Raw genomic sequence first — 170,481 nt, 5'->3', positions numbered from 1 at the left:
ACGCCCGGTTACATTCCGAACCCGGAAGCTAAGCCTTTCAGCGCCGATGGTACTGCAGGGGGGACCCTGTGGGAGAGTAGGACGCCGCCGAACAACCCGCCCTTTTAGCTCAGTCGGTAGAGCGTCTCCATGGTAAGGAGAAGGTCAACGGTTCGATTCCGTTAAAGGGCTCCGAGGAAAAGGCCCCCGCCATCTGGCGGGGGCCTTTTTGCGTTTTCAGGCCGGGGGAACGACGTGGAACGCGCGGATCACCGGTCGTACGTGAAAAGGCGGCTGCGGGCCGCTTCCACGCTGATCCCCAGACCGGTGGCGATGCGCTCGGCCGGCACCTCGTCCTGGCCGAGGTAGCGGGAGGCCGCCCGGCCGATCCGGGCGGCGGTGCGCTCCAGGGCGGCCGCGGCGCGCAGGGCTGCGAGCGGGCCGGTGTCGGCGAGGGCTTCGAGTGCCGTGTCCACGTGCCGGAGCAGCTCCGCCACCTGCTCGGGCAGCGGTACGGCCCGGGCCTCGACCTCGGCGATGTGGTGCCGCCAGTCCCCCAGCGGGCCTTCGAGGTCGGTGGAGTAGGGCGGGAGGGGGTTGCCGGCGACCTCGTCCCAGTCGATGGGGTACTGCTCCGCTCCCCGCCACCCGCACGAGCAGGCCGCTCGTACCGCCGAGGCCTTCGGGGCGCCCAGACTGCCGTCGTAGTCCCACCAGTCCGTGCTGGTGTGGATCTCGGGGCCGCTGTCCACGTCGTAGAAGATGGGTTTCGGCTCGCTCCCGTCGGCGAGGACGGCGACGGGCCGCCCGTCGTGCTCGTCGGCGAACTCGCTGGTCTGCCACATCCTGCACCCCTTGTCCCCGGACCTGCGCCGCACGGTTCCCGGTAACGACGATGCCGCATACCGGTACCCGTGCGGGGCCCGTTTCGGGAAAGGGCCCCCGGTTTACCCGTATGCGGCATCCGTCGCGGAAGGCGGCGCGGCTACCACCAGTAGGCGGGGTACCTCGGTGCGGACCGGCGTACGCGCGAAGCGGCGTAGCCCGTCAGGACGAGGAGCACCGTGGAGGCGAACAGCAGCGGCACGAAGCGTGCGGGGTCCGGGGACTGGAGCACGATGATCACGGCGGTCGCGCAGGCCGGCGAGTGCGGGGTACGGGCCGCCATGTTGAACGCGAGGGTGAGGCCCGCGGCGAGGGCGGCAGCCCAGGCGCTGCTGCCGGCTCCCGCGAGGACGCCGAAGCCGGTGGCGGCGCCCAGCAGGTGGCCGAAGATCACGCTGCGCGGCTGTGCCAGGGGCAGCGTGGGCGCGCTGTGCACCAGCGCCGCGCTGGCCGCCAGGGGCGGTATGAGGACCGGCTCGTGGATCGCCGCTCCGATGGCGACGAGCCCCAGCAGGACGGCCGTCGCAGCGCTGATGCTGTGGAAGGCGGCCGCCGGGGTGGGCCGGGCCGGGGGACGACCGGCAGGCCGCCGCCGGGTCGGGGCGTCGCCTGACAGGGCGGGGTCGGGGGCGAGGACGGACGGGGGAGTGTCGGCCGACACGGGGTGCGGGACGGGTGCCGCTTCGGTGCTCATGCGCGGTGTTTTCCTGAGCAGGGCGGCCGAGCGGCCGCGGGGGCAGGACAGGAGAGCGGGGACGGCCGCACCGGTACGACCCTATCCGCCCCTTTCCGCCCGGCCGGATCCGGGGTGGGTGAAACCCGGACGATCTCCCGTCGCGGCCCCGCCCCCCGGCCCCGCCCCCCGGCCCGGGCTGCAGGCCGAGGGGTGAGTGCTGTGACCGGTCAGCTGTCGTGCGCCGCGCGGCGGATCGCGTCGAGGGCGAGTGCGACGTCCTCGTCCGTGGTGGACCAGTTGCTGACCGAGATGCGCATGACCCGCCGGCCGTGCCAGGTCGAGCCGCTGATCCACACGGTTCCGTCCGCGAGCAGCCGGTCCAGGACCCGGTCCGTACGTTCGTCCCCGCCGAACGTGGCGCAGACCTGGGTGAACACCACGTCGTTCAGGACGGTCGCGCCCTCGATCGCCGCGATGCCCTCGGCGAAGGCGCAGGCGTGCCGGCACAGCCGGTCCACGAGCTCGGCCACTCCGGACCGGCCGAGGGAGCGGAGCGCGGCCCAGACGGGGACGGCCCGGCCTCGCCGGGAGAGCTCGGGCACCTTGTCTGACGGGTCGCCCTGCTCGTGGAGGATCAGGTAGTCGCCGTGCAGGCCCATGGAGGCCCGGACGGCCGAGGGGTCGCGCACGATGGCGAGGCCGCAGTCGTACGGGACGTTCAGGGTCTTGTGGGCGTCCGTGGCCCAGGAGTCGGCCTCGGCGCAGCCCGCCATCAGGGGCGCGTGGCGGGGGGAGGCGGCTGCCCAGAGCCCGAAGGCACCGTCCACGTGCACCCAGGCGTCGGCCTCGCGGGCGGCCCGGACCGCGTCGGTGAACGGGTCGAAGGCGCCGGAATGGATCTCCCCGGCCTGCAGGACCACGAGGGTCGGGCCCGAAGGCCCGGCCGCGAGGGCCCGCCGCAGGGCGCGGGGGTCCATGCGGCCCTGGGCGTCGGCCTCCACCAGCTCGGGTTCGCCCAGGCCGAGGTAGCGCAGGGCCAGGTCCACGGCCATGTGCCGGTGCGCTCCGGCGATGGTGCGGACGGGCGGTCCGCCGGCGAGACCGTCGTGGGCAGCGTCCCAGCCGGCGCGGCGCAGCACCGTGTCCCGCCCGGCGGCGAGGCAGGTGAAGTTCGCGGTCGTGGCGCCCGTGGTGAAGCCGACGGCGCTGCCGCCGGGCAGGCCGAGCAGGTCGAGCAGCCAGGCGCTCGCCACCTCCTCGACGGCGGCGTACGCGGGAGCGGCGGCCCGCAGGACGCAGTTCTGGTCCCACGCGCTGACCAGCCAGTCCGCGGCCAGGGCGGCCGGTTCGCTGCCGCCGATCACGAACCCGTAGAACCGGCCGCCCGGGAAGGCCGTGAGCCCCGGATCGCAGGCCTCGGCGAGCAGGTCGACGACGGTGGCGGGCGGGCTGGGGCCGTCCGGCAGACGGGTGCCGAGGGCCCGTACCACCTCTTCGACCGAGGCGGTCGCGGGCACCCGGCGGTCCGCCAGGCCCGCCAGCCAGGCGAGGGCGTGCCCGTACGCCTGTCGGAGCGCAGCCTCGCGCGCGTCCATATTCGGACTATGCGACTGGTGGAGCGGCTGTGCAAACCGCCCGGGCGCACACCGGCCCGGCTCAGTCCACGAGCACCCCCGGGTTGAGGATGCGGTGCGGGTCGAGGGCGTCCTTCGCGGCCCGCAGCACGAGGGCGAACGGTTCGGGGCGCTGCCGGTCGTAGGCCGTGCGGTGGTCTCGGCCGACGGCGTGGTGGTGGGTGATGGTGGCCCGGTGGCGGTGGAGGACCTCGCTCGCGACGGCCTTGAGCTCGTCCCAGACGGCCGCCTCGTCCCCGGGCCGGCCCGCGGCGAGGACGGTGAAATAGGGGGCCGCCCCATCCGGGTAGACGTGCGTCAGGCGGCAGTTGACCAGCGCGGGGTGCCCGGTGGCCTTGAGTGCCGCGGCCCCGACCTCGGTGCGGACCGCGTCGATGAGTGCCGGGATACGGTCCCAGGTCGCGGCGGTCTCGAAGGTCTCGGCCACCGCACCCATGCGGGCCAGGCCGTCGCGGAGGTAGGGCATCCGGAGGAACGCGGACCGCCAGGCGCCCACGGCCGCGTCGCCGTCCCCGCGCCGGCCGTCTCCGCCCCTGCCGTCCGCCTGCCGTCCGGCGGCCGTCCCGCCACCCGCGCCGGGCCCGGACCCCGCCGCGGCCCCTGCCGTGTCGGCGCCCGAGCCGGCGGTCCCGTCGCGCCGTCCGCCGCAGGACAGGGCGATCCCGACGGCCTGGTCCAGCCGTGCGGTCACGGGTGCCTCGGCGGATTCGAAGCCCAGGACGAGCACGGCGGAGCCGTCCTGCGCCGCGCCGGACAGTGCGGCCTCCCCGGCGTCCAGCAGGCGGCAGTTGGCGGGGGAGAGGTCGGACTGGGCGAGGGTGCGCACGGCCCTGAGGGCATCGGCGAACCTCCTGAAGGTGACGGCGGCGGAGGCCTTGTGGCGGGGGCGCTCCTGGAGGCGGACCCAGGCCTCGGTGATGATGCCGAGGGCCCCCTCGGAGCCGAGGAACAGGCGGTCGGGCGAGGGACCGGCTCCGGATGCGGGCAGCCGCCACGAACTGCTCGTGCCGACCGGGGTGACGACGCGCATGGACTGCACGAACTCGTCGATGTGCGTGCGGCCGGTGGCGTAGTGCCCGCCGGCCCGCGTGGCGAGCCAGCCGCCGAGGGTGGAGAACTCGAAGCTCTGCGGGAAGTGCCGCAGGGTCAGGCCCTGCGGCCGGAGCTGGTCCTCCAGGGCCGGGCCGAGGGCGCCGGCCTGGATCCTGGCCGCCCGTCCCTCCGTGTCGATCTCCAGGACCCGGTCCATGGCGGTGAGGTCGAGGGAGAGCACGGCCCGGTGGGCCTCGCCGCGGTACTCCACGCCTCCGGTGACCGAGGAGCCGCCGCCGTAGGGGATCACGGCCACCTGCTGCTCGCCGGCCCAGTCCAGGAGGTCGGTGACGCCCTGCTCGTCCACGGGGCGGGCGACGAGGTCGGGTATCCGGCCCGGGCGTCCGCGCAGGGCCCGGGCCACGTCGCGGTAGGCCTTGCCCATGGCGTGGGCGGCGCGGTCCGCGGGATCGGAGCGGACCAGGTGGGCGAGGCTGCGCGGGGCTTCCACCGCGGGTCGGCCGATGGGCAGGTCGCGGACACGCGGCACCGGGAGCGGGCGGGCGAGGGTGCCGGGGAGCAGGGCGCCCAGCGCCGCGCATTCGGCGTCGTCGGGGTGTGCGTCGGCCCAGCCCCAGCCCCACCAGGAGCGGGTGCGGGGGGTGTGCCGTGTGGTGCCGGTCATGGGTGAGCTCCACAGGTCGCAGGAATTTACCACGGGGTAAATTACCTACTGATAATATTGCTCCATGGCAATCCCACCTTCGAAAGCCGGCACCAAGGGGGTCCCCCGGGAGCTCCGTCGGCAGCAGATGCTGGAGGCGGCGACGGAGGAGTTCGGAACCCGCGGCTACGCGGCCGCCTCCCTCTCCGGGATCGCCGCGCGCGTGGGCGTCACCAAGACGCTGCTGCACCAGTACTTCGGGACCAAGGAGGACCTGTACCTCGCCTGCCTGGTCCCGGTGGGCGACCGCCTGCTCGACGCGATCCGCACGGCGATGGGCCCGGACGCCGTCGCCCCGCACACCCCGCTGCGGGTGCTCGACGCCCTCTTCACCGCTCTGGAGGGGCGGCGGGAGGCCTGGTTCGTGCTGTACGACGCCTCGCTGCCGCGGGGCGGCGAGGCCGAGCGGCGGGCCTCGGCCTACTGGTCGGCCATCGACGGGCTTGCGGCCGGGGGTACGGCGGAGCTGCTGCGGGCGGCCGGTTCGGCCGATCCGCTGGATGCGGACGCGCTCATGTACGTGTGGCGGGACCTGGTCGCCACCCTGGTCCGCTGGTGGGTCAAGCATCCGGAGCAGAGCCCGGCGGAGATGACGCAGCGCTGCGCCCGCCTGTTCGCGGCGGCGGCCACTCTGGCGCCCGGTGGGCCCGCGGAGCTCGGGGTGGCCCGCCTCCCCGGCCGGTCATAAGGCTTCCTTATGGGGTCATAAAGAGAACCTGGGTGCCGAGTTAGGCAAGCCTTAGTTTAGGGTTTCCTTGATCACGCTGTACCTCCGAAGGGAATCCTCCATGCCTCGCCCCCTGCGCGTAGCCATCGTCGGCGCCGGCCCCGCCGGGATCTACGCCGCCGATGCGCTGCTCAAGTCCGAGGCAGCCGCCGAACCCGGGGTGTCCATCGACATCTTCGAGCGGATGCCCGCCCCCTTCGGTCTGATCCGCTACGGGGTGGCCCCCGACCACCCGCGCATCAAGGGCATCATCACCGCCCTGCACCAGGTGCTCGACAAGCCGCAGGTCCGCCTCTTCGGGAACGTCGACTACCCCACCGACATCTCGCTCGACGACCTGCACTCCCTCTACGACGCCGTGATCTTCTCCACGGGTGCCACCGCCGACCGTGCGCTGGACATACCCGGCATCGGCCTCGACGGCTCGTACGGCGCGGCCGACTTCGTCTCCTGGTACGACGGCCACCCCGACGTGCCGCGCACCTGGCCGCTCGATGCGGAGAAGGTCGCCGTGCTCGGCGTCGGCAACGTGGCCCTCGACGTGGCGCGCATCCTCGCGAAGACCGCCGACGAACTGCTGCCCACCGAGATCCCGCCGAACGTCTACGACGGGCTCAAGGCCAACAAGGCCCTGGAGGTGCACGTCTTCGGCCGCCGCGGCCCGGCGCAGGCCAAGTTCAGTCCGATGGAGCTGCGCGAGCTCGACCACTCGCCCAGCATCGAGGTCATCGTCAACCCCGAGGACATCGACTACGACGAGGGCTCGATCACGGCCCGCCGCTCCAACAAGCAGGCCGACATGGTCGCCAAGACCCTGGAGAACTGGGCGATCCGGGACACCGGCGACCGCCCGCACAAGCTGTTCCTGCACTTCTTCGAATCGCCCGCCGAGATCCTCGGCGAGGACGGCCGGGTGACCGGCCTGCGCACCGAGCGCACCGCGCTCGACGGCACCGGGAACGTCAAGGGCACCGGCGAGTTCACCACCTGGGACGTCCAGGCGGTCTACCGGGCCGTGGGCTACCTGTCGGACGAGCTCCCCAAGCTCCCCTGGGACGTCGAGTCCGGCACGGTCCCCGACGAGGGCGGCCGCGTGATCGAGGCGGGCCGCCCCATGCCTTCCACGTACGTCACCGGCTGGATCCGCCGCGGCCCGATCGGGCTCATCGGCCACACCAAGGGCGACGCGAACGAGACGGTGGCCAACCTGCTGGCCGACCACGCCGAAGGCCGCCTCCGCACCCCGGCCGCCCCCGCACCGGAGGCCGTGGACGCCTTCCTCGCCGACCGCGGGGTCCGCTACACCACCTGGGAGGGCTGGTACCGCCTGGACGCGGCGGAAAAGGCGCTGGGTGAACCGCAGGGCCGCGAGCGCGTGAAGATCGTCGAACGCGAGGACATGCTCAAGGCCAGCGGGGCCTGAGGGGCTCCGTGCGTCCCGTCCGGCCTTCGACGGCGCGGTCGGACGGGTCGTTCTCCTGAGTGCCCGTCAGGGGCGGCGGGCGGGAGCGGTGCTGACGACGAGGGCGTCACCCACGAGCTGGACGCTGCGGGCCAGGCGCTGGAGCTGCTGGAGTTCGACCGCGTACATCCTGATCGAGTTCTCGATGACGGCCTCGGCCACGCCCATCGAGGGCAGTTCGGCGCGGCTGGTCTCCAGGGCCACCCGGGTCGCCCGCATCTCGTGCTGGAGCTGGAGCTTCGCGTGCCGGGCGAGGAGGACGGGATGGCGGGTCAGTGTGGGGTAGCTGCCGTAGCGGGCCGGGAGGAGGTCGCGCAGCCAGCGCATCGCGGTGCGTTCCCAGTCGCGGGATCCGGGGGCCTTGACCTGGCAGGGCCAGTCCGGGCTGAGCGTGATAGAGGCAGTCTGGTGCATTCTCGTCGCTTCTGAGGGTGCGGAACTCTGATCGAGACGTGGTGGCGGCGGCCCCGGCCCAGGGGTTGACCGGGGCCGCCATGCGCGTTCCGGCGGATCCGAAGGCCGGGACCGAACACCGTGCGGGACGTGAGGAGGGGCGTCACGCCGAGTGTCTGTTCCGGGAGGACGTTGGGGTTGTCCTCCTTGGCGTCTGGTGGATCCGAGCGCGGACCCAGTAAACATATATACCGTCGAGTAAACAAGAACATGAAAACTTTCATGTTCCGTCCGGGTCTGAAAATCCCCAGGTCAATGGGGGGCGGAGCGGTTGAAAACCGGATGAAATCAATGTGAAAACCGGACCATGGAAGTCCGGAAGCCGCCGCCGCGGGCGGCATGCGGTCAGATGAAGAAGCCGTGCTGGTCGGCCGCCTGCTCGTAGCTTTCGAGCCGGGCCTGCGTGCGCTCCGGATCCGCATCGGCCATCGCCTGGAGCAGGGCCGCGGACAGCATCCCGGGGGCCGCGTACGAGTCGAAGACCAGCCGGGAGCCGGTGCCCGCGGTCAAGGCCACGTCCGCCTCGTCGACCAGCGGCCCCAGAGTGGTGTCGGTGATCAGCGCGATCCGCAGTCCCGCGCTCCGGGCCGCCCGCAGCGCGCTCAGCGTCTCCTTGGCGTGCCGGGGCATGGCGTACGCGAGCACCCACGACCCGCCGGCCGCCCGGGACTGCAGCAGGGTGTCGTAGGCGACGCTGCCGCCGCGGGTCACCAGCCGGACGTCGGGATGGATGCGCCGCGCCGCGTACGCGAAGTACTCCGCGAGCGAGACCGAGATCCGCAGCCCGAGCACGGTCAGCGGCACGGACCCGGCCAGCTCCCGGCCGATGTCGAGGACCTGGTCGGTGTCCGCGAGCAGCCGCCGCACGTTCTGCAGGTTCTCGATCTCGGCGTCCACCGCCGCCTGCAGCTCGTTCTGCCAGGTCTGCTCACGGCCGCCCGGCGCGCCCGCGACCGCGCTGAGGGCGATCGGCTGGAGGGCGTCGCGCAGAGCGGGATAGCCGCTGAACCCGAGGGAGACGGCGAAGCGGGTCACGGACGGCTGGCTGACGCCGACCCGCTCCGCGAGCTCGGTGATCGAGAGGAAGGCGGCCTCGGTGAGGTGGTCGATCAGGTACTGGGCGATGCGCCGCTGCCCGGGCGACAGCCTGCGGCCGTCGAACAGTGCGCGGACCCGGTCGCCCGGCGCGCGCTCGTGGTCCGGCGACTGTCCACTCGGCGTGATCGCAGCTGCCTGAGCGCGTGCCTGCTGCCCCGATGACACCGGCGGGCCTCCCTCTCATGTCACTCGTGTTCCAACATAGCTCACTCGCTGTGCTCGAACGGCCCCGTGTCCGTCGTCGGCCCGCGGCCGCACCCGGGCCGAGTCGGCGGCACGGGCGGGGACGGGGCGGCGGCCGCCGGGCGGATGCCGCCGACCAGACCGCACGCCCGCCAGACGGCCTGGGACGCGGTGCGGTCCCGGATGCCGGCAGGTGCGTGCAGGGCCGCCGGGCGGCCGAGCGGGTCGGGCAGGGCGAGGGCCTCCCACGGCAGGTCGAGCAGGGCCCAGGTCTCGTCGTCCCAGCTCGTGCCCGTGCACGTGCGCAGGGTGCGGGCGACCGCGCCCGGACCGCGTGCCACCAGGAGGCCGTCGTCCGCCGTCAGCCAGCAGACCTGCGCACCGGACCCGTACAGCTGCCGTTGGACGGCCGTCGGGCGGACCCGGTCCCACCAGCCGGTCCTGCCCCCGGACGCCGGACCGCTCCGCCCGGCCCGCACGAAGTCGGCCGGGTCGTGGCGGTCGAAGACCCACCAGTGCTCGGCCTCGGCGCCGTGCTGCATCTGGACCTCCGCCAGCCGCATGCCGACAGCCCGGGCGGACAGCGAACGTCCGGGCCGCGACAGGACGATCCGCCGCTCCCCGGCGCGCACCACCACGGCCGGCGGCAGCTCCGGCAGGGGCCGCACCGGCAGCGGGACGTGCACGCTGACGTCCTCCCAGGGCAGGGCGGAGGAGACCCGGTGGTGCAGGTCGAGGGCCCGGTGGAGGCCGTCGAGGACCGCGTCGTGGTGCGGGCTCAGCGGCTTGCACAGGTCGGGATCGGCGCCCCCGGCCTCGTGGTGGAACCGCGGGCCGCGCCGCCGGTTCTCCGGCGCGGACGAGTGGAAGACGAGGGCCTTGCCGCAGGCGCAGCAGCCGTAGCGTCCGGCGGCCTTCCCGGACGGGAGGTGGGCGTACGTGCGGGGGCCGCGGCCCAGGTCGAGCAGCCGGTGCTCGTCGAGGGTGTCCACGGCGAAGCGGGAGAGGCGGTACGGGCGGCTGGGCCGGCGCGTGTTCGGGGCAGGGGACATGTGACTCCTGGAAGGGATGGCGCGCACCGCCTGGGGCGGGGGCGTGTGGTGGTGTTCGGGGAGGCGCGCTGTGGTGAGGAGACTGCCGCCCCCGTCTCTGTCCGTCACGCTGTCCGTACCGTTCGCCGAGGTGAACCCCGGACAGCGAGGCCCTTGTCCGGGACACGGCCGGACGAGGGGCAAAGGGGGCGGCATGGCGGTCGGTGCAGGTCGAGGGCGGGCGAGGGCCGAGGTGCGGGGCAGTACACCGCAGGCGGTGGAACTGGCGCGCTTCCTGCGGCGTTTGCAGGACGAACACGGCCCCACCCTGCGGACCCTGGCGCAGCGCATCCCGTACAGCAGGACCACCATCGGCGAGAACCTGAGCGGGAAGGTGCCGCGGCTCCAGTTCGTCGAGGCGTTCGTGGCCGCGGTGGTGCGCGAGCCGCAGAAGCGGGCGGTCGATCTGCGCCGGGCGCGGGAGCTGTGGAAGGCGGCCGACTCCCCGCCGGCGGGCGCCGCCTCCCGCACCGCCCGCCCGGCCGCTGCGGATGCGGTGGCGGCCGCGGTGGACCTGGCGGACCGGACCGCCGAGCGGCTGCACGAGGTGTACGGCCGGAACCTCGAACTCCAGCAGCAACTGCTGAGGTTCCAGCAGCTGGTGCTCTTCCTGCTGGGGCTGGTCGCCCGCCTCCAGACGCGCATCGACGCCCTGGCCGCCCACTCGGGCACGGCCGCCGGGGTGGCCGCGCTCACCGAGCGGCTGCGCCAGGCCGAACAGGAGCTGGAGCGGGCCCGGCAGGCGCGCCGCGAGGCGGAGGTCATCGCGGCCCGGCTCCGGGAGGAAGGGCTGGCCCTGAAGGAGGAGCTCGCCCGCCTGCGCGCCACCACCTCCGGAACCGGGGATCCGGCGGCGCGGCAGCGCCTGGCCGCCGCCGGCTGAGCGGGCCGGGCGGCCGCCGCGTCAGAGCGGACGGGCGGCGGGCGGGGCGGGCGGGGACAGCACACGCCGGCAGTCCTGCCGGGCGGCCGGGCCGAGGAGGTGGCCGATGCGCGTGAAGAACGCGAGGAGGTCCGGGCCGCAGGCGGCCCGGAAGGCGGGGTCCTTGTGTGCGAGGTCCAGCTCGTTGGCGGCGGTGAGTTCGGCGAAGTCGCGCAGCAGCCGGGGGTGCGGCTGCGGCGCGTGGGGCCGCCCGGTGAACCGGTCGTGGAACACGGCGCCGGGCCGCCCGAGGTGCGGATGGGTCGCCCTGCGGTCGCAGGCGGCGTACGCGTACACGATGGCCTCGGCCTCGGGGCCGATCGCCGCCGCGAGCTCCGCGCGGCGGGCCGTCGGCAGGAGTGCCGTCGGGAAGCCGTCGGTGCCGTAGCAGGCGTGGCACAGACCGGCCAACCGGAGGGCGGGCCGCGCCTCCCAGGAGGCGAGCCGGGCCCTTACGCGGTGCAGGTGGGCCAGGAGCGTGCCGCCGGGGTGGCGGAGCTCCTGCGCGCCGGCCCGGAGGAGGAGGGCGAGCGCCGCTCCGGGACCGGGGACGGAGGCCGGACCGGAGGCCGGACCGGGGGCGGGAACGGGGGCGGGGGTGGCGGTCACGGGCTCCGGTCCTCTCGGTCGGACGGTGCCGGAAGGTTCGGACGGTGCCGGGGTGTTCGGTCGGTGGGGTGTGCGGGTGGTGCGGGTGGTGGGGGTGTGCGGAGGGTGCCGCCGTGGTGGGGTCGGCACCCGTCCGGCGGCCGCGACCGGCTCCGGAACCGGTCGCGGCCGCCGGACAGGGTTGCCGCCTGGGCCCACTGACGATCCTGTCGCCAGGCGCCCACTCAGTCAATCCTTGGGTTTCCTTACCCAAGTCCAAGCAGTAACTTGGGGCTTGTGACCTTGGATGACCTCCGCGTGTTCGTGGCCGTGTGCCGGACCGGCAGTCTCAGCGGTGTGGCACGGGAGTCGGGCTGCACCCAGTCCGCGGTGAGCCAGCACGTGAAGCGGCTGGAGAAGGAGACGGGGCTGAGCCTCGTGGAGCGCCGGCCCCGCGGGGTGGTGCCGACCGCGGCGGGCCGGATCCTCTACGAGGCCGCGGCCGACGGGATCAGCGGCCTCGACCGGGCGCTCGGCCGGCTCGCCGACCTGGCCAACGGCGCGGGCGGCTCCGTCCGGGTCGGCACCGGCGGTGCGACCGTCCGGCACTTCATGGCGGAGGCGATCGTGGCGTTCCGGCGCCGGCACGCCCGGGTGAGCCTGGAGTTCCGGACCGAGACCTCCAGCCGCCGCTGCTTCGACGCGCTGCTCGCGAGCACGCTGGACCTGGCCTGGATCACCATCGGGCCGCCGGTGCCCGGCATCGAACAGCGGCCGGTGGTGGACCTGCCGTGGGTCCTCGCCGTACGGGCGGACGACCCGCTGGCGGACCGGCCGGCCATCGAGGCCGCGGCCCTCACGGACCTGCGCCTGGTCCGGCTGCCTCCGAACTCCATCTCCGGGGCCCGCCTGGACGCGGCCTTCACCCGCCTGGGCGTCCGGACGGGCTCGGACACCAGCGTGGCGGACTGGGACACCGCCCTGCTCCTCGCCGAACTGGGTCTGGGGCTCACGGTCGTACCCGCCGTACCGGGCCTGCGGGACTCCGGCGACGGCCCGCTGCGGTTCGTGCCCGTGCCCGACCTGCCGCCGCTGCCGGTCGGCTGGGCGGTCCGCCGCTGGGAGGCCCTGCCCCCGCCGGCGCGCGCCTTCGCGGACACGGTCGCCGACAGCTGCACCGGACGGCACCCTGCTCCATGATCAGCGTATAGGGCTCTGGGGGGGGGCTTGCCGCAAGACCCGGGCGGTGCCGCAGAATCGGCGGCCTGAAGCCGTCGTCCAGCTCATGGGGGTTGCAGCATGCGGGTGTTGTTGGTGTCGTACGGCTCGCGCGGGGACGTCGAGCCCATGGCGGGGCTCGCCGTGAAACTGCGGGCGCTCGGTGCGGAGGTGCAGGTGTGCGCCCCGCCGGACTTCGCGGAGCTCCTCGACGGTTTCGGCTTCCCGCTGGTGCCCCTCGGGCAGTCGCTGCGCGAGATGGCGGCCAAGGCGGTGACCGGGGCGGCGGACCCGCAGCCGGCGCCGAGCTTCGCGGAGCGGGCGGGCCGGATGTTCTCCGCCACGTACGAGCAGCTCGCCGCGGTCGCGGACGGATGCGACGCCGTCGTGGCCACCGGACTGATCCCGGCCGCCGCCGCGGCCCGGGCGGTGGCGGAGCGGCTGGGCGTCCCGTATGTGTTCGTCTCCTACTTCCCGACCTACCTGCCCTCGCCGCACCACCCGCCGCTCCCGTGGCCCGGCCGGCCGCTCCCGGCGGACGTGCACGACAACCGGGTGCTGTGGGAGCTCAACGCCGAGAGCATGGACGTGCTGTTCGGAGAGGCGATCAACTCCCACCGGGCGGCCGTCGGCCTGCCGCCGGTGGCGAACGTGCGCGACCACGTCTTCACCGACCGCCCCTGGCTGGCGGCGGATCCGGCCCTGGGCCCCTGGCTGCGGCCGGCCGGTCTCGACGTGCTGCAGACGGGCGCGTGGATCAGGCGGGACGAACGCCCGCTGCCTGCCGACCTGGTGGCCTTCCTGGACGCCGGATCCCCGCCGGTCCACGTGGGCTTCGGCAGCATGCCCCTGCGCGATGCGCAGGACGTGGCCCGCACGGCCGTCGCGGCGGTCCGCGCGCAGGGCCGCCGGGTGCTGCTCTCCCGCGGCTGGGCCGGACTGGCGACCGCCGACGGGGGAGCGGACTGCTTCGCGGTCGGGGAGGTCAACCAGCAGGCGCTGTTCGAGCGGGTGGCCGCCGTCGTGCACCACGGGGGCGCGGGCACGACCACGGCGGCGGCGCTGGCGGGCGTGCCGCAGGTGGTGGTGCCGCAGATGGCGGACCAGCCGTACTGGGCCGGCCGGGTGGCCGCGCTGGGCATCGGGGCGGCGCACGAGGGCCCGGACCCGAGTCCGGAATCCCTGTCGGCCGCGCTCGGGGCGGCACTGGCGCCCGAGACCCGCGCACGGGCGAAGGAGGTCGCCGCGACGATCCGTACGGACGGGGCCGCGGTGGCCGCGCAGCTGCTGAGGGACCTGGTGGCGGACGGCAGGGCGGTGTCCGCCTGAGCCTGGCGCAGGGGGCCGGTGCGGGGCGGAAGCGGCCCCGGGGAGTGCTTCCCGGGGCCTCGGCGGGCCCCCGCCGGTGCCGACCCCCGGTGCTCAACTCCCGTGGAGGCGGGGGTCGATCGGGGTGAGCACGCCCAGCCGGTCTTCGATCGCCTGGGCCGCCGCGAGGCACAGGTCCTCGCGGAATGCGGCGCCGGCGACCTGCACCCCCGTCGGCAGGCCGCCGGACAGGCCCGTGGGCACGGCCACCGCGGGCACGCCCGCGAAGCTCGTGGCCGTGCACAGGCGCATGCCCGACGCGACCCGCTCCCGGCCGGCCGGGTCGCGGGACTCCAGCCCCGGTTCCACCGGCGGTTCCGTGAACACCGGCCCCAGCAACAGCGGGTGAGCGGCGAGGAATTCGGCCCAGGACCGGCGGATGCCCAGCCAACTGCCCATCAGCTTCACCAGCTCCGCGGCCGAGGCCGGCGGGGTCCGTTCCATGGCCATGGCGATGTAGCGGTCCCCGCCCTCCCCGAGCAGTGCCCGCACGGCCGGCCACGAGGGGGCGAACTCGGTGTTCGTGATCCGGCCGTACACATCGAGCGCCTCGTCCAGCCGCGGCACGTCGGCCACCTCGCGCACGTCGTACCCGGCGTCCCGCAGCGCGGCCGCCGCACGCTCCACGGAGGCGCGGACCGCGGGATGCACGCCGTGCCCGCCGGGGTCCGCCACCACCGCCACCTTCACCTGCCCGGCGGGCGGCGGGCCGTAGAGCGGTACCGGAACGGAGCGCGGGTCCCGCGGGTCGGCCCCGGCCAGGACCTCGTACGCCAGGCGCAGGTCGCGCACGCTGCGGGCGAGCGGCCCGTCGGTGACCAGCATCTGGGAGGCGGGGCCGGGATCCTCCGGGCCGAAGACCCGGTGGTCGGCGGGGAAGCGGCCACTGGTCGGCTTGAGGGCCGTGACCCCGCAGAACTGGGCCGGGATGCGGACCGAGCCGCCCGAGTCGTTGCCGAGGCCCAGCGGGACCATGCCCGCGGCCACGGCCGCGCCGTCGCCCCCGCTGGTGCCGCCCGGAGTCCGGCCGGGGTGCCAGGGGTTGAGGGTGTCCCCGTAGAGCTCGCTGCGTGTGTGCATCCCCGCGAGGATCAGCGTCGGGAGGTTGCTGTGGCCGATCGGGATCGCCCCGGCGGCGCGCAGCCGCGCCACCGGCGGGGCGTCCGCCGCCGCCACCAGGCCCCGGAACCGGGGCACGCCGAAGGTGGTGGCCGCGCCCTCGACCGGGGTGCTCTCCTTGACCGTGAACGGGACGCCCGCCAGCGGCCCGAGCTCCTCGCCCGCCGCCCGCCGGCGGTCGGTCCGCGCGGCCGCCTCCCGGGCCCGGTCCGCCAGCAGCTGGGTGACGGCGTTCACGTGCGGGTTCACCTCGGCGATGCGGCCGAGGTGGCTCTCGACCAGCTCGGCCGCCGAGACCTCCCCCGCGCGCACGGCCGCCGCCTGTTCGCCCGCGGTCATCTTCCACAGGGCGCCGTCCATGGCCGCCCTCCTTCCTTCTGCTGCTCCCCGCTGCCGGGCCGGACCCGTTCCGATGCGCACGCATCGGTTCCGGGACCGCACCCTACCCCGGAACCGATGCGGTTGCATCGAATAAACTGGCCGGCATGCCGAAACAGGTGGATCACGAGGGCAGGCGCCGGCTGATCGCGGAGGCGGTCTGCGGGCTCGCCGATGAACACGGGCTGGAAGGGGTGACCCTGCGGGACGTGGCGGCCCGGGCGGAGGTCTCGATGGGCGCGGTCCAGCGCTGCTTCCGCACCAAGGAGGAGATGCTCGCGTTCGCGCTCGGCTACGTCGGGCAGCGGGTCGCCGCGCGCATCGAGGCCCGGCTCGTGCGCAGCCCGGCGCAGTCCGCCGGGACCGCGCTCGGGCACGTGGCCACGGAAGTGGCCCTGCTGCGTGCGGAGGACCGGGCCGAGGCCAGGGTCTGGCTCGCCTTCCTCGCACAGGCGGCCGTGAGCCCGCCGCTCGCCGCCACGCTGCGGGAGAAGTACGCCTCCCTCCAGGCGCTCTTCGGCCGGCTGATCGGGGAGGCCGCGGGAGGGGCGGGCGCGGGGACGGCTGCGGAAGGGGCGGGCGGCGGAGGGGCGGGCGCCGGGACGGCCGGCGGTTGCCCTCTCGACCCGCCACGGGAGGCCCGTACCCTCCTCGCGCTGGCGGACGGACTCACCACCCACGTCCTCATCGGCCACCTGACGCCCGGCCAGGCCCAGGACGCCCTGCACGCCCACCTCGCCGCCCTCTGGCAGCGCGCCGGCCTGCCCGCGGACCCGCCGCCGCGGCGGGCGTGACGGGCCCGGGTTCCCCTGCGGGGCTTTCCGGACCCGTACGCCCTCCCCGATCGGCCCCTCGGGCCGTGTCGCCGCGCCCCTGCCGGGCCGGGGCGTGGAACCGTCTGCGCATGACCGAAGGCTCCGCACCCCACCTCTCTCGGGCACGCATCACCGTCCTCGGCGTCCAACCCGGAACCCCGCCCTTCCGCATCGTGGAGCTGGACGGGGAGTTCGTCGGCCGGGCGGCCTCCATGACCGACGTGCTGCTGATCGCCGCGGAGGCGGGGATCACCATCCACGACCTGGACGACCTGGACGAGGTCCGGTGGGTCGGGGGAGGCAAGTTCGTCTGGACGCTTCCCTGAACCGCCCGGCCCGCGCCCGCCGTCCTCAGCGGAGGGCGGGGATCACGTCCTGGGTCTCGTCGACCCCGGCGCCCGCGGCGGCCGGAAGGCGGCGCCCGGCTGCGGCCGGCGGGGCCTCGTCCGCGCAGACCGTGCCGCGGGCGGGCAGGGCCAGGGTCGCGAGGTAGTCCGTGACCAGGGCGCTCACGCACGCGCTCCGGTTGTAGGCGGTGTGGCCCTCACCGGCGAAGGTGACCAGCCGGCCGTTCTCCAGCGTCCCGGCCAGGGCCACCGCGTCCCGGTACGGGGTGTCCGGATCGCCGGTCGTGCCGAGGACCAGGATCGGGGCCGAACCGGCGGCCCGGTAGGAGCCCTCGAAGCGGCTCGCGCGCTCGGCCGTCCACTGGGCGCAGGCGGGCGCGTGGTTGTGGTCGTACGTGGGCGGCCCGAAGCCGATGGCCGGCCCCAGCAGCGGGGCGGCGGCCGCCTCGGCGGCCACCGTCGCGTTGAGCAGCAGGGGACTGGCCGGGTAGGCCCGGTCGGCGCATTCCACGGCCAGGTTGACGTTGAGGAAGTCGAAGGACGCCGGGGAGGGCGGGGACAGCAGGAAGGAGGCCTGGCGCGCCTGCGCGGCCCGCAGGGCCTGACCCAGCGCCGGCCAGATCGCCTTCCCCGAGTTGATGTTGAACATCAGCCGGTACGCGAGGGTGTAGCCGGTGGCCGGGCGGCCGCTCGCGGTGATGACGGGGTCGGCGTCCAGCGCCCGCTTGAGCTGTTCGAAGGCCTCCCGCGGCCGGCCCTCGCCGAACCCGCACGCGGCGGCGTTCTTCGCGCACCAGTCCAGGAACCGGCCGACCGCCGCGTCCAGGGCCGCGAACTGCCCGGCGTCGTAGGCGTACGGCACTTCGGCGTAGCGCCGCGGGTCGTAGGCCCCGTCCAGCACCATCGCCCGCACCCGGCTCGGGAACTGCGCCGCGTAGACGGTGCCGACGTAGCTGCCGAAGGAACGGCCGTAGAAGGACAGCGCCTCCTCGCCGAGGGCCTGGCGCAGCAGGTCGATGTCCTTGGCGTTGGACGCGGTGCCGATGAACGGGACGAGCTCCCCGGCGCGCTCCTTGCAGGCGGCGGCGAACTCGCGGCCCTGCCGGACGGCGTCCCGGAGGGCCCCGGGACCCGGCACCCCGCGCGCGGCGTCGACCGCGGCGGAGTACTCCTGGTCGTTCCAGCACTCCACCTGCCCGCTGCGCCCCACGCCGCGCATGTCGTACCCGACCACGTCGAAGGAGTCGCGGAGGGCGGCGGGGAGGGCGCCGTAACTGCTGCGGGCGAAGTTCACGCCGGAGTTGCCCGGGCCGCCGGGGTGCAGCACCAGGACCCCGGTGCGGCGGGAGCGGTCGGCGGCGAGCTTGCGGGTGACCGCGAGCGGGATCGTACGGCCGTCCGGCTCGCGGTAGTCGAGCGGCACCCGGGCGGTCGCGCACTCGAAACCGTCGGCGGCCCCGTCGCAGGGTCCCCAGGACAGGACGGGGACGGGAGGGGCGGGCGCGGCGGCCCGGGCCGCGGTCGGGGACGCGGGCTGCGCGGCAGCGCTCCCGGGCGCGCTCCCGAGGAGCGCGCCGGCGGTGATCAGGGCGAGGGATATCCCCCACGCCGCTCGGGTGCGGCGACCGCCAACTGAACGATTCTGCATACGGGTGATCCTCCGTCATGGGCGTGGCAACGGTCGCCACCGTAACCGCCGCCCATGGCGCCCACCAGCGGGTGGCCGCGCCGCGGGGCGGGGCCGACCCGCCCCCGCCCCGCCGCCCGGCTCAGCTCTGCCAGTTGGTCCACGCACCGCTGCTCAGGCGGTGCCGGTACCAGCGCTCGCCGTCCATGCCCACGATCGAAATGGTCGGGTTCCAGGTGTTGTTGCCGTCGATCCGGACGCCGCTGCGCACGGTGCCGCCCATGGACGTCCAGTTGCTCCAGGAGCCGCCGGCGTACTGCCAGCGGGTCCAGACCGCGAAGTCCGTGCCGACGACGAACACCTGGCGGTTCCCGGCCGGGTACGTCAGCCAGGACTCGCCGTACTCGCAGATGTAGTCTCCGCCCAGGCCCGACACGTGGCAGTAGCCGGCCGCGGAGGCGGGGGCGGCGGCCTGGGCGGGGGCCGCGGCGAGGCCGGCGACCGCGGCCCCGGACAGCGCGAGGGTGGCGACGGCGAGGGCGGACCGGCGCAGGATGGCCAAAGTCATGTGTTGCTCCCCAATCGGGATGACGGAACGACGTGACGACCCGAAGACTTCCAGCGGCCGCGAACGAAGCCCTAACAACCGGCTAATGCAAGGCTGTCGGCGTGCCCGGTGACGGGTTCCCGGGGGTGCGGGCAGGACGGAGGACGCCCGCCGCGATTGGCCGAGGCCGTACTCCTGCCGCCGGAACAATCCGACTTATCCTCGGCCGGGGGCCGTGAGCAGGTGGACGGAACAGAACGAAGCGGTACGGATCGACAAGGGTGGCGCCTGTGCAGTTCCGCGTGCTGGGGACGGTCTCCGTGACCGCGGAGGACGGCGTCCCGCTCCCGCTCGGCCCCGCGAAACGCCGCACCCTGCTCGCCATGCTGCTCGTCCAGCCGGACGCACCCGTCGGCGTGGACCGGCTCACGGAGGCCCTCTGGGAGGAGGACCCGCCCCGGCACGCCCGGACCGTGCTCCAGGGGCACGTCTCCCGGCTGCGCGCACTGCTCGCCGCGCAGGGGGCCGCCCGGCACGGGGTGGAACTGCTCACCCAGGGACCGGCGTACCGGCTGCGGCTGCCCGGAGCGCTCGTGGACGCCCGCCGTTTCGAGGAGCTGGTCCGGCTGGCCCGGCTGCGGCCGGACCCGGCGGGGGCCGCGGAGCTGCTCCGGGAGGGACTGGCGCTGTGGCAGGGACCGGCGTTCGGCGGCACCGTCGCCGGCGCGCTGCTGGAGGCACCGGTGCAGGCCCTGGAGGAGCTGCGGCTGACGGCCGTCGAGGACCTCGCCCGGGCGTACGGGAGGCTGGGCGAGCACGGCGCGGCGGCGGTCCTGCTGCGTGCCGAGGCCGCGGCGCACCCGCTGCGGGAGCCGCTCGTGGCGGAACTGGTGCTCGCCCTGGGCCGGGCCGGCCGGCAGGCCGACGCACTGGACTGGTTCCACCGCACGCGGACGCGGCTGGCCGAGGAGATCGGCGTGGACCCCGGAGCAGTGCTCACCGATGCGTACACCGCTCTCCTGCGCGCGGACGGGGCGGCGGGCGGTGCCGGCCGCAGGGGAGGGGCGGGAGGAGTAGGCGGTCGCCCGGGCGCCGCCCCTGCTGTTGCCGCTGCCGCTGCTGTTGCCCGGCCCGTTTCATCGGCGTCCGCGACGCTCTCCGCCGCCCCCGCAGCACTCCCCGCCGCTGCCGGACCGCCGCCCCACGCCGTCGCCGTGCCTCCGCATCCCGCCGTGCCCCAGCTGCTGCCCCGCCGCCCGCGCGGCTTCATCGGGCGGGAGGAGCAACTCGCAGCCCTCGACCGGATCGCGGCCGCCACCCCCGGCCCGCTCGTCACGCTCACCGGAAGCGCCGGGATCGGCAAGACCGCCCTCGCCGTGCACTGGGCACACCGGCACCGCGCGGACTTCCCCGGCGGCACGCTCTTCGCCGACCTGCTCGGCTACAGCACCGGCCCCGCCCGCGACAGCGCCGCCGTGCTCCGCGAGTTCCTCTTCGCCCTCGGCGTCCCGGCCGAGCGGATGCCCGGTCCGCCGCACGCCCTGGGGGCCGCCTACCGCGAACTCACCGCCGGGCGGCGCCTGCTGGTGGTGCTGGACAACGCGCTCGACTCCGGTCAGGTCCGCCCGCTGCTGCCCGGCGGGGAGGACTGCACCACCCTCGTCACCAGCCGCGACCGGCTCGACGGGCTCGTGGCCTCCGATGCCGCCCGGCCGGTGCCCGTCGCCGCGCTGCCCGCCGCCGACTCGACCGCGCTGCTGGCCGCCGTACTGGGCCCGGAGCCCGTGGCGGCCGAACCCGAGGCCGCCGCCCGCCTGGCCGGATTGTGCGAGGGCCTGCCCCTGGCGCTGCGCGTCGCCGCGGCCCGCCTCGCCACCCGGCCGCATCACGGCCTGGCCGCGTTCGCCGGCGAACTCGCCGACGAACAGCACCGCCTGGACCTCCTGGAGGCGGAGGACACCGGCGTGGCCGCCGCCCTCGGCCTCAGCCTGCGGCACCTGCCGGAACCGGGAAAGCGGCTGTTCCGGCACCTCGGCCCGCACACCGGTGCCTCCCTGGACCCCGGCACCGCCGCCGCGCTCGCCGACTGCGCCCCCTCCCAAGCCGCCCTCGCACTCGACCAGTTGGCCGCCGCCCAGCTGGTCGTCGAGACCGGCCCGCGCTCGTACGTCCTGCACGATCTGGTACGCCTCTACGCCCGCAGCCTCGCACGCCCGCACCCGGCCCGCGGCGGGTCCGCTCACGCATCCGGCCGCGAGGCGGGCCACGAGGGCCGTCACCAGTCAGGTCACGGGTCCGGCCACGAGGCGGGCGGCGGCCCGGGACCGGAGCAGCCCGCCGGGCTGCTCCGGCTGCTCGACCACTGGGTGCAGACCCTGCTGCGCGCGTGCGCCGCCGCCGAGCCCGGCAGCGAACCGTGCTGCGGGCTGCCGCCCGGGGCCCGGCGCTCCGCCGAACTCCGCCGCTTCACCGACCGTACGCACGCCCTCGCCTGGTACTCCGCCGAACGCGGCACGCTGCGGGGAGCGGTCGAGGCCGCCGTGTCCGCCGGCTTCCACGACCGGGCCTGGCGGCTCGTCGTCCTCCAGTGGCCGCTCATCATCTGGCAGGTCCGCGAAGGCTGGGTGCCGCTGCTCGAACAGGCCCTGGCCTCTGCGGAACTGGACGCCGATCCGGGGGCCCAGTCCCGGGTGCTGGCCCTGCTCGGCTGGGTGCTGTCCGAGGAGGGCAGGCCGGAGGAGGCCCTGCTGCGGCTGGAACGCGCGCCCCTGCTCGCGGCCCGGGCCGGGGACGCCTCGGGCGAGGCGGTCGGCCGGATCAACCTGGCCGTGGCACTCATGCGGCGCGGCGACCGCGAGCGGCCCGGCGCCCTGCTGGCCGAGGCACTCGCGCTGGCGGAACGCGCAGGCCTCACCGAGACCGCCACCCTGGCGCACCAGCACCTCGCCCGGCACCTGCTGTCCCACGGCACGGCCGACCAGGCCGCCCGGGCCGCCGACCACGCGGTCCGCGCCCTGGCGCTCGCCGCACCCCCGCTGGCCGCCCCGCGCCGGGTGCTGCTGCGCACCCTCCACGGAGAGGCGCTGGCCGCCGTCGGGCGCAGGGGTGAGGCCGTACGGGAACTGTCCGAGGCCGTACGGGAGGCCCGGGCCCATGCCTACGAGGAGGGCGAGGCCGCGGCCCGCTCGGCCCTGGAGGCACTGACGCGGCCGGCCAGGGGCTGGGAGGCACCTCCCGGCGAGGCCTGAACGGGAGGACGGCCGGGCCGGGCGGCCCGCCGCCGTCAGGCCTCCGGCGCCTTTCGCGGCACGGTCTGCTGAACCGCCCAGCCGTTGCCGTCCGGGTCCGAGAAGTAGACGAACGACCCCCAGGGCTGGTCGTCGATCCCGGTGACCTCGATGCCCCGCCGGGTCAGCTCCGCATGCGCCGCCTCGATGTCCGCGACCACGACCTGCATGTTGTCGAGCGAGCCGGGGGCCATCCGGGTGAGCCCCTTGCCCAGGGCGATCGAACAGGCCGATCCCGGCGGCGTGAGCTGCACGAAGCGGATCTCCTCGCTGACCGTCACGTCGTGGTCCGCGTGGAAACCCACTTGCTCGTAGAAGGCCTTGGCCCGGTCCACGTCCGTCACGGGCACGGCGACCAGCTCCAGCTTGAGGTCCATCGTCCGCTCCTCACCGGGGCCCGCCGCGGCCGCTGCCGGCCGTACCCACCGAGCCCGGTCGCAGCGTACGCGGTGCCGGCGCACCGGGCAGGCGCACGGCGCGGGCCGAGGGCAGCAGCCGGGCGAAGGCCAGGGTGCTCAGGCCGAACATCAGGACCCCCAGCGGGACGTGCACGGAGGGCACCCGGGCGATGCCCAGGACCACCTGGAGCGAGGCGAGGGCCAGGAAACCGGTGGCGTACAGGGCCTGGCGGGGCGGCCCGCCGCCGGGCCGCCAGGCCAGGACCGCGGCGAGCACGTACAGCATCGCGGCGCCGTACATCACGCGCGCGCCGATGCCGTGCAGCGTCTCGCCGTAGGACGTGGACAGCAGCAGGCCCGCGCTGGTGGCCTGGAGGAACAGGGTCAGCGTCTGCAGGGCCGTCGCGGTCCTGAGGAACACGAGGCTGCGGCCCGGTGCTGCGGCCTTCGGTGCGGTCATGCGGGGATCTCCCTCTGGTGGTCGCCCGGTGCACGGGCCGGGGTGGACACGGACGGCGCCTCAGCGGAGGGCGTACGCCGTCCCCGAGGCGAACCGGGCCAGCTTCGCCGGATTGCGCACGACGTAGAGGCCGGTGATGCGGGCGTCTTCGATGCGGAACGCCATGACCCCGTCGAGCTCCCCGCCGCGCCGGACGGCGAGCGCGGGGCTGCCGTTGACCACGGCCGGTTCGCAGCTCGCGACGGCCGCGAAGGCGACGGGCCCGCCGAGGTAGAAGCGCACGACGTGCCCGGCGCCCACGACCGGCCGGAGCGCGGCCCGCCGCACCCCGCCCCCGTCGCTCAGCAGGACGACCTCGGGGGCGAGCACGTCGAGGAGCTCCTGCGGGTTCCCGGTCTCCAAGGCCCTGCGGAACGAGTCCACGGCCGCACGGGTCTCCTGCGCCGAAGCCCTGCGGCGCGGGCGGCGGGCATCGACGTGCCGCCTGGCCCGGTGCGCGATCTGCCGGACGGCCGCCTCGGTCCTGCCGACCGCCTCCGCGATCTCGCCGTAACCGGCCTCGAAGACCTCGCGCAGCACGAACACCGCGCGCTCGGTCGGTGTGAGGCTCTCCAGGACGAGCATCATCGCCATCGACATGCTCTCGGCGAGCTCGGCCTCCTCGGCCACGTCCGGCCCCGTGAGCAGCGGGTCGGGCAGCCACGGCCCCACGTACGCCTCCCGGAGGCGCTTCACCGCGCGCAGCCGGTCGAGGGCCTGCCGGGTCGTGATGCGCACCAGGTACGCCCGGGGGTCGTGGACCCGGGCCAGATCCGCCCGGGTCCAGCGCAGCCAGGTCTCCTGGAGCACGTCCTCGGCGTCGGCCGCGGAGCCGAGCATCTCGTAGGCGACGGTGAAGAGCAGGTTGCGATGGGCGACGAACACCTCGGTCGCCGGGTCGCCGGCAGGGCTGCCGGCCGGATCGCGGTCCTGTTCGCGGGCCTCTCCGGTCATCTGGTGGTCCCCCTCCTCGTCTGCGCGCTGCGCCGTGGCGTCTCCCCGTCCCCGGGGTCCGCCCACAAGACGTCGCGGGGATGGCGGTTGTGACACGGTGTGGCGCAGATCACGCGGCGGGAGGCGCCGGCCGCCGGGACGGTCCGGGGGCCCGGCGGCGTGGCGATCAAGGGCGTCGGACGTGACGATGGAGCTGCCTGCGACCGAAGGGGGCAGTGTGGACCAGTCCGGGGACCCGGGCCCGCCCGTGGCGGAGACGCGCCGGCTGCCCCGGGAGCGGCCGACGGGGGCGGGGCCGTGACCAGGGCCGCCTTCCTCTGGGGCGACGTCCCCACGCCCGCCGAGCGCGCCCGGAGGGGCAAGGCCGCCCGCTCACGGGTCCGGCGCTCCGCACACGCCCGGCTCGACGGGCCGGACCGCGGCCGGGACCCGGTCGCGGTGCTGGAGGCGCAGTCCGCCACCCGCGTGCCCGAGCTGGTCCCCATCCGGTACGGCCGCATGCTCCGGTCGCCGTTCGCCTTCTTCCGCGGGGCCGCCGCCGTCATGGCCGCCGACCTCGGCCCGGCCCCCGACACCGGGCTGACCGTACAGCTCTGCGGGGACGCCCACGTCCTCAACTTCGGCCTGTTCGCCTCGTCCGAGCGCTCCCTCGTCTTCGACGTGAACGACTTCGACGAAACACACCCCGGCCCCTTCGAATGGGACCTCAAGCGGCTCGCCGCCAGCCTCGCCGTCGCAGGACGGGAGAACGGCTTCGACACCGCCGAGCGGACCGCCGTCGTCCGCGAGGCCGTGACCGCGTACCACCACAGGATGCAGGGCTTCGCCGGGATGCGGACCCTCGACATCTGGTACGCCCAGGACGAGGCCGAGGACCTGCGCGCCCTCGCCGCCGAGGGCGGGGACCGGATCCGGCGCCGGACCGAGCGGCTCGTGGCCAAGGCCCGCACCCGGGACCACCTGCAGGCCGCAGCCAGGCTCACCCACCGCGTCGACGGGAAGCTGCGGATCGCCCCCGACCCGCCGCTGGTCGTCCCCGTGTCCGAACTGCCGGACGCCCCCGCGGCGGGCGGCGCGCGGGCCGCGGCCCAGGACACCGCCCTGCGCGGGCTCATCGACGCCTACGCCCAGAGCCTGTCCGCCGAACGCCGGCAGCTGCTCGGGCGCTTCCAGGTCGCCGACATGGCCCGCAAGGTGGTCGGCGTCGGCAGCGTCGGCACCCGGTGCTGGATCGTGCTGCTGACCGGCCGCGACCAGGAGGACCCGCTGCTGCTCCAGGCGAAGGAGGCCGGGCCGTCCGTCCTGGCCCCGTACACGGCACCCGTACCGTACGAGAGCCAGGGGCAGCGCGTGGTGACCGGCCAGCGCCTGATGCAGGCCGCCGGGGACATCTTCCTCGGCTGGGAGCGCGTCACCGGCGGCGACGGGCGGCCGCGGGACTTCTACGTGCGGCAGCTCCACGACCGGAAGGGCTCCGTGCCCACCGACGGGATCCGCCCGAAGGGCATGCGGCTGCTCGCCCGCGCCTGCGGGGCCTCGCTCGCCCGCGGCCACGCCCGCTCCGGCGACCCGGTCGCCATCGCGGCCTACCTCGGCAGCTCGGACACCTTCGCCCGGGCCCTCGCCGCCTTCGCGGAGGCGTACGCCGACCGGAACCAGCAGGACCACGACGCCCTCGGCAAGGCTGCCCGGGAGGGCCGCGTGCCGACGGCGGAGGGCTGAGGGGGCGCCGTGACCCCGCGGGGCCGAACGGGCCTCGGGGCGGAGCCCCCGGACCCCGGTCCTCACGTGCCGGACGGGCTCGACGTCACGCCCGGTCCGGAGCCCCCGGCGGAACCCCGTGTCACGACGCCTCCTCCAGCGCCGCCCGGAGCCGTCGGGCCTGCGCGACCAGCTGGGAGGTGCCCTTGCGGGCCGCAGCCTCGGCCAGCCCCCCGGGCAGCGGGCCCGAGGCCCCGCAGTGCTCCACGCAGTCCGCGGCCACCGCGAGGAGCTCGCCCGCGCCCCGCGCCGCCGCGCCGTCGCCGAGGACGGCGGGCAGCGCCCCGGCCAGCACCGACCAGACCGTCGCCCGGGCACCCGTGGCCGCCGCGGTCCGGGCCGCGTCCGCCAGCCGGTTGGGCTTCACCGTGCCGAGCTCCAGCAGTTCGGCCAGGTCGCGCCCGAGCCGTTCCGCGTCCAGCTCCCCGCGTCCGGCCAGGCAGAGCAGGGCGTCCACCGCGCCGAGCCGGTCCTCGGCGTGCCGGGCACCCAGGCCCGTGGCCACGGCCAGGTGCAGCACCGGGCCCGCCGCCCCGCCCAGTGCGGCCAGCGGGGAGAGCAGCGCCCCGGCCCCCCGCTCCTCGACGGTGGCGCAGGCGGTGAGGTCCGGCAGCAGCCACAGGGCCTGGGCCTCGCGGTCCTCCGGCAGCACCGTGAGGCACGCCATCCGGGCGCCGGTCCAGTGCCAGCAGCGTGCCTCGCGGCGGGTGAAGGGGGCGCCCAGGCGGTGGAACACCCGCGGGAGCCCTCGCACCCAGGGGCGCTCCGCGGATTCCACCACGATCCGCCGCACGCTCTCCCGGTCCCGCCCCCACCAGTGGTGCGGTGCGGAGGTCCCGTCGTCCACGCGGCGGACGAGCCGTGCCGGCTCCTCGTCCGTGCCGGCCAGCCGGGCCGCGAGGCGCACTCCCCACGGGGTGCCCAGCGCCGCCGCCTCGCCGGCCGCCTGCGGATCGCGCCGCACCCGCAGCAGCGCCTGCGCGAAGTCCACCGGGGCGGGGGTGAGGCCCCGGCGCCCGTACTCCGCCAGACGGGCGACGAGGTCCACGGGCTCCACGGAGGCCGAGTCCCAGCCGGGCGTGGCGAGCAGGAACGGCAGCGGGTCGGTCAGCAGCCGGTGCGCCGCCTCGTGCATCCGGGTGGCCGCGATCCGTTCCACCGTGTCGTGGATGCAGGGGTCGCCGGAGCGGACGGCCGGCCCGTCGCCTTCCGGCCGGAGGTCGCGCGCCTCCACGCTGCCCAGGACGGCGGCCGCGACGAGCTCCACGCCCGACAGGTCCTCGGGGTCGGCCCGCCGGGTCCCGTCCGCCGCCCAGTAGCGGTGGGCGATCGCGGGGCGCAGCGCGGCCGCGAGCCCCTCCCGGTCCCGGTGCGCGTGCCGCACCAGCAGGTCGAGGGCCAGCTCCGTCTCGATGACGTTCTTGGCGGAGGCGGGGGAGTTGACCACGGCGGCGACCAGTTCGACGGCCTCGGCCACCGACTGCCCCGAGGTGTCCAGCCGGCACCGGACCGGCGGGGGCGGCAGGACCTCCTCGTAGCCGGCCGCCGCCTCCGCGCATGCGCCGGGGTCGCCGCCGAACAGCTCGGCGGCCACCCGCTTGAGTCCCGGATTGAGCTGCTCGGCCGCGAAGGCGAGTTCCTCGCGCACCTCCGCGTCCTCGGCCCGCAGATGGGTGGCGATCAACCGCAGGGCCCGCTCCTGCAGGGCGGTGTCCGCGTGCCCGAACGCCGCCCCGACGGCCGGCAGCAGCACGGACCGGTCGCCCCGGTCCCGCCGCAGCGCCTTGCCCAACAGCACGAGCTGGGCGCGTACGAGCTTCTTCTCGGGCCGGAAGAGCACCGCCGCGGACATCTCGGCGAGCCGGTCCGCCGGCAGCCGGCGCTCCGCGAACAGCCCCGACAGGATCCGCTGCGCCCGGCCGGCGGTCGGCGACTCCGCATCGGCGGCCAGCGCGATCCAGTCGGCGGTCCGCTCCGCCCGCTCGTCCACGGTCGGTTCCAGCACGTCCAGCAGGTCCGCGTAGAAGGCCAGACGGGCCGCCCGGCCCCCGCGCAGCAGCCGGGCGACGCAGCCGTCGATCAGGCTGCTGCGCTCGACGAGCCCGTCGGCCGCGAGGCGCGCCAGCTCGGCCGGCCAGCGGCCCTGCGCGGTGGGCTCCTCGTACCAGGCGAGGCACGGCGCCGGTTCGGCCGTCTCGAAGAGCCGCGGCACGAGCTCCTGTACGTACGGATCCTCGCGCAGGGCCGTCCGCAGCGGCCGGGGGCGGTGCCCGCCGCGCCGCCCGCGCCGCCCGCCCTGCTCCCCGGTGGCGAGGTCGAGTGCCCACGCGTGGACGAACCCGTCACTGCCGGGGGCGGGCGCCCCGGTGTCCTTGAGCAGGGCGCGGATCAGCGGGTAGTCCGCGGCGACGGTCGAGGCGCGGGCGGCGAGCCGGTGCGCGACATCGGCGCGCCAGGCGGGGGCGCGCCCGGCCAGCAGCGCCGCCATGGCGTCCGCGTCGGGGCCCCCGCGCACGTCGCGCAGTTCGCGCGCGGCTATCCAGGAGGCGGCTGCCGCGGCTCCGGTGTGGCACCCCGCCCCGGCCAGGTGCAGGGCACGCGGCAGGTCCTGCTCGTCCCAGCGGCGGCTCCAGTCCCAGCCGCGGATCTCCCGCCGCAGGGCGGTCAGTTCGGGGAGGAGGCCGCGGCGGTCGGCCTCCGTGAGCGGGGCGAGCAGCCCGCCGACCAGGTCGTGGCGGCCGGCGCGGACGGCGTCGAGGAGGGCGTTCATCGGTGTGCTCCGGTGCTGGTGGTGGCGGTGGCGGTGCCGGGGGCGGCGGATCCGGCGGTGGCGGGGGCGGCGGCCGCCCGGCGGGCGGTGCGGACGGCGAGGGCGTGCTTGCAGGGCCCGCGGCGGCCCCGGTAGTCGGCCCACCAGCGGCAGGTGCAGCCGAGCACCCCGCCCGCGCCCTCGCGGACCTGGTGGCTGCGCTCGCCGGAGCGCACGGTCGCGGTGGCGTCGGGGTGCAGGGTGACCGCGCCCTCGGCGACCAGGGCCCGGGCGGCCACCAGGCGGGGGTTGTGGCGCTCGGCGCGCCGTGCGTCGTACGGGAGTTCGCGGTGGAAGTAGGCGGCCTCCGCGGTGTCGTACCCCACCCGGCCGGCCGTGCCGAGCCGGACCACGGCGGCGCGGACCCGGTCCGGGCTCAGACCGCTCTGGTCGGCGAGGTCCGCGATGTCGATCCGAGGCTCCCAGGCCAGCAGCACGGACACCAGCTCGGCATCGGCGGCCGCCTCCTCGGTGGCGAGCGCCTCCAGGACGCCGCCCTCCCCGGAGAACCCGCGGGCCGGATCCGGGGACAGTGTGAGGGTCAGCCGCATACCGGGCAGCCCCACCTCCCACGCGGCCGCGGTCGGGGCCCCGTCGTGGCCGGCCGGCCCGTACACGCGCAGTCCGGTGGCGTGCCGCAGGACCCGCTGGAAGGCGCCCAGCCGCTCCGGCCCGGGCAGGCAGACGGCCCCGGGCACCGGCCGGGTCGTGGGTCGCAGGGTCCGCCCCGCCGGCACCACCCACAGCCCGGACCCGCCGCGGCCCCTGCCGCCGCTGTGCGGCAGCGACCGCAGGAAGCGCACCGTCTCGGCCGCGGACAGCTCGGCCCGCAGGTCGAACCCGGCGGTGGCCACCTGGGATTCGGCGAACCCGCGCAGCCAGCGGTCGGGCAGCGGCACCTTCTTCTCCACCACCGGCCCCTCCAGGGTGGTGACGGCCAACTCGTCGGGGCCGACCGTCAGGTGCAGGGGCTCGTCCCCGGCCAGCCGGGAAAGGGCCTGCCGCAGCGGGTTGTTGACGTCGACATTGGTGGTGCCGTGCCCGGTGTCCGCCCCGTCCAGCCCCTCCGGGAGCACGTCGAGCCGCGCGTACACCCCGCAGCACCCGGAGAACGACTCGAAGCGCAGCCGGTCCCCGTTGGCCGTGACCACCGGGTCCAGCGAGGCGCGCAGGGTCGGCTGGTGGTAGCGCGCGGCGGCGACGTCCGCGACCGCCAGCAGTGCACGGGCGGCGGCCTGAGGGGCACTCAGGAACCCTGCGAAGAACTGCGGATGGAGCTCGGGACCGGCGGGGGTCAGCCCGCCGGCCGTCTCCAGACCGAGGAGACGGCGGTCCCCGGCGGAGCTGAGGGCAGACGGGCGCACATAGGCAAGTGCCTGAACGGAACGGCTCATGCACGGCAACGTATGCGCCGGCACTGACAATGCCCGGCGCCGTCCACAGGGGCCCCGGACGCGCTCAGTTCACGGGGTGGCCGGCCCCGTCCACGGGGATGCCCAGCCGGTCCGCCACAGCGGTCAGGGCCGCGCCCAGCGGCAGTGCGATGCGGGTGACGGCGTGCCGGTCGCCCCGGGTCGCGTCCCGGTTGACGATCAGCACCGGCTTCCCGGCCTCGGCCGCCTGCCGGACGAACCGCAGCCCGGACATCACCGTCAGCGAAGACCCCAGGACCAGAAGGGAGTTCGCGGCCCGGACCAGTTCGCGGCAGTGCTCCACCCGTGCCGGTGGCACGTTCTCACCGAAGAACACCACGTCCGGCTTGAGGATCCCGCCGCACACCGCGCACGGCACCACGCGGAAGTCCCCGACCTGCTCGTCGGTGAGATCCGCGTCGCCGTCCGGGTTCATGGCGGCCGCCACCGGCGCGAAGCCCGCGTTGGCCGCCTCCAGCCGCTCCGCCACCTCGCGCCGCGGGACGGCGGCACCGCACGAGAGGCAGACCACCCGGGCCAGGCTCCCGTGCAGCTCCACCACGCCCGCGCTGCCCGCCGCCTGGTGCAGCCCGTCCACGTTCTGGGTGATCACCCCCGCGAGCAGCCCCCGCGCCCCGAAGGCGGCCACGGCCCGGTGCCCGTCGTTGGGCCGGGCCCGTCCGAACGTCCGCCACCCCAGATGGCTGCGCGCCCAGTACCTGCGCCGGGCCCGGTCGCTGCCCGTGAAGTCCTGGAAGGTCATCGGCGTGTGCCGGCTCAGGCTGCCTCCCTCGCCCCGGTAGTCGGGGATGCCGGACTCGGTGGACAGCCCCGCCCCGCTGAGCACCAGCACGCCCCCGGCACCCAGCGCCTCGGCGACCGGCCCCGGGTCCCCCGTGCCCGGCGGCAGGTCCCCGGTGGGCGTCCAGCTCAGAGTGGGTCGCATACGCATGCCGCAAGCGTACGAAACCCCGCGCTGCCCGGCAGGGCACCGCCCGGCCGGCCCCTTGCCCTCGCCGTCCGGCGGCGGGCGTCCGTGGGGCCGTGGGCGGGCAGGCCGGAGCCCGGAGCCCGCAGCCCGGGCCCCGGGCCCCGGTGCGCAGGGCACTCGCGCCCCCGGGCCCCGGCCGGCCGCCGCCCCCCGTGTGGCGCGGGCCGCTGCGCTCAGCCCAGGCGGTAGACCGTGAGTGCGCCCGGCAGCTTGTCGAGGAGGAGGGCCGGCGGGGCCGTGGCGTATTCGCCGTCGTAGGCGAGGGGGGTGCCCGGGGGGATGCCGTCGATGCGGAGCCGGCGCAGGCGGGTGGCCACGTGGAACGGGGAGCGCGAGAGCGGTCCCGCCAGGGCCGCGGCGAGCAGGCGCGGCCCCGGGCGGCCGCCGCCGTGCACCAGGCGCACGTCGAGCAGCGCCTCGTCGAGGCGGTCCCGGCGCCGGGGCATCGGGCCCGAGCCGTGGTACGTGCCGTTGCCGGCGAACAGCAGCCAGACGCTGCGCGGCCGCCCGGCCGGCCGCAACGGCACCGGGTGCCCGGTGCGCAGCACCCGCCAGGCCGCCAGCACGGCCGCGGGTCCGCCGCCGATCCGAGGAGCCCACCGCAGGCGGTGGCGGAGCAGCTCGGGGTACGCGCCGATGCTGAAGGTGTTCAGGAAGTAGCCGGGACCCTCCCCGGGCCCCGGCGTGAAGCGGCCCACGCCGACCCGGACCGCGCGCCCCGCGGCCACCGCGCGGCAGGTCTCCTCGGTCCCGGCGAGGCCGAGGTCCAGCGCGAAGTGGTTGAGCGTCCCGCCGGGGAACACCGCGAGCGGCACTCCCGCCCGCAGCGCCGCCGCGGCCGCGGCGTTGACCGTGCCGTCACCGCCGCACACCCCGAGCACGGCGGCCCGGGACGCGGCCGCCGCCAGCACCCCCGGCAGCTCCTCGCCCTCGCACTCGACCACCTCGGCCCGCGGCAGCAGCTCCCGCACCCGCTCCAGCCCGGCAGCGGCCGCGGTCCCCGATCCGGCGTTGACCACCACCACGAGCCCGTCCCCGTCGGGCAGCGCGGGCGCGTCGCCCGCCACCGGCTCGTCCCCCGGCACGATCCGGCGCTCCTCGGCCCGGCGGGCGATCTCCCGTACCGCGAACCCGGCCGCCACGCCCAGCGCGGCACCGGCGGCCACGTCGGAGGGGTAGTGCACGCCCGTGTACACGCGGGAGAACGCGACGGACACGGCGAGCGGCGCCAGCACGGCGCCCCAGCCGGGGGAGTGCAGCGCCAGCCCGGTGGTGAACGCGAATGCGGATGCCGAGTGCCCGGAGGGGAACGAGGTGGTCCGGGGCTGGACCGCCAGCTGCCGTTCCAGCGGTACGCCCTCCAGCAGCGGCCGGGCCCGCCGTACGGACCACTTGCCGATGGTGTTGATCGTCCCGGAGGCCAGGGCGAGGGAGGCGGCGCCGCGCACGGCCGCCTTGCGCGCCCCGGCCGAGCCGAAGGCGCAGATGGCCAGTGCGGCCCCGCCCCACAGCACGCCGTGGTTCGCCGCCCGCCCCAGCCGCGGCAGCACCCGCTCGGCGGCGGGCCAGTGCCGGCGCGCCACCGCATCGAACAGGGCCCGGTCCCACCGGGCCGCGACTCCTCGCCAGGTCACTTGCTGATCAGCCATTTCCAGCGCCTACCCCGGCACGCGGATCCGGAACCAACCGACCCGCCGCCCGGCCCAGCGCGCCGGGTGGCGGAAGGCGGTGCTCCGACCGTACGGCACGGCGGCCCGCCGGGCCCGGGGTCCTGGCAGGACTCCACCGGCGCCCACGCCAGGAAGCCCAGGGCCGCCGTGCACATCCCCGGGCGCCAGGCGTCGGCCCGCACCCACGGGCCTTCGAAGGCGCGGCGGACCGCGGCCGCGGCGGCATCGGACAGCGCATCCGGTGCGCCGGCGGCCTCCGGCGCGGCGGGGTCGCCGTCAGCGCCCTGGAGATGCCCCAGAACGCCGCGCGCACGCCTGGACCCCGGTCAGCCTCCGCCGCCCGGAGCGACCAGGCCCGTCTCGTACGCGGCGATCACGGCCTGGGCGCGGTCGCGGACGCCGAGTTTGGCGAAGACGCCGGTGATGTGGTTCTTCACCGTCGAAGCGCTGATGTCCAGGGATGCGGCGATCTCCGCGTTGTCCAGGCCGGACGCGATCAGACGCCACACCTCCGTCTCGCGCGGGCTGAGGTCCTGCGGACCGGCCGCCGGCCGCGGATCCGGGCGCTCCGGGGTGCGTACGTACGCGGAGATGAGCCGGGTCAGCAGCCGCGGCGCGACGGCGGCCTCGCCGCTGCGCACCACCCGTACGGCGGCCACCAGGTCCTCCGGCGACACGTCCTTGGGGAGGAACCCGCACGCCCCGGCGCGCAGCGCCGCGACCACGTACTCGTCCATGTCGAAGGTGCTCAGCGCGAGCACCCGGCAGTCCGGCAGATCGCGGGAGAGCCGGGCGGTCGCGGCGACCCCGTCCATGACGGGCATCCGGATGTCCATGACGACGACGTCCGGCCGGAGCCGGTGCGCGAGCTCCACCGCCTCGGCCCCGTCGGCGGCCTCGCCGACCACCTCGCAGGACGGGTCGGGCCCCAGGATGAGGGCGAGCCCGCGGCGGACCAGAGGCTGGTCGTCGGCGATCAGGATCCTGGCCGGCGCGCCGCCGGCGGCGCGGGGTGCGGGCCCGGCGTCCGTCATCGTGCACTCCGCTCGCCGGCGGCCGCCAGCGGCAGCCGGGCCGCGACGCGGAACCCGCCGCCGCGCACCGGTCCGGCGTCCAGGTCCCCGCCGTGCAGGGCGACCCGCTCCCGCATGCCGATCAGCCCGTACCCCGATCCGGGCGCGGGCCCGGCACCGGGGTCCGCGCCCGTCCCGTCGTCCGCCACGTCCACCCGTACCTCCCCTTCCCCGTAGGCCAGGACCACGGAGGTGGGCGATCCGCCCGCGTGCTTGCGGGCGTTGGTCAGGGCCTCCTGCACGATCCGGAAGACGGCCAGCCCCACGCTCGGGGGCAGCGCCCGCTCCTCGCCGCGCACGGCGAACGAGGTGGGCAGTCCGGCCCGGCGGGACTCGGCGACGATCCGGGGCAGGTCTCCGACTCCCGGCTGCGGGGCGTCGATCGCGCCGTGGGACGTGAACTCACTCCGCCCCCCGCCGCCGGCGGATCCGTCCGGTGCCCGGCCCGCCGGCCGCCGCGCACCCCGGCCCGGCTCCGGCCCTGCGGACCCGGACCTGCCCTCCGGCTCCGCCTGGTCGTCCGCCCGCAGCACGTCCAGCAGCTGCCGCATCTCGCGCAGCGCCATCCGGCCGGAGCCCTCCAGATCCAGCAGGGCCGCCCTGACCACCTCCGGGTCCCCGGCCAGATTGGCCCGGGCGCCGCCCGCCATCAGCTGCATCGTCGTGATGTGGTGCGCGACGATGTCGTGCAGCTCCCGCGCGATGCGCCTGCGTTCGGCTGCCACCGCCCGCTCGGCGAGCAGCCGCCGGTGCGCCTCCTGCTCGCGCTGCCAGCGGTTCACGAGCAGCGCGGCGCCCACGACGAGCACCGCGGCGACCGCATTGGCCGCCAGGTCCACCAGCGGCGGCCGCCGGCCGAGCCCGAGCAGCGGCACGAGCACGGCGGCCACCGCCGCCGCGGCCGCCACCGCCGGGCCGCGCGACCGTACGACGGTGTAGAGGGCCACGACGACCGCGGCGTTGAAGTGCTGCCCGAGGGGCACGGTCACGTCGAGCACCAGACCGGCCGCCAGCACCGCGGCGAGCGCAGCCACCGGCGCCCGGCGCCGGGCCAGCAGGGGCAGGGCCGAAACCATCAGGAGCAGACAGCCCGACGCCGGCACCCGGCCCAGATCGTTCTGACTGGCGAGCGCGAAGCCGATCAAGTCCACCGCAGCGGCCCCGACCGCGACCAGCGCGTCGTTGCGCGTCCACGGCATCCTGTTCTTCCTCCCTGCCCCGGGCCGCCCCTCCGGCCGCCCGCCCGGTGATCCATTCTCCCACCGGGCCGCGCCCCCGCCCCGGGCCCCCGGGACCGTTCCCGTCTGGGAGCAGGGTCCTGGTCCGCGGCCCCGGCGGGCCCGCGCTCCCACCCGCGATCTCCTCCCCGGCCCCGACGATCCGCCCCCGGCCCGCTGATGAGCTGGACACCGGCCGGGCACGAGACCGGCCGGGCGCCGGGAGACCGCCGGCGCCGGACCGTCCCGAACCGTCCCGACCCCGGAGGACCCTTCCGTGATCCGCGCCCTGACCGGATTCGCCACCCGCAACCCATGGCGGGTGATCGCCCTGTGGGCGGTGCTCGGCATCGCCCTGACCATCCTCGGCGGGGCGCTCGTCCACCGCGTCACCCGGCCCGCGGGCGGGGACTTCCTGCCCCGTACGTACGACTCGGCCGCCGCGCAGCGCATCGCCGAGGAGCGGTTCGGGGTGGAGCCCGACGCCCATGCCGTGACCGTGCTCGTCGCCCGCGCCGACGACCGGCCCCTGACCGCGGCCGACCACCGCCGGGTACGGACGGTTGCCGCGCACCTCGGCAGCACCCGTGTCCCCATGCCGAAGTCCGAGGACCGGCCGACGCTGCTCGCCCTCGACCACTCCCAGACCCCGGCGGTCGCCCCGGCGATGACCGCACCCGACGGCAGCTTCGACCTGCTGACGGTCCGGCTGACCGGCAACTCCGCCGACCCCGGCCTGCACGACGTCTACCGGGCCTTCCGCGACCGGGCGCAGGAGGAGTTCGGCGCGGCCGGGCTGCGGGCCGGCTTCACCGGAGGCCTCGCCGACCTGGTCGACACCACCGACGCGGAGGAGACCACGCAGACGGTCGTCGGGCTGGTCATGACCGGCCTGATCGTGCTGGTCCACGTCCTGGTGTTCCGGAGCCTGCTCGCCGCCTTCCTGCCGCTGCTCGCCGTCTCCGTGGTCGGCGGCGCCGCCACCGGGGCCGTCGTCGGCACCGCCCTGCTGACGGGGATCCGGCTCGACACCTCCACGCCGGGCCTGATCGGGGTGGTCCTCATCGGCATCGGTGTGGACTACCTGCTCTTCCTCCTCTTCCGCTTCCGCGAGGAACTGCGCGCGCACCCGGCGGCGCCGCACCGCCTGGTGGCCGCGCGGGTCTGCGGGCGCGTCGGCACCGCCGTCACCTCGGCGGCCCTGACCATCGTGGCCGCGTTCGCCACCCTCGGCGTCGCGTCCTTCGGCCAGTTCCGGGTGCTCGGTCCGGCCGTGGCGGTGTCGGTGCTCGTCATGCTGCTGGCCGCCCTCACCCTGATGCCCGCCCTGCTGGCGGTGACCGGCCGCCGCATGTTCTGGCCCTCCCGGTCCCTGACCCGCGAGCCCCGCCGCGGGGCGGCCGCCGCCCTCGGCACCGCCGTCGCCCGCCGCCCGCTCGCCCTCGCCCTCGGCTGCATCGCCCTGCTGGGTGCGCTCGCGGCCGGACTCCAGGGCATCCGCATGGACTTCGGGGTGGGCGGCGGCGCCCACGACACCCCGGCCGCCGCCACCGCAGCCGAAATGGCCCGGGTCCTGCCCGCCGGGGTCTCCGACCCCGCGAGCGTGTACGTCACCGCCGACGACGGACGCCGGCTGACCCCGGCCGCACTCGGCGGCCTGCCGGGCGCCCTCGCCCGCGTCGAGGGAGTCGGCCGGGTCGGCACCCCCGTCCTCAGCGCCGACCGCACGGCCGCCCGCATCGACGTCTACCCGACCGCCGACTCGCAGACCCGGCGCGCCCGCGACCTGGTCTCCGGCCCGCTCCGGGACACCGTGGCCGCCCGCACCCCGGCAGGCCTGACCGGCCGGGTCGGCGGCACCGCCGCCGTCTTCGCCGACATCTCCACCGCCGTCGACCAGGACCTGCGGCGGGTGTTCCCCGTCGCGGCCGCCCTGATCGCGCTGATCCTGCTGGTCCTGCTCCGCAGCCTGCTCGCACCGCTGGTGCTGATGGCGAGCGTCGGCCTGTGCTTCGCCGCCACCCTCGGGGCCTCCGCCCTGGTCTTCCAGCACCTGGGCGGGGAGCCGGGCGTCAACTTCGTACTGCCGCTGGTCCTGTTCCTGTTCGTCGTCGCCCTGGGCACCGACTACAACATCCTCATCGCCGACCGCATCCGCGAGGAGATGGCCCGGGGAGGCTCGGCGCGCGCCGCGGTGGCCCGCGCCGTCCGGCACACCGCCCCGGCCATCGCCACCGCCGGCGTGGTCCTGGCCGCCTCCTTCGGCAGCCTCGCCGTCAACTCGGCCCCCTCCACCCGGCAGATCGGCTTCGCCACCGCCCTGGGTATCCTCCTCTCCGCCTTCCTCCTCTCCTCCGTCCTGGTCCCGGCCGCCGCAGCCCTGCTGGGCGGCTCCCTGTGGTGGCCCCTGGGGCCCTCCGGCCCGCGCCGCGGGCAGCCCGAGGAGACCGCGCCCCGGATGCCGTCCCCGGCGCTGCCCGAGAAGCCGCGCGTACGCACAGCGGACGGCTCTTGACCCGGGGAGCGGTGGCGACGTAGCTTCGGGCGCATCACTCGTGGGTCCAGGGAAAGGGGCGAATTCGGATGTCCGTCATCTCCGCGTCGTCCCGCCTCGCCCACCAGGTCGCCTGGGCTCCCGGCCGGGTGGCACACGGCTGCTAGGGCCTGTCGTCAAGGTCCGGCACCCTCCGTCCGGCAGGCCCCTCTGCGGCCCCGGCACCCTTCCCTTCCTGCCCTCGGCGCCTGCGGCGCACCTCCTCGCGCTCCTGTGCGTGCTCCGCGGTCCCCGGATGCGCCGACGGCTCCGGCGCGCCCCCGCTGCGCCGCCTCCGCTCCACCCAAACAGAAAGCTCTCCCCATGGCGATTACGTCCACCTGTCCCGCCGCGCACCGAGACGAGGACGCGCGATGACAGCGCCGCGGATCACGGTCAACGGGGTGGAGGCGCCCATCGCGCCCGCCCCGGCGCACACCACGGTGCTGGACTTCCTGCGCGAGCGCGGCCTCACCGGCACCAAGGAGGGGTGCGCCGAGGGCGAATGCGGTGCCTGCTCGGTGCTGGTGGCCCGTCCGGGAGTGCACAAGCCCACCGACTGGGTGGCGGTCAACGCCTGCCTGGTGCCGGTCGCGGCGCTCGACGGCCAGGAGGTCGTCACCTCCGAAGGGCTCGCCACCCCCGGCCCCGCCGGTACGCCGCCCGTCCTGCACCCCGTACAGGAGGAGATGGCGGTACGCGGCGGCTCCCAATGCGGCTACTGCACACCGGGGTTCGTGTGCAGCATGGCCGCCGAGTACTACCGGCCCGATCGGTGCGCGGGCGGCGCGGACACGTCTGCCTGCGCAGCCGCCGGGCCCGGCCCGGACTCCGTCCCCGACTCCGGCCCTCACTCCGAGCACGGTCCGAACGGGTTCGACCTGCACGCGCTGAGCGGGAACCTGTGCCGCTGCACGGGCTACCGCCCCATCCGCGACGCCGCGTTCGCCGTCGGCGCCCCCGCCGAGGACGACGTACTCGCGCAGCGCCGGGAGCAGGCCCCGCCCGGGCCGGCCGCCACCGTCTACACCCGGGGGGACGCCGCGTTCCTCCGTCCCCGGGACCTGCCCGAAGCGCTGCGGCTGCTGGAGGAGCGGCCGGACGCCGTCGTGGTCGCGGGCAGCACCGACTGGGGAGTGGAGGTCAACATCCGCTCCCGCAGGGCGGGTTGCGTCATCGCCGTCGACCGGCTGGCCGAGTTGCGCGAACTCCGGGTCGAGGAGGGCTGCTACGAGATCGGGGCGGCGCTGACGCTGACCGAGACCGAACGCCGACTCGACGGCGAAGTCCCGCTCCTGGCAGAGCTGTTCCCCCAGTTCGCGTCCCGGCTCATCCGCAACAGCGCCACCCTCGGCGGCAACCTCGGCACCGGCTCGCCCATCGGCGACAGCCCGCCGGCGCTGCTCGCACTGGAGGCCTCCGTGGTCCTCGCCGGCGCCGGCGGAGAGCGGGAGGTCCCCCTCGCGGACTACTTCACCGGCTACCGCCAGAGCGTGCGCCGCCCCGGCGAGCTGATCCGCGCGGTGCGCATCCCGCGGCCCCTGTCGCCCGTCACCGCCTTCCACAAGATCGCGAAGCGGCGCTTCGACGACATCTCCAGCGTGGCCGTCGCCTACGCCCTCGACATCGACCCGGCCGACGGCGCCGTCCGCAAGGCCCGCATCGGCCTCGGCGGCGTCGCCGCCACTCCGCTGCGCGCCCTCGCCGCCGAGGCGGCCCTCGAAGGCCGGCCCTGGTCGGCGCAAGCCGTCGAGTCCGCGGCCCGGGTGCTCCGGGAAGAGGGCACCCCGATGGACGACCACCGCGCCAGCGCCGGGTACCGCTCCGCGATGCTCGGCCAGAGCCTGCTGAAGCTGTACGCACAGACCACCGAGGCGGTGCCGTCATGAGCCGACTGTCCCAGCGCCCCGAGAAGCCCGCGGTCGGCCTCTCCCTGCCGCACGAGAGCGCCCGCCAGCACGTCACCGGAACCGCGCTCTACACCGACGACCTGGTCCACCGCACGAAGGGCGTCCTGCACGCCCACCCGGTCCAGGTCATGAAGGCGCGCGGCCGGATCACCGCACTGCGCACCGCACCCGCACTGGCCGTCCCCGGTGTGGTCCGCGTGCTGACCGGCGCCGACGTGCCCGGGGTCAACGACGCCGGGATGAAGCACGACGAACCGCTGTTCCCCGACGAGGTGATGTTCCACGGGCACGCGGTCGCCTGGGTGCTCGGGGAGACCCTGGAGGCCGCCCGGCTCGGCGCGGCCGCCGTCGAGGTGGAACTCGAAGAGCTGCCGTCCCTCGTGACCCTGCAGGAGGCCATCGCCGCCGGGAGCTTCCACGGCGCCCGGCCGGTGATGGCGACCGGCGACATCGAGGCCGGATTCGCCGACTCGGCACACGTGTTCACCGGCGAGTTCCAGTTCTCCGACCAGGAGCACTTCTACCTGGAGACGCACGCGGCGCTGGCCCACATCGACGAGGCCGAGCAGGTGTTCGTGCAGAGCAGCACCCAGCACCCCTCGGAGACCCAGGAGATCGTCGCGCACGTCCTCGGCCTGCACAGCCACGAGGTCACCGTCCAATGCCTGCGCATGGGCGGCGGGTTCGGCGGCAAGGAGATGCAGCCGCACGGGTTCGCCGCCGTCGCCGCCCTCGGCGCCAAGCTGACCGGCCGCCCCGTCCGGCTGCGCCTCACCCGTACGCAGGACCTCACCATGTCCGGCAAGCGGCACGGATTCCACGCCAGTTGGAAGATCGGCTTCGATGCCGAGGGCCGCATCCAGGCCCTGGACGCCACCCTCACCGCGGACGGCGGCTGGAGCCTCGACCTCTCCGAACCCGTCGTGGCCCGCGCCCTCTGCCACATCGACAACACCTACTGGATCCCCCACGCCCGCGTCGCCGGCCGCATCGCCAAGACGAACAAGGTCTCCAACACCGCATTCCGCGGCTTCGGCGGACCCCAGGGCATGCTGGTCATCGAGGACATCATGGGCCGGTGCGCCCCGCTGCTGGGCCTGGACCCGATGGAGCTGCGGGAGCGCAACTTCTACCGGCAGGGCCAGTCCACGCCCTACGGGCAGCCCGTCCGGCACCCCGAGCGCATCGGGACCGTCTGGCGGCAGGTCCGGGCAGACGCCCGACTCGCCGACCGGCAGCGCGAGATCGCCGCCTTCAACGCCGCGCACCCGCACACCAAGCGGGCGGTCGCGCTCACCGGCATCAAGTTCGGCATTTCCTTCAACCTCACCGCCTTCAACCAGGGCGGTGCGCTGGTGCTGATCTACAAGGACGGCTCGGTCCTGATCAACCACGGCGGCACCGAGATGGGCCAGGGCCTGCACACCAAGATGCTCCAGGTGGCCGCGTCCACCCTGGGCGTCCCGCTGCACACGGTACGGCTGGCCCCGACGCGCACCGACAAGGTGCCCAACACCTCCGCCACCGCCGCCAGCGCCGGCGCGGACCTCAACGGCGCGGCCGTGAAGAACGCCTGCGAGCAGCTGCGTGAGCGGCTGCTCCAAGTGGCCGCCACCCGGCTCGGCGGCGCCGCCGCGGACGTGCGCATCGTCGAGGGCGTCGCCCGCGTCCTCGGCAGCGAGGAGGAACTGGCCTGGGAGGAGCTGGTCCGCACGGCCTACCTCCAGCGGGTCCAGCTGTCGGCGGCCGGCTTCTACCGGACCGAAGGCCTGCACTGGGACGCGAAGGGCTTCCGGGGCTCGCCGTTCAAGTACTTCTCGTACGGGGCCGCCGCGGCCGAGGTGGAGGTGGACGGCTTCACCGGCGCGTACCGGATCCGGCGGGTGGACATCGTGCACGACGTCGGCGACAGCCTGTCCCCGATGATCGACATCGGCCAGGTCGAGGGCGGATTCGTGCAGGGCGCCGGCTGGCTGACGCTGGAGGACATGCGCTGGGACGGCGGCGAGGGCCCCGGCCGCGGCCGGCTGCTGACCCAGGCAGCGAGCACGTACAAGCTGCCGAGCTTCTCGGAGATGCCCGAGGAGTTCCACGTCCGCCTGTTGCAGAACGCCACCGAAGAGGGCGCGGTGTACGGCTCCAAGGCGGTCGGCGAACCCCCGCTGATGCTGGCGTTCTCGGTCCGCGAGGCACTGCGTCAGGCCGCCGCTGCCTTCGGCCCCGCGGGTGTCAGCGTGGAACTCGCCTCGCCCGCAACCCCGGAGGCGGTGTACTGGGCGATCGAGGCGGCCCGCGGCAGTGGCGCGGCGAAGCCGGCCGGCGAAGCCGGCGGCGCGCCGACGGCCGACCTGACCCATGCCTGACATGACCTGGGTGGCCGCGGTCGCGCGGTTGCGGGCGCGCCGGGAACCCGGCGCGCTCGTGACCGTCGCGACCGTGCGCGGCCACGCGCCCCGCCGGGCCGGCGCCAAGCTGGTGGTCGGACGGACCGAGACCTGGGGCTCGATCGGCGGCGGCAACATCGAGGCCGTCGCGATCGACCGGGCCCGCGAGGTGCTCGGCACCCCCGACGCGGAACCGGAGCTGATGGAGTTCGCCCTGAACGACAAGGTCACCGGTCCGCACGGGGTCCAGTGCTGCGGCGGGGCCGTCAGCGTCCTGCTGGAACCGCTGCCGGTGGTCCCGGCGGTGGCCGTCTTCGGCGTCGGCCACGTCGGCCTGGAGCTGGCCCGGATCCTGGCCCGCCAGGACCTGGACCTGCACCTGATCGACTCCCGGCCGGACCAGCTCAGCAGCGAACGGCTCGGAGTGCTGGCGGACGCCGTGGCGCAGGTCCACGTCCACCACACGCCCCTGCTCCCCGAGGAGGTGCTCGCGGACCTGGCACCCGGCACCCACGTCCTGATCATGACCCACGACCACGCCGAGGACGCCGCCCTCTGCGACGCCGCGCTGCGCACGCCCGGCCTCGGCACGATCGGACTGATCGGCTCGGCCGCCAAGTGGACCCGCTTCCGGCACCGTCTGGCCACGGAGGGAGGGCACGACGGCACCGCGATCGACCGCATCAAGACCCCGATCGGACTCACCCAGATCACAGGGAAGGAACCCGCCACGATCGCGGTGGCCGTCGCGGCCGACCTGCTGTGCACCTTTGCACGGGAACGGGAAAGGGAAAGGGAAGGGGAAGGGGAAAGCGAAGGGGAGCGGGAGCAGGAGCAGGAGCGCGCACGGAGCTGAACAGCAGTCGGCATCACCCGTTTTGGGGACTGTGCGCGGGCGCCCGTCACTGGCTTCCATGGAGGAGGCGCCGCCGTCGCGACGCCGGTCCGGGCAGGACTCGTACGTGAGGTGATCAGCATTGGCGACCGACCGGTACGGTCACGACGTGTACAACGGGACACCGGAGGCGGCCGGCCACCTGGACCGGGCCGTGGAGCACCTGCTCTTCTTCCGGCCCGCGGTGGACGCAGCCGTGGACGACCTGCTGCACGCCGCCCCCGCCGCACCGGTGGCCCAGGCCTTCGCCGCCTATCTGGGGGTGCTGGGCACCGAGTCCGCCGACGCCGCAGCCGCCCGCCAGCGGTTCGACGGCTTCCTCTCCGGTCTGGACACCGGCGGGCTGCCCGCGAGGGAGCGCCTCCACACGGCCGCCGCCGCGAGCCTCCTCGCGGGGGACCTGCGGCGGGGGAGCGCGCTCCTGGAGGAGCTGACCACCGCCTACCCCCGGGACGCGCTCGCCCTGTTCGTCGGGCACCAGCTCGACTTCCTCACCGGTGACGCCCTCCGCCTGCGGGACCGGATCGGCGGCGCCCTGTCCGCCTGGGAGGAGGACGACCCCCATCTCGGCCCCCTCCTCGGCATGTACGCGTTCGGGCTGGAGGAGTGCGGACACTACACCCACGCCCGGGAGACCGGATCGGCCGCGGTGGAGCGCAACAGCCGCGACGTCTGGGCCATCCACGCCGTCGTCCACACGTACGAGATGCAGGGCCGCTTCGCCGAGGGCATCCGCTACCTCGACGCGCGCACCGGGGACTGGTCCGAGGGCAACTTCCTCACGGTGCACAACTGGTGGCACTACGCGCTCTACGCCCTTGAGGCAGGGCGCACGGACACGGCGCTCGCCGTCTACGACAAGGCGCTGCACGACGGGGAGACCCGCGGACCGGCCATGCAACTCCTGGACGCCTCGGCCATGTTGTGGCGGTTCCACCTGGCCGGATCCGACCAGACCGCGCGCTGGAAGGCGCTCGCCGACGCCTGGGCGGCGCGTGCCGATCCGCCGTTCTACGCCTTCAACGACGTGCACGCCGTCATGGCCTACGTGGGCGCCGGCCGGATCGCGGAGGCGCAGCGGCTGATCGCCGACCGCCGGCGCTGGCTGGCCGACCCGGCGGCGCGGGCGGTCACCAACCACGCGATGACGGCGGACGTGGGCCTGCCGGTGTGCGAGGCGCTGGTCGCACAGGCCGCAGGGGACCACGACACCGTCCTGGACCGGCTGTGGCCGCTGCGCCGCCGGCTCCACGAGTTCGGCGGCAGCCACGCCCAGCGCGACGCCCTCCAGAAGACCCTCCTCGAAGCCGCCCTGCACTCCGGGCGGCACGACATGGCGCGGGTGCTGATCAGCGAGCGGACCGCGCTGCGCCCGCAGAGCCCGTACAACTGGCTGATCCGCGCCCGCCTCGCGGACAGCCGGGGGGAGACGGCCCGGGCCGCCGATGCCCGCGAGCGGGCACGGCGGCTGGGGCGGGCGGGGGACCTGGCGGCCGACCGGTTCTGAGGGGCCGCGGGCCGGGTCAGCGCTGGAAGGACACGTCGTAGTAGGTGTCCTTCGGCACGCCCGTCGCGGTGAAGCAGCGGACCTGGACGCCCTCGCTCGGGGTCCAGCGCTCCACCTTGCAGTACGAGGTGTCCGTCCCGTACGCGGTGACCTGGACGGTGCCGTTGCCCAGCGGCATGTTCGTCGGGTGGAACCGGTAGACGCCCTGGCTCACCCGCCGGATGCGGTTGACCACCCCGGTGGAGTTGTACGCGTAGGCGGGTGCCGGGTTGTAGCCGGCCGACAGGGGCTGGTTGGCCCAGGCGTATGCGGCGGGCGTGGTGCGCTGCAGCCCGGTTCCCCGTACGTACGTCAGGGTGAAGCGGTTGTCCTTCGCCCGCCCGGCCGGGTCCGAGCAGAGCACGTTGACCAGCTGCGCGGTGCCGGAGGCGAGCCAGTTGCGGACCTTGCAGCGGACGGCGGTGTCACCGTACGCCGTCACCTGGACGTGGCCCGTGTCCGACCCGATGGACGGGAACCTGACGGTGTACCGGCCGGTCCCCGAGCGGGTGATCGTGTTGGTCGCGCCCGCCGAGTTGAACTGGTAAGCGGTCGAGGGGACGTACCCGGCGTTGGTGGGGTCGTTGGCCCAGACGTACCCGTAACGGCCGCCCAGCGTGGCCGTGTTGGTGAACCCGGCGGTGAACATGGTGTTCACGCGCGCCCCGGTGCGGGTGAAACAGCTGACGCGCACGTCGAGCCGGCTGCCCACGGGCACCCAGGAGGCGACCTGGCAGGTGTGCGTCGTGGCCCCGTAGGCGGTCACGTGCACGGTCCCGCCCACCCGTCCGAGGTTCGGCATGCGCACCGTGTACTGGCCGGTGCCCGTCCGGACGACGGTGTTGGTCGCCCCGGTGGAGTTCCGGCTGTAGAGCGAGGCCGGGGTGTACGGCGTGTTGAGTGCGTGGGCCGGGGAGTTGGCCCAGACGTAGCCGCGTCCGAAACTCGGCGCGGCCTGCGCGGTGGTCGCCCCCAGGGCCACCGCACCTCCGGCGAGGGCCAGGGTGGTGGACACGGCCAGCGCGCGGCGGCGCCACCCGGTCAGCAGACGGGATGCGTTCACGTGTGTTGTCCCCTCCTGTGAGCCGCCCCGTACGGTCGTCAGGTCGGGGCGGCGTTCGGGAACCTACACATTCGGCCAATGGCCGACCAACCATTCCTCCGAACAGCCGAGAGCGCACGGAAGCTCCTGCCAGCGCCCCCCGGCAATCGGAGCGCCCCCTTGGACCGGTCCAGCTGCGCGAGGCGCGACACCCGGGGGTGCGGGTGGCGGAGGCGGCGCGGCGGCAGGGCGGCGGCCGCAAGACGCGTCGGCCGGTGGGTTACCGGCGGTACAGCGGGGCTCCAGCCGCGCGAGAGGGGGCGATCCCAGGCTGTGTGGCACACCCGCGCCGGTACCGTGCCGGCGCCCCTCACGCGGGAGTTGCCCCATGCATCCTCGTCGCCTGCACCGCCGCCTCGGCACCGTCCTGGCCGCCGGTGCCGCCGCGATCGTGCTCGCCGCCGCACCGGCCTCCGCCGCCCCGGCCGACAAGCCGCAGGTCCTGAGCAGCTGGACCCAGACCAGCTCCGCCAGCTACAACGCCTGGGTCTCGGCGAACAACAACAAGGGTTCCTGGTCGGCGTACGGATTCGACTGGTCGACCGACTACTGCTCGACTTCCCCGGACAACCCCTTCGGCTTCCCGTTCCAGACGGCCTGCGCCCGCCACGACTTCGGCTACCGCAACTACAAGGCCGACGGCACCTTCGGCGCCAACAAGAGCCGCCTCGACGACGCCTTCTACGCCGACCTCAAGCGGGTCTGCGGAGCGTACTCCGGTCTGAAGAAGACCTCCTGCGACTCCACCGCCTGGACCTACTACCAGGCCGTGAAGGCCTTCGGCTACACCGCCGCGGTCGACGGCGCGGCCGACAGCACCGGCGGCCGCTGACGCGCAGGCACCGGCAGCAGCACCGGCACCCGGGAAGGCGCCCCCGGGTGCCGGTGCCGGTGCCGCCGCGCCGGTGGCCGCCGGCGCCGTCAGGCGGCCTCGGGCTCGGGCGTCCGTGCCTCGATCCCGCGGCGGCCGGCGAGACGGGCGGTCAGCAGGCAGAAGGCCGGCGTGAACACGAGCTCGGCCACGAGCGCCTCCCACGGGGCGTCGGCGGCGGTGCTCTGGTCGGAGAGCTCACCGAAGACGGCGGAGAGGGAGAAGGCGATCAGGTTGTTCACCGTGTGCGCGGCGATGACGGCCTCCAGGCCGCCGGTACGGATGGTCAGCCAGCCCCACCAGGCCGCCGAATAGCACAGCAGCAGGAACCCGGACAGCTGCCCGAAGCCGTGGGCGAGGGCGAACAGCAGCGAGGCCACGGCCACCCCCGGCCAGGGCGAGCGCAGGAACCCGCCGAAGAGCTGGGCCAGCCAGCCGCGGAAGACGAACTCCTCTGCCGCCGCCTGGAAGGGCACGAGCGCCCACAGCACCACCAGGCTCAGCAGCAGCGAGGACCAGCCCGGGAACTCCCCGTCCACGGCCTCCGGTCCGTCCTCGAACAGGCCCCAGCCGATGAGCACGAGGTTCTGGAGGACGAGGGCGGCGGCCGCGAGGCCGAAGCACCGCCCCAGCCACCCCCACCGCAGCCGCCCGGTGACGGACGCGAGGGTGCCGGCGGGCCGTCCGCCGCACACGCGTACGGCGATCAGCACGGCCGGGGTCCACAGCGCGAGCGCGATCAGCAGGACGGCGTTGTCGAGCAGCGGGTCGGCGAAGAGCATCTCGGCGTCGTCCGGCGCGGACTCCAGCCCGAAGACCGCACCGGCGACGGCGGATCCGCCGAACGCGACGACCAGCCCGGCGATCATGAGCGCGAGGGCGAGGAAGAACTCCCCGACCCGCGTCCAGCCGCGCTGCCGCCCGTTGCGCCCCTGCTCGTGGTACGCGCTCCCGGGCGGGGCGGCCACCGGCCCGGGCCGCGCCACCGGCCCCGGCGGCACCCACCCCGGCGCCACCTGCGGTACGGGCCAGGGCTCCTGCCCGGACGGAGGCGGCGCCCAGGGGTCGTCGGGGTGCGGCGGAGGGCCGGGTATCGGATGGGACATCGGCAACTGCTTTCTCGGGTCGCGCATGCGCGGAGCGCGGTCTGTCCCCCCGAGTCTGCCAACCCCCCGCCACCACGAAGCCCCCGCCCTCCCTGCGCGCGGGCAATCGAACGCCGGACCGCCCGCGCCGCCGGGAGCGCATCCCGACCGGTCAGGAATCGAGAAGCGGGGGCCGCGGCCCCGCCCCTAGCCTGATCAGGACGGAGAAGAGGAGAAGACCATGAAGTTTCGGACGCACGTCGAGCCGCCCGAGCCCATGCGCGGGCTGGAGGTCCCGCCCGAGGTGGTGGAGGCGCTCGGCGGGGGCGCGCGCCCCCCGGTGACGATCACGGTCAACGGGCACTCCTGGAAGAGCCGGGTCGCCATCCTGCGCGGCCGCCACCTGCTCGGCCTCAGCATCGCCCACAGGCGGGCCGCGGGTGTCGACACCGGCGAGGAGGTCGAGGTGGAGCTGGAGCTCGACACCGAGCCGCGCGTCGTCGTCGAGCCCGAGGACTTCGCCCGCGCCCTGGACGCGGACCCGGCCGCCCGCGCCGCGTACGACACGCTCGCGTACGGCCACAAGCGCGAGCACGTCCGCGCCATCGAGAGCGCGAAGAAGCCGGAGACCCGCCGGCGCCGCATCGAAAAGGCCCTCGCCGCCCTGCGCGGCTGACGGCGGCCCCGTCCCGCGGGCGGGTCTGTTCGGGCGACAGCGGCGGGCCCGTTCGGCGTACGTGCTCCGGCGCGCGGGGCGGGGCCGCCCGGAGGGGATACGGATGTTCCCGGCGCCGGGTCCCGGGACCCCGCGCCACGGCACGCCCCGCCCTCCCCCCGTCGTCCCAGGGAGCCCCCGATGAGCTGGATCAACCGACGTGACCTCGCCCTGCTGGCCCTCCGCGCAGGAACCGGGGCCGTCCTCATGGCGCACGGCACGCAGAAGCTGTTCGGCTGGTTCGGCGGCGGCGGGCTGGAGGGGACCGCGGCCGCGATGGAGCACATGGGCTTCACCCCCGGCCGCCGCAGCGCCCTGGCCGCCGGGCTCGGCGAGACCGGGGGCGGGGCCCTGCTCGTCCTGGGTCTGGCCACTCCGGCCGCGGGCGCGGCGGCGGCCGGGGCCATGGCCGGTGCGGTTTCCGTCCACGCCCCGGCCGGGTTCTTCGCCCAGGGCGGGGGCTACGAGTACCCGGCCTTCCTGGGGTTCACGGCCGCCACCATCGGCCTCGCCGGCGCCGGCCGCTACTCCCTCGACCACGCCACCGGGCACACCTTCGACCAGCGGTGGATGCTCGCCCTGGCCTTCACGGCGAGCGCGGTCGCGGCCGCGGCGGTCGTCGCCAAGCGGGCGAAGGACCAGCAGGAGCCCGGAGCGGACACGGCCTGACGGCCTGGGAGGCGCCGCCCTCCGGACGGCAACCCCTCCGGACGGCCGGCGGCCGGGCGACCGCCGGCCGGGGCCAGGGGCTTATGCCTCGGCCTCCGGCGTGTCGCCCGGCTCGCCGGCCTGCTCCGATCCGTCCGGGGCGGCGGCAATCCCGGTGTCGGCCTCCTCGGCCGGCACGACGCGGTCTCCGGGGCGGGCTCCGTCCATGAGGTCCTCCTGTGGTGAGGGCGCGCGGGTGCGCGCGTTGGTCGCCGTCCGAACCCGGACGCGCGTCCCAGTAGGCCGGCCGCTGTTCCACGGACGATCAACATCCGATCAACAGCAGCCGGGGCCACCACCCGCGACCGTCACACGGCCGGCCCGCCCGCCCGCGTTGCGGATGAGCTGCCGCAGCACCTTCGGCGCGGTGGCGTGATGGCGAGGCCGAGAGGTGGGCGGCAGGTCCCCGGGCGCCTGCCGCCACCGGTGTCGTTACGCGGCTTCCCCCGCCCCCGGTGTGACGATGCGCGGGACGAGAGGACCGGGGCATGTGTCACTACTGCGGCTGCCGTGAGATCCCGCTGATCAAGGACTTCATCGCCGAGCACGAAGCGGTCACCGACCTGGCGGGCGACGCGGTGCGCGCACTCGACGCGGGCGACAGGGAACGGGCCCGCACCCTCGCCGCGCGGATGGCTGTCCTCCTGCGCGACCACTGGGCGGGCGAGGAACAGGGCCTGTTCGCGGTCATGCGCGAGAACGAGGAGTACGCGGACTACATCGACGCCCTCGTCGGCGAACACCGCGAGCTGGCCGCCTTCCTGGCCGCCCTCGACCTCGACTCGCCCGCGCAGCGCGCCGCCTTCCTCCGCTCCGTGGACGAACTGCACCAGCACATCGCCAAGGAAGAGGACGGCCTCTTCCCGGCCTCCCTCACCGAACTCAGCGGCCACCAGTGGGACCGCTCGATGGCCGCCTGGCGCGCGGTGCACGCCCCCGCGGGGGAACCCGCGGCGGAACCCGCCGCGGATTCCGCCGCGGAACCGGCCGGCTGACCCGCGTCGTTGCGAGTCCACCACCGAGCCGAGCCCGATCGGCTCCGCCCCCCGCCCGTGCCCCTCAGCCGCCGCCCGGCCTCGCGCAAGAGGCCGTCGCCGGCGCCGTCAGCAGCGGCCGGCCGGGCGGGCGCGGGTCACCAGGTCGGTGTGCCCCGTGGTGCCGTCCAGCCACACGGTGCGCCGGCCGGTGTCGGCCGCCAGGCCCAGCTGCTCGCCCCGGTTGCAGGAGATCCGCCGGAGGCCGCGTCCGTCCGCGTCCGTCTGCACCAGCTTCGGGAGCCTGTCGTTGGACCACCGCGGGCCGGTCCGGGGACCCGTCTCCGGCCGCCACCGGAGCAGGCTGACCGCCGAGTCCGTGGCATCCAGGCTCCAGAAGTGCGCCGCCGGGTCCTGCTCCCCGATCAGGTCCGTCAGCCCCGTGCCGTCGAGGTCCGCGCGGCGCAGCGCCATCCGGTTGTCGTCCGGGATGTCGTCCACCAGCCAGTACACGTGCCGGCCCGTCACCACCGGCGAGCCCAGGCCGTTGTAGCCGCCCTTCGGCGGCACCAGCACCTTGCGGCCGGTGCGCACGTCGGCGATCTCCACGCTGATCTGCTGGAGGCCGTCCGCCCCGTCGAAGAGCTTCGCGTACGCGAGCCGGGAGCCGCTCAGCGTGGGCAGGGCGGTCACGACGGAGTTGCTGCCGCCGTCCACGTACACCGGCTCGCGGTCGCCGGGGCGCAGGTACCCGACCCGCTGCTGCCCGCGCGGGCTGATCTCCTGGAATGCGATCACGTCACCGGAGACCCGTACGTTCCCGATCGTGGCGGGCTCCGACCACACCGTGCGCACCGGGCCGCCCGCCAGCGGGCGCGACAGCACCGACACCCCGTCCGGCCCGTACGCCGCCCAGACCACGGTCTTGCCGTCGGTGTCCGGGTACACGTGGGCCCGGCCGTCGTTGGGGCTGATCCGCCGGGCCCCGCCCCTGCCGTCGGTGCGGCCCGCGTACACCGAGTACGCCTCCCGGCCCGACTCGTCCGAGGAGGAGGAAGCCCACCAGCCGCCGCCCGCCCCGGGCTGGGTGCGGGTCGTGTTCACGTCGCCCAGCAGCCGGTCGGAGTCCACCCCGAGGGCCTTCTCCCAGCCCGGCACGATGCCGTGGGCGTCGAAGGCCCGCCGCACCGCCCTGCGCTGGTCCGCCGTCGCCCCCAGGTCCCGGGCGGCGGCCAGCACCGCGGCCCGGGCCTGGGTGAAGCCGTCCAGCGGGGTCAGGTACCGGGTCAGCGCCCGGTAGACGATCCGGTCGGCGAGCCGGGCGCCGAGGTCCTCGCGGATGTCCCACAGCGCCCCGGAGAAGATCGTGGAGTTCAGGTGCACGCCGCCGTCGTCGGTGCCGTAGGTGACGCCGAGGAAGTCCGCGGCGGTGGTGCGGCCGTCGTTGAGGTCGCGCAGTGCGCACGCGCGGGGGGACTGCGTACGGCACAGGTCCTCGCCCAGCAGGCCCGCGGCCGGGTCGCTCATCGGGGTGCCCGAGGCGGTCAGGTCGATGGCGTTGCCGAAGTAGTCGGCCACCGCCTCGTTGAGCGCCCCCGACTGCCCGACGTAGATGAGGCCCGCGGTGTGTTCCACGATGCCGTGGGTCATCTCGTGGCCGACCACGTCGAGGTCCGCGGACAGCGGCTTGTACTCCTCGTCCCCGGTGCCGTAGACCATCTTGGCGCCGTCCCAGAAGGCGTTGACGTACGGCAGCCCGTACTGGTCGCGCACGCCCACCAGCGAGTTGACGGCCCCGCCCTTGCCGTCGAGGCCGTCCCGGCCGTGCCGGGTGCGGAAGTAGTCGTACACCTGTCCGGCGGCCCAGTGGGCGTCCACCGCGCCCGAGTCGGTGGCCGTCCGGCCGAACTTCCTCGTGGCCGAGACGACCGGCCCGATGCCCGCCGGCCAGGCGCCCGCGACCTCGTCCACGCGCTTGCCGCTCGCATCGTAGGTGGTGAGCGGATTCCTGCTGGTGGACCAGGTGCGTCCGTAGTCGGTCAGCGAGTAACCGGCCTTGTCCCGGTGCAGGTTGAGGGCGGTCTTCGCGCCGTTGAGCCGGGTGCCCGAACCGGCGGTGACCGGCGCCGCCTCGATCCGCCGGACGGACGAGTACGCCAGCACCGGGAAGCCGGAGCGGGCGTCGACGTAGACCTCCTGCTTGACCGGGCCGCCGGTGGCGGGGTCGCCGCCGGTGACCGTGACGTGGTGCGTCAATACGCCCTTCCCCCGCGGGAGGACGACCAGCCCGTGCACCGCGACGGACAGCCGGGCCGTCAGCGGGCCGCGCGCAGCGGCGCCGGTACGGGCACCCGTCGCGGAACCCGTCCCGGCCCCGGCCCCGGCTGCGGAGCCCGTCCGCGCCCGGCCCCCGGCCGTGCCCGGGCCCGCCTGGGCCCGGCTCGGCCGGGACGGGGCCAGCTTCTGCCGGGAGAGCTGCTCCCGCACCGCCGCCAGCGCCCGTTCACCGGCCAGGGCGGGGGCGACGGCCGGCCGGGCGTCCACGTCGAGGCCGGTGAAGTACCGCCCCGACGTGCCCGTCACCAGCCGCTTCCCGTCGCGCTGCACCATCCGGACCACGTACTGCCCGCCGAGCACCGGCAGCCCGCGGTGCCGCTGCGCGAAGCGGACCGTCTCCTCGGCCCCCTCCCGTACGGTCGAGGCGGCCGTCAGGTCCCGCCGCGGATCGGCGATGGCGTACCGCCCCGTCCGAGCCGCGAGGTGGCCGACGGCGGCGTCGGCCGCGGACCCGCCGGCCGGCACCGCCTCGGCGATCCCCGAGACCAGCGCCGGAGCGGCGGTCCCCTCGCCGGGCACCACCTCGGCGGCCGGCGGTACGGGCCCGGCGGCCCGGGCAGTGGCCGGCAGAAGGCCGGACAGCAGGGCCGCCGCGCCGAGGAGCGCCGCAGCGCCCGATGTCCGGACCGTCCTCACGGACGTCCGTGACCTGCTCACCATCGTGTTCCCCCTCTGGATGCGCGCCCGTCGCGCGGTGGTCTTCCGGACCGCCATGCAACGTGTTGCACACACGTGGATCAAGGAATAAGCGCTGGTCACAACTGTGGAAGCACACTTGTGGACAGAAGGCGCGCACGCCGAGAATCCCCTCCATGACCACGAAAACCACGCTGGCGGAACTCGGTTTGGGGGCCGACGCGGAACGGGTGTACCGCGCCCTCTCCCGCCGTCGGGAGGCCGGTCCCGACCGGCTGAGCGCCGAACTGGGCATGGGACGCGAGGAGTTCGACCGGGTTCTGGCCCTCCTGCGCGAGCACGGCTTCGTCACCGGGGACCTGCCGGGGGAGCAGGCGGGGGAGGGCGGCGCGGGGAGCCCGGGGGGACTGCCCCGCCCGGTGCCCGCCGGCCCGGCGATCCGCGCCCTCGCCCACCGCCGTTCCGCCGAACTGCACCGCCGGGCCGCGGAGCTGGAACGGATCCGGATGGCCGCGGACGAGATCGCGGTGGGGCTCGGTCCGGACGCCCCCGGCGGCTCCGACGGCGCCGGGTGGGAGACGGTCTGCGGGCAGGAGCGGATCGTGGACCGGGTGGCGGAACTCCTCGCGGAGGCCCGCCACGAGGTGGCCTTCCTCGACCGCCCGCCGTACGCGATGCCGGTCCGGCCCGAGGAGTACCTCCCCGGCCACGGCCTCGACGGCCTCCTCGCCCGCGGGGTGGACGTCCGGATCGTGGTGGGCGAGGAAGCCCTCGACCGGCCGGGCCGGTGGGAGGTGCTGGCCCCGCTCATGGCGGCGGGGGTACGGATCCGCGCGGCGGCCGCCGTACCCACCAAGCTGCTGGTGGTGGACGGGCGGACCGCGCTGCTGCCGCCCACCGGTGAGGCGGATCCCACCAGTTCGGCCCTGCTGGTCTCCGAAGGGCTGCTGGGCCCCGCGATGGTCGGGCTGTTCGAGGCCGTGTGGCAGGGCGCCCTGCCGTTCGGCGGTCCGGAAGGGCGCGCCGAGCCGGTACCCGAGGGCGGGCGGGCCCTGCTGGGCCTGATGGCCGGAGGCCTCAAGGACGAGGCCATCGCCCGCCAGTTGGGCGTCCACGTCCACACCGCCCGGCGCCGCATCAACGCCCTCCTCGGCGAACTCGGCGCCACCACCCGCTTCCAGGCCGGCGCCCGCGCGGCCCTGCGCGGCTGGCTCTGATCCGGCCCCGCGGCCGCGTCGCTCCCCGGCTACTCGCCGCCCCCGGCCTGCCGCGGCCACCCGGGGGCCGGGGTCTCCCTGCCGGGGAGGGGCCGACTGCCGTCTGGGGCCCCGTCCTCCTCGGTGAGGAAATGGACCTGGTGCAGCTCGGCGGGGTGCCGCGGGCCGAGCGCGAGGAGGTCCGGGTCTTCCCGGACCTCCTGCCAGAACTCCGCCTCCGTCGCTGCGGTGCCGAGCACCATCCACGGCGGCCCGTACCCCGTCCCCGCCGCCCACACCCGGAGCCCGCGGCCGCCCGGTCCGTACAGCTCCTCGCCGACCGGGGCCTCCTGCATCTCGGCGAGCAGGGCCGGGGTGTGCCGCTCCGGGCACGCGGGCGCCAGCCAGTCCCGCTCCCACTCCGTGCGCAGGCGCTCCGTCGCCGCGTCGGCGGCGCGGTCGGCCTCGTCCACCTCCCCCTGTACGGCGTTGGAAGCCGCGGGCCGGAGCACGCGCACCAGCAGCCCGTGCCCGCACGGCCCGTAGCGGAACAGCCTGAAGATGTCGATCGGAGCGCCCACGGGACCATTGTGCCGCCGGACGGCCCGCCGCTGTGCTGCCGGGCGCCCCGCCCCCCGGGCCCCCGCGCCTCAATCCCCGAGGCCGGACTGCGGCCTCAGGGGCGGGAGTCACGCGGGCTGCGGGGTGAGCCGCTTGTGGCCCTTCCGGTCGTAGTACGCGGTCATCGCGAAGCCGAAGACCAGGGCGAGGACCACCCCGATCGCGATCATGACCCAGGAGCGGGCCAGACCGGCATCCCCCCGGGCGTCGAAGTAGAGGATCGCGCGGACCCCGTCGCTGAGCTGCCGCATCGGCTCGAAGCGGGCCAGGAAGCGGTAGAACTCGGGAACCGCCTGGAGCGGGATGGTGGCGCCCGACGAGGGCAGGCCGAGCACGATGAACACGAAGAGGGAGACGAGCTGCCCGATCCCGCCGAACGCGGCGTTGACGGCCTGCACGCCCAGGCCGACCGCGAGGGTCGCGCAGTACGAGTACACCCACAGCAGCGGCAGGTGCTCGGCGTCCATGCCGAGGACCGTGATGCAGGCCAGCATCACGAGCGTGGTGCTGAGCACCGAGATCCCCGCGGTCATCGCCATCTTGAGCAGCAGGGTCTGGGTCCGGTCGATCGGCACGGTCGGCCGGCGGGTGTGCCAGGGGCCGATCTCGCTGTCCGCGTAGCCCAGGGCGGTGTCGACCCCGTTGCTGATGACGTTGCCCCCGCTGAACCCGGCGAGGACCAGCAGCAGGGTGTAGTAGAAGGCGGACAGGCCGAGCCCGGTGCGGGAGCCGATGGGGTGGCCGACCTGGGTGACCACCTCGACCGGGTCGGCGAGCAGCAGCTTCGCCGCGGCGCCCGCCCGGTCGCCGGCGCTCTGCACGAGCCGCTGGCCGAGGGACCGCGAGGCGGCGTGCGCGGCCTGGGTGCTGATCTGGCTCGCGAGGGAGGACCCGAGACTGCCCTTGCCCGGATTGGTGAGCACGACCATGAGCGGCCGGTGCGTGGCCCCTGGCGTGGTGAGGGCCGCGACGGAGTCCGAGAACCCGGCCGGGACCACCAGCGCCCCGTACACCTTCCCCGAGTCGAGCTGGTCCTCGGCCTGAGCCCGCGTCAGCACCCGCCAGTCGGCCTTGCCCCCGGCGGGGTCCGCGGCGATCGCGGCCGTGATCCGCCCGCCCAGACCCTGCTTGCCGGTGTCCTCGTTCACGAGGGCGATGGGCAGCTCGCGCAGATCCCCGTACGGGTTGACGATGCCGCCCATGTACAGGAGCGACAGCAGGAGGGCGAGCAGCCCGGTGAGCAGGGTCGGGATCAGCCACAGCTTCGGGCGGCGCAGCAGGGCCGAGGCCGTGGCCTGGACCGGGGCGGGCGCGGACATGGGCCTCCGTAACGTTCCTGCGGACCGGCGGGGGACGGGCGGACCGCCCGAAAGCCCCGGGAGGTACCCCACACCCCGACCGCCGCCCCACCCCGGAAGCGGGCCCGCCGCGTACCCCGTACGGGCCGCCCGCGCCCTGCAAGCGGCGCAGTCCGGACACGCGGCCGGACCGCGGAGGTCCGCCGCGTGCCCGGGGGCTCGCCCGGACGGGTCGTCAGGCGTGGTGCCAGACCGGGGCGGTCTGGTGGGGGATGCCCTGGACGAAGTTGGAGAGGGTGCCGTTCGCGTTCAGGACGACGATGGTGTTGTCGGACTGGAGGATGACCGACTTGCCCTGGGCGAAGTAGGTCCAGTTGCTCCACGTGCCGCGCGAGGTCATCTGGACCCCGTACAGGCCGTCCTTCTTCACCAGGCGGACCTTCGTGCCGCCCGCGACCTTGTACACGCCGAGCCTCGGCGAGACGGTGGTGGCGCCGGTCCAGCTGTGGACCTCGCCGTCGATGGTGAGGCGCACGTAGCGCTGGCCGACCTTGCGGATGTCCTGGTACGCGTCGGGGGCCGGGCTCAGGAAGCCCACGCGCTTGCCGTTCTCGATGATGTGCGCGCTGAAGATCTGCGGGCCGGCCTTGTAGGTCTTGACGGTCAGACTGCCGTACCGCGTGGTGGAGTGGAGGCGGCCCACGGCGACGCAGTGCTTGGACAGCAGCGGGAACGGGGTGGCCGCCCACGGCGTGCCACCGCCCTGGGTGCGCTGCTTGAAGACGGGCTCCTCGGACAGCGCGCCGTCGATCCGCAGGCCGTTCGCCAGGTCCAGCGGCTTGGTCTGGTCGACCGTGTGGAGGACCTTGCCGTGCTCGTCGCGCAGCTGGGCCCGGGCGCCGGTGTGGGCGCTGTGGGTCAGCTTGACCGTCCAGCCGCCGCCGAACACGGACGGGACGACCCTGCTCTGGACGCAGTGCTCGGCGACCACCAGGGAGCGCGCCGGGGAGGCCGTCCGGGCCGGGGAAGAGGCCGCGAAGGCCGTGGCGGGAGCGGCGACCGCGCCGAGGAGGGCGAGGGCGGCGGTGGCGGCGCGGAAGGCGGTGCGCATGACGACTCCTTGAGGCTGTGCTGCGGGTGAAGGAGAGCCGTATGCCGTGGTCTCTTCCGGTGGAGGCCGTCGAGTTCGGGCCGGCTACGGGAAGAACACTAGTGATCTTGTGTAGCTGGAACCGTCCGGTCTGCGTCACGGGCGTGTGACAGACGTCAGCTCGGGGTGCCGCCGTACGGGGTGGTCATGAACTCCAGGACGACGGTGCCGCCCGGGTCGAGGAGGTACAGGCCGCGGCCGCCGTACAGGGTGTTGATGGTGTTCTCCCGGGTGCGCATCGGGTCGGCCCAGTACGGCAGCCCGCGGGCGGTGATGCGGTCGAGGACCGTGTCGAACTCGGCGTCGGTCACCCGGAAGGCGAGGTGGCTGTTGTTCAGGTGTGCGTGGGGCACGATGTCGTCGGCGAAGTCGATGCCGACGCCGTTGGACGAGGAGACCTGGGTGAAGGGCCCCCACACCACGGGCTCGTCGAAACCGGCGAGTTCGTGGAGGAACTCCGCGGTGGCGTGCCGGTCCTTGACGTGGACGATGATGTGGTCGAGGTGGTTGGGCACGGCGGCTCTCCGTTCGCTCGCAAGGGGTGCGCGCCGTGCCCGTCGGCCCGGATGCGGCCGGCCGGTCGGCGCCTCACCGCGGATCCTCGGACATCAAGTGCACTTGAGGTCAAGGGCGGGTGCGCGCCGAGCGTGCCGCCCCCCCCCGCAAACTCGCGTGCGGGCGCCGCACGGTGGGCCTTACGCTGCGCCCGCGGGAGGCGAGGTGCGCCTCTGCCGCCGGGACCGATCGGAGTGCACGGGTTATGACCAGTCGGCTTTTCGCCATCTGCTTCCAGGCGACCTCACCTGCGGACCTGGCGCGGTTCTGGGCCGGTGTCCTGGGCTGGGACCCGGCCGGCGGCCCGGACGAGGAGGACGGCTCCGCCGCGATCCTGCCGCCCGCGGGCGAGGGCTTCCGCATCCGCTTCCTGCCGGGCGGCGAGCCCAAGTCCCGGCAGAACCAGGCGCACTTCGACCTGCCGAGCGAATCCCCCGCGCACCAGCAGCAGACGGTGGCCCGCGCCCTGGAACTCGGCGGGCGGCACATCGACGTGGGCCAGCGCCCGGAGGAAGGGCACGTGGTGCTGGCCGATCCGGACGGCAACGAGTTCTGCGTCATCGCGGCGGGCAACAAGTTCCTCGCCGGCACCGGCGTCATCGGAGCCCTGGCCTGCGACGGCACCCAGGCGGTCGGCTACTTCTGGAGCAAGGCGCTGGGGTGGCCGCTGGTCTGGGACCAGGACGAGGAAACCGCGATCCAGGCCCCGGACGGCGGTACGAAGATCACCTGGGGCGGCCCCCCGGTGGCACCGAAGACGGGCCCGAACCGCCTGCACCTCGAACTGGCGCTGCCCGCCGGAGCCGACTGGCAGGCCGAGCTCGACCGCCTGATCGCACTCGGCGCGCAGCACACCGGAACCGCCGCTGACGGGCCGGGCCGTGCCCTGCTGCTCGACCCCGACGGCAACGAGTTCACCGTACGGAGGTCCGCCTAGTACTCCGCAGGTCTTCCTTGGCCGGTCCGCGAGCAGCCCCGGCACGAACGCCCTTGCCGTGGTCTCCGGTGAGGACGGCCACCGTTGATCATCGTGAGTTGTGTCGACAAACGAAGATCAGCCGGTGGCCGTGCGCCGCAACCTCGCCCGGCACGATCAAGGCCGGCGTCAGAGCGGCTGTCCGCTGTCAGAGGGTGGCGGCACGCAGCGCGATCAGGGCGACGGAGGCCATGGTGAGCACCGCCGCCGGAGACGCGCCTTTGCGGTCGCCGACGCGCAGGTGGAAGGCGACCGCCCCGGCGAAGTAGAGCGTCAGACCGATCGCGGCGGCGATTCCGACGGGTCCCCACCAGAGTCCGGCGATCACACCGGCCGCGCCCGCTATCTGAGCGCCGATCAGGAAGGCCATCATGCTCGGCGGCACTCCGAGGGTGGACATCTGCTCGGTGATGTGCCGTGTCCGCAGAGACTTGGCCCCGGCCGATACCAGGAGAAGCGCCGACATGAACACGGTGACGACGGCAAGGGAGACGAACATGGCTGAAACCTCAATCGTGCGAGATGCGAGTAAGGGGGCGTGCGCACCTCGACGACGATAGGCGGCCGTCAGGTACCTCCAGGTAACCTTCGGGGCATGACCCTGCGACCCGGAATCGTCTTCCTCTCCGACTGTCCCGCTCTCCTGGCCATGGAGATCATCGCCAGCAAGTGGTCCATGGTCACGCTCTTCGCGCTGACCGACGGCCCGTTGCGCCACGGCGAGCTGGTCGAGCTGAGCGGTGGCATTTCGCGCAAGGTACTGACCCAGACGTTGCGTCGGCTCCAAGCCAACGGGCTCGTCGAGCGGCACGCGTACGCCGAGGCGCCGCCGCGCGTGGAGTACGGCCTGACCGATCTCGGGCGAACCCTGGAGGAGCCCATCAGGATGCTCACCGCATGGGCGCGGGAGAACGGCGAGGCGGTCGTCACTTTCCGGGAAGCAGCCGAGGCGGCCGGGACCACCGCGGCGGATCAGGTGCGGTCCCGGTGAAGACCCCTCATGTCACCTCGGGGTCGAGACCCTGGTCCTGAAGGAGCTCCCGCAACCGAACCCCAAGGGTGCTCGTACCAGTCCGCAGATACTCGGTGTACTCCGCCCCCGGAGCACCCTCGCCGTGCAAGCATCGTGCCGGACCCGGGGCTGCGTCCGTGCCGGCCGAGGGCCGCACGCTTCAACGGGCCGGGGCAGGGGGCAGATGACGAACCATGGCGGGGCATTCCGGTTCATAGGCCTGGCGGTGGCACCCGGGACACCTGCCCGGCGGAGGCCCTGCGGCACCCGCCTGCGCCGGACACGCCGGCCGCGGCGGCTGCCCCCGCCCCGGACGCACCCCCGGCCTGGGCCCCCGCGGTCACCGCGGACCGGCTCGTCTCCTGGGCCGCCGCCTCCCGGGCCCGTCAACTCCTCATCGCCGTGGACTGCTGCACCTCGGGCACCGCGCTCGACACCATCCGGGCGGCAGACCGGGTGGCCAACCGGATGCTCACGAGCGGGAGCGCGGAAGCGGCCGCCTTCCTCTGGATCGGGATCCTCACCGCGAGCGGTCCCGACCAGCCCGCCGCCGAAGGGCTGCTCGCCGACCACCTCGCCGAGGTCCTGCGGAGCGGCCCCGGCCCCGGCGGCAAATGGGGGGCCTGGGCCGCGAACCTGCCGATGGTGAGCGCGGGCGACGTGGTCGAGGCGCTGCGCGGCCGATGGCGCCGGCACGTCGCCCCCGACTCCGGCCAGCAGCTCCACTTCGCCGCCGACCCGCTGCGCGCCCTCGTGGCGCACGAACGGGAAGAGGAAGGCTGGCGGGGCATGTTCGCCAACCCCTGCTACCGGCGCGGCACCGGCCTGCAGATCGTGCAGCACCTCCGCGAGGCCGCCCGCGGCGCGCTGACGGGCCCGGACGCGGCCCCGACGGACGACCGCTCGCCCGCCTGCTCGCGCGGGCACGGGCCTGGCCCCTGGACCCCGCCCGGGAGCGCCGCGTACTCGCCGTGCTCGACCGCATCGACAGCGCCCGCCGGGCAGGCCGCCCGGAGGACCTGGGCCGGGCCCTGGACGCCCTAGCCGTGCTGGCTCCGCCGCTGGCGGGCACCCCGGTCGGGGAACCGGGCGGGGCCTCGGCGCAGGTCGGCGAGCGGATCGACCGCATCCTGCGCGAACCCGCCGACCCGCCCGCGCTCCCGGCGGATCCGCCTGCGGACCCGCCGGAGCGGCGCTGACGGAGCGGCGCCGACGGGCGGTCGGTGACCGCCCGGGCCGCCGCCCCGTGCTCAGGCCCGGCTTCGGGCCGCCGCCAAGGCGTCCTTGACCTCCTGCGCCACCCGGGCCGCGTCCGCCGGGTTGTTCACCACGTCCGTCCGGTTCATGTCGATGACGAGGACCTCGCTGGCCGAGTAGTGCTTGTGCACCCAGTCGTCGTAGCCGGACCACAGGATCCGGTAGTACTCGACGAGGCTCTCGTCCTGCTCGAAACCGCGCCCCCGCAGCCCGATCCGGTGCAGCACCGTCTCGAAGTCGGCCTTCAGGTAGACCATGAGGTCGGGCGCCTTGCGGTACGGCAGGCCGTCGATCTCGCGCATCATCTCGCCGAGCAGCCCCTCGTACACCTGCATCTCGAGCGAGCTGATCCGCCCCAGGTCGTGGTTGACCTTGGCGAAGTACCAGTCCTCGTAGATGGAGCGGTCGAGGACGTTGTCACCCTGCTTGTACGCCTCCTTGATCGCGGCGAACCGCGTCTGGAGGAAGTAGAGCTGCAGCAGGAAGGGGTAGCGCTTGGCCTGGATCTCCTCGGGGCTCGCCGTGTAGAAGAGCGGGAGGATCGGGTTGTCGTCGACGCTCTCGTAGAAGACGTCGCTGCCGAGCTCCTTGGCGAGCAGTTCCGCCACGCTCGTCTTGCCGATTCCGATCATGCCGCCGACGCAGATCACTGGCATACCTCGCTTCTCCCTGGGGGTCTTCTGTTCGCAGGAGGGCGGGTCGGGCACACCGCCACCATGGAGACGCATGCCGGCGGTCACTCGATTCCCCGAGATCGCGTGATCAGCGTCATGTGGTTGCGTCCGGACCGAGCCCCGACGCAGGCCGCCTCCCCGACGGTCCGGACCACCCCATCCATGGGTGCCGCAATCCCGGCGGGCCACCGCCCCGCGGCCGCCAAGAAGCATAAATGACGACAAGCCCACCGCCTGCCAGAACGACTTCCCCCGCAGGCGCGCCAGGACCCGCGCAGCGCGAGCGAACATGCCCGCCGACCCCGACGCCCCGCATCCGTGCAGGTGAGAGGCTTTGATGAAGGGTGAACTACGCAATGTGACGGCTGGGTCGCAGCGCAGCTCCCCCCGGCCCATACTGGGCCGTGAGCTGCCCCTCTGGGCACGCGCGCCTCGCGCCGGGCAGCCCGTCCGGCGTCAGAGCGCTCGGGGGACCGTTTCCGAATGAGCTGCGAAAGGATGCTGCCATGGAACTCGAATCCCTCCCGGACGAGGTCGTCGCGGACATCGAGGTGCGGGACCGCTGGAGGCGGGCTTCGGCCGGCGGCCTGGAGTTCCTCATCACCGACATCGCGAGGTGGCAACCCGGCTCGACGGTGCGCGTGGCCTTCCTCGACGGGGACTCCCAGCTGCACGCGGACATCGCGGGAGCGACGGCGCAGATCACCGAGGTCTGCAACCTGACACTCGACTTCGGCCGCGACGAGGCCGCCGGAACGTTCCGGCGGTGGACCACCGCCGACACCGCGTACGCCGCCGAAATCCGGGTCAGCTTCGACATGCAGGGCTTCTTCTCCCTGGTCGGCACCGACAGCACGGACCGCACCGTCGGAGCGTCGGGCGGCCCGGTCGGCGGCAACCCCGGTCAGCGCAGCCTCAACCTCGGGCGCTTCACGACCAACAGGCCCGCCCAGTGGGAGGGCACCGTGCGCCACGAGTTCCTCCACGCGCTCGGGTTCCACCACTCCCACCAGAACATGCGCGGCACCTGCGAGACCGAGTTCCGCTGGGAGGACGACGCCGGATACGTGCCCACCACGGACGCCGCGGGCCGCTTCGTCGCGGACGGGCAGGGACGCCAGCCCGGCATCTACACCTTCCTCGCAGGAGCGCCGAACCGCTGGCCGCGCGCGAAGGTGGACCACAACCTCCGCACGGTGGAGGACCCGGACGTGGTCGCGGGGCCCTTCGACCCGCAGTCCGTGATGCTGTACCGGTTCCCGCCGTTCTTCTACAAGTCCTCACCCAGCAGCTGCGCGCCGAGCGGCAACGGACAGAACCTCTCGGACGGGGACAGGCGCGGACTCACGCTGCTCTACCCGCACACCGCGCAGGAGCTGGCCGACCGCCGGGCCCGGGCCGAGGCAGTCCTGAAGTCGCTCGGGGCCGGTCCGGAGGGGTTCCCGGGCTCCGACGGCGGCAGCCTCGTCGAGGCCTACCGCAGCCGGGTCGAGGAACTGGCGAGCGCAGAGGTGGCGGGCTCCGGCTGAGGGCGGCTCCGGACCCGGCTCCGGCTCCGGCTCCGGGCCCGGTCCCGGCCCCGGCTCCTGAGGCTCAGCGGCGGCGGTCCCACACCGTTTCGGGGACGTGCTCCGAGCCCTGGACCGCCGTCCAGCAGTCCCGGCAGTAGAGCATGTCGTTCTCCTCCCAGAGGACGAGGTCTCCCGGCTGCTCCGGCAGGGCCCTGACCACCGTGAAATCGATCGGCGTCTCCAGGTGGCACACGGTGTTGCCGTTGGTCGGCCAGAACGGGTCCGCGGCGCTGCCCTGCGGCCGCGGCCGGAAACTGCTGCCGGCCCGTACGAGTGCGTCGACCAGGTCGTACATGTGCTGCTGGGAGTGCTCCTGCATGGCGCGAGTCTGCCCGATCCGCCCCCGCGCGACCAGGGCCGGGCCGAGCCGTCCCGGAGACGGCGGACCCGTGTCCCCCGCTCGCCCGGTGCGGGCGCATGCCGTGCCCGTGCCGGGCCCGTGGGAAGTTCTGTCCCCGTATGCCCTTCATCCGCAAGGGAGTTGGCGCAGAATGATCACGTCACTCCGTTGCCCGCCGTCCAGGTCCGAGGAGATCCATGGCCGACACCGTCACCTCACTGGCCGCCCGCCTCCACGAAGTGCTGGTGGCCCAGCTGACCGGCAGTGCCGCCGCGCCGGGCCTCCACGACGTGATCGCGCGCGCCGCGGGGCTCGGCCCCCGAGGGGCCTGGCTCGTCGCCGCGGGCCACGCCGGCCTCGCGGGCACGGCCCTCATGCAGGGGCGGGCGGACCAGGTGATCTCCCACCTCGACGCCGCGGTGGCGGCCGGCTACAACGACTGCGTGTCGCTCCACGCGGAGCCCGTACGCCCGCTGCACCACGACCCCCGCTTCCAGGCCCTCTACCGGCGGATGCGCATCACCCCGGCCGACCTGGACGAGCTGTACTGGCTGCACGGGGAGATGCGGACCGCGGCCCGGGAGGCCCAGGACGCGAGCGTGGACGACATCGGCCGCCTCGACACCGGCGTATCGCTGCTGCCGCAGGCCCCGTTGCCCACGCGCGAGCCGGACACCCCGGGCGTCCTGATCACCCGCATCGATCTCGCCGCCGTCCAGACCGCACTCCGGCAGACCGCCCTGAAGGCGGAGTTCCGGCGCAGCTCCGGAAACACCAGCCTCAGCCTCATCGACGACACGTGGGACCATCCCCAGGCCCGCCGCGACGCCTGGCACGCCGACGAGCTGGACACCCGCCGCCGTCGGGCCGCCGAGGCCCGGGCCTTCGTCCCACGCCCCGGCGCCGGCACCGACCTCGCCCCCTGCCCGCCGCTCGGCTCGATCGCCTACCCGGCCTGAGGCGCCGGGACCCGGCCGGCCGGTTCACGGGCGCCAGTACATCGCCGGGTCCGGGTGGTCGGTGAACCCCAGCTCGCGGTAGAGGGGTTCGCCCATCCCGGAGGCGTACAGGTCGGCGCGGGCAACCCCCTGTCCGGCGAACCAGTCGAGCAGGTCCCGCATGATGGCGCGGGCGTGGCCGCGCCTGCGGTGCGCCGGATCGGTGACCATGCCGATCACCAGCCCGGCGCGGCCGTTGAGCAGGTGCGGGCCGGGCAGCCGGCGCTCGATGCTGCCGATGCCGCAGGCCGCGAGCGGGCCGCCGGGGGCCGGCTCCCCGCCCTCGGCGGCCGCGTCGACGACGAGGACGCGCATCGCGTCCGTGGCGATCACCTCCCCGAGGGTCTCCGCGAGCGCGGAGCGCCACTGCCGGTCCGCCTCCTCGCTGCCGTCGAAGTAGCCGCCGTCCCGGTGCCCGAACAACAGGGCTCGCAGGCGCACGAGTTCGGGGATGTCGGCGACCGCGGCCGGGCGAACTGCCGTCTTCTGCAAGGTGTGTTGTGTCATGCCGACCAGCCTGCTGTCATGGTCTTGTGCACCTCAACCCTTACGGACACGACGTCATGGACCTGGCCGCCGACCTCGCCAACCGGCGCCCGACCGGTGCGGAGGAGCTCGCCGGGCGGTGCCGGGCCGCCGGTCTGGTCCTGGACGGACCGGCCACCGAGGAAGACCTCGCCGAGGCGAACCGGGCGCTGGACGCCTGGGAGGAGGTGGTGGACGCGCACGACGAGCAGGAACGGGCCGCCCGCCTGAACGCACTGCTGGCGCGGTACGCCGCCCACCCCAGGCTGACCGACCACGCCGGCACCGGCTGGCACCTGCACTACCGCGCCGACGGGCTGCCCCTCGGCACGATGCTGTCCTCCCTGCTCTGCATGGCCACCGCGCTGCACCTGGTCGGCCGCGGGATGCACCGGCTGGGCCGCTGCGCGGTCGGCGGCTGCTCCAACGCCTTCGCCGACACCTCCCGCACCGGCCGCCGCCGCTACTGCTGCCACGCGTGCGCCAACCGGGACGCCGTACGCCGACACCGGGCGCGCACCTGACCCGCGGCGCAGCAACCGAGCGCCGCCGAGCGGGACTTCACCCCATGACGGAACGATCTTGTGACCGCGGAGCGGTCTTCCGCACGGCGAACGGCCCGGTGCGGGGCAGGGAACCCGATGCGGACGGGGCGACCGCCGTCCTGGGCATCCCGTACGCGGCACCTCCCTCCGGCAGCCGGCGCTTCCGCGCGCCCCGGCCGGCACCCGCCTGGGAGCGCGTACGCGAGGCCACCGCCTGCGGCCCGGTCGCCCCGCAGTCGGCACGGCTGCCGGGCGCGCCGTACTGGCGTCCCGGGGACGAGGACGTGCTGACCGTGAACGTGTGGACCCCCGCTGCAGGGCGTACGGCCGGGGACCGAACCGACCGCCGACGGGCTGCTCTCCCTGTCGCCCGAGGCCCTCGTGGCCGCCTCCGACCGGGTCGCCGCCCGCTGCGCGGAGGATCCTGTGACCCCCGTCCACGCCTACGCTCCGGTGATCTTCCAGCCGGTCCTCGACGGCCGGGTGCTCCCCGCCGACCCGCTCGCGGCACTCGCCTCCGGGTCGGCGCGGGACGTGGACCTGCTGCTGTGCCACGCGGCCGAGGAGCAGTGGTTCCTGCACGCGGTGGGGGCCGTACGGGAGGTGGCCGCCGAGCCCGCACTCGCGGAGTTCACCGCGGCCCTGGGACTCCCGCCGCACCTGGCCGAGGGCTACGCCCGGCTGATGCCCGGCGCCCCGGTCCTCGACCGCTACCTCGCGCTCTTCGGCGACGCGCAGTTCGGCGAGTACACCACCCGGCTCGCCGAACACCACGCACGCGGCGGCGGCCGGGCCCACCTGGCCCGCTTCGCCCGCAGAAGGCCCGGGGCCCGCCCGTGGCACACGGCGGACGTGCCCTTCGCGTTCGGCAACCTCGACGGGGAGGGGGCGGAGTTCCTCATCGGAGGCGCCCCCGACGCGCAGGCCCGCGCACTGTCCGCCCGCATGCTCCGCGCCTGGGCCGACTTCGCCGCCCACGGCGACCCGGGCTGGCCGGCCGTGACCGCCGGGGCCACCCCGGTGCGCTCCTGGGCCGTCCCCGCCGACGGGTTCGCGGCCGAGGACCCGTCCCCGGCCCGCGCCCTGGGGCGCGGCTTCCGCTACCGCCCGCTGGAGCCCCGGTAGCGCCCCCGCGCCCCGCCCCCGGCGGACGCACCGGAGCTCACCCCCCGCCGCCGTCGCGTACGGAGGCCACGGCGGCGGGTGCCCCGGCCCGCTCCGTCGCACCCTGGGGAGCGGTCCCCGGGTCGGCCGCCCGTAGCCCGCGTGGCAGCCGGCCCGCCCCGAGGGTGATCAACAGGGCGGCGCCGATCGCCGTCGCGATCCCCGTGCGCAGCGAGGTGGCCTCCGCGACGAAGCCGATGACGACCGGGCCGGCCAGCAGCCCGGCGTACCCGAGGGCCGACACCTGGGCGACGGCGGCGTCCGAGCGGCCCGGGACGAGGGCCCCGGCCAGCGACATGCACAGCGGGACCACCGCGCAGACGGCCAGGCCCGTCAGGGCGAACCCGGAGACGGCCCACACCGCGGACGGTGCCACGACCACCAGGAGCACCCCGGCCGCGGTCGCGAGGCCGGCCGCCGCGAGGAGCGGGCGGGCGCCGAAGCGCAGCCGCAGCCGGTCGCCGAAGAGCCGCCCGGTGAACGTGGCCACCTCGTAGAGCGGGTAGGCGAGGGCGGCGACGGCTTCCGTCGTGTGCAGCTCGCGCGTCAGGAGCAGGCCGCTCCAGTCCGCCACCAGCCCTTCCAGGAGGAGGCCCATGAAGGCGACCGCCCCGATCAGGTAGACCACGGCGGGCAGGTTGCGCCGCGCTTCGGCCGCCTCCTCCTCGGGCGGTTCGTCGAGGTACGTCCGGCCCACCGCCAGGGCCAGCGGGAAGGCGACGGCGGCCGTCCCCGACACCGAGGCGGTGTAGGGGACGTCGAGTGCGGAGAGCAGGACGGCGAGCAGTCCGCCCGCGACCGCGCCGGCGCTCCATCCGGCGTGGAAACCGTTCATCAGGGGCCGCCCGGCGCGCCGTTCGACCAGGCTGCCCTGGGCGTTCATCATGGCCTCGGCCACGCCGGAGGCGATTCCGAAGCCCGCCGCGGCGGCGAGCAGCACCGGGAACGAGGGGCTGAAGCCGATGAGCGCTACGCAGACGGTGACCAGCGGGGTGCCCACGCGCAGCAGCAGCCGGTTCCCCAGGGCCGCGACCGGCCACCGCATGCACTGCATGGTCACGGTGGCCGCGACGCCCCAGGAGAGGATGACCAGTCCCACCTCACCCGGGTCCAGGCCGAGTTTGGCGGCCAGCCCCGGGAGTCTCGCCGCCAGGATTCCGTTGACCACGCCGACGAGGGCGAAGGTGGCGACGACGCCGAGGTGTGCGCGCCTGAGGGGATGTGCCGGTGAGCTGTGCATGACGGGTCTTCCTGTGCGGCGCTGCCCGACCGGCAGCCGCTGCACGCCGGTTGATCAGCCATTCCTTCGTGATCGGAAGTGTGCAGGAAGGGTTGCGCCGATCGCCAGGTCATCGCGGGGGAGCGTCACATCCCGCGGACCGCAGGGGAGCCGGGGGCGATCTCCACGCGGACGACGCCCCGGTTGTTCTCCGGGTACGGGTCTCCCGGCGGGGTCTCCACCGAGATCTCGCCGGTGGCACCCGGTACGTACCGGTCCATCCGCACGTGGAACACCGGCGTGGACACGCCGTCCGGCCGCTCGCAGGTGACCTCCACCTCTCCGGGCTTGCCGCACCAGGTGGTCTCGGACCCGTACATGCCGTAGTCCGGCGGCGTCGCCACCGAGAAGCCCTCGGGGAGCCTGACCCGGAAGCTCTGCCACGTCGCCTCACCGTGCGAGACCCCCGGGCCCGGCAGGGGGAAGCGGAAGCTCTCGCCGACCCCGCCCGTCACCGTCACCGTGACCCCGTCGACGAACAGGTCCTGGGGCAGGGAGCTGTTGTCGGTCGCGAAGCGCAGCTCGCCGCTGTGCCTGTCCCCCGCGGTCTGCCCGTCCGCCCCGGTCAGGGTCAGCTCGTGCCCGGTGCCGCGGGTGAACCGCGTGCGGTAGTCGGGGACGTGCGGAGGGAGGGGGCGCAGCTCGTCGTCGGTCCTCACCTTCCCGTTGCGGCCGATGTCCTGGAAGCTGCGGGCCAGCCGGGCGAGGGGCCAGACCTCGTACACGTACCTGCCGTTGACCTGCCGTGCGTCGTTGAGCGGCTCGAAGGGTTCGGCGGTCGTGTACGTCCGACCCGCCTCGACCGGGGTCCGGAACTCGCAGTACGCCTGCACCCGGTCGGGGGAGTAGAAGCAGTTGGTGAACCTGGCGGGCAGGGTGACCGTGCTGCCCCGGGAGGCCGTCCGCAGCGAGAGGACTACGCCTTCGTGCGAGGGGCCGGTGCCCGCATTGGCGAAGACGGGGCTGAAGGCGGGGGGCTCGCCGACGAGCGGCGGAAGGGGCTGCTTCTTCGGCCGGTTCTGCATGCGCAGGTCGGGGATGCCGGTGTGCACGACGGTCTCGGAGGTGAACCCGCCCGCGTCGAGGCTGCCCACCCGCATCGTGAACGGTGCGCTGAAGCCCGTCCCGACCCCCGGCGCGCTGGTGATCCGGAACAGCGGCAGCCGTTTGGGCGTTCCCGCCGGGAGCGACCGGAGGGTGCAGTGGAGGGTCCGGCCGCGGAGCTTGCACCGGCTCTCGGGATGCACCACGACCTTGTCGCCCAGGCGGCCGAGGTCGAAGTCCGCGGTCACGCCGTGGGCCACGGCCCCGCGCGGGCCCGCCACCTTGAGCACGGTCACGTAGAACGGCTGGGTCCGCTTGGTCGGGCCGATGAAGTACGCGGGCTCGTGGTGGGTCGCCGTGAGCCGCATGCGCCCGGCGCCGCGGCCCTCCCCGTCGCCGGAGACGGCGAGACGGTACAGGCCGAGCACCGCGGCCGTCCCGAACAGGCAGCCCAGGACGAGGGCCACCCTCCTGCGCATGAGACCGCGCATGCCGTTCTCCGTCCCGTCTCGCGAGGCTGACGAAGAGTCCGACCCGCGGCGTGCCCGGAGGGTTGCCCGATGTGACCGTGTTGTGATCTCACCGGGGCGGGAACCGGAATGCGGCGGACCGCGTCTGTGATCTTCAAGCGCGTGCGACGGGCCGGGGCGGGGATTCGTCCACCGCCCCGGGCGCCGGGCGGGCACAGAACAAGCACGGTCAGCAAAGGTAGACAGATGGCGCAGGGCTCCGTGGCCGGTACGGGACACAGCGGATCGCGACGGGAGCCCCCTGCTCCCGGCCGCCGGTTCGCCGGACGGCGCTGGGCACCGGGAGTCTGGCGGCGCGGCCCGCTGGTCACCCTGTCCGCCGTGCTGGTCTCCCTGGTCCTGCTCCTGCACGCCGAAGTGCCCAACACCGTCGGCAACGCGGGCAGCCTGGTCGAAACCTTCCTGCCGTGGATCGGCTGGACGGTCCCCGTCCTGCTGGCCGCCGCACTGTGGCGCAGGTCGGTGAGCGCACTGCTGGCCGTCGGCGTCGCCGCCGCGGTGTGGCTGAACCTCTTCGGCGGGCTCGTCACCGACAAGTCCGGCCCCGGCGGCAACCTCAGGGTGGCCACCCACAACGTGGGCGCGGAGAACCCCGATCCGCGCGGCACCGCCCGGTCCGTCGCACGCGCCGGGGCGGACGTACTGGCCCTGACGGAGCTCAGCCCGACGGACGTGGACGTGTATGCGACGGAACTCGCCCGCACCTACAAGTTCCACGCCGCCGAGGGAACCGTCGGGGTGTGGAGCAAGTACCCGCTGACATCGAGCCGGCCCGTCGACATCAAGATCGGGTGGACCCGTGCCATGCGGACCACGGTCGACACCCCCTGGGGCGAAGTGGCGGTGTACGTGGCCCACATGCCCTCGGTGCGTGTGAAGCTCGACGCCGGGTTCACCTCCGACCAGCGCAACAACAGCGCCGAGGCGCTCGGCCGGGCGCTCTCCGGCGAGGAGGCCGACAAGTTCGTCCTGCTCGGGGACCTGAACGGCACCATGAACGACCGCTCGCTGTCCCGGATCACCAGGAAGATGCGCTCCACCCAGGGTGCGGCCGGCGACGGCTTCGGCTTCAGCTGGCCGGCCCGGTTCCCCATGGCGCGCATCGACCAGATCATGGTCTACGGCCTGCGGCCGGAATCCTCCTGGACCCTCCCGCGCACCGGAAGCGACCACCTGCCCGTCGCCGCCCAGGTCACCATCGAGAAGTAGCGGCCCGCGGACCCCTGCGGGGGGCTATGCGCGGGCCTCGGCGGGTGCACCGCCGGGCTCCGCGGCCGGGGCGCCGGCTTCCCCCGGGGGCCGGGGCCGGGTGCGGGCGCCCCAGCGTTCGAGCGCCGGTCCGGTGGTGCCCACCGCGGCGAAGAACGCGCCGAGGAGCAGCCAGCCGGCCGTGCCCAGGCCGAGCACCGCGGTGGTGAGGACCGCCGGCGCGAGGGCCTGGCCGGCGCCGAAGCCGAGCCCGAGGAGCCCCTGGTACTGCCCCTGGGCGTGGTCGGGCGCCAGGCCGAAGCCGAGGGCGAAGCCGGCCGAGGACTCCCAGATCTCGCCGAGGCTGTGCACGAAGATCGCCGCGACGGCGAGCCCGGCGGCGGCCCACACGGGTGCGTGCGCGGTCAGGGCCATCATCGGACAGCTGAGGAGGAAGAGCAGCCCTGCCGTGCGGAACGCCCGGCCGCCCTGGTCGGGGGTTTCGATGCGCCCGCCGATCCGGGTCTGCAACAGGACGCAGACACCGGAGTTGACGGCGGCCACCGCGGCCACGGTCCAGCGCGGTGCGTCCGTGTGCTGGGAGATCCAGATCGGCAGGAGGAGGGACACCGTCGGGTACTGCAGCCCCATCGCACCGTAGAGGGCCGCGAAGGCCACGAACGGACGGTCCCGGAGCGCGGTCCAGCGGTGCTCCTGCGGCGGTGCCGGCAGGGCCGGGAAGCGGGGGAGGAGGAACAGCAGCAGGCCGCACAGGGCGAAGCTGGCCGCATTGCCGAGGATCAGCACGAGGTAGGCGGTGCGCGTGCCGGCGGCGACTGCGAAACCCGCCCCCACGGTCCCGGTTACCACCCCCAGGTTGACGTACGTACGCAGTCTCGCCCGGAACAGCGCCGGGCGGTCGGTGCCGACCCGGACCACGAGCGCTCCCCAGGCCGCGCCCCCGGCGGCCGCGGCGAGCTGGTCGACGGTCGCGACGGCCGCGAGGCCCGCCCAGCTCTCGACGAACACGAGCGCGGTCATCGCCGCCGCCTGCACCGCCAGGGCGAGCATCATCACGGTGCGGGGACCCCGGCGGTCGGCCAGGTGCCCGCCGGGTACTCCGGCGAGCAGGCCGACGAGCCCTGCGACGGTCAGGGCGGCCCCCACCTGCACGGCCGGCAGCCCCACCACCAGGGTGAAGTACAGCGCCGACGCCGTATTGAAGAGCCCGTTCCCGACCCGGTTGACGAAACTGGCCAGGATCAGCACCCGCTCGGGCCCGCTGCCCCTTGCTGCCCCCGCCCCTGCTATTCGGCCCGGCTTTCTCCCCGTGATCATGGCCGCAGGCTAGCAGCGGCCGCTCTTCGGCCGGTCGTCCAGGAACGCCCATGTCATCTCGGGCTCGGTGACGCACTTCATGACCCGGCGCACCGGCGGGGTGCACAGGAGGGTCATGAGGGCGAGTGCGAGCACGGACAGCGCGACCCGGCCGACCGGGGTGCTCAGCGAGGGATGGCTCTCGTAGAAACCGGTGTACTGGGCCCCGCGGATCAGGAATCCGTGCAGCACGTATCCGCAGATGGTCCCGGCGCCGAGCACCGTGAACCAGTACCGGCGGGCGGGCACCAGGGCCAGGAAGGCGGCGACCAGCACCAGCGTGCAGCAGAAGTACACGCTCGCCCGGAACAGGCCCGGCCACCACGCCAGCCCCATCTCCTGGACGCTCCTCGACCGGTAGACCCAGTTCATCGGGATGCTGGGCGTCGCCCAGTACGTGAAGGGCAGCGCCCCGGCGAACACCAGCACGGCGAGTGCCCGCACCCGGCGCCGCCGCAGGAAGCGGAAGTGGCCGGGCTTCATGCACAGGCCCAGCACGAAGAAGGGCAGGAACTGCAGCACCCGGACGAGGTCGAGGGTCGGCCCGATGGCCGGGGTGACCGTCGCGAGCGCCGCGACGACCAGGGAGACGGCCAGCGGCCGGCGCAGCGAAAGCCACAGCGGGGTCGTCAGCCGCCAGATGAAGAGCGCCATGAGGAACCACATCAGGTACGTGGGCTCCAGCAGGCTGATGGGCTTCCCGGGCCAGTTCCCCCACCGGGCGAAGAGCGTGTACGCCACCTCGAAGACGACGTACGGCAGCGCCACGCCGGTCAGGAGCCTGCGCAGCTGGTCGGGGCGGCCCGTGTAGCTCCTCGAGAGGTAGCCGGATATCAGGATGAACACCGGCATGTGGAAGGTGTACACGAACATGTACAGGGTCCGGGTGGTCCGGCTGCTCTCGACCACGTGGGGCCACAGGTGGCCCAGGGCCACCAGCAGGATGGCGGCGTATTTCACGTTGTCGAAGTAGGGGTCCCGCTGCATTGCCCGCTGTGGAATTGTCACTTCCGCCACGGGAAGAGGTGCGCTTTTGTTTTTGGGGGCGACAGAAAGCATTCGAGGACCATAACCAGGTAATTCCCTTTTGGGAAAAGGTTGTAAGACCTCGAATAACGATCGCGCATAGCCTCGCGGCCCATACGGCCCTATTCATGGCCAATTCGGACAGGCCTCGGGTGGCCGCCCCGACGGTCAGTCCCGGCCCGTCGGGGCGGCTGCCCGCCGACGGACGCGCGCCAGGACCAGGACCGTGTCGTCGGTGGGCCCCGCCGGCAGCATCCGCGCGAGGATGCCGTCGGCGGCGGCCTCCAGCGAGTGCCCTCCGGGAGGGACGGGCGCCTCTGCGAGCGCCCGGACCAGCGCGTCCACCCCGGCGTCGAGGTCCCGGTCGCGGGTCTCGACCAGGCCGTCCGTGTACAGGGCGAGGGTGGCGCCCTCCGGCAGCTCGACCTCGGTCGACCTGAAGGCCACGCCCCCGACACCGAGCGGGACGCCGAGGACCTCCCCGAGGACCCGTACGGTGCCGTCGGGGAGCCGCAGCAGCGGTGGCGGGTGGCCCGCGCTGCCGATGCGGGCGCGGCCGGAGTCCGGGTCGTAGACGAGGTACAGGCAGGTGGCGAGCTCGATGCCGGCCTCGTGGGCGCAGGCGTCGAGCTCCGTGAGCAGTTCCTCGGGGGTCCGGGTGTGCCGGGCGACCGCCTTCGCGGTGATCCGCAGCCGGCCCATCGCGGCCGCGGCGGGCACCCCGTGGCCCATCACGTCGCCCACGACCAGGGCGGTCCGCCCGCCCGGCAGGGCGATCACGTCGTACCAGTCGCCCCCGACCTCGGCGAGGCGGCTCCCGGGCAGGTAGCGCTGGGCGGTCTCCAGGTGCGCGCTGGTGGCGGGCGCGCTGGGCAGCAGGGCCTGCTGCAGGGTGAGCGCGATGTCCTGGACCTGGCTGTACAGCCGGGCGTTGTCCAGGCACAGGGCCGCCCGGGAGGCGAGTTCCCCGGCCAGGCTCAGGTCGGCCGCCGTGAAGGCGGGCCGGGCGGGGGAGCGGCCGAACATGGTGATCCCCTGGACGGTCCCGCGGGCGACCAGCGGGGCGATCAGGATGCCGGCCACCCCGCTGTCGAGCAGCAGCCGGGCCCGGCTCTGGTGGACCGCGGTGCGCGAGGCGAAGGCCTCGTCCACGCGGACGCTGATCGGTTGGCCGGTGCGCAGCATGTCGTGGACGCCGGAGCCCGGCGGGTACGTGATCGTGTCGAGGCCGTGCACCAGCTCGGGCGCCGGCTCGGGGAGGGTGGTGCGGGCGGCGATGCGCCGGGTCACGAGCTCCTGCGCCGGGTCGAACTCCGCCGATTCGTCCGCCCATTGGACGAGCTCCACGACCGCACCGTCGCAGAAGTCCGGCACCACCGCGTCCACCAGTTCGCGGGCGGTGACGCGTACGTCGAGGGTGGTGCCGATGCGGGCCGAGGCCCGGTCGAGCAGCTCCAGGCGCTGCCGGGCGGCCGCGGCCTCGACCACGGCCCGCTCGCGGTCGGTGACGTCCAGTAGGACCCCGCCGGCCCCGCGCCGGGTGTCCCCGGCCCCGCTGAGCGGGAAGAAGCTGAGCGACCGCATCTGGTCCTGCCCGGGACGGCCGGGCGTGCGCACCACCGCGAGGGCGCCCACCACCGGCGGCCCGCCGGCCGCGACCTCGCGCAGCTTCCGCAGCCAGCCGCCGTCGTCCTCGGCGAGCATGACCTCGTCCAGGCGCCGCCCCGCGTGGTCCGCGCGGGACATGCCGTCCATGTCGGCCAGGGCCTGGTTGAGGTGCACGTACCGCAGCTCCTCGTCCACCATGACGAGGCCGATCGGGCAGGTCTCGAAGAGGGAGTCGAGGAAGGTCAGGTTGGTCTTCACCCGGTCGAGCTCGGCGCCGCTGCTGGCGAGCACCATGACGACCGGGCCGCCGCCGGAGCCGGCCACGGGGAAGACCCGCAGCCCGCAGTCGAAGACCGTGCCCCCGCGGTGCCGGACCGGGCGCCGCACCCGCCAGTAGCCGAGACTGCGGGCGCGCTCCACGAGCTGCGCGGCGGGGCCCGGCTCGCCCGGGCCCGGCTCGGGGAACAGCGCCGCCGCCGGACGGCCCAGCACCTCTTCGGCCCGATGTCCGAAGAGCCCCTGCGCCCCCGGCCCCCAGGCGCACACCCGGTCCTGCTCGTCGATGCCGAACACCGCCACCGCCACCTGCTCAAGCAGGGACCCCGGCTCGGACCGGATCGGACCGGCGGCCGCGTCGCCCCCCGGCGGGCACGGTGGCATCGGACCCCTCAGGCGTGTACGGCGCTCGGGCGGTGCCCCTCAATTCTGCGCGTCGGCCCGCACCCACCGCGAACGCTGGCCGCCCGGCCTCAGCCGGCCGCGGCGAACCGGTCCAGGGCCGCCAGCACGTGGCTCCGGGTGGCCGCGTCGCCCAGGTGGCCCGCCTCCTCGACCACGAGCAGTTCGGCGTCCGGCCAGGCCCGGGAGAGCTCCCACGCCGTGTCGAGCGGTCCCGCCAGGTCCAGTCGGCCGTGGACGAGGACGCCGGGGATGCCGGCCAGGCGCCCCGCCTCGCGCAGCAGTACGCCCTCCTCCAGCCAGGCCCCGTGCGCGAAGTAGCGGGAGCAGATGCGCACCAGCGCCAGCCGGGCGGCCGGGGGCCGGTCGCCGTAGGGGCGTGCGGTCCCCTTCGTCTCGCCGGACAGGACCGCGTCCTCCCAGTCGCACCAGTCGGACGTGGCCCGGTTGCGGACCGCCGCGTCGGGGTGCTCGGCCAGGCGGGCGTAGGCCGCGACGACGTCGCCGTCGCGCGGGGTGCCCGGGGCTCCGGCGAGGAAGCGTTCCCACTGCTCGGGGAAGAACCGGCCCGCGCCCCGGTAGAGCCAGTCGATCTCCGAGCGCCGGGTGGTGGTGACCCCCGCGACGACGATCTCGGTGACGCGCTCGGGGTGTCGTTCGGCGTAGGCGAGGAGGAGGGTGGAGCCCCACGAGCCGCCGTACAGCAGCCAGCGGTCGATGCCGAGGTGCTGCCGGAGCCGTTCCATGTCGGCGATCAGGTGCCCGGTGGTGTTGTGCGCGAGGTCGGTGGCGGGGTCGCTCGCGTGCGGGGTGCTGCGGCCGCAGTTGCGCTGGTCGAAGAGGACCACGCGGTACCGGTCGGGGTCGAAGTACCGGCGGGCGCCGGGGGTGCATCCCGATCCGGGGCCGCCGTGCACGACGAGCGCGGGCTTCCCCTCCGGATTGCCGCAGACCTCCCAGTAGACGAGGTTGCCGTCGCCGACGTCGAGCATCCCCGTGTCGTACGGCTCGATGGGCGGATGGAGCTCGGGCACGGCGGGATCCCCTCGGTTGCGGACACGACAGATACAACAGCGCTGTTATATTAACCTGCATGCCCTCCCACACCCCCGGCCCCGAGCTCCTCGGAACGCGGCTGCGCCACCTCCTGGACCTCCTCGACGGCGATGTCGCCGCCGTCTACACCGACCTCGGCCTGACCGGCTTCCGGCCGCGGTTCACTCCGGTCGTCCGAGCCCTGGCCGCCGCGGGATCCGCCTCGATCAGGGACCTGGCGGCGGCGACCGGCGTCACCCATTCCGCCGCGAGCCAGACCGTGGCCCAGATGGCCGGCCAAGGCCTCGTCAGCCTCGTCCCGGGACAGGACGGACGGCAGCGCATCGTCCGCCTGACCGCGAAGGCCGAGTCCCTCCTCCCGACCCTGGACGCCGAATGGACCGCCACCGCGGCGGCGGCCGCCGAGTTCGAGGCCGAACTCTCCTTCCCCCTGAGCCGCCTCGTGGACGAGGCCCTCGACGCCTTGAGCCGGCGCCCCATGCGCTGGCGCATCACCGATCAGCTGCCCGAAGGCCGGATCCGGGACGACCGCCGTCCCGAAGCCGGGCAGCGCGCGTAGCGCGGCGGGCCGGCGGCAACGCCCCCCGAGCGTCCGGTCGGCCGAAATGCCTTGCCGTCCGCCCGCCCCCGGTCCGTACGATCTCCGGCAGCGCACGCGTCGCCCACCGAGGGCGCGACCGGCGCAGCACCGAAAAAGGGGGACGAGCCCATGTGGCCGCGGGTGAACGGCATGCGAGCGCTGGAGCTGGGATCGGCCGGGAAGATGCGGGACTGGCTGAACGGGCTCGCGCTGGCCGGACGGAAGGTGGCGACGACCGGGCTCCTGGCGGAGTACCGGACGGAGGCCGAGGAACTGGAGACCGTCGGCGAGCGGCTGGCCCTGCTCGGCACCTCGGGCGAGTGGGCCGGGACCGTGGAGATCACCGGAGTGCACGTCACCACCTTCGGCGAGGTGACGTGGGAGCACGCCGCGGCCGAGGGCGAGGGCGACGCCACCCTCGCGGAATGGCGCGCCGGCCACCGGCGCTACTGGGCCGAGTCCGGTACCCCCGTCGAAGACGGCACCGAGGTGGTGTGCCTGACGTTCCGCCTGCTCGCGGACGGCGCCCCCGAGGCGGCGGCCCGTGGGTGAGCGCCGCACACGAGCCGGCAGGCACGCGGCCGCCGCCCTGGCCTGTCCGGTGCTCCTGCTGAGCGGCTGTACGGGCGGTGACGGTCCGGCAGGCGGCCCGAGCGGCACCCCGCACACCTCGTCGGCCGCCCCGTCCGCCGCCCCCGCACCCTCCCCGGCCCGCACGTGGAGCTCCCCGGCCTTCCCCGGCCCCACCGCGGACGTGCTCATGGGCGCGATCGCGGCCCGGTGGGGCCTGGAGGTCCACCGCAGGGGCCGCTACGGGCAGGGGCCCATGGAGGCGAAGCGGGTCCTCCCGGCCGGGTTCACCCTCTGGGTGCGCACCACCGACGACGAGGAAGGCCGGGCACGCCGCATCGAGTGCATGGCCCTCAATTCGGTGTCCCCGCAGGTCGCCGCCACCCTCTCGGAGTGCGCCGACCTCGCCCTCAACGGACGGGCGAGCCCGCGCCGGAAGGCGTGGATCTCCGCCCAACTGGCCCTCGCCGAGGAGCCGGACGGCCCGCACCGGTCCGCCGGCACCCTCACCGAAGGCGGCTTCGACATGCGCCTGACGGCACGGACCTCCGGCACGGTCCTCACCCTCACCCGCACGCCGTAGCCGACGGGCCGCCACCGGGTCCGAGAGCGCGGACCCGGGAGGCGCAGCGGCCTCCCACCGGGGCGCGGGCGGGCACTTGACCGGAGACGGCGGACGCGCGAAGACTGGAAGTACACCGTCACGTGTGCCTCGTAGGTGTACACCCCCCGCCCTACCCCCGCGCCCTCTGCCGGGGCGCGTCACAGAGGGGAGGCCCGCGATGGCCTTCCATTCCCTGCACCAGCACACTCCCGGCACGCTCCGCCCCCGGTTCTGGGCCGAAGTGGTCCTGGGATCCCTCTCCGGGCTCCTCTTCCTCGCCACCCTCGTCCGGCGCGACTGGATCGAAGTGCTGTTCGGCGTCGAGCCGGACGCCGGCAGCGGATCCCTCGAATGGCTCATCGTGGCCGTCACGGCCCTGGTCGCCGTCCTGTGCGCCCTCGGCGCACGGATGGAGTGGCGCCGCACCCACCCGGCCGCAGCGCACCCCTCGCGTTAGCCGGCCGGACCAGGCGGGAGGAGGAGACCGCCATGTCCGAAAGCCCCCAGGAACTCAAGACGCTGATCCGCAGCGCCCCCCTCAGCTTCGTCGGCACGGTCACACGACTCGGTGCCGCGCGGCTGAAGGACATCCCCGTCGACGAACGGACGGCCGTGGTCCAGGTGGACACGGTGCTGCACGCGCCCGAAGCCTTCCAGCGGCTCGCGGGCAGCGAGGTCACCGTCCAGCTGTCGGGCGACCTGGCCCCGCCCGCCGTCGGCGACGCGGCGGCCTTCTTCACCGACGGAGTGGCCTACGGCGAGGGCCTCGCCGTCACGGAGGTCGGGCGGCTCCCCGCCGACGCCGTCCAGGAGAACATCTCCATGGTGGCCCGCACCGCCGACGCGATGCCGTTCTCCGCGCTCCAGCGGGACATCGCGGACGAGGACCTGGCCGAGCACGCCGCCCAGGCGGACGCCGTGGTGGTGGGCGTGGTCGTGTCCCTGGAGCAGATCGCCGACGAGCAACCCTCCGAGCACGACCCCGACTGGTGGCGCGCCCGCCTGAGCGTGTCCGCCGTCGAGCGCGGGCCGGTCCGGCCCGGTCCGCTCGATGTGCTCTACCCCAACAGCTTCGACTTCCGCTGGTACCGGGCGCCGAAGCCCGCCGCCTCGCAGGAGGGGATGTGGCTCCTGCACGCCACCGAGGGCGCGCTGCGCGACTGGGCCCCGTACCAGCTCCTCCACCCCGATGACCAGCAGCCGGTGCAGAGGGCCGACGCGCTGCATGGCGAATGGAGGTGAGCGGCCATGGCCACTCTGAAGGTCGTCAACATCACGCCCGTCGCGCTCAGCGGCGACAGGAGCCAGGACGGCGAACCCAGCCTCGCCGTCAACCCCGAGCGCCCCACCGAGATGGTCGCGACCGCCTTCACGCCCGACCCCATGGGCGGCCCGCTCGCCCCCGTCTACGTCTCCACCAACGGCGGGGACACCTGGGTGCTGCGCAGCATCGTGCCGGGCGGCACGCAGGGCCTGGGCACCGGTGACATCTCGGTCAGCTTCGCCTCCCGGGGCGGCGCCCTCTATGCGGGCATCCTCAACGGCCGGGCGGCCGTCGAGAACATCCTGCGCATGCAGGTGCTGCGCGCCGCCGGAATCTCGGCCACCAGCCCCATGGAGGTGCTCGTCTCCCGGGACGAGGAGGACCAGCCGTGGGTGGTCGCCGGCAGCGTGGAGCAGGACGGCACGGTCCGCGACCGCGTCTACGTCGCCAGCAACGACTTCGGTCAGGGGACCGGCCGGACCGCCACCGTGGACGTATCGGGCAATGCCCGCACGGAGGGGCCGCCGGCCGGATTCCGGCGCCATGCGATCGAGCGGCGCGCGACCACCGGCCAGGACGGGCCGCCGGTACGGGTGGCCCTGCACCCGGACGGCACGGTGTACGCGGTGTTCCAGAGCTGGCGGAGCAGGTCCGGCCCGAACGTCCGCTTCGACGTCGTGGTCACGCGGGACGACGACGGCGCCGTGGGGGCGAACCCGTTCGAACACCTCAAGGACGCCCAGGACTCCGCCCCCGGCCAGCGCGTCGCCGAGGACCGGTTCGTGAAGTTCGGCGCGGTCATGGGCCAGGACCGGCTCGGCGGCGACCTGTCGATCGCGGTGGACCCCACCGACCCCGGCAGCGTCTGGGTGGCCTGGTGCGACCGCGTCGGCGGGCTGACCGGCACGGACTACACCCTGCACGTGCGCCACTCCACCGACCACGGGCAGACCTGGTCCGACGACGTGCGCACCCTCACCGACGCCAAGAACCCGGCCCTCGCGGTCAGCACCGACTCCCTGCTCGGGCTGGCCAGCCAGCGCTTCACCCAGGGGCAGTGGGTCACGGTGCTGGAGCTCACCGGCGACGACTGGCAGACCCCGCCCGAGCGGCACGTGCTGCACCAGGCGCCCGCGAACGTCCCCCCGCGCCGCAGCCTGCCGTACCTGGGCGACTACATGCGGCTGCTCACGGTCGGCCGGGACTTCTACGGGGTGTTCTCGGGCAACAACACGCCCGACACGGCGAACTTCCCCGCGGGGGTCACGTACCAGCGGCACGCCGACTTCGTCAGCCACCAGCTGCTCGACCTCGACAACGTCACGCGCGTGCCGCCGTCGATCGACCCGTTCTTCTACCACCGGGCGGCCTGAGCGGGGCCGCGGCAGGAGCCGGGACGGGCACGTGCATGGTCGTGTTCCGGCCACTTCCGGCCACAGAGTGGGCAGCTGTGCCGGGTTTCGTTCGAACAGATTATGATCGCGACCGGTATCAGAAATTCTGTTCGAAGGGGACATATTTCATGGCTCAGGTCACGCTGAAGGGCAACCCGGTCCAGGTGAACGGCACGCTGCCGGCCCCCGGCACCCAGGCCCCCGCGTTCGCCCTGGTCGCGGCCGGCCTGGCCGACACCTCGCTCGCGGACTTCGCCGGCAAGCGCAAGCTGCTCAACATCTTCCCGAGCGTCGACACCCCCACCTGCGCGGCCTCCGTCCGTGCGTTCAACGAGAGCGCCTCGAAGCTCGACAACACCGTCGTGCTGTGCATCTCCGCCGACCTGCCCTTCGCGCAGGCGCGTTTCTGCGGCGCCGAGGGCCTGGAGGCCGTGCACAACCTCTCCACCCTGCGCGGCCGTGAGTTCCACGAGGCCTACGGCGTGGACATCGCCGACGGCCCGCTCGCCGGCCTGACCGCCCGCGCCGTCGTCGTCCTCGACGAGAACGACAACGTCCTGCACTCGCAGCTGGTCGGCGAGATCGCCGAGGAGCCGAACTACGACGCCGCCCTCGCGGTCCTGAAGTAGTCCCCGCCCCCTCCGTGCGGCGTCGCCACCACCCGTCGTGGCGACGCCGCACGGCTGCGCGGGGACCTGGCCGGGAACCGGCCCGTATGGCAGTCTGACGAGCGTGATCGTCAGGCTGAGCGAGGCGCGCGTGCGCCCTGAACGCTTCGATGCGTTCCACGACTTGATCGTCTCCGCGGTGCGCGAATTCCCCGCCCGCCACCCCGGCCTGCTCGGCCACGAGGTGCTGGTCTCCCCGCCCGGCTCGCTCGTGTACGTGAGCCGCTGGCGCAGCGAGCAGGACCTGGCCGCCTTCGCCGGAGAGCACTGGCGCGACCAGCCGGTGGTCCTGCCGGGCGAGGAGGAGTACCTCCTGGCACCCCTCGAAGTGAGGCACTTCACCCCCGCGCCACTGGACTGAGCCCGGCCCCTCCGTCGCGGCGGCCACGAGCGCCCCGCCGGCAGGCCGGAACCGCGTCGCCCGCAGCCGCCCACCGGGCGCAGGGCGGGGGCCGGGCATAGCCTGGAACTGTCCCGCGCTGCGTCCTTCGACGGGAGGCGTGATGACGTTCGTACAGGTCATCGACTGCAAGACGAGCAGGGCCGATGAGTTGAACAAGCTGATGGACTCCTGGGTCGAGGCGACCCGGGGCAAGCGGACGGCGACCCACTCCATCGTGGGCCGCGACCGCTCGGACTCCACCCACGTGGTGGAGATCGTGGAGTTCCCCTCCTACGAGGAGGCGATGAAGAACTCGCACCTGCCCGAGACCGACCGGATATTCCGGGAGATGGTCGCCCTGTGCGACGTGGAGCCGTCCTTCACGGACCTCGACGTGGTGCGCGACGAGCAGCTGAACAAGGCCGTGGTGCAGAGCTTCTTCGACGAGGTGATCAACGCGGGGAACATCGACGCGGCGGACACCATCTGCACCCCCGACTACCGGGAACACGACCCGTCCCTGTCCTCGTACGACATCGGGCTCGAACAGGCCAAGGCCGAGAACCGCGAGATCATGGAGGCCTTCCGCCCCCGGGGGACCATCGAGAGCATGGTCGCCGAGGGCGACACGGTCTGCGTCCGCGCGACGTTCAAAGGGCGCCACGTGGGCACGTACCAGGGCATGCAGGCCACCGACCGCGAGGTCACCGGCACCGGCCACGCGACCTTCCGCTGCGTCGGCGGCAGGATCGCGGAGAGCTGGTGGAACTTCGACGACCTCGGCCTGCTGCAGCAGCTCGGAGTGATGGAGGGCTGACCGCTCAGGGCGCGTCCGGCTGCCGGACCGCGATCCGTCCGGCAGCGGCGAGCCGGGACAGCCGCCGCTCCTCGCGCGCGGCCCAGCGCCTCACCCGGTCGGGGTCGAGCGGGGTGCCGTGGCCCACGTGCAGCCGGGCCGGGTCCAGGGCGAGCATCCTGCGCAGGCTGGCCAGGTTGAGCAGCGGATCGTCGTGGAAGGGCGGGTTGGCCGGGCGGCCGCGCACGAGACCGAAGAAGGAGTTGGCGATCAGGTCGCCCGCCACCAGGTCCCCCTGACCGGTGAGGACCGAGACCGACCCGGCGGTGTGTCCGGGGGTGGGCATGATGCGTGCCGAGATCCCGAAGTCCTCCAGGTCGGTCTCGCCGGTCAGGAGCAGGTCGGGCTCGAAGGGCTCGGCCCGCACGTGCAGGTCCTTGTTCCGGGCCATGAGGCGGCCCATCGGGCCGGTGGGCAGATAGGGCTCGCGCACCCGCCCGGTCCGGAACGGTCCGAGGTCGGCTGCGTGCCCCGCGACCGGCGCCCCCGTCAGGCGGCGCAGCTCGGCGGCGGAGCCGAAATGGTCGATGTGCCCGTGGGTGACGACGATCAGCGACACGTCGGCGGGGTCCACGCCATGGGCGGCGACCTGCTCGTGGATCCGCCGGCCGCTGCCGGGGGTCCCCGCGTCCACGATGACGGGCCGGCGGCCCAGCAGCAGGTACGCGTTGATGTGGTGCCGGCCCATGACGGGGATCGGGACGACCTTGGTTCGGGACACGGTGTTCTCCTGGGGCATCGGGCATGCGGCATGCGGCATGCGGCATGCGCTACGGGGCGTGGGGTCAGCGGGCATGGCCGACCGCCGCCGGGCGGTGCCCCGCGGGCGGTCGGGGAAGGCGGGCGGTCGGGGAAGGGCGGGGCAGGGGTCTGCGGATGCGGTGCGGTCAGCGGAAGCGGCGCCGGTATTCGGCGGGGGTGGTGCCGAGGCGGCGCCGGAAGGCCCGGTGCAGGCTCTCCACCGAGCCGAGTCCGCTGCGGGCGGCGATCTCGGGCAGCCCGTGGCCGCCGTCCTGGAGGAGCCGGCGGGCCGCCTCCAGCCGCACGGATTCCACGTACGCGGCCGGGGTGGTGCCGGTCCGCCGCCGGAACACCCGGGTGAAGTGCCGCACGCTCAGGTGCAGCCGCGCGGCCAGCGCCTCGGCGGACAGGTCCTCGGCCGGGTGCTCGCCGATCCACCGGCGCAGGTCGTCGATCCGGTCGCCGGGGCCCGCCGGCACGGCCAGCGGGACGCTGAACTGGCTCTGCCCGCCGGAGCGGTTGACGTACATGACCATGGTGCGGGCGGTGGCCAGCGCGCGGTCCGGCCCGTGGTCCTCGGTGACCATGGCCAGGGCCATGTCCATGCCCGCGGCGATGCCGGCGCAGGTCCAGAGCCGGCCCTCGCGGATGAAGATCGGATCCGGATCGACGGCGACCCGCGGGTGGTCCGCGGCCAGCCGCGCGGCCGTGCGCCAGTGGGTGGTGGCGGACAGCCCGTCCAGCAGGCCCGCCGCGGCCAGCAGGTGCGCCCCCGAGCAGACGGAGCCCAGCCGGTGGGTGCCGGGTGCCGCCGTCCGCAGCCAGTCGATGATCCCGGTGTCGAGCACCGGCTCCACGCCCTGCTCGCCGACGTGGACGGCACCCGACACGAGCAGGGTGTCCACGTCGCCGGGCACCTCGTCCAGCCGCATGTCCGCCATCAGCCGGATCCCGCCGGCGGTGGCCACCGGCTCGCCCGCGGCGGTCGCGATGCGGACGGTGTAGCCGGCGGTGCCGGCGTCGGCGCCGGCGACCCGGCTGGCGACCGAGAACACCTCGGCCGGGCCGGTGACGTTGAGCAGCTCGACGCCCGGGAAGGCGGCGATGACGACCCTGTGCGGTGGAAGCATGCACCGATCATTTCGCCTCGCCGGAACGGCCGCAATGACCAGCTTCTGTCAGATCCGGACCTGCGATGACGGGTCCCCGGCACCACACCACGGCAGTCGGGGCAGGCGGTCAGGGCGAGTGCCTCGACGGCCAGGGAGCGGCCCGTGGTGCCGAGGCCGGAGCCGTCCGCTCCGGTGACCGGCTGCCGGCCGAGGTCCCGCAGGGGGGCCTGGTGGCGCAGGGTGCGCCCCGGCTGCGCCGGAGCGCCCTCGGGGACCCCGTCCCGCAGGCGTCCTGGCGGACGGCGTCGTTGAGGCCGAGCCGAGCCGCGCCGAGCCGAGCCGCGCTGAGCCGAGTCGAGCCGAGCCGCGCTGAGCCGCGCCGACCGGCGTCGGCCCCGGCATGCGCGGTGCGGCGGGGGCCGCAGCCGGGAGGCGCCCTTCGTCAGAGGACGAGGTCGTCGTTCTCGTCGAAGATCCAGCCGTCCTCGTAGAGCACTTCGAAGAGGTGGCCGTCGGCATCGGTGAAGTACCCGCTGTGCCCCCAGGGGTTGGGTCCCGCCGGGCGCGTGACGGAGGCACCCAGCTCGGCCGCCCTGGCCATCACCTCGTACACCTCGTCGGCGCTGCGCGCCACGTACGCCAGGGCGAACCCGCGGAAGCCGCCCGGCTCCCGCTCGGGCAGGCCCGCATCGGCCGCGAAGGCCGACCGGGACTGGAACGCGACCGCGACCCCGCCCAGTTCGAACAGCGCGAACTCCTCCGACCCCTTCGCGGACCGCTTCCATCCCAGCGCCTCGTAGAACGCGACCGAGGCGGCGACATCGCGCACGCCGAGCAGGATCAGATTCAGTCGCTGCCGCATGTCTTCCTCCTGGAACGGCGCCCGGCCCGCCATCCTGCCACTCCGGTATCCACGGCACCAGCATGATCCAACAGGCGGACGCGGTGATCCACATCGGCCGACGGGTGGGCATACTCGCCTCCATGACTCTCCACACGTCCCGTGAACCGCTGACCGTGCCCGCCGCCCCCGACACCGCCGCCTGCGCCGCCGCGCTCGAAGTCGCCACCGCCTACTGCTCCCCGGCGCTGCTCAACCACTCGGTGCGGTCCTACATCTGGGCCTGTGCGTACGCCGCGGACCGGGGCATCGCGTACGACGCCGAGCTGCTGTACGTCTCCGCGGTGCTCCACGACATCGGCCTGGTACCGGAGTTCGACAGCCACACGGTGCCCTTCGACGAGGCCGGCGGGCACGTGGCCTGGGTGTTCGGTGCCGGCGCGGGCTGGCCGGCGGCGCGCCGGCAGCGGCTGCACGAGATCATCGTGCGGCACATGTGGGACGCGGTGGACCTGGTGCAGGACCCGGAGGGGCACCTGCTGGAGCGCTCCACCGGCGTGGACATCTCGGGGCGCAACGCGGACGACTTCAGCGCCGAGTTCCGAGCCGAGGTCCTCGCCCGGTACCCCCGCGGGGGTCTGGCGGAGGAGTTCCTGGGGTGCTTCCGCGACCAGGCCGCCCGCAAGCCGGAGAGCTCCGCGGCAGCAGCCGTACGCGGCGGGCTCGCCGACCGCATCCTGGCCGAGCCGCACCCGCTGGAGCGCTGACCGGAGCCGGGTCGCCGCCCTGATCCCCGCGCCGCCCCGATCCCCGCGCCCTGCGGTCAGCGTCCCGGGGGGGCTAGCGGTACGTGAGCTCGGCGAGCTCGGCGGCCAGGCGGCGGTGCAGTGCCGGGATGCGGGAGGCCGCGGGCAGCAGGGTGTCGCGGGCGGCGCGCAGGACCGGGTTGCGGACGGTCGCGACCCGGGTCATGCGGTCGGTGAGGGCCACCACCCGCTGGGCGACGGGCCGCCGGCGGGCCTCGTAGCCGTCGAGGTCCCCGTCGGCGAAGGCGCGGCCGAGCGCGTACGCATCCTGGATGCCGGTGTTCATGCCCTGGCCGCCCGCCGGGCTGTGGACGTGGGCGGCGTCCCCGGCGAGCAGGAGCCGTCCCGAGCGGTAGCGGTCGGCGACCCGGTGGTGGATCCGGAACCGGGAGGACCACGAGAGCCCGCGGACGGTGGCCTGGCCGGGCGCGCGCCCGGCCAGCAGGTCCCGGACGAAGGCCGGGTCCGGCTCGGCGGGGGCCTCGGCCGCGCTCGCGACCACCCGGTAGTGCCCTCCGGGCAGCGGGGCGACCACCGTGAGCCCGGCGGCGCCCAGGAAGAGCGAGACCTCGCCGGGGCCCGGAGCCCAGTCCATGACCACGTCGGCGAGGACGAAGGACTCCTCGTACGCGCTGCCCGTGAAGCCGATCCCGGCGGCCCGGCGGACCAGGCTGTGCATCCCGTCGGCGCCGACCACGTGGCCGGCGCGCAGGGTCCGGCCGGTGGCGGTGGTGAGGGTGGCCCCGTCCGCGTCCTGGGTGACCGAGGTGACCTCGTGCGGGCGGTGCACCTGGCCGCCGAGGGCGTGCAGACGGGCGAGGAGCACCGCCTCGGTCCGGTCCTGGGGGACCATCAGCGCGTACGGGTAGGCAGTCGGCAGGCCGTCGAAGCGGACCGTGGCGAGCGGGCGGGCGCCCGCGCGGATCCGGAACGTGCTCACGGGGGTGCCCAGGGCGATCAGCTCGGCGGACAGGGATCCGGAGGGGTCCATCTCGTCGAGGACCTCCAGGGTGCGGGCGTGTACGACGGCCGCGCGGGAGGTGTTGGCGCCCTCCGCCTGCCGGTCGAGGAGCACGCACCGGATGCCGGCCCCGGCCAGGGTCACGGCGAGGGCGAGGCCGGTGGGTCCGGCGCCGACCACGGCCACGTCGGTGGTGTCGGGAAGCGGGATCGCACGCGGGGCGGTGCCGGTCATGACGAGCCTCCTCCGGAGGGCCAACACTTGTTGGCCAACGTCTGTTGACCAAAGAGTGCATGGATGGGTCCGGCATGTCAACGGTTGTTGGCCAACGAGTGTTGGCCTACGGTGGACGGCATGACGGCACGACGCACTTCCGACGACACCAAGGCCGCGATCCTGCGCGCCGCACGCGAACGCTTCGCCGTGCAGGGCTACGAGCGCACCACCATCCGCGCCATCGCCGCGGACGCGGAGATCGACCCCTCGATGGTCATGCGGTACTTCGGCAGCAAGGAGCAGCTGTTCGGCGCCAGCCTGGCCATCGACCTGCGCCTGCCCGACCTGGGCGCGGTGCCCGCCGAGGAGCTGCCCGCCGCCCTGGTCCGGCACTTCGTGACCCGCTGGGAGGGCGACCCGGCGGACGACGCCCTGCTGATGCTGCTGCGCTCCGCGGTGACGAACGAGCAGGCCGCCGGCCGCATGCGGGAGGTGTTCGCGTCCCAGGTGGCCCCCGCACTGGCTGCGGCCCTCGGCCCGGAGCGGGCGGCCCGGGTGGCGGGCCTGGTCTCCGCCCAGCTCCTGGGCCTGGCCCTGACCCGCTACCTGCTCAGACTCCCCGGGGTGGCCGCCCTGTCGCCCCAGGCCGTGGTCGACGGCCTGGCCCCCGCCCTGGCGGCCACCCTGTCCTCGCCCTAGGCGCGCGGACCGGCCGCGCCGCCGCACATCGCCCGGTCGTACAGGGCCAAGAGCGCCGCGTCGATGGGGTGCGGCTGCGGAGTGCCCGCGGGGTCGAGCGCGTTCCACCGCTGGAGGTTGACGGCGACGGACATCTGGCGCCGGCCGTCCGACCGGGTCAGGGAGATCGTCCCGGCGCCCCACACCGTGCCGTCGTGGCCCCAGAACGTGCCGCACCGGGTGTCCACCCGGTGCAGCCCGAGCCCGTACCGGACCGTCGAGCCGTCCAGGGCCCGGACCGGGATCGTCCGCTGCATCTCGGCCAGCGAGGACGGGCTGACGATCCGCCCGGCGAGCAGGGCGGCGTAGAAGCGGTTCAGGTCGGCCGTGGTCGACACGAGCGCGGCGCCGGTCCCCGTCCAGGACATGTCGTAGACGCTGTAGTCGCGCGGGGGGTCGAGGAGGCCGTGGAACGCCTCGTACATCCGCGCGTGCGGACCCTCGATCCGCGGCCCGGTGGGGAAGGCCGTCGCGCGCAGCCCGGCCCGTCCGATCACCTGGCGCGTGATGGCCGTCTCGGCCGGGAGGCCGGTCACCCGCTCCAACAGCTGCCCCAGCAGGAGGTAGTTGGTGTTGGAGTACACCCCGGTGGCGGCCCCCGGCTCGCCGGTGGGCGGCGCCGACAGACCCAGCCCGATCAGCTCTTCGGGGGTGAAGTGCCGGAAGCGGTTCTCGTCGAGGCTCCGGGGGGACATGTCGGGGAGGGAAGGGAAGCCCTGGAGGGACGGGAAGGCGTACGGGATGTAGTCGGGGATGCCGCTGGTGTGGTTCAGCAGCATCCGCACGGTGACCCTCCTGCCGCGTTCACCCGGCACCAGGTCCGACAGGTAGTCGCCGACCGGTGCGTCGAGGCGGATCCGTCCCTGCTCGACCTGCTGCATGACCGCCGCGGCGGTGAACGTCTTGGTGATGCTGCCGACGCGCTGGAGCATGCCGGGGGTGACGGGGCGCCCGGTCGCGGTGTCGGCCACCCCGGAGGCCCCGCGCCAGGTCAGCCGGCCGTCGCGGACCTCCGCGAACACCCCCGGCACGCCCGCCCGGTGGACGTCCTCCAGCGCCCTGCCGAGCGCTCCCGCCGCTCGCGCCGCGGGTGGGCCCGACGGCGTCGCTGCCGCAGCCGCACCCGTACTCGCGGGCGCGCACAGCGCGAGCGCAGCCGCGCCCACCGCCAGCCTGATCCGCGCGGCCTTCGCCCTGGTCCTCTTCCTCTTCATGGCTTGCTTCCCTTCGCCGGTCACGGGGCCAGTGCGCGACCCAACGCCGCGCCCAGTTCATGGATCTGACGCTGCGACACCTCGGCCGACGCGATCGCCTGGGAGCCGTGGAAGGTGCCGGGCCACTGGTGCAGCTCGACCGTCACGCCCGCGCGCAGGAGCCGCAGCGCGTAATCGATCCCCTCGTCGCGGTTCGGGTCGAGCTCGGCGGTGGCGATGTAGGCGGACGGCAGTCCCGACAGGTCGGCGGCCCGCGCGGGTGCGGCGTACGCGGTCGCGGGCCGTGCGCCGAGATAGTGCCGCCAGGAGGCGCGGAGCTTGTCCCGGGTCAACCAGGGGGTGTCGGTGAAGTGCCGCTGGGACCAGGTCTCCTGGCGGTCGTCGAGTCCGGGTTCGTTGAGCAGCTGGAAGCGGATCGCCGGACCGTCCTCGTCCCGGGCCCGCAGCGCCACCGCCGCCGCGAGGTTCGCGCCCGCGCTGTGCCCGCCGACGGCCACCCGCGCAGGGTCCACGCCGAGGCCGTCCGCGTGCTCCGCGGTCCAGCGCAGCGCCGCCCACACGTCGTCCAGGGCGGCGGGATAAGGGTGTTCGGGCGAGAGCCGGTAGCCCACCGAGACCACCACCGCCTCCGCGGCGAGGGCGATCCGGGCGGCCCAGTGGTCCTCGGTGTCCAGGTCGCCCACCACGTGCCCGCCGCCGTGCATCCAGACGACGGCGCCCTGCGGCCCGTACGACGGACGCCGCGGGCGGTACACCCGGACCGGCACGGCCGGTTCGGCAGGCACGAGGCGGTCCTCGACGAGCAGCGCCGAGGTGTCCGCGGCCGGCCTCGCGGCGGCCAGTGCCGCGTAGACCTTCCGGTCGGCGACCGGATCGGTCCAGTCGCTTCGTGGGAACAGCGGTACGAATGCTTCGAGTTCGGGGTCCATGGCGACCATCCTGGCTGCCCCACCCTGCGGAGTCGTCCGCCGCCCGTCGCGCATGGCACCCGAGCCACGCACCGAACGGCGCGGCTCCCGCCTCCTATCCTCCTGCCATGGAGGCACTGGCCCTACGGCTGTCCGGACTCGACCCCTACGTCGACGGCGCGATACGCATCGTCGCCTTCTACGACACGCTCATGCGCCGGCGGGTGGACCTGCCCGCCCTCGGCCGCGCCTCGGCCGCCCTCGCCGAATGCACCGTGGGCATACGGCTCCGCGGTACGGGACGCGTCGTACGCACGGCCCCCGACGGCCGGCCGGCCCCCGCCGGGCCGGCGACCGCCTCCACCACCGTCCCGATCACGCTCGACGAGGAAGAGATCGGCACGGTGTGGCTGGAGCGCCCCGGCCCGGCGGGCCCCCTCGACGAGCTGCTCCTCGACCGGCTGGCCCTCGCCTCCGCCGGGGTGGTCGAACGCTACGGCCCGGCCCGCACCACCATGGCCGACCCCGCCCTCGTCGAACTCGCCATCAGCGCCGACACCGACGCGGCCGATCGTGCCCGGGCCCTGCGGCTCCTGGGCTTCGCCCCCGGAGCGCCCCTGCGCGTCCTCGCCGTACGCTCGCCCCTGCCGCTCGACCGGGTCGGCACCCTGCTGTGCCCGGCAGGGCCCGTCAAAGCGGCCCTCATCGGCGAGGTGGGCGCCGTCCTGGCCGCCTCGGTCGCCCCGGCCCGCCTCCCCGACGCCCGCGCGGGCCTGGGCGCCGCCGCCGGCCCCGACCGCTCCTGGCACCAGGCCCGCGCCGCCCTGCGCTTCACCACCCCGCGCGAGCCCTTCGTCCGCTACGCCGACCTGGGAGCGCTGGCCCTGCTGGCCGAGCTCCCGGAAGCGGCCCTGCGGGACAATCCCGACGTGGCGGCCATCGCCCGCCTGGCAACCGACGGGCAGGACCTCGAAACCCTGGACGCCTACTGCACCACGGGCTCGCTGCGCCGCTCCGCCGAACTCCTCCACCTCCACCACAGCAGCGTCTCCCGCCGCCTGGACCACCTCGCCAAGACCCTCCCCATGGACCTCACCACCGCCCCCGGCCGGCTCCGCGCCACCCTGGCCCTCACGTCCTGGCGCCTCCTCGCCGACGGCCGCCCGGGGTGAGCGGGGCGGTGCTCCCCGGACCCGTGGCCCCATGAGGCGAACCCCGTGTGTGCCGGACCGGAATGTGCCAGGCTCGGAGCGCGCGCAGCCCGGGGCGGGCGGTGCGCCCGGCGGGGCGGTCCGCGCCCGGCAGGGGAGCGGACGGGGGTGGGGATGGAGCTGATCATCGGGGTGGCCGATCCCGAAGAGGGCGCTGCCGTAAGGGACTTCTTCCGATGGCTGGGCAACGAGGAGGAACTGCCGGGGGAGGTGCGGCTCGGGACGGAGCGGGTGCCCGGGGCGATGAGCGGGGGACTGGACGTCATCAACGTCGTGCTCACGCATTCCCTCGGCCTGGCCAACTTCGCCCTGCTGTACGCGGGTTGGCGCAAGGCGCGGCGCAGCCGCGCTGCGGTGACCTTCACCCGGGCCTCCGACGGGCTGGTGGTCACGGTGGAGGACGGCTCGGAGGAGACCGTGCGCCGGCTCCTCCAGGCGCTGGGCCCGAGTCCCGCTGCGGCGTCCGGTCCGGCGTCGGCCCCGAGTCCGGCCTCGGCCTCCGCGCCGGCCTCGCCTTCGGCCCCCGGGCCGGCCCCGGGTCCGGCCGCCGCCCCGGACCGGGCAACGCCCCCGCCCGGGAGGGACGGGCAGGGCGGCCGGGACGGGTCGGCGACGGGAGCCGCGTGACCGTGGAGCTCGCCGACCCCCACGGGTCGTACGCCGTCCTCATCGGCTCGACCCGGTACCGGGACCCGGCCCTGGACGACCTCCCCGCCGTTGCGGGCAACCTCCGCGACCTGGGACGGCTGCTGGAGGACCCGACCGTCTGGGGCCTCCCGCCGGAGAACTGCGTCCGCGTCGCGGACCCCGCCTCGCACGCGGCCGTCCTCGACGCCGTGCACGACGCGGCCCGCCGGGCCACCGACTCCCTCCTCGTCTACTACGCCGGGCACGGCATGCCCGGCCCCGACGGCGACGGCCTGCTGCTGGCCCTCCCCGCCACCGACCCCGACCGCCCCTACTCCTGGGTCGACTTCCGCTCCGTGCGCCGGGAGGTGCTCGCCACGGGACGCCGGGTCAACCGGGTGGTCATCCTGGACTGCTGCTACAGCGGCCAGGCCCTGGACGGCGGCATGAGCGGGGCGGTCCTGCTGGCGGAGCAGGCCCGCATCGCCGGCACCTACCTCCTCACCTCGACCTCCGCCAACCGGATGGCGCTGGCACCGCCGGGCGAGCCGCACACCGCCTTCACCGGCGAGCTCATCCGCCTCCTCGACCGGGGCCTGCCCGGCGCGGGACCGCTCATCGCCGCCCCGGACCTGTACGACCACCTGCTCGGGGAACTCCGCGCCAAGGACCGGCCTCTCCCGCAGCAGCGGCTGAGCAACACCGGACGCACCTTCGCCTTCGCCCGCAACCGGCACGGGACGGGACTTCCGCCCGCCGAACCCGCCGCCGCCGAGGCCCCCGCACCCGCGATCCCGGAGCGGCTGAGGGCCACGCTCCGCGCCCAGCCGCGGGTGATCGCCGAGCGGGCGGCCCAGTGGGCGGCGAAGGACGCCGGGGCCGGGCGCGTGCTGCTCACCCTGGCCGCCGAGACCCGGCCCGCCCAGGAGGCGGCGGCCCTGGTGCACTTGCTGCGCGGGCAGGAGCGGCATGACGAGGCGCAGACCGTGCTGGCGGCCGTCGCAGCGGAACGGGCGCCGGCCGACCTCGCCGCCTGCGTCCGTGCACTGCGGGCGACGGACGCCGACGAGGAGGCCGTACTGCTGGTGCACACGGTGGCGGAGGGCCGCCCGGCGGAGGACATCGCGAGGACGATCCGGCACCTGCGCGAGGACGCGGACGCGCCCCCGGGCGAAGCCGACCGGGACGGGGCAACCCTCCTCGCCGCTGCGGTCCGGCGGCTCCGGACCACCGAGGCGGTCCTCGACCTCGCCGGCGCCCTGTGGTCAGTGCAACTGGACGACTGCGCCGACGAGGTCCTGCAGGCACCCCCGGCCTCGCCACCGCAGGAGACCGCCCGCCTCGCCGAAGCACTGTGCACGATCGGACGCGTCGCGGAGGCACTGGCCCTGTACCGCCGGGTGATCACGACCGAACCCCGGCAGCCCGCGGAAGTCGTCCGCATGCTCCGCGCAGCCGACGGAGCGGGGCTCGCGACCCTGGCGGAGGCCCTGCTGTGGATCGCGGCGCAGGCCGCCCCGCCGATCGCCGGCATCGCGGACCTCTGCGACGCACTGTGGGCGGCCGGGATGGGGGACCGCGCCGGGCGGATCCTGCCCTGGTCGACGGGCCGGCTCGGCACTGCCGAGGTCATCGTGCTCGCCGAGAACGTGCACGCCCACGGCCACGAGGAGGAGGTCTTCCCCCTGCTCCGGCATGCGGCCGAGACCCGGCCCGTGGCGGAGACCCCCGTCCTGGTCCGGGCCCTGCGGACGATGGGCCGGCCCCTCGACGCCCAGCGGCTGCTGACGGAGACCGCCGCGCGGCCCGCCGAGGACCTCGCCGAGCTGCTGGGCCTCCTCCAGGACCAGGGCGCGGCCCGGGATCGGGAACGCGTACGGGACGCCCTGCCGGACGACCTCGTACTGCGGGCCCGGCTGATCCGGTTGCTCGATGCGGCGCGGCGGCCCGTCGAGGACCTCCTCGACCCGGTCCTGCGGCTGCCGCACGAACAGTTCGCAGGGATGCTCGCAACCCTGCGCGGGGAACGGGAAGGCCGGTCGATCGGCCCCCTCCTGCGCCTCCTGGTGCGCGCCGCCCCGGAGCGTGCGGCGGAGCGGCTGGACGCGCTCGGCGGATCGCGCGAGCACCTGCTCGACTGCGCCGTACTGCGCGCACACCTGAAGGCGTCCGGCGACCCGGTGGCGGGGGCGCTGGACGAGGTCCCGGACCAAGTGGTCCGGGACCTCGTGAGCCGGTCGAGCCGGCCGCTCGACGAGCGGGGCACGGCGATCGCCGCCCTCTGCGAGGCGGGCCTGGCGGCTCAGGTGGAGAGGAGCCTCGCGGTCGGGCTCCGGCACGCCCCGCGCACGGAGATCGTCCGCCTGCTCGGCCACATGGAGACCATGCGGCTGACCGAGGGCGCCCGGTGCGTCATCCGCAGTACCCATTGGATGCCCACGGACCAGTACTCGGACTTCGTCGTGGCACTCCTGCACGCGGAGCTGCGGGACTCGGCGCGGTACGCGGTGGAGTCCGCCCCCGACCGGGTGTGGCTCATCACCCGCCACCACGTGGCCGCGACCCTGGACATCGTGCTCCCCGAGCCGCCCGGCCTCCCGCCCCGCCCGCCCGGCCCGCCGGCCGCCCCGGGCGATCCGCACGCCGCGGCCCGCGGGGAGCCCTCCGCCCGCGGAGCGCACCCCGACCCCGCAGCTCCCGCGGCCGGTTTCCGGCGCCTCTTCCGCCGCCGCTGACGAGTACCCCGGCAGGTCCCGCAGTGCCCTGCCCTGCCCTGCCGTGCCGCGACCCGTCCGCCCCCGGAGCGGGCGGACGGGCCGGATCCTGCGTCAGTTGTAGCTGGGGACCATCCAGCGTGCCCGGTAGTACTGGGCGTCGGCCTCGCGCCAGAACTCCTCGTGGCGGCTCGGCGGGTTGGTGCCGGCGGCATCCACGAAGGTGAGGGCCGGGGTGGTCCAGCCGTCGGCGCCCGCGGCCGGCGCGTGGCAGGCGGTGGGGTCTCCTGCGCAGGTCGTGATGACGCGGCCGGAGACCGGGTCGTTGCCGACGCTCTTGGCCATGCCGCCCTTGTTGACCAGCGGTTCATTGGCGTAGTCGGTGCACCAGCGGTTGGTCTTCCCGTCGGGGGCCGTAGCGGAGACCGGCCAGCGGGAGGCGGTGTGGCAGGGCGTGGCCCCGGTCTTGGAGAACTGGATGATCCCCGCGTTGGCGGCCACCCACATCCGGTCGGGATTCCCGTGGACGGGCTCCAGGTCGTGACCGTACGCCAGGGACACCCCGTTGGGGTTCAGCGGCAGCTCGAAGGTCTCCGGCGTGCCCAGCTTTCCGGTGCTGCTCGTGTAGGGGAAGCGGACGATCCGGCCGGCGCCCACGGCCCACAGGGAGCTGGTGTCCGGGTCGTACAGCACGTTGTGGGCGTCGTCCAGAGGTGCGCTGTCCGCGGGGGTGGCGTAGGCGCTCGGCGCGTTGCCGATGGCGCCCTGGGCCTTGGTGTACACCCGCACCTGGTCGGTGCCGGAGAGGGCCACGGCCACGTTGCCGTCGGGCAGGAGCTCCACGCCGTGCAGGTTGCTGGTGGCGTTGGTGCCGACGTTGATCGCGAAGCGCGCCCCCGACAGCGCCGGGTAGGGGACGACGGCGACGAGCCCGCTCTGCCCGTCACCGACGACCAGGACCTGCTGCCCGCTGCGTCCGGCGGCCGCGTACGCGCCCGCGGGGCGCAGCCGGTGCTCCGTACCGCCGGCGAACGGGGCCCGCAGCAGGTCGCCGTGGGGGTCCTGGAAGGAGTGGTACGCGTCGGGCACCCACCGCTGGTAGGGGCCCGAGGCCGGCCACTTGGAGGGGTCGTACGAGTCGTAGAACTCCACCGCCGGGCTGGCGGCCGGGTAGCCGCCGTGGTTCACGGCGTACTCGTCGCCCGCGCTGATGGCGGGCGCGCCGGGGTTGAACTCCACCTCCAGCGTCGGTGCGTGGTAGGCCAGGTGGCAGGCGAAGTCGGCGGCGTCGGGGTTCATGGAGCAGAAGTCCTTGTACGCCACGCTGCTCGCCTCGCCGGCCGACAGGCGCAGGCCGTTGTTGGCCAGGGCCCCGGAGGTCCACGCCTTGACCATGGCGGTCACGTCGAGCCGCTTGATGCCGTTCGAGGTGTCCGGGTCGGCGTCCACCGGCTGGTCCGGGCAGGAGGGGTGCCCGATGCCGAAGTTCGCGGAGCTCTGGTAGCCGGCGCTGGGGGCGGGCTGGTTGGCCCAGGTGATCGTGGACTGGTTCCAGGCGGCTGCGACCGGATCGGCGTACATCCACCAGCCGTCACAGGAGCCGGTGAAGGAGTTGTAGAGCCGCAGGCTCGCGCTCTTGATGTTCGCGCCGTTCAACTTGGCGACGTCGAACTTCAGGAAACTGCGGTATTTGGTCGTGCCGTTGTCCGGAGTGCCGACGCGCAGCGCCTTCTCCGCGGAGTGGTCGCTGCCGTTCGCGTTCGTGATGTACGTGTCCTGCACCCGCGTGATGATGTTGCGCGGGCCGCTCTGGACGAACGGGCTGACGGCGGGGGTCGCGGCGTAGGCGGCAGGTGCGGGGGGTGCAGCGGGTGCGCCGCCGTCCTCCGGGGCGGCCGTGCCGACCAGTGAGGCGGCCAGTCCGGCACCGATCAGGAGCGCAGCCAGGCGGGGAAGTCTGCCTGTGGGGCGAGTCATGAAGGGATCTTTCCGGTGGGCGGGAGAAGGAACGGGAGCAGGTGAAAAAGGGAAAACAGGACGAGCGGATAATGATCGCTTTGCAAAGCGAATCGAATCCTAACCGCACTCCTGTTGCGCCCGACCCAGCCTGCACCCCCGCGGCCGGCGGCCGGCTCGGGGCCGCTACGGCCGGGCGGCGACGGCCTCCACGCCGGACGCCCGCAGCCTGCGGGCCAGCAGCTCCATCTCGGGCATCGTCCCCGCGTGAGCCCCTGCCAGGACCTCCCGCAGCCCTGGCACCCCGCCGAGCACTCCCCGCCGTGCCCGGGCGTTGCGGGCGGGGCGGTCGCGGCAGGGGGTGGCGCAGCGGCGCCCTTCGGGCTCCGGCGGGTCGATAAGGTGGCAGCAGCTCGTGCCATCGGGCGGGAGGCGGAGGAGCAGCGCATGAGTGTCGGGGAGCCGTTGAGTCAGGTACGGAGGATGCGGCTCGACGAGCTGCTCGACGAACTGCAGGTCCGCATCGACGAGGTGCGCGGTACCCGCGACCGGGTCCACAGCCTGCTGGAGGCCGTGGTGTCGGTGGGCCGGGGGCTCGACCTCGCCCAGGTGCTCCGGCGGATCGTGGAGGCGGCCGCGCTGCTCGTGGACGCCGAGTACGGTGCGCTGGGCGTGATCGGCCCCGACGGGCGCAGGCTCACCGAGTTCCTGACCGTGGGCCTCACCGCGGAGCAGACGGCCGCCATCGGTCCGCTGCCCGCCGGCCACGGTCTGCTCGGCGAGGTCATCCGCCGTCCGGAGCCCCTGCGCCTGACCGATCTCGGAACGCATCCCTCCTCGCGTGGCTTCCCGGCCGGCCATCCGCCCATGCGCACGTTCCTCGGCGTGCCGATCCGGGTCCGCGACGAGGTGTTCGGGAACCTCTACCTGACCGACAAGCGGGGCGGGGCCGACTTCGACGTCGAGGACGAGGCCGTGATCTCCACCCTCTCGGTGGCCGCCGGCGTGGCGATCGACAACGCGCGGCTGTACGAGGGGGCGCAGCGGCAGCAGCGCTGGCTCAGGGCCAATGCGGAGATCACCGAGAGCCTCCTGTCCGGGAGTTCGCGCCCGGCCGTGCTCGAACTGATGGCCCGCCGGGCACGGGAGATCACGGCGGCCCGGCTCGCGACCATCGCCGTGCCGGTGGACGGTGTCGACGGCCTGGTCGTGGAGTTCGCCGCGGGCGCGGGCGCGGGCGCGGACGGCGACCCGGATGCGGGCGGGGGTCCGGATGCGGCCGGGCCGCAGGGCCGTGTGATCCCGTTCGCGGGCACGCTCTGCGGTGCCGCCCACCTGGCGGGCAAGCCCGTGACGGCGGTGCAGGCGGCGGACGAGGAGCACCACGAGGCCGAGCAGGGGATCGAGGGCCGGGACGGGGCGGGACCGGCCGTGGCGGTCCCGCTTGGCACCGCGGGCGGCGCGAGCCGGGGCGTCCTGCTGCTCTCGCGCGCTGCGGGAGAGCCCGCCTTCGGCGAGGACGAGCTGGAGCCGCTCCTCGCTTTCGCGGGGCAGGCGGCGCTCGCCCTGGAGCTGGCGGAACGGCGCCGGGACGCCGAGCAGGTCGCGCTGCTCGAAGAGCGCGACCGGATCGCCCGCGACCTCCACGACCTGGCCATCCAGCGGCTGTTCGCGACGGGCATGACCCTCCAGAGTGCCGCTCGGCTCGTGGAGCACGAGGGGGCCCGCGAGCGCCTCGGCCGGGCGGTCGACGACCTGGACGAAACCATCAAGATCATCCGTTCGACGATCTTCGGGCTGCGGACCCGGGACCGCGAGAGCGGCCCCGGGCTGCGGGCACGCGTGGCCCGCGCCGTCGGCGACGCGGCCGTCTCCCTCGGCCACCCCCCGGTCCTGAGCATGGAGGGGCTCCTCGACACCGACGTGCCGCCGCAGACCGCCGACCACGTGCTGGCGGTGCTCGGCGAACTGCTCAGCAACGCGGCCCGCCACGCCCGCGCGACCCGCGTAGGGGTGTCCCTCCGGGCAGGGCGGGGCGAGATCGTACTGACCGTGTCGGACAACGGCAGGGGCATCCCCGCCCAGGGACGCCGGAGCGGCCTGCGCAACCTCGACGAGCGGGCCCGGGCCGTGGGCGGGACCTTCACCGCAGAGACCCCCGAAGAGGGCGGCAGCAGGCTCGTCTGGCGGGCACCGCTGTCCCACGGCCGCTGACAGCGGACGCCGCAGGGCGGCCGGCCCGGGGCTGCCGGCGTTCCGCGCCGGCAGGTGAGGGCCGATCGGCCCTGTCCGTCCGGCCCGTCCGGCGGGCAGGATGCCCCTGTCCCTGCGACGACCAGGGACAACCCAGGCGAAGGAGTTGCGTCATGAACGGCAGCAGTGCCACCTCCCCGGCGGCGGAGCCGATCCGGGTCTTCCTGCTCGACGACCACGAGGTCGTGCGCAGGGGAGTGCACGACCTCCTGGACGCCGAGCCCGACCTGACGGTGATCGGCGAAGCAGGGACGGCCGAGCAGGCGCTGATCCGCATTCCGGCGCTGCGTCCCCACGTCGCGATCCTGGACGTGCGCCTCCAGGACGGCGACGGAGTGAGCGTGTGCCGTGAACTGCGCTCGCGGATGCCCGGACTCGCCTGCCTGATGCTCACGTCGTTCGACGACGAGGAGGCACTCCTGGACGCCGTGATGGCGGGGGCTTCCGGCTACGTCCTGAAGCAGATCAGCGGCACCGACCTGGTCACCGCCGTCCGGACGGTGGCCTCGGGACAGTCGATGCTCGATCCCGGCGCCACCGCCCGGCTGATGGCCCGCATGCGCGGGGACGTGCCCCGCGAGGAGCAGTTCCCCGGTCTGCCCGGGCTGACGGACCGTGAGAAGGAGATCCTCCTCATGGTCAGCGAGGGGCTGACCAACCGGGAGATCGGCAAACGGCTCTACCTCGCGGAGAAGACCGTCAAGAACACCATCTCGCGGCTGTTCGTCAAGCTCGGGGTCGAACGCCGGGTCCAGGCCGCCGTGATCGCCAGCCACGCCCTGGCCCCGCTCGGCCGGCAGCCGGCGCAGGCCGCGGAGTAGGAGCCGGCCGTGGCGGGCCCGGGACGCCACGCGCTCGTACGCCGGTCCCCGCCGGGGCCGGAGCCCGTTCACCGGTGCGGTACGACCGCGACCGGGCGGGCCGAGTGGTGCAGCACGGCATGCGCCACCGATCCGATGCGTTCACCCAGCACCGCGGACCGGATCCGGCGTCCGACGACGAGCAGCCGTGCCTCCGCCGCGACGGACAGCAGTACGTGTCCGGCACCGCCCTGCTCCACGTGTGCGATGACGTCCACGTCCGGGTACCTGGTCCGCCACGGCTGGAGCGCCTGCTCCAGCGCGGCCTTCTCGACGGACTCCAGCCCGTCGGACTGCCCGTCGATCCACAGGGATCCGGGACCGTACGCGTAGACCGGGGGCAGGCTCCAGGCCCGGACCGCACGCAGCGGAGCACCGTGTGCAGCCGCCGATTCGAAGGCGAAGCGCAGCACCTCCGCGGACTCCTCCAGGCCGCCCTGCTGGCCGACGACCACCTCCCCGGCCCCGGCCCCGGCCCCGGCCCCGGCCCCGGCGCCGGACCGCGGCCCCGCCTCGCCGTGCGGGGTACGGACGGAGACGACGGGGCATGCGGCGGAGGCGGTCAGCCGGTGCCCGCAGGAGCCGAGCAGGAGGCCGGCCAGAGTGCCGTGCCCGCGCGTGCCCAGCACGAGCATCTCCGCGTCCGCGGCGGCGCGCAGCAGGGCGGGCACGGGGGAGTCCGGTACCACCTGCGCGGTGAGGGAGAGCCCCGGGTGGCTGCGGGCGAGCTCGGCCTCCGTCTCCTCCAGCAGGTCCCGGGCCCGGCGGCCCACGGCCCCGCGGTCTTCGACGACCGGTACGGCGAGCGGCTGCCACAGCCAGGCGTGGACCAGGTGCACGTGCATGCCGCGGCACACGGCCTCCCGGGCCGCCCAGTCGGCAGCGGCCCGGCTCTCGTGGGAACCGTCCACCCCGACGACGAGGGTGCGCTTCACAGGTCTGTCCTCCGTACTCATGCGATGCGCGGGGCACCGGGATCGAATGGCCGGACGGGTGGCGCCGGCCGGGGGAGGACCCGGCGCCACCGGCATTCACCCTCCCCGGGCCGGGCAGGCGCGCGGAAGGGCCGACGGTCCCTCCACGAGGGCCGGTCCTCCCCTGCCGGCCGCGCGCCGGCGGCGCGAGGGTGGCGGCATCGGCCCGGCCGACGAACGTCCCCGAACCCCCACCGCAGGAGCGGACATGGCCCCGTTGACCCCGCGCTCGATCGCGGAGCTGGACGCACACTGGCGCGCCGCCAACTACCTGGCCGCCGGGCAGATCTACCTCATGGACAACCCCCTGCTGGCCGAGCCGCTCAGGCCGGAGCACATCAAGCCGCGGCTGCTCGGGCACTGGGGCACCGCACCCGGACTGAACCTGGTGCACACCCACCTCAACCGCGTGATCGGCGAGCGTTCCCTGGAGGCCCTGTGCGTCTGGGGCCCCGGGCACGGCGGCCCCGCCGTCCTGGCCAACTCCTGGCTGGAGGGCACGTACAGCGAGACCTACCCCGACGTGCCCCGCGACGCCGGCGGCATGGCCCGGCTGTTCCGGCAGTTCTCCTTCCCAGGCGGCGTGCCCAGCCACGTGGCGCCGGAGACGCCCGGCTCCATCCACGAGGGCGGGGAACTCGGATACGCCCTCGCCCACGCCTACGGAGCCGCCTTCGACCACCCCGGCCTGCTGGTCGCCTGCGTCATCGGCGACGGCGAGGCCGAGACCGGGCCGCTGGCGGCCTCCTGGCACGCGAACAAGTTCCTCGACCCGGTCCACGACGGAGCGGTCCTGCCCGTCCTGCACCTCAACGGATACAAGATCGCCAACCCGGCCGTGCTCTCCCGGATCCCCGCGGCCGAACTGGACGCACTGCTGCGCGGCTACGGCCACGAGCCGCTGTACGTGACCGGGAGCGATCCCGCCCTGGTCCACGGCGCCATGGCCCGCGCGATGGACCGGGCCCTGGACCGCATCGCCGCCATCCAGGCCGGGGCCCGGGCGGGGGCGCACGGCGGCCCGGCCCGGGAGCGCCCGCGCTGGCCGGTGATCGTGCTGCGCACTCCGAAGGGCTGGACCGGGCCCGCGAGCGTGGACGGCGAGCCGGTCGAGGGCACGTGGCGCTCCCACCAGGTCCCGCTCGCGCAGGTGCGCGAGAACCCCGCGCACCTGCGGCAGTTGGAGGACTGGCTGCGCTCGTACCGGCCGGAGGAGCTCTTCGACCCCGACGGCCGTCCGGCGGCGCAGGTCCTGGCCTGCGTCCCGGAGGGAAACCGCCGCCTGGGCGCCGTACCGTACGCGAACGGGGGCCGGTTGCTGCGACCGCTGCCGCTGCCCGCGCTCGAGGCGCACGCCGTCCCCGTGGACAAGCCGGGCGGCACCCTGCACGAGCCCACCCGGGTCCTGGGGCGCTTCCTCGCCGAGGTCATGCAGAACACCGCGGCCCGCAGGGACTTCCGGGTGGTCGGGCCCGACGAGACGGCCTCGAACCGCCTGGACGACCTGTACGCCGTCACCGGCAAGGCCTGGCAGGGCACCATCGAGACCGCGGACCGGAACCTGGCCCGCGACGGCCGGGTGATGGAGATCCTCTCCGAACACGTCTGCCAGGGCTGGCTGGAGGGCTACCTCCTCACCGGCCGGCACGGCCTGTTCTCCACCTACGAGGCCTTCGCGCACATCGTCGGCTCGATGGCCGGCCAGCACGTCAAGTGGCTGAAGACCTCGCGCGAACTGCCCTGGCGGGCACCGGTCGCCTCCCTCAACTACCTGCTCACCTCACACGTCTGGCGCCAGGACAACAACGGCTTCTCCCACCAGGACCCGGGTTTCGTCGACCACGTCCTCAACAAGAGCCCCGAGGTCGTGCGCGTCTACCTGCCGCCGGACGCCAACACCCTCCTCGCCGTGGCCGGCCACGCCCTCCGCAGCCGGGACCGGGTCAACGTGATCGTCGCAGGCAAGCAGCCCTGCTTCGACTGGCTGTCGATCGGGGAAGCCCGCGCGCACGTGGCGCGCGGCGCCGGAGTCTGGGAATGGGCCGGTACCGAGGACGGCTCCCGCGCCCCGGACGTCGTCCTGGCCTGCGCCGGCGACGTGCCCACACTGGAGGTGCTGGCCGCCGCCGCCCTGCTCCGCGAGCACCTCCCCGAGCTGGCCGTCCGGGTCGTGAACGTCGTGGACATCGCCCGCCTCATGCCCCGCGAGGAGCACCCGCACGGCATGGCGGACGCCGAGTACGACGCCCTGTTCACCACCGACAGGCCGGTGGTCTTCGCGTACCACGGCTACCCCTGGCTGGTGCACCGGCTCGCCTATCGCCGCAGCGGCCACGCCCGGCTGCACGTGCGGGGCTACAAGGAGTCCGGCACGACCACGACCCCGTTCGACATGGTGGTCCGCAACGACACCGACCGCTTCCGGCTGGTCATGGACGTCATCGACCGGGTCCCCGGCCTCGGGCGCCGCGCCGGGGAACTGCGCCGGGCGATGGCCGGCCGGCGCGCCCGCCACCACGACTGGATCCGCGCACACGGCACCGACCTGCCGGAGGTCGCGAACTGGTCCTGGCCCGGCTGAGCCCGGACCGGCCGGCGGGGAGGGGGCACCTCGCGGTGCCCCCTCCTCACCCGGTCTCCAGGACCTCCGCCACCGGCCGGCGCGGTGTGCCCGGTCCCGACGGCCCGTATCCCAGGCGCAGGACCATCTGGATGTGGCCCATCGAGGCGAGCGGATCCCGTACCGCCCAGCGCAGGTCGGGCCACTCCAGCGCCTGGGAGGTCATCGAGGTGGCCAGGCCGTCGGCGGTCGCCTGGAGGAGCACGCGTTCGAGTGCCTGGCCCGCGCGCAGCCAGTCGGCCGGGGTGTCGTTCGGAGTGCCCAGCAGGGCGAGCTGGGGGTGCTTCTCGAAGACGGCCCATCCGCGGTCCGGGGCCGGGCGGACCCGCCCGAAGTCGCGCACGGCCGCCGGTCCGGCGCTCCGCGGGCCGAACGCCGCGACGGGGATGCCGTCACCCTGCGGTGCGGGGGCCGAGGACGGTGTCCCGGCGGTCCAGGCGGCCGTCTCCGCCTGGGCGCGCGGATCCATCTCCTCGCGGTGCTCGGCATCCCGAACGAGGGACAGGACGGTCTCGGTGTGCCACCGGTCGGGCACCGTCAGCCGGCAGCCTTCCCGGCGGGCCGCCGCCCGCAGCCCGTCCAGAAGGGCGGGCGGAACGGGCTCGTCGCGGAAAGGGAGCCGGCTGGTGTGCCGGCGCCGGAGCGCGTCGTGCAGCCCGGCGAGTTCGCGGTCCGGACCCAGCGGGGCACCGAGGGCGACGGTGGCCAGCAGCCACGGGTCGGCGGCATCGGGCAGCAGCCCCACGTGGGCGCCGATCCCGTGCCAGGCCGCGGAGACCCGGAGGTTGAAGAGGGCCGCGGCGCAGCCGAGGTGGAGGGACCGGTGGTCGGGGTCGGTGCGCGGCATGGCCCGTTCCGGGTCGCCGTGGAGTTCGAGGATCCCGCTGTCCGGGCGGAAGACGAACCGCCAGGGCTGGGCGTTGTGCATCGAGGGGGCCGTGACGGCATCGCCGACGAGCCGGGCGGCGGTGCCGGCAGTGACGCTGGGTGCGCTCATGGGAGGTGTCCTGTCCGTGCTCGTGGCTTCACCCGTGGCCGCGGGCGCCCGGGGAGCCGTTTCGTGCACCACGGGGCGAGCGGTACGGGGTGCTGCTCCGCAGCGCCGTGCGGGCGGCCGGATACGTGCTGTGGTGCCACTCACCATCCGCCGGGTCCGCCTGCGGATCGAGGGCCGAACGGTCCCGTCCGGGGACCGGAAGGGCCCCTCGTCCGCAGCGGTGCGGGGCCCGGACCCCGGCCGGAACCGGCCGGGCCGGGTGCTCCCACCGGGGCCGGTGGGAGCACCCGCCCGTCACGGGCCGCGCCCCCCGGCGCGCGCCCCCCGGCGCGCGGCCCGCGTCGTGCGGCACTCCGGCGGGCTCGGACCGGCCTCGCTTCGCCGTGACTTCACGGCGGCAGGCGCCGGCCTCGAAGCCGGGAGCACCCCGTCCGGCGGCCACGTCCTGACGGCCTCCCTGCCGCGCCGCCGCGCCGCGGCCTCCCGGCCGGAACCGAGAACGGGGGATCCGGGACCGCCTGCGGGGTGGGCGAAATCCGAACCGCCCGGACGGCGCACGAGGACGAGGGACGGCCGCGCACGTGCCGCGGCGACGCACGTGCCGCGGCGAGACCATGACGCCCGCGCCGACCGCGCCGACCGCGCCGATCGCGCCGATCGCGCCGCCCGCGCCGACGCGGGCCCGGACCCGGGCCCGCGGGCACGGCAGGATCCCGGCGCGGACGCGCCCCGCGCGCCCGGTCCGTCCCCGCACCACGCGCCGGGCGCGCGGCTCTGCCAGAGGTGCGGCGGACCCCTGCCGGACCGGCCGCCCCGGACGGCCGCCCCGGCCCCCGACCGGCGCGAGCGGTGCGGCTTCTCGGCGTATGGTCCTGATATGCGAGCTGCGGTACCCGGCTTCGGCGCGCGGCCCGGCGGGACGGACCTGCTCGCCACCGCGCTGGTCGAGACCGTCCACCGCACCGGCGCCTCCGCAGGAGCCCTCTACCTGCTGGACCGGGCCGCCGGGACGCTCGGCCTGGCGGTGCTGTGCGGGCTGCCGGAGGAGGTGGTCTGGCCGTGGCGCCGGATCCCGCTCGCGACCGCCGCTCCGGTCAGCGAGGCCGTCCGCGAGAACCGCCTGGTGTGGGTCGGCTCCCAGGAGGACCTGGCCCGCGCGTACCCCCGGGTCGCGGCGAGCCTCCCGTACCGCTTCGCCCTCGCGGCCGCACCGCTGCCCGGGCGCTCCCGCCGGTGGGGCGGCCTGGTGCTGCTGTGGCCCGCCTCCCGCCCGGAGCGGGCCTCCCGCCGCGAGCGCGGCCACATCTCCGCCGAGGCCAGGCGCATCGCGCACGCCCTTGACGAGTCCCCGGAACCGCCGGAAGTGCCCGAGCGGCCGCAGCGGGTGTCACTGGCCGAGGGGTACCCGTACGCCGGCCGGACCGGGCAGGCGGCCGCGGACTACGCCGAGCGGCTGCCCGAGGGTGCGCTGGCCCTGGACCTGGAGGGCCGGATCACCTTCGTGAACGGTGCGGCGGCCGGTCTGCTCGGCCGGGGCACGGACCGGCTGCTGGGGACCCGGCCCTGGGAGTCCCTGCCCTGGCTGGACCAGCCGGCCGTCGAAGACCACTACCGCACCGCCGTGATCAGCCGCGAACCGGTCGAGTTCACCGCCCCGCGCCCCCCGGACCGCCTGCTCCGCTTCGAGCTCTACCCGGACGCCAGCGGCATCAGCGTCCGCATCACTCCCGTCGCCGAAGCGGAACCCGCACGGGAATCCGAACCGGGATCTGCACCCGCACCGGGATCCGCACCCGAAGCGGAATCCGTACCCGTACCCGTCCCCGAAGCCGAACCCGCACCGGGATCCGCACCCCGGCCGGTGCCCGTGCGCGCCCCCGCCTCCGCCGCCTCCCGTACCGCCCACAGCGGACGCCTCTACCAGCTCCTGCACCTGGCGTCCGCCCTGACCGAGACCGTGGCCGTCAGCGACGTGGTCGAGCTGGTCGCCGGCCAGGTCCTGCCCGCCTTCGGCGCCGACGGCCTGGTGCTCTCCGCGGCCGAGGCCGGCCGCCTGAAGATCACCGGCTGGCACGGCTACGACCGGCAGACCATCGAACGCCTCGACGGACTGCCCCTGGGCACCGGCGTCACCCCCGCCGGGCGGGTCCTGTCCACCGGCATCCCGTCCTTCTTCGCCGACATCGGCGAGATGGCGGCCGCGTTCCCCCAAGCCCCCCTGATGAGCGGCAAACGAGCCTGGGCCTTCCTGCCCCTCCTGATCTCCGGCCGCCCCGTCGGCTGCTGCATCCTCTCCTACGACCGACCGCACACGTTCACCGCCGACGAGCGCGCGGTGCTCACCTCCCTCGCCGGCCTGATCGCCCAGGCCCTGGACCGGGCCCGGCTCTACGACGCCGTCCACGGCCTCGCCCTCGGCCTCCAGGAAACCCTCCTGCCGCACAGCCTGCCCGCCGTGCCGGGCCTCGCCATGGCCGCCCGCTACCTGCCCGCCAGCCGCGGCATGGACATCGGCGGCGACTTCTACGACGTCATCCGCCTCGACGCCACCACCGTCGCCGCCGTCATCGGCGACGTCCAGGGCCACAACGTCTCCGCCGCCGCCCTCATGGGCCAGGTGCGCACCGCCATCCGCGCCACCGCCGACGCCCCGCCGGACCAGGTCCTGGCCCGCACCAACCGGGTGCTCATGGACCTGGGCACCGACCTGCTCGTCTCCACCCTGTACGCCAGGATCGACCTCGCCCACGGCCGGGCCACGCTGGCCAGCGCCGGCCATCCGCCGCCGCTGCTGCACCGCCCCGGCCGGCCGGGCCTCGTCGTCCGGCTCGACCCCGCCCCGCCGCTCGGCATCGACACGGGTGCGCCCCATCCCGTCACCGACCTGGCCCTCCCGCCGCAGAGCACCCTCGCCCTCTACACCGACGGACTCGTCGAAGTGCCCGGCTCCGACCCCGACCTGACCGCCGCCGACCTGGCCGAGCACCTCGCCCGCCACCACGAAGAGGAGGTCGACCACCTCGTCGACCGCCTCATCCGCCGCGCCTGGCCCACCGGCCGCTACACCGACGACACGGCCCTCCTCCTGCTGCGGACCACCGCAGACCCGTTCCCGGGCCGGTGACCGGATGCGTTCCGTTCGGGAGCAGTGCAGGGCGGCCCCGGCCGAACCGAGGGGGAGCGCACGGCAGGGTCCGGCGCAGCTTCCCCTCGGTCCCCCGTTGGCCGGGGCCGCCCGTGCCGGTCGGGCGGGGCGCCCGACCGGAGGGAGAGTGGTCGCGTCATCGGCCCGCTCGGCCCGACGGGTAAAGCCTACGAACGGACGGGCGCGTGCGCGGCCCCCCACAGGTGTATCCCGAACCGCCCACCCTGGGTGTACGACGGCCTACACCCAGGGTTGCAACCGCTCGCAGGGCGGCCCGTTTACGCTCTGGGTCCATGACGACATCAGGGGGACGGCGGGGCGCGGTTCGGGCGGCGCTTCCGCAGGTGGCGGACGGCGTGTACGCGGTCGCCTCGCTGGGCATCTCGGCCACGATGCTGCACAACTGGCCCGATCCGCACGGATATTGGCGTGACACGGACGAGCTGGCGTACGTGTTGCTCGCGGCGGTCTACCTTCCCCTCGCCGTGCGGCGCCGCTTCCCGCTCGCCGTGCTTGCGAGCACCGCGGCGGTCGTCCTGTGCTACTTCACCCTCGCCTACTACCATCCCGTGGCGGTCTGCGGACTCGCCCTGGCCTGCTACACCGTCGCCGCACACCGCGCCCGGCGGGTGTCGGTCCCGGCCGCCGTGGTCGCGTGGCTGGTCCTGCTGTGGGGTACCCGGCTCGCCGAGCCCGGCATCGGGGCGCTCAGCGTCGCGTTCGTCACCGCCACCGCCGCCGTGACCTGGGTGACCGGGGACGTGTCGCGCCGCTTCGCCGAGCGCGGAGAGCGCCTGGCCGCCCTGACCCGGCAGCTCCGGCACGAACAGGAGATGCGGACCCGGCGGGCCGTCGCCGACGAGTGCATGCGCATCGCCCGCGAACTCCACGACGTCATCGCCCACCACGTGTCGGTCATCTCCATCCAATCGGGCCTCGCGGACTACGTGTTCACCTCCGACCCGGATGCCGCCCGCACCGCGCTGCGCACGATCAACGGCAGCGCCCGCGAGGCCGGCGACGAAATGCGGCGGATGCTCGCGGTGCTGCGCCAGGGGGTCGAGCACGGCGGCGGTCCCGCAGGCGACGGCGATCTCACCGCCCAGGGACTCGCCCGGCTCGACGAACTCGCCGCCCGCGTCACCGCGGCGGGGGTCCCCGTACGGATCACCGGCGACCGCCCCGAGGCCCCGCTGCCCGCCGGGATCGACCTGTGCGCCTACCGGATCGTCCAGGAAGCCCTGACCAACGTCCTCAAGCACGCGCCCCGGGCCAGTGCCACCGTCGCCCTCACGCACCGGGACGGCACCCTGAGGGTCCGCGTCACCGACGACGGCCCCGGCGCACACCTGCCCGGCCCGCGGGACGTCCCTGGTCACGGCTTGATCGGCATGCGGGAGCGGGCAACAATCTACGGTGGCTCGGTCAGGGCCGGCACCCGCCCCGAGGGAGGTTTCGAAGTCGAGCTGACCCTGCCCGCACCGCCCGTTCGCTGACGCCGACGCCCACGCCGACGCCAACGCCCGGACCAGGCACGGCAGTCCAGGCCTTCCAGGGGGACACCTGCATGCCCACGATCCTCGTCGCAGACGACCAGATCCTCGTCCGCTCGGGGGTGATCGCCTTGTTGCGCGCCGCGCCCGGGCTCACCGTCGTCGGCGAGGCGGACAGCGGCGAAGCCGCTGTGGCCGCCGCCCTCGAACTGCGCCCCGACATCGTCCTGATGGACGTCCGCATGCCCGGGATCGGAGGCATCGCCGCCACCGCCGAACTCCTCGAACGGCTGCCCCACCACGCGCCCAAGGTGATCATGCTGACCACCTTCGACCTCGACGTGCACGTCTACGAGGCGCTGCGCGCCGGCGCCAGCGGGTACCTGCTCAAGGACACCCCGCCCGAACGCCTCATCTCCGCGATCCAGACCGTCCATGCGGGCGAGACCCTCCTCAGCCCCGCCGCGCTGCGCCAGCTCGTCACGGCCTGCACCCCCGCCGGGCGCCCCGCCCCTCCGGCCCCGGGCCTGGCCGCCCTCACCCCGCGCGAAGCCGAAGTCCTCGCCCTGGTCGGAGCGGGCCTGTCCAACGCCGACATAGCCGCCCGCCTCGTCCTCAGCCCGGCCACCATCAAGACCCACGTCCACCGCTGCATGAGCAAGCTGTCCCTCACCAGCCGCGCCCAGGCCGTGGTCCTCGCCTACGAGGCCGGCCTGGTCACCTCCTGAAACCCCGCCCCGGCCCCGCAGGCCTCAGGTGCTGCGCCGGTCGCGGGTGTCCTTGCGGAGCCGGTCGGTGTGGGCGGTCATGGCGTCGATGCGGTCCGCGAGCTCGGAGTCCTCGGCGCGCAGGTGGGGGCGGCTGTCGGTCAGGGGGCGGACGAGGCGGGCCGCGTCGTCGTCGGCGAGGGCGAGGTTGAGGTCGCCGACCGCGGTGTCGGCGCTGCCCGGCAGGCCGAGGGCGGTGACCTGGCCCGCGAGGCGGCGCAGGTCGGCGGCATTGTCCCGGGCCCACGCACTCACGCTCCGGTCGGCGGCACGGGAGCTGCGGGTGGCCTCGACCCGCTGCTCGCCCGTGGAACCGGCCGCACCCGGGCGCTGGCGCAGGTAGCGGCGTTCGGCGGCCTGGCGGCTGGCGACGCCGAGGGGGCCGGCCAGGTCGGCCCAGCTCGCCCCGTGCTCGCGCGCGGTCTCGATCAGGACCGTTTCCCACCCGGCGAGCTGCTCGCGGACCTCGCGCAGGACCAGCAGGGCCGCGAGCGCCCGGTGCGGGCCCCCGGCCGGCTCCACGGCGCCCGCTGCGGCGGCGGGGGCTCCCTGCGCGTCCCGTACGGCCCGCTCGATGCTCTCCAGCGCCGCTGCAGCGGCGGCGAAGGACACCTGCCGCGGGTGGGGGGCGGCCTCGTCCATCAGCTTCTCCTCTGCGTCGTCCTGAGGATGACATCCTGCTTGTCATCGTTTCGATGACATGTTACAACGGAGGCAGTTGAAGCGCATTGGCAGTTCCTGCCGCAACCAACTGGAGGTGTTTTCGCGATGTTGATGCGCACCGACCCGTTCCGCGAGATGGACCGCATCGTCCAGCAGCTCTCCGGCACGTCCGGCACGTGGTCCAAGCCGTCCGTGATGCCGATGGACGCCTACCGGGAGGGCGACGCGTACGTGATCGCCTTCGACCTGCCCGGAGTGAGCACCGAGGCGATCGACATCGACGTCGAGCGGAACATGCTGACCGTCAAGGCCGAGCGCCGCCCTGTGCAGAAGTCCGACGGGGTGCAGATGGAGCTGTCCGAGCGGCCGCTCGGAGTCTTCTCCCGCCAGGTCATGCTGGCCGACACCCTCGACACCGAGCACATCGAAGCGGACTACGACGCGGGTGTTCTGACCCTGCGGATCCCGATCTCCGAGCTCGCCAAGCCCCGCAAGATCGCCATCCGCGGCGATTCCGGCCGCAAGCAGCTCGCCGGCTGACACCCGACCGCCCGCGCGGCTCACCGGCCGGCCACCCAGCGGCGGCGGACGGGCGAACCGATCCCCCTCCGGCAGCCCGCCCGCCGCTTCACGGCACCGGCACCGCCACCGCGGCCCACGCCCCTCCCCGTCCCGCGCTCCGTCCCGCGGAGGTGATGACACCATGACGATGCGCATGGACAGCTTCCTGGAACAGATCCAGGAACGCGGCGAATACCGCACCCGCGCGGAAGCCGAACGGGCGGCCCGCGTCGTCCTGGCCCTGCTGGGCGCGCACCTGGCCGGCACCGTACGGGCCGAGCTCGCCGCCCGTCTTCCCGAGGCCTACGCCCTGATCCTGCTCAACCCCCTGCAGGCCGCCGAACCGCTCACTCCCGAGCGTTTCGTCCGTGCGACCGCCGCCTGGATCGAAGGCGCCACCGAGGCGACCGCCCTGTGGGACATCGGCGCCGTCCTGTCCACCGCGGCCGCAGCGGCCGGCGAGGACCTCACCCACGAGATCCTGCTCCAGCTGCCCCCCGGCTACGACGTCCTCTTCGGCCACCCCCACCCCGCCTGAGGCCCCTGCCGACGGCAGACCTCGGCAGCCCAGCTCCCACCCGAAACGACACAGAGAAAGGCCATCGCCGCCATGTACGACCAGCCCCGACCGGCAGGGCCCGCCACGGCCATGACGTTCGACCGGATGCTGGAACGCGTGCGCTACGAAGGCGCCTACCCCACCCGCGACCGCGCGGAGGAAGCCGTCCGCAACGTCCTGGCCGCCCTCGGCCGGCAGATCACCGGCATGGAGCGCGTGGACCTCGCGCAGAGCCTGCCCGTCGAAGCCGCCCTCGTGCTGACCGCGCAGATCCCCGCCACCGAGCAGCTCACCGGCTGGGGGTTCGTCAAGGACCTCGCCGCCCGCACCGGCACCAGCCCGGCAGTCGCCCGCTGGGACACCGGCGCCGTGCTGTCCGTCGTGGCCCGCCTCCTCGGCCCCGACCTCCTCGCCCGGCTGTTCGCCCACCTGCCCCCCGGCTACGCGCTCCTGTTCGGGCAGGCCGAGCTGCCCCGGCCGCAGCACCAGGACGAGCTGCACCGGCCCCAGCACGCGGCCTGACCCCGGGGCGCACCGGGCGTCCGCAGGCCGGGTGGGTGGCTCGCGCGGGCACCGGGTGGTCGCCGGGGGCGGCGGCGCCGAGCACCCCGCCCTGCGCCGGACGGCCCTCAGATCGCCCCGGCGCGCTGCGCCCCGCGCCGGCTCGCCCGGTCCGCGAACGCGATCACGCGCGCCGCGTACGCCTCGGGATGACTGATGTGCGGGATGTGCCCCGCTCCCTCGAAGGTGTGCGTCTCGGCCTGGGGCAGGGCCTTCGACAGGCGGTCCGTGATCGTGGCGAACCACGGCGGACTCGTACTGCCCGCCGAGATCAGGGCGGGTCCGGCGTACCCGGAGAGCCGGCCCAGGTCGAGATCCGCCCACCCCGGGTCGGCCTGCTCGTCCAGGAAGGTCGGCGCGTTGAGCACGAACGTGTCGCGGACCCGCTCCGGCAACTGCTCCCACCCGCCCGGTCCGAGCGCGACCTCCTCGGCGAACTGCCGCGCTCCCGCGAGCGCCTCGCCCGCCCGCAGGTGCGCCAGGACGGGGTCGATGCTCCGCCCGGCGGCCGCCATCACCGGCTGCAACGCGGCGTCGTCGGCCACGATGCCCATGAGCGGGGGCTCGTGCGCGATGAGCCCCCGGAACAGCTCGGGCCGCCGCGCCGCCAGGCCGAGCGCAGTCGAGGCGCCGAAGGAGTTGCCCGCCACGTAAGCCGGTGCGAACCCCAGCGCCGTCATCAGGGCGGCCAGGTCCTCCTCGTCCTCGAACCGGGACCCCTGCCCCGCCGGGCGTTCGCTCTGGCTGTGCCCCCGCCGGTCGTACACCAGCACCCGGAACCGCAGCGCAAGGGCGTGCAGCACCGCGCGCCAGCTCTCGTGATCACTCCAGGAACCGTGCACGAGGACCAGCGGATCGCCGTCCCCGCCCAGCTCGTAGAAGAGATCGACCCCGTTCACTCCGACCCGTGACATCCCCGGCCTCCTCGACGGTGGCAGCTGCTCGCAGCCGCCATTCACCCACCACCCCCCGCCCGCGGCAACGCCCCGCGCCGCACGGCCACACGTCCGGCCGTCAGTCCGTACCGCGGTGCACGGCAACGTGCCGGAGCGCTCCTGACCCCCTTGCCGCCGTCCCGCCCGTCCGCAGGATGCGGGCGGGCGGGACGGCGCCGTCGATGCGGCCTCCACCCCTCACGGGGCGATGTTGTGGTTGAGGCGGAACACGTTGTCCGGGTCGTAACGCCGCTTCAGGGCGCGCAGACGGTCGTGGTTCTGCCGGTAGTTGAGCGGTACGCGGTCCTGGTCGTCGCCGTCCATGAAGTTGACGTACGCCCCCGGCAGCGAGTGCGGGGCCAGGGCCTCGGCGAAGGCCCGTACCCACGGCACCTGCGCCTCGCACTCCTCCCGGGTGCGCATCGCCGGACTCAGCGCGGTGGAGAAGTCGGCGTCCCGGTAGGCGAACGCCGTCTCGTCGGGCCCCACCCGGTGGCACGCGCCGTCGATCGGGAAGATCACCGTCGCGCTCTCGATCGACGGCGTGTCCTGCCCGTACTGCACGTACGCATCGATCGCACCGTCCGGAAGCCCGGAGCTGAACGTGCCCTTCCAGTAGTGGAACAGCCCCGCCGGCAGCATCTCGTCGAACAGGGTGTTGACCACCGGATAGGGGATGCGCTCCAGGAACTGGCCGAGGACCGGGCCCAGTTCGGCCTGCCGGGCACGGATCCGGTCGTCCTCGGCGGGATCGCCCGTCCAGCAGGTGACCGTCCCGCACAGCGGCCGCCCGTGCCAGCGCTCCGGCAGGAACGGCAGCGGGGGCCCGAGCGCGACGACCATGAGCGCGCTGAACTCCTCCGGCGAGGTGGCGATCAGCTCGCGGTACCGGCGGAGCACCTCGGCGTCGAGCGGGTAGAAGGTGGGGCCGCCGAGGATGTCCGCGACCGGATGCAGCCGGTACTCGAGCGAGGCCAGCACGCCGAAGTTGCCGCCGCCGCCCCGGACCGCCCAGAACAGGTCCGGCTCGTGCTCCGCGTCGGCCGTCACCAGGCGGCCGTCGGCCGTCACCACGTCCGCCGAGACGAGGTTGTCGCAGGCCAGACCGCAGCGGCGGGCCAGGTAGCCCATGCCGCCGCCCGTGGTCAGCCCGCCGAGGCCGGTGGTGGACACCACCCCGCCGGTGGTGGCCAGCCCGAAGGCGTGCGTGGCGTGGTTGAAATCGCCCCAGGTCGCGCCGCCCTCGGCCCGGGCGGTCCGGGCGGCCGGGTCCACCCGGACGCCGCGCATCCGCCCCAGGTCCAGCACGACGCCGCCGTCGCAGGTGCCGTACCCGGCGACGGCGTGGCTGCCGCCGCGCACCGCCAGCGGCAGGCCCTGCTCCCGGGCGAGGTCCACCGTCGCGATGATGTCGCCGGCGTCCACCGCCCGGACGACCACCGCAGGCCGCCTGTCGTGCATCGCGTTGTAGACCCTGCGCGCCTCGTCGTACTCCGGGTCGCCCGGTTCCACGATCTCCCCGCGGACCGCGCCGCGCAGCCGTTCGACGAGCTTTCCGTCGAGTGCCGCCGTGTAGGTGGCCATGGCGTCCACCGCCTCACGCATCCGTTGTCGTCCGTTCCCCGCCCACGGCACCGTTCTACGCCGGGCGGACCCGCGCCCTCATCGCCGGAACCACCCATCGCACGCCCGGCGGCATGGGCAGAAGAGCCCACGGCAGCGGCGCCGGCGGAGCTCCGCGGGCCGGACGTCACGTACCGTGCGGCACCGGCAGCAGCCCGTGCGTGTACGCGTACGCCGTCGCGGCGGCCCGGGACGGCACGTCCAGCTTGGCGAAGATGTTGTTCAGGTGCCGCGCCACCGTGTGCTCGCTGATCCCCAGCTGCGCGGCAACGGCCCGGTTCGTGCAGCCCGCCGCCACCAGCCGCAGCACCTGCGTCTCGCGCCCGGTCAGGCCCCCCGGCAGCGGGCCCGGCGCCGCGTCGAGCAGCGCGGCCGCCCGGCGGGCGTCGGGCACCGCGCCCAGCTCCTCGAACACCGTCCGCGCGGCCCCGAGCTCCAACCTGGCGCCCTCGGTGTCGCCGGCCGCGCGTTCGGCCGCCGCCAAGGTCATCCGTACCTGTCCGGCCTCGTACGGCACGCCCAGCAGCAGCCAGAGCGCCAGCGCCCGGCGCAGCAGCACCAGCGCACCCGGCACGTCATGCTCCGCGTACGCCACCGCCCCGCACGCCGAGTCCGCCACGGCCTGCGGAACGGTGGTCTCCGAGCCGCAGCGCCGCGCCCACGCGCGGGCCCGGTCCGCCAGCTCCGCAGCCGCCGCACGCGCCTGGACGGTGTCACCGAGCGCGAGCGCCACCTCCACCTGCGCCGCCAGCAGGCCGGTCCGCTCCCGGGTCGGCGGCCCCCCGGCGCCCGCCCCGGCCGAAGCCGCCAGCGCCACCCGGAGTCCCGCCGCGGCCGCCGCGGCGCGGCCCTGCGCCAGGTGCAGCAGCGCAAGCCCCGGCTGCGGGTCCCGGCCCAGCTCGTGGGCGCGCGCGTACGAGGCCTCCGCCGCCGCCAGGTCCCCGCGCCGCCGCTCGATGCCGGCCCGCACGTACACCACGCCGCCCGCCATGCGGGCCTCGTACGGGAGCAGCTCCGCACAGGCCACCGAGGCCTCGGCGCAGGCCCGGGACCAGTCCCCGGTCAGCTCCGCGATCTCCACCCGGTGCACCCGGCACAGGCCCCGGAAGTTGTTCGCCTCGGGCATCTCCGCGCACCAGGCCATCGCCGCGTCCGTCCACTCCGCGGCCCGGCGCAGATCGGCGCAGGCCATCGTGGCCTGGAGGCCCAGGCAGTAGATCCAGCCGGTGAAGAAGTTGCTCAGCTCGCCCGCCGTGGCCGCGCACAGGGCGTCGTCCATGCGGGCCAGCCCCTCCGCCACCCGGCCCTCGGCCAGCAGCACGCCGCCCTGCGCGAGGGCGCTCATCGCCAGCAGGTCGGCGCTGCCGCACCGGCGCGCGATCTCGGCCATCGCCCGGGCATGTCCGGCGGCCTCGCCGAAGGCGCCGCGCCGCTGCGCCTTCTCCGCTTCCACCCAGGCCAGGTAGCAGTGCTCGGCGCACTCGGGCTCGTCGCGCAGCCGCTCCCGGGCGCGCTCCAGCCAGCCGGAGGACGCGCTGACGCGTCCTGCCAGCAGGTGCTCGTAGTAGAGGAGCCAGGCCATCATCCCGGCCCGGCGGGCCGCCCCGGCCGCGAGGTAGGCGCCGTAGGCGCGGCGGCGGGCGTCCACCGACTCGTCGATCCGGCCCGTCCACCAGGCGGCGTCGGCGAGCACGGCGAGGTCATCGGCCCCGAGCCGGTCCGGATCCAGGCCGTGCAGCAGGCCGTACGCCTCCGCCCAGGCCTCCTGCTCGGCAGCATCCCTGGCTCGGCCGATCGCCCGTTCGACGCCGGTGATCACCCTTCCCAGCATAGGAGCCCGGGCGGGCTCCTGCGGTCCGGGCGGCGAGCGGGACGGCTGGGGAGGGGATCGGTCTCCCGGCTGTCGCCGTTGGCGTGTGCCGTGCCGTGCCGTGCCGTGCCGGACGTGACCGAGACCGTCGCGGCCAGGGCGGCCGCGGCGAGGACGCATGCCCGCAGCAGGTCGTGCTCGGTGCGCTCGCGGGGCGCTTCGCGTGCGGCACCGCCGTCTCAGGACCACGACGCCGTGATCAGGGCGCGTTCGGAGGCCGCGAGGTGGACGGCCGAGGCGAGCCAGGCGCGGGCCCAGCGGTCGGCGGAGGGGTCCGCCAGGCGGCCGAAGGCATCGCGGGTCCGACAGTCCGCCTCGGCGGTCAGGGTGTCCGCCAGATCGGCGGCCGTACCGAAACCGGCGCGGCGCAGCAGGTCGGGGCGGCTGACCGGTTCGCCTCCGCGGGCGGCTTCGGACACCGCGCGGCGCCCCCCGGACACGCCGGTCTCCAGCAGCCGGCGCACCCGCCACAGCGGGGAGTCGGCCAGCAGGTCCGGGCCCGGGTCCACCGCCTGCGGCACGGGCCCCGGGGAGCCTGCGGGGAGGTGTTCCCCCTGGATGCGGTCGTAGCCGAGGTCGGCCCGGCCGAGCCACTCCTCCGGCAGCCGCAGGGTGTACTCGGCCCCGGGGACCGGTCCGACGGAGACGGCGCGGAGCGTGGCGGCCCGGTCGAGGTCGGGCCGGCCGAGCACCCGCATGCGCAGCCCCGGACAGCCGGCGAGGCGGCGCAGGTTGGCCACGTACGGCAGTTCGGGGTGCGGGTGGGCGGGTAGCAGGCGCAGGAGCGGCGCACCGTCCCGGACGGTGCCGTCCGGGGACAGCTCGCGTACGAGGAGGTGTTCGCCCGCGGCGCCGGTCACCTCCACCTCGCAGCCGAGCAGTCCGGACCGGCCGCCGTCGGCGGCCGCCTCCGCCTGCCGGGCGGTGACTGCCTCGGCCGCGGGACGGGCGAACAGCGCGGCGGCCGGCCCTTCCGTCCACGGGATGCCGCGCAGCGGCGTGGCCTTGACCCCGCGCCCGGATCCGAGGCGGCCGTCGGCCGAGACCGTGGCACCCACGACCAGCAGGCCGCCGCGGGCCAGTCCGGCATGGTCGAGCACCGCGCCGCCGATCGCCACGGAGGCGGAGCCGGCACCGCGGGCGCGGGACAGGCCGCCGGGTTTGACGTCGGAGACGGACAGGCGGGCGCCGTCGGGCGTGACCAGGTGGGTGACGACCCCGCCGTATCCGGTGGCGGACAGCACCGGCTCCCGGCAGAGCCCGTACACCCGCAGGCTGCCGCCCGCCTGGTACGCGCGCCGCGTGCCGCCGACGAGGACGGGGTCGCCGGTCCCGGCGGCGAGTACGGCGCTGATCCGCAGGAGTTCCCGGAAGGCGGCGGTCAGGTTGGACAGCCGCTGCGTCGAACTGCGGTCGCGGGCGGCGCGCAGCCCGCGGACCAGGCGCAGGGCGGCGGCCTCGGCGCGCGGCAGGCCGGCCACGCGTGCGCCGTGCGCGGCGCGCAGGAGTTCCGCCTGTACGACGGCGCCGGACGCGGACACTCCGCCGGCCAGGGCGGTGGCGGCCGCCTGCCAGAGGGCGCCGGCCGCGGTGAGCTGGGCCGCGGTGAGCTGGACCGCGGTGGCGTCCCCGGCGGCAGGGGCGTCCGAGGCGGATGCCTCCAGCGCCGGTCGCCCTGACGGAGTCCTCCCCGGCGACGGCTCCGGAGCCGTCCCCTCCGGCGTCGGCTCCTCCGCCTCGGCAGGGAGGTCGGCGATCGGTGCCGCGCCGAGTACCGCGGCGCGGTGCAGGCAGCGCGGGGCGAGGAGGCAGCCGCACACGGCCTGGCCGGCGGCCGTGACCGCACCCGAAGCGTCCGGTCGCAGGGTGACCACGGTGTCCTCGCCGAAACGGACCGTGAACGAACCGTCCGGGGCGCCGACCGCGGCCCCGGCGCAGTCGGCGATCGCCGCGTCCAGTTTCTTGCGCAGCCTGCCGGTCAGGCCCTCGACTGCCTCGGCGAGGACGGACGGTGCGACCGGGGGCAGACCGGCGGACGCTTCGGGGATCGGGATCGGGATCGGGATCGGGGTCGGGGTCGGGGTCGGGGTCGGGTCGGGGCTCAACGGGCCTCTCCACGGAGACGGTCGCCCACCCAGCGGGCGAGGGCGAGCGGGCTGAGAGCCGCCACCGGCATACCGGCGGCGACGAGTTGGCGGGCGACGGGAACCGAGTAGCGGGGCGTGCCCGAGTCGTCGAGGGCCGCACAGCCGAGCAGGTGGGCGCCGGACGCGGCCAGGGCCCGCACCTCGCCCAGCAGGCCGCCCACCGGGTACCCCTCCTCGAAGTCGCTGACCACGACGACGAGGGTCCGGCTCGGGACGGTGATCAGCGAACGGGCGTGCGCGAGCCCCGCCGCGATGTGCGTACCGCCGCCGACACGTACCTCCAGCAGGAGGGACAGCGGATCGTCCACGCGGTCGGTCAGGTCCGCCACTTCGGTGGAGAACGCGAGGAAGTGCGTGGACAGGGCGGGCACCCCGCCCAGCACGGCGGCGGTCAGCGCGGACCAGACCACCGACGCCTCCATCGAGCCGGAGACGTCGACCACCAGGATCAGCCGCCAGTCGGCCTCCTTGCGCACCCGGGTGCTGAACACCGGGCGTTCGGGCACGATCTGCACCCGGCCGTCCTCGGCCCGCCGGGTGTGCGCCAGATTGGCCCGCAGCGTACGGGCGAGATCGAGACGGCCGCCCGGGCGGCGGGTCGGACGGGGGGTGGTGAGCCCGGACAGGGCCGGACGCGTCCGGGTGGCCAGTTCCCGGCCGAGCTCCTCCACCAGTCGCTTGACCAGGGGGCGCAGCCGGGCCAGCTGGTGTTCCGGCATGCCGCCGGCCAGCGACAGCACGGAGGTGAGCAGCTCCACGGACGGCCGTACGGAGGACGGGTCCAGCTGGGTCAGCACGTCGGTGCGGCCGGCGTCGGCCGCGGCGGAGAGCACTTCCTCGCGGATGTCGGCGCCGAACAGGGCCTCCAGCTCCCCGGCCCACTCCCGGGCGGTGGGGAAAGAGGCCTCCTGGCCACCGCCCGGTCCCGGTACCCCGCCCCGGTCCAGATCCGCGGCACCCTCGCCGCGCCCTGCGCCGTACAGCTCGTCGAGGGCGCGGGCGTGCCGCCGGGCCGTGCCCGCGAGCCGGTCGTGCTCGCGGCCGAGCAGCAGCCGCCAGCGGTCGGGGGCGGCGATCCGCTGCGGGGGCCGCTCCGCGGGCCCGCCGGTGCCGCGCGGCGTGGCGGATGCGGTGGCGCCGGATGCGGGAGGGGCGGACGGGGCGGCTGCGGGTGCCGGCGCGGATCCGGAGTGGGAGCGGGAGTCGGGGCCGGACCCCGGTGCGGGAAGGGCCTTCAGCGCGGCTGCGCCCGCGGCGTCGGCCGCCGCCCACAGGGCGAGCAGTGCGGGCGGCGCCTGGAGTGCGAGGTCCAGGCGGTCGCCCAGCCGCCCCGTGACCGTGTCGAGCAGGCGGCCGCGAGCGGCCGGGGCCAGTACGTCGAACCCGCCGCGCAGGGCCGGCAGGCGGTCCAGGAACTCCCGGTCGTCGAGGGTCTCGATCCGGTCCAGCAGGGGGTCGAGGGCGTCCGCGGAAGCCTGGAGCAGGGGGCCGGCGGCGGTGAGCAGCCCGCCCAGCCGGCGGGTGAGCCGGCGGCGGCCGTCCGCGTCCGTGGCGGTGTCGATCCACCCGGCGGCCCGCCCGCCCAGTTCCGCCGTCGAGTCCAGCAGGAGCAGGGCCCGTACGGCCAGCGCCGCGCCCTGCATCATCGGCGAGGCGGAGCCCGCAAGCGCGGCGAGCGCCTGGTCCAGGCGGAGCCCGAGGCGGTGGGCGGCGGCCCGGTCGGCGAGCGCCACCAGCGCGGCGGCGTCCGCGGGGTCCTCGCTTCCGGCCAGCCCCGGGAGGGTGCGTACGGCGGCCTCGAGCAGCTCGGCGGCGAGCGCGGCGGCCGCGGCGCGCCCCCGCTGCCCCGTACCGGGCAGGTGGCCCCGGTGCAGGGCGTCCAGCAGGTCGAGCGCTTCCAGGAGTTCGGGGAGGGTCGCCGACTCCGGCAGGGTCCCGGCGGCCTCCGCCAGCCGTACGCCGACCAGCTCGGGCAGGTCGCAACGGGCGGCGGCGGCCAGCCCGGTGAGGATCTGCGCACAGGTCGGCCCGCCCTCGGACGCCTCGCGGCGGGCGGTGGCCCGCAGGGTGCCGGCGCAGGCCTGGGCCGCGGTGACGCCACGGACACCGGCCAGGTCCAGGCGGGCCTGGACGGAAGGCGTCCACTTCAGCCGCCACTTCGTACCGAGCGCCGTGCCGTCGCCGGTGCCCGCCACCTTGACGGGGTCCCCGTAGGAGGCGCCGCAGACCAGCAGCCGCTGGAGCAGCACCTCGCGGCGGGCGTCGAGCGGTGAGCGCAGCGGGTCGAGGCGGACCTCGCGGAAGGCGGGGTCCTCGGGACCGGGCAACCGCAGCTCGGCCAGCTCCCGTTCCACGGACGGCCCGAGGCCCGAGCGGGGGGTGGCAGGCGCGAGGCGGCCGCGGCCGGTGCCGACGAGCGCGGCGTCCAGGGCGCGGGCCAGCGCCCGCCCCCGGCCGAGGAGTTCGCCCTGACCCAGCACGGAGGTGACGGCCTCCAGCAGCTCACCGCGCCCCGGCGCCGGCAGGCCGCGCAACCGGGCCAGGTCCCCGGCCAGCCGCAGCGTCTCGGCGGCCTCTCCGGTCCCGGCCGCGTGCCCCGCCGCGCGCAGCTCGCGGCACACGTCCGTGACGGCCCGCGATGCGGCCTCGGACACCCGCTGGGGATCCCCGGCCGCACGGAACACGGCCTGCTGCCAGAGGGGGTCGCGGATGCCGGCGGGGTAGCCGGACCGGGAGTCCAGCAGGTCGAAGGAGTACGGGACGAGGGAGGTCACGAGGGCGTCCCCGCCCGCCTTGCCGACGCCCGGGCGTCCCGCGCGGGGGCCGCCGCCCCCGGCCGGGTGCACGTGCCCCCCGTCCGGAGGCCCCACCGGCAGGTCCACGGCCCCCGGAACCCCCACCGGCACCGCCTCCGACGCGTCGGTTGTGGTCGGTGCGGGGGTGGGGGTGCCCCGGGTGGGCCGGGTGCCGAGCGGCGAGAGGTCGGGGTCGGGGTCGGGGTCGGGGGAGAGTGTGGGGAGTCGGCCGGGAGGGGCGATGAGGGACTCGTCCGCCGGGGTGAGGAGGGCCGGGGCGTGGAAGGCGCCGATGACTGCCGCGACGGTACGGCCCGTCTCCGCGGCGGTGCGGATCACGCGGCGCATGTGTGCCTCGCGCGCCAGGTCGGTCGCGGGGACGCCGCCGGCGGCCGCGGCGTCGCTGCGCAGCGCCCAGCCGACGCCGAGCGCGGCACGGCGGACGGCCTCGGGAGCGCACCCGGGGGCCTGCACCTCCACGGCGCGGTCCCACATGTCCTCGCCCTCGCGCCCGGTACCGGCGGCGGCGAGCGCCTCCGCGAAGGACCGTCCGGCGGCGATGGCCACCGCCTGCGCAGGGCCGATGCCGTCGGCCTGGGAGGGCGGAAGCGGCGCGGAATCCCGGGGAACGGGAACCTCAGCCGTGCCCGGAGCGCCGGGGAGCCCAATGGCGTTCCCCGCGCCGGGGCCGGGCGCCGCCGGACCGGGCGGCTCCCCGGCGGCCCAGCCCTCGTCGCCCAACGGCAGGTCGCAGCAGAGCACTTCGGCGTCGTTCGCGCGCGCCCAGCGGATCGCCGCCAGTTCGGGAGAGAAGTCGGCGAAGGGGTAGAAGGCGAGGCGGCCGTCCGTGCCGGCACCCGCCAAGGCCACCGGCGCAAGGGTCTCCGGGTCGGCCAGGTGCGCGAGCCAGTCCTGGAAGTCGGCGGGCAGTTCCACGCAGACCACGTCCGCGCCGGAGGCGTCCAGCAGGGCGGGAACCACCGCGGCCAGGGCCGGGCTGTGGTGGCGCACCCCGAGCAGGAACGGCTGCCGGGAGGCGGCCAGCGCGTCCACGACGGCCCGCGGATCGGCCGCGGCGGTGGTGCCGGGTCCCGCCGTGGCACTGCCTGCCGCGGTCGCCGGGCCCGCGCCCGCCGGCTCCGCGCTCACCGGTCCTGCGCCCACCGGTTCCGCGCCCGTCACCGGTTCCGCCGACGGGCCTGCAGGCGATGCCGGAACCGCGGGGTACCCGGGCGCCGCCACCGGGCCCGTGCCGGCGTCCTTCCTCGCGCCTGCGCCTGCGCCTGCACCTGCGACCGTGCCTGCGCCTGCGACCGGAACCGCGGCTGGGACCGGAACCGCGGCAGTGACCGCGACAGCCGCTGCACTCCCGCCGTGTGCGGTCGGCGCTGCCGTTGCCCGGCCGAGGCCGGGGGTGCCCGCAGGCAGGGGATTCGTGCGGGAAGCAGTCATCGCAGGTTCCCCCGAAGGTCCCACAGGCGGCGCCACATCGCCGAGCCGTCCTCGGCGCGGCGGCGGACCGGTCCGTCCCAGTAGCCGAGCATGCGCTCGTGGTCGGCCGGGTCGTCCTTGCGGACCACCCCGAGCAGGTGACCGGGCAGCAGGTCGAGGACGTCCCCGCCGGGCAGGTAGGCGGCGGAGACCCCGAGGGAGGCCGCCACCTGGACCGCCTCCGCGGTGGACATCACGGTGCCGGGGCGCTCCACGTCCCAGCCCTCGGCGGAGCGGCCCGTGCGCAGGTCGCGGAAGACGGTCACGAGCGCGTCCAGCACCGCGTCGTCCACGCCGAACTCCGCACCCGCGCGCTGTACGGCGGCCACCGCCTGGCGGCGGATCAGGTCCGCCTCGGCGTCGGCGTCGGCGATCGGCTGCACGGTCTCGAAGTTGAACCGCCGCTTGAGGGCCGCGGACATCTCCGAGACCCCGCGGTCGCGCAGGTTGGCGGTGGCGATGACGGTGAAGCCGGGCGCCGCGCCGACCACGGCGTCCTCGGTGGCGGTCAGTTCGGGCACGGTGACCCGGCGCTCGGACAGGATCGACACCAGGGCGTCCTGCACCTCGGGCAGGCAGCGGGTGATCTCCTCGATCCGGGCCACCCGGCCGGTGCGCATGGCGGTGAGGACCGGGGAGTCGACGAGGGCGTCCGCGCTGGGTCCCTGGGCGAGGAGCCGGGCGTAGTTCCAGCCGTACCGGAAGGCGTCCTCCGTGGTGCCCGCGGTGCCCTGGACGGTGAGGGCGCTGGTGCCGCAGACCGCGGCCGACAGCAGTTCGGAGAGCATGGACTTGGCCGTGCCCGGGTCGCCGACGAGGAGCAGGCCGCGTTCGCCCGCGAGCGTCACGACACAGCGCTCGACGAGGGCCCGCTCGCCGACGAACTTGGGCGCGACGACCAGCTTTGCCGGCAGACCGGCACGGCGGCGGGGCAGGGCGAGCTCCTCGCCGCCGCTGCCGCACACGAAGGTCACGACGGCCCGGGGCGTCAGGGCCCAGCCGGGCGGACGGGGGCCGCTGTCGTGGGCGGCGAGGAAGGCGAGTTCGGTCGCGTACCGCTCCTCGGCAGGGAGCGACTGGCGCGCGGCGGGGGCCGGCTGCTGTGCGGTGGCGGTCATCGTTGCGGGTGTCCTTCGTTCGTGGTGTGTCGTGGTGTGCGGTTGCGGACCGGGCGTCCGCTGTGGTCAGCCCCGGGGGGGCACCCGCCCCTGGCTCGCGCCCGTGGGGCAGGCGTGCCCCGCCGACGGGCAGGCGGCGGGGCACCCCGGGGCACCGGCCTCGTTTCAGCGGCGCCTGACGCGCCGGACCTTCAGTTCCGCGAAGCGCGGCACGTCGCCCTCGCGGACCCGCTGCCAGGCCCTGCGGTACAGGTCGGCCACCGGCTCCGCCGGAACGAGCACGCCGAGCCCCGCCGCACGGCCCGAGAGCAGCTCGTACAGCGGCGCCTTCCATTCCTCCACCGGCACCATCGGCGCGGAGACCTCGATCCAGCCGCCCGGCAGGAACAGGCTCCGCCCGGCCCGGGTCCGGGTGGCCTCCACCACCAGGCCCGTGGCGGCGAGTTCGGCCCGCGCGGCCTTCAGCCGGGCCGGCTTCCAGCCCGTCCACCGAGCGGTGTTGCGGTCGGTGGGGTCGGACATCGCGAGCAGCATCAGGTACAGGGCCGCCGCATCCGCGCCCAGCCCGTACGCGGCCGCCGCCTCGGTCACGAGCTCCGGCACCGAACGCGTCGGGTCCTGGGGCCACCAGGTGCCCGCCGCGTCCGTCCCGCCCGCCGCCGGTGCCCCCGGCTCGGCGAGCAGCGCGGCGAAGCGGGCGTCGCCCACCAGCCGCAGGGCGGTCTCCACGGGGAAGGGCTGCTGCCCTGAGCCGCGCAGCAGCGGCAGGTACGGGTCGCCGCCGGCGGAGTCCAGCAGGTGCGGGCGGACCGCCGGGAGGGGGCGGTCGTCCGCGGTGGCCATGACCAGCGCCCCGTACTCCTCGTAGTGCTCGGCCGTGCGGGTCGGGGCGCCCGCGGCCTTGCGGAACTCCGCGAGCCCCGTGTACCAGCCCACGCTGAGCATCAGCTCCGGGGCGGCCAGCCGCTTGCGGATCTCGGTGAGCGCCGCGGGCAGCAGGGACCGCAACGGGTCGCCGGCCGGCAGGCGGTGGGCCAGCCAGGCGGTCATGGCGACCGCGCCGGTGAGGACATCCGCCGAGAAGGCCTCGTCCGCGGCCCCCTCCCGGGGGACCACGCGGTCGCCCTTCACGTGCCACGGCACGTCGGTGCCGAGCGCGCGCGAGGACGCCGGGTCGAGGACCGCGGGCAGCGAGTGCCGGGCGGGCCAGCCTCCCCTGACGGCCTTGTGGGCCTCGGTGGCCAGCCACTGCGGGACCGGGACGCGCCGGCCGACCCGCCGGTTCCACTCCTCGGCCGCCGCGGCCACGTCGGGGCCGTCCGTCCACAGGCGGGCCGGGTCCGCGGGCAGCAGTGCGCCGATCACGGCCCTGCGCACCTCCCCGGACAGGCCGCCGACCTCGTCCTTGGCCACGGCCGCGTCGGCGACCTTGACGCCCAGGAGGGCCCGCTGCTCCGCCGTGAGGAAGCTGTGCTCCCAGGTGTCGATCCCGGGCAGGCCGGCGAGCAGCAGCCGGGCGAGGGTGTCGGAGACGCCCGTGAGGCGGGTGAACTCCTCGGCCGCCTCGGGCCGCCAGGGCGCGGGGCCGCGCGCGGCGGCCTCTTCGAGGAAGCGGCGCAGCCAGTCGGTCCCGCGTGCGGCGTCGCCCAGCGGGGCGGCGCCGCGGAGGGTGTACGGCCCGGGCAGGTCGAACCGGCCGGCCGGGTCGTGCTGGATCATCGCGATGTCCCAGCCGTCCGCCACCGACGCACACTCCTCGCCGGTGGCCAGGAAGGCCCCGCCGCCGAGCGGGAGGATGCTGCGGTGGTGGGGGTTGTGCGTGGTCCCGTCCGGCTTGCGGAGGTCCCGCTGGGCCAGGCGGACCGTGGCGCGCCGCCAGCGTCCGCCGGCCGCGGCGGCCAGGCCCAGACCGTCGATCCGGGCCAGCAGGGCGAGCAGCGCCTCCCGGTGCTCGTCACTGGCGGTCGGGGCGACCGAGCGGTAGGCGACCGCGGCCGGGTGCTCCAGCAGTCCGGTCCAGTTCAGGATCCGCCCCGCGTACGGCAGTCCGGGCATCTGGGTGTGGAGGCGGCCGGGCACGGGGGCCGGCCCGGAGTCGGCGACGGCCTCCGCGAAGGCGTGCAGGGCGCCCGAGACGGAGTACGTGGTCTCGGTGTCGTGCCCGAAGCGGAAGGTTCCGGTCAGGCCGCACACGGCGTCGAGCAGGACGTGGTCGCAGGGGCCCGGCGGGACCCGGCCGCCGTCCTCGGCGTCCGCCCCCGCGGCCAGGCGTTCGGCGACTTCCCGGAGGGCGGCGCGCTGGTCGAGGGCGTGGACGAGCTCCTCGACGACCGCCTGCACCAGCTCCGGCGCGGTGACCTCGGGGAGGGCGCAGCGCACCAGGTCGACCAGCTCCTCGGCGACCCGCTGGCCCCCGGTGCCCTGGGCCCCGGCCATGCCGTCGGCGTCGGCGTCCACGGGGACGATCCGGGCCGCGGACGCGAACAGCTCGGACGCCGCCGCCGTGTCCACGGCGCGCAGCGCCAGGGAACCGGCCACGTCCCGGGGGCGCAGCGCGTACCAGTGCCCGGAGGGCGGGAGGTGGGTGCCGGGGCCGTCGCCGCGGCCGACTCCGGGGGTGCTGCCGTTGCTGGTGGTGACCGCGCCTTCCGGGTCGGTGAGCCGGTACGCCTGCCAGTGCAGGGACAGCGACCGCGGCCGGTCGTCACCGGGGAAGGTGACCGCGGCGAGGGGGAGTTCCCCGTCCTCGGGCACGGTGACGGTGCGTCCGGCGGTGTCGCTCGCGCACCAGCCGCCGCCGGGCAGTGCCACCACGCGCCAGCCGAGCAGCCCGTCCACGGGGGCGCCGAGCACGGAGTCCTCGAAGACGGGCGCGGGGCGCAGCCAGCTGGAGTCCTTGCACAGGGTGCTGCCCTCGGGCTGCCCCCGGAGGGCTTCGGCGAGGAATCCGGGCAGCGAGCGCCGCCCCTGGACCCCGGTGGCCGGGTCGGACTCGAACCAGCCGGGCGGCCGCTCCTCACCACGCCAGACCCAGTACGAGGTGCCGTCGGAGAGGGCCGCGCGCTCCAGGGGAAGCCGGGTGTCGCCGCGGTGCAGGACTCCTTCTCCGGTGAAGAGCCCGCCGCCGGGGAGGGGCAGGCAGGTCCCGCCGAGGCCGACGCGCCACGGCTGGGCGCCGCTGTCCAGGGTGAAGACCTCGTCCGGCGCCGTGTGCCAGTACCCCTGCGCGGGAGCGCCGCCCTGCCAGTGGCGCCAGGTCACCATGAGGGCGCCGTCGACGTACGCGAAGCCGGTGGAACGGCGGTCGTCGCCGGGGATGCGCAGGTCGTGGACGAGCACGGTGGACCGGGCGTCGATGACGCGCGCCTGCCGGCTGTTGGCCACGATCAGGTGGGGCCAGGCGCTGACCACGCTCAGGTCCCTGCGGTGGCCCTTGGGGTCCAGCTCGGCGAGGGCCTCCTCCCAGGCGGGCCAGGAGAGTTCGGCGAACAGGCCGCCGCGCAGGGTCCGGCCGAGCAGCGCGCCGAGGTCGGTGGCGGCCGCGGCGGCCACCTCCTCCGGGGCCAGGGCCAGTGCCTCGGCGGGCAGCCAGGTCAGGCGGGCCACGGCGTCGGGGAGCTTCGGCAGACCGAGCCCGGCGATGCCGCGCGCCACGCCGCGCATCCACGCGGTGAGCAGGGGCCGGCCACCGGGCGACCGGACGAGGAGCCGGACCGCCGCCTTGTGCGCATCGCAGTCCACGAAGGCGTCCGCGGCGCGGAAGAACGCCGGGTGGAACCGCTCGTCGGCGGCGAGGGCCACCAGGTCGCGGCGCTCCTCGGTCTCCGCCCAGCCGTCCAGGCTCAGGACGCCTTCGGCCTCCGTGTCGGCGACCGGGATGCCCAGGGAGAGCAGCAGGTCGAGCAGGCACACGTCCTTCAGGCCGATCTTGAGACCCGACTCCCTTCCCGGAGCTGCGAGTTCGGTGCGCAGCCGGTCCGCGGCGCGCTCCACGACGTCGAGCAGCAGCGGCAGGCCGGGATGCCGGCTCCAGTGGTGGTGGCGGGCGTCGACGAACCGTTCGAGCCAGCCTGCGGTGCCGTCGGCGCAGCGCTCCTCGGGCGCGGCCGCCGGGGAGATCAGTCCGGCCGTGGCGCCGGACTCCTCCAGGAGCTCCAGCCACAGGCGCGTGAGCTGCTCGTCGTGCCCCGCGTTCGGCGGCATGAGGGTCAGCAGGGTGCCGCGGACGGCCGGATCCCGGCGCCCCAGGGCGGCCAGCGCCGCCCGGTGGGCCTTCCACCAGCCTGCGCCGGCGCGCACGGTGGCGGGCAGCGGCAGCAGCTCGGCGAGGTGCTCCTGCTCCGCCGCGGCCGGGTCCAGCCCGGCCGCGCGGGCCAGGCGGCGCAGGGCGGGGGCGACCTGGGCGGACGGCACCATGCCGCCCGCGGTGCGGCGTACGCACAGGCGCCGGAAGCGGTCGTAGGCCTCGGCGGCCGGCAGGCGCGCCTCCAGGTCCTTGGCGTAGGAGGTGAGCACGCGCACCGGCAGGGCTCCGGCGAGCGCGAACTCCAGGAAGACGGCGTCGAGCCGGTCCTGGTCCACCGTCAGGCCGTGGCCGGCCTCGGCCTTGCGGGCCCGGGTGAACAGCTGCGCCGCGAAGCCGGGGTTCTCCACCGCGAGGAAGACCCGCGCGGCCTCTTCGAGGAAGACCGGCAGGAAGTGCGGGACGGCGCCCGCGAGCCGGTCGGCGAGCTCCTGGCACGCCTCCATGGCCGCCTTGGGCTTGGTCTTCGCCTGGCGGGTCACCCGCTCCAGTTCGGGGACGAGGGCGAGGGCGTGGTGGCCGTCCTCGGGGTGGTGGACGAGCACCCACTCGGGGAAGCCGAGCGCCTGGCGGCGGCCCACGCCGACCAGCGCGGGTTCGCAGTCCGGCACCAGGCCGAGGAACCCGGCGGCGAGGTCCTCTGCGGCGCCGAGGTCGGCGGCGGCCAGCCGGACCACCACGCGGTCCTCGCCGAGTGCGGGGTGGCGGTAGGCGCGGGCCGTCAGGCCGACGGCATCGGGGCCGCCGCCGGTGGTGCCGTGCGGGAGCACGGCGCCGGCCTTGAGCAGCAGTTCGGCCTCACGGGCGGCGGGGGCGCCGTCGATGTCGGTGGTCGTCACGGTCGTCATGGGTGCGGTCTTCTTCTTCGTCGGGGTGGCGCCGGTGGCTCGGGTGGTCGCGGTGCTCATGCCTTCCCGTCCTCCTCGATCCGTCGCCCGGCGTACAGGGCCGCGGCCATGCGCAGCCCCTCCGACCAGGCCACCGGTCCGACCTCGCGCAGCGGGACCGCCCGCCCCTCCTCGTCCTGCCAGGTCAGCGCGCCGGTGGCGGCGTCCCCGTCCCAGTACGGCTCGCCGATCCACACGGCGGCCTCCAGGCTCCGGCCCGCATCGCGGACGGTGCAGGTGGCGTAGCCGCCGGAGACGCGGTAGCCGAGGCCCGTGGCGCGGGCCGCGAGACGGAACCGGGAGGCGTAGGCGCCGCCGGCGAACTCCCGTACCTCGGTCGCCCCGGCCGCGAGCTCCGCGGGCCTGGTCCAGGTGGCGCGGTGGATCTGCTCGACCCGCTGCACGATGCCGAGTTCGGCCGCGAACTCGCGTACGTCCTCCAGGTCGGGCAGCAGCACCGGGTGCGGCAGCGTCACCGTGGCGCCGGACAGCCGCACGGTCTCGCCGTCGAGGTCGACCACCATCAGCGCGCCGTCGTCGCCGACGCCCCGCAGGAAGCCGGCCTCGTCCGGGTCCTCGCCGACCACCGCGACGTCCCGCAGCGCGCCCTGCCAGGCCTCGTCCGGCCAGACGCGGGCGATGAGCGCGGTGGGAACGGGCAGCGAGGAGACCATCCAGCCGTCCACCTGCGCCACGCAGGCGGCCTCGTGCCGGTCCAGCCACTCGGACAGGCGGCGCAGCCGGTCCACTTCCGGGTTGTCGCGCAGGGCCTTGGGAAGCGTCTTCAACTGCCGCCCCGCGGACCGGCCGGTCACAGCGCGTGCCGTCACCCGGCCTTCCAGCAAGGCGATTTCATACCCTTCGCCCGTATCCACCCAGCCCATCCTCGTGCCCCCTCGGTATCCCGGTCAGCGTCCGCGCAGCCGGAACCAGGGGGTCCGATTCCCCCTGGGCTGCGGTATGAGCGGGACAGTAGCGGGTGCCACTGACAACGCCGGTACCGGGCCGACAGCCGACGGGCCCTCATCCACAGGGGGTTCCCCGGGGGTTGCGGTCCGTCACCAGACCGGCCGGTCCTCTGTTCCGGGCGGCTTCCCTGCCTCCCTCGGCTGCGGACCGGGCTGTCCGCACGCGGCGGATTCGCCTAGGGTCCCGCCATGGACGCCCGCACCCCTCCCGTACTCCTGCTGCCCGCGCCCCGGACCTCGACCGCCGAACTCCTCGCCCGGGCGGCGGCATGGCGCGGCCTCGACGTGGCCGGCCGCGCCGCGGACGTCCGGGGGCGCCGGGTCCACTGGTACGGCGGCCCCCGCGCCGCCGCACGGCTGGCCGGCGCGCTGGGCCTCGGACTGCTGGAACCTGCCGACGACTGGCTGACCCGCCTGCCGCCGCCCCTCCTGCGCCGCCCGGTACGGCTCACCACCCTCGCCCGGGCGCGGGAGCTGCGGGAACCGGCGTTCGTGAAGCCGCCCTCCGCCAAGATCGACCGGCTGCCCGCCGCCGTCCACGCGGACGGGACGAGCCTGCCCGGCGAACTCGACGGCTCCACGCCCGTCCTGGTGAGCGGGGTGGTGGAATTCACCGCCGAGTACCGGCTGTTCGTCCTCGACGGCGAACCGGTCACCGGCAGCCGCTACGCCGTCCACGGGCGCCTCGACCCGGCGCCGCTGGACGCGGAGAGCCGCGCCTTCGGCCGCACCGTCCTCGAGGCCGCGGCGGACGGCCTGCCCAGCGCGGCGTGCCTGGACGTCGGCCGGCTCGCCGACGGCACCTGGGCGGTGGTCGAGGCCAACATGGCCTGGTTCGCCCACTGCTACGCCGCCGAACCGGACCGCGTCCTCGACGTGGTGCTCCGCGCGGCCGGCCCGGTCGATGCGGTCTCCGACCGGGACCGCCCCCACCTGAGCCGACCGGCCGGCCACCGCACCTGCCGTACGGCCTGACGGACGGTCACGTTCCGCGCAGTGCGGAGCGCCCCGCGAAGCGCTCCGCGCCGCCCCGTCCCTCTTCGCTGCGGATCAGCTGGTTGCACTTGGCCGTGCGGTCGGAGCGGGACGGGGAGCCGGTCTTGATCTGGCCGCAGCCGGTCGCCGCGGCCGGGTCCGCGATGGTGGTGTCCTCCGTCTCGCCCGAGCGGTGCGGCATGACGGCCGTCCGGCCCGCCCGGTGGGCCGCGGCCACGGCGGACAGGGCCTCGGTGAGGGTGCCGATCTGGTTGACCCTGACCAGGATCGGATCAGCGCCCCGGCGTGCGCGGTCTTCCTCGCCGCCACCCACGGAGCGGACGGCGCTGCTCCGGTGGCGGCGGCCGGGGCCGTCGACCTCGGCGCCGCCCCGCTGCTCCTCCTCGGCGCCCTCCCGGTCGTCATCCTCCTGCGCCGCAGGCCCCCGCGCACCGCCGACCGCCTGCACGCCCGCGGGTACGTCGCCCTCCTGCGCGCGGTGCCGGCCGCCATGCTCGCCCGCACCCCGTGAACACGCCGCAGCGGCTCCGCCTCACCTCCGCATGCGGTCGAACTCGGCGGCGAACCCGCACCGCTCCGTGATCGTCCGCAGCTGGTCGTCGGGCAGGCCGTCCGGCCCGGCCAGGATGGCCGCCAGCTCCTCGGCGCCGAGCCCGAGGCCCGCCAGGATGCCCAGATCTCCGGCCGGGCGCGCACCGGGGGCGTCCTCGCCGGGCGGGTCGGTGCCCAGCACGTCCAGCGCCTGGGCGGCGAGCGTGTGCCGTCGCGCGGCGCGCGCGTCCGACAGCAGAAGGGCGGTCCCGTCCGGCGCGGAGCGCAGGACCAGGAAGAAGGACTCGTCCGCGTTGAAGAACCCGAACACCGTATCCGGGCTCCCCGCTGCGGCGCGCACGGCCGCGACCGCCTCGTCCAGGCCGGTGAGCGCGGTGCGGTCCAGCCGGGCGCACTCCCAGCCGCCGTCCCGGCGCACGACGGTGATCGCGTATCGGTGGTTCTTGTGTTCCGTCACGGCCCCAAAGGTGCCCCGCCGGCCCGGCAGATAGCCGTACCCGAGCCCGGCGTGCTCCGCACGGAGCAACGGCGGGGCCGGGCCGGCGCGGGCCGGCGCGGGCCGGCGCGGGCGGGCGCGGGCGGGCGCGGCAGGGCGCGGGCCGGGCGCGGCCGGGTGGACCGGGGGGCCGCCCCCTGGCCACCCAGGGTGTCCGGCCGGGGGATTACCCCCGAAGTCCCGGCCCGGCTGCCCGGATGGCCCGGGGGATCTTGAACGGCGAGGGTGGACGCATCACATCTGCGGATGCACGCACCAGCGAAGGAGTCCCCTGTGTTCAACCGGATATCGACCGACGGGCAGCCGGTCCGCCGCCGCGCGGCGCGCGCCTTCGCCGTCGGGGCCCTCGCCCTGGCGGCCTGCGCCTCGGTGACGGCCGGCAGTGCCGGTGCGATCGTCAACGGCACCGATGCGACGGAGCGCTACCCGTTCATGGCTTCGATACCGGAATCGGCCCCGGAGCAGGGGGTGTACGACGGATCCTGCGGGGCCACGCTCGTCCACCCGCAGTGGGTGCTGACGGCGGCCCACTGCGTGCAGGGCGACGGCCTCGTGCTGGACGGCACCGTCCGGATCGGCAGCGCACAGCGGAAGGCGGGCGGAACCGTCCGGGCCATTGCGCGCACGGTCGTCCACCCGGGCTACGCGAACGGCGAGGGCACGGCCCCCAACCGGCACGACCTCGCGCTGGTCCGCCTCGACCGCCCGGTCACCGAGGAGCCCGTCCGCCTCGCGGAGCGGGCCGGGCGGCCCGGCACCCCGACCCGGATCCTGGGGTTCGGCACCACCTCCGACAGCGAACTGCGTTTCGCGGAGCGGCTGCAGGAGCTCGCAACGCGCAGGGGCGCCGACGCCGAGTGCGCCCCGGGCTACGCGGACCGGACCCGGCTGTGCACCATCAGCCGCGTACCCCGGGCCATGGCGTGCTTCGGGGACTCCGGCGGGCCGCAGCTCCAGAAGGGCGGGCGCGGGCGCTGGGAGCTGGTCGGCACCACCTCCGGTCCCGGCGCCCCGGGGGTCCCCTGCTCGGCCGGGCCCGGCCTCTACACGAGCGTGCCCGCGCACGCCGACTGGATCCGCAAGACCATCGGGCGCAACGCCTGACCGCGGCCGCCGCCGACCGTTCCACCGGGCGCGCTGCCTGCTCGGTGACGGCCACGCGGTGGTGACGGAGCAGTCGGAGGCGCCCGGAAAACCCGTTGGACGGGCCGCCGCCGGTTGGTAGCGTGCGGAGCACCGTGACAGGACCGGAGGAGGTGACACCCATGAACGCTGTACAGAGGTGGGTGCTCCCCTCTTCCTTCACGGTGATGCGACGGACCTAGGTGTCGTCGGGAGCGCCCCTGCAACCAGGCACTCCCGAAAGGCGACACCCATGACGAACTCCGTAACGGTCGGCCGCATCACCGAGACCCGGTGGCAGGCCGTGACCGTGGCCGACGGCCGGATCGCCGGTCACGGCGACGCCTCACGGCGGCCCGACGGGCGGCGCTTCCTCAGCATCGACGTGGGGCAGGACGCGGCGTTCGGCCCGCTGGCGGCCGCGATGCCGGCAGCGCTGCCGGAGCCCCTCCACACGCTGGCCGACGAGGCCGACACCGGCCTGCGGTCCCGCTGGGAGCAGGCCGGCTTCACCCCCGCGCGCAGGGAGCACGAGTACGTCCTGCCACCGACGCGGCCGCAACGGGTTCCGAAGCGCTGCGCCTCCCTCCCGGCGTGACGATCCGCTCCGGAGGGGAGGCGGACGCGTCCCACACCGCCGCGGCCGCGCTGCTCGCAGGTTTCGGCGCCCGCCGCACCGGGAGCACCGTCGAACTCGTGCGGCACTGACGCACTCCCCGCTTCGGGAAGCACCAACACCCCACCCCACACACGAGAGCCGAGACAAGAGACTTTGACGAAGACAGCAAGCGGCCTGGAGATCGAGGGCACCGTCGTCGAGTGCCTGCGCAACGCCACCTTCAAGGTGGAGCTCCGGAACGGCCACCACGTGCTCGCGCACATCAGCGGGAAGATCCGCAGGCACCACATCAGGATCCTCCCCTTCGACCGGGTGCTCGTGGAGCTCAGCACGTATGACCTCACCCGCGGCCGGATCCTGTACCGCTACCGCACCTGACCGGCAAAAGCCGTGCGCCCGGCCCTGACCGGGCGCACGCCCACCCCGGCTCCCGCGGACCGTCAGCGACAGGTGCTCCGCAGCCGCCGCCGGGGCCCGTCTCAGGAGCCTGCGATGTGCCTGATTTCCGGATGGCGCGACGAAGCGCCCAGGAGCAGGCGGGAGGAGTCGGCGCGGCCGCGCAACTGCACGTCGAAGAAGGTCCGCACGGTCGCACGTACGGCTGCCACGGCCCGGTCGGCGGGGATGGTGCCCAGTTGCAGGGGCAGCGGAATTCCCAGCTGCGGTCCGATGGACACCAGGTCGGTGAAGGAGTTGTGGTCCGCGTCGGCGAGCCGCAGACACCGGTGCCAGCCACGCAGGTGGGGCCACAGCGACGCCCAGGTCGGATCCTGGCGGAGTCCGTCGTGCACAGGAGTGTCCACCAGCAGGAACGGCCGGTCCAGGCCCTTCTGCACCACCGGTCCGTACACGGCGCCGTCGAGGTTGACGCCCGCCCGCACCCGCGGGTCCTCGCCGAGGACGGCCGCCGCCGCGGCGCCGCCCCGGGAGTGGCCGAACACGCCGACCCGGGACAGGTCCATGCTCTCGGCCAGTCCGGACGGCAGCCGGCGCCGCAGGGTACCGGGGGTCCCGCCCGTGTGCAGGTCCGCCAGCCGGTCCAGTACGAAGCGCAGATCGGCGGCGCGCACCGCAACGGCCTGCTCGTCGTCCGCGGGGCGGGTGAGCACGACCCGCCCGTCGGGGAACTCCACTTCGCCGGAGTCGTAGGGGTGGTCGACGGTCACGACGACGTATCCCCAGGACGCCAGGTCCTCCACGACGAGCGTGTTGAAGCTGCGGTCCGCGGCGTACCCCGGCGAGTACAGGATGACGGGGCGCCGCCCGCAGCGGGCCGGTGAGCGGTCCGCGCTGTGGGTGGCCGGCAGTGCGATGCCGTCGAGAACACCGCCGAAGCGGGCCTTCAGCGCCCGCTCGGCACCCGGCGAGAGCCACGGCAGCGCCGTCCGGCCCTGGGTGCCGGCCGCCGGATAGGTCACCGTCACCATCAGCTCGCGCGGCTGCTGAGGATCCGCCCACGGGTCGCGCCTGCCGGGATCGGTCAGGTGCAGCGCCACGGCCCCCACCGGCGCAGGTCCCGACGGCCCGTCGAGCCGTACGGTGACAGGTCCCGCGGCCGGGGCGGATGCAGAGGCGGCGAAGGCGGCAGACGGAAGCGCTGACGAAACGGCGGCCGAGGCGACCGTGGCGAGGCCACCGGCTATGAGGGCGCGGCGGGTCGGGCGAACGAGGGGCATGGCGCTCCTTCCACGGCCGAGAGACCCGACGCCGTGAAGACGCCGCCGGTCGACCGGCCTGGTGATCGTCAACTCTCCCGATCGTAGATCATCTTCTCCGGCTCTCCCGCACCGGCCCCGCACGTCCGGACGCGGTGCTCCCCTGCCGCGGCGAGCGCCCGCACTCGCGTCGGCCGGGGCCCGGTGTGGGTGCAGGTGTGCGGCGGGGCCGGGTCGTACGGTGGGGTGGTGACGGAACGTGTGGCGGGTGCGGCCGGGACCGAGGCGGTTGCGGCGCACCTCAAAGAGCGGCTCTACGCGACGATCACCATGATCTCGGTCGTCGTCGGGCTGGCCGGCAGCAGCCATGTGGACGCCCCCGGAGCCACGGCGACGGTCGCGACCGCCTCGGTGGGCCTGTGGCTGGCCGCGCTGGTCGCCGACCAGCAGGCCCATCGCGTCATCCACGGAGCCCTCGCGCGGGGACGGGACCTGCGCACCATGCTCTTCGTCAGCAGTCCGCTGCTGCTGTCCGCGGTGGGCCCGCTCATCCTGATCGGCGTCTCGGCACTGGGCGCCATGCGACTGGAGACGGCCCTCCTCACCGCGGCCGGGGTCAATGCCGCCACCCTGTTCGCGTGGGGGTGCTACGGGGGCCTCCGGATGGGCGGCGGCATCGTCATCGCCCTGCTCGGCGGCGCGATCGACGCCGCGATCGGCACGGCCGTCGCGGTCGTCAAGGCAACGGCCGGCCACTGACCCGCGGGCAGCCGCTCCCGCAGTCGTGCGGCCGGCCCGCTTCCGACCTGCCGAGGCCGGCCGTTCCGCCCGGCTGCGTGCTCACGTACGGCGGCGGCGCAGCAGTACGGCCCACAGGGCGGTCGCAGCGCCGCCCAGGAGCAGGCTCAGCAGCATCGGAGCGGTGGCCTTCGCCGCGGGGTCCGTGAGGACCGGGACGAGGAGGACCAGGGCGAGGGCGGCCAAGGCCAACGGGCCGGCGTGGACGGCAGGGTGCGCCCAGGTCAGGGGAGTGGTCCGGCGCAGCGCACGGGCCGGAGCGGTCGGGGGCGGCGCGAACGCGGCGTCGCTCGGATGGAGGCTGCCCCACAGGAAGGTCCCGTCGTCCCCGATCCAGAGCCCCGTGGTCCGCCGGCCGGCCGTGACCATCCAACCGGTGAGGCCGGCCAGTTCGATGGCGAGCGCCGCGGCGCATTCGCGTCGCCGGGAGACCGCCAGCACCACCGGCGCCCCGACCGCGCCCGTCGCGGCGAACCGCAGCGCGTCCCCGCCGTGCAGCCCCACGAGCCGGGTGCGCAAGGCGAGGCGCTCACCCGGCCTGGCCACACGTACGGCGCGCACCTCCTTGTGGTCGGGGGTGGCCGCCACCCCGGTGAGGAGCCACGCGAGCCACAGGACGAAGAGCACGACGGCCGCCGTGAACGCGGCGAGAGCATCGAACCACGGCCGGGGGCACGGCAGACGGGGACCGCGAGGTCGAGGTCCGCTCCTGACGCGCGGCCTCTCGCCGTGGCCGGTCGGCCACCTGCTCGGTGCTCTCACCGGGACAGGCCCGGTGCCGGACCCTACGGTGGGCTCATGAGCGACCCGGAGAAGAACAAGGCCACCGCCAAGGCGTTCTACGACCTCATGTTCAACGAATGCCGCCCGGCCGAGGCCATCGACCTGTACGCAGGCGCCACCTACATCCAGCACAACCCGCACGTCGGCGACGGAAAGCAGGCGTTCGTCGACTACTTCGAACGCATGGCCGCGGAGTATCCGGGGAAGCGCGTCGAGTACAAGCGCGCCTTTGCCGAGGGCGACCACGTCGTCCTGCACTGCCACCAGGTCTGGCCGGACGAGGAGTACGCGGGCATCGACATCTTCCGTTTCGACGCCGACGGCAGGATCGTCGAACACTGGGACGTCCTCCAGGTCGTCCCGCCGACATCCCGGAACGACAACACGATGTTCTGAGGCGGCTTGACCTTGTCACTGGCGGCAGGGTTGTTCCCTCGCTGCATGGACATCGACACGAACAGCAGCGGTCGGCGCGTCGTCCTCGTCACGGGGGCCGGGACCGGCATCGGGCAGGCCACCGCACGCGCTTTCGCCGCCCGCGGGGACCTGGTGGCAGTGGTCGGCCGGCGGAAGGCGCTCCTGGAGGAGACCGCCGAAGGGCACTCCGGCATACGGGTGATGGCCGGCGACGTCAGCGCGGCCGGAGAGCCGCAGCGGATCGTCGAAGAAGTGCTCGGTGCGTACGGACGGCTGGACGTGCTCGTCAACAATGCCGGGATCGTACGTTCCGCCGCCCTCGGCCGGGTGGCCGCCGAGGACATCGCGGACCAGTTGGCGGTCAACCTGGTGGCGCCCGTGCTGCTCACGCAGGCCGCGCTGCCCGCGCTGGAGGCATCCGGGGCGGGGGTCGTCGTGAACGTCAGCACCGCGGTGGGGCAGCGGGGCTGGCCCGGGGCCTCCGTCTACGCCGCCACCAAAGCGGCCCTCGACAGCCTCACCCGCAGCTGGGCCGTGGAGCTCGCCCCGCGGGGCGTGCGGGTCGTGGCGGTGGCGCCGGGCGCGGTGGACACGCCGATCGCCGCGCACCAGGGGCTGGGTCCGGAACGGGCCGCCGCGCTGCGGCAGTGGCAGGTGGCGCGCACCCCGCTGGGGCGGATCGGCCGGCCCGAGGAGATCGCCTGGGCGGTGTGCAGCCTCGCCGACCCGGCCGCGTCGTTCCTGACCGGTGTGCTGGTCCCCGTGGACGGGGCGGCGTCGGTGGCCTGAGAGCATGGCCGCATGCTGATCGGGGAACTGGCCGAGGCCACCGCCACGAGCGCCCGCGCCCTGCGCCACTACGAGAGCGCCGGGCTGATCTCCTCCCGGCGGGCCCCGAACGGCTACCGGGTCTACGAGGAGAGTGCCGTGGTGCGGGTCCGCAACATCCGCGCCCTGCTCGACGCCGGGCTCACCCTGGACGACGTACGCGTGTTCCTCCCGTGCCTGGACGGGGACGTGGCCGCCGGTCCGCCCGGCCCGAAGGCGCTGGCCGTGGCCCGGCAGCGGCTCGCCGTCCTGGAGGCGCGCATCGCCGCACAGACGGCTGCCCGCGACCGCCTGCGCCGGGCGCTGGGGCGGGCGGAAGGGGCGGCGCGGGCGGTGCACGAGGACGCCCCGTCCGGCCGGGATCCGCTGCCTGCCGCGCGGATGCCCGGCCGCGCCGGCGAGGAGTAGCCCTTCCTGCCGGTCGGGGAGCGCCGTCACCAGGGCATGGCGTGGCGGGCGTGGTCGGCGGGGGTATCGTCGGTGACGGCAGTGACCCGGCAGAGGACGGCGACCACGCCGTCGATCCGTTCGACGAGGCTGACGAGCACCGGCAGCCGGCTCCGGCGGTCCACGCGGCCGGTCAGCGTGACCACTCCGTCGACCACCTGGACGTCGATGTCGCCGGCGGGCACATCCAGCACGTCGCCGAGGACCTCGTCGGCGATCCGGCGGCGTATCTCGGCGTCCGGACGCAGGAACACGCGCAGCAGGTCCCGGCGGGTGACGATGCCCACGAGCCGGTCCTCCTCGTCCACCACGGGCAGGCGTTCGACGCCGCGGCGGGTCATGAGCCGGGCGGCGTCGGCCACCGAGTGCTCGGGGTGGGCCGTGACCGCCGGGGCGGACATGAGGTCGGCCGCAGTGGGCGTCCCGGCGGGCGGGCCGCCCGGGGAGGCCGCGCGCAGGGCGGCCGCGGTGCTGGCGAGCAGGTCGGTCTGGGAGACGACGCCCACCACCCGGTCCTCCGCGTCGAGGACGGGCACACCGGTGATGTCGTGCTGGGTCAGGAGCTTGGCGATGTCCTTGAACGGGACCGCGGGGGTCACCGAGACGACCTCGTCGGTCATCAGATCCGCCACCCGTGTGTGCCTCATGGGAGCCTCCCGTTCCGGTGTGCGCTGTGCGACGCCGGGGCGGTGCCGCCTGTGGCCTCCACTCTCCGCGCCGGCCCGCCGGGGATCGAGGGCCGAGCGGGCCGACCGGGGGACCGGATGGTCCCACCCCGGCAGGCGCGCCGCCCGGCGGCCCCGCCCGGGCCGCCGTACCGTTCCGGTCGTGGGCCGCACGTCCCGGCCCCCGGGCCGGTCGGCCCTGTCCCGGCGCCGCGCCGCCGACCATGGTGGGAGTCGGAGGGCGGCGCCACGGTCGCCGCACGCTGGAGGGAAGGACGAACAGTGACCCCTGTCATCGCCGTCGGACTGGACGGTTCCCCCGAAAGCCGGGCCGCGGCCCGATGGGCGGCCCACGAGGCGGCCAGGCGGGGACTCGGCGTCCGCCTCGTCCACGCCTGGCTCTGGCAGCCGCTCGACCTGCCGCTCGTCCAGGACCGCGATGCCGAGGCCCGGTGCGCCGACGCGATCCTCCGCGAGGCCGCGGACGAGCTGGCTGCGGACCACCCCGGCCTGCCCGTGACCTCGGAGGTCGTGCCGGACGCGGCCGTACCGGCGCTGCTGCACGCGGGTGCGCAGGCGCAGATGCTGGCGCTCGGCACGAAGGGCCACGGCGCCCTGCTCGGCTTCCTGCTCGGCTCGTACGGCCGGCAGGTCATCGGCGAAGCGGCCTGCCCGGTGGTCTCGGTACGGGCCGCCGCCGGGCAGGACGCGGGCCACGAGGCCGGTGCGGTGGTCGTCGGCCAGCAGGGCGGCGTGGAGGACAGCCACGACGTCCTGCAGTTCGCCTTCGAGACGGCCGCTGCACGCGGCGTGGGCGTCCGGGCGGTGCGCGCCTGGTCCCTGCCACCGCTGTACGCCTACAGCCGCGCCTCGCTCTACCTCGCCGACCAGGCGGGGGGCCTGGAACCCTTCGAGAGGGCTGCCCTGCACCAGGCCTTGGAGCCGTGGCTGGCCAAGTACCCGGCCGTCCCGGTGGAGGAGCACGTCGAAATGGGCGCCGGCGGCCAGGTCCTCCTGTCGGCCTCGGCGGGCGCCGGCCTGGTCGTCGTCGGCCGCCGGGCCCGCACGTCCGCCGTCGGCACCCGGATCGGCTCGGTGGCGCATGCGGTCCTCCACCACGCACCGTGCCCGGTGGCCGTGGTGCCGCACGCGTAGCCGCTGCCGGGCACGGCGTCCGGGCCCCGGGCCCGGACGCCGTGGCGGCGGGCGGCCGGAGGACACCGGTGGGGCCCTCCGGCCGGGGGAGCCCCGGCCGCCGGATCCCCACCGTTCACGACGGGTCCGTCTGACGCTCCGGCAGCCGGGGGATCAGGAGGACGGGGCAGTGCGCGTGGTGGACCAGGGTGTGCGTGGCCCGGCCGAGGGTGCGGCCGATGAAGCCGACGTCGCGGCGCCCTCCCATGACCAGCAGGTCCGCCTGTCGGGTCGCCTCGACGAGGGCGCCGCCCACGGAGGTGCCCTTCTCTGCGTCGGCCTGCACCGACAGCTCCGGGAACTCCTCGCGGACCCGGTCTGCGATGGCCGTCAGGCGGCGTTCGTGTGCCCGGGCGACCTCGTCCACCGCGTCGAGCTGACCCACCACGCTGCCGACGGACTCCAGCAGGTTCCACACGTGGAGCAGCCGCAGGGAAGCCTTGTACAGTTCGGCCTCGCGGGCGGCGTAGCGGGCGCAGTCGAGGTCGTGCTCGTCGCGCACGGCGGCGAGGACCACCCCCTTCTCCCCGTCCTCCCCGGTGCCCCGGACGATGGCGACCGGAGTCTTCGCGCCCGCGGCGGTCTCCAGGCCGGTCGAGCCGAGCATGAGGGTGCTGAAGCCGCCCAGGCCGCGGTTGCCGACCACGAGTGTGCCGTGCAGGCCGGCTGCGCGCTGCAGGCCGGGTACGGCCTGGCCGCGGCTGAGCTCCGTCGTCACCTGGAGTCCCGGGTACTCGGCGGTGACCGTCCGGGCGGTGTCGTCCAGGAGCGCACGGCCGGCCGCACGTACCTTCTCGATGTTCTCCGCGGAGAGGTAGAGCGCCTTGTGATCGGTGTCGGCCGCGTACAGGATGTGCAGGGGGCGGCCCCGCCGGGCGGCCTCGCCCGCCGCCCACAGGGCGGCCGCGCGGGCCGGCTTCGAGCCGTCGACACCGACGGTGACCGAGCTGGTGTCCGGAGTGCGGATGGTGCTTTCCACGGTTCCTCCCTAGGAGAGCTGCCGGTGACACATCCAGGCTGCGCCGTCGGCAGGGCCCGTCAGAGGGCCGCTCAGGTCACGGCCGGGGGCCAAAGGTCCCTCCCGCGCGCACGGAGCGGCCCGCTCCACGGGCGCCCGTCCGCGGCCCGCGCCGGTCTCCGGGACGGGCCGGGTGCCGGCGTCGTCTCAGGCCGCGACGCCGGACCGCAGCCGGCAGTGGCGTGCCCGCGGCGATGATCTCGGGGCGGAGCTCGGGGGAGTGGGACCGTACCGCACTGCGGCAGACGCCGAGGGCGGCCAGGGCCATGGGGCGGTCGACGGCCGCCGTCCGCACAGCGGGCTGCGCAGCCGCGGGTCGGGGGAGGGGCCGAACGGGCCCCGATGGGAACCGTACGACCCAAGCCCGCGACCGGCCCGCGCCCCCACCGTGTGACCAGCACGGCTCACCCGGCCCACGCCGCATGACGAGGAGCAGCGACCATGAGCGCCAAGCGAGTCCTGATCGCCTACGGCACCAAGCACGGCGCCACCGCCGGCATCGCCGAACACATCGGCAAGGCCCTCCGCGAGGACGGCCTCGACGCGGTCGTGCTGCCGGCCGAGGACGTGGACGACGTCCGGGGCTACGACGCGGTCGTCATCGGCGGCGCCCTCTACGGGGGCCACTGGAGCGGCCAGGCCGAGCGCTGCGCGGAACGCAACGCCGACTCCCTGCGGCACCGCCCGGTCTGGCTGTTCAGCAGCGGTCCGCTCGACCGCTCCGCCGAGGAGCACGACATCCCGCCGGTCTCGGCCGTCGCCCGGCAGATGCAGCTCACAGGGGCGCGCGAGCACATCACCTTCGGTGGCAGCATCACGGCCAACACCCCCGGCTTCCTCGCCAAGGCCCTCCTCCACGCGGGCAAGGGCGGGGACTACCGCAACCACGAACGCGTCCGGACCTGGGCCCACCACATCAGCGCCGAGCTCGCGGCCGCCTGAACCGGCGGTCCGGCTCGCACGCCACGAGACGCGGAGGCGCGCCATGCACCACCCGACCAGGGGGAACACGGCCAACCCGCTCAGGCGGCAGGCCGACCGCACCCGGACCCGCCTGCACGCCGCCTTCACGGCCGCCTGCCTGGCGGCCGTGGCCTGCGGCGCCGTCGTCGGCGGGACCGTGTGGGCCGACGGCAGCCGTGCGGCCGCAGAGCTCGCCCGCCACCGGCACACCACGACGGCCGTCACGACCGGCGGGACCACCTACGTGGCCGGCTCCCCGCCGAGCCGGCAGCTCGTGACCGTGGCCCCCGCCACCTGGCACTACCCCTTCCCGCGCGCGCATGCGCAGACGGTTCCCGTTCCCCGGGACACCCGCAGGGGCGACCGGGTCCGGGTGTGGGTGGACGACGACGGGTTCGCGGCCTCCGCGCCTCCCGGCGCGGCCGAGCTCGCGGTGCGCACCGCTGCGTACGGCACGGGTGCGCTCTTCGGGACCGTGCTCGCGGCCGGCGCACTGGTCCGCCTGCGCCTCAAGACCGTCGACGCCGCCAGCTCCCGGGAATGGGAAGCCGAGTGGCGGACCGTCGAACCCCTCTGGTCCGGCCGCCTGCGCCCCGGACGGGAAGCCGGTGACGGATGAGGCGGCGCCCCGGCGATTCCGCGGATGAGCGGGCGGACGTCCCCTCACCGGGCCAGACTGGAGCCATGCACGACGGGGAGGCGATCGAGCTGTCCGGTCTGACCAAGAGGTACGGGCCGGTCGTGGGCGTCGACGGGCTGGACCTGACGGTGCGGCCCGGCGAGGTGTTCGGCTTCCTCGGCCCCAACGGCGCCGGGAAGACGACCACCCTCCGCTGCCTGACCGGACTGATCCGCCCCACCGCCGGCCGGGTGCGGGTGTTCGGCCTCGACCCGGTCACCGACCACCGGCGGCTCGCGCCGCAGCTGGGCTACCTGCCGGGCGAGCTGCGCTTCTACCCCGAACTGTCCGGAGCGCAGACGCTCGACCTCCTGTCCTCCCTGCAGGGCGCCCCCGTACCCCGGCGCGCCGAGCTGTGCGACCGGCTGGGGCTGACCCCGGCCGTCCTCGGCCGGCCCGTGGGCACCTACTCGCGGGGGATGAAGCAGAAGCTCGGGCTGGTGCAGGCACTCCAGCACGACCCTCGGCTCGTGGTGCTGGACGAACCGACCGAAGGGCTGGACCCGTTGGTGCAGGAGACCTTCTTCCTCCTGCTGAACGAGGCCGCGGCAGCCGACCGCACGGTACTCCTCTCCAGCCACGTGCTTCCCGAAGTGCAGCGCGCCTGCGGCCGAGTGGCCATCGTGCGCGCCGGGCGGCTGGTGACGGTCGAGAGCGTGGCGGGCCTGCGCGAGGCACGCGCCCGGCGGATCCGGCTGTCCTTCGCGGACGGGCAGGGCGCCCGGCCGCTCGGAGCCGCGGACCGGTGGGTCCCGCGCTGGCAGGACGACCGCGTGGAACTGCTCGTACCACCGAGCGAGGTGGTGGGCGCGCTCCGCGGCCTGCTGGCGCTGGAGGTGGCCGACGTGACGGTGGAGGAGGCCGGGCTCGACGAGGCGTTCCTGGACCTCTACCGGGGCGACGCCGCGACGGAGCAGCCATGAGGGACCGATGGCCGCTGCTCTGGCTCGCCCTCTACCGCCGGCGCAGGATGCTCACCAGCCTGCTGATCGGCATGATCGCCTTCGAGACCCTGATCGTGGTCGTCGCGAACACGATCACGCCGCAGGACCTCTTCGGCGCGAGCGGCAAGGGCGCGCCGTCGGCCTACCGGGCGTTCAGCGGCTCCAGCGGAGAAGTCTCCATCGCCAGCTACCCGGGCCTGCTCGGCGCGGGACTCGTCCACCCGTTCTGGATCGCCCTCCAACTCACCGCGATCGGCTCCCTCGCGGCTGCGGCGGTCGCGGCCGACGTGGAGTCGGGCACGGTCGAGCTGGTGATGGTCCGTCCGGTCAGCCGCGCCCGGCTGCTGGCGGAGCGGACCGCGGCCCTCCTGGTCGCGGCCCTGGCCCTGAACGCGGCGGCGACCCTCACGGTCGCGGCGGGAGTCGCCCTGTCACCGGACATCCACCGCGCCGTGGCGCTGCGCGGAGTCCTCGCCGCAGGGGTCCTGGGCTGCGCCTTCGCGCTGTGCCTCATCGGGCCTGCGCTGGCCGTGTCGGCGGCGGGCCGGCGAAGGGCCCAGGTGATCGGGACGACCATCGCGATCGGAGCGGTCGGCTTCGCGGTCAACTTCATCGCCCTGGCCTGGGCGCCGGCCCGGCCGCTGCGGTACGCCGGGCCCTTCCACTACTACACCCCGGGTGACGCCCTCGCCGAAGGCACGGTGCCGTGGGTCTCGTTCCTCGTCCTGTCCGGTACCGGCGTGCTGGGCATCCTCGCCGCACATCTGCTGCTTCGCCGCAGGGACTTCACACCCTGACCGGACGACCGGCGTCCCGGACGCCCTCCCCGCGCGCGGGGACGGCGTCCGGGACGGTGTCCGTCACGGCGGCGGACGCGGTGGACGCAGCGGTCGTCAGCCGCGGGCGATGACGGCGACCGGGGCGGCGGCGTGGTGCAGGACCGCGTGAGCGGTCGAACCGAGGTGCGCACCGAGAGGGGAGCGGCGCATACGGCGGCCGATGACGACCGGTTGCGCCCCCTGGCTCGCCCGGACGAGCTGCTCGGCCGCGGACCCCCGCAGGGGGCAGCCGCGGCGGTGTGCCTCCTCGAAGGCGAAGGCGAGCAGCCGGTCGCAGGCCTCGTGGATGTCCACGCCCACGACGAGCTCTCCGGCCGTGCCGGTGACCGGCCGTGCGGACCACCCGGCCCGGGCCCGGGCGTACCGGGGCGGACCGAGCCGGCCGTGATGGGGACCTTCGGCCCACCGGGCGGTCCCTGACGGCCCTCTTTCCCGGCCGTCCGAGGTGCGAGCGTCAGGGGTGGCACCCGTCGGCTTCTCGGTTGGGAGGAACCGTGGAAAGGACCATCCGCACTCCGGACACCAGCTCCGTCATCGTCGGCGTGGACGGCTCGCGGCAGGCGCGCGCCGCCGCCCTGTGGGCCGCGGGGGAGGCCGTACGCCGTGGCCGCCCGCTGCACGTCGTCCACGGTGCCGACACCGACGGCAGGGCCCTGTACCTGTCGGCGGAGACCATCGAGAAGGTCCGTGCCGCGGGCCGGGAACTGCTGGACGACACGGCGAAAGCCGTCACCGCGGAGTACCCCGGGCTCAGCGTGACCACCGAGTTCAGCCGCACGGGCGCCGTCAGCACCCTGCACCGCGCGGGCGGGTTGCACGGCACCATCGTGGTGGGAAGCCGCGGGCTGGGAGGCTTCAACTCGCTCATGCTCGGCTCCGTCGGCCTGGAGACGGCCGCCGGCGCGCGGACCCCGGTCATCGTGGTCCGCGGCATCGAGGGGCCGGAGGAGCGCGGCAGTGTCCTCGCCGCCGTGCGTGACGAGAACGACCTCACGTGCGTCCGCTACGCGGCCCGGGAAGCGGAGCTGCGCAAGGCCTCACTGCGGTTGCTGCAGGTATGGAACGTGCTGCAGTCCGTCGGCTCCGTCGTGACCATGCTCGACGGCGTGGGCGAGGCCGCCCGCCGCGACGAGGAGGCCCTGCTCGCCGTCACGGACACCATCCGCGAGGAGTTCCCCGACCTGGCCGTCGAGAGCGACACGGAGAAGAGCACCTCCGTGGCCGGAGTCCTGGTCGAGGCGTCCCGCCACGCCGACCTGCTGGTCATGGGCGGCCGCCGCGCCCCCACCCCGCTCGGACTGCGACCCGGACTCGGGCGGGCCACGCACAGTCTGCTGCACCACGCGCACTGCCCGGTCCTGCTCCTTCCCCGGTTCGGCAGCGATTTCGGGAGCACGTCATGACCGCCGCGTGGAAGCAGGCGCGCGACATCGTCGTCGGGATCGACCCGGTCCGGGACTGGCACCTCGCCCTGGCCTGGGCCGCCGACGAGGCACACCGCCGCCGCCTGCCGCTGCGCCTGGTGCTGGCGGTGCCGCCACAGCACGGCTCCCACCACGTCGACGACACCCCGGGGCAGACCTCCCTGCGGCAAGCGGGTGCCGACAGGCTGGCAGAGGCCCGGGCCTGGGCCCGCGACCGGCAACCGGAGGCGGCCGTGGCCACCGACCTGCTCGAGGGCTTCCCCGCCCAGGTCCTGGTGGCGCAGGCCCGGCACGCCCGTCTCGTGGTCCTCGGCTCCCGCCACCTGGGCCGCCCGGCCCGATTCTTCAGCGCCGGTTCGACCGTCGTCCCCGTGACCGCGCAGGCCGCGTGCCCGGTCGTCGTCGTGGGTGACGCCGAGCACGCCACCCAGCAGCCCGCCTACCTCGTCGCCGGCATCGACGGCAGCACGGCCGCCACGGACGCCCTGGCGTTCGCCTTCGACGAGGCCGACCGGCGCGGTGCCGCCCTGCGGGTCGTCTGCGTGTGGCAGCCTCCGCTGTTCCTCCTCGACGACGAGGAGGTCGCGCTGAAGGCCCAGCGGCTCCTGCTGAGCGAAGCCACGGCCGGCCTGGCGGACGAGTACCCGGACGTCCACGTCACCCACGAGGTCCTCACCGGTCACCCCGTCGAGGAGCTCGCCCGGACGGCGGAACACGCCCTCGCCCTGGTCGTGGGCCGCCGTGGCCGGGGCGGATACACGGGTATGCGGCTCGGCTCCGTCACCCACGGCCTCCTGCACCGGGCCCACTGCCCGGTCATCACCGTCCCCACCGGCTGAGCGGGTCGGCGATGAGCACCCGCACGAGGGCTCCCTTCGACCCCGTTCTCGACACCGAGCCGGCTCTGCCGGACCGGGGCCGGCGCCACGCGCAGACCCCGGCCCGCCAGGACCGCCTCCTGCGCGCCGCCATCGACAGAAAGGCACGATCATGAACACGCAGCCCCCCGCCGACCGCTCCGGGATCCACGCCGAGCTCGGCGATCAGATCGTCGTGGGCGGACCCGTCGTCGGCAGGCCCGGCAGGGACGGGGAAGTGGTCGCCCTCCACCACCAGGACGGCACCCCGCCCTACGACGTGCGCTGGTCCGACACCGGCCGCACCACCGTCTTCTTCCCAGGTCCGGATGCCCACGTCCGCCACCTGCACCACCGCACGGACCACTGAACGGAGCGCCTGCCTCCGGCCGGTACTACCGTGGAGAGGGGTGCGGCTCCTCACCGCTGCCACCGGCCGGAGGTGGAAGATGAGCGCAGGCGAACGGCCTGCCGCGCCGGGTGTGCCCCGGCTGCGCCTGGACGAGCTCCTCGACGAGCTCCAGGTACGGATCGACGAGGTGCGCGGTGCCCGCGACCGGCTGAACGGCCTCCTGGAAGCCGTCATGTCGGTCGGCCGGGAACTGGACCTGCCGCAGGTCCTGCGCGGCATCGTCGAGGCCGCCGTCGTCCTCGTGGACGCCGAGTACGGGGCCCTCGGCGTCATCGGCGACGACAAGCAGCTCGCCGAGTTCCTGCCCGTCGGCATCAGCGACGAACTCCGCGCCCGGATCGGCGACCTGCCGTCGGGCCACGGCATCCTCGGGGAACTGATCCGCCACCCGGAACCGCTGCGCCTCTCCGAGCTGTCCGAGCACCCGGCCTCGTACGGGTTCCCGGCGCACCACCCGCCGATGCACTCCTTCCTCGGTGTGCCCATCCGGGTCCGCGAGGAGGTGTTCGGCAACCTCTACCTCACCGAGAAGCGCGGGGGAGCCGACTTCGACCCCGAGGACGAGGCCGTGCTGTCCACCCTCGCCGTCGCCGCCGGCATCGCCATCGAGAACGCCCGCCTCTTCGAGGAGGTGCGCCTGCGCGAGCGCTGGCTGGAGGCCAGCGCGGACATCACCAGCGCCCTGCTCTCCGGAAGCCCCCAGGACGAGGTCCTCCAGGGCATGCTGGAGCGCGCCACGGACATCACCGGCGCGGACATGGGCGTCTTCTACCTCCTGGGCCCCGGCGGCGAGCTGCGCGGGTCGTTGGCCCTCGGGGAGGGCGCCGAAGCGCACCGCGGGATCGTCCTGCCCAGCACCCGCGGCACCCTGGCCGAGGTCGCGCTGGCCCGCGACGACGGTCTGATCACGGTGACGGACGTCCAGGGGGACGGCCGCGTCACCGTGCAACCCGAGCGCTGGGAGGGCTTCGGCCCCGCCGTCGCCGTCACCGTCGGCACGAAGGAGAAGCTCAGCGGCGTGCTGATGCTGGCCCGCCGGCAGGGGCGTCCCGTGTTCGCCCCCTCGGAGGTCGCAGCGCTTCCGGGCTTCGCCGGACAGGCGGCCCTGGCGCTGGAGCTGGCCGACCGCCGCCGCGACGCCGAGCAGATGAGCCTGCTGGAGGACCACGACCGCATCGCCCGGGACCTGCACGATCTCGCCATCCAGCGCCTCTTCGCCACCGGCATGACCCTCCAGAGCGCCCAGCGCTTCGTCGAACACCCCGAAGCGGCCGAACGACTGGCCCGCGCGGTCGACGACCTGGACGCCACCATCAAGATCATCCGCTCCACCATCTTCGGGCTGCGGGAGCGCGTGTCCCCGGCCACGGGGTCGAAGCTCCGCGCCCGCGCGGTCCAGGCCCTGGACGAAGCCGCCGTGGCCCTCGGCTTCGCCCCGGCCCTGCGGATGGAGGGACTCATCGACACCGATGTCCCGCCGGCCGTCGCCGACGAGGCTCTGGCGGTACTCGGCGAAGCGCTGGCCAACGTCGCCCGGCACGCACGGGCCGACCACGTAGAGGTTCTGATCACAGCGGCCGACGGCGTCCTCACCCTCGCCGTGACGGACGACGGCGCCGGCATGCCCGAGGGCGGCCGCCGCAGCGGACTGCGCAACCTGACCGAACGCGCGCAGCGGCTGGGCGGGCGGATGGCCGTCGGCCCCCCGGGCGGCGGCGGGCACGGGACCCGCCTGGAATGGCAGGTGCCGCTGGCCTCCGTGCCGAGGTGAGCACGCCCTCGCTCGTGGCGGGCGAGGACCGATCCGATGCGAGCCGCGGCGCCCGCCGACGGATCCGATCCGCAGCGGGCGCGGCCCCGTCCGGCCGGGCCCGGGGCGCATCCGTACGCGGCGCAGGACCACCGTCTAGGCAGCGGTGCCGACGTCGCCGTCCAGCTCCATCCGGACGTCCACGACCCCCTCGACCGCGCGGATCGCCCGCGCGAGCAGGGGTACCAGGGCGCGGTCCCGAACCGGACCGCGCAGGGTGACGACGCCGTCCTGGACGGTGAAGTCCAAGGCCGTACCGGGCGTCAGCTCGGTGAGGACCGCCGTGCGGATCTCCTCCTCCAGCTCCTCGTCCGGCCGCAGGAAGACCTTCAACAGGTCACTGCGGCTGACCACGCCCTCGAGCAGGCCGAGCGCGTTGACGACGGGCAGCCGCTTGACGTGCTTGCGGGCCATGATCCGGGCGGCCTCGGCGACCGGCGCGTCCGGATGGACGGTGACGGCCGGACTCGACATGAGCTCCTCGGCCAGCACCCCGCCGGCCTTGGACGCCTCCTCCAACTGGCCGGGAAGCACGGGATCGGTGCGCCGGAACTCCTCCTTGGGCAAAAGGTCGGCCTCGGAGACGACACCGACGACGCGGCCCTCGCCCTCCAGCACGGGCACCGCGCTGACCTTCCACTGGTGCATCAGTTCGACGATCTCCTTGTAGGAGGCCTCGCGGCCGATCGCGACGGCGGTGTGCGTCATGACGTCGCTGACGGTGTAGCGGGATGCGGACATGGCCGGCTCCTTCGGTGTGCGGTGCGTCAGAGGTTGCTGCCGCTGCCGTACGGCGCGTACAGGTCGAGCAGACGGACCCGGGCCGCCTGGAGCCGGTGGGCGAGGACCTGCCCGACCCAGTGCCCGACCGCCGAGCCGAAGCCGGGATCGGCATCCATCAGCACGCGTACGGGCCCGGCATCGAACTCGTACGCGCGTACGGGGCTCATCGCCTCGGCACCCAGGCGCCAGACGTACGGTGTGAAGAGCCACGAGCAGCCGACGAGCTCGCCGGGGCCGAGGTGCTCGATCACGGCCGCGCGCCGGCCGGGCACGTGGGCGTCGAGGGTGACGGTGCCCGACCGGACGATCCAGAACCGGTCGGCGTGGCCGCCTTCGCGGAAGAGGCGGGTCCCGTCGGCGAGGTTGACCTCCCGTGCCAGCTCCATCAGGCGCGAGCGGTACGGCTCGGGCAGCACGGCGGTGACGCGGGTGGGAGACGAGGTGCTCATGGACGGCCTCCAGGTTCGAGTCCGCTTCCAGTCTCTGCCGGCCGGCCCGCCCGGGCATGGGTCCTGTGGTCCCCTGCTGGGCCCTACCGGCCCATGCCCGCCGCCCCGCCGGGCCTCCGGCGGCAGGACGGCCGCAAGACCGCCCCCGCTCCGTCCCGTGCCCGCCAGGCCGAGCGCGACCGCATCAGCCGACGGGGACCACCGCGACCGGCGCGGCGCAGTGGTGGATCACCGCATGCGCGACACGGCCGACGCGCGGGCCGATCGGACCCTTGCGCCTGCGCCGTCCGACGACCATGAGATCCGCTCCCCCGGACGCCTCCACGAGCCGTTGTCCGGCGGAGCCGACGGCCACCTCCTCGGTGACCCGCACGTCCGGGTACCGGGCACGCCAGGGCCGCACGCAGTCCGCCAGCTCCTCCACGACCCGCTGTCCCATCAGCTCGCCGATGCCGGGGTCGGCCACGCTCGCGGAGACATGGGGGCCCGGCAGGGGCCGGCAGTGCAGGACCCGGAGCACCCCGCCCCGCCGTGCGGCTTCGCCGAACGCGAAGGCGAGCACCTGCTCGCACGGGTGGCCGAGGTCGACGCCCACGAGGATCTCGCCGAACGGCGCCTCCGAGGGCGGAGTGTCCGGCGCCGTCCTGGGGCTCCCCCCGGCGGTCCCGGCGCCGTGCGCGTCCGGGTCTGCGCCCCGTACGAGGACGACCGGTCGCCGGGACGCCCCGACGACCGCCAGCGACACCGAGCCGGCGAGGAAGCCCGCCACACCGCCGAGGCCCCGGGAGCCGAGCACCATCAGGTCCGAAGCGTCCGCCGCCGCGCCCAGCAGCTCGGCGGCGCGCCCCCGCTCGTGCACGGTGGTCACCTCCAGCCCCGCATGGTCTTTCCGCGCCTGCTCCGCGAGGTCGCGGAGCAGGCCGGCCGACCGCTGGGCACGGCGGGCGGCCAACGGGTACGGGATCTCCGGTGTGACGGGCCATTCCTCCACCTGGACCAGGTGCAGCGGCACCTCACGGCGTACGGCCTCCCGCGCGGCCCAGAGCGCCGCCGCCAGGCTCTCCGGCGAGCCGTCCACACCGACCGTGACCTGAGCAGTCATGGCATGCCTCCTCGATGCGCCGGGCACGTCCACGAAGGACGGGTCTTCCAGCGTCGCGTACCGCCCGCCGGCGTGTGAGGGGCCGACCGGGGCGCGTCCGGACCCGACCGGCCCATGCGGGGACGGTGCACGGAGTACCAGCGTGGCGGTGACAACCGCCTGCCGTGCCGTGCCGAGCCGGACGGGAGGCGGCGGACGACGCGTCCCTCCGCCTCCGGCACCCGCGGCCGGTGCCCGGACGGGGCGGATCGCCGCCGTGCGGCCACCGCCCGTCGAAGGAGCAGTGCAGACATGAACACCGTGAACGGAACCGAACCGCGGCCACCCGGCGGGGGCGGCCCTACCGACCTGGGCCGCCGCGTCTCGGCCCGCCGGGCCGAACTCGGCCTGAGCCGCGAGGAGCTGGGGGAGCGGTGCGGCGCCGACGAGCACTACATCGCCTACGTCGAGGAGCACGCCGCGGCCCCGGCCGCCGGCACCGTCCTGCGCCTGGCCAATGCGCTGGGCGTGACCGTCCAGGACCTGACCGGGACCAGCGCGGAGCGGGCCCCGGCCGGGTCGGGCGCCGCGCGCGATGCCGAGCTGATCGCCCTCCCCGAAAGCGAGTGCCGACGGCTGCTGGGCGTCCGCGGAGTCGGGCGCGTGGGCGTGTTCACGCCCGAGGGCCCCGCCGTCCTCCCCGTGAACTACCTGGTCTCGGACGGCGACATCGCCTTCTGCACCGCGGGCGGCACCGTGCTGGCGCGCGCCGCGGGAACCGAGGCCGCCTTCGAGGTGGACCGCATCGACGACGTGGCCTCCCGGGGGTGGAGCGTACTGGCGGTGGGGGAGCTCGAAGGGGTGACCGACGCCGGCGAACTCGAACACCTCGCCGCCGCGGCCCACTCCTCGCCCTGGGCGGGCGGCGAGCGCACGCACTGGATGAAACTCGCCCCGATCCGCCTCACCGGCCGCCGGGTGGAGCGCCGGTGACCCGGCTCGGAAGGCGCCCGCTGAGGGCGGGGGTGCCGTTCGGCCGGCCGGTCAGCCGCGCAACCGGACCGCGGTGACCTTGTACTCCGGGCACGAGGTGACCGGATCGGCGTGCCCCGAGGTCAGCCGGTTCACCCCGCTGGCCGGGAAGTGGAACGCGCAGAACACCTGGCCCGGGGCGGTCTCGGCGGTCACGCGGACGGTCAGCCGGGCGCTGCCGTGGCGGCTTTCGACCGTGACCGGGGCGCCGTCGCGAATGCCGTGCCGGGCTGCGTCGTCGGGGTGCACGTCCAGGCGGTCGACCGGATCGAGGGCGAGGTTGCCACTGTGCCGGGTCATGTTCCCGGAGTTGTAGTGCGTCCAGCGCCTGCCGGTGACCAGGACCAGCGGGTACGCGTCGTCCGGCGCCTCCCCGGGCGGCAGGTACGGTACGGCCGCCAGGTGCGCGAGCCCGTCCCCGGTGGCGAAGCGCTCCCGGTACAGCTTCGGTGTGCCGGACCCGCCGGTGTCCGGGCAGGGCCAGGGCACGGCCCCCTCGCGGTCGATGCGTTCGTGCGACAGCCCGGCGAAGAGCGGCGCCGTACGGGCGCACTCGGCCAGCGCGAGCGCCGGCGTGGGGCAGCCCAGGTCACCGCCCATGGCTGCGGCCACCGCGTGCAGGGCCGCGAAGTCGGTACGGGCCTGCCCCGGCGGACGGACGGCGGGCCGGACCCGCTGGAAGCGGCGGTCGAAGTTCACGAAGGTGCCGTCCTTCTCCAGCCAGGAGGCGGCGGGCAGGACCACATCGGCGTGCTGCGCCGTCCCGGAGCGGAACAGCTCGCTGCACACGACGAACGGGCAGGCCTCCAGGGCCTGTTCGACGCTCCCGGTGTCCGGGTCCGTGGCGCACACGTCCTCCCCGAGGATCCACAGGGCTCGCAGCGTGCCCGCGCGGGCCGCCGCGAACACGTCCGGGATCCGCAGGCCCGGGCGCGACGGGACGGAAGCACCCCAGACCGCCTCCGCCCGAGCCCGGGCGGCCGGATCGGCCACCCTGCCGTAGCCGGGCAGGACGTCGGGGAGGGCGCCCATGTCGGAGGCGCCCTGGACGTTGTTCTGGCCGCGCAGCGGATTCACGCCGTAGCCGCGGTCCGTGCCCACCGCGCCGCGCAGGATGGCCAGGTTGGCCAGGGTGCGGACCCCGTCGGTGCCGTGCAGCTGCTCGGTGACGCCCAGGCCGTACACGATGGCGGGGCGCTCGGCCCGCCCGTACAGCCGCGCGGCGGCCACCAGGTCCGCCGCGGGGACCCCGGTCACGCCGGCCACGTGCTCGGGAGTGTAGGCGGCGACCACCTCGGCGAGTCCGGCCAGTCCGCTCGTCCGTTCCCGCAGGAACCGGTGGTCCACGAGGTCCTCGGCCAGGAGGACGTGCGCCAGGCCGTGGAAGAGCGCGACGTTCGTCCCCGGCCGCGGCCGCAGGTGCACGTCCGCATGCCCGGCCAGGCCCACCCGCCGCGGGTCGGCGACCACCAGCCGGGCCCCGCGCAGGACCCGCTGGAGCAGCCGGGCGCCGACCACGGGGTGCGCCTCCACCGGATTCGCGCCGACGACCAGGAGGCAGTCGGCGCGCGCCACGTCGTCGAAGGAGTCGGTGCCGCCCGACAGCCCGAACGAGGCGACCAGGCCGGCGGCCGAGGGTGCGTGGCACAGGCGGGAGCAGTTGTCGATGTTGTTCGTGCCGATCAGGATCCGCATGAACTTCTGGAAGAGGTAGTTCTCCTCGTTGGTCGCCCGGGCGGAGGAGATGGCGGCGACCGAATCCGGGCCGCCGGTCGCGACGGCTTCCGCCAGCCGCCCGGCGATGTGCGCGACGGCAGTCTCCCAGCCGACCGGTTCCAGTCGGCCGCCACGCCGGAGCAGGGGCGTGGTCAGCCGCTCGGGCGAGACGGCGAACCCGTGCGCGAAGCGGCCCTTCACGCATGCGTGGCCCCGGTTGACGGGCCCGTCCAGGGCCGGGAGCACGGCCGCGACCTTCCCGTCCCGTACGGCCACGTCGAGCGTGCATCCCACCCCGCAGAAGCCGCAGGTCGTGCGGACCACCGCGGGAGCGGCGCGATCGGCGGGGTCCGGCCGGAGCAGCCCGGCCGAGGTCAGGCCGCTGCCCGGCCCCGGCTCGGTGAGGGCCCCGGTCGGGCAGGCGTCGACGCAGCCCCCGCAGGACACGCAGTCCGACTCCGCCCACGGCCCGCCCGTCCCCGGCGCGACGGTGGTGTCCGCTCCTCTTCCGGTCAGGGTCAGGGCGAAGGTCCCCTGCACCTCGGAGCACATCCGTACGCACCGTCCGCAGGCGATGCACAGGTCCGGATCGAGCCGGACGTACGGGTGGGAGTCGTCCGCACCACGCCGACCAGGTCCCCGTGCCTCCTCCGGCTCGATCCCCAGGTCGCGGCAGACCCGCGCGAGCTCGGAGGCCACCGGGTCCCCGAGGGCGCGCGGCGGCAGGGCCGAGACGATCGTCCGTACGGCGTCCCGCCGGAGCCCGGCGAGGTCGTCGGCGGCGGTCTCGACCCGCACCCCCGCCGAGGCGGGGGTGACGCAGCCGGCGACCACCCGCCCGTCCGCCCGCACCAGGCAGGTCCGGCACGAGCCCGCCGGGCTCAGCCGCGGGTCGGAGCACAGCGCGGGCACGTCCACGCCTGCCGCGCGCACCGCTGCGAGTACGGAGGCCCCCGCGGCCACCTCGACGGCTCGCCCGTCCACCTCCACCACGATGCCGGTCATGACAGCCACCCTTCCGGGAACCGCGCCCCGTACGCCCGCGCAAGGCTGTGCACGACCGCAGGGAGCCGTCGCCCGAAGGCACACAGGCTCGCCTCCGCGAGCACGCGCGACAGCCGGGCCCACTCCTCCCCGGGCGGCCCCCCGGCCTCCGCCAGCTCCAGGCCGCGGCGCGAGCCGACCCGGCAGGGCGAGCAGGCCCCGCAGCTCTCGGCCGCCGCGAACTCCCAGACGTGCCGCAGTACGGCGGCCGGTTCGAGCGTGTCGTCGAAGGCGACGAGCCCGGCATGGCCGAGCGCGGCGCCCCGGGCGGCCAGTGCCGCATCGGTCAGCGGCACGTCGAGGCCGCCCGCGGGGAGGAACCCGCCCAGCGGGCCGCCGACCTGGAAGACCGCCGGCCGGACCCCGTCCTTGAGCCCCCCGCCGAGGCGGTTCACGATGTCCTCGACGGAGGTGCCGAGCTCGACCTCGTACACGCCCGGCCGGGCGAAGCGCTCGGAGAGGCTGACGAGTTTGGTGCCGGGCTCGCCGGGGACCCCGCGGCGGGCGTACGCGGCACCACCGCGGTGCACGATCCACGGCAGCGCGGCCAGGGTCTCGGCGTTGCCGACCACCGTCGGTGCGTCCCACAGCCCCCGCTGCGTCGGGTACGGGGGACGCGCCCGGGCGCACCCGCGGCCGCCCTCCAGGCTCGCGATGAGCGCGGTCTCCTCACCGGCCACGTACGAGCCGAAGCCCTCGACCACCGCGACGTCCAGCGTGCGGCCCGTGCCGTGCACGTCCGTCCCGAAGTGCCCGTCGGCGTAGGCGCGGTCGCAGGCGGCCCGCAGCTCCGCGAGCGCCGCCGGGTACTCGGAGCGCACCAGCACCCGGCCGCTCCGGGAGCCGGTGGCGAAGCACGCCAGGGCCAGTCCCTCCAGCAGCCGCTCGGGGTGACGTTCCATCAGCAGCCGGTCGGCGTAGGAGCCGGGGTCCCCCTCGTCGCCGTTGGCCACGACGACGGTGTGCGCGGAGGGCCGCACCGAAGCCCATTTCGCCGCCACCGGGAACCCGGCCCCGCCACGCCCCCGCAGGCCCGACTCCGCCACTTCGCGGTGCACGTCCTGCGGGGTGCCGCCGGTGACGACGGGCGGCCACACCGCCCAGGCGGGGGTGCCGGTGTCCAGCAGGACGGGGTCGCCGGTGGCGTCGTCCTCCGGGATCCCCGGTGCCGCCGCCGGGGTGCGCCCGCCCAACTGCCGGGCCAGGTCCGGGCCGGTGCACGGCCGGGTACCGTCCAGCGCGGCGGGTGCCGCGTAGCAGTGGCCCAGGCACCGCACGGACTGAAGGGACACGGCCCCGTCCGCCGAGACGGTGCCCGCGCCGACCCCCAGCTCACGTTCCACGGCGTCGAGCGGGCGCCCGCCGGTCGCCGCGAAGCAGGCCGCCGCCGTGCACACGCGCACGTGGCGGAGGCCGTGCGGGGCGGCCAGGTCCGCGTACGAGGTGGCGGGCCCGAGTGCCGCGGCGGCGGGCAGGCCCAGCCGGGCGGCGACGGGCGGCGCCCACTGCGCGGGGGCGGAAGAGGTCTGCCGGCGGGCCTCGGCCAGCGCTTCCAGCAGACGTCCGCCCGGTCGTCCGCGCCGGGCGGCCAGCGCGCGGAACGCCTCGAAGCGGTCTCCTTCAGCGGGGGACACGTCCTGCATGGCTTCCTCCCAGATCGGAGAGGGGACGCCGACGGCACGACCCCCTCGTGCCGCCGGCCGGGGCCGGAAGGGGGCGGCACGGGACCGTTCGGCCCTGGTGGCCCCGCGCCGGGGGTGCTTTCATGAAGGTGGCGGAAAGAGTCGGAACGAGGATGCGGAGAAGCGGCCGGAAGCCGTGCACCGCACGATCAGGACCCGCGAGAAGCGGGCGGACTCTTTCCGTCGGCACGTGTGCCGGCGTGCGCGTCCTGCGGGCCGGGCGGCTCTTCGAGGACGCTCCAGGCAACAGGGCCGAGCAGGTCCGAGACCCGCCGGAACACGTCCATCAGCATGTCGTCCACCGAGAGCATGCCCACCACGCGCGGGCCCTCGGTCACAGGCAGCCGGCGCACGCCCGACCGGCGGAACGCCCGGTACGCCTCGTGGATGTCGTCCTCGGCGCCGATCGTGACGACCGGCGCCGTCATGGCCGTGCGCACGGGCTCGCCGCCGTCGAGGCCCGCGGCCACGACCCGTACGGCGATGTCCCGGTCGGTGACGATGCCGAGCAGGGCCCCGTGTTCCGTCACCACCACCGAGCCCACCCCGTACACGTCCATGCGGCGGGCGACCTCGGCGACGGGCGTACCGGCCGCGACGGTCACCGCCGGTGCGGACATCACTGTGGAGACCTTCATCGTCGCGCTCCTTTCGAGGGCGGCCGTACGGCGGGAACACACCCGGCGGCTACGGCAGTGTGTCGTCGGCCTCGTAGGCCAGGTGCGCAGCCACGTGGACGACGCCGTCCACGGTGCGGCACAGCCGTTCGACCACCGGCACCAGGCTCCTGAAGGGCACCGCGCCGTGCAGGGTGACCCGGCCGTCGCGGACCTCGACGGTGACGGTGGCGGGATCCAGGCGGAGGGTCCGGTCGAGCACGTCTCCCGTGATCTCGCGCCGGATGGAGTCGTCGTCGCGCAGGAAGATCCGCAGCAGGTCGCTGCGGCTGACGATGCCCACCAGCAGGTCCGCGTCGTCCACGACCAGGAGCCGTTTGACGTGCTGGCTCTCCATGAGCCGGGCGGCCTCGGCCACGGTCCAGTCGGGCCGCGCGCAGACGGGCGGTGCCGACATGAGCTCTTCCGCCCGCGTGCCCTCCGCCTTGTCGCGTTCCACCGGCTCGGGGTTCGGCAGCGAACGGAACCAGTCGCCCTGGTCGGCCGGCTTGGGCAGCAGGTCGCCCTCCGAGATCACCCCCACGGGGCGGCCGGCGGCGTCGACCACGGGGACCGCGGTCACCTTGTGCTCGTCGAGCAGGCGGACGACCTCCTTGAACGAGGCGTCCGGCGCGGCGGTCACGACCTCACGGGTCATCAGCTCGCCCACTTCTCTGTGCCTCACTGCCTTCTCCTCTCGGTTCCGGACCGCGTGCGGTCGGGACGGTTCGGCATCCACCACGGGCCCGCCGTGATCCCGAACTCTTCGAGGAGCCGGGCCACTTCCTTGAAGGCGGTGCCCCGGTGCACGGTGACGGCGGCCGGAGTCATCAGGTCGGCCACGCTGCGGCACCGCATCTCGGGCCCCCGTCAGGCCGGTACTTCGTCGTGCAGGGTGACGTCCACGACCCCGGGAACCGCACGGGTGGCCCGTACGAGGACCTCGTGCAGCGCCGGGTCGGGGAGGGAGCCGGCGAGCCGGACGACACCGTCGTCCACGTGGATGCGGACCCATGCCGATCCGGCCGGGACGAGCCGCTCCATGAGCAGCTCGCGCACTTCCTCGGCGATGTCCTCGTCGGGCCGCAGGTAGATCTTCAGCAGGTCTCCGCGGCTGACGACCCCCACCAGGCGGCCTTCGCCGTCCACCACCGGCAGGCGCTTGAGGTGCCCCTTCGCCATCAGGCGGGCGGCGCCGGCGATGGTGGTGCCGGCGGGCACGGTGACGGGCGGTGCGGTCATCAGCTGTCCGGCCGTGACCGCGTGCGAGGCATCGGAGCCCTCTGCCTTGAGGAGCAGGTCGGCCTCCGAGACCACGCCGGCCACCCGCCCGTCCCCGGACACGACGGGCAGGGCGCTGACACCCCACCGCCGCATCGTCCCGACGATCTCCTTCACCGTGGCCTCGCGCCCGACGGAGACGACGGCGTGCGTCATGACGTCGTTCACGGTGTGCAGGTGCTTCATGGTTCCTCCAGCCGTCGGAGAGCCGGTGCCTTCCAGGGTGTGCGCCCGAGTCCGGTGGGGGTAGGGCCGACCAGGCCCCCGCGGGGGCTGTTCGGCCCCGGTCCCCGGCGGTGCCGCGGTCCGGCCCGCTCCCGGCTCGGGCCCAGTGGACCCAGCGGGGGCCCGACCGGCCCATGCCCCGGCCCGCGGTACGGGGGACCCTGGCAGCGGACGGCCCCTCGGCTGCCCCACGTCCGGCGACCTCGGAGCTGAGCCATGTACGGGAACGGTCACACCACGGGCGGCCGCGGCTGGTTCGCCGTCTCCTTCATGACGCCGGTCCTCGTGGCCCTGACCGCCACGCCGGCCGCCTTCCTGCTGCGCCCCCTCACACGGGCCTCCCTGCTGCGCTCCCTCACACGGGCCTCCCTGCTGCGCCCCCTCACACGGCAGGGCTCGCGGTCCGAGGCCCCTTCCGCCCCCGGCCCCGCGCCCCGGTCTGATTCCGGTGACCGGGCCGAGTCGGCCCTCGCGGAGCGTTGCGCCAGGGGCGACATCGACACCGAGGAGTACCTGCGGCGGCGCGCGGTGCTGCGCACCCGCACCGCCCCCCGCACGCCCCGGTGAAGCGGCCGTGGAGCCGTCCCGACCGGGCCCGAGTACGCGATCGAGGCTGCGCGATGAAACACCACCCCGTCCCGGAGACCACCGACCCGCCGGCTGCCGCCGCAGCAGGGCGCCGGGTGGAGGAGCTCGACACCGGCGAGGCACTGGAACTGCTGGGAAGCGTGGGGCTGGGCCGCATCGTCTTCAGCCGGCAGGCGCTTCCCGCCGTGCGCCCGGTCAACCACATCGTCGACGGCGGCGACATCATCGTCCGCATCCACGACGGTTCCACGCTGGCCGCACTCCTCGGCGCCGGGGGGAGCACGGGCGTGGTCGTCGCGTACGAGGCCGACACGATCGACCCCGGCGACCACCTCGGATGGAGCGCGGTCGCCACCGGCTACGCCACCGCCGTCACCGATCCCGACGAGCTCGAACGCTATGCCCGCCGACTGCGGCCATGGGCAGAGGGAACGGCATCGGGCGCCATCCGGATCAGGCCCGACCTGGTGACGGGTTTCCGCCTCTGCGCCACCCCGTAGCAGCCGCACCGGCGACGTCCCTGTTGCCGCGCCCTCCCGTGCCGCACGATGGTGCGGTACCCGCCCGCAGGAAGTCGCCGGAGGTGGCATGCCGAAGCACGGCCGGCTCGACGCGATCGCCCCCTCCTTGCGCGGCTACCGGCGCAGCTGGCTGCGCGGGGACGCACTGGCCGGGATCACGGTCGCCGCGTACCTGGTGCCGCAGGTCATGGCGTACGCGGGTGTCGCGGGGCTGCCTCCCGTCGCGGGCCTGTGGGCCGCGCTGCCGGCCATGGTGCTCTACGCGGTCGGCGGGTCGTCCCGGCTGCTGTCCGTCGGACCGGAATCGACCACGGCCCTGATGACCGCGGCAGCCGTCGGACCCCTGGCGGCCGGCGCACCGGAACGGTACGCGGTGCTCGTCTCGGCCCTCGCTGTCGTGGTCGGCCTGCTGTGCCTGCTGGCGTGGGCCGTACGACTGGGCTTCCTCGCCGATCTCCTGTCCCGGCCGGTACTCGTCGGCTACCTGGCCGGGATCGCGCTGATCATGATCGTGGACCAGCTGCCCCGCCTGACCGGCATCCGCCGCAGCGGCTCGGGCTTCTTCCCCCAACTGCTCTCCTTCCTCCGCCACCTCGGCGGATGGCACTGGCCCACCGCCGCACTGGCCGCGGGCTGCCTCGTCCTGCTGTTCACCCTGCCGCTCCTGTGGCGCCCGCTGCCCGGACCCCTCGTCGTCCTGGTCCTCGGCACGGCGGCGGTGGCGGCCTTCGCCCTCGACGAGCGGCACGGCATCGCCGTGACCGGCGAGGTCCCCGCCGGGCTGCCGGATCTCGCCCTGCCGGCGCCGGCCGACCTCGCCGGCCTGGTCCTGCCTGCCGTCGGCGTCCTGCTGGTCGGCTACTCGGACGTGGTCCTGACCGCGCGGGCCTTCACCCGCCGGGACGACCCCCGGCCCCTGGACGCCAACCGCGAGCTGCTGGCCCTGGGCACGGCCAACCTCGGCGCGGGCGTCCTGCACGGATTTCCCGTCAGCAGCAGCGCCAGCCGCACCGCCCTCGCGGACTCCGCGGGCGCCCGCACCCAGGCCTACTCCCTCGTCGGCGCCGTGTGCGTGGCCGCCGTACTGCTCTTCCTCGGCCCGCTGCTGGCGCACACCCCGTCGGCCGCCCTCGGCGCCATCGTGGTCTACGCCGCGGTGCGGCTGGTCGAGCTGGGGGAGTTCCGCCGGCTCGCCGCCTTCCGCCGCCGCGAACTCCTCCTCGCCGTCGGCTGCACCCTCGGCGTCCTGGCCCTGGGAATCCTGTACGGCGTACTCGTCGCCATCGCCCTGTCGGTCGCCGAACTGCTGGCCAGGGTCGCCCGCCCGCACGATGCCGTGCTCGGCATCGTGCCGGGGCTGGCCGGCATGCACGACATCGACGACTACCCGACCGCCCGCACCATCCCCGGCCTGCTCGTCTACCGCTACGACTCCCCGCTGTTCTTCGCCAACGCCGAGGACTTCCACCGCAGGGCCCTGGCCGCCGTCGGCGCACAGGACGTGCCGGTCCGCTGGTTCGTCCTCAACACCGAGGCCAACGTGGAGGTCGACATCACCGCCCTCGACACCGTCGAGGCGCTGCGGGCCGAACTGTCCGAGCGCGGCATCGTGTTCGCCTTCGCCCGGGTCAAACACGAGCTGCGCGAACACCTCGACGCCTACGGCCTCACGGCGGCGGTCGGCCAGGACCGCATCTACCCCACCCTCCCCACGGCCATCGCCGCCTACCGGGCCTGGCAGCACGCCGCGGACGGCTCCGGCCGCGGCCGCTGACCTCGGGCGGGGGAGCCTCCAGCGCCAGGCGCCGCGGGCTCGCGCGCCCGGACCCCGGGTCCACGTGCGCGGGGTGGAGGCGGCCCCGGGCCGGCCCGGGTGACCGCCCTGACCTCGGCTTCCCGCGGGGACCCCGGCCCGGCTCGCGACCCCCGGAGCCTGCGGCCGACAGCACATGGCCGCCCGCGGCGGGCGCACGCCGCCGCGCCGCACCTCCGCAGGGAGCATGTGAGGGCCGGACATCCACGCGGACGGCCGACCGGGGAACGACCTGACCAGCCGCACCGGGGACCCGCACCGAGCCCCTTCCGACCAGGGGCCTCGCTTGGATCGCGCCGGTGGCGCGTCGCCGGTGCCGTGCCCGGGCACCGGACCGAGCTGCCGGGCCGGGCCGGCTGCCGGAGAATGGGAGGCACCGGGTCCGCCCCGTGGCCTGCGGTTCCCGCTGCGGAGGGCTTCCGGCCCGTGGGAGAAGAGCCGGTCACGTCGTCCGGACCCGGGAGGGGGCACGTGACAGGAGTCGACCATGAACACCACACGCACCGCAGCCCGCCGCGCCGCACGGACCGGAGCCGCCACCGCCGCGGCCCTCACCCTGGCCGTGACCGGCGGGATCACCGCCGCCCACGCCGCAGGCACGCCCACCCTCACGGCCGTGGCGGTCCGCGCCCCGGCCCCGACCGGCGACCACAACCAGGCCGACGTGACCTTCGCCCAGGAGATGATCCCCCACCACCGCCAGGCCATCGCCATGTCCCGGATGGCCCGCACCCACCACGCGTCCCCCGCGGTCCAAGCACTCGCCCTGAGGATCGAGAAGGCCCAGAAGCCCGAAATCGACACGATGGCCAGCTGGCTGAAGGCGTGGGACGAGGAGGTCCCCGCAGGCACGGGCGGCATGGACGACATGGACGGCATGGGACGCGACGACGAAGACGACGACGCCGGGTCCGAGCACGGCATGATGGACGACCAGCAGATGACGAGGCTGAACGGCAGCAACGGCCGCGCCTTCGACACCATGTTCCTGACCATGATGATCGAACACCACGAAGGCGCCGTCGACATGGCCAGGGCCGAACAGCGGCAAGGCTCCTACGCCCCGGCCAAGGACCTCGCAGCCGACATCGTCAAGACCCAGACCGCCGAGATCGCCGAGATGCGCGCCCTGCTCACGTCCCGCTGAGGGCAGCCGGTGCCACGGCCCGCGCCGAAGCCGGCCCCGAGCGCGGCCTGCTGCCGGTTCCCCGGCGCCCGGACCCCGGTCCCGCTCGCAGCGGCCCACGGCCGTCCGGCGGCCGCGCGGCCCGCCCGAACACGCTCAGCCGAAGACGGTGCGCATGGCCCGCAGCGCCGTCATCGGATCGGAGAGCGCGTGGTAGACCGGCGGGATCTCCCGGTCCACGCCGAGCAGCCCGTACACCGCGTGCATCGCACCCCGGACCGAGTACTCGACGGTGAAGACCACGTCTTCGGGGATCTCGGTGAACTGGCCGAGGAAGGCGAAGTTCGCGGATCCGGACGGGATGACCAGCGGCCGGTCGTGGACGTCCCGCCGCTCGAACTGGCTGGTGACGTACGGCATCATCACCGTGGTCACCGTCGTGGTGGCGCGCACCTCCTCGGCGATCCCGCCCATGCCCAGGTGCCCGAGCAGCTCCGTGAGCACCTCCCGGCCCGTGCACTGGGACATCTTCTTCCCGGTCAGTTCGCCCGGCTCGTCCACGAACAGCCCGTACCCCCACAGGGTGTAGACGCCCTCGGGCTGTCCGTCGAAGTGCGGCTGGTGGGGGACGGCCACCGACATCAGCCAGCGGGAGTCCTTGAACGTCATCAGCGCCCCGGTTCCGGGGGCGTTGCCGCTGAACTCCTCGATCCGGCGGAGCAGCGCCGGGCTGCGCATCGTCAGGGTGAACGACTCCCACTTCGCCTCGTCCACATTGCCGTTGAAGGCACCGGGACGGCCGAAGTCGGAAGCCTTGCGGGCCAGGGTCTCCCACAGGTTCCAGGCGCCGTCCCGCTTGTCGCGGACCAGTTCCGGCACGGTGTCGTCACCTCCCTGCCGGGAGTCCGCCGTCATCGAGCCGAGGGTGATGAACGCGTAGTCGCCGGGGCCGAGTTCGTACGACCCCGCAGCGCCCGCCCGCACGAAGTGGAGCCGCTCGGCCAGCCGCTCGCCGGCCGCGCCGAGGGTGAAGTCCACGTCGGTGACCCGGATCCCGTGCTCGATGCGGACCCCCTGCCCCTCCAGCCAGGCCAGCACCGGCCGGACGATCGAGTCGTACTGGTTCAGCCGGGTGCGCCGCACCCCGGCGAGGGTGTGGATCCGGGGGAACTCCTGGAGGAAGCGCAGGAAGTAGCGCTTGAGTTCGATGGCGCTGTGCCAGTTCTGGAAGGCGAAGGTGGTGCGCCACATCGCCCAGAAGTTGGTGGAGAAGAAGTGCGGGGAGAAGAAGTCCTCGATGCGGCGCGCCCCTATGACGGACTCGGGCAGTGCGAGCAGCCGGGCCATCTCGACCCGGTCGCCGCTGGTGAAGCCCAGCCGGGAGGCGTCGAGGATGCGGCCGGCGCCGTCGATCAGCCGGGCGCGGGCGTGGGTGGGCCACCGGGCGTTGAACTCCTCCGTCTCCTGCAGGACGCTCACCTCCGCGTCGCCGAGGGTGGGGATGCCCGTCAGCAGGTCCCACAGGCAGACGTAGGCCTCGTCCTCCAGCATCCGGCCGCCGCGGGACACGTATCCGCCCTCCGGATCGCCGCGCCCGTCGAGGGCACCTCCGGCCTGGGGCAGTTCCTCCAGGATGCGGATGCAGGGACCGGGCATCCCGGCGTCCCGTACGAGGAAGACCGCCGCGGCCAGGGCGGCGATCCCGCCGCCGACCAGCCAGGCGCGGGACTGCTGCGCGTCGTTCGTCATCACGGTGCCCTCCGACGGGCGGGGCCGGTCCCCGCTGCTGCACTCATCCAACTCCCTTTGCGGCGTGGGCAGCAGAGGCCGACGGCCCCGGCCGGGGACCGTCCGTCCCTGTGCGCGGCCCGGGCGCGGCGGCCTCAGGCGCCGCCGTCCGGCGACGGCTCCAGCGCGGCCCGGCCCGCTTCCAACCGGGCCACCGGCACCCGGTACGGCGAGCAGGAGACGTAGTCCAGTCCGGCCGCATGGAAGAAGTGCACGGAGGCCGGATCCCCGCCGTGCTCCCCGCAGACTCCGACCGGCAGGCCCGGCCGGCGGGCGCGGCCTTCCGCGACGGCGGTCTCGACGAGCCGGCCCACTCCCTCGCGGTCGATCGTCTCGAAGGGCGACCTCGGGAACACCCCCCGGTCGAGGTAGACCGGGAAGAACGCCGCTTCCGCATCGTCGCGCGAGAAGCCCCACGTCGTCTGCGTGAGGTCGTTCGTGCCGAGGGAGAAGAACCGCGCTTCGCCGGCGATCCGGCCCGCGGTGAGCGCGGCCCGCGGCAGTTCGATCATCGCGCCCACCGGGATGTCGAGCGGCACCCCGCTCGCCTTCGCGACATCGGCGAGCACCGCCTCGACGTCCTCCCGCACCAGCCGCAGCTCCTCGGCGGCGCCGACCAGCGGCACCAGGATCTCGGCGCGCGGCCGCCCGCCGGCCCGCTCGCGGGCGACGACGGCCTCCGCCAGGGCCCGCACCTGCACGGCCACGAGTCCGGGGACGACCAGCCCCAGCCGCACGCCGCGCAGCCCGAGCATCGGGTTCTCCTCGTGCATCCGCGTCACGGCCGCCAGCAACGCGCGGTCGCGTGCGGCCGGTGTCCGGCCCGCGGCCTCCTCCCGGGCGATGCGGACGGCGAGCGCGGTCCGGTCGGGGAGGAACTCGTGCAGGGGCGGGTCCAGCAGGCGGACGGTCACCGGCAGCCCGTCCATCGCCTCCAGGATGCCGGTGAAGTCCGCCCGCTGCAGGGGCAGCAGGGCCTCCAGGGCAGCGGTGCGCGCGGCGTCGCTCTCCGCCAGGACCACGGCCTCGACCAGTGGCTGCCGGTCGCCGAGGAACATGTGCTCGGTCCGGCACAGTCCGATGCCCCGGGCGCCGAACCGGCGGGCCCGGGCGGCGTCCTGCGGGGTGTCGGCGTTGGCCCGCACCTCCAGCCGACGCGCCGCGTCCGCCAGCGCCATCAGCCGGTGCACGTCGTGCACCACCTGGGGGGCGTCGGCCGCCGGCGCCCGGCCGCCGTTCTCGAAGTAGCGGGCGACGTCCGACTCCGTCATGGGCACGGCACCGAGCCGGACCGTGCCCGTGGTCCCGTCCACGGAGACGACCGTGCCCTCGGCGACCCGCACCCCGGCGGCGGTGGTGAAGCTCCGGTCCGCGGGGTCGACCGTGATGCCCTCGGCGCCGCACACGCAGACCCGGCCCATGCCGCGTGCCACGACCGCCGCATGGCTGGTCTTCCCACCCCGCGCGGTCAGCACCGCCGCGGCGGCGATCATGCCCGGGAGGTCGTCGGCGGCCGTCTCCCGGCGGACGAGCACCACCCGCTCTCCGGCACCGGCCCTGCGGACCGCCTCCACCGAGTCGAAGACCACGGCCCCGACGGCCGCGCCGGGGGAGGCGGGCACCCCGCGCACGAGCACCTCGCCCACGTCCGGGGCCGAGGTGTCGAAGCACGGGAACATCAACTGGGCCAAGGCCTCCCCGTCGACCCGTGCCAGTGCCTCCCGGGGCGAGATGAGGCCCTCGTCGGCCAGCTGGGCGGCGATGCCGAACGCGGCCTGCGCGGTGCGCTTGCCGATCCGGGTCTGCAGCATCCACAGCTTCCCGTGCTCGATGGTGAACTCGATGTCGCACATGTCCCGGTAGCGGGCTTCCAGCCGGTCCATGCAGCTGCGCAGCTCCCGGTAGGGGGCGGGGTGCAGCGCGGCCAGGCGCTGGAGGGGCACGGTGTTGCGGACGCCCGCCACGACGTCCTCGCCCTGGGCGTTCGGGAGGTAGTCCCCGTAGGCTCCCCGCCGCCCGGTGGCCGGGTCGCGGGTGAAGGCGACACCGCTGCCGGAGTCGGCGCCGAAGTTGCCGAACACCATGGCCTGGATGGTGACGGCGGTCCCCGTCCCGTCGGGGATGTGCTCGCGGCGGCGGTACACCCGGGCCCGCTCTCCGTTCCAGGACGAGAAGACGGCGAGGACCGCGCGCCGCAGCTGCTCGGCCGGGTCCTGGGGGAACTCCTCCCCGGTCTCGTCCCTGACGAGGTCCTTGAAGGACTCGACCAGCCTCATCAGGTCGGGGACGTCCAGCCGGCTGTCGTCGGCCACCGCGTGCTGCCGCTCCACCCCGTCGATCAGGGCCTCGAAGAGCGCGCCGTCCACCCCCATCACCGTGGTGCCGTACATCTGGACGAGGCGCCGGTACGAGTCCCAGGCGAACCGCTCCCGGCCCGGCCGCCTGCCCAGTCCGAGGACCGAGAAGTCGTTCAGGCCGATGTCCAGGATCGTGTCCATCATGCCGGGCATCGAGAAGCGCCCCCCGGACCGCACGGAGAGCAGCAGCGGGTCGGTGACATCGCCGAGCCGCCTGCCCGTGGCCCGTTCCAGGGCCGCGAGGTGCGCTCCGATCTGGCCGTCGAGCTCCTCCGGCGGTGCGCCGGTCGCGAGGAAGGCCCGGCAGGCCTCGGTGGTGACCGTGAAGCCCGGCGGCACCGGCAGGCCCAGGCGCACCATCTCGGCCAGACCGGCGCCCTTGCCGCCGAGCAGCCCGGCCATCTCCAGGCTGCCCTCGCTGAACTCGTACACATAGGTCGTCATCGGCCTGCCCGTCTGCTGGGGGATGCGGGTCCTCACCGCCAGCGTGGGCGGCGGGGTGCCCACCGCGACAGGGACCACTGGTCCCCCCGCCGGGCCCGACCGGGCCCCTCGGCGCCCCCAGGGCCCGGCCGGGACCATCGGGCCCGGCCTGGGCCGGACGGGCCCTCACCCGCCCGGGGCCGCACTGTCAGCGTGGAGCCGTCCCCGACCGGTGCCAGATGAGGAGGAAGCATGGAAGGCAACGGGAGCAGCCCGGAACCCGGCTCGCTCGTGGTCGGCGTCGACGATTCCGCGGCGGCCCGGAGGGCGGTGCGCTGGGCCTCGGACGAGGCCGCGCGCCGCCGGCGCCCGCTGCACCTGGTGTACGGGTCCGATGCCGACGGCAGGATCCTGGACCTCTCGGCCGAGGAGGCCCGGCGCCTGCACCAGGCGGGCCGCGACCTCCTGGAACGCGCCGCGGACACGGCGCGGTACCGCCACCCGGCACTGTCGGTCTCGACCGAGTGGGGCACCGCCGGCCCGGCGACGTGCCTGCGCCGGGCCGCAGCCGACCGGGACACCATCGTCGTCGGCCACCGCGGCCCGGGCGGCTCGGGCTCGGGCTCCGGCTCCGTGACGGCCGGCCCGGTCGTGCTGCGGATCGCCGCCGAGGCCCGTACGCCCGTCATCGTCGTCCGGGGGAGCGTGGACGAGCCGGTCAAGGACGTGGTGCTCGCCGCGGTGTGCGACGAGCACGACCTCGACTGCGTCCGCCACGCCGCGCGGGCGGCCGGGCTCCGCAAGGCCACCCTGCGGCTCCTGCACGTCCGCACCCCGCTGCAGGCGGTCACCTCGGGGGCGAGGGCACTCGGCGAGGTCCGGCCCACGGCCCTGGCGGCCGTGGTGCAGCGGATCAGGGACGAGTACCCGTCCCTGACCGTACGCGCGGACACGGACCACGGCGCCTCCGTCGCGGGCGTCCTGGAAGAGGCGTCCCGCCACGCGGACCTGCTGGTCATGGGCGGTCGCCGGCCGGCCGGGCGCGCTCTGGGGCACGCGGTCCACAGTCTGCTCCACCGGGCGCACTGCCCCGTCGAACTCGTCCCGCGGCACGGCGGCGCACCCGGGAACGAGGCGTCATGACCACCGTCGAGGACGGCGCAGTGGTCGTCACCGTCGAACCGGCGCGCAACTGGCTCCGGGCCCTCGCCGAAGGGGCCGCCGAGGCCCGTCGGCGAGGACTGGGCCTCCGCGTGGTGACCGCGGCCCCGGCCCGGCCCCGGACACGCCCCCCGGGCCCCTGCCGCAAGTGATCCTCCGCAGTGATCCCCCGAAGTGATCCGCCACGGCACGCACACGGCGTGCCCCCGAAGGAAGGTTCCCCGTCATGGCACTCAACCAGCACCGCCACCCGGGAGTGCGCTTCGTCGGCCGGAGCAGGTCCGCCTCCGACCGCGCCGTCGGCCACCGCACCGGGAGCACCCCCGAAGAACTCGCGCTGCCGCTGCCCGTCGCGCGCGTCGCGGCCGCCACACGCCTGCTGACCGCGGGCGTCTTCCTCTGGGCGTTCGGCGACAAGACTTCGGCTGGGGGTACGCGACCCCGGCGGGCAGAGGATGGATCGACGGAGGCTCGCCCACCCGCGGCTTCCTCGGCCACGTCTCCGCAGGACCCATGGAGGGGACGTTCCACTCCTGGGCCGGTGCCGCCTGGGCGGACTGGACGTTCATGCTGGGCCTCCTCGGCATCGGGCTCGCCCTGCTGAGCGGTGTCGCCCTGCGGGTCGCGGCAGGAGCCGGCACCGTGATGATGGCGCTGATGTGGGCCGCCGAATGGCCTCCCGCGCGGCACCTGTCCGACGGCAGCCCCAGCATGTCGACGAACCCGCTGGTGGACTACCACGTCGTGTATGCGGCGGTCCTCGTCGCCCTCGCCGTGATCGGAGCGGGCCGCACCTGGGGCCTGGGAGCCGCCTGGCGCGACCTTCCCGTCGTACGGCGCAACCCCTGGCTCCTGTGACCCGGCCCGGGGGGGGGGGGGGCCCCCCCCCCCCCCCCCGACAGGGGAAAGGTCCACAACAGACGTTTTCGGTACAAGTACCCATCAAGCCCCCTGTGAGGTCGCGCTTCCCGGCAAT

The 170,481-nt window shown here is 75.1% G+C and carries 148 protein-coding genes, 1 tRNA gene, 1 rRNA gene and 4 pseudogenes; 80 read left to right on the top strand and 74 right to left on the bottom strand.

The window, feature by feature from the left end; all coding sequences use genetic code 11:
• Nucleotides 1-93 (top strand): 5S ribosomal RNA (gene rrf / locus ACZ407_RS10090); the annotation flags it as partial.
• Nucleotides 94-98: 5 nt separating this feature from the next.
• Nucleotides 99-171 (top strand) — tRNA-Thr (locus ACZ407_RS10085).
• 77 nt (nucleotides 172-248) lie between these two features.
• Here ACZ407_RS10085 and ACZ407_RS10080 read toward each other — a convergent pair.
• From ACZ407_RS10080 to ACZ407_RS10065, 4 genes are all read right to left on the bottom strand, one after another.
• Entirely contained in the window at nucleotides 249-824 is a 576-nt protein-coding gene (locus tag ACZ407_RS10080) for a hypothetical protein (protein WP_468127105.1), read from the bottom strand.
• Nucleotides 825-964: 140 nt separating this feature from the next.
• A complete protein-coding gene (locus tag ACZ407_RS10075) occupies nucleotides 965-1,558 on the bottom strand; it encodes an HPP family protein (protein ID WP_468127104.1) in 594 nt (197 codons plus the stop codon).
• A gap of 209 nt (nucleotides 1,559-1,767) precedes the next feature.
• Nucleotides 1,768-3,135, bottom strand: coding sequence for a pyridoxal phosphate-dependent decarboxylase family protein (locus tag ACZ407_RS10070; protein WP_468127103.1), 1,368 nt, complete (start codon nucleotides 3,133-3,135; stop codon nucleotides 1,768-1,770).
• 61 nt (nucleotides 3,136-3,196) lie between these two features.
• Nucleotides 3,197-4,891 carry an FAD-binding oxidoreductase gene (locus ACZ407_RS10065; protein ID WP_468127101.1) on the bottom strand — a complete coding sequence of 565 codons (1,695 nt, stop codon included), beginning with the start codon at nucleotides 4,889-4,891 and terminating at the stop codon, nucleotides 3,197-3,199.
• A 64-nt stretch (nucleotides 4,892-4,955) separates the two neighbouring features.
• Here ACZ407_RS10065 and ACZ407_RS10060 point away from each other — a divergent pair, with 64 nt between their 5' ends.
• The gene (locus tag ACZ407_RS10060) at nucleotides 4,956-5,618 is read left to right on the top strand and encodes a TetR/AcrR family transcriptional regulator (RefSeq protein ID WP_468127100.1); all 663 of its coding nucleotides are present in this window, start codon (nucleotides 4,956-4,958) and stop codon (nucleotides 5,616-5,618) included.
• A 100-nt stretch (nucleotides 5,619-5,718) separates the two neighbouring features.
• Nucleotides 5,719-7,080 carry an FAD-dependent oxidoreductase gene (locus tag ACZ407_RS10055; RefSeq protein WP_468127098.1) on the top strand — a complete coding sequence of 454 codons (1,362 nt, stop codon included), beginning with the start codon at nucleotides 5,719-5,721 and terminating at the stop codon, nucleotides 7,078-7,080.
• Nucleotides 7,081-7,146: 66 nt separating this feature from the next.
• Here ACZ407_RS10055 and ACZ407_RS10050 read toward each other — a convergent pair whose 3' ends face one another.
• The 3 genes from ACZ407_RS10050 to ACZ407_RS10040 form a co-directional block, all read right to left on the bottom strand.
• Entirely contained in the window at nucleotides 7,147-7,533 is a 387-nt protein-coding gene (locus ACZ407_RS10050; protein WP_468127097.1) for a hypothetical protein, read from the bottom strand.
• 384 nt (nucleotides 7,534-7,917) lie between these two features.
• Entirely contained in the window at nucleotides 7,918-8,835 is a 918-nt protein-coding gene (locus ACZ407_RS10045; protein ID WP_468127095.1) for a MurR/RpiR family transcriptional regulator, read from the bottom strand.
• A 41-nt stretch (nucleotides 8,836-8,876) separates the two neighbouring features.
• Entirely contained in the window at nucleotides 8,877-9,905 is a 1,029-nt protein-coding gene (locus ACZ407_RS10040) for a hypothetical protein (RefSeq protein ID WP_468127093.1), read from the bottom strand.
• A gap of 256 nt (nucleotides 9,906-10,161) precedes the next feature.
• On the opposite strand from ACZ407_RS10040, the gene ACZ407_RS10035 reads away from it, so the two are divergent.
• Complete coding sequence (locus ACZ407_RS10035; protein ID WP_468127091.1) at nucleotides 10,162-10,827, top strand: helix-turn-helix domain-containing protein; 666 nt, start codon at nucleotides 10,162-10,164, stop codon at nucleotides 10,825-10,827.
• A gap of 21 nt (nucleotides 10,828-10,848) precedes the next feature.
• Here ACZ407_RS10035 and ACZ407_RS10030 read toward each other — a convergent pair whose 3' ends face one another.
• The gene (locus ACZ407_RS10030) at nucleotides 10,849-11,475 is read right to left on the bottom strand and encodes a DUF6817 domain-containing protein (protein ID WP_468127089.1); all 627 of its coding nucleotides are present in this window, start codon (nucleotides 11,473-11,475) and stop codon (nucleotides 10,849-10,851) included.
• Nucleotides 11,476-11,751: 276 nt separating this feature from the next.
• Here ACZ407_RS10030 and ACZ407_RS10025 point away from each other — a divergent pair, with 276 nt between their 5' ends.
• Both ACZ407_RS10025 and ACZ407_RS10020 read left to right on the top strand, forming a co-directional pair.
• Nucleotides 11,752-12,654, top strand: a complete 903-nt coding sequence (locus ACZ407_RS10025) for a LysR family transcriptional regulator (protein WP_468127087.1) — start codon at nucleotides 11,752-11,754, stop codon at nucleotides 12,652-12,654.
• Nucleotides 12,655-12,753: 99 nt separating this feature from the next.
• Nucleotides 12,754-14,001, top strand: a complete 1,248-nt coding sequence (locus ACZ407_RS10020) for a glycosyltransferase (RefSeq protein WP_468127086.1) — start codon at nucleotides 12,754-12,756, stop codon at nucleotides 13,999-14,001.
• A gap of 93 nt (nucleotides 14,002-14,094) precedes the next feature.
• On the opposite strand, the gene ACZ407_RS10015 is transcribed toward ACZ407_RS10020, so the two are convergent.
• Nucleotides 14,095-15,519, bottom strand: a complete 1,425-nt coding sequence (locus tag ACZ407_RS10015; RefSeq protein ID WP_468127084.1) for an amidase — start codon at nucleotides 15,517-15,519, stop codon at nucleotides 14,095-14,097.
• A gap of 125 nt (nucleotides 15,520-15,644) precedes the next feature.
• Between ACZ407_RS10015 and ACZ407_RS10010 the strand changes: the two genes are divergently transcribed.
• Together ACZ407_RS10010 and ACZ407_RS10005 are read left to right on the top strand one after the other, a co-directional pair.
• Nucleotides 15,645-16,331 carry a TetR/AcrR family transcriptional regulator gene (locus tag ACZ407_RS10010; RefSeq protein WP_468127082.1) on the top strand — a complete coding sequence of 229 codons (687 nt, stop codon included), beginning with the start codon at nucleotides 15,645-15,647 and terminating at the stop codon, nucleotides 16,329-16,331.
• A 110-nt stretch (nucleotides 16,332-16,441) separates the two neighbouring features.
• The gene (locus tag ACZ407_RS10005) at nucleotides 16,442-16,678 is read left to right on the top strand and encodes a hypothetical protein (protein ID WP_468127080.1); all 237 of its coding nucleotides are present in this window, start codon (nucleotides 16,442-16,444) and stop codon (nucleotides 16,676-16,678) included.
• Between the two features lie 25 nt (nucleotides 16,679-16,703).
• Here the strand turns inward: ACZ407_RS10005 and ACZ407_RS10000 are convergent, their stop codons facing one another.
• Together ACZ407_RS10000 and ACZ407_RS09995 are read right to left on the bottom strand one after the other, a co-directional pair.
• The gene (locus ACZ407_RS10000) at nucleotides 16,704-18,347 is read right to left on the bottom strand and encodes an alpha/beta hydrolase (RefSeq protein WP_468127078.1); all 1,644 of its coding nucleotides are present in this window, start codon (nucleotides 18,345-18,347) and stop codon (nucleotides 16,704-16,706) included.
• 121 nt (nucleotides 18,348-18,468) lie between these two features.
• Nucleotides 18,469-18,894, bottom strand: a complete 426-nt coding sequence (locus ACZ407_RS09995) for a DUF8189 domain-containing protein (protein WP_468127077.1) — start codon at nucleotides 18,892-18,894, stop codon at nucleotides 18,469-18,471.
• 269 nt (nucleotides 18,895-19,163) lie between these two features.
• Here ACZ407_RS09995 and ACZ407_RS09990 point away from each other — a divergent pair, with 269 nt between their 5' ends.
• Nucleotides 19,164-22,121: an AfsR/SARP family transcriptional regulator gene (locus ACZ407_RS09990; protein WP_468127075.1), complete on the top strand. Its 2,958-nt coding sequence runs from the start codon at nucleotides 19,164-19,166 to the stop codon at nucleotides 22,119-22,121.
• 35 nt (nucleotides 22,122-22,156) lie between these two features.
• Here the strand turns inward: ACZ407_RS09990 and ACZ407_RS09985 are convergent, their stop codons facing one another.
• The 3 genes from ACZ407_RS09985 to ACZ407_RS09975 are packed head-to-tail and all read right to left on the bottom strand — an operon-like array spanning nucleotide 22,157 to nucleotide 24,011.
• On the bottom strand, nucleotides 22,157-22,537 hold the full coding sequence (locus tag ACZ407_RS09985; RefSeq protein WP_468127073.1) for a VOC family protein: 381 nt from the start codon (nucleotides 22,535-22,537) through the stop codon (nucleotides 22,157-22,159).
• Nucleotides 22,538-22,547: 10 nt separating this feature from the next.
• Complete coding sequence (locus tag ACZ407_RS09980; protein ID WP_468127071.1) at nucleotides 22,548-23,018, bottom strand: hypothetical protein; 471 nt, start codon at nucleotides 23,016-23,018, stop codon at nucleotides 22,548-22,550.
• Nucleotides 23,019-23,078: 60 nt separating this feature from the next.
• A complete protein-coding gene (locus tag ACZ407_RS09975; protein ID WP_468127069.1) occupies nucleotides 23,079-24,011 on the bottom strand; it encodes an RNA polymerase sigma-70 factor in 933 nt (310 codons plus the stop codon).
• 297 nt (nucleotides 24,012-24,308) lie between these two features.
• On the opposite strand from ACZ407_RS09975, the gene ACZ407_RS09970 reads away from it, so the two are divergent.
• Nucleotides 24,309-25,733, top strand: coding sequence for a DUF2252 domain-containing protein (locus ACZ407_RS09970; protein WP_468127067.1), 1,425 nt, complete (start codon nucleotides 24,309-24,311; stop codon nucleotides 25,731-25,733).
• A gap of 121 nt (nucleotides 25,734-25,854) precedes the next feature.
• Here ACZ407_RS09970 and ACZ407_RS09965 read toward each other — a convergent pair whose 3' ends face one another.
• From ACZ407_RS09965 to ACZ407_RS09940, 6 genes are all read right to left on the bottom strand, one after another.
• On the bottom strand, nucleotides 25,855-28,542 hold the full coding sequence (locus tag ACZ407_RS09965) for a DUF6493 family protein (RefSeq protein WP_468127065.1): 2,688 nt from the start codon (nucleotides 28,540-28,542) through the stop codon (nucleotides 25,855-25,857).
• Nucleotides 28,539-29,975 (bottom strand): SWIM zinc finger family protein, encoded by a 1,437-nt coding sequence (locus tag ACZ407_RS09960; protein WP_468127063.1) that lies wholly within the window; start codon nucleotides 29,973-29,975, stop codon nucleotides 28,539-28,541. Before ACZ407_RS09960 ends, ACZ407_RS09965 begins: the two co-directional genes overlap by 4 nt.
• Nucleotides 29,976-30,039: 64 nt before the next feature.
• Nucleotides 30,040-30,945, bottom strand: coding sequence for an NAD-dependent protein deacetylase (locus ACZ407_RS09955; protein ID WP_468127061.1), 906 nt, complete (start codon nucleotides 30,943-30,945; stop codon nucleotides 30,040-30,042).
• Nucleotides 30,946-31,157: 212 nt separating this feature from the next.
• Nucleotides 31,158-32,633: a phosphatase PAP2 family protein gene (locus ACZ407_RS09950; protein ID WP_468127059.1), complete on the bottom strand. Its 1,476-nt coding sequence runs from the start codon at nucleotides 32,631-32,633 to the stop codon at nucleotides 31,158-31,160.
• Nucleotides 32,634-32,980: 347 nt separating this feature from the next.
• Nucleotides 32,981-33,688, bottom strand: coding sequence for a response regulator (locus ACZ407_RS09945; protein WP_468127058.1), 708 nt, complete (start codon nucleotides 33,686-33,688; stop codon nucleotides 32,981-32,983).
• Complete coding sequence (locus ACZ407_RS09940) at nucleotides 33,685-34,926, bottom strand: sensor histidine kinase (RefSeq protein WP_468127056.1); 1,242 nt, start codon at nucleotides 34,924-34,926, stop codon at nucleotides 33,685-33,687. The genes ACZ407_RS09945 and ACZ407_RS09940 overlap by 4 nt, the downstream gene beginning before the upstream one ends.
• A gap of 295 nt (nucleotides 34,927-35,221) precedes the next feature.
• On the opposite strand from ACZ407_RS09940, the gene ACZ407_RS09935 reads away from it, so the two are divergent.
• From ACZ407_RS09935 to ACZ407_RS09915, 5 genes are all read left to right on the top strand, one after another.
• The gene (locus ACZ407_RS09935) at nucleotides 35,222-37,459 is read left to right on the top strand and encodes an MMPL family transporter (RefSeq protein WP_468127054.1); all 2,238 of its coding nucleotides are present in this window, start codon (nucleotides 35,222-35,224) and stop codon (nucleotides 37,457-37,459) included.
• A 392-nt stretch (nucleotides 37,460-37,851) separates the two neighbouring features.
• Nucleotides 37,852-39,366 (top strand): xanthine dehydrogenase small subunit, encoded by a 1,515-nt coding sequence (locus ACZ407_RS09930; protein WP_468127053.1) that lies wholly within the window; start codon nucleotides 37,852-37,854, stop codon nucleotides 39,364-39,366.
• A complete protein-coding gene (gene xdhB, locus ACZ407_RS09925) occupies nucleotides 39,363-41,750 on the top strand; it encodes a xanthine dehydrogenase molybdopterin binding subunit (RefSeq protein WP_468127051.1) in 2,388 nt (795 codons plus the stop codon). The genes ACZ407_RS09930 and xdhB overlap by 4 nt, the downstream gene beginning before the upstream one ends.
• Before the next feature lies 1 nt (nucleotide 41,751).
• The gene (gene xdhC, locus ACZ407_RS09920) at nucleotides 41,752-42,627 is read left to right on the top strand and encodes a xanthine dehydrogenase accessory protein XdhC (RefSeq protein ID WP_468127121.1); all 876 of its coding nucleotides are present in this window, start codon (nucleotides 41,752-41,754) and stop codon (nucleotides 42,625-42,627) included.
• A 121-nt stretch (nucleotides 42,628-42,748) separates the two neighbouring features.
• The gene (locus tag ACZ407_RS09915) at nucleotides 42,749-44,173 is read left to right on the top strand and encodes a tetratricopeptide repeat protein (RefSeq protein ID WP_468127049.1); all 1,425 of its coding nucleotides are present in this window, start codon (nucleotides 42,749-42,751) and stop codon (nucleotides 44,171-44,173) included.
• A gap of 16 nt (nucleotides 44,174-44,189) precedes the next feature.
• On the opposite strand, the gene ACZ407_RS09910 is transcribed toward ACZ407_RS09915, so the two are convergent.
• The gene (locus ACZ407_RS09910) at nucleotides 44,190-45,275 is read right to left on the bottom strand and encodes a hypothetical protein (protein ID WP_468127047.1); all 1,086 of its coding nucleotides are present in this window, start codon (nucleotides 45,273-45,275) and stop codon (nucleotides 44,190-44,192) included.
• 382 nt (nucleotides 45,276-45,657) lie between these two features.
• Here ACZ407_RS09910 and ACZ407_RS09905 point away from each other — a divergent pair, with 382 nt between their 5' ends.
• A complete protein-coding gene (locus ACZ407_RS09905) occupies nucleotides 45,658-46,146 on the top strand; it encodes a phospholipase (protein WP_468127119.1) in 489 nt (162 codons plus the stop codon).
• Between the two features lie 89 nt (nucleotides 46,147-46,235).
• On the opposite strand, the gene ACZ407_RS09900 is transcribed toward ACZ407_RS09905, so the two are convergent.
• Nucleotides 46,236-47,291, bottom strand: coding sequence for a lysostaphin resistance A-like protein (locus tag ACZ407_RS09900; protein ID WP_468127046.1), 1,056 nt, complete (start codon nucleotides 47,289-47,291; stop codon nucleotides 46,236-46,238).
• A gap of 220 nt (nucleotides 47,292-47,511) precedes the next feature.
• Between ACZ407_RS09900 and ACZ407_RS09895 the strand changes: the two genes are divergently transcribed.
• Together ACZ407_RS09895 and ACZ407_RS09890 are read left to right on the top strand one after the other, a co-directional pair.
• Nucleotides 47,512-47,946 (top strand): YdeI/OmpD-associated family protein, encoded by a 435-nt coding sequence (locus tag ACZ407_RS09895; RefSeq protein ID WP_468127045.1) that lies wholly within the window; start codon nucleotides 47,512-47,514, stop codon nucleotides 47,944-47,946.
• 180 nt (nucleotides 47,947-48,126) lie between these two features.
• Nucleotides 48,127-48,654 carry a DoxX family protein gene (locus tag ACZ407_RS09890; protein WP_468127043.1) on the top strand — a complete coding sequence of 176 codons (528 nt, stop codon included), beginning with the start codon at nucleotides 48,127-48,129 and terminating at the stop codon, nucleotides 48,652-48,654.
• A gap of 81 nt (nucleotides 48,655-48,735) precedes the next feature.
• On the opposite strand, the gene ACZ407_RS09885 is transcribed toward ACZ407_RS09890, so the two are convergent.
• Nucleotides 48,736-48,861 (bottom strand): hypothetical protein, encoded by a 126-nt coding sequence (locus ACZ407_RS09885; RefSeq protein WP_468127041.1) that lies wholly within the window; start codon nucleotides 48,859-48,861, stop codon nucleotides 48,736-48,738.
• 320 nt (nucleotides 48,862-49,181) lie between these two features.
• On the opposite strand from ACZ407_RS09885, the gene ACZ407_RS09880 reads away from it, so the two are divergent.
• Complete coding sequence (locus ACZ407_RS09880; RefSeq protein ID WP_468127039.1) at nucleotides 49,182-49,688, top strand: hemerythrin domain-containing protein; 507 nt, start codon at nucleotides 49,182-49,184, stop codon at nucleotides 49,686-49,688.
• 108 nt (nucleotides 49,689-49,796) lie between these two features.
• Here ACZ407_RS09880 and ACZ407_RS09875 read toward each other — a convergent pair whose 3' ends face one another.
• Nucleotides 49,797-52,640: a M4 family metallopeptidase gene (locus tag ACZ407_RS09875; RefSeq protein ID WP_468127037.1), complete on the bottom strand. Its 2,844-nt coding sequence runs from the start codon at nucleotides 52,638-52,640 to the stop codon at nucleotides 49,797-49,799.
• Between the two features lie 176 nt (nucleotides 52,641-52,816).
• Between ACZ407_RS09875 and ACZ407_RS09870 the strand changes: the two genes are divergently transcribed.
• Nucleotides 52,817-53,857 carry a helix-turn-helix domain-containing protein gene (locus tag ACZ407_RS09870; protein ID WP_468127035.1) on the top strand — a complete coding sequence of 347 codons (1,041 nt, stop codon included), beginning with the start codon at nucleotides 52,817-52,819 and terminating at the stop codon, nucleotides 53,855-53,857.
• A 29-nt stretch (nucleotides 53,858-53,886) separates the two neighbouring features.
• On the opposite strand, the gene ACZ407_RS09865 is transcribed toward ACZ407_RS09870, so the two are convergent.
• From ACZ407_RS09865 to ACZ407_RS09850, 4 genes are all read right to left on the bottom strand, one after another.
• Complete coding sequence (locus tag ACZ407_RS09865; RefSeq protein ID WP_468127033.1) at nucleotides 53,887-54,417, bottom strand: hypothetical protein; 531 nt, start codon at nucleotides 54,415-54,417, stop codon at nucleotides 53,887-53,889.
• A 108-nt stretch (nucleotides 54,418-54,525) separates the two neighbouring features.
• Nucleotides 54,526-55,776 carry a YhgE/Pip domain-containing protein gene (locus ACZ407_RS09860; RefSeq protein WP_468127032.1) on the bottom strand — a complete coding sequence of 417 codons (1,251 nt, stop codon included), beginning with the start codon at nucleotides 55,774-55,776 and terminating at the stop codon, nucleotides 54,526-54,528.
• Nucleotides 55,777-55,990: 214 nt separating this feature from the next.
• A complete protein-coding gene (locus tag ACZ407_RS09855; protein WP_468127031.1) occupies nucleotides 55,991-56,866 on the bottom strand; it encodes a hypothetical protein in 876 nt (291 codons plus the stop codon).
• A gap of 155 nt (nucleotides 56,867-57,021) precedes the next feature.
• Entirely contained in the window at nucleotides 57,022-57,420 is a 399-nt protein-coding gene (locus tag ACZ407_RS09850; protein WP_468127030.1) for a VOC family protein, read from the bottom strand.
• A 245-nt stretch (nucleotides 57,421-57,665) separates the two neighbouring features.
• Between ACZ407_RS09850 and ACZ407_RS09845 the strand changes: the two genes are divergently transcribed.
• Nucleotides 57,666-58,397: a VOC family protein gene (locus ACZ407_RS09845; protein ID WP_468127028.1), complete on the top strand. Its 732-nt coding sequence runs from the start codon at nucleotides 57,666-57,668 to the stop codon at nucleotides 58,395-58,397.
• 187 nt (nucleotides 58,398-58,584) lie between these two features.
• On the opposite strand, the gene ACZ407_RS09840 is transcribed toward ACZ407_RS09845, so the two are convergent.
• Nucleotides 58,585-58,935, bottom strand: coding sequence for a DoxX family protein (locus ACZ407_RS09840; protein ID WP_468127026.1), 351 nt, complete (start codon nucleotides 58,933-58,935; stop codon nucleotides 58,585-58,587).
• Between the two features lie 96 nt (nucleotides 58,936-59,031).
• Here ACZ407_RS09840 and ACZ407_RS09835 point away from each other — a divergent pair, with 96 nt between their 5' ends.
• The 3 genes from ACZ407_RS09835 (at nucleotide 59,032) to ACZ407_RS09825 (ending at nucleotide 60,647) form a co-directional block, all read left to right on the top strand.
• Nucleotides 59,032-59,427, top strand: a complete 396-nt coding sequence (locus ACZ407_RS09835) for a winged helix-turn-helix transcriptional regulator (RefSeq protein ID WP_468127024.1) — start codon at nucleotides 59,032-59,034, stop codon at nucleotides 59,425-59,427.
• Between the two features lie 423 nt (nucleotides 59,428-59,850).
• Complete coding sequence (locus ACZ407_RS09830; RefSeq protein ID WP_468127022.1) at nucleotides 59,851-60,492, top strand: hypothetical protein; 642 nt, start codon at nucleotides 59,851-59,853, stop codon at nucleotides 60,490-60,492.
• 2 nt (nucleotides 60,493-60,494) lie between these two features.
• Complete coding sequence (locus tag ACZ407_RS09825) at nucleotides 60,495-60,647, top strand: hypothetical protein (protein ID WP_468127020.1); 153 nt, start codon at nucleotides 60,495-60,497, stop codon at nucleotides 60,645-60,647.
• Between the two features lie 51 nt (nucleotides 60,648-60,698).
• Here ACZ407_RS09825 and ACZ407_RS09820 read toward each other — a convergent pair whose 3' ends face one another.
• Nucleotides 60,699-61,361, bottom strand: coding sequence for a deoxynucleoside kinase (locus ACZ407_RS09820; protein WP_468127018.1), 663 nt, complete (start codon nucleotides 61,359-61,361; stop codon nucleotides 60,699-60,701).
• Nucleotides 61,362-61,885: 524 nt separating this feature from the next.
• On the opposite strand from ACZ407_RS09820, the gene ACZ407_RS09815 reads away from it, so the two are divergent.
• The gene (locus ACZ407_RS09815) at nucleotides 61,886-62,908 is read left to right on the top strand and encodes a zinc metalloprotease (RefSeq protein WP_468127016.1); all 1,023 of its coding nucleotides are present in this window, start codon (nucleotides 61,886-61,888) and stop codon (nucleotides 62,906-62,908) included.
• Between the two features lie 64 nt (nucleotides 62,909-62,972).
• Here the strand turns inward: ACZ407_RS09815 and ACZ407_RS09810 are convergent, their stop codons facing one another.
• Nucleotides 62,973-63,269: a hypothetical protein gene (locus tag ACZ407_RS09810; RefSeq protein ID WP_468127015.1), complete on the bottom strand. Its 297-nt coding sequence runs from the start codon at nucleotides 63,267-63,269 to the stop codon at nucleotides 62,973-62,975.
• A gap of 218 nt (nucleotides 63,270-63,487) precedes the next feature.
• Here ACZ407_RS09810 and ACZ407_RS09805 point away from each other — a divergent pair, with 218 nt between their 5' ends.
• A complete protein-coding gene (locus ACZ407_RS09805) occupies nucleotides 63,488-64,249 on the top strand; it encodes a hypothetical protein (RefSeq protein ID WP_468127013.1) in 762 nt (253 codons plus the stop codon).
• Nucleotides 64,250-64,273: 24 nt separating this feature from the next.
• On the opposite strand, the gene ACZ407_RS09800 is transcribed toward ACZ407_RS09805, so the two are convergent.
• The gene (locus tag ACZ407_RS09800; protein ID WP_468127012.1) at nucleotides 64,274-64,795 is read right to left on the bottom strand and encodes a GNAT family N-acetyltransferase; all 522 of its coding nucleotides are present in this window, start codon (nucleotides 64,793-64,795) and stop codon (nucleotides 64,274-64,276) included.
• A 26-nt stretch (nucleotides 64,796-64,821) separates the two neighbouring features.
• On the opposite strand from ACZ407_RS09800, the gene ACZ407_RS09795 reads away from it, so the two are divergent.
• The 3 genes and pseudogenes from ACZ407_RS09795 to ACZ407_RS09785 all read left to right on the top strand — a co-directional run bounded on the left by ACZ407_RS09795 (nucleotide 64,822) and on the right by ACZ407_RS09785 (nucleotide 66,483).
• Nucleotides 64,822-65,337, top strand: a complete 516-nt coding sequence (locus ACZ407_RS09795) for a CGNR zinc finger domain-containing protein (protein ID WP_468127010.1) — start codon at nucleotides 64,822-64,824, stop codon at nucleotides 65,335-65,337.
• A gap of 44 nt (nucleotides 65,338-65,381) precedes the next feature.
• Nucleotides 65,382-65,618 (top strand): annotated as a pseudogene (locus ACZ407_RS09790) (carboxylesterase family protein); the annotation flags it as partial.
• Nucleotides 65,619-65,784: 166 nt separating this feature from the next.
• Entirely contained in the window at nucleotides 65,785-66,483 is a 699-nt protein-coding gene (locus ACZ407_RS09785; RefSeq protein ID WP_468127008.1) for a carboxylesterase/lipase family protein, read from the top strand.
• A 37-nt stretch (nucleotides 66,484-66,520) separates the two neighbouring features.
• Here the strand turns inward: ACZ407_RS09785 and ACZ407_RS09780 are convergent, their stop codons facing one another.
• Both ACZ407_RS09780 and ACZ407_RS09775 read right to left on the bottom strand, forming a co-directional pair.
• Nucleotides 66,521-67,762 (bottom strand): MFS transporter, encoded by a 1,242-nt coding sequence (locus tag ACZ407_RS09780; protein ID WP_468127006.1) that lies wholly within the window; start codon nucleotides 67,760-67,762, stop codon nucleotides 66,521-66,523.
• A gap of 125 nt (nucleotides 67,763-67,887) precedes the next feature.
• A complete protein-coding gene (locus ACZ407_RS09775) occupies nucleotides 67,888-69,336 on the bottom strand; it encodes a hypothetical protein (protein WP_468127004.1) in 1,449 nt (482 codons plus the stop codon).
• 225 nt (nucleotides 69,337-69,561) lie between these two features.
• Between ACZ407_RS09775 and ACZ407_RS09770 the strand changes: the two genes are divergently transcribed.
• A complete protein-coding gene (locus tag ACZ407_RS09770; protein ID WP_468127003.1) occupies nucleotides 69,562-70,584 on the top strand; it encodes an endonuclease/exonuclease/phosphatase family protein in 1,023 nt (340 codons plus the stop codon).
• Nucleotides 70,585-70,608: 24 nt separating this feature from the next.
• Here the strand turns inward: ACZ407_RS09770 and ACZ407_RS09765 are convergent, their stop codons facing one another.
• From ACZ407_RS09765 to pip, 4 genes are all read right to left on the bottom strand, one after another.
• On the bottom strand, nucleotides 70,609-71,901 hold the full coding sequence (locus tag ACZ407_RS09765; RefSeq protein ID WP_468127001.1) for an MFS transporter: 1,293 nt from the start codon (nucleotides 71,899-71,901) through the stop codon (nucleotides 70,609-70,611).
• A 9-nt stretch (nucleotides 71,902-71,910) separates the two neighbouring features.
• Nucleotides 71,911-72,927: an acyltransferase family protein gene (locus tag ACZ407_RS09760; protein ID WP_468127000.1), complete on the bottom strand. Its 1,017-nt coding sequence runs from the start codon at nucleotides 72,925-72,927 to the stop codon at nucleotides 71,911-71,913.
• A gap of 207 nt (nucleotides 72,928-73,134) precedes the next feature.
• Nucleotides 73,135-75,234, bottom strand: a complete 2,100-nt coding sequence (locus ACZ407_RS09755; protein ID WP_468126998.1) for a SpoIIE family protein phosphatase — start codon at nucleotides 75,232-75,234, stop codon at nucleotides 73,135-73,137.
• An 89-nt stretch (nucleotides 75,235-75,323) separates the two neighbouring features.
• Nucleotides 75,324-76,286, bottom strand: a complete 963-nt coding sequence (gene pip, locus ACZ407_RS09750; protein WP_468126997.1) for a prolyl aminopeptidase — start codon at nucleotides 76,284-76,286, stop codon at nucleotides 75,324-75,326.
• Nucleotides 76,287-76,345: 59 nt separating this feature from the next.
• On the opposite strand from pip, the gene ACZ407_RS09745 reads away from it, so the two are divergent.
• The 9 genes from ACZ407_RS09745 to ACZ407_RS09705 all read left to right on the top strand — a co-directional run bounded on the left by ACZ407_RS09745 (nucleotide 76,346) and on the right by ACZ407_RS09705 (nucleotide 82,587).
• Entirely contained in the window at nucleotides 76,346-76,867 is a 522-nt protein-coding gene (locus ACZ407_RS09745; RefSeq protein ID WP_468126995.1) for a MarR family winged helix-turn-helix transcriptional regulator, read from the top strand.
• A gap of 171 nt (nucleotides 76,868-77,038) precedes the next feature.
• Entirely contained in the window at nucleotides 77,039-77,440 is a 402-nt protein-coding gene (locus tag ACZ407_RS09740; protein ID WP_468127117.1) for an ASCH domain-containing protein, read from the top strand.
• Nucleotides 77,433-78,041, top strand: coding sequence for a hypothetical protein (locus tag ACZ407_RS09735; RefSeq protein WP_468126994.1), 609 nt, complete (start codon nucleotides 77,433-77,435; stop codon nucleotides 78,039-78,041). The genes ACZ407_RS09740 and ACZ407_RS09735 overlap by 8 nt, the downstream gene beginning before the upstream one ends.
• 199 nt (nucleotides 78,042-78,240) lie before the next feature.
• Nucleotides 78,241-78,519: an ABC transporter permease gene (locus ACZ407_RS09730; RefSeq protein WP_468126992.1), complete on the top strand. Its 279-nt coding sequence runs from the start codon at nucleotides 78,241-78,243 to the stop codon at nucleotides 78,517-78,519.
• A gap of 32 nt (nucleotides 78,520-78,551) precedes the next feature.
• Nucleotides 78,552-79,304, top strand: a complete 753-nt coding sequence (locus ACZ407_RS09725) for a hypothetical protein (RefSeq protein WP_468126991.1) — start codon at nucleotides 78,552-78,554, stop codon at nucleotides 79,302-79,304.
• A gap of 6 nt (nucleotides 79,305-79,310) precedes the next feature.
• Nucleotides 79,311-80,699, top strand: coding sequence for a hypothetical protein (locus ACZ407_RS09720; RefSeq protein ID WP_468126990.1), 1,389 nt, complete (start codon nucleotides 79,311-79,313; stop codon nucleotides 80,697-80,699).
• A 149-nt stretch (nucleotides 80,700-80,848) separates the two neighbouring features.
• Complete coding sequence (gene tpx / locus ACZ407_RS09715) at nucleotides 80,849-81,349, top strand: thiol peroxidase (RefSeq protein WP_468126988.1); 501 nt, start codon at nucleotides 80,849-80,851, stop codon at nucleotides 81,347-81,349.
• Nucleotides 81,350-81,452: 103 nt separating this feature from the next.
• Entirely contained in the window at nucleotides 81,453-81,749 is a 297-nt protein-coding gene (locus ACZ407_RS09710; protein ID WP_468126986.1) for a putative quinol monooxygenase, read from the top strand.
• A gap of 142 nt (nucleotides 81,750-81,891) precedes the next feature.
• Nucleotides 81,892-82,587, top strand: coding sequence for an ester cyclase (locus ACZ407_RS09705; protein ID WP_468126985.1), 696 nt, complete (start codon nucleotides 81,892-81,894; stop codon nucleotides 82,585-82,587).
• 4 nt (nucleotides 82,588-82,591) lie between these two features.
• Here ACZ407_RS09705 and ACZ407_RS09700 read toward each other — a convergent pair whose 3' ends face one another.
• From ACZ407_RS09700 to ACZ407_RS09690, 3 genes are all read right to left on the bottom strand, one after another.
• Nucleotides 82,592-83,347 carry an MBL fold metallo-hydrolase gene (locus tag ACZ407_RS09700; protein WP_468126984.1) on the bottom strand — a complete coding sequence of 252 codons (756 nt, stop codon included), beginning with the start codon at nucleotides 83,345-83,347 and terminating at the stop codon, nucleotides 82,592-82,594.
• Nucleotides 83,348-83,513: 166 nt separating this feature from the next.
• Nucleotides 83,514-84,497 (bottom strand): GlxA family transcriptional regulator, encoded by a 984-nt coding sequence (locus ACZ407_RS09695; RefSeq protein ID WP_468126982.1) that lies wholly within the window; start codon nucleotides 84,495-84,497, stop codon nucleotides 83,514-83,516.
• Between the two features lie 424 nt (nucleotides 84,498-84,921).
• Nucleotides 84,922-85,341: a VOC family protein gene (locus ACZ407_RS09690; RefSeq protein WP_468126980.1), complete on the bottom strand. Its 420-nt coding sequence runs from the start codon at nucleotides 85,339-85,341 to the stop codon at nucleotides 84,922-84,924.
• A gap of 122 nt (nucleotides 85,342-85,463) precedes the next feature.
• On the opposite strand from ACZ407_RS09690, the gene ACZ407_RS09685 reads away from it, so the two are divergent.
• Nucleotides 85,464-86,087, top strand: a complete 624-nt coding sequence (locus ACZ407_RS09685) for an HD domain-containing protein (protein WP_468126979.1) — start codon at nucleotides 85,464-85,466, stop codon at nucleotides 86,085-86,087.
• A gap of 73 nt (nucleotides 86,088-86,160) precedes the next feature.
• Here ACZ407_RS09685 and ACZ407_RS09680 read toward each other — a convergent pair whose 3' ends face one another.
• Nucleotides 86,161-87,321 (bottom strand): FAD-dependent oxidoreductase, encoded by a 1,161-nt coding sequence (locus ACZ407_RS09680; protein ID WP_468126977.1) that lies wholly within the window; start codon nucleotides 87,319-87,321, stop codon nucleotides 86,161-86,163.
• 120 nt (nucleotides 87,322-87,441) lie between these two features.
• Between ACZ407_RS09680 and ACZ407_RS09675 the strand changes: the two genes are divergently transcribed.
• Nucleotides 87,442-88,002, top strand: coding sequence for a TetR/AcrR family transcriptional regulator (locus ACZ407_RS09675; RefSeq protein ID WP_468126976.1), 561 nt, complete (start codon nucleotides 87,442-87,444; stop codon nucleotides 88,000-88,002).
• Here ACZ407_RS09675 and ACZ407_RS09670 read toward each other — a convergent pair.
• Both ACZ407_RS09670 and ACZ407_RS09665 read right to left on the bottom strand, forming a co-directional pair.
• Nucleotides 87,999-89,255 carry a serine hydrolase domain-containing protein gene (locus ACZ407_RS09670; RefSeq protein ID WP_468126975.1) on the bottom strand — a complete coding sequence of 419 codons (1,257 nt, stop codon included), beginning with the start codon at nucleotides 89,253-89,255 and terminating at the stop codon, nucleotides 87,999-88,001. The two genes, ACZ407_RS09675 and ACZ407_RS09670, sit on opposite strands and share 4 nt — an antisense overlap.
• A gap of 20 nt (nucleotides 89,256-89,275) precedes the next feature.
• Nucleotides 89,276-90,184 (bottom strand): alpha/beta hydrolase, encoded by a 909-nt coding sequence (locus ACZ407_RS09665; protein ID WP_468126973.1) that lies wholly within the window; start codon nucleotides 90,182-90,184, stop codon nucleotides 89,276-89,278.
• A gap of 107 nt (nucleotides 90,185-90,291) precedes the next feature.
• Between ACZ407_RS09665 and ACZ407_RS09660 the strand changes: the two genes are divergently transcribed.
• From ACZ407_RS09660 to ACZ407_RS09650, 3 genes are all read left to right on the top strand, one after another.
• Nucleotides 90,292-91,335 carry a helix-turn-helix domain-containing protein gene (locus ACZ407_RS09660; protein ID WP_468126972.1) on the top strand — a complete coding sequence of 348 codons (1,044 nt, stop codon included), beginning with the start codon at nucleotides 90,292-90,294 and terminating at the stop codon, nucleotides 91,333-91,335.
• A gap of 153 nt (nucleotides 91,336-91,488) precedes the next feature.
• The gene (locus ACZ407_RS09655; RefSeq protein WP_468126970.1) at nucleotides 91,489-92,001 is read left to right on the top strand and encodes an effector-associated constant component EACC1; all 513 of its coding nucleotides are present in this window, start codon (nucleotides 91,489-91,491) and stop codon (nucleotides 91,999-92,001) included.
• On the top strand, nucleotides 91,998-94,736 hold the full coding sequence (locus ACZ407_RS09650) for a caspase, EACC1-associated type (RefSeq protein WP_468126968.1): 2,739 nt from the start codon (nucleotides 91,998-92,000) through the stop codon (nucleotides 94,734-94,736). The genes ACZ407_RS09655 and ACZ407_RS09650 overlap by 4 nt, the downstream gene beginning before the upstream one ends.
• A gap of 93 nt (nucleotides 94,737-94,829) precedes the next feature.
• On the opposite strand, the gene ACZ407_RS09645 is transcribed toward ACZ407_RS09650, so the two are convergent.
• Nucleotides 94,830-96,692, bottom strand: coding sequence for a DUF6528 family protein (locus ACZ407_RS09645; RefSeq protein WP_468126966.1), 1,863 nt, complete (start codon nucleotides 96,690-96,692; stop codon nucleotides 94,830-94,832).
• 426 nt (nucleotides 96,693-97,118) lie between these two features.
• Between ACZ407_RS09645 and ACZ407_RS09640 the strand changes: the two genes are divergently transcribed.
• Together ACZ407_RS09640 and ACZ407_RS09635 are read left to right on the top strand one after the other, a co-directional pair.
• Nucleotides 97,119-98,885: a sensor histidine kinase gene (locus tag ACZ407_RS09640; protein WP_468126964.1), complete on the top strand. Its 1,767-nt coding sequence runs from the start codon at nucleotides 97,119-97,121 to the stop codon at nucleotides 98,883-98,885.
• A gap of 152 nt (nucleotides 98,886-99,037) precedes the next feature.
• Nucleotides 99,038-99,745 carry a response regulator gene (locus tag ACZ407_RS09635; RefSeq protein ID WP_468126963.1) on the top strand — a complete coding sequence of 236 codons (708 nt, stop codon included), beginning with the start codon at nucleotides 99,038-99,040 and terminating at the stop codon, nucleotides 99,743-99,745.
• Nucleotides 99,746-99,813: 68 nt separating this feature from the next.
• On the opposite strand, the gene ACZ407_RS09630 is transcribed toward ACZ407_RS09635, so the two are convergent.
• On the bottom strand, nucleotides 99,814-100,719 hold the full coding sequence (locus ACZ407_RS09630; protein ID WP_468126961.1) for a universal stress protein: 906 nt from the start codon (nucleotides 100,717-100,719) through the stop codon (nucleotides 99,814-99,816).
• A 247-nt stretch (nucleotides 100,720-100,966) separates the two neighbouring features.
• On the opposite strand from ACZ407_RS09630, the gene ACZ407_RS09625 reads away from it, so the two are divergent.
• Nucleotides 100,967-103,339 (top strand): phosphoketolase family protein, encoded by a 2,373-nt coding sequence (locus ACZ407_RS09625; RefSeq protein ID WP_468126959.1) that lies wholly within the window; start codon nucleotides 100,967-100,969, stop codon nucleotides 103,337-103,339.
• Nucleotides 103,340-103,385: 46 nt separating this feature from the next.
• On the opposite strand, the gene ACZ407_RS09620 is transcribed toward ACZ407_RS09625, so the two are convergent.
• Entirely contained in the window at nucleotides 103,386-104,375 is a 990-nt protein-coding gene (locus ACZ407_RS09620) for an Acg family FMN-binding oxidoreductase (protein ID WP_468126957.1), read from the bottom strand.
• 877 nt (nucleotides 104,376-105,252) lie between these two features.
• Here ACZ407_RS09620 and ACZ407_RS09615 point away from each other — a divergent pair.
• From ACZ407_RS09615 to ACZ407_RS09605, 3 genes are all read left to right on the top strand, one after another.
• The gene (locus ACZ407_RS09615; RefSeq protein ID WP_468126956.1) at nucleotides 105,253-107,499 is read left to right on the top strand and encodes a SpoIIE family protein phosphatase; all 2,247 of its coding nucleotides are present in this window, start codon (nucleotides 105,253-105,255) and stop codon (nucleotides 107,497-107,499) included.
• Nucleotides 107,500-107,813: 314 nt separating this feature from the next.
• Nucleotides 107,814-109,016, top strand: a complete 1,203-nt coding sequence (locus ACZ407_RS09610) for a sensor histidine kinase (RefSeq protein WP_468126955.1) — start codon at nucleotides 107,814-107,816, stop codon at nucleotides 109,014-109,016.
• Between the two features lie 71 nt (nucleotides 109,017-109,087).
• The gene (locus tag ACZ407_RS09605; RefSeq protein WP_468126954.1) at nucleotides 109,088-109,741 is read left to right on the top strand and encodes a response regulator; all 654 of its coding nucleotides are present in this window, start codon (nucleotides 109,088-109,090) and stop codon (nucleotides 109,739-109,741) included.
• A 24-nt stretch (nucleotides 109,742-109,765) separates the two neighbouring features.
• On the opposite strand, the gene ACZ407_RS09600 is transcribed toward ACZ407_RS09605, so the two are convergent.
• Nucleotides 109,766-110,422, bottom strand: a complete 657-nt coding sequence (locus ACZ407_RS09600; RefSeq protein ID WP_468126952.1) for an HSP18 transcriptional regulator — start codon at nucleotides 110,420-110,422, stop codon at nucleotides 109,766-109,768.
• A 126-nt stretch (nucleotides 110,423-110,548) separates the two neighbouring features.
• Between ACZ407_RS09600 and ACZ407_RS09595 the strand changes: the two genes are divergently transcribed.
• From ACZ407_RS09595 to ACZ407_RS09585, 3 genes are all read left to right on the top strand, one after another.
• Nucleotides 110,549-110,983, top strand: a complete 435-nt coding sequence (locus ACZ407_RS09595) for an Hsp20/alpha crystallin family protein (RefSeq protein WP_468126951.1) — start codon at nucleotides 110,549-110,551, stop codon at nucleotides 110,981-110,983.
• Between the two features lie 163 nt (nucleotides 110,984-111,146).
• Nucleotides 111,147-111,542, top strand: a complete 396-nt coding sequence (locus tag ACZ407_RS09590; RefSeq protein ID WP_468126949.1) for a DUF2267 domain-containing protein — start codon at nucleotides 111,147-111,149, stop codon at nucleotides 111,540-111,542.
• A 72-nt stretch (nucleotides 111,543-111,614) separates the two neighbouring features.
• Complete coding sequence (locus tag ACZ407_RS09585; RefSeq protein ID WP_468126947.1) at nucleotides 111,615-112,085, top strand: DUF2267 domain-containing protein; 471 nt, start codon at nucleotides 111,615-111,617, stop codon at nucleotides 112,083-112,085.
• Between the two features lie 107 nt (nucleotides 112,086-112,192).
• Here the strand turns inward: ACZ407_RS09585 and ACZ407_RS09580 are convergent, their stop codons facing one another.
• The 8 genes from ACZ407_RS09580 to ACZ407_RS09545 form a co-directional block, all read right to left on the bottom strand.
• Nucleotides 112,193-113,038 carry an alpha/beta fold hydrolase gene (locus tag ACZ407_RS09580; protein ID WP_468126946.1) on the bottom strand — a complete coding sequence of 282 codons (846 nt, stop codon included), beginning with the start codon at nucleotides 113,036-113,038 and terminating at the stop codon, nucleotides 112,193-112,195.
• A 219-nt stretch (nucleotides 113,039-113,257) separates the two neighbouring features.
• On the bottom strand, nucleotides 113,258-114,643 hold the full coding sequence (locus ACZ407_RS09575) for an FAD-binding oxidoreductase (protein WP_468127116.1): 1,386 nt from the start codon (nucleotides 114,641-114,643) through the stop codon (nucleotides 113,258-113,260).
• Nucleotides 114,644-114,809: 166 nt separating this feature from the next.
• Nucleotides 114,810-116,501 (bottom strand): LuxR C-terminal-related transcriptional regulator, encoded by a 1,692-nt coding sequence (locus ACZ407_RS09570; RefSeq protein WP_468126944.1) that lies wholly within the window; start codon nucleotides 116,499-116,501, stop codon nucleotides 114,810-114,812.
• A gap of 230 nt (nucleotides 116,502-116,731) precedes the next feature.
• Complete coding sequence (locus ACZ407_RS09565) at nucleotides 116,732-118,657, bottom strand: hypothetical protein (RefSeq protein WP_468126942.1); 1,926 nt, start codon at nucleotides 118,655-118,657, stop codon at nucleotides 116,732-116,734.
• Complete coding sequence (locus ACZ407_RS09560; protein ID WP_468127115.1) at nucleotides 118,654-122,547, bottom strand: DUF5682 family protein; 3,894 nt, start codon at nucleotides 122,545-122,547, stop codon at nucleotides 118,654-118,656. The genes ACZ407_RS09565 and ACZ407_RS09560 overlap by 4 nt, the downstream gene beginning before the upstream one ends.
• A 395-nt stretch (nucleotides 122,548-122,942) precedes the next feature.
• A complete protein-coding gene (locus tag ACZ407_RS09555) occupies nucleotides 122,943-124,103 on the bottom strand; it encodes an ATP-binding protein (protein WP_468126940.1) in 1,161 nt (386 codons plus the stop codon).
• Nucleotides 124,104-124,268: 165 nt separating this feature from the next.
• On the bottom strand, nucleotides 124,269-129,314 hold the full coding sequence (locus tag ACZ407_RS09550) for a DNA-binding protein (protein ID WP_468126938.1): 5,046 nt from the start codon (nucleotides 129,312-129,314) through the stop codon (nucleotides 124,269-124,271).
• Complete coding sequence (locus tag ACZ407_RS09545) at nucleotides 129,311-130,177, bottom strand: DUF4132 domain-containing protein (RefSeq protein ID WP_468126937.1); 867 nt, start codon at nucleotides 130,175-130,177, stop codon at nucleotides 129,311-129,313. Before ACZ407_RS09545 ends, ACZ407_RS09550 begins: the two co-directional genes overlap by 4 nt.
• A gap of 273 nt (nucleotides 130,178-130,450) precedes the next feature.
• On the opposite strand from ACZ407_RS09545, the gene ACZ407_RS09540 reads away from it, so the two are divergent.
• Complete coding sequence (locus ACZ407_RS09540) at nucleotides 130,451-131,236, top strand: ATP-grasp domain-containing protein (protein WP_468126935.1); 786 nt, start codon at nucleotides 130,451-130,453, stop codon at nucleotides 131,234-131,236.
• Nucleotides 131,237-131,243: 7 nt separating this feature from the next.
• On the opposite strand, the pseudogene eno reads toward ACZ407_RS09540, so the two are convergent.
• Nucleotides 131,244-131,534: pseudogene (eno, locus tag ACZ407_RS09535) on the bottom strand (phosphopyruvate hydratase); the annotation flags it as partial.
• Nucleotides 131,535-131,591: 57 nt separating this feature from the next.
• On the opposite strand from eno, the gene ACZ407_RS09530 reads away from it, so the two are divergent.
• Complete coding sequence (locus tag ACZ407_RS09530; RefSeq protein ID WP_468126933.1) at nucleotides 131,592-131,768, top strand: hypothetical protein; 177 nt, start codon at nucleotides 131,592-131,594, stop codon at nucleotides 131,766-131,768.
• 21 nt (nucleotides 131,769-131,789) lie between these two features.
• On the opposite strand, the gene ACZ407_RS09525 is transcribed toward ACZ407_RS09530, so the two are convergent.
• Nucleotides 131,790-132,266, bottom strand: a complete 477-nt coding sequence (locus tag ACZ407_RS09525; protein ID WP_468126931.1) for a tRNA adenosine deaminase-associated protein — start codon at nucleotides 132,264-132,266, stop codon at nucleotides 131,790-131,792.
• 285 nt (nucleotides 132,267-132,551) lie between these two features.
• Between ACZ407_RS09525 and ACZ407_RS09520 the strand changes: the two genes are divergently transcribed.
• The 3 genes from ACZ407_RS09520 (at nucleotide 132,552) to infA (ending at nucleotide 134,424) form a co-directional block, all read left to right on the top strand.
• Nucleotides 132,552-133,409, top strand: coding sequence for a S1 family peptidase (locus tag ACZ407_RS09520; RefSeq protein ID WP_468126929.1), 858 nt, complete (start codon nucleotides 132,552-132,554; stop codon nucleotides 133,407-133,409).
• A 271-nt stretch (nucleotides 133,410-133,680) separates the two neighbouring features.
• Nucleotides 133,681-134,025, top strand: coding sequence for a hypothetical protein (locus ACZ407_RS09515; RefSeq protein WP_468126928.1), 345 nt, complete (start codon nucleotides 133,681-133,683; stop codon nucleotides 134,023-134,025).
• Nucleotides 134,026-134,199: 174 nt separating this feature from the next.
• Entirely contained in the window at nucleotides 134,200-134,424 is a 225-nt protein-coding gene (infA, locus tag ACZ407_RS09510; protein ID WP_468126927.1) for a translation initiation factor IF-1, read from the top strand.
• 101 nt (nucleotides 134,425-134,525) lie between these two features.
• Here the strand turns inward: infA and ACZ407_RS09505 are convergent, their stop codons facing one another.
• Complete coding sequence (locus ACZ407_RS09505) at nucleotides 134,526-135,722, bottom strand: alpha/beta hydrolase family protein (RefSeq protein WP_468126925.1); 1,197 nt, start codon at nucleotides 135,720-135,722, stop codon at nucleotides 134,526-134,528.
• 228 nt (nucleotides 135,723-135,950) lie between these two features.
• Here ACZ407_RS09505 and ACZ407_RS09500 point away from each other — a divergent pair, with 228 nt between their 5' ends.
• On the top strand, nucleotides 135,951-136,460 hold the full coding sequence (locus ACZ407_RS09500) for a hypothetical protein (RefSeq protein ID WP_468126924.1): 510 nt from the start codon (nucleotides 135,951-135,953) through the stop codon (nucleotides 136,458-136,460).
• A gap of 81 nt (nucleotides 136,461-136,541) precedes the next feature.
• Here ACZ407_RS09500 and ACZ407_RS09495 read toward each other — a convergent pair whose 3' ends face one another.
• A complete protein-coding gene (locus ACZ407_RS09495) occupies nucleotides 136,542-137,126 on the bottom strand; it encodes a hypothetical protein (RefSeq protein ID WP_468126923.1) in 585 nt (194 codons plus the stop codon).
• A 171-nt stretch (nucleotides 137,127-137,297) separates the two neighbouring features.
• Here ACZ407_RS09495 and ACZ407_RS09490 point away from each other — a divergent pair, with 171 nt between their 5' ends.
• Genes ACZ407_RS09490 through ACZ407_RS09480 form a run of 3 tightly spaced genes read left to right on the top strand, consistent with a single transcriptional unit; the run spans nucleotide 137,298 to nucleotide 138,935 of the window.
• The gene (locus ACZ407_RS09490; RefSeq protein ID WP_468126922.1) at nucleotides 137,298-137,678 is read left to right on the top strand and encodes a nuclear transport factor 2 family protein; all 381 of its coding nucleotides are present in this window, start codon (nucleotides 137,298-137,300) and stop codon (nucleotides 137,676-137,678) included.
• A 45-nt stretch (nucleotides 137,679-137,723) separates the two neighbouring features.
• Nucleotides 137,724-138,488 carry an SDR family NAD(P)-dependent oxidoreductase gene (locus tag ACZ407_RS09485; RefSeq protein WP_468126921.1) on the top strand — a complete coding sequence of 255 codons (765 nt, stop codon included), beginning with the start codon at nucleotides 137,724-137,726 and terminating at the stop codon, nucleotides 138,486-138,488.
• Nucleotides 138,489-138,500: 12 nt separating this feature from the next.
• Nucleotides 138,501-138,935 carry a MerR family transcriptional regulator gene (locus tag ACZ407_RS09480; RefSeq protein ID WP_468126920.1) on the top strand — a complete coding sequence of 145 codons (435 nt, stop codon included), beginning with the start codon at nucleotides 138,501-138,503 and terminating at the stop codon, nucleotides 138,933-138,935.
• 26 nt (nucleotides 138,936-138,961) lie between these two features.
• Here ACZ407_RS09480 and ACZ407_RS09475 read toward each other — a convergent pair whose 3' ends face one another.
• The gene (locus ACZ407_RS09475) at nucleotides 138,962-139,621 is read right to left on the bottom strand and encodes a CBS domain-containing protein (RefSeq protein WP_468126919.1); all 660 of its coding nucleotides are present in this window, start codon (nucleotides 139,619-139,621) and stop codon (nucleotides 138,962-138,964) included.
• A 300-nt stretch (nucleotides 139,622-139,921) separates the two neighbouring features.
• Here ACZ407_RS09475 and ACZ407_RS09470 point away from each other — a divergent pair, with 300 nt between their 5' ends.
• The gene (locus tag ACZ407_RS09470; RefSeq protein WP_468126918.1) at nucleotides 139,922-140,794 is read left to right on the top strand and encodes a universal stress protein; all 873 of its coding nucleotides are present in this window, start codon (nucleotides 139,922-139,924) and stop codon (nucleotides 140,792-140,794) included.
• Nucleotides 140,795-140,909: 115 nt separating this feature from the next.
• Here ACZ407_RS09470 and ACZ407_RS09465 read toward each other — a convergent pair whose 3' ends face one another.
• Complete coding sequence (locus ACZ407_RS09465) at nucleotides 140,910-141,812, bottom strand: universal stress protein (protein WP_468126916.1); 903 nt, start codon at nucleotides 141,810-141,812, stop codon at nucleotides 140,910-140,912.
• 480 nt (nucleotides 141,813-142,292) lie between these two features.
• Here ACZ407_RS09465 and ACZ407_RS09460 point away from each other — a divergent pair, with 480 nt between their 5' ends.
• The 4 genes from ACZ407_RS09460 (at nucleotide 142,293) to ACZ407_RS09445 (ending at nucleotide 145,234) form a co-directional block, all read left to right on the top strand.
• Nucleotides 142,293-142,793, top strand: a complete 501-nt coding sequence (locus ACZ407_RS09460) for a flavodoxin domain-containing protein (RefSeq protein ID WP_468126915.1) — start codon at nucleotides 142,293-142,295, stop codon at nucleotides 142,791-142,793.
• 43 nt (nucleotides 142,794-142,836) lie between these two features.
• Nucleotides 142,837-143,433 (top strand): Rv1733c family protein, encoded by a 597-nt coding sequence (locus ACZ407_RS09455; RefSeq protein WP_468126914.1) that lies wholly within the window; start codon nucleotides 142,837-142,839, stop codon nucleotides 143,431-143,433.
• Between the two features lie 65 nt (nucleotides 143,434-143,498).
• The gene (locus ACZ407_RS09450; RefSeq protein WP_468126913.1) at nucleotides 143,499-144,416 is read left to right on the top strand and encodes an ABC transporter ATP-binding protein; all 918 of its coding nucleotides are present in this window, start codon (nucleotides 143,499-143,501) and stop codon (nucleotides 144,414-144,416) included.
• Nucleotides 144,413-145,234 (top strand): hypothetical protein, encoded by an 822-nt coding sequence (locus ACZ407_RS09445; RefSeq protein WP_468126912.1) that lies wholly within the window; start codon nucleotides 144,413-144,415, stop codon nucleotides 145,232-145,234. The genes ACZ407_RS09450 and ACZ407_RS09445 overlap by 4 nt, the downstream gene beginning before the upstream one ends.
• A 96-nt stretch (nucleotides 145,235-145,330) precedes the next feature.
• Here the strand turns inward: ACZ407_RS09445 and ACZ407_RS09440 are convergent, their stop codons facing one another.
• Entirely contained in the window at nucleotides 145,331-145,576 is a 246-nt protein-coding gene (locus tag ACZ407_RS09440) for a universal stress protein (protein WP_468126910.1), read from the bottom strand.
• A 194-nt stretch (nucleotides 145,577-145,770) separates the two neighbouring features.
• Between ACZ407_RS09440 and ACZ407_RS09435 the strand changes: the two genes are divergently transcribed.
• From ACZ407_RS09435 to ACZ407_RS09420, 4 genes and pseudogenes are all read left to right on the top strand, one after another.
• Nucleotides 145,771-146,679: a universal stress protein gene (locus tag ACZ407_RS09435; protein WP_468126909.1), complete on the top strand. Its 909-nt coding sequence runs from the start codon at nucleotides 145,771-145,773 to the stop codon at nucleotides 146,677-146,679.
• Nucleotides 146,676-147,539, top strand: coding sequence for a universal stress protein (locus ACZ407_RS09430; protein ID WP_468126907.1), 864 nt, complete (start codon nucleotides 146,676-146,678; stop codon nucleotides 147,537-147,539). The genes ACZ407_RS09435 and ACZ407_RS09430 overlap by 4 nt, the downstream gene beginning before the upstream one ends.
• A gap of 184 nt (nucleotides 147,540-147,723) precedes the next feature.
• Nucleotides 147,724-147,906: pseudogene (locus ACZ407_RS09425) on the top strand (DUF1918 domain-containing protein); the annotation flags it as partial.
• Between the two features lie 100 nt (nucleotides 147,907-148,006).
• Nucleotides 148,007-149,740, top strand: a complete 1,734-nt coding sequence (locus ACZ407_RS09420; protein WP_468126905.1) for a sensor histidine kinase — start codon at nucleotides 148,007-148,009, stop codon at nucleotides 149,738-149,740.
• A gap of 135 nt (nucleotides 149,741-149,875) precedes the next feature.
• Here the strand turns inward: ACZ407_RS09420 and ACZ407_RS09415 are convergent, their stop codons facing one another.
• The 3 genes from ACZ407_RS09415 to ACZ407_RS09405 all read right to left on the bottom strand — a co-directional run bounded on the left by ACZ407_RS09415 (nucleotide 149,876) and on the right by ACZ407_RS09405 (nucleotide 152,113).
• Nucleotides 149,876-150,520, bottom strand: a complete 645-nt coding sequence (locus ACZ407_RS09415; RefSeq protein ID WP_468126903.1) for a CBS domain-containing protein — start codon at nucleotides 150,518-150,520, stop codon at nucleotides 149,876-149,878.
• A 26-nt stretch (nucleotides 150,521-150,546) separates the two neighbouring features.
• Nucleotides 150,547-151,011 (bottom strand): Crp/Fnr family transcriptional regulator, encoded by a 465-nt coding sequence (locus ACZ407_RS09410; protein ID WP_468126902.1) that lies wholly within the window; start codon nucleotides 151,009-151,011, stop codon nucleotides 150,547-150,549.
• Between the two features lie 184 nt (nucleotides 151,012-151,195).
• A complete protein-coding gene (locus tag ACZ407_RS09405; RefSeq protein ID WP_468126901.1) occupies nucleotides 151,196-152,113 on the bottom strand; it encodes a universal stress protein in 918 nt (305 codons plus the stop codon).
• A 291-nt stretch (nucleotides 152,114-152,404) separates the two neighbouring features.
• On the opposite strand from ACZ407_RS09405, the gene ACZ407_RS09400 reads away from it, so the two are divergent.
• Complete coding sequence (locus tag ACZ407_RS09400) at nucleotides 152,405-153,085, top strand: helix-turn-helix domain-containing protein (RefSeq protein WP_468126899.1); 681 nt, start codon at nucleotides 152,405-152,407, stop codon at nucleotides 153,083-153,085.
• Nucleotides 153,086-153,136: 51 nt separating this feature from the next.
• On the opposite strand, the gene fdhF is transcribed toward ACZ407_RS09400, so the two are convergent.
• The 6 genes from fdhF to ACZ407_RS09370 all read right to left on the bottom strand — a co-directional run bounded on the left by fdhF (nucleotide 153,137) and on the right by ACZ407_RS09370 (nucleotide 159,689).
• Nucleotides 153,137-155,845 (bottom strand): formate dehydrogenase subunit alpha, encoded by a 2,709-nt coding sequence (gene fdhF, locus ACZ407_RS09395; protein ID WP_468126897.1) that lies wholly within the window; start codon nucleotides 155,843-155,845, stop codon nucleotides 153,137-153,139.
• Nucleotides 155,842-157,527 (bottom strand): NAD(P)H-dependent oxidoreductase subunit E, encoded by a 1,686-nt coding sequence (locus ACZ407_RS09390; protein WP_468126895.1) that lies wholly within the window; start codon nucleotides 157,525-157,527, stop codon nucleotides 155,842-155,844. The genes fdhF and ACZ407_RS09390 overlap by 4 nt, the downstream gene beginning before the upstream one ends.
• Nucleotides 157,528-157,715: 188 nt before the next feature.
• Nucleotides 157,716-158,204 (bottom strand): CBS domain-containing protein, encoded by a 489-nt coding sequence (locus tag ACZ407_RS09385; protein WP_468126893.1) that lies wholly within the window; start codon nucleotides 158,202-158,204, stop codon nucleotides 157,716-157,718.
• A gap of 49 nt (nucleotides 158,205-158,253) precedes the next feature.
• On the bottom strand, nucleotides 158,254-158,907 hold the full coding sequence (locus ACZ407_RS09380) for a CBS domain-containing protein (protein WP_468126892.1): 654 nt from the start codon (nucleotides 158,905-158,907) through the stop codon (nucleotides 158,254-158,256).
• Nucleotides 158,904-159,065, bottom strand: a complete 162-nt coding sequence (locus ACZ407_RS09375; protein WP_468126891.1) for a hypothetical protein — start codon at nucleotides 159,063-159,065, stop codon at nucleotides 158,904-158,906. Before ACZ407_RS09375 ends, ACZ407_RS09380 begins: the two co-directional genes overlap by 4 nt.
• A 27-nt stretch (nucleotides 159,066-159,092) precedes the next feature.
• Complete coding sequence (locus ACZ407_RS09370; protein WP_468126890.1) at nucleotides 159,093-159,689, bottom strand: CBS domain-containing protein; 597 nt, start codon at nucleotides 159,687-159,689, stop codon at nucleotides 159,093-159,095.
• A 255-nt stretch (nucleotides 159,690-159,944) separates the two neighbouring features.
• Between ACZ407_RS09370 and ACZ407_RS09365 the strand changes: the two genes are divergently transcribed.
• The 4 genes from ACZ407_RS09365 (at nucleotide 159,945) to ACZ407_RS09350 (ending at nucleotide 163,797) form a co-directional block, all read left to right on the top strand.
• Complete coding sequence (locus ACZ407_RS09365; protein WP_468126889.1) at nucleotides 159,945-160,295, top strand: SHOCT domain-containing protein; 351 nt, start codon at nucleotides 159,945-159,947, stop codon at nucleotides 160,293-160,295.
• Nucleotides 160,296-160,348: 53 nt separating this feature from the next.
• Nucleotides 160,349-160,816: a pyridoxamine 5'-phosphate oxidase family protein gene (locus tag ACZ407_RS09360; RefSeq protein ID WP_468126887.1), complete on the top strand. Its 468-nt coding sequence runs from the start codon at nucleotides 160,349-160,351 to the stop codon at nucleotides 160,814-160,816.
• Between the two features lie 88 nt (nucleotides 160,817-160,904).
• Nucleotides 160,905-162,611, top strand: a complete 1,707-nt coding sequence (locus ACZ407_RS09355) for a SulP family inorganic anion transporter (RefSeq protein WP_468126886.1) — start codon at nucleotides 160,905-160,907, stop codon at nucleotides 162,609-162,611.
• Between the two features lie 526 nt (nucleotides 162,612-163,137).
• A complete protein-coding gene (locus ACZ407_RS09350; protein ID WP_468126885.1) occupies nucleotides 163,138-163,797 on the top strand; it encodes a DUF305 domain-containing protein in 660 nt (219 codons plus the stop codon).
• A gap of 135 nt (nucleotides 163,798-163,932) precedes the next feature.
• On the opposite strand, the gene ACZ407_RS09345 is transcribed toward ACZ407_RS09350, so the two are convergent.
• A complete protein-coding gene (locus ACZ407_RS09345; RefSeq protein ID WP_468127113.1) occupies nucleotides 163,933-165,525 on the bottom strand; it encodes an oleate hydratase in 1,593 nt (530 codons plus the stop codon).
• Between the two features lie 134 nt (nucleotides 165,526-165,659).
• Complete coding sequence (gene ppdK, locus ACZ407_RS09340; protein WP_468126884.1) at nucleotides 165,660-168,365, bottom strand: pyruvate, phosphate dikinase; 2,706 nt, start codon at nucleotides 168,363-168,365, stop codon at nucleotides 165,660-165,662.
• 231 nt (nucleotides 168,366-168,596) lie between these two features.
• Here ppdK and ACZ407_RS09335 point away from each other — a divergent pair, with 231 nt between their 5' ends.
• The 3 genes and pseudogenes from ACZ407_RS09335 (at nucleotide 168,597) to ACZ407_RS09325 (ending at nucleotide 170,363) form a co-directional block, all read left to right on the top strand.
• A complete protein-coding gene (locus ACZ407_RS09335; protein ID WP_468126883.1) occupies nucleotides 168,597-169,487 on the top strand; it encodes a universal stress protein in 891 nt (296 codons plus the stop codon).
• Entirely contained in the window at nucleotides 169,484-169,657 is a 174-nt protein-coding gene (locus tag ACZ407_RS09330; RefSeq protein WP_468126881.1) for a hypothetical protein, read from the top strand. The genes ACZ407_RS09335 and ACZ407_RS09330 overlap by 4 nt, the downstream gene beginning before the upstream one ends.
• A gap of 74 nt (nucleotides 169,658-169,731) precedes the next feature.
• Nucleotides 169,732-170,363 (top strand): annotated as a pseudogene (locus tag ACZ407_RS09325) (hypothetical protein).
• The last annotated feature ends 118 nt before the right edge of the window (nucleotides 170,364-170,481 follow it).

Source organism: Streptomyces sp. NPDC030809 (assembly GCF_055572195.1).
This window is presented reverse-complemented; position numbering and strand designations above follow the sequence as displayed.

What these genes read in the sequence shown, in the direction of transcription:
- ACZ407_RS10080 (WP_468127105.1), bottom strand. Translation starts at nt 824, where the DNA reads ATGTGGCAGACCAGCGAGTTCGCCGACGAGCACGACGGGCGGCCCGTC.
- ACZ407_RS10075 (WP_468127104.1), bottom strand. Translation starts at nt 1,558, where the DNA reads ATGAGCACCGAAGCGGCACCCGTCCCGCACCCCGTGTCGGCCGACACT.
- ACZ407_RS10070 (WP_468127103.1), bottom strand. Translation starts at nt 3,135, where the DNA reads ATGGACGCGCGCGAGGCTGCGCTCCGACAGGCGTACGGGCACGCCCTC.
- ACZ407_RS10065 (WP_468127101.1), bottom strand. Translation starts at nt 4,891, where the DNA reads ATGACCGGCACCACACGGCACACCCCCCGCACCCGCTCCTGGTGGGGC.
- ACZ407_RS10060 (WP_468127100.1), top strand. Translation starts at nt 4,956, where the DNA reads ATGGCAATCCCACCTTCGAAAGCCGGCACCAAGGGGGTCCCCCGGGAG.
- ACZ407_RS10055 (WP_468127098.1), top strand. Translation starts at nt 5,719, where the DNA reads ATGCCTCGCCCCCTGCGCGTAGCCATCGTCGGCGCCGGCCCCGCCGGG.
- ACZ407_RS10050 (WP_468127097.1), bottom strand. Translation starts at nt 7,533, where the DNA reads ATGCACCAGACTGCCTCTATCACGCTCAGCCCGGACTGGCCCTGCCAG.
- ACZ407_RS10040 (WP_468127093.1), bottom strand. Translation starts at nt 9,905, where the DNA reads ATGTCCCCTGCCCCGAACACGCGCCGGCCCAGCCGCCCGTACCGCCTC.
- ACZ407_RS10020 (WP_468127086.1), top strand. Translation starts at nt 12,754, where the DNA reads ATGCGGGTGTTGTTGGTGTCGTACGGCTCGCGCGGGGACGTCGAGCCC.
- ACZ407_RS10015 (WP_468127084.1), bottom strand. Translation starts at nt 15,519, where the DNA reads ATGGACGGCGCCCTGTGGAAGATGACCGCGGGCGAACAGGCGGCGGCC.
- ACZ407_RS10010 (WP_468127082.1), top strand. Translation starts at nt 15,645, where the DNA reads ATGCCGAAACAGGTGGATCACGAGGGCAGGCGCCGGCTGATCGCGGAG.
- ACZ407_RS10005 (WP_468127080.1), top strand. Translation starts at nt 16,442, where the DNA reads ATGACCGAAGGCTCCGCACCCCACCTCTCTCGGGCACGCATCACCGTC.
- ACZ407_RS10000 (WP_468127078.1), bottom strand. Translation starts at nt 18,347, where the DNA reads ATGCAGAATCGTTCAGTTGGCGGTCGCCGCACCCGAGCGGCGTGGGGG.
- ACZ407_RS09995 (WP_468127077.1), bottom strand. Translation starts at nt 18,894, where the DNA reads ATGACTTTGGCCATCCTGCGCCGGTCCGCCCTCGCCGTCGCCACCCTC.
- ACZ407_RS09985 (WP_468127073.1), bottom strand. Translation starts at nt 22,537, where the DNA reads ATGGACCTCAAGCTGGAGCTGGTCGCCGTGCCCGTGACGGACGTGGAC.
- ACZ407_RS09980 (WP_468127071.1), bottom strand. Translation starts at nt 23,018, where the DNA reads ATGACCGCACCGAAGGCCGCAGCACCGGGCCGCAGCCTCGTGTTCCTC.
- ACZ407_RS09975 (WP_468127069.1), bottom strand. Translation starts at nt 24,011, where the DNA reads ATGACCGGAGAGGCCCGCGAACAGGACCGCGATCCGGCCGGCAGCCCT.
- ACZ407_RS09965 (WP_468127065.1), bottom strand. Translation starts at nt 28,542, where the DNA reads ATGAACGCCCTCCTCGACGCCGTCCGCGCCGGCCGCCACGACCTGGTC.
- ACZ407_RS09960 (WP_468127063.1), bottom strand. Translation starts at nt 29,975, where the DNA reads ATGAGCCGTTCCGTTCAGGCACTTGCCTATGTGCGCCCGTCTGCCCTC.
- ACZ407_RS09955 (WP_468127061.1), bottom strand. Translation starts at nt 30,945, where the DNA reads ATGCGTATGCGACCCACTCTGAGCTGGACGCCCACCGGGGACCTGCCG.
- ACZ407_RS09950 (WP_468127059.1), bottom strand. Translation starts at nt 32,633, where the DNA reads ATGGCTGATCAGCAAGTGACCTGGCGAGGAGTCGCGGCCCGGTGGGAC.
- ACZ407_RS09945 (WP_468127058.1), bottom strand. Translation starts at nt 33,688, where the DNA reads ATGACGGACGCCGGGCCCGCACCCCGCGCCGCCGGCGGCGCGCCGGCC.
- ACZ407_RS09940 (WP_468127056.1), bottom strand. Translation starts at nt 34,926, where the DNA reads ATGCCGTGGACGCGCAACGACGCGCTGGTCGCGGTCGGGGCCGCTGCG.
- ACZ407_RS09930 (WP_468127053.1), top strand. Translation starts at nt 37,852, where the DNA reads ATGACAGCGCCGCGGATCACGGTCAACGGGGTGGAGGCGCCCATCGCG.
- xdhB (WP_468127051.1), top strand. Translation starts at nt 39,363, where the DNA reads ATGAGCCGACTGTCCCAGCGCCCCGAGAAGCCCGCGGTCGGCCTCTCC.
- xdhC (WP_468127121.1), top strand. Translation starts at nt 41,752, where the DNA reads ATGACCTGGGTGGCCGCGGTCGCGCGGTTGCGGGCGCGCCGGGAACCC.
- ACZ407_RS09900 (WP_468127046.1), bottom strand. Translation starts at nt 47,291, where the DNA reads ATGTCCCATCCGATACCCGGCCCTCCGCCGCACCCCGACGACCCCTGG.
- ACZ407_RS09895 (WP_468127045.1), top strand. Translation starts at nt 47,512, where the DNA reads ATGAAGTTTCGGACGCACGTCGAGCCGCCCGAGCCCATGCGCGGGCTG.
- ACZ407_RS09890 (WP_468127043.1), top strand. Translation starts at nt 48,127, where the DNA reads ATGAGCTGGATCAACCGACGTGACCTCGCCCTGCTGGCCCTCCGCGCA.
- ACZ407_RS09885 (WP_468127041.1), bottom strand. Translation starts at nt 48,861, where the DNA reads ATGGACGGAGCCCGCCCCGGAGACCGCGTCGTGCCGGCCGAGGAGGCC.
- ACZ407_RS09880 (WP_468127039.1), top strand. Translation starts at nt 49,182, where the DNA reads ATGTGTCACTACTGCGGCTGCCGTGAGATCCCGCTGATCAAGGACTTC.
- ACZ407_RS09870 (WP_468127035.1), top strand. Translation starts at nt 52,817, where the DNA reads ATGACCACGAAAACCACGCTGGCGGAACTCGGTTTGGGGGCCGACGCG.
- ACZ407_RS09860 (WP_468127032.1), bottom strand. Translation starts at nt 55,776, where the DNA reads ATGTCCGCGCCCGCCCCGGTCCAGGCCACGGCCTCGGCCCTGCTGCGC.
- ACZ407_RS09855 (WP_468127031.1), bottom strand. Translation starts at nt 56,866, where the DNA reads ATGCGCACCGCCTTCCGCGCCGCCACCGCCGCCCTCGCCCTCCTCGGC.
- ACZ407_RS09845 (WP_468127028.1), top strand. Translation starts at nt 57,666, where the DNA reads ATGACCAGTCGGCTTTTCGCCATCTGCTTCCAGGCGACCTCACCTGCG.
- ACZ407_RS09840 (WP_468127026.1), bottom strand. Translation starts at nt 58,935, where the DNA reads ATGTTCGTCTCCCTTGCCGTCGTCACCGTGTTCATGTCGGCGCTTCTC.
- ACZ407_RS09835 (WP_468127024.1), top strand. Translation starts at nt 59,032, where the DNA reads ATGACCCTGCGACCCGGAATCGTCTTCCTCTCCGACTGTCCCGCTCTC.
- ACZ407_RS09820 (WP_468127018.1), bottom strand. Translation starts at nt 61,361, where the DNA reads ATGCCAGTGATCTGCGTCGGCGGCATGATCGGAATCGGCAAGACGAGC.
- ACZ407_RS09815 (WP_468127016.1), top strand. Translation starts at nt 61,886, where the DNA reads ATGGAACTCGAATCCCTCCCGGACGAGGTCGTCGCGGACATCGAGGTG.
- ACZ407_RS09810 (WP_468127015.1), bottom strand. Translation starts at nt 63,269, where the DNA reads ATGCAGGAGCACTCCCAGCAGCACATGTACGACCTGGTCGACGCACTC.
- ACZ407_RS09805 (WP_468127013.1), top strand. Translation starts at nt 63,488, where the DNA reads ATGGCCGACACCGTCACCTCACTGGCCGCCCGCCTCCACGAAGTGCTG.
- ACZ407_RS09800 (WP_468127012.1), bottom strand. Translation starts at nt 64,795, where the DNA reads ATGACACAACACACCTTGCAGAAGACGGCAGTTCGCCCGGCCGCGGTC.
- ACZ407_RS09780 (WP_468127006.1), bottom strand. Translation starts at nt 67,762, where the DNA reads ATGCACAGCTCACCGGCACATCCCCTCAGGCGCGCACACCTCGGCGTC.
- ACZ407_RS09775 (WP_468127004.1), bottom strand. Translation starts at nt 69,336, where the DNA reads ATGCGCGGTCTCATGCGCAGGAGGGTGGCCCTCGTCCTGGGCTGCCTG.
- ACZ407_RS09770 (WP_468127003.1), top strand. Translation starts at nt 69,562, where the DNA reads ATGGCGCAGGGCTCCGTGGCCGGTACGGGACACAGCGGATCGCGACGG.
- ACZ407_RS09765 (WP_468127001.1), bottom strand. Translation starts at nt 71,901, where the DNA reads ATGATCACGGGGAGAAAGCCGGGCCGAATAGCAGGGGCGGGGGCAGCA.
- ACZ407_RS09760 (WP_468127000.1), bottom strand. Translation starts at nt 72,927, where the DNA reads ATGCAGCGGGACCCCTACTTCGACAACGTGAAATACGCCGCCATCCTG.
- ACZ407_RS09755 (WP_468126998.1), bottom strand. Translation starts at nt 75,234, where the DNA reads ATGCCACCGTGCCCGCCGGGGGGCGACGCGGCCGCCGGTCCGATCCGG.
- ACZ407_RS09745 (WP_468126995.1), top strand. Translation starts at nt 76,346, where the DNA reads ATGCCCTCCCACACCCCCGGCCCCGAGCTCCTCGGAACGCGGCTGCGC.
- ACZ407_RS09740 (WP_468127117.1), top strand. Translation starts at nt 77,039, where the DNA reads ATGCGAGCGCTGGAGCTGGGATCGGCCGGGAAGATGCGGGACTGGCTG.
- ACZ407_RS09730 (WP_468126992.1), top strand. Translation starts at nt 78,241, where the DNA reads ATGGCCTTCCATTCCCTGCACCAGCACACTCCCGGCACGCTCCGCCCC.
- ACZ407_RS09725 (WP_468126991.1), top strand. Translation starts at nt 78,552, where the DNA reads ATGTCCGAAAGCCCCCAGGAACTCAAGACGCTGATCCGCAGCGCCCCC.
- ACZ407_RS09720 (WP_468126990.1), top strand. Translation starts at nt 79,311, where the DNA reads ATGGCCACTCTGAAGGTCGTCAACATCACGCCCGTCGCGCTCAGCGGC.
- tpx (WP_468126988.1), top strand. Translation starts at nt 80,849, where the DNA reads ATGGCTCAGGTCACGCTGAAGGGCAACCCGGTCCAGGTGAACGGCACG.
- ACZ407_RS09705 (WP_468126985.1), top strand. Translation starts at nt 81,892, where the DNA reads ATGACGTTCGTACAGGTCATCGACTGCAAGACGAGCAGGGCCGATGAG.
- ACZ407_RS09695 (WP_468126982.1), bottom strand. Translation starts at nt 84,497, where the DNA reads ATGCTTCCACCGCACAGGGTCGTCATCGCCGCCTTCCCGGGCGTCGAG.
- ACZ407_RS09690 (WP_468126980.1), bottom strand. Translation starts at nt 85,341, where the DNA reads ATGCGGCAGCGACTGAATCTGATCCTGCTCGGCGTGCGCGATGTCGCC.
- ACZ407_RS09685 (WP_468126979.1), top strand. Translation starts at nt 85,464, where the DNA reads ATGACTCTCCACACGTCCCGTGAACCGCTGACCGTGCCCGCCGCCCCC.
- ACZ407_RS09680 (WP_468126977.1), bottom strand. Translation starts at nt 87,321, where the DNA reads ATGACCGGCACCGCCCCGCGTGCGATCCCGCTTCCCGACACCACCGAC.
- ACZ407_RS09675 (WP_468126976.1), top strand. Translation starts at nt 87,442, where the DNA reads ATGACGGCACGACGCACTTCCGACGACACCAAGGCCGCGATCCTGCGC.
- ACZ407_RS09670 (WP_468126975.1), bottom strand. Translation starts at nt 89,255, where the DNA reads ATGAAGAGGAAGAGGACCAGGGCGAAGGCCGCGCGGATCAGGCTGGCG.
- ACZ407_RS09665 (WP_468126973.1), bottom strand. Translation starts at nt 90,184, where the DNA reads ATGGACCCCGAACTCGAAGCATTCGTACCGCTGTTCCCACGAAGCGAC.
- ACZ407_RS09660 (WP_468126972.1), top strand. Translation starts at nt 90,292, where the DNA reads ATGGAGGCACTGGCCCTACGGCTGTCCGGACTCGACCCCTACGTCGAC.
- ACZ407_RS09655 (WP_468126970.1), top strand. Translation starts at nt 91,489, where the DNA reads ATGGAGCTGATCATCGGGGTGGCCGATCCCGAAGAGGGCGCTGCCGTA.
- ACZ407_RS09645 (WP_468126966.1), bottom strand. Translation starts at nt 96,692, where the DNA reads ATGACTCGCCCCACAGGCAGACTTCCCCGCCTGGCTGCGCTCCTGATC.
- ACZ407_RS09640 (WP_468126964.1), top strand. Translation starts at nt 97,119, where the DNA reads ATGAGTGTCGGGGAGCCGTTGAGTCAGGTACGGAGGATGCGGCTCGAC.
- ACZ407_RS09635 (WP_468126963.1), top strand. Translation starts at nt 99,038, where the DNA reads ATGAACGGCAGCAGTGCCACCTCCCCGGCGGCGGAGCCGATCCGGGTC.
- ACZ407_RS09625 (WP_468126959.1), top strand. Translation starts at nt 100,967, where the DNA reads ATGGCCCCGTTGACCCCGCGCTCGATCGCGGAGCTGGACGCACACTGG.
- ACZ407_RS09620 (WP_468126957.1), bottom strand. Translation starts at nt 104,375, where the DNA reads ATGAGCGCACCCAGCGTCACTGCCGGCACCGCCGCCCGGCTCGTCGGC.
- ACZ407_RS09615 (WP_468126956.1), top strand. Translation starts at nt 105,253, where the DNA reads ATGCGAGCTGCGGTACCCGGCTTCGGCGCGCGGCCCGGCGGGACGGAC.
- ACZ407_RS09610 (WP_468126955.1), top strand. Translation starts at nt 107,814, where the DNA reads ATGACGACATCAGGGGGACGGCGGGGCGCGGTTCGGGCGGCGCTTCCG.
- ACZ407_RS09605 (WP_468126954.1), top strand. Translation starts at nt 109,088, where the DNA reads ATGCCCACGATCCTCGTCGCAGACGACCAGATCCTCGTCCGCTCGGGG.
- ACZ407_RS09600 (WP_468126952.1), bottom strand. Translation starts at nt 110,422, where the DNA reads ATGGACGAGGCCGCCCCCCACCCGCGGCAGGTGTCCTTCGCCGCCGCT.
- ACZ407_RS09595 (WP_468126951.1), top strand. Translation starts at nt 110,549, where the DNA reads ATGTTGATGCGCACCGACCCGTTCCGCGAGATGGACCGCATCGTCCAG.
- ACZ407_RS09590 (WP_468126949.1), top strand. Translation starts at nt 111,147, where the DNA reads ATGACGATGCGCATGGACAGCTTCCTGGAACAGATCCAGGAACGCGGC.
- ACZ407_RS09585 (WP_468126947.1), top strand. Translation starts at nt 111,615, where the DNA reads ATGTACGACCAGCCCCGACCGGCAGGGCCCGCCACGGCCATGACGTTC.
- ACZ407_RS09580 (WP_468126946.1), bottom strand. Translation starts at nt 113,038, where the DNA reads ATGTCACGGGTCGGAGTGAACGGGGTCGATCTCTTCTACGAGCTGGGC.
- ACZ407_RS09575 (WP_468127116.1), bottom strand. Translation starts at nt 114,643, where the DNA reads ATGGCCACCTACACGGCGGCACTCGACGGAAAGCTCGTCGAACGGCTG.
- ACZ407_RS09555 (WP_468126940.1), bottom strand. Translation starts at nt 124,103, where the DNA reads ATGACCGCCACCGCACAGCAGCCGGCCCCCGCCGCGCGCCAGTCGCTC.
- ACZ407_RS09550 (WP_468126938.1), bottom strand. Translation starts at nt 129,314, where the DNA reads ATGAGCACCGCGACCACCCGAGCCACCGGCGCCACCCCGACGAAGAAG.
- ACZ407_RS09545 (WP_468126937.1), bottom strand. Translation starts at nt 130,177, where the DNA reads ATGGGCTGGGTGGATACGGGCGAAGGGTATGAAATCGCCTTGCTGGAA.
- ACZ407_RS09540 (WP_468126935.1), top strand. Translation starts at nt 130,451, where the DNA reads ATGGACGCCCGCACCCCTCCCGTACTCCTGCTGCCCGCGCCCCGGACC.
- ACZ407_RS09520 (WP_468126929.1), top strand. Translation starts at nt 132,552, where the DNA reads ATGCACGCACCAGCGAAGGAGTCCCCTGTGTTCAACCGGATATCGACC.
- ACZ407_RS09515 (WP_468126928.1), top strand. Translation starts at nt 133,681, where the DNA reads ATGACGAACTCCGTAACGGTCGGCCGCATCACCGAGACCCGGTGGCAG.
- ACZ407_RS09505 (WP_468126925.1), bottom strand. Translation starts at nt 135,722, where the DNA reads ATGCCCCTCGTTCGCCCGACCCGCCGCGCCCTCATAGCCGGTGGCCTC.
- ACZ407_RS09490 (WP_468126922.1), top strand. Translation starts at nt 137,298, where the DNA reads ATGAGCGACCCGGAGAAGAACAAGGCCACCGCCAAGGCGTTCTACGAC.
- ACZ407_RS09485 (WP_468126921.1), top strand. Translation starts at nt 137,724, where the DNA reads ATGGACATCGACACGAACAGCAGCGGTCGGCGCGTCGTCCTCGTCACG.
- ACZ407_RS09480 (WP_468126920.1), top strand. Translation starts at nt 138,501, where the DNA reads ATGCTGATCGGGGAACTGGCCGAGGCCACCGCCACGAGCGCCCGCGCC.
- ACZ407_RS09475 (WP_468126919.1), bottom strand. Translation starts at nt 139,621, where the DNA reads ATGAGGCACACACGGGTGGCGGATCTGATGACCGACGAGGTCGTCTCG.
- ACZ407_RS09460 (WP_468126915.1), top strand. Translation starts at nt 142,293, where the DNA reads ATGAGCGCCAAGCGAGTCCTGATCGCCTACGGCACCAAGCACGGCGCC.
- ACZ407_RS09455 (WP_468126914.1), top strand. Translation starts at nt 142,837, where the DNA reads ATGCACCACCCGACCAGGGGGAACACGGCCAACCCGCTCAGGCGGCAG.
- ACZ407_RS09450 (WP_468126913.1), top strand. Translation starts at nt 143,499, where the DNA reads ATGCACGACGGGGAGGCGATCGAGCTGTCCGGTCTGACCAAGAGGTAC.
- ACZ407_RS09445 (WP_468126912.1), top strand. Translation starts at nt 144,413, where the DNA reads ATGAGGGACCGATGGCCGCTGCTCTGGCTCGCCCTCTACCGCCGGCGC.
- ACZ407_RS09430 (WP_468126907.1), top strand. Translation starts at nt 146,676, where the DNA reads ATGACCGCCGCGTGGAAGCAGGCGCGCGACATCGTCGTCGGGATCGAC.
- ACZ407_RS09420 (WP_468126905.1), top strand. Translation starts at nt 148,007, where the DNA reads ATGAGCGCAGGCGAACGGCCTGCCGCGCCGGGTGTGCCCCGGCTGCGC.
- ACZ407_RS09415 (WP_468126903.1), bottom strand. Translation starts at nt 150,520, where the DNA reads ATGTCCGCATCCCGCTACACCGTCAGCGACGTCATGACGCACACCGCC.
- ACZ407_RS09410 (WP_468126902.1), bottom strand. Translation starts at nt 151,011, where the DNA reads ATGAGCACCTCGTCTCCCACCCGCGTCACCGCCGTGCTGCCCGAGCCG.
- ACZ407_RS09405 (WP_468126901.1), bottom strand. Translation starts at nt 152,113, where the DNA reads ATGACTGCTCAGGTCACGGTCGGTGTGGACGGCTCGCCGGAGAGCCTG.
- ACZ407_RS09400 (WP_468126899.1), top strand. Translation starts at nt 152,405, where the DNA reads ATGAACACCGTGAACGGAACCGAACCGCGGCCACCCGGCGGGGGCGGC.
- fdhF (WP_468126897.1), bottom strand. Translation starts at nt 155,845, where the DNA reads ATGACCGGCATCGTGGTGGAGGTGGACGGGCGAGCCGTCGAGGTGGCC.
- ACZ407_RS09390 (WP_468126895.1), bottom strand. Translation starts at nt 157,527, where the DNA reads ATGCAGGACGTGTCCCCCGCTGAAGGAGACCGCTTCGAGGCGTTCCGC.
- ACZ407_RS09385 (WP_468126893.1), bottom strand. Translation starts at nt 158,204, where the DNA reads ATGAAGGTCTCCACAGTGATGTCCGCACCGGCGGTGACCGTCGCGGCC.
- ACZ407_RS09370 (WP_468126890.1), bottom strand. Translation starts at nt 159,689, where the DNA reads ATGAAGCACCTGCACACCGTGAACGACGTCATGACGCACGCCGTCGTC.
- ACZ407_RS09365 (WP_468126889.1), top strand. Translation starts at nt 159,945, where the DNA reads ATGTACGGGAACGGTCACACCACGGGCGGCCGCGGCTGGTTCGCCGTC.
- ACZ407_RS09360 (WP_468126887.1), top strand. Translation starts at nt 160,349, where the DNA reads ATGAAACACCACCCCGTCCCGGAGACCACCGACCCGCCGGCTGCCGCC.
- ACZ407_RS09355 (WP_468126886.1), top strand. Translation starts at nt 160,905, where the DNA reads ATGCCGAAGCACGGCCGGCTCGACGCGATCGCCCCCTCCTTGCGCGGC.
- ACZ407_RS09350 (WP_468126885.1), top strand. Translation starts at nt 163,138, where the DNA reads ATGAACACCACACGCACCGCAGCCCGCCGCGCCGCACGGACCGGAGCC.
- ACZ407_RS09345 (WP_468127113.1), bottom strand. Translation starts at nt 165,525, where the DNA reads ATGACGAACGACGCGCAGCAGTCCCGCGCCTGGCTGGTCGGCGGCGGG.
- ppdK (WP_468126884.1), bottom strand. Translation starts at nt 168,365, where the DNA reads ATGACGACCTATGTGTACGAGTTCAGCGAGGGCAGCCTGGAGATGGCC.
- ACZ407_RS09335 (WP_468126883.1), top strand. Translation starts at nt 168,597, where the DNA reads ATGGAAGGCAACGGGAGCAGCCCGGAACCCGGCTCGCTCGTGGTCGGC.
- ACZ407_RS09330 (WP_468126881.1), top strand. Translation starts at nt 169,484, where the DNA reads ATGACCACCGTCGAGGACGGCGCAGTGGTCGTCACCGTCGAACCGGCG.